This is a genomic window from Reyranella sp. GW821-FHT14A01 (genome assembly GCF_058803965.1).
Genome location: NZ_JBXAPM010000001.1, coordinates 110812 through 334022 on the forward strand (window position 1 = coordinate 110812; position 223211 = coordinate 334022).

At 66.9% G+C, this 223211-nt stretch carries 208 protein-coding genes and 1 tRNA gene (1 of these 209 running past the window's edge); 97 read left to right on the plus strand and 112 right to left on the minus strand.

What is annotated here, in order from left to right:
* Nucleotides 1–11: 11 nt before the first annotated feature.
* Nucleotides 12–581 carry an alkyl hydroperoxide reductase subunit C gene (gene ahpC / locus AC1ROX_RS00540; RefSeq protein ID WP_422009167.1) on the minus strand — a complete coding sequence of 190 codons (570 nt, stop codon included), beginning with the start codon at nt 579–581 and terminating at the stop codon, nt 12–14.
* A 114-nt stretch (nt 582–695) separates the two neighbouring features.
* Here ahpC and AC1ROX_RS00545 point away from each other — a divergent pair, with 114 nt between their 5' ends.
* Nucleotides 696–1565 (plus strand): hydrogen peroxide-inducible genes activator, encoded by an 870-nt coding sequence (locus AC1ROX_RS00545; RefSeq protein ID WP_493121412.1) that lies wholly within the window; start codon nt 696–698, stop codon nt 1563–1565.
* A gap of 159 nt (nt 1566–1724) precedes the next feature.
* Here AC1ROX_RS00545 and AC1ROX_RS00550 read toward each other — a convergent pair whose 3' ends face one another.
* Both AC1ROX_RS00550 and AC1ROX_RS00555 read right to left on the minus strand, forming a co-directional pair.
* Entirely contained in the window at nt 1725–2033 is a 309-nt protein-coding gene (locus AC1ROX_RS00550) for a hypothetical protein (RefSeq protein ID WP_493121414.1), read from the minus strand.
* Between the two features lie 3 nt (nt 2034–2036).
* Nucleotides 2037–2375 carry a hypothetical protein gene (locus tag AC1ROX_RS00555; protein WP_493121416.1) on the minus strand — a complete coding sequence of 113 codons (339 nt, stop codon included), beginning with the start codon at nt 2373–2375 and terminating at the stop codon, nt 2037–2039.
* Nucleotides 2376–2486: 111 nt separating this feature from the next.
* Here AC1ROX_RS00555 and AC1ROX_RS00560 point away from each other — a divergent pair, with 111 nt between their 5' ends.
* From AC1ROX_RS00560 to AC1ROX_RS00580, 5 genes are read left to right on the plus strand one after another with little or no spacing between them, the layout of a single operon-like run.
* Nucleotides 2487–3161 carry an MSMEG_1061 family FMN-dependent PPOX-type flavoprotein gene (locus tag AC1ROX_RS00560; protein WP_493121418.1) on the plus strand — a complete coding sequence of 225 codons (675 nt, stop codon included), beginning with the start codon at nt 2487–2489 and terminating at the stop codon, nt 3159–3161.
* The gene (locus tag AC1ROX_RS00565; RefSeq protein ID WP_493121420.1) at nt 3143–4066 is read left to right on the plus strand and encodes a fatty acid desaturase; all 924 of its coding nucleotides are present in this window, start codon (nt 3143–3145) and stop codon (nt 4064–4066) included. The genes AC1ROX_RS00560 and AC1ROX_RS00565 overlap by 19 nt, the downstream gene beginning before the upstream one ends.
* 9 nt (nt 4067–4075) lie before the next feature.
* A complete protein-coding gene (locus AC1ROX_RS00570; protein WP_493121422.1) occupies nt 4076–5047 on the plus strand; it encodes an alpha/beta fold hydrolase in 972 nt (323 codons plus the stop codon).
* Nucleotides 5040–6482 carry a thioredoxin family protein gene (locus AC1ROX_RS00575; RefSeq protein WP_493121424.1) on the plus strand — a complete coding sequence of 481 codons (1443 nt, stop codon included), beginning with the start codon at nt 5040–5042 and terminating at the stop codon, nt 6480–6482. Before AC1ROX_RS00570 ends, AC1ROX_RS00575 begins: the two co-directional genes overlap by 8 nt.
* 27 nt (nt 6483–6509) lie before the next feature.
* Nucleotides 6510–7034 (plus strand): UGSC family (seleno)protein, encoded by a 525-nt coding sequence (locus AC1ROX_RS00580; protein WP_493122497.1) that lies wholly within the window; start codon nt 6510–6512, stop codon nt 7032–7034.
* Nucleotides 7035–7192: 158 nt separating this feature from the next.
* Here the strand turns inward: AC1ROX_RS00580 and AC1ROX_RS00585 are convergent, their stop codons facing one another.
* Complete coding sequence (locus AC1ROX_RS00585) at nt 7193–8251, minus strand: alpha/beta fold hydrolase (RefSeq protein WP_493121425.1); 1059 nt, start codon at nt 8249–8251, stop codon at nt 7193–7195.
* The gene (locus AC1ROX_RS00590) at nt 8232–10676 is read right to left on the minus strand and encodes a DUF3772 domain-containing protein (protein WP_493121427.1); all 2445 of its coding nucleotides are present in this window, start codon (nt 10674–10676) and stop codon (nt 8232–8234) included. The genes AC1ROX_RS00585 and AC1ROX_RS00590 overlap by 20 nt, the downstream gene beginning before the upstream one ends.
* A 236-nt stretch (nt 10677–10912) precedes the next feature.
* Between AC1ROX_RS00590 and AC1ROX_RS00595 the strand changes: the two genes are divergently transcribed.
* Genes AC1ROX_RS00595 through AC1ROX_RS00605 form a run of 3 tightly spaced genes read left to right on the plus strand, consistent with a single transcriptional unit; the run spans nt 10913 to nt 13104 of the window.
* Complete coding sequence (locus AC1ROX_RS00595) at nt 10913–12016, plus strand: malate/lactate/ureidoglycolate dehydrogenase (RefSeq protein WP_493121429.1); 1104 nt, start codon at nt 10913–10915, stop codon at nt 12014–12016.
* A 33-nt stretch (nt 12017–12049) separates the two neighbouring features.
* Entirely contained in the window at nt 12050–12670 is a 621-nt protein-coding gene (locus AC1ROX_RS00600) for a glutathione S-transferase (RefSeq protein ID WP_493121431.1), read from the plus strand.
* Nucleotides 12667–13104, plus strand: a complete 438-nt coding sequence (locus tag AC1ROX_RS00605) for a cupin domain-containing protein (RefSeq protein ID WP_493122499.1) — start codon at nt 12667–12669, stop codon at nt 13102–13104. The genes AC1ROX_RS00600 and AC1ROX_RS00605 overlap by 4 nt, the downstream gene beginning before the upstream one ends.
* 98 nt (nt 13105–13202) lie before the next feature.
* On the opposite strand, the gene yddG is transcribed toward AC1ROX_RS00605, so the two are convergent.
* Nucleotides 13203–14084 (minus strand): aromatic amino acid exporter YddG, encoded by an 882-nt coding sequence (yddG, locus tag AC1ROX_RS00610; RefSeq protein WP_493121433.1) that lies wholly within the window; start codon nt 14082–14084, stop codon nt 13203–13205.
* An 88-nt stretch (nt 14085–14172) separates the two neighbouring features.
* Between yddG and AC1ROX_RS00615 the strand changes: the two genes are divergently transcribed.
* Nucleotides 14173–14922, plus strand: a complete 750-nt coding sequence (locus tag AC1ROX_RS00615) for a DUF1499 domain-containing protein (protein ID WP_493121435.1) — start codon at nt 14173–14175, stop codon at nt 14920–14922.
* A 3-nt stretch (nt 14923–14925) separates the two neighbouring features.
* On the opposite strand, the gene AC1ROX_RS00620 is transcribed toward AC1ROX_RS00615, so the two are convergent.
* The 4 genes from AC1ROX_RS00620 to AC1ROX_RS00635 all read right to left on the minus strand — a co-directional run bounded on the left by AC1ROX_RS00620 (nt 14926) and on the right by AC1ROX_RS00635 (nt 19226).
* Nucleotides 14926–16356, minus strand: coding sequence for a sensor histidine kinase (locus AC1ROX_RS00620; RefSeq protein ID WP_493121436.1), 1431 nt, complete (start codon nt 16354–16356; stop codon nt 14926–14928).
* 9 nt (nt 16357–16365) lie between these two features.
* A complete protein-coding gene (locus AC1ROX_RS00625) occupies nt 16366–17790 on the minus strand; it encodes a dihydrolipoyl dehydrogenase family protein (RefSeq protein ID WP_493121438.1) in 1425 nt (474 codons plus the stop codon).
* A gap of 1 nt (nt 17791) precedes the next feature.
* The gene (locus AC1ROX_RS00630) at nt 17792–18499 is read right to left on the minus strand and encodes a TVP38/TMEM64 family protein (RefSeq protein WP_493121440.1); all 708 of its coding nucleotides are present in this window, start codon (nt 18497–18499) and stop codon (nt 17792–17794) included.
* Between the two features lie 79 nt (nt 18500–18578).
* Nucleotides 18579–19226 carry a glutathione S-transferase family protein gene (locus AC1ROX_RS00635; RefSeq protein WP_493121441.1) on the minus strand — a complete coding sequence of 216 codons (648 nt, stop codon included), beginning with the start codon at nt 19224–19226 and terminating at the stop codon, nt 18579–18581.
* A 228-nt stretch (nt 19227–19454) separates the two neighbouring features.
* Between AC1ROX_RS00635 and rpmH the strand changes: the two genes are divergently transcribed.
* Genes rpmH through yihA form a run of 5 tightly spaced genes read left to right on the plus strand, consistent with a single transcriptional unit; the run spans nt 19455 to nt 22804 of the window.
* Nucleotides 19455–19589: a 50S ribosomal protein L34 gene (gene rpmH, locus AC1ROX_RS00640; RefSeq protein WP_068199953.1), complete on the plus strand. Its 135-nt coding sequence runs from the start codon at nt 19455–19457 to the stop codon at nt 19587–19589.
* Between the two features lie 5 nt (nt 19590–19594).
* Complete coding sequence (rnpA, locus tag AC1ROX_RS00645; protein WP_493121443.1) at nt 19595–19966, plus strand: ribonuclease P protein component; 372 nt, start codon at nt 19595–19597, stop codon at nt 19964–19966.
* 1 nt (nt 19967) lies between these two features.
* The gene (gene yidD / locus AC1ROX_RS00650) at nt 19968–20285 is read left to right on the plus strand and encodes a membrane protein insertion efficiency factor YidD (protein ID WP_493121444.1); all 318 of its coding nucleotides are present in this window, start codon (nt 19968–19970) and stop codon (nt 20283–20285) included.
* Nucleotides 20286–20309: 24 nt separating this feature from the next.
* Nucleotides 20310–22142: a membrane protein insertase YidC gene (gene yidC / locus AC1ROX_RS00655; protein ID WP_493121446.1), complete on the plus strand. Its 1833-nt coding sequence runs from the start codon at nt 20310–20312 to the stop codon at nt 22140–22142.
* Entirely contained in the window at nt 22142–22804 is a 663-nt protein-coding gene (gene yihA / locus AC1ROX_RS00660) for a ribosome biogenesis GTP-binding protein YihA/YsxC (RefSeq protein ID WP_493121448.1), read from the plus strand. Before yidC ends, yihA begins: the two co-directional genes overlap by 1 nt.
* A gap of 5 nt (nt 22805–22809) precedes the next feature.
* On the opposite strand, the gene AC1ROX_RS00665 is transcribed toward yihA, so the two are convergent.
* Nucleotides 22810–23496 carry a 2OG-Fe(II) oxygenase gene (locus AC1ROX_RS00665; RefSeq protein WP_493121450.1) on the minus strand — a complete coding sequence of 229 codons (687 nt, stop codon included), beginning with the start codon at nt 23494–23496 and terminating at the stop codon, nt 22810–22812.
* A gap of 118 nt (nt 23497–23614) precedes the next feature.
* On the opposite strand from AC1ROX_RS00665, the gene argB reads away from it, so the two are divergent.
* Both argB and def read left to right on the plus strand, forming a co-directional pair.
* Nucleotides 23615–24529 carry an acetylglutamate kinase gene (argB, locus tag AC1ROX_RS00670; protein WP_493121451.1) on the plus strand — a complete coding sequence of 305 codons (915 nt, stop codon included), beginning with the start codon at nt 23615–23617 and terminating at the stop codon, nt 24527–24529.
* 37 nt (nt 24530–24566) lie between these two features.
* Nucleotides 24567–25139 carry a peptide deformylase gene (gene def / locus AC1ROX_RS00675; RefSeq protein ID WP_493121453.1) on the plus strand — a complete coding sequence of 191 codons (573 nt, stop codon included), beginning with the start codon at nt 24567–24569 and terminating at the stop codon, nt 25137–25139.
* A gap of 82 nt (nt 25140–25221) precedes the next feature.
* Here def and AC1ROX_RS00680 read toward each other — a convergent pair whose 3' ends face one another.
* Entirely contained in the window at nt 25222–26076 is an 855-nt protein-coding gene (locus AC1ROX_RS00680; RefSeq protein WP_493121455.1) for an SDR family NAD(P)-dependent oxidoreductase, read from the minus strand.
* A gap of 95 nt (nt 26077–26171) precedes the next feature.
* Here AC1ROX_RS00680 and AC1ROX_RS00685 point away from each other — a divergent pair, with 95 nt between their 5' ends.
* A complete protein-coding gene (locus AC1ROX_RS00685; protein ID WP_493121457.1) occupies nt 26172–27119 on the plus strand; it encodes an AraC family transcriptional regulator in 948 nt (315 codons plus the stop codon).
* On the opposite strand, the gene AC1ROX_RS00690 is transcribed toward AC1ROX_RS00685, so the two are convergent.
* From AC1ROX_RS00690 to AC1ROX_RS00745, 12 genes are all read right to left on the minus strand, one after another.
* Complete coding sequence (locus tag AC1ROX_RS00690) at nt 27068–27886, minus strand: phosphodiesterase (RefSeq protein WP_493121458.1); 819 nt, start codon at nt 27884–27886, stop codon at nt 27068–27070. The genes AC1ROX_RS00685 and AC1ROX_RS00690 overlap by 52 nt on opposite strands.
* A gap of 10 nt (nt 27887–27896) precedes the next feature.
* Complete coding sequence (locus AC1ROX_RS00695) at nt 27897–28946, minus strand: ABC transporter ATP-binding protein (RefSeq protein WP_493121460.1); 1050 nt, start codon at nt 28944–28946, stop codon at nt 27897–27899.
* Nucleotides 28943–29749: an ABC transporter permease gene (locus AC1ROX_RS00700; protein ID WP_493121462.1), complete on the minus strand. Its 807-nt coding sequence runs from the start codon at nt 29747–29749 to the stop codon at nt 28943–28945. Before AC1ROX_RS00700 ends, AC1ROX_RS00695 begins: the two co-directional genes overlap by 4 nt.
* Nucleotide 29750: 1 nt before the next feature.
* Nucleotides 29751–30569 (minus strand): ABC transporter permease, encoded by an 819-nt coding sequence (locus AC1ROX_RS00705; protein WP_493121463.1) that lies wholly within the window; start codon nt 30567–30569, stop codon nt 29751–29753.
* Nucleotides 30570–30648: 79 nt separating this feature from the next.
* Nucleotides 30649–31656, minus strand: a complete 1008-nt coding sequence (locus AC1ROX_RS00710; protein WP_493122501.1) for an extracellular solute-binding protein — start codon at nt 31654–31656, stop codon at nt 30649–30651.
* Nucleotides 31657–31663: 7 nt separating this feature from the next.
* The gene (locus AC1ROX_RS00715; protein WP_493121465.1) at nt 31664–32512 is read right to left on the minus strand and encodes a DeoR/GlpR family DNA-binding transcription regulator; all 849 of its coding nucleotides are present in this window, start codon (nt 32510–32512) and stop codon (nt 31664–31666) included.
* A gap of 215 nt (nt 32513–32727) precedes the next feature.
* Nucleotides 32728–34092, minus strand: coding sequence for an NAD(P)H-dependent oxidoreductase (locus AC1ROX_RS00720; protein ID WP_493121467.1), 1365 nt, complete (start codon nt 34090–34092; stop codon nt 32728–32730).
* Between the two features lie 23 nt (nt 34093–34115).
* Entirely contained in the window at nt 34116–34916 is an 801-nt protein-coding gene (locus AC1ROX_RS00725; RefSeq protein ID WP_493109054.1) for a phytanoyl-CoA dioxygenase family protein, read from the minus strand.
* 49 nt (nt 34917–34965) lie between these two features.
* Nucleotides 34966–35637, minus strand: a complete 672-nt coding sequence (locus AC1ROX_RS00730) for a GntR family transcriptional regulator (protein WP_493121469.1) — start codon at nt 35635–35637, stop codon at nt 34966–34968.
* A gap of 38 nt (nt 35638–35675) precedes the next feature.
* Nucleotides 35676–36644, minus strand: coding sequence for a glycerophosphodiester phosphodiesterase (locus AC1ROX_RS00735; RefSeq protein ID WP_493121470.1), 969 nt, complete (start codon nt 36642–36644; stop codon nt 35676–35678).
* Nucleotides 36586–37533 carry a M48 family metallopeptidase gene (locus AC1ROX_RS00740; RefSeq protein ID WP_493121472.1) on the minus strand — a complete coding sequence of 316 codons (948 nt, stop codon included), beginning with the start codon at nt 37531–37533 and terminating at the stop codon, nt 36586–36588. The genes AC1ROX_RS00735 and AC1ROX_RS00740 overlap by 59 nt, the downstream gene beginning before the upstream one ends.
* A 13-nt stretch (nt 37534–37546) precedes the next feature.
* The gene (locus tag AC1ROX_RS00745; RefSeq protein ID WP_493121474.1) at nt 37547–38101 is read right to left on the minus strand and encodes a LemA family protein; all 555 of its coding nucleotides are present in this window, start codon (nt 38099–38101) and stop codon (nt 37547–37549) included.
* Nucleotides 38102–38165: 64 nt separating this feature from the next.
* Here AC1ROX_RS00745 and AC1ROX_RS00750 point away from each other — a divergent pair, with 64 nt between their 5' ends.
* Nucleotides 38166–38633: a nuclear transport factor 2 family protein gene (locus AC1ROX_RS00750; RefSeq protein ID WP_493121475.1), complete on the plus strand. Its 468-nt coding sequence runs from the start codon at nt 38166–38168 to the stop codon at nt 38631–38633.
* Nucleotides 38634–38648: 15 nt separating this feature from the next.
* Here the strand turns inward: AC1ROX_RS00750 and dapD are convergent, their stop codons facing one another.
* Nucleotides 38649–39488: a 2,3,4,5-tetrahydropyridine-2,6-dicarboxylate N-succinyltransferase gene (gene dapD, locus AC1ROX_RS00755; protein WP_493121477.1), complete on the minus strand. Its 840-nt coding sequence runs from the start codon at nt 39486–39488 to the stop codon at nt 38649–38651.
* A 75-nt stretch (nt 39489–39563) separates the two neighbouring features.
* Between dapD and nudB the strand changes: the two genes are divergently transcribed.
* Genes nudB through AC1ROX_RS00775 form a run of 4 tightly spaced genes read left to right on the plus strand, consistent with a single transcriptional unit; the run spans nt 39564 to nt 42043 of the window.
* Entirely contained in the window at nt 39564–40004 is a 441-nt protein-coding gene (gene nudB, locus AC1ROX_RS00760; protein ID WP_493121479.1) for a dihydroneopterin triphosphate diphosphatase, read from the plus strand.
* 40 nt (nt 40005–40044) lie between these two features.
* Nucleotides 40045–40266 (plus strand): FitA-like ribbon-helix-helix domain-containing protein, encoded by a 222-nt coding sequence (locus AC1ROX_RS00765; protein ID WP_493121481.1) that lies wholly within the window; start codon nt 40045–40047, stop codon nt 40264–40266.
* On the plus strand, nt 40263–40655 hold the full coding sequence (locus AC1ROX_RS00770; protein ID WP_493121482.1) for a type II toxin-antitoxin system VapC family toxin: 393 nt from the start codon (nt 40263–40265) through the stop codon (nt 40653–40655). The genes AC1ROX_RS00765 and AC1ROX_RS00770 overlap by 4 nt, the downstream gene beginning before the upstream one ends.
* 11 nt (nt 40656–40666) lie before the next feature.
* Nucleotides 40667–42043, plus strand: coding sequence for an MFS transporter (locus tag AC1ROX_RS00775; protein ID WP_493121484.1), 1377 nt, complete (start codon nt 40667–40669; stop codon nt 42041–42043).
* Between the two features lie 93 nt (nt 42044–42136).
* Here the strand turns inward: AC1ROX_RS00775 and AC1ROX_RS00780 are convergent, their stop codons facing one another.
* Together AC1ROX_RS00780 and AC1ROX_RS00785 are read right to left on the minus strand one after the other, a co-directional pair.
* Nucleotides 42137–42616 (minus strand): VOC family protein, encoded by a 480-nt coding sequence (locus AC1ROX_RS00780; protein WP_493121485.1) that lies wholly within the window; start codon nt 42614–42616, stop codon nt 42137–42139.
* An 11-nt stretch (nt 42617–42627) separates the two neighbouring features.
* Nucleotides 42628–43341 (minus strand): DUF1428 domain-containing protein, encoded by a 714-nt coding sequence (locus AC1ROX_RS00785; RefSeq protein ID WP_493121487.1) that lies wholly within the window; start codon nt 43339–43341, stop codon nt 42628–42630.
* Nucleotides 43342–43398: 57 nt separating this feature from the next.
* Between AC1ROX_RS00785 and AC1ROX_RS00790 the strand changes: the two genes are divergently transcribed.
* Together AC1ROX_RS00790 and AC1ROX_RS00795 are read left to right on the plus strand one after the other, a co-directional pair.
* Nucleotides 43399–43839, plus strand: coding sequence for a MarR family winged helix-turn-helix transcriptional regulator (locus tag AC1ROX_RS00790; RefSeq protein ID WP_493122502.1), 441 nt, complete (start codon nt 43399–43401; stop codon nt 43837–43839).
* Between the two features lie 10 nt (nt 43840–43849).
* Complete coding sequence (locus tag AC1ROX_RS00795; protein WP_493121488.1) at nt 43850–44344, plus strand: GFA family protein; 495 nt, start codon at nt 43850–43852, stop codon at nt 44342–44344.
* A gap of 4 nt (nt 44345–44348) precedes the next feature.
* Here the strand turns inward: AC1ROX_RS00795 and nth are convergent, their stop codons facing one another.
* A complete protein-coding gene (gene nth / locus AC1ROX_RS00800) occupies nt 44349–45011 on the minus strand; it encodes an endonuclease III (RefSeq protein WP_493121490.1) in 663 nt (220 codons plus the stop codon).
* Here nth and AC1ROX_RS00805 point away from each other — a divergent pair.
* Entirely contained in the window at nt 45010–45498 is a 489-nt protein-coding gene (locus AC1ROX_RS00805; RefSeq protein ID WP_493121492.1) for a DUF2244 domain-containing protein, read from the plus strand. The genes nth and AC1ROX_RS00805 overlap by 2 nt on opposite strands.
* Nucleotides 45499–45666: 168 nt before the next feature.
* Here AC1ROX_RS00805 and dapB read toward each other — a convergent pair whose 3' ends face one another.
* A complete protein-coding gene (gene dapB / locus AC1ROX_RS00810) occupies nt 45667–46464 on the minus strand; it encodes a 4-hydroxy-tetrahydrodipicolinate reductase (RefSeq protein ID WP_493121493.1) in 798 nt (265 codons plus the stop codon).
* A 58-nt stretch (nt 46465–46522) separates the two neighbouring features.
* Between dapB and AC1ROX_RS00815 the strand changes: the two genes are divergently transcribed.
* Nucleotides 46523–46792, plus strand: a complete 270-nt coding sequence (locus AC1ROX_RS00815; protein ID WP_493121495.1) for a DUF3303 domain-containing protein — start codon at nt 46523–46525, stop codon at nt 46790–46792.
* On the opposite strand, the gene AC1ROX_RS00820 is transcribed toward AC1ROX_RS00815, so the two are convergent.
* From AC1ROX_RS00820 to AC1ROX_RS00830, 3 genes are read right to left on the minus strand one after another with little or no spacing between them, the layout of a single operon-like run.
* Nucleotides 46793–47197: a hypothetical protein gene (locus AC1ROX_RS00820; RefSeq protein ID WP_493121497.1), complete on the minus strand. Its 405-nt coding sequence runs from the start codon at nt 47195–47197 to the stop codon at nt 46793–46795.
* Nucleotides 47198–47207: 10 nt separating this feature from the next.
* Nucleotides 47208–48668, minus strand: coding sequence for a M81 family metallopeptidase (locus AC1ROX_RS00825; RefSeq protein ID WP_493121499.1), 1461 nt, complete (start codon nt 48666–48668; stop codon nt 47208–47210).
* Nucleotides 48669–48670: 2 nt separating this feature from the next.
* Complete coding sequence (locus AC1ROX_RS00830) at nt 48671–49243, minus strand: DNA-3-methyladenine glycosylase I (RefSeq protein WP_493121500.1); 573 nt, start codon at nt 49241–49243, stop codon at nt 48671–48673.
* Nucleotides 49244–49280: 37 nt separating this feature from the next.
* Between AC1ROX_RS00830 and AC1ROX_RS00835 the strand changes: the two genes are divergently transcribed.
* Nucleotides 49281–50000 carry a haloacid dehalogenase type II gene (locus tag AC1ROX_RS00835; protein WP_493121502.1) on the plus strand — a complete coding sequence of 240 codons (720 nt, stop codon included), beginning with the start codon at nt 49281–49283 and terminating at the stop codon, nt 49998–50000.
* Between the two features lie 75 nt (nt 50001–50075).
* Here the strand turns inward: AC1ROX_RS00835 and AC1ROX_RS00840 are convergent, their stop codons facing one another.
* Genes AC1ROX_RS00840 through AC1ROX_RS00850 form a run of 3 tightly spaced genes read right to left on the minus strand, consistent with a single transcriptional unit; the run spans nt 50076 to nt 53287 of the window.
* On the minus strand, nt 50076–51671 hold the full coding sequence (locus AC1ROX_RS00840) for an ABC transporter substrate-binding protein (RefSeq protein WP_493121503.1): 1596 nt from the start codon (nt 51669–51671) through the stop codon (nt 50076–50078).
* Between the two features lie 13 nt (nt 51672–51684).
* Complete coding sequence (locus tag AC1ROX_RS00845) at nt 51685–53082, minus strand: amidase (protein WP_493121505.1); 1398 nt, start codon at nt 53080–53082, stop codon at nt 51685–51687.
* A gap of 10 nt (nt 53083–53092) precedes the next feature.
* A complete protein-coding gene (locus AC1ROX_RS00850; protein WP_493121507.1) occupies nt 53093–53287 on the minus strand; it encodes a hypothetical protein in 195 nt (64 codons plus the stop codon).
* A gap of 151 nt (nt 53288–53438) precedes the next feature.
* On the opposite strand from AC1ROX_RS00850, the gene AC1ROX_RS00855 reads away from it, so the two are divergent.
* From AC1ROX_RS00855 to AC1ROX_RS00875, 5 genes are read left to right on the plus strand one after another with little or no spacing between them, the layout of a single operon-like run.
* A complete protein-coding gene (locus tag AC1ROX_RS00855; RefSeq protein ID WP_493121508.1) occupies nt 53439–55043 on the plus strand; it encodes an ABC transporter substrate-binding protein in 1605 nt (534 codons plus the stop codon).
* 32 nt (nt 55044–55075) lie between these two features.
* Nucleotides 55076–56029, plus strand: a complete 954-nt coding sequence (locus AC1ROX_RS00860) for an ABC transporter permease (RefSeq protein WP_493121510.1) — start codon at nt 55076–55078, stop codon at nt 56027–56029.
* Between the two features lie 4 nt (nt 56030–56033).
* Nucleotides 56034–56942, plus strand: a complete 909-nt coding sequence (locus AC1ROX_RS00865; RefSeq protein WP_493121511.1) for an ABC transporter permease — start codon at nt 56034–56036, stop codon at nt 56940–56942.
* A 1-nt stretch (nt 56943) separates the two neighbouring features.
* Nucleotides 56944–57978 (plus strand): ABC transporter ATP-binding protein, encoded by a 1035-nt coding sequence (locus AC1ROX_RS00870; protein WP_493121513.1) that lies wholly within the window; start codon nt 56944–56946, stop codon nt 57976–57978.
* The gene (locus AC1ROX_RS00875) at nt 57975–58937 is read left to right on the plus strand and encodes an ABC transporter ATP-binding protein (RefSeq protein ID WP_493121514.1); all 963 of its coding nucleotides are present in this window, start codon (nt 57975–57977) and stop codon (nt 58935–58937) included. Before AC1ROX_RS00870 ends, AC1ROX_RS00875 begins: the two co-directional genes overlap by 4 nt.
* A gap of 3 nt (nt 58938–58940) precedes the next feature.
* Here AC1ROX_RS00875 and AC1ROX_RS00880 read toward each other — a convergent pair whose 3' ends face one another.
* The 7 genes from AC1ROX_RS00880 to pip all read right to left on the minus strand — a co-directional run bounded on the left by AC1ROX_RS00880 (nt 58941) and on the right by pip (nt 66821).
* Nucleotides 58941–59705: a bestrophin-like domain gene (locus AC1ROX_RS00880; protein WP_493121516.1), complete on the minus strand. Its 765-nt coding sequence runs from the start codon at nt 59703–59705 to the stop codon at nt 58941–58943.
* Nucleotides 59702–60823, minus strand: coding sequence for a molecular chaperone DnaJ (gene dnaJ / locus AC1ROX_RS00885; RefSeq protein WP_493121518.1), 1122 nt, complete (start codon nt 60821–60823; stop codon nt 59702–59704). The genes AC1ROX_RS00880 and dnaJ overlap by 4 nt, the downstream gene beginning before the upstream one ends.
* Before the next feature lie 86 nt (nt 60824–60909).
* The gene (gene dnaK, locus AC1ROX_RS00890) at nt 60910–62847 is read right to left on the minus strand and encodes a molecular chaperone DnaK (RefSeq protein WP_493121519.1); all 1938 of its coding nucleotides are present in this window, start codon (nt 62845–62847) and stop codon (nt 60910–60912) included.
* Between the two features lie 222 nt (nt 62848–63069).
* Nucleotides 63070–63672, minus strand: a complete 603-nt coding sequence (locus AC1ROX_RS00895; RefSeq protein ID WP_493121521.1) for a nucleotide exchange factor GrpE — start codon at nt 63670–63672, stop codon at nt 63070–63072.
* 100 nt (nt 63673–63772) lie between these two features.
* Nucleotides 63773–64828, minus strand: a complete 1056-nt coding sequence (locus tag AC1ROX_RS00900) for a TauD/TfdA family dioxygenase (RefSeq protein ID WP_493121522.1) — start codon at nt 64826–64828, stop codon at nt 63773–63775.
* Between the two features lie 96 nt (nt 64829–64924).
* Nucleotides 64925–65800, minus strand: coding sequence for a PhzF family phenazine biosynthesis protein (locus tag AC1ROX_RS00905; RefSeq protein WP_493121524.1), 876 nt, complete (start codon nt 65798–65800; stop codon nt 64925–64927).
* A gap of 10 nt (nt 65801–65810) precedes the next feature.
* Entirely contained in the window at nt 65811–66821 is a 1011-nt protein-coding gene (gene pip / locus AC1ROX_RS00910; protein WP_493121525.1) for a prolyl aminopeptidase, read from the minus strand.
* Between the two features lie 111 nt (nt 66822–66932).
* Here pip and AC1ROX_RS00915 point away from each other — a divergent pair, with 111 nt between their 5' ends.
* Nucleotides 66933–68348 carry a M48 family metalloprotease gene (locus AC1ROX_RS00915; protein WP_493121527.1) on the plus strand — a complete coding sequence of 472 codons (1416 nt, stop codon included), beginning with the start codon at nt 66933–66935 and terminating at the stop codon, nt 68346–68348.
* Nucleotides 68349–68411: 63 nt separating this feature from the next.
* Here AC1ROX_RS00915 and AC1ROX_RS00920 read toward each other — a convergent pair whose 3' ends face one another.
* From AC1ROX_RS00920 to AC1ROX_RS00945, 6 genes are all read right to left on the minus strand, one after another.
* Complete coding sequence (locus tag AC1ROX_RS00920) at nt 68412–69221, minus strand: hypothetical protein (RefSeq protein WP_493121529.1); 810 nt, start codon at nt 69219–69221, stop codon at nt 68412–68414.
* A gap of 93 nt (nt 69222–69314) precedes the next feature.
* A complete protein-coding gene (locus tag AC1ROX_RS00925) occupies nt 69315–69845 on the minus strand; it encodes a CarD family transcriptional regulator (protein ID WP_493121530.1) in 531 nt (176 codons plus the stop codon).
* Nucleotides 69846–70131: 286 nt separating this feature from the next.
* The gene (fdxA, locus tag AC1ROX_RS00930) at nt 70132–70467 is read right to left on the minus strand and encodes a ferredoxin FdxA (protein WP_493121532.1); all 336 of its coding nucleotides are present in this window, start codon (nt 70465–70467) and stop codon (nt 70132–70134) included.
* A 64-nt stretch (nt 70468–70531) separates the two neighbouring features.
* On the minus strand, nt 70532–70786 hold the full coding sequence (locus AC1ROX_RS00935; RefSeq protein WP_493121533.1) for an RNA-binding S4 domain-containing protein: 255 nt from the start codon (nt 70784–70786) through the stop codon (nt 70532–70534).
* A gap of 24 nt (nt 70787–70810) precedes the next feature.
* The gene (locus tag AC1ROX_RS00940; protein WP_493121535.1) at nt 70811–74170 is read right to left on the minus strand and encodes a helicase-related protein; all 3360 of its coding nucleotides are present in this window, start codon (nt 74168–74170) and stop codon (nt 70811–70813) included.
* Between the two features lie 43 nt (nt 74171–74213).
* Nucleotides 74214–74936 (minus strand): DUF1223 domain-containing protein, encoded by a 723-nt coding sequence (locus AC1ROX_RS00945; RefSeq protein ID WP_493121537.1) that lies wholly within the window; start codon nt 74934–74936, stop codon nt 74214–74216.
* Nucleotides 74937–75232: 296 nt separating this feature from the next.
* Between AC1ROX_RS00945 and AC1ROX_RS00950 the strand changes: the two genes are divergently transcribed.
* Genes AC1ROX_RS00950 through AC1ROX_RS00965 form a run of 4 tightly spaced genes read left to right on the plus strand, consistent with a single transcriptional unit; the run spans nt 75233 to nt 78450 of the window.
* Nucleotides 75233–75976: a metal ABC transporter ATP-binding protein gene (locus AC1ROX_RS00950; RefSeq protein ID WP_493121538.1), complete on the plus strand. Its 744-nt coding sequence runs from the start codon at nt 75233–75235 to the stop codon at nt 75974–75976.
* 16 nt (nt 75977–75992) lie between these two features.
* A complete protein-coding gene (locus tag AC1ROX_RS00955; RefSeq protein ID WP_493121540.1) occupies nt 75993–76862 on the plus strand; it encodes a metal ABC transporter permease in 870 nt (289 codons plus the stop codon).
* 38 nt (nt 76863–76900) lie between these two features.
* On the plus strand, nt 76901–77875 hold the full coding sequence (locus tag AC1ROX_RS00960; RefSeq protein WP_493121541.1) for an alpha/beta fold hydrolase: 975 nt from the start codon (nt 76901–76903) through the stop codon (nt 77873–77875).
* An 11-nt stretch (nt 77876–77886) separates the two neighbouring features.
* A complete protein-coding gene (locus tag AC1ROX_RS00965; RefSeq protein ID WP_493121543.1) occupies nt 77887–78450 on the plus strand; it encodes a hypothetical protein in 564 nt (187 codons plus the stop codon).
* Here the strand turns inward: AC1ROX_RS00965 and AC1ROX_RS00970 are convergent.
* The gene (locus AC1ROX_RS00970; protein WP_493121544.1) at nt 78447–83270 is read right to left on the minus strand and encodes an NAD-glutamate dehydrogenase; all 4824 of its coding nucleotides are present in this window, start codon (nt 83268–83270) and stop codon (nt 78447–78449) included. The genes AC1ROX_RS00965 and AC1ROX_RS00970 overlap by 4 nt on opposite strands.
* Nucleotides 83271–83791: 521 nt before the next feature.
* On the opposite strand from AC1ROX_RS00970, the gene AC1ROX_RS00975 reads away from it, so the two are divergent.
* The 3 genes from AC1ROX_RS00975 to AC1ROX_RS00985 all read left to right on the plus strand — a co-directional run bounded on the left by AC1ROX_RS00975 (nt 83792) and on the right by AC1ROX_RS00985 (nt 87115).
* The gene (locus AC1ROX_RS00975) at nt 83792–85585 is read left to right on the plus strand and encodes a ribonucleoside-diphosphate reductase subunit alpha (RefSeq protein WP_493122504.1); all 1794 of its coding nucleotides are present in this window, start codon (nt 83792–83794) and stop codon (nt 85583–85585) included.
* 104 nt (nt 85586–85689) lie between these two features.
* The gene (locus AC1ROX_RS00980; protein ID WP_230550461.1) at nt 85690–86652 is read left to right on the plus strand and encodes a ribonucleotide-diphosphate reductase subunit beta; all 963 of its coding nucleotides are present in this window, start codon (nt 85690–85692) and stop codon (nt 86650–86652) included.
* 58 nt (nt 86653–86710) lie between these two features.
* On the plus strand, nt 86711–87115 hold the full coding sequence (locus AC1ROX_RS00985) for a GFA family protein (RefSeq protein ID WP_493121546.1): 405 nt from the start codon (nt 86711–86713) through the stop codon (nt 87113–87115).
* On the opposite strand, the gene AC1ROX_RS00990 is transcribed toward AC1ROX_RS00985, so the two are convergent.
* Nucleotides 87106–87408: a type II toxin-antitoxin system RelE/ParE family toxin gene (locus AC1ROX_RS00990; RefSeq protein ID WP_493121548.1), complete on the minus strand. Its 303-nt coding sequence runs from the start codon at nt 87406–87408 to the stop codon at nt 87106–87108. The genes AC1ROX_RS00985 and AC1ROX_RS00990 overlap by 10 nt on opposite strands.
* Entirely contained in the window at nt 87405–87686 is a 282-nt protein-coding gene (locus tag AC1ROX_RS00995) for a type II toxin-antitoxin system ParD family antitoxin (RefSeq protein ID WP_493121549.1), read from the minus strand. Before AC1ROX_RS00995 ends, AC1ROX_RS00990 begins: the two co-directional genes overlap by 4 nt.
* 172 nt (nt 87687–87858) lie before the next feature.
* Between AC1ROX_RS00995 and AC1ROX_RS01000 the strand changes: the two genes are divergently transcribed.
* Entirely contained in the window at nt 87859–88836 is a 978-nt protein-coding gene (locus AC1ROX_RS01000) for a Bug family tripartite tricarboxylate transporter substrate binding protein (protein WP_493121551.1), read from the plus strand.
* Here AC1ROX_RS01000 and AC1ROX_RS01005 read toward each other — a convergent pair.
* Nucleotides 88823–90202 (minus strand): MFS transporter, encoded by a 1380-nt coding sequence (locus tag AC1ROX_RS01005; protein ID WP_493121552.1) that lies wholly within the window; start codon nt 90200–90202, stop codon nt 88823–88825. The genes AC1ROX_RS01000 and AC1ROX_RS01005 overlap by 14 nt on opposite strands.
* A gap of 35 nt (nt 90203–90237) precedes the next feature.
* Here AC1ROX_RS01005 and AC1ROX_RS01010 point away from each other — a divergent pair, with 35 nt between their 5' ends.
* Nucleotides 90238–91197, plus strand: a complete 960-nt coding sequence (locus tag AC1ROX_RS01010; RefSeq protein ID WP_493121553.1) for a LysR substrate-binding domain-containing protein — start codon at nt 90238–90240, stop codon at nt 91195–91197.
* Here AC1ROX_RS01010 and AC1ROX_RS01015 read toward each other — a convergent pair.
* Nucleotides 91170–91910, minus strand: coding sequence for a pyridoxamine 5'-phosphate oxidase family protein (locus tag AC1ROX_RS01015; protein WP_493121555.1), 741 nt, complete (start codon nt 91908–91910; stop codon nt 91170–91172). The genes AC1ROX_RS01010 and AC1ROX_RS01015 overlap by 28 nt on opposite strands.
* A 104-nt stretch (nt 91911–92014) precedes the next feature.
* Between AC1ROX_RS01015 and pdxR the strand changes: the two genes are divergently transcribed.
* Nucleotides 92015–93583, plus strand: coding sequence for a MocR-like pyridoxine biosynthesis transcription factor PdxR (gene pdxR, locus AC1ROX_RS01020; RefSeq protein ID WP_493121556.1), 1569 nt, complete (start codon nt 92015–92017; stop codon nt 93581–93583).
* Here the strand turns inward: pdxR and AC1ROX_RS01025 are convergent.
* The 7 genes from AC1ROX_RS01025 to AC1ROX_RS01055 all read right to left on the minus strand — a co-directional run bounded on the left by AC1ROX_RS01025 (nt 93503) and on the right by AC1ROX_RS01055 (nt 101433).
* The gene (locus AC1ROX_RS01025) at nt 93503–94594 is read right to left on the minus strand and encodes an ABC transporter ATP-binding protein (RefSeq protein ID WP_493121558.1); all 1092 of its coding nucleotides are present in this window, start codon (nt 94592–94594) and stop codon (nt 93503–93505) included. The genes pdxR and AC1ROX_RS01025 overlap by 81 nt on opposite strands.
* The gene (locus AC1ROX_RS01030; protein WP_493121559.1) at nt 94591–95577 is read right to left on the minus strand and encodes an ABC transporter ATP-binding protein; all 987 of its coding nucleotides are present in this window, start codon (nt 95575–95577) and stop codon (nt 94591–94593) included. Before AC1ROX_RS01030 ends, AC1ROX_RS01025 begins: the two co-directional genes overlap by 4 nt.
* Nucleotides 95577–97148 carry an ABC transporter substrate-binding protein gene (locus AC1ROX_RS01035; RefSeq protein ID WP_493121561.1) on the minus strand — a complete coding sequence of 524 codons (1572 nt, stop codon included), beginning with the start codon at nt 97146–97148 and terminating at the stop codon, nt 95577–95579. The genes AC1ROX_RS01030 and AC1ROX_RS01035 overlap by 1 nt, the downstream gene beginning before the upstream one ends.
* Nucleotides 97149–97176: 28 nt before the next feature.
* Nucleotides 97177–98739 (minus strand): ABC transporter substrate-binding protein, encoded by a 1563-nt coding sequence (locus AC1ROX_RS01040; protein WP_493121562.1) that lies wholly within the window; start codon nt 98737–98739, stop codon nt 97177–97179.
* Complete coding sequence (locus tag AC1ROX_RS01045) at nt 98736–99620, minus strand: ABC transporter permease (RefSeq protein WP_493121564.1); 885 nt, start codon at nt 99618–99620, stop codon at nt 98736–98738. Before AC1ROX_RS01045 ends, AC1ROX_RS01040 begins: the two co-directional genes overlap by 4 nt.
* On the minus strand, nt 99617–100555 hold the full coding sequence (locus AC1ROX_RS01050; protein ID WP_493121565.1) for an ABC transporter permease: 939 nt from the start codon (nt 100553–100555) through the stop codon (nt 99617–99619). The genes AC1ROX_RS01045 and AC1ROX_RS01050 overlap by 4 nt, the downstream gene beginning before the upstream one ends.
* Nucleotides 100556–100698: 143 nt before the next feature.
* On the minus strand, nt 100699–101433 hold the full coding sequence (locus tag AC1ROX_RS01055; protein ID WP_493121566.1) for an SDR family oxidoreductase: 735 nt from the start codon (nt 101431–101433) through the stop codon (nt 100699–100701).
* Between the two features lie 25 nt (nt 101434–101458).
* Between AC1ROX_RS01055 and ubiE the strand changes: the two genes are divergently transcribed.
* From ubiE to rho, 9 genes are all read left to right on the plus strand, one after another.
* A complete protein-coding gene (ubiE, locus tag AC1ROX_RS01060) occupies nt 101459–102271 on the plus strand; it encodes a bifunctional demethylmenaquinone methyltransferase/2-methoxy-6-polyprenyl-1,4-benzoquinol methylase UbiE (RefSeq protein WP_493121568.1) in 813 nt (270 codons plus the stop codon).
* Entirely contained in the window at nt 102272–103801 is a 1530-nt protein-coding gene (gene ubiB, locus AC1ROX_RS01065; protein WP_493121569.1) for a 2-polyprenylphenol 6-hydroxylase, read from the plus strand.
* 4 nt (nt 103802–103805) lie between these two features.
* Nucleotides 103806–104546: a sulfite exporter TauE/SafE family protein gene (locus AC1ROX_RS01070; RefSeq protein WP_493121571.1), complete on the plus strand. Its 741-nt coding sequence runs from the start codon at nt 103806–103808 to the stop codon at nt 104544–104546.
* A 13-nt stretch (nt 104547–104559) separates the two neighbouring features.
* A complete protein-coding gene (coaBC, locus tag AC1ROX_RS01075) occupies nt 104560–105786 on the plus strand; it encodes a bifunctional phosphopantothenoylcysteine decarboxylase/phosphopantothenate--cysteine ligase CoaBC (protein ID WP_493121573.1) in 1227 nt (408 codons plus the stop codon).
* Nucleotides 105787–105802: 16 nt separating this feature from the next.
* Complete coding sequence (gene dut / locus AC1ROX_RS01080; protein WP_493121574.1) at nt 105803–106285, plus strand: dUTP diphosphatase; 483 nt, start codon at nt 105803–105805, stop codon at nt 106283–106285.
* 16 nt (nt 106286–106301) lie between these two features.
* Nucleotides 106302–106763: an RrF2 family transcriptional regulator gene (locus AC1ROX_RS01085; protein WP_493121576.1), complete on the plus strand. Its 462-nt coding sequence runs from the start codon at nt 106302–106304 to the stop codon at nt 106761–106763.
* 37 nt (nt 106764–106800) lie between these two features.
* Nucleotides 106801–107235, plus strand: coding sequence for a carboxymuconolactone decarboxylase family protein (locus AC1ROX_RS01090; protein ID WP_493121577.1), 435 nt, complete (start codon nt 106801–106803; stop codon nt 107233–107235).
* A gap of 85 nt (nt 107236–107320) precedes the next feature.
* Entirely contained in the window at nt 107321–108229 is a 909-nt protein-coding gene (locus AC1ROX_RS01095; RefSeq protein WP_493121578.1) for an NAD(P)-dependent oxidoreductase, read from the plus strand.
* Nucleotides 108230–108567: 338 nt separating this feature from the next.
* The gene (gene rho, locus AC1ROX_RS01100; RefSeq protein WP_493121580.1) at nt 108568–109947 is read left to right on the plus strand and encodes a transcription termination factor Rho; all 1380 of its coding nucleotides are present in this window, start codon (nt 108568–108570) and stop codon (nt 109945–109947) included.
* A 135-nt stretch (nt 109948–110082) separates the two neighbouring features.
* Here the strand turns inward: rho and AC1ROX_RS01105 are convergent, their stop codons facing one another.
* The 5 genes from AC1ROX_RS01105 to AC1ROX_RS01125 are packed head-to-tail and all read right to left on the minus strand — an operon-like array spanning nt 110083 to nt 114371.
* Entirely contained in the window at nt 110083–111285 is a 1203-nt protein-coding gene (locus tag AC1ROX_RS01105; protein ID WP_493121581.1) for an MFS transporter, read from the minus strand.
* Nucleotides 111282–111725, minus strand: a complete 444-nt coding sequence (locus AC1ROX_RS01110) for a PaaI family thioesterase (RefSeq protein ID WP_493121583.1) — start codon at nt 111723–111725, stop codon at nt 111282–111284. The genes AC1ROX_RS01105 and AC1ROX_RS01110 overlap by 4 nt, the downstream gene beginning before the upstream one ends.
* Nucleotides 111726–111727: 2 nt before the next feature.
* Nucleotides 111728–112618 (minus strand): shikimate dehydrogenase, encoded by an 891-nt coding sequence (locus tag AC1ROX_RS01115; protein WP_493121584.1) that lies wholly within the window; start codon nt 112616–112618, stop codon nt 111728–111730.
* Entirely contained in the window at nt 112615–113214 is a 600-nt protein-coding gene (locus AC1ROX_RS01120) for a Maf family protein (RefSeq protein ID WP_493121586.1), read from the minus strand. The genes AC1ROX_RS01115 and AC1ROX_RS01120 overlap by 4 nt, the downstream gene beginning before the upstream one ends.
* A gap of 5 nt (nt 113215–113219) precedes the next feature.
* A complete protein-coding gene (locus AC1ROX_RS01125) occupies nt 113220–114371 on the minus strand; it encodes a PQQ-dependent sugar dehydrogenase (protein WP_493121587.1) in 1152 nt (383 codons plus the stop codon).
* A gap of 114 nt (nt 114372–114485) precedes the next feature.
* Between AC1ROX_RS01125 and AC1ROX_RS01130 the strand changes: the two genes are divergently transcribed.
* Genes AC1ROX_RS01130 through dnaQ form a run of 3 tightly spaced genes read left to right on the plus strand, consistent with a single transcriptional unit; the run spans nt 114486 to nt 116868 of the window.
* Entirely contained in the window at nt 114486–115463 is a 978-nt protein-coding gene (locus tag AC1ROX_RS01130; protein ID WP_493121589.1) for a quinone oxidoreductase family protein, read from the plus strand.
* A 23-nt stretch (nt 115464–115486) separates the two neighbouring features.
* A complete protein-coding gene (gene coaE / locus AC1ROX_RS01135; RefSeq protein ID WP_493121590.1) occupies nt 115487–116149 on the plus strand; it encodes a dephospho-CoA kinase in 663 nt (220 codons plus the stop codon).
* 26 nt (nt 116150–116175) lie between these two features.
* A complete protein-coding gene (gene dnaQ / locus AC1ROX_RS01140) occupies nt 116176–116868 on the plus strand; it encodes a DNA polymerase III subunit epsilon (RefSeq protein ID WP_493121592.1) in 693 nt (230 codons plus the stop codon).
* Nucleotide 116869: 1 nt separating this feature from the next.
* Here dnaQ and secB read toward each other — a convergent pair whose 3' ends face one another.
* Nucleotides 116870–117391, minus strand: a complete 522-nt coding sequence (gene secB, locus AC1ROX_RS01145) for a protein-export chaperone SecB (protein WP_493121593.1) — start codon at nt 117389–117391, stop codon at nt 116870–116872.
* Nucleotides 117392–117554: 163 nt separating this feature from the next.
* On the opposite strand from secB, the gene AC1ROX_RS01150 reads away from it, so the two are divergent.
* Nucleotides 117555–118370: a gamma-glutamyl-gamma-aminobutyrate hydrolase family protein gene (locus AC1ROX_RS01150; protein WP_493121595.1), complete on the plus strand. Its 816-nt coding sequence runs from the start codon at nt 117555–117557 to the stop codon at nt 118368–118370.
* A gap of 9 nt (nt 118371–118379) precedes the next feature.
* Nucleotides 118380–119423 (plus strand): gentisate 1,2-dioxygenase, encoded by a 1044-nt coding sequence (gtdA, locus tag AC1ROX_RS01155; protein ID WP_493121596.1) that lies wholly within the window; start codon nt 118380–118382, stop codon nt 119421–119423.
* A gap of 24 nt (nt 119424–119447) precedes the next feature.
* Here gtdA and AC1ROX_RS01160 read toward each other — a convergent pair whose 3' ends face one another.
* Entirely contained in the window at nt 119448–120353 is a 906-nt protein-coding gene (locus AC1ROX_RS01160) for a LytTR family DNA-binding domain-containing protein (RefSeq protein WP_493121598.1), read from the minus strand.
* 23 nt (nt 120354–120376) lie between these two features.
* Here AC1ROX_RS01160 and AC1ROX_RS01165 point away from each other — a divergent pair, with 23 nt between their 5' ends.
* Complete coding sequence (locus AC1ROX_RS01165) at nt 120377–121867, plus strand: alpha/beta fold hydrolase (protein ID WP_493121600.1); 1491 nt, start codon at nt 120377–120379, stop codon at nt 121865–121867.
* Nucleotides 121868–121878: 11 nt separating this feature from the next.
* On the opposite strand, the gene AC1ROX_RS01170 is transcribed toward AC1ROX_RS01165, so the two are convergent.
* From AC1ROX_RS01170 to AC1ROX_RS01195, 6 genes are all read right to left on the minus strand, one after another.
* Nucleotides 121879–122691 (minus strand): DUF4394 domain-containing protein, encoded by an 813-nt coding sequence (locus AC1ROX_RS01170; protein WP_493121601.1) that lies wholly within the window; start codon nt 122689–122691, stop codon nt 121879–121881.
* Between the two features lie 102 nt (nt 122692–122793).
* Nucleotides 122794–123309: a YidB family protein gene (locus AC1ROX_RS01175; protein WP_493121603.1), complete on the minus strand. Its 516-nt coding sequence runs from the start codon at nt 123307–123309 to the stop codon at nt 122794–122796.
* Nucleotides 123310–123380: 71 nt separating this feature from the next.
* Nucleotides 123381–123734: a hypothetical protein gene (locus tag AC1ROX_RS01180; protein WP_493121605.1), complete on the minus strand. Its 354-nt coding sequence runs from the start codon at nt 123732–123734 to the stop codon at nt 123381–123383.
* Between the two features lie 101 nt (nt 123735–123835).
* The gene (locus AC1ROX_RS01185) at nt 123836–124222 is read right to left on the minus strand and encodes a hypothetical protein (protein ID WP_493121606.1); all 387 of its coding nucleotides are present in this window, start codon (nt 124220–124222) and stop codon (nt 123836–123838) included.
* Between the two features lie 9 nt (nt 124223–124231).
* Complete coding sequence (locus AC1ROX_RS01190; protein ID WP_493121608.1) at nt 124232–124927, minus strand: EI24 domain-containing protein; 696 nt, start codon at nt 124925–124927, stop codon at nt 124232–124234.
* Nucleotides 124928–124937: 10 nt separating this feature from the next.
* The gene (locus AC1ROX_RS01195; RefSeq protein ID WP_493121609.1) at nt 124938–126092 is read right to left on the minus strand and encodes a CaiB/BaiF CoA transferase family protein; all 1155 of its coding nucleotides are present in this window, start codon (nt 126090–126092) and stop codon (nt 124938–124940) included.
* Nucleotides 126093–126216: 124 nt separating this feature from the next.
* On the opposite strand from AC1ROX_RS01195, the gene AC1ROX_RS01200 reads away from it, so the two are divergent.
* From AC1ROX_RS01200 to AC1ROX_RS01210, 3 genes are all read left to right on the plus strand, one after another.
* Entirely contained in the window at nt 126217–127902 is a 1686-nt protein-coding gene (locus AC1ROX_RS01200) for an SMP-30/gluconolactonase/LRE family protein (protein ID WP_493121611.1), read from the plus strand.
* 81 nt (nt 127903–127983) lie between these two features.
* A complete protein-coding gene (locus AC1ROX_RS01205) occupies nt 127984–128874 on the plus strand; it encodes an MBL fold metallo-hydrolase (protein ID WP_493121612.1) in 891 nt (296 codons plus the stop codon).
* Between the two features lie 148 nt (nt 128875–129022).
* Nucleotides 129023–129796 (plus strand): short-chain dehydrogenase/reductase, encoded by a 774-nt coding sequence (locus tag AC1ROX_RS01210; RefSeq protein WP_493121614.1) that lies wholly within the window; start codon nt 129023–129025, stop codon nt 129794–129796.
* An 83-nt stretch (nt 129797–129879) separates the two neighbouring features.
* Here AC1ROX_RS01210 and AC1ROX_RS01215 read toward each other — a convergent pair whose 3' ends face one another.
* Nucleotides 129880–130233 (minus strand): hypothetical protein, encoded by a 354-nt coding sequence (locus AC1ROX_RS01215; RefSeq protein WP_493121615.1) that lies wholly within the window; start codon nt 130231–130233, stop codon nt 129880–129882.
* A 231-nt stretch (nt 130234–130464) separates the two neighbouring features.
* Between AC1ROX_RS01215 and AC1ROX_RS01220 the strand changes: the two genes are divergently transcribed.
* Complete coding sequence (locus AC1ROX_RS01220) at nt 130465–139002, plus strand: GH36-type glycosyl hydrolase domain-containing protein (protein WP_493121617.1); 8538 nt, start codon at nt 130465–130467, stop codon at nt 139000–139002.
* A gap of 241 nt (nt 139003–139243) precedes the next feature.
* Here the strand turns inward: AC1ROX_RS01220 and AC1ROX_RS01225 are convergent, their stop codons facing one another.
* Nucleotides 139244–139483 (minus strand): DUF3309 family protein, encoded by a 240-nt coding sequence (locus AC1ROX_RS01225; RefSeq protein WP_493121619.1) that lies wholly within the window; start codon nt 139481–139483, stop codon nt 139244–139246.
* A 159-nt stretch (nt 139484–139642) separates the two neighbouring features.
* On the opposite strand from AC1ROX_RS01225, the gene recQ reads away from it, so the two are divergent.
* The 3 genes from recQ to AC1ROX_RS01240 all read left to right on the plus strand — a co-directional run bounded on the left by recQ (nt 139643) and on the right by AC1ROX_RS01240 (nt 145116).
* Nucleotides 139643–141463 carry a DNA helicase RecQ gene (recQ, locus tag AC1ROX_RS01230; protein ID WP_493121620.1) on the plus strand — a complete coding sequence of 607 codons (1821 nt, stop codon included), beginning with the start codon at nt 139643–139645 and terminating at the stop codon, nt 141461–141463.
* A 117-nt stretch (nt 141464–141580) separates the two neighbouring features.
* Nucleotides 141581–143074: an ATPase domain-containing protein gene (locus AC1ROX_RS01235; RefSeq protein WP_493121622.1), complete on the plus strand. Its 1494-nt coding sequence runs from the start codon at nt 141581–141583 to the stop codon at nt 143072–143074.
* Nucleotides 143071–145116, plus strand: a complete 2046-nt coding sequence (locus tag AC1ROX_RS01240; RefSeq protein WP_493121623.1) for an ATP-binding protein — start codon at nt 143071–143073, stop codon at nt 145114–145116. The genes AC1ROX_RS01235 and AC1ROX_RS01240 overlap by 4 nt, the downstream gene beginning before the upstream one ends.
* Nucleotides 145117–145128: 12 nt before the next feature.
* Here the strand turns inward: AC1ROX_RS01240 and AC1ROX_RS01245 are convergent, their stop codons facing one another.
* From AC1ROX_RS01245 to AC1ROX_RS01275, 7 genes are all read right to left on the minus strand, one after another.
* A complete protein-coding gene (locus AC1ROX_RS01245) occupies nt 145129–145539 on the minus strand; it encodes a VOC family protein (RefSeq protein ID WP_493121624.1) in 411 nt (136 codons plus the stop codon).
* A 74-nt stretch (nt 145540–145613) separates the two neighbouring features.
* On the minus strand, nt 145614–146855 hold the full coding sequence (locus tag AC1ROX_RS01250) for an RNA polymerase sigma factor (RefSeq protein WP_493121626.1): 1242 nt from the start codon (nt 146853–146855) through the stop codon (nt 145614–145616).
* Nucleotides 146852–147253 (minus strand): YciI family protein, encoded by a 402-nt coding sequence (locus AC1ROX_RS01255; protein ID WP_493121627.1) that lies wholly within the window; start codon nt 147251–147253, stop codon nt 146852–146854. The genes AC1ROX_RS01250 and AC1ROX_RS01255 overlap by 4 nt, the downstream gene beginning before the upstream one ends.
* Nucleotides 147254–147329: 76 nt before the next feature.
* Nucleotides 147330–148187: a metallophosphoesterase gene (locus AC1ROX_RS01260; RefSeq protein WP_493121629.1), complete on the minus strand. Its 858-nt coding sequence runs from the start codon at nt 148185–148187 to the stop codon at nt 147330–147332.
* 18 nt (nt 148188–148205) lie between these two features.
* Entirely contained in the window at nt 148206–149009 is an 804-nt protein-coding gene (locus tag AC1ROX_RS01265) for a mechanosensitive ion channel family protein (protein WP_493121630.1), read from the minus strand.
* A 60-nt stretch (nt 149010–149069) separates the two neighbouring features.
* Nucleotides 149070–150290, minus strand: coding sequence for a polyhydroxyalkanoate depolymerase (locus tag AC1ROX_RS01270; RefSeq protein ID WP_493121632.1), 1221 nt, complete (start codon nt 150288–150290; stop codon nt 149070–149072).
* A 76-nt stretch (nt 150291–150366) separates the two neighbouring features.
* Nucleotides 150367–150945: an SCO family protein gene (locus AC1ROX_RS01275; RefSeq protein ID WP_493121633.1), complete on the minus strand. Its 579-nt coding sequence runs from the start codon at nt 150943–150945 to the stop codon at nt 150367–150369.
* 66 nt (nt 150946–151011) lie between these two features.
* Between AC1ROX_RS01275 and AC1ROX_RS01280 the strand changes: the two genes are divergently transcribed.
* Together AC1ROX_RS01280 and AC1ROX_RS01285 are read left to right on the plus strand one after the other, a co-directional pair.
* Nucleotides 151012–152202: an NAD(P)/FAD-dependent oxidoreductase gene (locus AC1ROX_RS01280; RefSeq protein ID WP_493121635.1), complete on the plus strand. Its 1191-nt coding sequence runs from the start codon at nt 151012–151014 to the stop codon at nt 152200–152202.
* 10 nt (nt 152203–152212) lie between these two features.
* Nucleotides 152213–152848, plus strand: a complete 636-nt coding sequence (locus tag AC1ROX_RS01285) for a flavin reductase family protein (protein WP_493121637.1) — start codon at nt 152213–152215, stop codon at nt 152846–152848.
* A gap of 105 nt (nt 152849–152953) precedes the next feature.
* Here the strand turns inward: AC1ROX_RS01285 and AC1ROX_RS01290 are convergent, their stop codons facing one another.
* The 6 genes from AC1ROX_RS01290 to acnA form a co-directional block, all read right to left on the minus strand.
* On the minus strand, nt 152954–154297 hold the full coding sequence (locus AC1ROX_RS01290) for an amidase (protein ID WP_493121638.1): 1344 nt from the start codon (nt 154295–154297) through the stop codon (nt 152954–152956).
* 8 nt (nt 154298–154305) lie between these two features.
* The gene (gene acs / locus AC1ROX_RS01295) at nt 154306–156243 is read right to left on the minus strand and encodes an acetate--CoA ligase (RefSeq protein WP_493121639.1); all 1938 of its coding nucleotides are present in this window, start codon (nt 156241–156243) and stop codon (nt 154306–154308) included.
* An 86-nt stretch (nt 156244–156329) separates the two neighbouring features.
* A complete protein-coding gene (locus AC1ROX_RS01300) occupies nt 156330–157001 on the minus strand; it encodes a nitroreductase (protein WP_493121641.1) in 672 nt (223 codons plus the stop codon).
* Nucleotides 157002–157006: 5 nt separating this feature from the next.
* Nucleotides 157007–158128, minus strand: coding sequence for an alpha/beta fold hydrolase (locus tag AC1ROX_RS01305; RefSeq protein ID WP_493121642.1), 1122 nt, complete (start codon nt 158126–158128; stop codon nt 157007–157009).
* Nucleotides 158128–158682, minus strand: a complete 555-nt coding sequence (locus tag AC1ROX_RS01310) for a DinB family protein (RefSeq protein ID WP_493121643.1) — start codon at nt 158680–158682, stop codon at nt 158128–158130. Before AC1ROX_RS01310 ends, AC1ROX_RS01305 begins: the two co-directional genes overlap by 1 nt.
* A gap of 20 nt (nt 158683–158702) precedes the next feature.
* Nucleotides 158703–161390 (minus strand): aconitate hydratase AcnA, encoded by a 2688-nt coding sequence (gene acnA, locus AC1ROX_RS01315; RefSeq protein ID WP_493121645.1) that lies wholly within the window; start codon nt 161388–161390, stop codon nt 158703–158705.
* Nucleotides 161391–161502: 112 nt separating this feature from the next.
* On the opposite strand from acnA, the gene AC1ROX_RS01320 reads away from it, so the two are divergent.
* Entirely contained in the window at nt 161503–162513 is a 1011-nt protein-coding gene (locus AC1ROX_RS01320) for a tetratricopeptide repeat protein (protein WP_493121646.1), read from the plus strand.
* 3 nt (nt 162514–162516) lie between these two features.
* On the opposite strand, the gene AC1ROX_RS01325 is transcribed toward AC1ROX_RS01320, so the two are convergent.
* The 6 genes from AC1ROX_RS01325 to AC1ROX_RS01350 all read right to left on the minus strand — a co-directional run bounded on the left by AC1ROX_RS01325 (nt 162517) and on the right by AC1ROX_RS01350 (nt 173626).
* On the minus strand, nt 162517–163311 hold the full coding sequence (locus AC1ROX_RS01325) for an alpha/beta fold hydrolase (protein ID WP_493121648.1): 795 nt from the start codon (nt 163309–163311) through the stop codon (nt 162517–162519).
* A 19-nt stretch (nt 163312–163330) separates the two neighbouring features.
* Nucleotides 163331–166489, minus strand: coding sequence for an efflux RND transporter permease subunit (locus tag AC1ROX_RS01330; RefSeq protein ID WP_493121650.1), 3159 nt, complete (start codon nt 166487–166489; stop codon nt 163331–163333).
* 73 nt (nt 166490–166562) lie between these two features.
* Nucleotides 166563–167621 (minus strand): adenylate/guanylate cyclase domain-containing protein, encoded by a 1059-nt coding sequence (locus tag AC1ROX_RS01335; protein WP_493121652.1) that lies wholly within the window; start codon nt 167619–167621, stop codon nt 166563–166565.
* A 19-nt stretch (nt 167622–167640) separates the two neighbouring features.
* Complete coding sequence (locus tag AC1ROX_RS01340) at nt 167641–169176, minus strand: efflux transporter outer membrane subunit (protein WP_493121653.1); 1536 nt, start codon at nt 169174–169176, stop codon at nt 167641–167643.
* A complete protein-coding gene (locus AC1ROX_RS01345) occupies nt 169173–172328 on the minus strand; it encodes an efflux RND transporter permease subunit (protein WP_493121655.1) in 3156 nt (1051 codons plus the stop codon). The genes AC1ROX_RS01340 and AC1ROX_RS01345 overlap by 4 nt, the downstream gene beginning before the upstream one ends.
* Before the next feature lie 53 nt (nt 172329–172381).
* The gene (locus AC1ROX_RS01350; RefSeq protein ID WP_493121656.1) at nt 172382–173626 is read right to left on the minus strand and encodes an efflux RND transporter periplasmic adaptor subunit; all 1245 of its coding nucleotides are present in this window, start codon (nt 173624–173626) and stop codon (nt 172382–172384) included.
* 122 nt (nt 173627–173748) lie between these two features.
* Between AC1ROX_RS01350 and AC1ROX_RS01355 the strand changes: the two genes are divergently transcribed.
* The 10 genes from AC1ROX_RS01355 to AC1ROX_RS01400 all read left to right on the plus strand — a co-directional run bounded on the left by AC1ROX_RS01355 (nt 173749) and on the right by AC1ROX_RS01400 (nt 185084).
* On the plus strand, nt 173749–174432 hold the full coding sequence (locus AC1ROX_RS01355; RefSeq protein WP_493121658.1) for a response regulator: 684 nt from the start codon (nt 173749–173751) through the stop codon (nt 174430–174432).
* Nucleotides 174429–175781 (plus strand): sensor histidine kinase, encoded by a 1353-nt coding sequence (locus AC1ROX_RS01360; protein WP_493121659.1) that lies wholly within the window; start codon nt 174429–174431, stop codon nt 175779–175781. The genes AC1ROX_RS01355 and AC1ROX_RS01360 overlap by 4 nt, the downstream gene beginning before the upstream one ends.
* An 86-nt stretch (nt 175782–175867) precedes the next feature.
* Nucleotides 175868–177841, plus strand: coding sequence for an AMP-binding protein (locus tag AC1ROX_RS01365; protein WP_493121661.1), 1974 nt, complete (start codon nt 175868–175870; stop codon nt 177839–177841).
* 5 nt (nt 177842–177846) lie between these two features.
* Nucleotides 177847–178638 carry an ABC transporter ATP-binding protein gene (locus AC1ROX_RS01370; protein WP_493121662.1) on the plus strand — a complete coding sequence of 264 codons (792 nt, stop codon included), beginning with the start codon at nt 177847–177849 and terminating at the stop codon, nt 178636–178638.
* A gap of 137 nt (nt 178639–178775) precedes the next feature.
* On the plus strand, nt 178776–179702 hold the full coding sequence (locus AC1ROX_RS01375; RefSeq protein WP_493121664.1) for a branched-chain amino acid ABC transporter permease: 927 nt from the start codon (nt 178776–178778) through the stop codon (nt 179700–179702).
* 18 nt (nt 179703–179720) lie between these two features.
* Complete coding sequence (locus tag AC1ROX_RS01380; protein ID WP_493121666.1) at nt 179721–180797, plus strand: branched-chain amino acid ABC transporter permease; 1077 nt, start codon at nt 179721–179723, stop codon at nt 180795–180797.
* Nucleotides 180798–180866: 69 nt separating this feature from the next.
* Complete coding sequence (locus tag AC1ROX_RS01385) at nt 180867–182192, plus strand: ABC transporter substrate-binding protein (protein ID WP_493121668.1); 1326 nt, start codon at nt 180867–180869, stop codon at nt 182190–182192.
* Nucleotides 182193–182197: 5 nt separating this feature from the next.
* Nucleotides 182198–183037: an ABC transporter ATP-binding protein gene (locus AC1ROX_RS01390; RefSeq protein WP_493121669.1), complete on the plus strand. Its 840-nt coding sequence runs from the start codon at nt 182198–182200 to the stop codon at nt 183035–183037.
* A gap of 56 nt (nt 183038–183093) precedes the next feature.
* Entirely contained in the window at nt 183094–184173 is a 1080-nt protein-coding gene (dinB, locus tag AC1ROX_RS01395; protein ID WP_493121671.1) for a DNA polymerase IV, read from the plus strand.
* 11 nt (nt 184174–184184) lie between these two features.
* Nucleotides 184185–185084 carry an NAD-dependent epimerase/dehydratase family protein gene (locus tag AC1ROX_RS01400; RefSeq protein ID WP_493121672.1) on the plus strand — a complete coding sequence of 300 codons (900 nt, stop codon included), beginning with the start codon at nt 184185–184187 and terminating at the stop codon, nt 185082–185084.
* A gap of 100 nt (nt 185085–185184) precedes the next feature.
* Here AC1ROX_RS01400 and AC1ROX_RS01405 read toward each other — a convergent pair whose 3' ends face one another.
* Together AC1ROX_RS01405 and AC1ROX_RS01410 are read right to left on the minus strand one after the other, a co-directional pair.
* The gene (locus AC1ROX_RS01405) at nt 185185–186099 is read right to left on the minus strand and encodes an aldo/keto reductase (protein WP_493121674.1); all 915 of its coding nucleotides are present in this window, start codon (nt 186097–186099) and stop codon (nt 185185–185187) included.
* A 7-nt stretch (nt 186100–186106) separates the two neighbouring features.
* Nucleotides 186107–186235, minus strand: a complete 129-nt coding sequence (locus AC1ROX_RS01410) for a hypothetical protein (RefSeq protein ID WP_493121676.1) — start codon at nt 186233–186235, stop codon at nt 186107–186109.
* A 68-nt stretch (nt 186236–186303) separates the two neighbouring features.
* Here AC1ROX_RS01410 and AC1ROX_RS01415 point away from each other — a divergent pair, with 68 nt between their 5' ends.
* The 6 genes from AC1ROX_RS01415 to AC1ROX_RS01440 all read left to right on the plus strand — a co-directional run bounded on the left by AC1ROX_RS01415 (nt 186304) and on the right by AC1ROX_RS01440 (nt 193011).
* On the plus strand, nt 186304–186513 hold the full coding sequence (locus AC1ROX_RS01415) for a hypothetical protein (RefSeq protein WP_493121677.1): 210 nt from the start codon (nt 186304–186306) through the stop codon (nt 186511–186513).
* An 81-nt stretch (nt 186514–186594) separates the two neighbouring features.
* A complete protein-coding gene (locus AC1ROX_RS01420) occupies nt 186595–187152 on the plus strand; it encodes a carboxymuconolactone decarboxylase family protein (RefSeq protein ID WP_493121679.1) in 558 nt (185 codons plus the stop codon).
* Nucleotides 187153–187233: 81 nt separating this feature from the next.
* Entirely contained in the window at nt 187234–187755 is a 522-nt protein-coding gene (locus AC1ROX_RS01425; protein ID WP_493121681.1) for an RNA polymerase sigma factor, read from the plus strand.
* A gap of 94 nt (nt 187756–187849) precedes the next feature.
* The gene (locus tag AC1ROX_RS01430) at nt 187850–188821 is read left to right on the plus strand and encodes a FecR family protein (RefSeq protein WP_493121682.1); all 972 of its coding nucleotides are present in this window, start codon (nt 187850–187852) and stop codon (nt 188819–188821) included.
* 114 nt (nt 188822–188935) lie between these two features.
* Entirely contained in the window at nt 188936–191404 is a 2469-nt protein-coding gene (locus AC1ROX_RS01435) for a TonB-dependent siderophore receptor (RefSeq protein WP_493121684.1), read from the plus strand.
* A 29-nt stretch (nt 191405–191433) separates the two neighbouring features.
* Entirely contained in the window at nt 191434–193011 is a 1578-nt protein-coding gene (locus AC1ROX_RS01440) for a PepSY-associated TM helix domain-containing protein (protein ID WP_493121685.1), read from the plus strand.
* Here the strand turns inward: AC1ROX_RS01440 and AC1ROX_RS01445 are convergent.
* The gene (locus AC1ROX_RS01445) at nt 192950–194551 is read right to left on the minus strand and encodes an ABC transporter substrate-binding protein (RefSeq protein WP_493121686.1); all 1602 of its coding nucleotides are present in this window, start codon (nt 194549–194551) and stop codon (nt 192950–192952) included. The two genes, AC1ROX_RS01440 and AC1ROX_RS01445, sit on opposite strands and share 62 nt — an antisense overlap.
* Nucleotides 194552–194719: 168 nt before the next feature.
* Between AC1ROX_RS01445 and katG the strand changes: the two genes are divergently transcribed.
* Nucleotides 194720–196894 carry a catalase/peroxidase HPI gene (katG, locus tag AC1ROX_RS01450; RefSeq protein ID WP_493121688.1) on the plus strand — a complete coding sequence of 725 codons (2175 nt, stop codon included), beginning with the start codon at nt 194720–194722 and terminating at the stop codon, nt 196892–196894.
* Between the two features lie 188 nt (nt 196895–197082).
* Here katG and AC1ROX_RS01455 read toward each other — a convergent pair whose 3' ends face one another.
* Both AC1ROX_RS01455 and AC1ROX_RS01460 read right to left on the minus strand, forming a co-directional pair.
* Nucleotides 197083–198072, minus strand: coding sequence for a Bug family tripartite tricarboxylate transporter substrate binding protein (locus tag AC1ROX_RS01455; protein WP_493121690.1), 990 nt, complete (start codon nt 198070–198072; stop codon nt 197083–197085).
* Nucleotides 198073–198083: 11 nt separating this feature from the next.
* Nucleotides 198084–199031 (minus strand): amidohydrolase family protein, encoded by a 948-nt coding sequence (locus AC1ROX_RS01460; protein ID WP_493121691.1) that lies wholly within the window; start codon nt 199029–199031, stop codon nt 198084–198086.
* Between the two features lie 373 nt (nt 199032–199404).
* On the opposite strand from AC1ROX_RS01460, the gene AC1ROX_RS01465 reads away from it, so the two are divergent.
* Complete coding sequence (locus tag AC1ROX_RS01465) at nt 199405–200742, plus strand: hypothetical protein (protein WP_493121693.1); 1338 nt, start codon at nt 199405–199407, stop codon at nt 200740–200742.
* 114 nt (nt 200743–200856) lie between these two features.
* Here AC1ROX_RS01465 and AC1ROX_RS01470 read toward each other — a convergent pair whose 3' ends face one another.
* Together AC1ROX_RS01470 and cobT are read right to left on the minus strand one after the other, a co-directional pair.
* Nucleotides 200857–201318: a nuclear transport factor 2 family protein gene (locus tag AC1ROX_RS01470; protein WP_493121694.1), complete on the minus strand. Its 462-nt coding sequence runs from the start codon at nt 201316–201318 to the stop codon at nt 200857–200859.
* The gene (gene cobT / locus AC1ROX_RS01475; RefSeq protein ID WP_493121696.1) at nt 201311–202333 is read right to left on the minus strand and encodes a nicotinate-nucleotide--dimethylbenzimidazole phosphoribosyltransferase; all 1023 of its coding nucleotides are present in this window, start codon (nt 202331–202333) and stop codon (nt 201311–201313) included. The genes AC1ROX_RS01470 and cobT overlap by 8 nt, the downstream gene beginning before the upstream one ends.
* Nucleotides 202334–202387: 54 nt before the next feature.
* On the opposite strand from cobT, the gene cobS reads away from it, so the two are divergent.
* The 5 genes from cobS (at nt 202388) to AC1ROX_RS01500 (ending at nt 206144) form a co-directional block, all read left to right on the plus strand.
* Nucleotides 202388–203224, plus strand: a complete 837-nt coding sequence (gene cobS / locus AC1ROX_RS01480) for an adenosylcobinamide-GDP ribazoletransferase (protein WP_493121697.1) — start codon at nt 202388–202390, stop codon at nt 203222–203224.
* 34 nt (nt 203225–203258) lie between these two features.
* The gene (locus AC1ROX_RS01485; protein WP_493121699.1) at nt 203259–203930 is read left to right on the plus strand and encodes a histidine phosphatase family protein; all 672 of its coding nucleotides are present in this window, start codon (nt 203259–203261) and stop codon (nt 203928–203930) included.
* Entirely contained in the window at nt 203927–204781 is an 855-nt protein-coding gene (locus AC1ROX_RS01490) for a class I SAM-dependent methyltransferase (RefSeq protein WP_493121700.1), read from the plus strand. Before AC1ROX_RS01485 ends, AC1ROX_RS01490 begins: the two co-directional genes overlap by 4 nt.
* A complete protein-coding gene (cobU, locus tag AC1ROX_RS01495) occupies nt 204781–205350 on the plus strand; it encodes a bifunctional adenosylcobinamide kinase/adenosylcobinamide-phosphate guanylyltransferase (protein WP_493121702.1) in 570 nt (189 codons plus the stop codon). The genes AC1ROX_RS01490 and cobU overlap by 1 nt, the downstream gene beginning before the upstream one ends.
* A gap of 107 nt (nt 205351–205457) precedes the next feature.
* Nucleotides 205458–206144, plus strand: coding sequence for a lipid-binding SYLF domain-containing protein (locus AC1ROX_RS01500; RefSeq protein WP_493121703.1), 687 nt, complete (start codon nt 205458–205460; stop codon nt 206142–206144).
* A gap of 116 nt (nt 206145–206260) precedes the next feature.
* On the opposite strand, the gene AC1ROX_RS01505 is transcribed toward AC1ROX_RS01500, so the two are convergent.
* From AC1ROX_RS01505 to AC1ROX_RS01545, 9 genes are all read right to left on the minus strand, one after another.
* Complete coding sequence (locus AC1ROX_RS01505) at nt 206261–206920, minus strand: CoA transferase subunit B (RefSeq protein ID WP_493121705.1); 660 nt, start codon at nt 206918–206920, stop codon at nt 206261–206263.
* Nucleotides 206921–206930: 10 nt separating this feature from the next.
* Nucleotides 206931–207632 (minus strand): CoA transferase subunit A, encoded by a 702-nt coding sequence (locus tag AC1ROX_RS01510; RefSeq protein ID WP_493121706.1) that lies wholly within the window; start codon nt 207630–207632, stop codon nt 206931–206933.
* 61 nt (nt 207633–207693) lie between these two features.
* On the minus strand, nt 207694–208491 hold the full coding sequence (locus AC1ROX_RS01515) for an enoyl-CoA hydratase/isomerase family protein (RefSeq protein WP_493121708.1): 798 nt from the start codon (nt 208489–208491) through the stop codon (nt 207694–207696).
* Between the two features lie 127 nt (nt 208492–208618).
* A complete protein-coding gene (locus AC1ROX_RS01520; protein ID WP_493121709.1) occupies nt 208619–209509 on the minus strand; it encodes a DMT family transporter in 891 nt (296 codons plus the stop codon).
* A 35-nt stretch (nt 209510–209544) separates the two neighbouring features.
* Nucleotides 209545–214089, minus strand: a complete 4545-nt coding sequence (gene gltB, locus AC1ROX_RS01525) for a glutamate synthase large subunit (protein WP_493121711.1) — start codon at nt 214087–214089, stop codon at nt 209545–209547.
* A 41-nt stretch (nt 214090–214130) separates the two neighbouring features.
* A complete protein-coding gene (locus AC1ROX_RS01530) occupies nt 214131–214316 on the minus strand; it encodes a 4-oxalocrotonate tautomerase (protein WP_295134801.1) in 186 nt (61 codons plus the stop codon).
* A gap of 18 nt (nt 214317–214334) precedes the next feature.
* Complete coding sequence (locus tag AC1ROX_RS01535) at nt 214335–214946, minus strand: glutathione S-transferase family protein (protein ID WP_493121713.1); 612 nt, start codon at nt 214944–214946, stop codon at nt 214335–214337.
* A gap of 3 nt (nt 214947–214949) precedes the next feature.
* A complete protein-coding gene (locus AC1ROX_RS01540) occupies nt 214950–216392 on the minus strand; it encodes an NAD(P)-dependent oxidoreductase (protein WP_493121714.1) in 1443 nt (480 codons plus the stop codon).
* A 256-nt stretch (nt 216393–216648) separates the two neighbouring features.
* Nucleotides 216649–217602: a complex I NDUFA9 subunit family protein gene (locus AC1ROX_RS01545; protein WP_493121716.1), complete on the minus strand. Its 954-nt coding sequence runs from the start codon at nt 217600–217602 to the stop codon at nt 216649–216651.
* 112 nt (nt 217603–217714) lie between these two features.
* Here AC1ROX_RS01545 and AC1ROX_RS01550 point away from each other — a divergent pair.
* From AC1ROX_RS01550 to AC1ROX_RS01565, 4 genes are all read left to right on the plus strand, one after another.
* A tRNA-Leu gene (locus tag AC1ROX_RS01550) sits at nt 217715–217799 on the plus strand.
* A 25-nt stretch (nt 217800–217824) separates the two neighbouring features.
* Nucleotides 217825–218448 (plus strand): ribonuclease D, encoded by a 624-nt coding sequence (locus tag AC1ROX_RS01555; protein ID WP_493121717.1) that lies wholly within the window; start codon nt 217825–217827, stop codon nt 218446–218448.
* Between the two features lie 83 nt (nt 218449–218531).
* Nucleotides 218532–220073 (plus strand): RNA polymerase factor sigma-54, encoded by a 1542-nt coding sequence (gene rpoN / locus AC1ROX_RS01560; protein ID WP_493121719.1) that lies wholly within the window; start codon nt 218532–218534, stop codon nt 220071–220073.
* Between the two features lie 126 nt (nt 220074–220199).
* Nucleotides 220200–220670, plus strand: a complete 471-nt coding sequence (locus AC1ROX_RS01565) for a PTS sugar transporter subunit IIA (protein WP_493121720.1) — start codon at nt 220200–220202, stop codon at nt 220668–220670.
* Between the two features lie 22 nt (nt 220671–220692).
* Here AC1ROX_RS01565 and AC1ROX_RS01570 read toward each other — a convergent pair whose 3' ends face one another.
* Both AC1ROX_RS01570 and AC1ROX_RS01575 read right to left on the minus strand, forming a co-directional pair.
* Nucleotides 220693–220920: a DUF1150 family protein gene (locus tag AC1ROX_RS01570; RefSeq protein WP_493121721.1), complete on the minus strand. Its 228-nt coding sequence runs from the start codon at nt 220918–220920 to the stop codon at nt 220693–220695.
* Nucleotides 220921–220954: 34 nt separating this feature from the next.
* Entirely contained in the window at nt 220955–221416 is a 462-nt protein-coding gene (locus tag AC1ROX_RS01575; RefSeq protein WP_493121723.1) for an Hsp20 family protein, read from the minus strand.
* A gap of 202 nt (nt 221417–221618) precedes the next feature.
* Here AC1ROX_RS01575 and AC1ROX_RS01580 point away from each other — a divergent pair, with 202 nt between their 5' ends.
* Nucleotides 221619–223211: the 5' portion of a heparinase II/III family protein gene (locus AC1ROX_RS01580; protein ID WP_493121725.1), read on the plus strand. Its footprint extends 159 nt past the window's final position; 1593 of the gene's 1752 nt are visible here — the first part of the coding sequence; its start codon is at nt 221619–221621; its stop codon lies beyond the right edge, outside the window.

The following is a 223211-nucleotide window of genomic DNA, read 5'->3' on the forward strand; positions in this document are numbered from 1 at the left end:
CTTCGTCATCCTTAAATCTTGCCGACCAGGTCGAGGCTGGGGGCGAGGGTCTTCTCGCCTTCCTTCCAGGCGGCCGGGCAGACTTCGCCGGGATGCGAGGCGACGTACTGGGCGGCCTTGACCTTGCGCAGCAGCTCCGAGGCGTCGCGGCCGATGCCACCGGCGGTGATCTCGACGATCTGGATCTTGCCGTCCGGGTCGACGACGAAGGTGCCGCGGTCGGCCAGGCCGGCTTCCTCGATCATCACGCCGAAGTTGCGGGTGATGGCGCCGGTCGGGTCACCGACCATGACGTACTCGATCTTCTTGATGGCTTCCGACGTGTCGTGCCACGCCTTGTGGCTGAAGTGCGTGTCGGTCGAGACGCTGTAGATCTCGACGCCCAGCTTCTTGAACTCGGCGTAGTTCGTGGCCAGATCCTCGAGCTCGGTCGGGCACACGAAGGTGAAGTCGGCCGGGTAGAAGAAAACGACCGACCACTTGCCCTTGCCCTTCAGGTCGGCATCGGTGACGTCGATGAACTTGCCCTTCTGGAAGGCGGTGGCCTTGAACGGCTTGATCTCGGTGTTGATGAGGGACATTGGCTTGAAACTCCTTGAGTAATTGGTCGCAACGCTACTTAGGGGCATTCTAAGATCGTTTAAAGCGCAAAATACCGAATTGAATAATCGGCAAAAGCGATTAAATGACAGCCCATGAAGCCTATCCCGACACTGCGACAGCTCCGCTACCTCGTGGCCGTCGTGGACCGTTGCCATTTCGGGCAGGCGGCGACGGCCTGCAGCGTCAGCCAGTCGACCCTGAGTGCCAGCATCCAGGAGCTGGAGGAGCTTCTAGGGGCGCCCTTGCTGGAGCGGACCAAACGGTCGGTCGTGCCGACGGCGCTGGGCCGCAGCCTCGCCGAGCGGGCGCGCGGCCTGCTGAAGGGCGCGGAGGACCTGACGGAGCTGGCCCAGGCATCGCGCGATCCACTGTCCGGACCGCTTCACCTCGGCGTCATCCCGACCATCGGCCCGTTCCTGCTGCCCAAGGCCATGCCCAAGTTGCGGGAAAACTTCCCCAAGCTGCAGCTCTACCTGCGCGAGGACCAGACTGCGCGCCTGCTGGAGCGGCTGGAGGCCGGCGAGCTCGACGCGGTGCTGCTGGCGCTGCCCTACGCGCTGGGCGATCTCGAGGTGATGGATCTCGGGGAGGACCGGTTCTCGATCGTCCAACCGGCCGGCCATATGCCAGCGGCGAACATCGCCGACGAGAACCTGCTGCTGCTGGAGGACGGCCACTGCCTGCGCGACCAAGCGCTGGCGGCCTGCGAGCTGGAAGGCGCGCGGCGCAATGCCGGCTTCAACGGCACCAGCCTCCACACGCTGGCGCAGATGGTGGCCAACGGGTTGGGCGTGACCCTGATGCCGCAGATGGCCCTGGACGCCGGCATCCTCCGCGGCCTCGACGTGACCGTGCGGCCGCTGGCTGGCGCTGCCCCGCACAGGCGCATCGGCCTCGTCTGGCGGCGCTCGTCGGCGCGCACCGAAACCTTCCGCGCGCTCGGCGAGGCGCTGAAGAGTTAATCCGCGATGTAATGAAGAAGTAGCAGGCCAGCCCTGCAGGATTGACTCGACAACTCCCACAGGAAGCTGTGCTACGTCGGGAACTGCAGAGAATAAAGGCCTGTGCGCCCGACCGCGGAACTCGCGGCCGGGCTCTTTTTTTGCGCAGGCGCTTGGCCGTTACGGCTGCTGCTGAGCCGGGGCGGCCGGTGCCGTCTCGGGCGTCGGGGTGGCCGGGATCGGCGTGATCCGTGGCACCTCCGGTGTCCTCGTCTCGTTGGTCGGCGCGTTGATGTTCGCCGGGTCCGGGACACGGGCCATTTCCGCCCGGTCCGACTTGTCGCCGGAGAAGAACATCAGGCCGGCGGCCGCTACGATCGCGGCCACCACGCCCACCACAAGGTAAAGTCCGCGGCTCGGGGCCTTCGGCTCGAAGGTCGCGTCGTCATAGGCGACGGGCCTGTCGAGCTTGGGATCGTAGTCGCTCATCTTTTACTCCTGCGGCGGCGGGCGATCCGGGTTACGCGGACCCGCCGGGTTTGCTGGAAGCGGGACTGCGGCCGGGCTATCGGCGCCCGGGGCCGGGGTCACGGTCGGGCTGGCCGGCGTGTCGGTCACCGTCCGCTCGATGGGCGCCGGCGCCTGGGCCTGCTCGGGGCCGGACGCGTTCTGCGGGTTGCCGAAGTACAGGAAGCCACCCACCAGGGCGACACCCGCCAAGATGGCGAGCAGGGTGTAGCCGGGGCTGGCACCGTCGTTCGGCGCGCGGTAGGGGTCCTTGGGGTCGTAGCCGAGTCGGCCCGGACCCAAGTTGGGATCGTAATCGCTCATCTGGTCCTCCTCTTGCTTCGTGACTGCACAACCAACGACTCCCCGCGCCGAATGGTTTCCTCGGTGGGGGGTGCCTGCTACCCTGCCTTGCAGATTCCGGAGGTCTCCAAGATGCCTGATTCTGTGACTTTTTCCGCTCCCCCGACGCAACCCGAATTGCTCGACGCCGCCGGCGCGACCGCCCTGGTCGCCTCCTATGCGCCGGTGAGCGCGACGGCCGCCATCAAGGATATCGGCCGCATCGATGGGCACATGGGGCGCTTCATTGCCCTGTCGCCGATCTGCCTGATCTCGACGGCCGATGCGTCGGGCAAGCAGGACGTGACCCCGCGCGGCGATCCGCCTGGCTCGTTCAAGGTCCTCGACGAGAAGACGATCGCGCTGGCCGACCGGCCGGGCAACAACCGGCTCGATACGCTGCGCAATCTGCTGGAGAACCCCGAGGTCGCGCTGATCTTCCTGCTGCCCGGCGTCAACGAGACGGTGCGGGTGGCAGGCACGGCGCGCCTGTCGGTCGATCCGGCCTTGCTCGACTCGATGGCGGTGCAGGGCAAGGCGCCGAAATGCGCCATCGTCGTCTCGGTGCGCCAGGCCTATCTCCATTGCGCCAAGGCGCTGCTGCGCTCGCGCCTGTGGTCGCCGGACTACCTCCAGCCCAAGGGCACCTTCCCCTCGATCTCGCGCATGGTCGGCGACCAGATCGGCCTCAGCGAGGACGAGAAGAAGAAGCGCGAGGCGGCGACCGAACACGCGTACAAGGAGGGCCTATGGGCGCCTATATCGTAACCGGCCAGCGCGCCCGCCAGATGCGGGTGGTACCGGCCGAGGTGCTGAAGCGGCTCTATGCCCGCGACGACACCAAGGGCCTGATCCAGACCGGCGCGCACCTGGCGCTGCTGGTCCTGGGCGGCTGGCTGGTGCTGGAGACACGCGGCACCTGGTGGGTGCTGCCGGCCCTGCTGCTGCAGGGCATCTTCGTGAACGCGCTGTTCGGCGCGATGCACGAGTCGGTGCATTATGGCTCGTTCAAGACGCGCTGGATGGCCGACCTGCTGGCCTTCTTCTCGGGCGCGGCGATCCTGAACAATGCCGGCTTCTACCGGCACTACCATCTCGCCCATCACCGCTACACCCAGGACCCGGAGCGCGATCCCGAGCTCATCACCTCCGGGACCCCGCGGACCTGGAAGAACTATCTCTTCCGCATAAGCTCGATCCCGTTCCTGATGATCCGCGCGCGCGACATCCTCCTGTTCCCCTTCGGCTTCCGCGGCGACGTCACCTACATCCATGAGTCGGCCTGGCCCGAGGTACGGCGCTGGGGCCGCTGGCTGCTCGCCCTCTATGCCGTGCTGATCGTGGGCTCGATCCTGCTCGGGACCGACGTCGTGCTCTGGGTCTGGTTCTTCCCGCTGCTGGTCGGCCTGCCCTTGCTGCGGCTCTACCTGCTGACCGAGCACACGCTCTGTCCCAACAGCGACGACGGCTTCGCCAACACCCGCACGACGATCTCCAATCCCCTCGTGCGCTTCCTGATGTGGAACCTGCCCTACCACGCCGAGCATCACCTGCTGCCCAACATCCCCTTCCATCACCTGCCCGAGGCACACCGGCACCTGCGGCCGCACCTGAAGTACGTGGCAAAGAGCTATGCTCAGACGCACGGCGAGATCATCCGCAGCTTCGGCTAATATCGAGCGATGCGGACGAAGGAAGGTATCTGGTCGGCAGACAATGTCCGGCTGCAGCGCGGCGGCACGCTGAAGCAGGCCCGCATCGTCTGGAAGACCTACGGCACGCTGTCGCCCAGGCGCGACAACGTCATCCTCTATCCGACCAGCTACGGCGCCCATCACACCGACATCGAATGGCTGGTCGACGTGCGGCGCTGCCTCGATCCCAGCCGCTACTTCATCGTCATCCCCAACATGATGACGAACGGCCTGTCCTCGTCGCCGTCCAACACGCCGGAATTCCCCGAGGTCACGACCTACGACAATGTCATGCTGCAGCGGCAGATGCTGGTGGAGCTGTTCGGCATCGACCGGCTGAAGCTGGTCTATGGCTGGTCGATGGGTGCGCAGCAGGCCTATCACTGGGGCGCCCTGTTCGGCGAGGCTGTCGAGCGCATCGTGGTCAATTGCGGCTCGGCGAAGACCGCGCCGCACAACTTCGTCTTCCTCGAAGGCATCCGCACGACCTTGCAGGCCGCCGCGACGCCGCAGCAGGGATTGCGCGCCATGGGCCGCATCTATGCCGGCTGGGCGCTCAGCCAGACCTTCTATCGCAGGGAGATGTGGCGCGGCCTGGGCTTCAACAGCCTCGAGGATTTCCTCGTGCGGTCCTGGGAGGCGAATTTTCTGCGTCGCGATATGAACGACCTGCTGGCGCAGCTTTTTACCTGGCAGCACGGCGACATATCGGCCAACGATCTCTATCGTGGCGACCTGCAGATGGCGCTGGCCGGCATCAAGGCCAAGGTCCTGCTGATGCCGTCGGCGACCGATCTCTATTTCCAGACGGACGACAACAGGGAAGAGTTGCCGTATCTCAAATATGGAAAGCTGGTGGAGATCCCGTCCGTATGGGGTCATCGCGCCGGCAATCCGCGCGACAATCCCGAGGATGCCGCGTTCATCGATGCCCAGGTGGAGGCTCTGCTGAATGATTGAGGTCTTGCCCGCGGACGGGCTGGTGATCGTCGCCAAGCACGAGTGCCATACCTGCGTGCTGGTCGAGCCGGTGATGCAGAGCCTCGATCGTGCCGGCCCACTCACCGTCATCACCCAGGACGATCCGGCCTTTCCGTCCGGCGTTTCGCGCGTGCTCGACGACCAGCAGCTCGAGCGCTCCTTCCATCTCAAGGTCGAGGCCGTGCCGACCCTGATCCGCTACGAAGGCGGCCGCGAGGTCGGCCGCACCGTCGGCTGGGATCGCGCCGAGTGGACCCGCATTGCCGGTGCCGCGGCAGCGGGCGAGGGCCTGCCGGCCTGGCAGCCGGGCTGCGGCTCGCGCAGCGTCGAGCCCGGCGTGCAGGAAGCGCTGATCGCGCGCTACGGCGATCCCGGTCTCGCGTCGCGCGAGATCCCGGTCGGCGAATGGGACGATCCCATCGAAGCCTGCTTCGAGCGCGGCTGGAGCGACGGCCTGCCCGTCGTGCCGCCGACCGACGAACGCATCCTGCGCATGCTGGGCGGCACCGACCGCAAGCCCGACGAGGTGGTGGGCCTGATCCCGCCCAACCTGGCGCCCTGCACGGTCGAGAAGGTCGCGATCAACGCCGTGATGGCGGGCTGCAAGCCGGAATACATGCCCGTCGTGCTGGGCGTGCTCGAAGCCGCGCTCGATCCGCTGTTTGTGCTGCATGGCCTGCTCTGCACGACGCATTTCTCCGGTCCGCTGGTCATCATCAACGGACCGGCGGCCAAGGCGGTCGGCATGAATTCCGGCGTCAATGCGCTGGGCCAGGGCAACCGCGCCAACGCCACGATCGGCCGGGCGCTGCAGCTTATCGTGCGCAATGTCGGCGGCGGCCTGCCCGGTGGCATGGACCGCGCGACCTTGGGGAATCCCGGCAAGTACACCTTCTGTTTCGCCGAGGACGAATCCGATCCCGACTGGGAGCCGCTGGCGCAGCGCCGCGGCATCGCGGCCGGCAAGAGCGCCGTCACCTTGTTCCATGCCGAGGGCGTGCATGGCTTCATCGACCAGAAGTCGCGCACGCCGGAGGAGCTGACCCGCTCACTGGCGATGGGCCTGTTCGGCGTCGGTCACCCGAAGCTCTGCAACTCGGGCAATGCGGTGCTGGTGCTGTCGCCCGAGCACTATCACATCTTCAAGGAAGGCGGCTGGAACCGCCGTCGCATCGAGGACGAACTCTACCAGGCGCTGAAGCGGCCCGGCCGCGACCTGATTCACGGCGCGCAGAACGTGCCGGAAGGCTTACCCGCTTCGATGGCCGACCAGATGGTCGACAAGTTCCAGCCCGACGGGCTGCTGATCGTTCGCGCCGGCGGTCCCGCCGGTCTATTCTCCGCCATCATCGGCGGCTGGCCCGGGCAACGCGTGAGCGACGAGTGCCAGGCCGTCACCCACGAGATTCGCTGAAGGACATCGCCCCCCATGAATCAGGCAATGAATTATTCGAGCAAGCTGCGCGACCCGACGTCCGAGACTTCGCCGACGCGGCGCGCCCGCCTTGCCCCGCCGGCCTCGCTCGACGGCAAGGTCGTGGCGCTGATGGATATCGGCAAGTCGCGCGGCGCGGAGTTCCTCGACCGGCTCGAAGGCCACTTCAAGGCGGCCGGCGTGGCGACCAAGCGCTATCGCAAGCCCACCAACACCAAGGTGGCGCCGGCCTCGGTCATGCAGACCATCGCCGCCGAAGCGCAGCTCGCCGTGATCGCCTTAAGCGATTGAGGCTCCTGCACATCGTGCAGTCTGCACGACCTTCATAATCTCGACGGACGCGGCCTTCCCGGCGTCAACATCGTGACCACCGAATTCGTGGACGGCGTCACCGCGCAAAGCGATGCGCTGGGCTTCGAACCGGCGGTCGTCTACGTCCCTCATCCGATCCAGAACCGCACCAAGGACGAGATCACCGAAATCGCCGACCGCGCCTTCGCGCAGGTGATGGCGTTGTTGAAGAGCGCTTAGCAGGGCTCTTCGGTGATAGCGAGCGGCGCTGCCCGCACCGTGTCATCCCGAGCGCAGCGAGGGATCCTTAGCGATCTCTGATCAAGGATCCCTCGCTGCGCTCGGGATGACACCTCGTACTCAGATCGCTGACCTGTATTTGATCGTACAGAAGGACGCTAATCCTTCTCCGGCACGACAGCGGGCTGGACCGCATTGTCGCTGGCCGCATCCGCGTCGGGTTCCACCGGCGCAGCCGTCTGCGGCGGCAGCGGGGCGTTGGCGATGAAGGCGGCGACCACCGCGGCGGTGGCGCGCGGCGCCTCCTCCATCGGGTTGTGGCCCAGGTTCTCGAAGATCTCGAGCTTGGCGCCCTTGATGTCCTCCTGGAAGCGGAAGGCGTCGGCTACCGGCACCCAGCGGTCCTTGGCGCCCCAGATGATCAGAGTCGGCACGTCCATGCGCTTGAGCGGCGTGGGATCGAGCGGCTCCTGGGTGCGGGCGCGCTGCAGGGTCGCTTCGCGGTTGCCGGGGAAACGCTGCAGCTCGGCGTAGCGCTTGATGCGCTCGGGCGTCACCATCGCCGGGTTGGCGTAAACTTCGTTGAGCGAGCGGCGGACCAGCCCCTCCGGCTTGAAGTAGATGCCGATATCGCCGACGACCGGGGTGCGCGCCAACCGGGTCGGCAACGGCGCCTCGCCGCCCTGGCGCGGATAGCCCGCGGCATCGACCAGCACGAGCTGGATGACCCTGTCGGGCCGCGTCGCCGCGAAGGTCCAGGCGACGGCGGCACCCAGCGAATGGCCGGCCACGACGACCTTGTCGAGACCGAGCGTGTCGATCAGCACCTCGATGAAGTCGGCATAGGCCTCGACGGTATATTCGTCGCGCGGCCAGGCGCCGGTCAGGCCATGGCCCGGCAGGTCGACGGAGATGACCCGCGCTTCCTTGCCCAGCTCGCGCGCCCAGCCCTCCCACATGTGCAGCGAGCCGTTCGAGCCGTGGATCAGCAGGATGGGCACGCCATCGGGATTGCCCTGCTCGCGGACATGGGCGTTGACGCCGCCGACATCGACGAAGCGCGAGCGGTCGTTGGCGTATCGCGCGATCAGCTGCTCGGGCGGCAGCGACGGCGCGTAGGCCCACATCGCAACACCCGCGAACACGGCGGCACCAAACAGCAGGTAGAGCGGCCAGCGCCGTCGCGGCGCTTCGTCCCTACGGCGCCGCGGCGGCATCGCCCGGCCTTTCCCCCCCGCCTTGCTTCATCTCCGGCGAAGGGTCCGCGTGCAGCGAGAAGTTCAGCCTGTCGAGGCCGCGCACCTTGAACTCGGGCACAGGGCTGGGATCGATGATCTTGTTTTCGATCACCTTTGCCAGAATCGCGCGGTTGAGGTCGTTGGTGACGATCAGGCGGTCCTCGAGACGGGCCACGAACACGAACAGCTCGAATTCGAGTCCGTCAGAGCCGACCTTGACGAAGCGCACGATCGGTCCCGGCACGCGCAGCGCGCGGGCATGGCCCAGCGCCGCCTCGCGCAGGATACCCTCCATGAGGTCCACGTCGGTGCCGACCGGAACGGTGAGCTTGATCTCGATGCGGCTCGACGTGTCGGAATAGGTGCGGTTCACGACCGGGTTCTGCAGGAAAAGGCTGTTGGGCACGATGACATGCGTGCGCTGGAAGGTCTCGATCTCGGTGGCGCGGATGTTGATGCGCCGCACGAAGCCCTCGTGGCCGCTCACCGTCACCCAGTCGCCGGCCTTGATCGGCCGCTCGACCAGCAGGATGACGCCGGAGATCACGTTGTTGGCGATGTTCTGCAGCCCCAGGCCAATGCCGACCGACAGCGCGCCCAGCACGATGGCGAGGTTGGTGAAGTCGACGCCCAGCGCGCCGATCCCCACCAGGATGGCGATCATCACGCCGGCATAGTTGAGGCCGGCATCGATCGACTGGCGCAGCGGCATCGGCGCGTCGACGGTCGGCATCACCCGGTCGCGCACGACACCGCGCACCAGCCGCGCCAGCAGCATGCAGACGAAGAACGCCACGATCGCCATGCCGACATTGCCCAGCGAGATAGTGACGCCGCCCACCTTCACGCCGCGCAGGAGCTGGCCGAAGCCGTCCATGATCGCTTCCGTGTCGACGCTCCAGGCGGCGGGAATGGCGATCGACAGAAGCGCGACCAGGAGCGCGTCGAACAGCAGCAGCACGAGATACTGGCCGCGCAGATCGGTGTCGGCTGCGAGGCCGAGGTTGCGGCGCAGCCAGGCGCCGGACGGCGAGCCCGGCGCGGCGGCCGCGTCCAGGAGATCGGCCGCGAGGCGATGCAGCAGCAGGGCGATGGCGATCAGCAGGCAGGTCGTCGATATCGCCGAATGCAGATGCGCGCCCAGGGTCGCATAGCCGATCAGCGAGAAGAGGATCGACGACATCACGGTGACGACCAGCGCGAGGCGGGCGAACGTCCACCAGCTGCCGCCGATCATCGGCGGCAGCTCGGAGCCTTCGGGCCGGGCCGCCTGCCAGGCGCGGTTCGAGAGGGCCGGCAGGCTGAGTACCGCCACCACGCTCGTCAGCACGACGGCGCCGATCGCGGCCACGGCGTCGCGGCCCTCGCCCCGGCTCAGCGCCAGGTAGACGAATTCGAGCGGCAGGCTGACCGAGAACAGGCGCCGCAGCGCCTGCGACAGATACTGGGCGCTGTCGTCGGTGAGCGGCAGCACGCGCCATTCGGGTCGCGCCGGCGAGAGGCCGGCCGCGGTCAATCCGAAAACCAGGAACAGCACCACGAGGCGCCCGACGGCTTCGGGGATCAGCGTGTCGATCGGCGACGGCGGATGACTGGCCAGCAGCAGCTTTCCGAACAGCCATACCGCCAGTATGGGCACCAGCACGCGGCCCAGCCCGTCAATGGCGGTCGTGATGGTCTGGTCGCGCTGCGCGTCGATGTGGGTGCCGCCGCGGCCGAAGCGGCGACGCAGGGCGCGGCCGACCCACCACAGGACGATGGTGATCGCCGCCCACAGGCCGAGCGGCACCAGCTCGGGGCTTCCCGATCCCAGGGTGAGGAAGCCGTCGCGGCTCCAGGTCGCCATGGCCTTGGTCAGCGTTTCAACGGACGCCACGAATTGCGGGCCGACCTTGCGCCAGACGCCGGGCGAGAGCGGCGAGGGATCGCGGCGCAGCAGGGTCCGCAGCACCAGCTCGCCGCGCAGCTTGGTCAGGCGCTCGAGAAGCTGGTCGGCCCGGGCGATCACCACCTCGCATTGCTTGGCCCGGCTTTCGGCGACCGTCGCCTGCTCGGTCAGCCGCTCGCGCTCGGCCTTCACCGCATCGGTCTCGGGCGGCGCGTCCGCGCCCGGCTTCAATTCGAGCGGCGCCAGCAGCCTCTTGGTATCGGCAAGGTCGGTGCGCGCCAGCGCGGCGGCGGCCATCGCTGCCGACCGCACGTCGGTCGCTTGCTCGCGCAGGCCGTCGATCTCGACCGGCAGCAGGTCGGCCTGCTCCGTGCGCGCCGAGATACGGTCGAGCTGGCGGCCCCACAATTCGATGAGCTGGCCGAACGGGCGCTGCGGCGGCGGCACGGTCTGGGCCGAGGCCGCAACGCTGGCGAACAGCAGCACGAGCCACGCGAGGCGGGCTAAAGATCGCATTCGGTGCGCGATTCCCGGAAACGATGAAAGGGTTTGGTCCACTACCACGGCCGGCCCGGACCGGGCCACGCCGCTGACCGTGTCTGGCCGCGCACAAGGGCGAAATCAGGGCGTCTTCCGGCCCGCCCCCCTTTGGCGGTCAGATGGCGGTCGGGAGCGGCTGTAACCGCTTCGTCGTTGACAGACACGTGACGACGCGGAACCTTGCCGCCCGAAAAGTAAAGGGGAGAAAAGCTATGGCCGAGGGCCAAGGTTCCGTGGGCGAAGTTCGTATCCAGCCCGACCGCCTGCACGGTTTCACCATGGCGATCTGCCGGGCCGACGGAAGCTCCGACGAGGAAGCGAAGCTCGTCGCCGACCATCTCGTCCTCGCCAACCTGTACGGTCACGACAGCCACGGCGTCGGCATGATGCCATCCTATATCCAGAACACCATCAACGGCGCCTGCAAGCGCAACCATCACGCCAAGATCGATCGCGACAACGGTGCGGTGATCGTGGTCGAGGGCGGCGCGGGCTATGGCCAGGTCATCGCCAAGGAGGCGATGGATATCGGCATCGAGCGCGCGAAGAAGCACGGTGTCTGCGTCGTCGGCCTGAAGAACTCCCATCACATCGGCCGCATCGGCCATTGGGGCGAGCAATGTGCGCGCGCCGGCATGGTGAGCACGCACTGGGTGAACGTGCACGGCCACAAGTCGCTGGTCGCGCCATTCGGCGGCGCCGAAGCGCGCTTCACCACCAACCCCTACTGCACGGCCATTCCGCGCAAGGGCCAAGAGCCGATCGTGCTCGACTTCGCGACCAGCCAGGTGGCGATGGGCAAGGTGAGGGTCGCCAACAACAAGAAGATCCAGATGGAGGAAGGCCTCCTGATCGATGCCGCCGGCAACGCGACCACCGAACCGGGCGTGATGTACAACCCTCCCTACGGCGCCATCCTGCCGTTCGGCCTGCACAAGGGCGGCGGGCTGGCCGTGATCTGCGACCTGCTGGCCGGCGCACTGACCGGCGGCCGCACGCACAGCCCGCGCACGATCAAGAAGAACGGCACCGACATCATCAACAACATGCTGTCGATCATCATCGATCCCGATGCGATGGGCGGCACCGCGTTCTTCGAGGACGAGGTCGACACCTTCATCGGCTGGGTGAAGTCGGCCAGGCCGCAGCCCGGCGTCGCCGAGGTGCTGGTGCCGGGCGAGCCCGAGCGGGCGCGCAAGCTCGACCGCGAGAAGAACGGCGTGCCGATCGACACCACCACCTGGCAGCAGCTCGTCGACACGGCCCGCAAGGTGCGTTTGAACGACACCGATATCCCGCAGATGGCCGGCGCCTGACGCGACCGGAAGACGACAGGAGAGAGACCGACCATGGCCAAGATGAAGCTCTACTACTCGCCGTCGTCGCCCTATGCCCGCAAGGTCCGGGTGCTGGCGATCGAGACCGGCCTCGACAAGAAGATGGACCTGGTGAACGTGGCGCTGACGCCGGTGGCGCCCAACGCCGATGTCGACAAGCACAATCCGGTCGGCAAGATCCCGGCCCTGTCGATCAAGAACATGGACCTCTTCGACTCGCCGGTGATCTGCGAGTATCTCGACAGCCAGCACAAGGGCCGCAAGCTGTTCCCGCGCAAGGGCCGCGACCGCTGGATGGCGCTGCGCCAGCAGGCGATGGCCGATGGCCTGCTCGATGCCGCGCTGCTCGCCCGCTACGAAGGCTTCCTGCGGCCGGAGGAGAAGCGCTGGCCCGACTGGTCGAAGGGCCAGATGAAAAAGATCGACGGCGTGCTCGACCAGCTCGAGGCCGAATCCAAGGCGCTGAAGGGCAAGCCGAGCATCGGCACCGTCTCGATCGCCTGCGCGCTGGGCTATCTCGACTTCCGCTTCGGCCATCACGACTGGCGCAGCAAGCGGCCGAAGCTCGCCAAGTGGTTCACCGCCTTCGCCAAGACGCCGTCGATGAAGGCCACTGTTCCGCCGCCGGCCTGATTCTCGTGACCGCTGACGAGATCATCGCCCGCCTCGGCCTGCAGCCGCATCCCGAGGGCGGACATTATCGCGAGACGTTCCGCGCCGCCGACCCCTCGGGCGAAGGCGGTCGCGGCGCCAGCACGGCGATCTTCTTCCTGCTGAAGGCGGGCGAGCGTTCGCACTGGCACCGGGTCGATGCCGACGAGGCCTGGCATCATTATGCCGGCGCACCGATCGAACTATCGTTGAGCGACGATGGCCGCACCGCCCGCCATCTGCGCCTGGGCAGCGACTTCGGCCTGGACGAGACACCGCAAATCGTCGTCCCGCGTGGCGTCTGGCAGGCCGCTCGCTCGCTCGGCAACTGGACCCTGGTCGGCTGCACCGTGGCCCCGGCCTTCGAGTTCGCCGGCTTCGAGATGGCTCCGCCGGGCTGGCAGCCGGGCAAATAGTGCAATGGAGCGCGCCCACTCCAGTGGCGCTCATGTCTTTGCCAATCGATGAAGCATGAGCGCCACTGGAGTGGCGCGCTCCAATGTGGCCGCTTCGTCTAACGCTTCCAGAGGTCGCGCGAAGCCAGCACGGCGCCGACGGTGACCAGCAGCGCGGCGGCGATCAGCGTGCCGGTCGGTTCGGCCAGTCCGAAGGCGACCAGGATCGCCGTCGACAGGATGGGCGTGGCGTAGGAAAGCGCGCCCAGCGCGCGGATGTCGCCGCGCTTCACGGCATGGTCCCAGAAATAGAAGGCCGAGCCGGCCGGGCCCAGACCCAGCGCCAGGACCGCGAACCAGGCTGTGCCGGTGGCAGGCCACACCGTGTGCTCGAAGGCGAGATGGCAGACGAGCGACAGGAGCGCCGAGGCGGCACAGAAGGCGGCAATGGCATCGGTCGGCGTTTCACCGAAGCGGCGCGACAGCACGGAATAGATCGACCAGGCGAAGGCGCAGCCCAGCGCCAGCAGGTAGCCCAGCGCGTGGCTGTCGGCGAAGGTGAGGCCGCGGCCGAAGGCCAGCAGCACGACGCCGGCGAAGCCCAGGGCCGCGCCCGCGAGGTGCGGCCAGCCCAACCGCTCGCCCGCCAATGGTGCGGAGAGCAGCACGATCAGCAGCGGCCATAGATAATTGATAAGATTGGCCTCGGCCGGCGGTGCGAGCTGCAGGGCGGCGAAGTAGAGTGCGTGGTAGCCGAACAGGCCGCCGATCCCCAGCAGCCAGACGCGCATTGGCCAGCCGACCAGCCCGGCCCAGCCGACGCCGTTCGCCCGGGCGCGGACGATGCCGATGGCTGCACCGACCGCGAATGTCATGGCGACCATCTGGAACGGCGGGATCGGCCCGGCCAGCACCGAGAGCAGGGCGAGCGAACTCCACAGGCCGATCGAGATCAGACCCGCCGCCATGGCGCGGCGGCGGACGGTATCGGTTGTCGTCATCGCCGCCGCATAGAGAATGAAGCGCGGATTGTCGAGAAGATGCGCCGGTTTCGTTTCACGGTTACGATGCGATTGTAGCGGAGCCTGGATGTTCGTTAGGCCGACCAATCCGATCAGTCATCGACTGGCGCGTATCTCATTCATTCTCGCGACCGTCGGGTCGCTGATCGTAGCCGTTTCCGGACCGCTGCACCGCTATCTCGGCCTCGACATCGAGGCGGCGATCGCCGTCTTCCGCTATGGCTTCTATCTGACGGTCGCCGGCATCGCCCTGGGCCTCGCGACGATCCTGCCGTCCCGTCCCGGTGACCGGCGTCGCGGATTCGTCGCCGCGTTCCTGGCGATCGTGATCGGCCTCGCCGGCGCCTGGGTACCCCTGCACTGGTTCCTGGAAGCGCAGTACCGGCCCGCCATCAACGACATCACGACAGACACCGCCAATCCGCCGCCGCTCGTGGCGACGGCGCAGTTGCGGCGCGGCGCGCTCAATCCGCCCGCCTATCCGAAGGAAAGCGGGCCGATCCAGCGCGCGGCCTTCCCCGACATCGAACCGGTCGTGCTGGCCGTGCCGCCCGACGAAGCCTTCAGGCGCGTCGACCGCGCGGCCACGGCGCTCGGTTGGGAGATCGTCGCGCGTGTTCCCGCCGATGGCCGCCTCGAAGCGATCGCGACCAGCCCGTGGTTCGGCTTCCGCGACGACATCGTGGTCCGCATCCGCCCGCAGGGCACCGGCAGCCGCGTCGATATCCGCTCCAAGAGCCGCATCGGCGAGGCCGATCTCGGCGGCAACGCCGACCGCGTCCGCGCCTTCATTGCGAAGCTGAAGAGCGAGAGTTGATGGCTACGTAAGCGGCAGGGTGAAGCAGAAGAGCGTGCCCTGGGCGTTCGATTCGATCAGGGCGATGTCGCCGCCGTGCAGGCGCACGAGATCACGCGAGATGGCGAGGCCCAAGCCGGTGCCGCCCTGGCGACCGCCGGTGGTGAAGGGCCGGAAGAGCTGGGTGGCCACGGCCGGCGGAATGCCCGGTCCGTTGTCCGAGATTTCGAGAAGCAGGAAGCCGCCGTTGCGCCGCGCGCGGACGGTGACGCTGGTCGCGCCGGCCTCGAAGGCGTTGCGCCCGAGATTGATGAACACGCGGTAGAGCACGTCACGGTCGCAGCGCGCCAGGCCGCCATTGCCGATCTCGTTGACCCAGCTGCGCAGCTGGTTGGGATCCTTCTCCTCGCCCTGCTCCTGCAGCGCGATGCCGACCTCGTCGACCAGGTCGGCGAGATCCACGTTTGCAAGCTTGGGTGATGGTTTCTCGCGGACATATTCGATGGCGTCGCTGGCCAGGCGGGCGGCGCGGTCGATCGTGTTGAGGATGGTCGGCGCCAGCGCGCGCGTGCGCGCGTCGTCGCTGCGCGCCAGGCGGTCCGACAGCAGGCGCGCCGTCGAGAGCATGTTGCGCAGGTCGTGGTTGATCTTGTTGGTCGCGGCGCCGATCTCGGCGAGGCGCGACTTCTGACGCAGCGAGATGCGCAGCTCGCGCTGCAGGATCTGGAACTCGCGGTCGACGACGCCGATCTCGTCGTTGCGCCGCACCGGCCCGCGCTCGGCATCGGCCTCTTCCGGCGCGCGGCGGAAGGCGATCATGGCGCGGGACAGATCCTGCAGCGGCCGCACGACCAGCCAGCGCAGCGCCAGGTAAAGCAAGGCGGCCGTGAACAGCGCGATGATGATCGACAGGATGAGGATGCGGCTCGTGTAGCCGTACATGGCGGCGCGCATCGGCGCTTCGTCGACGACGATCCAGACCATGGCGCCGGGCAGGCGCATCGATTCGCCGCCCACCCGGATGAGATGCGAACCGTCCCGCGCCATCGCTTCCAGCGCGTCCCAGATCAAGCCGAGGGCGCCGCGGTCCTTGAGGTTGAAGCCCAGCATCTCCGGCCGCGGCTCGATGTTCATCAGCGCGCGCTTGGGCTTGTTCGGCTCGACCAGCACGACGGCCTCGACGCGGGCATGCGCCAGCAGCGAGCCCTTCACCTGTTCCGTCACCATATTGTCGGGCGTGGCATCGAGGGCGAGCGCCGCCAGGGTGCCGCTCTCGATCAGCTGCTCGAGATAGACCAGGCGGAAGCGCGCGATCGAGGGCAGGAAGATCGCGACCTCGGCCGTCATCACGGCCACGATCACGAGACCCAGGATCCGCCACGACAGGCCGAAGGTCGCGGTTCGCCGGCGCGCGGGGCGGGCGGTTTGGGCCGGCAGGGTGACGTCGGCGCTCATCCGGCAATCCTACCAGACCGGCAATCGGGCGAGAAATCGCACGAGGCCGCGGGTGCGCGGGCCGAACAGCGTCTCGGTGTAGTAGCTGCCGGCGGCCCGCTTGGCGGTCTCGCCGAGCGTCGGATAGGGCGGCACGAAGCTCGCCAGGGCCGAGATCTTCAGGCGGCCGGAGAGGGCGAGGCACCAGCTCTGGATCAGTTCGCCGGCCTGCGGCCCGGCGATCCCCGCGCCCAGCACGCGGCCGCGCCCATCGGTGACGACCTTGACCAGCCCGTCCGTCTCGCGCTCGGCCTGTGCGCGATCGTTCTCGGCAAATTTCCAGCGCAGGACCTTGATGCCGTCGCCGTGCTTCGCGCGCGCGTCGCGCTCGTTGAGGCCGGCCTGCGCCAGTTCGGGATCGGTATAGGTCGCCCAGGGCACGATGCCGGCATCGAGCTTCGCCGGCGCTCGGAATAGTGCACCGCGGATGAACAGCGAGGCCTCGTAGCCCGCCATGTGCGTGAAGGCATAACGGCCGTTGCAGTCGCCGATCGCCCAGACGTTGCGGTTGGAGGTGCGCAGCGAATCGTCGACCGTGATGCCGCGCCTGTCGTGGGCGACGCCCGCCTTGTCGAGATCGAGGCCGTCGACCGTGGGCGTGCGGCCCGTCGCGACCAGTAGATGCGAGCCCTCGATGCGGTCGCCGCTTTCCAGCACGGCGGCGATCCCGTTGGCCGTGCGCTCGACCTTCGCCGCTCGCGTCTTCTCCTGCAGGTCGATGCCTTCCCCGCGCAGGCGGGTGATTACGATGGCGGCGAGTTCGGGATCGTCCTTGGCCAGGCAGGTCGCCGCTTCCAGCACCGTGACCTTCGACCCAAGACGCCGGAAGGCCTGCGCCATCTCCAGCCCGATCGGGCCGCCACCCAGCACCACGAGATGCGAGGGCAACGTGCGGTTGGCGAAGATCGTCTCGTTGGTGAAGTGCGGCACCTCGTCGAGACCAGAGACCGGTGGCAGCGCCGGCCGCGACCCCGTCGCCAGCACGATGCGCTTGCTGCGGATGCGATGGGGGCCTGCCTGCACTTCGGTGCGGCCGGTGAAGCGCGCCTCCTCCTGCAGCACGCGCACGCCGAGCTTCTCGAAGCGCTCGACCGAGTCGTTGGGGGCGATGGCCGCAATCACGCCGGCGACATGATCCATCACCTTGCCGAAATCGACGATGGGCTCGACCGGCGCGATGCCGAAGGCCGCACCGCTGCGTTGTGCGTGCGCCGCCTTCGCCGCGGCGATCAACGCCTTCGACGGCACGCAGCCGAAGTTGAGACAGTCGCCACCCATCAGCGCGCGCTCGATCAGCACGACGTCGAGGCCGAGTTGCGCCGCGCCCGCCGCCGCCACCAGACCGGCCGAGCCGCCGCCGACGATGCAGACGTCCGGGGTGAGCAGGCTGCTCATCTCAGGCGGAGGGTTGCCGGCGGAAACGGGCGAAGACGACCGGCAGCAGCGCCAGCACGGCAAGTCCCAGCAGCGGCAGCAGGATGTGCCATTCGAAGATGATGCCGAGATTGGGCTGCTCGCCCCGCTTCAGCATGGCGCCGAGGCCGGCGCCCAGGCCCGAATAGATGATCGCGGCCGGCACGATGCCCAGCATCGTCGCGATCACATAGCGCCTGAGCGGCATGCCGAGCAGCGCCGGCACGATGTTGACCAGCCAGAAGGGAAACACCGGCACGAGCCGCAGGAAGAGAAGGTAACTGAAATCGTTGTGTCGGAACCCTTCTTCCAGGCGCGCCAGCGTCGCGCCGGCACGCGCCCGGAAGAGACCGCGAAAGGCGTAGCGTGCGGCGAGGAAAACCGCGATCGAGCCCAGGGTCGCGCCGACGACCGACAGGCCGGCCCCTGGCCAGGTGCCGAACAGGAAGCCGCCCACCGGCGTCGCCACCATGGCGATGGGCAGCGAGAAGGCGACCATGACCGCGTAGGCCAATAGGAAAGTGAGCGCCGCCAGCAGGCGATGATCGGCAACCCATGCCGTCAGCGTCGCCTTGTGGCGGGCCAGCATGTCGAAGGAGAAATAGCGCTCGAGTCCGAGCAGCAGGAAGATGGCCAGCCCCGCCAGCAGGATCGCCACTGGCAGCAGCCGGCGCAGTGTCGATGGAATCATTTGGCCTTTCGTCTCGCCCCGCCGAGATATTGACGCTGCCGGGCCGATCCTCAAAGCACATGCTGTCACGCCTGAGTGACTATTGAGTTGGAATTGGCAGGCCGGGCTCCGTTGCGGCGAAGCTCGGGCGTGCGCCGAGTTGCCGCCACCATGCCGAGAGTCGCGGCCGTGCGGCCAGCAGCTCCATCCCGCGCGCTGACTGCGCGAAGTAGGCGATCATCGCGCCGAGATGAAAGTCGGCGAGGGAGATGTCGGGGCCGGTCAGCCAGGGACCCGCATCGGCCAGGGCTTCCAGCGCATCGAGCACCTTGGCGGAGGCGTCGAGTCCCTTCTGCAGTTCGGCGGCATCGCCCGCCATGCCCATATGAGGTCGAACGACATCGTGGACGAAGACCTGTCGCACCAGCGGCCAGTAGGCGTAGGCATCGACCACGCCGATGATCTGGTCCATGCGCGCCAGCCGCTTCGGGTCCGCGGGTTGGAGGCCGGGACCGGGAAAGGCCCGGTCGAGATAACGGGTGATCGCGCCGGTCTCGTAGAGGGCGAAGCCGTCGTGCACGAGGGTGGGCACCCGGCCGAACGGATGCAGCGCCAGATAGGCGGCCGGCACGTCGGCGGCGAACGGGTTCACCTCGGCCCGCTCATAGGCCACGCCCTTTTCCGCGAGGACCAGGCGGGCGATCCGGACGTAGACGCTGTAGCGGTAGCCGTGAAGGAAGAGGGTCATTTGGGATCCGAGGTCGAAACTGTGTCATCCCGAGCGTAAGCGAGGGATCCTTCACTATTGCAGCACAAGGATCCCTCGCTGCGCTCGGGATGACACTATCTACTAAGGTGCGTTTGTGTCGTTGAGCCCTCGTTGACTCTGAAGGGTCATACGCTTATTACCCTCGCCTTCGGAATTTGCCCCCGGCGCACCGCGCGGGGGCCTTGTTGTGTTTTAAGGAGTTGCGTCATGAAACGCACCTATCAGCCGAGCAAGCTGGTGCGCGCTCGCCGTCACGGCTTCCGGTCCCGTATGGCGACCGTCGGTGGCCGCAAGGTCATCGCCAACCGTCGCCGGTCCGGCCGCAAGCGTCTGTCGGCCTAGTTCTATTGGCCGCGGCGCGCCTCGGGCGTCTGCCGAACCGTAGCGATTTTCTACGCGTCCAGGCCGGGCGGCGATGTGCCATGCCCGGCTTCGTGCTGCAAACGGCCCCCGTTCCTCCCGAACTCGACTTTCCCGCCATCCGGGTCGGTTTCACCGTCACCCGCAAGGTCGGCAATGCCGTAGTCCGCAACCGGGTCCGCCGCCGCCTGCGCGAGATCGCCCGGCAGGTGATCCCGGACACGGCGCGGGCCGACCACGACTATGTGCTGGTGGGCCGCCAGGGCGCCCTCGGCCGCGACTTCCTCGCGATGCGGGCCGAGCTGCAGGAGGCACTTCGGCGTCTAAAGGTGCTTGCGACGCCCGTAGCGACGCCATGACGTGCATTGGCAGCTTGCGCCGGACCGCTTAAATCGCCAGTTTCCGGGCCGCATGATGTCCCAGGTCCTGCGCGGCGCGATTCGCTTCTACCAACTCACGCTCGCCTACTTCTTTGTCGGAGCCTGCCGCTACGAGCCCTCGTGCTCGGCTTACGCGGTCGAGGCCCTGTCGAAGCATGGCGCGGCGCGGGGAAGCTGGCTCGCCGCCCATCGACTGTGCCGCTGCGGCCCCTGGGGCGCCGGCGGCTATGACCCTGTTCCGCCGGCCGCCGCCCGTTCGCGCGCGCCGCTTTCCTGTCACCCCGCCCGGCGCTCCTGACGCGCCACGAAAGATCGCCGACAAATGGATCAGAAGAATTTCATCGTCGCCATCGTCCTCTCGGTGCTGATCATCGTGGGCTGGCAGGCGGCGTTTCCGCCGGCCAAGCCGCCGGTCAATGGTGCCCAGCAACAGGCGACGACGCAGTCCGGCGCGCCTGCAACTCCGGCGGGACAGAGCGGCACGCCCGGCGCCCCCGGCACGCAGCCCGGTCCGGGCGGCGCGCCGGCGCAGCAGCCGGTCGTGAGCCGCACCGAGGCCGTCGCGCTGACGCCGCGCGTCACCTTCAGCACCGCCGAGCTCACCGGCTCGATCTCGCTCAAGGGCGCGCGCATCGACGACGTGCAGCTCGTGAAGTATCGCGAGACCATCGATCCCAAGAGCCCGCCGGTGCCGGTCCTGTCGCCGGTCGGCAGCGAGCATCCCTATTATGCCGAGTTCGGCTGGTCCTCGTCCGATCCCGCGCTCAAGGTGCCGGGCCCGGAAACGGTGTGGACGTCCGATGCGCCGACCGTGGCGCCCGGCAAGCCGGTCAAGCTCACCTGGGACAATGGCGAGGGCCTGGTGTTCGGCCTCACCGTCTCGATCGACGAATTCTTCATGTTCGACGTGAAGCAGAGCGTCGACAACAAGACCGACAAGCCGGTGACCCTGTTCCCGTGGAGCTTGGTCGTTCGCTACGGCGAGCCGAAATACGAGGGCATGTACATCCTTCATGAGGGTCCGTACGGCGTCTTCAACGGAACGCTGAAGGAATTCAGCTACTCCGACTTCAAGGGCAACAAGCAGCAGAAGATGGCCACCACGGGCGGCTGGGTGGGCATCACCGACAAGTACTGGATGTCCGTGCTGGTGCCCGACCAGAAGTCGAAGGTCGACGTCTCGATCAAGCAGACCGGCGCAGGCGCCGACGTGAAGTACCAGGTCGACTATGTGGCGAACGGAGTCACGGTCGCCCCCGGTGCCAGTACCGTGACGGATGCCAAGCTGTTCGCCGGCGCGAAGATCGTGCGGGTGATTTCCGACTACGAAAGCAGGTACGGCATCGAGAAGTTCGACCTCACGATCGACTGGGGCTGGTTCTGGTTCTTCACCAAGCCGCTGTTCTGGCTGCTCGAGTGGCTCTACGTGCATCTCGGCAATTTCGGCCTGTCGATCCTGGTTCTCACCGTGGCCGTGAAGGCCGTGTTCTTCCCGCTGGCCAACAAGTCCTACGCGGCGATGAGCAAGATGAAGCGGCTCCAGCCGGAAATGGAGAAGCTCAAGGAGCGCTACGGCGAGGACCGCCAGCGCATGAACCAGGAGCTGATGCAGCTCTATCGGCGCGAGAAGGTGAACCCGGCGGCGGGCTGCCTGCCCATCCTCGTGCAGATCCCGGTGTTCTTCGCGCTCTACAAGGTGCTCTACACCACCATCGAGATGCGCCATCAGCCATTCTACGGCTGGATCAAGGATCTGTCCGCGCCGGATCCGCTCACCATCCTGACCGGCTTCGGCCTGTTCCCGTGGGACGTCCCGCCGTTCCTGCACTTCTTCAACATCGGCATCTGGCCCATGATCATGGGCGTCACGATGTACCTGCAGCAGAAGCTGAACCCGCAGCCGACCGATCCGGTGCAGGCGCGCGTGTTCCAGTTCCTGCCGATCCTGTTCACCTTCATGCTGGCGCCCTTCGCCGCCGGCCTGGTGATCTACTGGGCGTGGAGCAACACGCTCTCGATCGCGCAGCAGTACATGATCATGCGCCGCCACGGCGCGCCGATCGGCGGCAAGGCCGTCGCCGCGACGCCGGCTCCGGCACCCGCTGCCCCCACGAACGACAAGAAGGGCGGCAAGGGCTCGGGTAAGAAGGGCTGATGCCGGACAAGTCACCCGACGAAATTGACGAAGGCCGTACGCCGGAAGAGATCGAGGCGGCCCGCAAGCTGTTTGCGGGCCCCTGCGACTTCGTCTCGGGCGCCGCGTCGATCGAATCGCTGCCCGGCATCTCGCTGCCGGAAGTGGCCTTCGCCGGCCGCTCCAATGTCGGCAAGTCGAGCCTGGTCAATGCGCTCACCGGCCGCCGCACCCTGGCGCGCGTCTCGGCCAATCCCGGCCACACGCGGCAGGTCAATTTCTTCAACCTGGCCGACCGGCTGATGCTGGTCGACCTGCCGGGCTATGGTTTCGCCAAGGTCTCGCGCTCGATGAAGGAGACCTGGCAGGATCTCGCCTCGGCCTACCTGCGCGGGCGGCCGACCCTGATGCGCATCTTCGTGCTGATCGACGGCCGTCACGGCGTGAAGGAGAGCGACCGCGAGACGATGCGCAACCTCGACAGCGCCGCCGTCTCCTACCAGCTCCTGCTCACCAAGACCGACTATCTGCGCGCCGCCGACGTGCCGCGCGCCGTCGCGGCCGCCGAGGCGGTGGCCCGCAAGCACGGCGCCGCCCACCCCGAAGTCCTGCCGACCAGCAGCGAGACCGGCTTCGGCATTCCCGAACTGCGCGCCGACATCGTGGCGGTCGCACAGGTTTAGGCGTCCTACGCCGCGTCGTGGAAGATCACGCCGAGGGTGAAACGCTCGCCGGTGCGCAGGCTCGAGACGCCGTGGCGCATGGCGGTGCGGTGCCAGCCGCGGACGCCCTTCGAGGGCCGCTCGTTCACGGCGAAGATCGCGGCGTCGCCCTGCTCCAGCGGCACGACCTCGCCGCGTGACTGCAGGCGCGGGCGCTGCTCGACCAGCATGAACTCGCCGCCGGTGAAGTCGCGGCCCGGCGCGCTCAGCAGCACGACGACCTGCAGCGGGAAGACCATCTCGCCGTAGAGGTCGCGGTGCAGGCAGTTGTAGTCGCCGGTACCGTAGCGCAGCAGCAGCGGCGTCGGCCGGGTCTGGCCGGCCGCGTGGCATTCGCTCAGCCAGGCCTCCAGCGTCTCGGGAAAGCGCCTGGGCTTTCCGAGCTGCTCGTTCCATCGGTTGGCGACCTCGGCCAGCGCCGGATAGAGCGCCTGGCGCAGCCGCTCGACCGGCTTGGGCAGGTCGTAGGCGAAATACTGATATTCGCCCTGCCCATAGCCGTGGCGCTGCATGACAATATGTTTACGGAATCGCGCTTGGTCGGACCACAATGCGGCCAGCGCCCGGCATTCGTCGGCGCCGATCAGGTTCTTCGCCACGGTGAAGCCGCGATTTGCCAGGGTTTCCCTGTCGAAAACGGGTGTAGCTGCCATCTGGACATCCTGACGCGGCGGGCCCGGTTCTTCTATCCGTAAGCCGCCTGATATATTATGCGCCTTGGCCCTCCCGCCGCGCGCGGAGAGGGCTTTCGTTCAACTGGGGATGCTGGAAATGGCCGAGGCTGTTCAACCGGACAAAGAGCAGAAGCGTCTCATCCGCATGGCGGAGACCATTTCCAAGGCGCTGCCCTACATGCGCCGGCACAACGACGCGACCTTCGTGGTGAAGTATGGCGGCCACGCCATGACCGACCCGAAGCTCGGCGACCTGGTCGCGCGCGACGTGGTGCTGATGAAGCAGGTCGGCATGAACCCGATCGTGGTCCATGGCGGCGGCCCGCAGATCAACAAGATGCTGGAGCGGGTCGGCATCAAGAGCACGTTCGTGAACGGGCTGCGCGTCACCGACGCCCAGACGATGGAGATCGTCGAGATGGTCCTGGCCGGCTCGATCAACAAGGCGATCGTGGCCGACATCAACGAATGCGGCGGCATCGCCGTCGGCATCTGCGGCAAGGACGGCAACCTGATCCTGGCCAGGAAGGTCACCGAGACGCGCGATCCCAAGACCGGCGAGCTCCTCAAGGTCGACCTGAAGCAGGTCGGCGAGCCCGCCAAGATCAACGTCATGGTGCTGGAGCAGCTGCGCCGCGCCGACGTCATTCCGGTCGTGGCTCCGATCGGGTTCGGCGTCGACGACGAGCTGACCTACAACATCAATGCCGACACCTCCGCGGGCGCCATCGCCGGCGCGATGAAGGCCAAGCGGCTGCTGTTCCTGACCGACGTGCCGGGCGTCCTCGACAAGGAGGGCAAGGTGATCCCCGACATGACGATCGAGCAGGCGCGCGCGCTGATCGCCGACGGCACGATTTCCGGCGGCATGATCCCCAAGGTCGAGAACTGCATCGATGCCGTGAATTCGGGCGTCGAAGCGGCGGTCATCATGGACGGCCGCGTGCCCCATGCGCTCCTGCTGGAGGTCTTCACCGAGGCCGGCGTGGGGACCATGGTGCGCCGCAGCTGACCTTGAAAAGCCCGATTTCACCGCATATTTAGGCCCAATGGCTCTCCTGCCCATCCTGACCGCGCCCGATCCGCGCCTGAAGAAGAAGTCCCTGCCCGTCGAAACGGTCGACGCCGGCGTGCGCCAGCTCATGGATGACATGCTGGAGACGATGTACGACGCGCCGGGAATCGGCCTCGCCGCGCCGCAGGTCGGCGTGCTGAAGCGCGTCATCGTGCTCGATATCGACCGCGAGGACACCAAGATCGGCCCGCTGTTCATGGCCAATCCCGAGATCGTCGAGGCCTCGGACGAGGACGTCTCCTACGAGGAAGGCTGCCTCTCGGTGCCGGACCATTATTCCGACGTGGTCCGTCCGGCGACGGTGACGGTCCGCTACCTGGACCGCGACGGCAAGACCCAGAAACTGGCCTGCGACGGCCTGTTGGCGACCTGCGTGCAGCACGAGATCGACCATCTCGACGGCATCCTGTTCATCGACCACATCTCGGCCCTGAAGCGGAACATGATCCTCCGCAAGCTCCTCAAGACCCGCAAGGAACAGGAACGCGACGCGGCCGAGGGCCGGCCCGCGAAGGCGAAAGCCAAGGACGCGGAACCGGCGATCTAGGCGGTGTCGTTCTGACGCGAAGCGTCGAAAACAACCAAAATTGTCATCCCGAGCGCAGCGAGGGACCTTTGATCGGACGCCGCTAGAGGTCCCTCGCTGCGCTCGGGATGACAACGGGTTTGGCCCCGAACATCTCCCGCATCTTCTGCAGGTAGTGCTCCTCCGACGTCGACCAGCGCAGCTCGGCGAGGAGCTTCGAGTCGGCGCCGGCGGGATAGCGGATCCGGCTGCCCTCTTCCGTCGCGGCCGCGAAGGTCGCTTCGGCGACCTCCGCCTCGGTGCAGTAGCGCGTCGGATAGTTGGCCATATTGGCGAAGCAGGATTGCGTGAAGGCGCCGTATTCTTCCGGGAACAGGCCCTGCATGCGGGCGCTGCCGTTGGCCGTGAGGTTGGTGGTCGGTGCGTAGCCGGGCTCCACCAGGCGCGCCTTGATGTCGAAGGCACCCAGCTCGTACGAGAGCGATTCCGTGAAACCTTCGACGGCGCATTTGCTGGCGGCATAGACCGCGACCAGCGGCATGACGCCCAGGGTGACGCTCGACGTGACGTTGACGATGGTGCCGTGTCCCTGCCGGCGCAGGTGCGGGATGAGGGCGCGGCAGGTCGCGATGACGCCGAACGTGTTGGTCTCGAAGATCTCGCGCACCATGCTGTCGGGCGTCGCCTCGACGATCGAGCCGAGGCCGATGCCGGCATTGTTCACCAGCACGTCGATGGCGCCGAAGGCGGCGATGCCGTCGGCAATGGCTGCCTCGATGCTGGCGGCGCTCGTGACGTCGAGCGGCAGCAGCTTCAGCCGGTCCGAGGGCTTGGCGAACACCGCCGGATCGGGTCGCCGCATCGTGGCCAGGACGTTCCAGCCGCGGTCGAGGAAGAACTCGGCCATCGCCTTGCCGTAGCCGGATGAGGTGCCGGTGATGAGGACTGTCTGGGCCATGTGATGCTCCGTTGGCTGGTCGATGTGCCCAGGATAGCCATCCCTCGGGGATGATATATAATCAGGACACCTGTTCTGATTATGGATCGTCCAAAATGGACCCGTTCAGCGACGTCATCGGCCTGCTGCGCCCCTACGCCGCCCTGTCGAAACCGATCACCGGCCGGGGACGCTGGGGCGTGCGCTACGACGCCTACGAACAGCCGGGCTTTGCCCTCGTCCTGGCCGGCCAATGCTGGCTCGCCCTCGACGGCGAGGAGCCGGTCCTGCTGGAGCGCGGCGACTTCGTGCTGCTGCCCGCGACGCCCGCTTTCGCGCTGTTCAGCCATCCCGGTGTCGCGTGCGCGCGGGTCGAGCCATCGGACAAGCCCGTCCGGCACGGCGATCCGGACGGCGAGCCCGACGTGCAGATGTTGGGCGGCGCCTTCCGGATCGAGCCGGTCAACGCCGCGCTGCTGACCGGCCTGCTGCCGCGCATCATCCATGTCCGCGCGGCCGAGAGCGACACGTCCCGCCTCGCGCGCCTTGTCCACCTGCTGCGCGAGGAATGCGAGGCCGACCGGCCCGGCCGCGAGATGATCCTGCCGCGCCTGCTCGAGGTCATGCTGGTGGAGTGCCTGCGGCAACCCGGCATCGGCCAGGAAGCATTGCCGGCGGGCCTGCTGGCGGGACTGCGCGACCCGTCCCTGGTCGGCGCCTTGCGCGCGATGCACGACAATGTTCGCGCCGGCTGGACGGTGGCGGGACTGGCGCGGCTCGCTAGCATGTCGCGCTCGGCCTTCGCTGCCCGCTTCTCCGAAACGCTTGGCTGCGCGCCGATGGAATATCTTTCGCGCTGGCGAATGGCGCTCGCGCAGGATGCCCTCAGCCGCGGCGGTAAACCGCTCGACCGGCTCGCCGAGGAGATCGGCTACGAATCCGCCAGCGCCTTCAGCACGGCCTTTCGCCGACGGGTCGGCATCTCGCCCGGTGCCTTCGCACGGGCCCGTGTTCAGTCGATGAGCTTGCCGTCGGGACCGAAGAACGGGTACGGCCCGTCATAGTCGCCGATGACGGCGGTGTGGGTCACCAGCTGACCGCCGTTCCACCAGTGCAGCATGTAGCCCGGCGGCTCCATGCGGAAGCAGCTCGGTGCATCGGGACGGATGTCGAGCGCGACCTGATGGGCCGGGCTGGGGCAGGTCAGCGCCGGGCGGCCGCCGACCTGGGCGCGGATCGTGCGATGGAGATGGCCGCACAGGATGAGTTCGACCTGGCGATGGCGCTCCATGATGGCGGCGAAGGCATCGCGGCCCGAAAGGCCGAGCTTGTCCATGTGGCCGATGCCGGTGACGAAGGGCGGATGATGCATCAGCACGAGCGTGGGGGCATATCGCTTCTCGAGCAGGGCCCTGTCCAGCCAGTCGAGTCGCGCGGCGCACAGCTCACCGCCACCCTCGCCAGGAATCAACGTGTCCAGGCCGACGATGCGCAGCGGATAGTCGTCGAGGACGAACTGCAGGAACGGGCCCTGCTCCGGCAGGTAGCCTTCGCTGCGGAAGGCCTCGCGCATCGCCTCCCGGTCGTCGTGATTGCCGGGAATGGCAATGATGCGCTGTTTGATCGGCACCAGGATCGACTTCAGATGCGCGTATTCCTCCGGTCGACCGAGATCGACGAGGTCGCCGGTCAGCAGGATGAGGTCGGGCTGCGGCGCCAGCGCCAGCAGCTCCTGCACACAGCGCCTCAGCATCGCAGCCGTGTCGACCTTCCCGTAGGCGAGTTTGCCGGGCAGCTTGATATGGGTGTCGGTGATCTGTGCAATCAACATGTCCACGTCCTTACAGAACCAGCAGGCCGCGCGGGTCGACGGCTAGACCCACCGCGTCGCCATGGCTGAAATCGCGCCGCGCCGTGCTCTCCATCACCAGCGGCTGTGCTTCGCCCACGTCCACGAACAGCCGCGTGTGATCGCCGAGGAAGAAGGCCGCCGCCACCTTGCCCTGCAGGGCCGCCGTCTCGTGTCCCTCGACGACGCGGATATCCTCCGGCCGGAACAGGATCTCGGTCGCGGTCGCCGGCGCCTCGGGCCAGGCGATATGGCCCGCCTTGCAGGTGAAGGTGCCATTGCTCACCGAGCCGGTCAGGCGATTCATCGTGCCGATGAACTCGGCGACGAAGCGCGTGGCCGGGCGCTGGTAGATCTCGCGCGGCTTGCCGATCTGCGCGACCCGGCCATGCTCCATGACGACGATGCGATCACCGAGGGCCATCGCCTCGGCCTGGTCGTGGGTGACGTAGATCGCCGTGATGCCGAGCGAGCGCAGCAGCGAATCGATCTCCAGGCGCAGCGTGTCGCGCAGCTTGGCATCCAGCGCCGTCAGCGGCTCGTCGAGGAGCAGTGCGCGCGGGCGTACGGCGATGGCGCGGGCCAGTGCCACGCGCTGGCGCTGGCCGCCCGAGAGCTGGTCGATGCGGCGGTCGGCGAGCCGCGTGATCTGCATCATCGCCAGCATCTCGGAGACGCGCGCCTTGATCTGCGGTTCGGGCACCCTCCGGATTCGCAGGCCGTAGCCGATGTTGCCGGCCACCGTCATGTTGGGGAACAGGGCGTAGGACTGGAACACCATGCCGACATTGCGCTGCTCGATCGGCAGGTGCGTGACGTCGACGCCGTCGAACAGCACCTTGCCGCCGGCATCCGGCTCTTCGAGGCCCGCAATGATGCGCAGGGTCGTGGTCTTGCCGCAGCCCGAGGGACCCAGGAAAACGACGGTCTCGCCGGCATGGATGGCGAGGTCGAGCGGCTCCAGCGCCTTGGTGCCGTCGGGGAAAGTCTTGGCGCAGTTCGTCAGAGCAATGGAAACGGGTTTGTTGCCGGCGTCGGTCATTCAGCGTCCTCTGCCACGAACTTCGCGGGGCGCGGCTTGGCGAAGGCCTGCAGCGCCAGCAGCAGCGGCATGATCATCAGGAAGAACACGAGCGTGTAGGCGCTGCCCACTTCCAGCCGCAGCGAGGCGTAAGCGTCGGCGAGGCCCACCGGCAGCGTCTTGGTGAAGGGCGTGTGCAGCAGCCAGGTCATGTTGAATTCGCCCATGGAGAGCGTCACCACCATCAGCGAGCCCGCGAGGATGCCCTGCCGGCAGTTCGGCAGCACGATGTCGCGGAAGCGCGGCCAGAAGCCGGCGCCCAGCGAGGCCGCGCCTTCCTCGAGCGTCTTGAGGTCGATGGCGCTCAGCACCGCCAGCACGCTGCGCACCATGAAGGGCAGGGTGAAGAGCACGTGGCCCACCAGGATGAAGGCCCATGAGGTCCGGAAGCCCGACAGGCTGCCATAGGTGACGATCAATGCCAGCGCGGTCGCCAGCCCCGGCACCGCCACCGGCAGCACCAGCATCTCCTCCAGCGCGCGGGTCAGCGCGTTCTGCCGCTTGGCCAGTACATAGGCGGCCGGGACGCCGATCACCAAAGTGACCGCGAGGCAGGCGAGCGACAGGCCGATCGAGAGGAAGATCGTGTCGCGATAGCCGTTCCACACTTCCATCACCCAGCGCAGGGTGAGGCCGCTCTCGATGCCGACGAAGTAGTTCACGGTGAGGCCGGCCATGATCGACAGGATCACCGGCACGACCAGGAAGGCGCAGACCAGCAAGGTGAAACCAAGCTGCAGATAGAAGAGGCCGCGGCGCTTCATGTCAGCCCGCCGCCGCGACGCTGGAGCCGGCGGCCGTGCGCGCCACCGCCAGCACCAGCCAAGTGACGATGCCCAGTACGAAGCTCAGCGCCGCCGCCATGGCGATGTTCGCCGACAAAGTGAACTCGGTGTAGATCACCATCGGCAGCACGTTGATCTTGGCGGCCAAGGTAAAGGCGGTGCCGAACGCGCCGACCGCCGTCGCAAAGCAGATCGCGCCGGCCGAGATGAAGGCAGGCTTCAGGCCGGGGATGATCACATCGAGCAGCACGCGCCACGGCGAGGCGCCGAGTGACCGCGCCGCCTCCTCGAGCTTCGGGTCGAGCTTCTCGGCGGCGGCCATCACGGTGAGGATGGTGCGCGGGATGGAGAAGTAGACGTAGCCCATGAACAGGCCGGAGAGCGTGTAGGCAAAGACCAGCTTTTCGCCGGTCAGGGCCTGCGTGACGGTGCCGATCAGCCCCTGACGGCCGGCCAGCATGATCACCATGAAGCCGATCACCACGCCCGGGAAGGCGAGCGGGAAGGTCAGCATCGACACGAGAAGGGCGTTGCCGGGAAACTTGTGGCGCTGCAGGAACAGGCCGGAGATGCCGCTGATCACCAGCGTCGCTGCTGTCGTTGCCGCTGCAACGGCGAGCGTCGAGGCGAGACTGCTGAGATAGAGCGAGTCGGTGAGGATCGCGGCATAGGCCGCCCAGCCGGTCTTGCCGCTGCCGCCGATGAAGAACAGCCGCGCCATCGGCAGCAGGAAGAACGCCGCGAAGACGATGCCAGCCGGCAGCAGCAGAAGGATCAGTCGGCGGACTTCGTGCCGCATGGTTGGCGGGTTCCTCAAACGAGCGGAAACGGGGCGGCCATGAGGCCGCCCCGCTGCGTTGTCGCTGGCTTGGCGAGCGTCAGTTCACTTCCTTGCGGTAGCGCTCGACGATCTGCGGCTGCGCCTTGGCGAGGCTCTTCAGGTCGACGGCCTTGGCGCGGGCATATTCCGCGTCGGGCAGGAACTTGGCCTTGGCCTCGGCCGAGAGCCGGTCGGCGAAGACCGGGCGCAGATAGGCATTGCCCCACATCGCCTGACTCTCGTCGGACAGGACGAAGTCGAGGACCTTCTTGCCGTTCTCCGCGTTCGGGCTCTTGTTCACCAGCGCCATCACGTAGGGGAACACCAGCGTGCCTTCCTTCGGGATGACGAACTGCACCGGCGCCTTGTCGGTGTACTGGCCGCGATAGGCGTTGAAGTCGTAGTCGAGCAGGATCGGGATCTCGCCCGAGATCACGCGGGCATACGAAGTCTGCTTCGGCACGATCGGCTGGTTCTTGGCCAGTTCCTTGAAGAACTTGATGGCCGGATCGAGATTGTCGTAGGTGCCGCCCAGCGCGAGGTTGATCGCCATCACGCCGAGCTGGCCGACGGCCGCCGACGTCGGATCGAGGTAGCCCACCATGCCCTTGTATTCGGGCTTCAGCAGGTCGGCCCAGCTCTGCGGCACCGGCTTGTTGCCGAGCGCGGCCTTGTTCACGAACAGGCCCAAGGTGCCGGAATGAATGGTGAACCAGTTGCCGTCGGCATCCTTGAGGTCGGCCGGGATCTTCTCCCAGTTCTTCGGCTTGTAGGGCGTCAGCACGCCGGCATCCTTGGCCGGGTCGGCCGCGATGCCGCCGAGATAGGTGACGTCGGCCACCGGGCTGCCCTTCTCCGCGATCAGCGCGGCGATGGCCTGGCCGGAATTCTTGTTGTCCGGCGGCACCTGGATGCCGAGCTTGGACTGAATGGCCTTGAGCTGCGAGCCCCAGTCGGCCCATTCCGGCGGGCAGTTGTAGCAGATGGCCCGCTGCTGGGCGGCGGCGCCCGAGATGTTCGTGACGACGGCGATGCCCAGGGCGGCCGCAAAGGCCAGTTGTTTCAACATGAGATCAACCCTTCCTTGTTTGACTTGTCGACTCGTTGGACGCGGTTTCATCGGACCAGGTGACGAGACGGACGCCGGCATCGCGCAGCTTTCCAGCAATGGCATCGGGCACCGGGCGATCGGTGAAGACGGCGCTCGCCTCGGTGATGGTGCCGCCGCGCACGGTGGCGCCGCGGCCGAACTTGGAATGATCGAGGACCAGGAAACGCTGACGGCAATACTGCGCCAAGGCGCTGCGCATCGTCACCTCGTCGGTGCTGAAATCGAGCAGCGTGCCGTCCTCGGCGACTCCGCCGACGCCGTAGATGCCGATGTCGGCGGCGAACTGGCCGAAGAAGCCGTGCGCCTCGCCCGCCACCACGTCGCGGTCGAGGTTGCGCAGGCGGCCGCCGGCGACCGTGATCTCGCAGGAGGCGCTGCGGCTCAGCGCCAGCGCGACGTTGAGGTTGTTGGTCATAACGCGCAGGCCGGCATGGTCGGCCAGCGCCAGCGCACATTGCTCGGGCGTGGTGCCGATGCCGAAGAACAGCGAGGCGCCATCGGGCACTTCGCGGGCCACGAGCCGGGCGATGCGGCGCTTGGCGTCGATGTTCAGGACCTGGCGGGCGGGATAGGCGAGGTTCTCACCGTCGGGCGGCAACTCGACGCCGCCATGGCGCCGGCGCAGCAGGCCGCGGTCGCAGAGCAGGTTCACGTCGCGCCGGATCGTCTGCGGCGTGACACCGAACTGGAGGGCCAGCGCCTCGATGGCCTGGAAACCGTCGCGGTGGACCAGCTCCACGATGGCCCGCGCGCGATCGTCGGCCAGAAGGGCCGTATCGAGGGGTTTCTTGCTGTCGCGTTCGGTCTGCATGTTCGAATGAACATTGCAGACCACCTTTTTCGTTCAGATGGATTTCATATGAAAGTTATATGACGGCGAATGAAAGCGTGGAGCGCTTCCTTCCCCATTCAAATGGGGAAGTGCCCCGTCCTACGGGGCAATGGGGTCATGGGAGCCGCAAGGCCATGAGCCCTCCGTCGGCGTAAGACGCCGCCACCTCCCCCGCTGACGGGGGAGGAAAGCTTTTATTGTGCCGCGATCTTCGACGCGGCCGGCGCGAAGTCGCGCTCCATCTCGCGGCGCAGCTTCACGGCGGTCAGCGACTCGTCCATCACGACGTCGGCGTAGGTCAGCGACTGGCCGGCCTTGATCGGCTTCACCAGCTTGACGTTGTGCGCGAGGCCGAGCGGCAGGCTGCCGAGGCCGGTCGACTTCTCCGACGGGAAGAGCTTGCCGTAGACCGTGTAGCCGCCCTCGCCGTCCAGGATCTCGCCGGGCTTCAGGTCGCGCTTGGCGGTCGCGATGACGTCGGCGTGGAAGCCGATCGGCGTGCCGGTCGGCTCCTTGCGCAGGCCGATCGAGGCGACCGACATGCCGACCTCGAGGCCGATCAGGTGCCAGCGCTTGTACATGACGGAATACCGGCCGCTCGGGTCGGTGCAGAGCATGTATTCCTCGAAGCAGTTCCTCTGGTACTCGGTGGCCGCCTCGAACACGACCCACACACCCTTGCGGATCTCGTAGGGGATGGCGCGCCCGTCCTTCTCCAGCGACGAGGCCACTTCGACCTGGCCCTTGTGGTGGAGCTGGCCGCCCTCGGAGACCGGTCGCATCACGAAGGGCAGGTCCTCCACGGAACACGGCGGGAAGGCGAGGCCGTCCGGCGCCGGCGTGAGGCCGGTCGCATTGGCGACGGCGGTGCTCTCGATGGCGGGCTTGGAGCCGTCGAGGAAGGAGTTGAACATCTTGGGGTTCAGGCCGCCGCGCTTGGCCTGTTCCTCGTTGAGGCCCCAGTATTTCCATACGGTCTCGGGCGTCGACTGCGCGAAGTGCGGCAGCCACTTGTGGCCGCGGCCGGCCGCGGTCACCTCGAAGCCCGAGGTGCGCGCCCAGTCGACCAGCTCGCAGATCAGCGCCGGCTGGTCGCCGTACGCCAGCGAGTAGATCACGCCGGCGGCAGCGGCGCGCTTGGCCAGCAGCGGGCCGCAGAAGGCGTCGGCCTCCACGGTCACCATGACGACGCTCTTGCCGTGCCTGAAGGCTTCGAGCGCATGCTCGACGGCGGCGATCGGATCGCCGGTCGATTCGACGATGATGTCGATCTCGGGATGGCTGACCAGCGCGCGCCAGTCGTCGGTGAGGTAGGTGCTGCCGTGCTTGCGCGCGTCGGCGAACGAGCTGGCCGACGTCACGTCGGGCTTCCAGCCCAGTCGCGCCAGGTTCTCGCGGGCGCGGTCGGGCGAGAGGTCGGCGATGCCCAGCAGATGGATGCCCGGCGTCGTCGGGATCTGCGACAGGTACATCGAGCCGAACTTGCCGGCGCCGATGACGCCGATGCGCAGCGGATTGGCTTCGGCCGCGCGGGCCTGAAGCATGCGATGGAGACTCATTGTTTCCTCCGAAGTTTCTTAATCTATTCCGCCGCGACCTTGCGGTTGACGGCGCGGATCACCGCATCGTCTTCCCAGGCATCGATCGGCGTGAAGTCGCGGTGCGCGATGTAGTCCGGCCGCTTGAAGCGGCGGATCGCGTTGCTCACCGAATTGTAGGTCACATAGATGATCTGGCGATCCCAGGGCGACATGTTGGGCCCGCTGCCATGGACCAGCGTGCCGTGGAAGAAGATCGCCGAGCCCGGCCCGCCCTTGGGCGCGACGATGCCGCCCTGGTCGACCAGCTTGGCGATGGTGTCGTTGTCGATCGTCCACAGCGGATACGACGTCGTGGTGAGGTCGTGGCTGGCCTCGATCGCGCCCTTCTTGTGGCTCTTGGGAATGAACCACAGAGGACCGTTGAACTCGTTCACCTCGTCGATGAACACCGCAAGGTTCATGGCACGGGCCTCGGGCATGTCGTCGTCGGCCTTCCAGGTGCCGTAGTCCTGGTGCCACTGCCAGACATCGCCGTCGAAGGCGGCCTTACCGTTGATCTTGAACTGGTGGATGTAGGTCTTGTCCTTCAGGAGCTGCTCGGCCGGCTCCACGAAGCGCGGATGATGGATCAGCGCCTCGAACACCGGATGATAGGTGTGGACCGCGAAGGCGGTGCGCACCACATCGCCGGACTTCTCGCGGATGTTCTCGGGGCGGCGCTGAGCGAAGACCTCGGGCACCGAGGATTTCAGGATCTTGGTCTCTTCCGGCGAGAAATACTCGGGGAAGAAGAGATAGCCCTCTTCGTCGAATTGCTTCAGCTGCTCAGAGGTGAGCTTCATGGCGGTTCCTCCTTGGCTTCTCAGTCTTTGCTTGTAGTGAGCGCCGTCTTCAGGCGGCGCGGGAAATCACGACTTTCAATCGTCCCGTGAGAATGTCGGCCATCTGCTCGGCATGACCGCGGCAGAGCGCTTCGGCCTCGGCGGCCTGGCCCGCTTCGAGCGCGCGCAGGATGCCCTCGTGTTCGTCCCATACACTGACTCTCAGATCCTCTTCGCTCAAGGCCGCCGCCATCACCCGGCGCAGATGCTGCCAGTGCTGCTGGGCGGTCTCGCCGATCACGGGATTGCCTGAGGCCTCGTAGACGAAAAGATGAAAATCGATGTCGGCTTCGATGACCGACGGCACATAGCGGCTCGCCACGGCGCGCCGGCCGACATCGAGCAGGGCGCGGCCGCGTTGCACGAGGTGTGGCGTGTAGTTCGAGGCGGCGAGGCGTGCGGCGGCGCCGTCGAGGGCGGCGCGGACCACGTAGAGATTGCGGGCCTGCTGCACGTCGAGCGGGGCGACGCAGACGCCCTTGCGGCCGGCATCGATCAGGAAGCCCTCGCGGCGCAGCAGCATCATGGCCTGCAGGACCGGCTGGCGGGACACGCCGAACTGTTGGGCGATCTCTTCCTGCGTGATTCGGGCGCCCGATTTCAGCTCGCCGGAGCAGATCGCCTCCAGCACCGAATCGTGGATACGCTCGGAAAGATCAGGTTCGGGAAGGATCGGCCGCATGTCTGTATACAGAACACAGGGCGGCCGGAGTCAACCGCCTAGCGGGCTTTTAGCCCTTTAGAGCTGAGAATCTGCGCCCCACGGTCGGGGTAGTCCGTGATCAGCCCGTCGACACCCAGGTCGATCAGGCGTGTCATCTCGGCCGGCGCGTTCACGGTCCAGGGCACGACTATGAGGCCGATCGCCTGGGCTTCCTTCACGTTCTCCGCGGTGACGTTGCGCCAGAAGGGCGACCAGGTCGTGCAACCGGCTTCCTTGGCCAGCTTGGGGACCGACCCGCCCTGAGCCGCCAGGTCGAGCCCGCCCAACCAGGGCGAGGGCCGGCCGCTGGCGCGCTGCACCGTGTCGAAGTTGGTGCTCTCGATGGTGAGGCAGGCCGTCGCGATCTCCGGGGCCAGCTTCCTTGCCTCGATCAGGCCGCGCCAGTCGAACGATTGCAGCGTCGTGCGCGCTTCCGCCTTCCCCTTGCGGATGCCCTCAACGGCGACCGCCGCGAAGGCCGCCGGGTCGAGCGTCAGGTCGGGCTTGGCCGGGTCGGTCTTGAGCTCGATATTGAAACGGACCTCGGGCGAGGCCTGCGCGAAGAACTCGGCGAGGGTCGGGAAGCGCTGGCCGTCGACCGGCTTCTGGTCGGGGAACTGCTGGGCGTACTTGCTGGCCGGGTTCACGCGGCCGATGTCGTAGCGCTTCAGCTCGTCCAACGTGAGCGTGCGGATGGCCGGGCCCGGTGCCGCGAGCCACTGCCCGTCCGGTCCGCGCGTCAGGTCGGGATTGAGGACCGGATCGTGGCTGAGGACGACGACCCCGTCGCGCGTCACCGCGAGGTCGGTCTCGAGCGTCGTGACGCCGAGATCCTGCGCGACCTTGAAACCGGCCAGCGTATTCTCGGGCGCCAGCCCGCGGGCGCCGCGATGGCCCTGCAGGTCGAAGGCCGCCGCGAGACCGGTGTTAAGCGCCCAGATTGCGCAGGCGAGCGATGCGATCCTCGATATCGGGATGCGTGGCAAGAAGCGCCGGCGTCTTCGAAGTGAACTGCTGGATCGGGTTGACGATGAAGAGATGCTGCGTGGCACGACTCACTCCGGGAAAGGGCGCCGCCTTCTCCGCCAGCTTGCCCAGCGCGGAGATGAGGCCGTTGGGATTGCGCGTGAACTGCACGGAGGTCGCATCGGCAAGATACTCGCGCTGCCGCGACACCGCCATCTGCACCGCCTTGGCCGCGAGCGGCGCCAGGATCGCGACCACCAGCAGGACGATGATCAGGATGCCGCCGCCGGAATTGCCCTTGCGGTCGCTGCTGCGCATCGAGCCCCAGTTCATCGTGCGCAGCGCCATGTCGCAGACCAGCGCGATCAGGCCGACGGTGACGCCGACCACGACCATGTAGCGTGTGTCGAGATTGCGGAGATGCGCCATCTCGTGCGCCACTACGCCCTGCAGCTCGTCGCGGCTGAGCGTGTCCAGCAGGCCGCGCGTCACGGCAATGGTGCCGCTGCCGATCCGGTTGCCGGTGGCGAAGGCGTTCAGCGCATCGGTCTCCAGCACCATAACCCGGGGCATCGGCACGCCGGCGGCGATCGAGATCTCCTCGACCACGTTGTAGAGCTGCGGCGCGTCCTGCTTCTCGATCACCTTCGCGCCGGCCATCGACAGCACCATCCTGTCGCCGACCGCCAGCGAGATTGCGCTCCAGCCGATGCTGACGGCTGCCATCAACCCGGCACCCGCGATGCCGACCTGGCTGACCGCCGGCAAGGCGCCGGAGGATTCGCCTTCGAGCAGCGCGCCGACCAGATAGCCGATGCCAGCGGCCAGCACGGTCAGGACCGCCAGCAGCACCATCGTGTTGCGGCGGTTCTGCTCCTGCGCGGCGACGAAGTCGGTGGTGGCGCTCATGCGCCTTGCCCAATCAGCGTAGCGCGACCTTCGGCACTTCGCGCTCGCTCTCCGGCATGTTGAACAGGTCCATCGGCCCGAAGCCCAGCGATGCGGCGGCCAGCACGGCGGGGAAGCTCTGGCGGCGGGTGTTATAGGTGTTCACCGAGTCGTTGTAGAACTGGCGCGCGAAGGCGATCTTGTTCTCGGTGGTCGTGAGCTCTTCCTGGAGCTGCATGACATTGTCGTTGGCCTTGAGCTGCGGATAGTTCTCCATCAGCGCGAACAGGCCGTGCGTCGCCTGGCTGAGCGCCGCCTCGGCCGGCCCGGACTGTGCCGCGTTGCCGCTCGCCGTAACGGCGTTGTTGCGGGCCTGGATCACCTTGGTGAGCGTCTCCTGCTCGTAGCCCATGGCGTCCTTCACCACCTGCACCAGGTTGGGAATGAGATCGTGCCGACGCTTCAGCTGCACGTCGATCTGGCTCCACGCCGTCTGCGCCTGGTTGCGGCCGCCGACGAGGCCGTTATAGACGGCGATCAGCCACAGGCCGATGGCGACGACGATGCCGAGGAAGATCCATGAGCTCATGCCAGTTCTCCTTTGCCGCGGCCGCCAGTCTAGTCATGATTATGGCCGTACGGGAGGAATAAGCATGGATACGTCAGAACTGCTGAAATCGTTCTGCTCGGCCGTGGAGCGCCGCGACGGCAAGGGACTCGCGAGCCTCTTCACCGACGACGGCGTCTATCACGACGTGTTCTACGGCGACTTCAAGGGCCACGGGCGGATCGCCGAATTGATCGACGACTGGTTCTATCGCACTGCCCACGAGTTCCGCTGGGAGATGCACCGGCCGGTCAGCGACGGCAAGATGCTCTACGCCTATTACACGTTCAGCTACGTCTCGAAGCTGCCCGGTGCCGAAGGCAAGCGCGTCGGTTTCGAGGGCTGCTCGATGATGAAATTGCGAGACGGCAAGATCGCCGAGTATCGCGAGGTGGCCAATGTCGGCCCCGCCTTCGTCGAACTGGGCTTCGCGCCCGAACGCACGTCGAAGATCCTCGCCAAGGAGGGCGCGCATCTGCGGGCCCAGCCGGAGTGGAAGCGCCACGCCGGCTGACGCCCGTCGCGCGGGCTAGTCGCGCAGCAGTTCGTTGATCGAGGTCTTCGAACGCGTACGCTCGTCGACGGTCTTCACGATCACGGCGCAGTAGGTCGAGGGACGGTCCGGGCCGCCGCCGATGTTGCCGGGCACGACGACGGAGTACGGCGGCACCTTGCCGATGTGGATCTGGCCGGTCGAGCGATCGACCACCTTGGTGGTGGCGCTGATGAACACGCCCATCGAGAGCACCGCGCCGGTACCGACGATCACGCCCTCGACGACCTCGGAGCGGGCGCCGATGAAGCAATTGTCTTCGATGATGACCGGGTTGGCCTGCAGCGGCTCGAGCACGCCGCCGATGCCGACGCCGCCCGACAGGTGGCAGTTCTTGCCGATCTGGGCGCAGGAGCCGACCGTCGCCCAGGTGTCGACCATGGTGCCGGTATCGACATAGGCGCCGAGGTTCACGAAGGACGGCATCAGCACGACCGACGGGGCGATGTAGGAGCCGCGGCGCACGACCGAGCCGGGGACCGAGCGGTAGTTCGCCTTGGCGAAGCGGGCGGCATCCCAGCCGGTGGTCTTGAGCGGCACCTTGTCGAACCACGGTGCGGCGCCCATGCCCGGGAAGCTAGCGCCGCCGTCCATCGGGACCGAATCGTAGAGGCGGAAGGAGAGCAGCACGGCCTTCTTCAGCCACTGGTGCACGACCCACTCGTCGCCAAACTTCTCGGCGGTGCGGTAGGTGCCGTCGTCGAGGCCGGCGATCGCCGCCTCGACCGCGTCACGGACCTCGCCCTTGGTGGCGCTGTTGATGCCGTCACGCGCTTCCCATGCCGCGTCGATCGCGGTCTGCAGCTGCTTGCTCATCGAAAATCCCTCGAAAAATGCCGCCGGACCATAGCGTTGGGAGGCCCGGAGTCAATGTTCCGGCTATGCTGCTTCATGGCCTTCAAGATCCCCGAATCGGTGTTGGTGGTGGTCCATACGCCCCGGCTGGACGTGCTCTTGCTGGAGCGCACGGGGACGGGGCTATGGCAGTCCGTGACCGGCTCGCGCGAGCTGGACGACCCGGACCTCGAGGCGACGGCCCGCCGCGAGCTGCTGGAAGAGACCGGCCTCGCGGTCGGCACGCTCACGGATTGGCGACAGACCAACCGCTACGAGATCTGGGCGCAGTGGCGGGCGCGCTATGCGCCGGACGTCACCCACAATGTCGAGCACGTGTTCGGCTTCCAGGTCTCCGAGCAGACCGTGGCGACCCTCGATCCGGCCGAACATGTCGCCCAGCTCTGGCTGCCCTGGCAGGAGGCCATGAAGAAGGTCTTCTCGCCGACCAACCGGGACGCGATCTGGCAGCTCCAGCGGCGCGTCCCTGTTCGTTGACATGTGATGCACATGTGATTAGCGTTTTCGCATGTCGACAATGATCCAGATTCGCAACGTGCCCGACACGCTGCATCGCCGCCTCAAGTCGCGAGCGGCATTGGCCGGCATGTCCCTGTCCGACTATCTGCTGCAGCAGATCCGGGAAGTGGCTGAACAGCCGACGATCGAGGAACTACGTGCGCGGTTGGCACGTCGGTCGACCGTCGCGTTGCCTGTCGATACGGCGGATGCCGTGCGGGCCGAACGCGACAGCAGGTGATTGTCGTCGACGCTTCGGCCTTGCTCGAGGTCCTCTTGCGAACTCCCTTGGGTATTGCAGTAGAGGCCCGCTTGCTGAGCACGCCTGAGGCACTGCACGCACCACATCTCCTCGATGCGGAGATCGCGCAGGTCATTCGCCGATTTGCCTTGTCGGGGCATATCGATGAGGCGCGGGGACAGGCCGCCCTGGAAGACTTCATGGCGTTTCCCATTCGCCGGCATCGGCACGATTTCCTCTTGCCGCGCGTCTGGATGCTGCGAAACAACTTCAGCGCTTACGATGCGATGTATGTCGCCTTGGCCGAGGTGCTCGATGCTTCTCTCATCACCCATGATCGACGCCTGGCCGTTGGAGCTCGTCGGTACACACAAGTCGAACTCGTATGAGTATCCAGCCAATGAATGATTCTGGCCGTGAAGCCTCGAAGCTCGGCCAGTTCAGCTGGGCGTTGTTCGACTGGGCCAACCAGCCCTTCTTCACCATCATCACCACCTTCATCTTCGCGCCCTACTTCGCCAACGTGCTGGTGGGCGATCCGGTGAAGGGGCAATCGGCCTGGGCCTTCACGCAGTCGGCCTCGGGCATCCTGATCGCGCTGATGAGCCCCTTCCTCGGCGCCATGGCCGATGCCGGCGGCCGACGGAAGCCCTACATCTTCTTCTTCCAGCTCCTGCTCATGGTGGGATGCGCGGGCCTGTGGTTCGCCTATCCCAACCGGCCCGACCTCATCCTGCCGGTCAGCTGGGCCGTCATCCTGGCCACGATCGGCGCCGAGATGTCGATCGTGTTCAACAATTCCCAGCTCCCCAACATCGTGCGGCCCGAGCGCATGGGCTGGCTGAGCGGCTTCGGCTGGGGCCTGGGCTATTGCGGCGGCCTGGTCTCGCTGTTCGTGGTGCTCGCCGTGTCCATGCCCGCGATGTTCGGGCTCGCGGCATCGAACGACCGGCCGCTGTTCGGCCTCGATCCGGCGAGCCACGAGCTCGAGCGCCTGGTCGGTCCGGCATCGGCGCTGTGGATCATGATCTTCGTGCTGCCGATGTTCCTGTTCACGCCGGATTCCGCCGGTGCGCGCCGACAGCCGCTGCTCGTCGCCGCGCGCGAAGGCGGCCGCTCGCTCGTGTCGACGCTGAAACGCGTCCCGCGCTTCGGCAACGTGCTGCGCTATCTCATTTCCTTCATGCTCTACAATGACGGGCTCGCCGCCATCATCGCCTTCGGTGGCGTCTATGCCGCCGCGACCTTCGGCTGGAGCACGGTGACCCTAGGCATCTTCGGCATCATCCTGACCGTCTTCGCGATCCCCGGCGCCTTTCTCGGCGGCAAGCTCGACGACTGGATCGGCAGCAAGCGCACGGTGCAGTTCGCCATCGCCGGCGTGATCTTGGCGACGCTGGGCATCGTCGGCGTTACGGCCACGCATGTTCTTTTCTTCATACAGGTCGATCCGATCAGCCCGACACGCGGCCTGTTCGGGTCGGTGCAGGAGAAGACGCTGATGGGCTTCGCGCTGCTCCTCGGCTTCTGCATGGGGCCGATGCAGGCGGCCAGCCGCACCATGGTCGGCCGCATCGCGCCGCCCGGCATGACCGGCGAGTTCTACGGGCTGTTCGCGCTGTCGGGCCGCGCCACCGCGTGGATGGCGCCGCTCGCCATCGGCATCGTCACCACGGCGACCGACTCGACCCGCATCGGCATGGCCAGCGTGCTGTTCTTCCTGGTGCTCGGCTTCATCCTGCTGTGGAAGGTCCGCGAGGAGCGCGCCCAGGTTTGAGTTAGGCGATTGCTGGGGGCGCGCCACTCCAGTGGCGCGATCTTCCTGTGCAAGTGAATGACGCGCGACTGGGGTCGCGCGCCCCCAGCGAGTTCAGCCCTTCCGCGCCGCGTCGATCTTGGCGACGTCGATCTTCCGCATGTCCATCATCGCCTCGAAGGCACGCCTGGCCTCGTCGCCGCCGGCGGCCATCGCCTCGGTGAGCGTGCGCGGCGTAATCTGCCACGACAGGCCCCATTTATCCTTGCACCAGCCGCAGGCACTTTCCTGGCCGCCATTGCCCACGATGGCGTTCCAGTAGCGGTCGGTCTCTTCCTGGTTATCGGTCGCGATCTGGAACGAGAAGGCCTCCGTCTGCTTGAACACCGGCCCACCGTTGAGGCCGATGCAGGGGATGCCGCAGACCGTGAACTGGACGGTCAGCACGTCGCCCTTCTTGCCGGACGGGTAGTCGCTCGGCGCGCGGTGGACGGCGCTCACCTTGGTGTCGGGGAAGGTCTTTTCGTAGAAGCGGGCGGCTTCTTCCGCGTCCTTGTCGAACCAGATGCAGATCGTGTTCTTCGCGATGGCCATTACATCACCCCTTATACGTCGAGGATCGGGGAGAAGCCGCCGTAGATCATCCGCTTGCCGTCGAACGGCATCTGGTGGTTCTTCATGCGCTCGTCTTCCATCATCTTCTTCCAGCCTTCGTCGCGCACCTGCTTGGACGGCCATTCGACCCACGAATAGACGATCTTCTCGTCTTGCGTCGCCTTCACCGCGCCCTTGTAGTCGGTGACCTTGCCGTCGGGCACGCTGTCACCCCAGGTCTCGACGACGCGGACCGCGCCGCAATCCTTGAACACCGAAGCGGCCTTCTTCGCCATGTCGAGATAGGCCTGCTTGTTGCCGGCCGGCACCGCCGCGATGAAGCCGTCGACATAGCCGGTCTTGCCGCCCTTCGTGCCGGCCTCGTCGAGGATCGGCTGGAAGCCGGCGACGATCATGCGCTGGCCGTCGAAGGGCATGTCCATGTCATGCATGCGCGGATCGACCATGATCTTCTGATGGGCCGCCTCGGCCACTTCCTTGCTGGGAAACTCGATCCACGAGAAGACGACGATCTCGTCGGGCTTGGCTTTCACCGCGCCCTTGAAGTCGGTGAGCTTGCCGTCCGGCACGTCATCGCCCCAGGCCTCGACCTGGCGCGTCGCGCCGAATTCCTTGGCGATGGGCGAGAAGTCCGCGGCGGCCTTGCGATAGGCTTCCTTCTTGTCGGCTGGCACCGGCAGCACGAATCCTTGCACGTAGGTCATGATCGTTCCTCCTGGCTATGCCTTGACGAGATGGGTTGGTATCAACACAATTACCGCATGTCAAAGAATTTAACCGTTCGGTTAGATACAACGCTACACGTATACGATCGTTGCCTGTGCTTCGCCGCGCAGCGGACGGCGCGCGTGCTGGCGCGCCATTTCGACGATCTGCTCCGGCCGCTCGACCTCACCAACGGCCAGTTCTCGCTGCTGATGTCGCTCAACCGGCCTGAACCGGCGTCCATAGGGGCGATTGCGGATTTTCTGGCGATGGACCGCACGACGCTGACCGCGGCGCTGAAGCCGCTCGAGCGTCGTGACCTTGTGGAGACAAGAGTCGATCCGAAGGACCGCCGCGGCCGCCGGCTCGTGCTGACGCCCGCCGGCCATCGCCTGCTCCTCGCCGCGCTGCCCATCTGGCGGCGCGCGCACGCGAAGGTCGAGAAGCTGGTCGACGATCCCGATGCGCTGCGTGCCGGCCTGCGGGCCCTTGCATGAGGATGGGCGCATGACGCTCCTCGCCTGTTCCTGCGGCAAGGTCGAGTACGAAGCGACCGAGCCCGCGATCCTGTCCGTCGTCTGCTACTGCGACGATTGCCAGGAGGCCGGCCAACGTATCGAGGCGCTGCCCAACGCGCCGCCGGTGCTCGAGGCCGATGGTGGTACCGCCTGCGTCCTCTATCGCAAGGATCGCGTCCGCTGCACGCGCGGCGCCGAACTCGTGACGAAGCTCAAGCTGCGCGACAAGACGGCGACGAACCGGCTGGTCGCCACCTGCTGCAATTCGGCGCTGGCGATGAGTTTCGACGATTCGAAGCACTGGATGCCGCTGTTTCGCGCCCGTCTGCGCGGCGCCGTGCGCCCGCTCGACATGCGCATCTGCACCAAGTTCGCCCCCCACCCGGACAAGATCCCGAAGGACGTGCCGGCCCACAAGAGCTTCGCCTTCAGCTTCATCGCGAAGCTATTGGGCGCCCGGCTCGCGATGCTGTTCGGACGCTAGCGCCTTACGCGGCGACGGTCTTGCCCTTGAAGGTGCAGAGGTCGTTCACGACACAGGCGGGACAGAGCGGCGTGCGTGCCTTGCAGGTGTAGCGGCCATGCAGGATCAGCCAGTGATGCGCGTGCAGCCGGTATTCCTCGGGCACGCGCTTCAGCAGCTTGAGTTCGACCTGCAGCGGGTTCTTGCCCGGCGCCAGGCCGGTGCGGTTGCCGACGCGGAAGATGTGCGTGTCGACGGCGATGGTCGCCTCGCCATAGGCCACGTTCATTACCACGTTGGCGGTCTTGCGGCCGACGCCCGGCAGCGCCTCCAGCTCCTCATGGGTGCGCGGCACCTCGCCGCCGTGCCGCTCCAGCAGCAGGTGGCTGAGCGCGATCACGTTCTTGGCCTTGTTGCGGAACAGGCCGATCGTCTTGATGTGGTCGATCAGCTTCTGCTCGCCGAGTGCGACCATTTCCGCCGGCGTCTTGATGAACTTGAACAGCGGCCCGGTGGCGCGGTTCACGCCGACATCGGTGGCTTGCGCGGAGAGCACGACGGCCACCAGGAGCTGGTAGACATTGTCGTATTCCAGTTCCGTCTCGGGTTCCGGCATCGCCTTCTTGAGACGTGCAAAGAACTCGGGGATGACGGCGGTCTTCATCAGGGCCATATAGCTTCTTACCATGACCGAAGGGCCTCTTCCGGCGGTTCATTTCGCCACCTCGCTGAGCCCGCACCGCAGCCTGTCTGCGGAGGGCTTCCGCTTTGTCATGCTGGGCGCCGTCGCCGCCAACCTGGTGATCGGCCTGCCCCTGTTCATCATGGGCGCCTGGCCGGTCTTCGGCTTCATGGGCCTCGACGTCTTCCTCCTGTGGTGGCTGTTCAAGCGCAGCTATCTCGACGCGCGGCGCAGCGAGACCCTGCTGCTGACCGACCGCGAGCTGGTCGTGGTGAGGGTCGCGCCCGATGGCGAACGTGAGGAGCTGCGGCTCGACGCCTATTGGCTGAAGGTCGAGGCGACCGAGGAGCGCCTGGTGGTAACCTCCAGAGGTAACCGCGCCGTGATCGGCCGCTTCCTCGGCCCCGAGGAACGCCTGCGCGTGACGGAGCAACTCAAGGCGGCCATCGCCGACATGCGCGCGCCGCGTTACGACCACGCCTGGGACGAGTAGGTTTCGCTCACTCCCCTGACCATGCCCTCTCCGCCCGCTGCGCGGCGGAGAGGACTTAGGAGGCGGTTGAAAACGTCGAAGTTCCGGCGAGCAAACGCAATAAACGAAACAAACGAAACGAACGAATCGAAGGAGGCAGCTCCCGAATCGCGGTAACCCGGTAACGGATCAAAGCCCCAGCACGTCCTTCATGCCGTACAGCCCGGGCTTCCTGCCCTCCAGCCACTTGGCCGACGTCACCGCGCCCGCCGCATAGGTTTCGCGACTGAAGGAGCGGTGGTTGAGTTCGAGCCGTTCGCCGGCGGCCGCGAAGTAGACCGTGTGCACGCCCACCTCCTCGCCGCCGCGCAGGGTCGCGAAGCCGATCTCGCCGGTCGGCCGCGCGCCGGTATGGCCGTCGCGGCTCTTGCGCCAGACCTCTTCGAGCTGGACCTTGCGGCCCGCCGCCGCCGCGCGGCCGAGCGCCAGTGCAGTCCCTGAGGGCGCGTCGATCTTGTGGCGATGGTGCATCTCCAGCACCTCGATGTCGTAGCTGGGGTCGAGCATCGACGCGGTCTTCTCGACCAGCGCCAGCAGGATGTTGACGCCCAGCGCCATATTGGCCGCCCACATGATCGGCACCTTCTTCGCCGCGTCCTGGATCAGCTTGGTCTGGATCGGATCGAGGCCGGTCGTGCCGATCACCATGGCGACGCCGTTCTCGCTGGCGACCTTGGCATGAGCGACGGTCGCCTCCGGCACGGTGAAGTCGATCACGCAGTCGGCGGCGATGATGGCGGCGGCGCTGTCGTCGCCGATCAGCACGCCGTTGGGTTCCAGCCCCGCGACTTCGCCCGCATCCTTGCCCAGCGCCTTGCTGCCCGGCCTCTCACTGGCGGCGGCCAGCGACACGCCCTCGGTGCGTGCGATCTGGCGGACCAGCATCTGGCCCATGCGCCCCGAGGCGCCGACGACGGCGATCTTCATTTCGTTCCCCATAAAATTACTTAGCGTAAACTAACGATTTCAAGGCGAAGGGGAATACATGCTCTTCATGGTCGTCGAGAAGTTCAAGAACCAGGACGGCAAGGCCGTCTATCGCAAGCTCCAGAAGGGCCGCGGCCTGCCCGACGGTCTCGAATTCGTCGCGAGCTACGTGACCGCCGATCTCGGCCGCTGCTTCCAGCTCATGCGCACCGACGACATCACCACCTTCCAGCGCTGGATCGCCGACTGGCAGGAGGTCGTCGAGTTCGAGGTCGTGCCTGTCGTCGAAGGCAAAACGACCCGCGAGGCGCTGGAGCCGCTGCTCTGATCAGGATGGCGTACTGTCCGTCGTGTCCAGGAACAGCGCCAGTACGATCAAAGCGACGGCCAGGACGATGAAGCAGGATACCAGCAGCCAGATGACGAAGCCGAGGGACCATTTCCGCAGCGTGCCCGCTTTCCACGCCCGATACTTGTAACGCGTGCTGTTGACGTAGGCGCCTGCCACGATCGGCAGGTAGAGAAGGAACCCGCCGAAGGCCATCAGCAGCATCACGCCCTGCAGCGCATTGGCGAAGGCTTCGAGGACGGGGTTCGAGCACCTGACATAGGTCCCGTCGAGCTGGCTGCAATCGAACATCAGCCCGATGAGGGTGATCGGAGGCAGGACGACCAGGAAACCCAGGATGCTGTCCGACAGGATTTCGCATCGCCGGGGTGTCAGATTGAGCATCGGGTCTCCGCTACTTCCAGGGATCCGCCACCTTGGGCCAGAACGGCGTCTTGCGCTTGGTGTAAGGCCAGCGGGTGACGTCGGGGTCGGCGGCGCCGGGGGTGGCGACGTAGAGGATCTCCTTCGCGACGCCGACGAAGCCGTTATAGAAATGCTGCGCCGACTTCACGATGACGACGCGGTAGTCGGCCGGTTCGGCGCCGACCGCGCGGAAGGCATCGGCGTGGAAGGTCTGGTTGCGGCGCGTGCAGATCGCGATGTCGACATGCTCCGACGACAGCAGCGCCATGTCGCCCAGCGGCGACATCACCGGCCCGTAGGGCTGGAAGACGTTGCGGGCGATCTTTTTCACCGTGACGTCGAGGTCGACCGGATCGCCGCTCACCGCGCCCGACTTGCCGCCCAGCCGCATGCGGATGCGCGCGCCCTCGCCCGCCTCCTCGGCGATCTGGAAGGCCATCGGGTCCCACATCACGCCGAACAAAGCCGGGCCGATCTCGCGCTCGATCAGCGCCTTCAGCACGAAGGTCGAATCGCCCGGCGCGCCGGAGCCGGGATTGTCGGCGCGGTCGGCCAGCACGAGCGGGCCCTGGTTGTGCGAGGCGGCGCGGTCCATCGCCTCGGCGACGGTCAGGTACTTGGTGGCGTAGCGCTCGCGATTGTCCCACAGCTCGCCGGCGAGCTGCTTTGCCAGCGCCTCGGCCTTTTCCATGTCGCCGTCGGCCACCACGAGCGTGCGCGTGCCGACATCCTCCACGTCGGCGAAGGAGAAGCCGTGGCTCAGCGACACCGAGAGGATGCCGTCCTTGCCTTCGAGGCTCTTCATGCGCACCACGAATTCGCTGATCGGCGGCACGGAGGTGCGGTACTGCGCGATCATGCGGCAGTCGTAGCGCGCCATGACCGGCTTCACCTTGCCCTCCACCGTGTCGGCGATGATGGCGAACAGTTCGGCGGCGCGCTCCATCGTGTCGGTGTGCGGGTATTCCTTGTAGCCGACCAGCACGTCGGCGCTCTCGAGCATCAGGGCGCTCAGATGACAGTGCAGGTCGAACTCGGCGCCGATCGCGACCTTGGGTCCGACGATGGCGCGGATGCGCGCCAGCAGATCGCCCTCGCAGTCGTCATAGCCGTCGGCCACCATGGCGCCGTGCACGTTGATCAACACGGCATCGAGCGGCATTGCGGCCTTCACGCCCTCCAGGATCTCGTCGCGGAAATCCTCGTAGACCTTGCGCACGGTTGTCCCTGACGGTGCTGCAAAGGTCGAGAGGCCCTCGATCACCGTCCAGCCGCGCTTCTCCGTCTCCTTGCGCCAGACATGCACCGGTGCGGTGAAGTTGGTCGGCTCATGCTTGGTGGCGTCGCCGTGCCAGATGCCATGCTCCTGGTAGCCGCGCCGGCCAGTCGGGAAGGGCACGAACTGGTTGGTCTCGGTCCCGAGGGCCGCGATGTAGACACGCTTGGTCACGATTACTCCTTGGCGCAGTGGCAGCCCACGACATGGTCGTCGACCATGCCCGAGGCTTGCATGAAGGCGTAGCAGATGGTGGAGCCGACGAACTTGAAGCCGGCCTTCTGCAGGGCCTTCGACATGGCGTCGCTTTCGGCGGAACGGGCGGGAACGCCCTTGAGGGTCTTCGGGCGGTTCTTCTTCGGCTTGCCGCCGACGAAGCTCCACAGGAACTTCGAGAAGGAGCCCTCGCGCTCCTTCAGCGCGAGATAGGCCTGGGCGTTGCTCACACTGGCTGCGATCTTGCCCTTGTGGCGGATGATGCCGGGATCGAGCAGCAGCTTCTCCAGCTTCGCAGGGCGATACCGCGCGATCTTCTCCGGATCGAACCCATCATAGACCTTGCGATAGTGCTCGCGCTTGCGAAGCACCGTGATCCACGAAAGCCCGGCCTGGCAGCCTTCCAGGGTCAGGAGCTCGAACAAAGCGCGATCGTCTCGGATCGGCCGGCCCCATTCCGTGTCGTGGTATTCCTGGTAGAGCGGATCGTCGGACACCCAGCCGCATCTTGGCTTGCCGTCCGCGCCGCTCACTCTATCGTGCTTCCAAACCATGTGAGGAAGCTACCCAATGTCCAACGTCCCCGCCAATCTGAAGGTCTGCATTTTCGATGTCTTCGGCACCGTCGTCGATTGGCGCGGCAGCCTGATCCAGGATCTGCCCGCGCTCGGCAAGAAATACGGCATCGACACCGACTGGACGAGCTTCGCTGACGACTGGCGCGGCCTCTACCAGCCGCAGATGACGCGGGTGCGCAAGAAGGAGATCCCCTGGACGCGCATCGACGACCTGCACAAGGAAGCTTTCGAGATGCTCCTGAAGAACCGCGGCCTCAAGCATCCCGGCGAGGAAGGCGCGTGGGAGTTCACGCATCTCTGGCACAGACTGCGGCCGTGGCCCGATTCGGTCGAGGGCATCGGCATGATGAAGAAGAAGTACGTCGTGGCCACGCTCAGCAACGGCAATGTCGCGCTGCTGATCAACATGGCCAAGAATGGCGGCATTCCCTGGGACCACTGCTTCTCGGGCGAGACCTTCCATCACTACAAGCCCGACCCCGAGGCCTATCTCGGCGTCGTCGACAGCATGTACGTGAAGCCCGAGCAGGTGATGTTGGTCGCCGCGCACAACAACGACCTGGCGGCGGCGCAGAAGAGCGGCCTGTCGACCGGCTTCGTCCTGCGACCCAACGAGCACGGCCCGAACCAGAAGCGCGACCTCAAGGCCGAGGGCGACTGGAACGCCGTCGGCACCTCGATGATCGATCTCGCGAAGAAGCTTGGGTGCTGAGGAAAGGTCCCTCGCTGTGCTCGGGATGACACCATCTTTGTCATCCCGAGGCCGAAGGCCGAGGGACCTTGGGTCTCAAACCCCGATCGTCGTCAAATCCTGGAACCAGTGCTGGGCCTGGATGTAGGACTTGATCTTGGGCGACAGCGCGTGCGGGTTGGTGTCGTGGACGACCCAGATCAGGACCGCGTCGTCGACCACCTTCTCGTGGACCTTGGCCATGATCGCGTCCTGCTTGGCCGGGTCGAACTCCGCCAGCGCCTGGTCGATCAGCTTGTCCACCTCCGGGCTGGCATAGTTGCTCCAGTTCACGCCGACGGGTGCCGCCTGGTTGGAGGCGAAGAAGCGCGTGAAGGCGTAGAGCGGATCCGACGTCACATAGGCGATGTTGTTGGCGGTGACGTCCTTGTTCATCTCGGCCTTGGCACCGGCGCGCCATGCCGTGTAGAGCGCCTCGAGCTCGACGACCTTGAAGTCGAGGTCGATGTAGACGTCCTTGAACATCTGCTGGATCGCCTCGTTCATCGGCAGCGACAGCATCTGGCCGCTGCCGCCCGAGGCCACCACGAACTTGGTCTTGAGCGGCTGGGCCTTGCTGAAACCGGCATCGCTCATCAGCTTGCGCGCATCATCCGGCGCGAACTTGATCTCGAAGCTCGGTTTGCCGAACCACGGGCTCGACTTGTCGACCTGGCCGAAGGCTGGCTGGGCAAGGCCGCCCAGCAGCTGCACGATGGCGTTGCGGTCGATCGCGAGGTTGGCGGCCTTGCGCAGGCGGATGTCGGTCCACGGCGAGCCCGGCAGCATCGACGGGTGATAGTTCCAGACGTGCGGCGTCACGTTCTGCACGATCTTCATGCCGGCCTTGGTCAGGCGATCGACCGTGTCGGGCGTCGGCGTCTCGATCAGGTCGACCTGGCCCGACAGCAGCGCCGCCGTGCGCGTCGAGCCTTCGGGCGCGACCACCAGGATCATGCGGTCTGCCTTGGGAATGCGCTTGGGGTTCCAATACGCCTCGTTCTTGACCAGCTCGGCGCGCTCGCGCGGCACCAGGCGCGCGAGCTTGAACGGACCGGTGCCCGACGGCTCGGACGCGAACTTGTTCCAGTCCTTGCCGAGCTTCTCGAACTGCGCCGGGCTCGACACCAGGAACCAGAGCATCTGATAGGGGAAGAGCGCGTCGACCACCTTGGTCTTCACCTCGACGGTCATGTCGTCGATCTTCCTGTAGCTCGCGACCGACGGCAGGCGCGGCCGCACCTGCGAGGCCTGGCGCTGGTCGAACTGCGGGGACTTGGTGTCGAACACCTTGTCGAAGTTCCAGATCACGGCGTCGGCGTTGAAGGCGGAGCCGTCATGGAACTTCACGCCGTCGCGCAGCTTGAAGGTCCACAGGGTCTTGTCGGCGTCGCTGACCTTCCACTCGGTGGCGAGGCCGGGGATCAGCTTGCCCGGCCGGTCGGAGATGTCCATCTCCCAGGCGACCAGCGGATCGTAGAGCGTATAGCCGGTGAACTTGTAGGCACCGGCGCCGCGGTCGGGCTGGCCCGTGGTGAGCGGCACGTCGGCCATCGAGATGCCGAAGCGCACGACCTTCTCCTGCGCGAAGGCAGGGATCGGCAAGGCGGTCAGGGCGCCAGCGGCGATGAAGGTACGACGGGTCACGCTCATTGTAGGGCTCCTGTCAGAGTTTCGGTCGGTGCGAACGCCACGGCGTGGCGCGTTCGTAGGCAGCACCGGCGGCGAGGACGCTGGCCTCGTCGAAGGGACGGCCGGCCAGCTGGAAGGCGAGCGGCATGCCGTCGGCGCCAAAGCCGCAGCACACGGCGGCAGCGGGCTGGCCGGTGACGTTGAACGGCATGCTGAGCGAGGGCTTGCCGAGGAAGTGGAAGACCGGCGCCGGCTCTTCGAAGATCTCCGGCGCGCCCCACTGGTTGGCCGTCATCACGAGGTCGTAGCCGCGCATCGCCTCGCGCGTGTCCTGCTGCAGCTTGCGGCGGAAGCGCAACGCCGACATGTACTGCTCGGCCGAGAGGAAGGCGCCGAGCTGGAAGCGCCGCCGCGTCGTGTAGCCGAACTTCTCCGGCCGCTCGATGACGTCGCGGCGATGGATGGCGTGCGCCTCGGCCGTGATGATGACGCGGCCGCAGATGTGATAGTCGCGGATGTCGGGGAAGATCACCTCGTCGACCGTGGCGCCGAGGTCGCGCATCACGCGCACGGCCTCTTCCATGCCCTTGGCCATGTCTTCCGAGAGTTTGCCGTCGGGGCCTTCGTACCAGCTCCGCGCCAGCGCGATGCGCAGGCCCTTGATCGGGCGTTGCGCCGCCGCGCCGTAATCGACCCTGGGCGCGCGCGCCGAGGCCTGATCGTTGGGATCGTGGCCCGCCAGCACGTCGAGCATCAGCGCGCAGTCCTCGGTCGTCCAGGCCATGGGCCCGGCCGTGTCGAGGCTGAAGGAGAGCGGGAAGATTCCGCAGCGGCTGACCAGGCCATAAGTCGGCTTGATGCCGGCCGTGGCGCAGTAGCCCGCCGGATTGCGGATCGAGCCGCCGGTATCGGAGCCCATGGCGCCCATGCACAGCGCCGCCGCGATCGCGGCGCCCGAGCCGCTGGAGGAGCCGCCGGGCTGGAAGGCGGTGTTCCACGGGTTGCGCACCGGCGGGAACGGCTGGTCTTGCGTCATCGCGCCGTTGGCAAATTCGTGCGTGCCGAGCTTGCCCAGGATGACCGCGCCGCCGGCCTTCAGGCGCCGCACCGTCTCGGCGTCGATCGCCGGCACATAGTCGATCTTGAGATGCGAATGGCCGGTCGTCTTGATGCCGGCCGTCTCGTAGATGTCCTTCAGCCCGATCGGGATGCCGTGCATCGGCCCGCGCCTGAGGCCGCCGCTCATCTCCATGTCGGCCTGGCGCGCGGCGTTCAGCGCGACGTCGGCGGTGACGAGGACGTAGCTGGAGAGGGTGCGATCGACGGTTGCGATGCGCGCGAGGAAGGCTTCGGTGAGCTTCGTGGAGGTGAGTTCGCCGCGCGCCATCAGGCGGCCGGCCTCGGCAATACCGAGCGTCGTGAGATCAGTCATGGGATGGGTACTACTCGTCGGCGCGGAAAACTTGCGGCGGTTCGGCGGCCCAGGCCCAACGCTCGGGAATGCGCTCCATCAGGCCGAGCAGGCCCACATAGCCCTTGTGCAGGTGGCCGATATCTTCCTCGGTCAGAGTGAGACCGGTCAGCGCGGCGCGTGCCCGAAACTCATCGAGCGTCGGCGCCTTGGTCGACGATGTCATGAAATCCCTCCGCGACGCTTGCGCATGCAATCGACATGCCGCGTCGCCCGTTTGCGCCCTCGCCGTGCGTTGGCTTGGCCCTTGCATGACCGGGAGGGCAAGCGTCTCGCGTTGGGGTTGCCGACGGGATCGCCAAATCGGGGAGTAGTGAATGTTCAAGCGCCTTCGCGTCGCCGTCGCCGGCCTGGGTATCCTCGCAGCGACTGCAACGCCTGCCTTCTCGCAGGGCACTCTGCGCATCGGCATGACAGCCGCCGACATCCCGCTGACGACGGGCCAGCCCGATCAAGGATTCGAGGGTTTCCGCTTCGCCGGCTACACGATCTATGACGCACTCGTGAACTGGGACCTGTCGAAGTCGGACACGATCGCCGACATCCGGCCCGGCCTCGCTCTGTCCTGGGCGCCGGTCGAGGGCGAGCCCACCAAGTGGATCTTCAAGCTGCGCGAAGGCGTGAAGTTCCACGACGGGTCGGACTTCGATGCCGACGCCGTGATCTGGAACCTCGACAAGATCCTGAACGACAAGTCGCCGCAGTTCGACAGCAAGCAGCTGGCGCAGGTGCGGGCGCGCATTCCGACTTTGGTCGGATACAAGAAGATCGACAAGAACACGGTCGAGCTCACGACCCGCATCGTGAACTCGCTGTTCCCCTACGACATGTCCTACGTCTTCTATTCGAGCCCGGCCAACTGGGAGAAGCAGGGCAAGGACTGGAACAAGGTCGCGCTGAACCCGTCGGGCACCGGCCCGTTCAAGGTCGACAGGGTCGTGCCGCGCGAGCGCATGGAACTGTCGCGCAACGCCGACTACTGGGAAAAGGCGCGCGTGCCGAAGCTCGACAAGGTGATCCTGTTCCCGATGCCGGAGGCAGCGACCCGCACGGCGGCGCTGCTGGCCGGCCAGGTCGACTGGATCGAGGTGCCCGCCCCTGACGCCATTCCGCGCCTCAAGCAGGGCGGCATGGCCATCGTGACCAACAAGTATCCGCACAACTGGGCCTACCAGCCCAGCATGATCGAAGGCTCGCCGTGGACCGACATCCGCGTGCGCAAGGCGGCCAACCTCGCCATCGACCGTGCCGGCATCAACAAGCTGCTGGGCGGGCTGATGATCGAGTCCAAGGGCCATGTCTATCCGGGCCATCCGTGGTTCGGTTCGCCCACCTTCGACATCAAGTACGATCCGGCCGCGGCCAAGAAGCTGCTGGCCGAGGCGGGCTACAGCGCCACCAAGAAGCCCAAGATCAAGATCGCGATCTCGACCTCGGGCTCGGGCCAGATGCTGCCGCTGCCGATGAACGAATACGTGCAGGAGAACCTGAACGCCGCCGGCTTCGACACCTCGTTCGAGGTCATGGAGTGGAACGCACTGGTCACCTTCGCCTTCCAGCCGGTCACCGGCGAGGCGGCCAAGAAGGCCGGCGTCAACGGCGTCAACATCAGCCGCGCCCTGGTCGATCCCTATTCGGCCTTCACGCGCCTGATGAACAGCAACTTCGTGCCGCCGGTCGGTGCCAACTGGGGCATCCTGAAGGACGAGAAGCTCGATGCCATGATCAACAAGGCGCACACGAGCTTCGACAAGGCCGAGCAGACCAAGGCGCTGGCCGACGCGCACAGCTACATCGTCGACCAGTCCTACTGGATCTGGATCGCGCACGATCTCAATCCGCGCGCCATGAGCCCCAAGGTGAAGGGCTTCGTGCAGGCGCAGAGCTGGTTCCAGGACCTGACGCCGATCGAAATCAAATAACTCGATAGCAAAGAAGAGAGAGGCGGGCCGCAATGCTCCTGTATGCCCTACGCCGCCTGATCTACCTGGTCCCTGTCGCGTTCGGCGTGTCGCTGCTCGTCTTCGCGCTGGTGCACCTCGCGCCGGGCGATCCGATCTCGGCGATCGTGCCGCCGGATGCGCCGAAGGAAGTCGTCGACAAGCTCAAGGAGTATTACGGCTTCGACCAGCCGCTGCCGGTGCAATACCTGCGCTGGCTCGGCGTCACCTTGACCGGCGATCTCGGCACCTCGATCGGTACCGGCCGTTCGGTCGCGTCCGAGGTCGGCAGCGCCTTCGGCAACACCATCATCCTGGCCATCGCCGCGACACTGCTCGCTTTCACCCTGGCGGTGATCCTGGGAACGGCAGCGGCCTACGCCAAGTCGCGCATCGTCGACCGGCTGGTGACCCTGATCTCGCTGATCGGCGTCAGCGTGCCCCATTTCTGGCTGGCGATCGTGCTGGTCATCATCTTCGCCGTCGAGCTGGGCGTGCTGCCGCCGATGGGCATCGGGCCGGAGAACTCCACCGGCTGGCGCTTCGATCGCGCCCATCTCGCCCACATGGTGCTGCCGACCATCGCGCTCTCGGTGATCCCGCTCGGCGTCGTGACCCGCACGGTGCGTTCCACCGTCAAGGAAACGCTCAGCATGGAGTTCGTGACGGCGCTGCAGGCCAAGGGCATGCGCGACAGCCGGATCCTGTTCCATGTGCTGAAGAACGCCGCCCCGACCTGCCTCGCCGTCATGGGCCTGCAGGCCGGCAACCTGATCGGCGGCTCGATCCTGATCGAGACGGTGTTCGCCTGGCCGGGCACCGGCTTCCTGCTGAACAGCGCCATCTTCCGCCGCGACCTGCCGATCCTGCAGGGCACGACTCTGGTGCTGGCCGGCTTCTTCATGCTGCTCAACCTGACCGTGGACATCATCCAGACCATGGTCGATCCCCGAATCAAGCGAGGCTGAACCCATGGCCCTGCAAAGCCCTTCGCTCGACGTTGGCGGCGCCGTCCTGGTGGCGCCGAAGCCCACCGCGGCCGGCCGCGGCTACTGGCAATCGGTCGGCCGGCGCCTGCGCCGCGATCCGGTCACGCTGGCCTGCGCAGCCGTCCTGATCCTGCTGGTGCTGGCCTCGATCGCCGCGCCGTATCTCAATCTGGCCGATCCCTACAAGACGTCGATGCTGCGCCGCCTCAATCCGATCGGCTCGCCCAACAACTGGCTGGGCACGGATGAGCTGGGGCGCGACATGTTTGCCCGCCTGATCTATGGCGGCCGGCTGTCGCTGTTCATGGGCGTGACGCCGGTCGTATTCGCCCTGCTGATCGGCGGCAGCCTGGGCATTCTCGCCGGCTTCGTCGGCGGCAAGACCAACATGGCGATCATGCGCGTCATGGACGTGTTCTATGCCTTCCCGTCGGTGCTGCTGGCGATCTCGCTGTCGGGCGCCATGGGCGCGGGCACCGAAAACACGCTGCTATCGCTCACTTTGGTGTTCATCCCGCCGATCTGCCGGGTCTCGGAGAGTGTCACCACTCAGGTGCGCGGCTTCGACTTCGTCGACGCCGCCAAGGCGAGCGGCGCCTCGGCCTTCACCATCGTGCGGGTCCATGTGCTGGGCAACGTGCTGGGCCCGATCCTGGTCTATGCGACGTCGCTGATCAGCGTGGCGATCATCCTGGCCGCGGGCCTGAGCTTCCTCGGCCTCGGCGTGAAGCCGCCGGAGCCGGAATGGGGCCTGATGCTGAACACGCTGCGCCAGGCGATCTACGTCAACCCGGTCCTCGCGGCGCTGCCCGGCGTGATGATCTTCATCACCTCGATCTGCTTCAACCTGATGAGCGATGGCCTGCGCGCGGCCATGGACGTGAAGGCCTGACATGGACACGCTGGTTCCCATCGAGGATCGCGGCGGCCCGGCCCAGCCGCTGCTGCTGGCCACCGGCCTGCGCAAGCACTTCCCGGTCGCCGGCGGGCTTCTGGGACGAACCACCAAGGTCGTGCGCGCCGTCGACGATCTCACCCTCTCGGTCGCCAAGGGCGAGACCCTGGGCGTGGTGGGAGAGTCGGGCTGCGGCAAGTCGACGGTGGCGCGCCTGCTGATCCGCCTGATCAAGCCGGACAAGGGCACGATGGTGCTCGACGGCGATCCGGTCGACGAGCCGCACGGCATCACGGTGAACGAGCTGCGCCGCCAGGTGCAGATGGTGTTCCAGGATTCCTATGCCTCGCTCAACCCGCGGCTCACCATCGCCGAGACCTTGGCCTTCGCGCCACGCGCGCACGGGCTGCCGGCGGCCGAGGCGCGCGAGAGGGTGCGCGACCTTTTGAGCAAGGTCGGTCTCGATCCGGCCAACTACGCCACCCGCTATCCGCACGAACTGTCGGGCGGCCAGCGCCAGAGGGTGAACATCGCGCGCGCCCTGGCACTCAGGCCGCGGCTGATCATCCTCGACGAGGCGGTGTCGGCGCTCGACAAGTCGGTCGAGGCGCAGGTGCTGAACATGCTGGTCGACCTCAAGACCGAGCTCGACCTCACCTATGTGTTCATCAGCCACGACCTCAACGTCGTGCAGTATCTCAGCGACCGCGTGCTGGTCATGTATCTCGGCAAGATCGTCGAGCTGGGTCCGGTCGAGGCGATCTACGGCAATCCGCAGCATCCCTATACGCGCGCGCTCCTGTCGGCGCGGCCGTCGATGGATCCGCGCAAGCGAACCAAGGAGGCGCCGATCCAGGGCGATCCGCCCAATCCGATCGATCCGCCCTCGGGCTGCCGGTTCCGCACGCGCTGCCCCTTCGCCGAGGACGTCTGCGCCCGCACCGAGCCGCTGCTGGCCGATACCGGACACCAGGCCGTGGCCTGCCATATGCGCGTGTCGGGTTCGGGACATTCAAAGGCGATGGCGGCATGACGAATATGCTCGAGGTCCGGGATCTTCACGTCACCTTCGTCACGCCCGACCGAACAGTGCATGCCGTCAACGGCGTCAGCTTCGACCTGGCGCGCGGCGAGACGCTGGGCATCCTGGGCGAATCCGGCTCGGGCAAGAGCGTCACCCTGCGCTCGATCCTGCGGCTGCATCCCGAGCATCGCACGCGCTGGTCCGGCAGCATCAAGCTCGAGGGCGACGAAGTCCTCGACATGGGCGCCAAGGCGCTGTCGGACCTGCGAGGGCAACGGGTCTCGATGATCTTCCAGGAGCCGGCGACGGCCTTCGATCCGGTCTTCACCATCGGCCAGCAGATCGCCGAGACGGTCCGCCGTCACACCGGCAAGAGCGAGACCGAGGCGATGAAGCGCGCCAAGGACCTGCTGGAGATGGTGCGCATTCCCTCGCCGGCGCAGCGGCTCAAGGCCTACCCGCACGAGATGTCGGGCGGCATGCGCCAGCGCGCCATGATCGCGCTCGCGCTGTCCTGCAATCCGACGCTTCTGCTGGCCGACGAGCCGACCACGGCGCTCGACGCCACGGTGCAGATCCAGGTGCTGCTGCTGATTCGCGAGCTGCAGCGTGAGTTCAATCTCGGCGTCATCTTCGTCACCCACGATATCGGGGTGGCCGTCGAGGTCTCCGACCGGATCGGCGTCATGTATGCCGGCAAGCTGGTGGAGATGGCCCCGGTCGAGCGCATGGTCGATGCACCCCAGCACCCCTACAGCCGCGGCCTGCTGGCCTCGACGGTGCACGACGGCATGCGCGGGCAGCGTCTCGAATCCATTCCCGGCGCGCCGCCCGATCTCGCGGAAGTCCCGGCCGGCTGCAGCTTCGCGCCGCGCTGCAAGTTCGTGCGCCCCGATTGCACGACGGCGGTGCCGTCCCTGCGCGACGTCGAGGCCGCGCACGCGGTGCGCTGCGTGCTGGCGGCGTGAAGCCTATGATTTAAGGCTGCTCAACACGTTGCCCAGGGAAGCCTTGGGCTCGTGCGGGATGAAGTTCTGGAACGGCGAATCGAAGACCGCCGCGAAGGCCAGGCACACGCTGAAGGCGATCGTGAACAGGCTAATGGAAACCCGCATCGCCCGCCGCGGGCCGCCGACATGGACGAGCATCAGAGCGATCTGCGTCAGCGCGCCGAAGATCACCATCGCGAGCCTCTTGATCGGCAGGGTACCGTCGTCTGCGAGGTGTGCCCGATCGTCGCGCGCTTTCATCATGTCGCGAGCCTCGTTGATCAGCAGCGCGCGTGACGCAGGGTCGAGGCGTGGCTCGCGCACGATGGCGGTGACAAGCTCGGCAAAGGCCTGCTCGGTCCGGGCGCTGGCCGCCGCGATCATCGTCCCGCGATTCATCTCGGTGCTGGACGACTCGAGATAGGCTCTCAGCTTCGGCACCACGGTCATCTCGACGTCCATCGCATTCGCGGTGTGGGCAATGAGCTGGGCGGCGTTGGTTTCGTCGCTGACCAGGCGCCGCGCGTGGACGTCCTTTTCCCAGGCATCGCTGGCCAGCAGGGCGGCATACAGGCTGAACAGGATCGCGACAGCGCCGAAATAGGGCGCCACGATCCCCTTGCAGGACTGGATCGGCGCCGCCAGCGGGCCACGCGCTTCCGCCGCCAGGATGATGATCGCCAACAGGACCGGGATGGCAACCGCCAGCGCGAGTTGCCAGCCGAAGCCCAGTCCCAGTTGGCTCATCCGCCGAACATCTCCTTCACCTTGCTGAAGAAGCCTTCGGATTCGGGACTGGTCTTGCCGGCCTTCTCGAATTCCTTGAGCAGTTCCTTCTGCTTCGAGGTGAGGTTGGTCGGCGTCTCGACGTTGATCTCGATGTACATGTCGCCGCGCTGGCTGGAGCGCACGATCGGCATGCCCTTGCCGCGCATGCGGAACTGGTGGCCGCCCTGCGCTCCGGCCGGGATGTTGATGCGCGCCATCTTGCCGTCGAGCGTCGGCACCTCGATGTTGCCGCCCAAGGTCGCCTGCACCATCGAGATCGGCACGCGGCAATGCACGTCGGCACCCTCGCGTTCGAACAGCTGGTGGCGGCGTACCGACAGGAACACGTAGAGATCGCCGGCAGGGCCGCCGCGCGCGCCCGCTTCGCCTTCGCCGGTCAGGCGAATGCGCGTACCGTCCTCGACGCCGACCGGAATGTTGACCTTGAGCGTCTTCTCGCGACGCACGCGGCCCTGGCCCGCGCAGTTCTTGCACGGCTTGTCGATGATCTGGCCCGCGCCATGGCAGGTATGGCAGGTGCGCTCGACGGTGAAGACGCCCTGGCGGGCCCTGATCCGGCCCTGGCCCTGGCAGGTCGGGCATTGCTGCGGCTTGGACCCGGCCTCGGCACCGCTGCCGTGGCAGACGTCGCAGGAAACGGAGCTCGGCACGCGCACCGTGGCCTCGGTGCCGCCATAGGCCTGTTCCAGCGTGATCTCGAGATTGAAGCGCAGGTCCTGGCCGCGCATGTCGGCGCGCCCGCCGCGTCCGCGCGCACCGTTGGCGCCGAACATCTCCTCGAAGATGTCGCCGAATACCGAGCCGAAATCGAAACCCTGTCCGCCCTGGAACGGACCGCCGGGACCCGCGCCGCCCTCGAAGGCGGCGGGTCCATAGCGGTCGTAGGCGGCACGCTTCTCCGGATCCTTCAGGATGTCGTAGGCGTGGTTGATTTCCTTGAACTTCCGTTCCGCCTCGGCGTTACCGTCATTGCGGTCCGGATGAAACTGCATGGCGAGCTTGCGATACGCCTTCTTGATGTCGTCGGCACTGGTCGTGCGACTGACTCCAAGCAGCTCGTAAAAGTCCTGCGACATAGTTTTCTACGCAGCCCCCACTGGCCCCTTACAGATCGGCCTCCCGCTCGCGCGGGAGGCCGTGTCGTTCAGCCCGTGGTCCCTGTTCAGGACCCGGTCTTCTTGTTCTTGTCGGTGACGTCCTCGAACTCGGCGTCGACGACCTTCTCGCCCTTGGCGTCGGTCGCGCCGCCGCCGGGCGCACCGCCCGCGGCCCCTGCACCGGCCTGCGCCTCAGCCTGCTGGGCCTTGTACATGGCCTCGCCGAGCTTCATCGCGGCCTGGGTCAGGTCGTTGGTCTTGCCCTTGATCGCCTCGACGTCCTCGCCCGCCAGGGCGGTCTTGAGGCCCTCGAGCGCACCTTCGATCTCGGCCTTCTCGGTGGGGCTCACCTTCTCGCCGTACTCCGCCAGGTGCTTGGTCGTGGAGTGGACCAGCGCCTCGCCCTGATTGCGGGCGTCGATCAGCTCGCGCTTCTTCTTGTCTTCCTCGGCATGCAGCTCGGCGTCCTTCACCATCTTCTGGATGTCGGCCTCGCTGAGGCCGCCCGAAGCCTGGATGCGGATCTGCTGCTCCTTGCCGGTGGCCTTGTCCTTGGCCGAGACCTGCACGATGCCGTTGGCGTCGATGTCGAACGTGACCTCGACCTGAGGCACGCCGCGCGGCGCCGGCGGGATGCCGACCAGGTCGAACTGGCCCAGCATCTTGTTCTGGGCGGCGATCTCGCGCTCGCCCTGGAACACGCGGATGGTCACCGCGGTCTGGTTGTCGTCGGCCGTCGAGAAGGTCTGGCTCTTCTTGGTCGGGATCGTCGTGTTGCGCTCGATGAGGCGCGTGAACACGCCGCCCAGCGTCTCGATGCCGAGTGACAGCGGCGTCACGTCGAGCAGCAGGACGTCCTTGACCTCGCCCTTCAGCACGGCGGCCTGGACGGCCGCGCCGACCGCGACGACTTCGTCGGGATTGACGTTGCGGGCCGGCTCCTTGCCGAAGAACTGCTTAACGACCTCGATGACCTTCGGCATGCGCGTCATGCCGCCGACCAGGATGACCTCGTCGATCTGGCCGGCCTGCAGGCCGGAGTCCTTCAACGCCGCCTTGCAGGGTTCGAGCGTCCGCTGCACCAGGTCCTCGACCAGCGCCTCGAGCTTGGCGCGCGAGAGCTTGATGACGAGATGCTTCGGGCCCGACGCATCCGCCGTGATGAACGGCAGGTTGATCTCGGTCTCCTTGGAATTGGAGAGCTCGATCTTGGCCTTCTCGGCGGCTTCCTTCAGGCGCTGCAGGGCGAGCTTGTCGTTGCGCAGGTCGATGCCCTGCTCCTTCTTGAACTCGTCCGCCAGGTAGCTGATGACCCGCTGGTCGAAGTCCTCGCCGCCCAGGAAGGTGTCGCCGTTGGTCGCCTTGACCTCGAACACGCCGTCGCCGATCTCGAGGATCGACACGTCGAACGTGCCGCCACCAAGGTCATAGACCGCGATCGTGCCGGACTTGCGCTTGTCCATGCCGTAGGCAAGGGCCGCCGCGGTCGGCTCGTTGATGATGCGCAGCACTTCGAGGCCGGCAATGCGGCCGGCGTCCTTGGTCGCCTGGCGCTGGGCGTCGTTGAAGTAGGCCGGGACGGTGATGACCGCCTGGTCGACCTTCTCGCCGAGATAGGCCTCGGCGGTCTCCTTCATCTTGCCCAGGATGAACGCCGAGATCTGGCTCGGGCTGTACTGCTCGCCGTTCACCTCGACCCACGCGTCGCCGCTCGGCGCCTTGTCGATCTTGAACGGGACCAGCGACTTCTCCTTCGCGACCATGGGGTCGTCGAAGCGGCGGCCGATCAGGCGCTTCACGGAATAAAGGGTCTTCAGCGGATTGGTAACCGCCTGGCGCTTGGCCGACTGACCGACCAGGCGCTCACCACCGTCGGTGAAGGCGACCATGGACGGCGTGGTGCGCGCGCCCTCGGAATTCTCGATGACCTTGGTGTCGCCGCCTTCCATGACCGCGACGCACGAGTTGGTCGTACCCAAATCGATGCCAATGACTTTCGCCATGATTTCTACTCTCTTCCCTCGGCAGATCGGCCGGACCCCGCAGGCACCCGATCGACCCCCGTATAATGGTTACCTGCCGGAAAACCCGGATCAGGACAGGGGCTATATAGGTCCTGCGCGGCTGCCTACAATGGACTTAAGGCTCAAAATCTCCGCTGGAAAGTGACGTTTGGCGCACTACCTGCGGAATCCGAACGGAAGGCCGGGAATGCCGGCCCTTCGCTAGTTTTCGTTGCTGGCCGCCGGGCTGGCGGACGGGCCGCCCTTGGACACCGCGACCATGGCCGCCCGCAGCAGGCGGCCGGCGATCAGGTATCCCGGGATCAGCTCCTGGACGACCGTGCCGGACGGCATGTCGGGGTTCTCGACCTCCATCATGGCCTGATGGAATTCGGCGTTGAACGGCTTGCCCAGGCTCTCGATGCGGGTGACGCCGTGGCGCTCCAGCACCGACTGCAGCTCGCGGTCGGTCGCCTGGATGCCGACGATCACGTTGCGCAGCGCCGGATCCAGCGAGCCGAGGTCCGCCGGCAGGGCCGACAAAGCGCGGCCGAAATTGTCGGCCACCGAAAGCACGTCGCGGGCAAAGCGCTCGACCCCGAACTTGCGCTCCTTCTCGACATCCTGCTGGGCCCGGCGGCGCACGTTCTGCGCCTCGGCAAGTGCCCGGAGCTGCTTGTCCTGGAGATCGGCCTTCTCGGCCTGGAGCTGCTCGACGAGACGCTGCCATTCGGCGGCGCTTTCCGGACGAGGCGGAATGTCGAGATTGTCGGGGTCGACCGGCATATCCGCCGGGGCGCCGCCCGCGGTTGGATCGCTGGCCATGTGTTGTCCCTTTTGTTGGTCTCTTGAAGCGGCCTTCACTTAGGGACGACCCCGCTCCGGGTCAACTGCGGTCAGACAGCCCCCCGCAGCGGAGCTGCGATCAAACAGCCTGAAGGGGCGCCTGCAGCCTGGTGCCGCGCACGATGATGCCGCCGCGGTCGCCGATCGTCACCTGGCCGTAGCGCTGGGCGAAGATCTCGGGCAGCGGCCGGGCGGCATCGGCCGCCAGCCACAGGCGCAGCAGGTGGCGACGACGCTCCGGCTCCGGCCAGTCGTCGAAACCCGTGCGGTCGTGCAGCATCGTGTGGTTGTGAACCAGCTGCACGTCGCCCGGCTTGAATTCCATGAAGGTGTTGAGCGCCGGATCGTTGGCGAGTGAATCGAACAGGTCGAGCGCCTCGACCAGTTCGGGCGTGAGCCGCGGCGCCTCGGGGAAGCGCTGGGCCGAGTCGATGTACTGGCGCTGGTAGATCGCGGTCAGATAGCCCTGGTGCCAGTTGAACACCGGGATCTCGAAGAACGGCTTCTGGCCCTCCGGCACCTCGCCGCGCCGGTCGGTGGCGATCGGCTGGAACAGCAGCTTCAGGAGATCGGGCCGGCGGCGGCGCATCTCGTTGAAGATCGTGGTCGAGCTCACCAGCGCCGACAGGCCGCCCGACTTCGCGGTCTTGAGGCAGAGCAGCCCGACGATGTCACAGGAATCGGTGTGATAGGTCTGCCGGACATGCGTCTGGTAGATGCGGACGTTGGGATCGTTCACGTCCATGCCCAGGTCCTGGACGTGGCCCAGCACATGGCCCTTGCCGTTCTGCGAGCGGGCGCTGCCGAGATGAGCGCCGAGGCCGAAGAAGGCCGTCGCCGATTCGCGCATCGACCAGCGCTCGACCGGCAGGCCGCGCAGCAGCAGGAAGCCGCGGCCATTCAGCACCTCGTCGTCGACCCTCGACCTGAGCTTGGGCCCGAGCGTCGGCAGCGGGAAATCCTGCGGCGTCAGCACCGCGATGTCGGCGTCGCGCGCGACCAGCGCGCGGGTCGCGGCCTCGACCTCGGCGACCTCGGCGGCCGAGAGCGGCATCTGCCAATCGTCACGCCTGGCGATCTCGGGTCCGTACCAGGCGGCGGCGCCGGTCTGCTCCGGCGGCAGTTCGAAGCTCATGTCGTTTCGCCCCTCGAATTGGTTCAAGTCGGGGCCTCGACCCCGCTTGCGTTGCAAGGTCCTTCCACCCGTTGCGGCCGGTCGTCAAGAAGCCCGCTAGGCCGCGTGCTCCAGCCGCTCGACGGCCCCGCCCAGCAGGCAGCCGATGGCCCGGCCGCCGGCAAATCCCAGGCGCACGCCGATTTCCGACAGGGCACCCATGGCGCGCCCCTGGAAGATCCTGATGGGCTTGTCGTCGGCATCGACGAGGCCGTTGGCCAGCAGGCCGAACGACAGGGCGGCGGCGGCAATGCCCGTTGCCGCATCCTCAGGGTAACCGGAGGATCGGGGAAATTGGCGCGCCTCGAAAGCCTGCGTCTGGCGATCCTGCACCGCGTAGGGGTAGAGGCCGGTCGACCCGATGCGATGGCAGACAGCCTCGACGGAAGGCATGTCGCTCTTCAGCGCGTTCAACCGATCGACGTCCTTGATCGGGACCAGCGTCTTCACGCGCGACGTGACCGCGTTCTGGATCGGCAGGTCGAGCAGGTCGTGCCGCTCGATACCCAGCACCGTGAGAACGTCCTGCGTCTGCGACGCCGTGAGGGCGGCCACTCTGCCCGCGGGTTGGGTGATTTCGACCGACGGCTTGTTGGCTGTGCCATACCGCACGAAGCCCGTAACCGGTCCGCTGCGTGTCTCGATCCGGACCGTGTCGCCCGGCAGCACGCCTGTCGAGGCGAGCAGCCACAACGCACCGATGGTCGCGTGGCCGCACATTTCCATCTCGTGATTGGGTACCCAGAACCGAAGGCTGAGATCGTAATCCTGGTTGGCGGGCGGCAGCACGAAACCCGATTCATGCCCGTGCTGTCGCGCGACGGCCTGCATGTCCTCCGGCGCGAGGCCTTGGCCGTCGACCACGATCGGGCAGGGATTGCCGCCGCTTCCGTCGAAGGTGAAGACGCTGACGAGATCGACGTCCGGCTTCATGGTCGACGACTCAGGCGTCCCACGGAAACCGGGGCGCGAAGAGCTCGGTGTCGCTGGTCGACAGACGATAGCTCTCGGTGGCGTTGACGAGCGCCGCCCGGATGCCGGGCTCCAGCGCGCTGTGGCCGGCATCGGGCACGACGACGTAGCGTGCCTCGGGCCAGGCGCGGGCCAGGGCATCGGCCGTCACCGGCGGGCAGACGATGTCGTAGCGGCCCTGCACGATGGTACCGGGCAGGTGGCGGATGCGACCGAGATCGGCCCACGGCCAGCCTTCCGGCACGAAGGTGCCGTTGGCGAAGTAGTGCGCCTCGATGCGCGAGAGGGCGAGCGCGAAGCCGCCATGGTCGGTCTCGAACGGCGCCCGCACCGTCGGATAGAGCGTCGAGCAGGCCGCCTCGTAGCGGCTCCAGGCGCGCGCCGCCGGACGGTGCAGGTCGGGATTGCGATCGATCAGCCGGCGATAGTAGTTGCCCAGCAGGTCGCCGCGTTCTTCCGGCGGCAGGTGCTCGGTGAAGTCGCGCCACGCCTCGGGGAAGATCGTGCGCATGCCGTGGAGGAACCAGTCGATCTCGGGCCGGGCGCCGAGGAAGATGCCGCGCAGGATGAAGCCGGTCGCGCGCTCGGGGTGGGTGAGGCCGTAGGCCAGCGCGAGCGTGCTGCCCCAGGAGCCGCCGAACAGCAGCCAGCTCGGGATGCCGAGATGGGTCCGGAGCTTCTCCATGTCGGCCACGAGGGCGGATGTGGTGTTGTCCTGCAGCTCACCCAGCGGCATCGAGCGGCCGCAGCCGCGCTGGTCGAACACGACGATGCGGTAGAACTGCGGATCGAAGAAGCGGCGATGCACGGGCGCTGAACCGGCGCCCGGCCCGCCATGCAGGAAGACGACCGGCACGCCCTCCGGATTGCCGCTCTGCTCCCAATAGATCGTGTGTCGGCCATCGACCGCCAGCATGCCGCTGGCATAGGGCGATATCTCGGGGAACAGGTCGGAACGGAGCGGAGTCTCTGAACGCGGCATGCGATTGTCCTTGAGGCATCACTGCCATAGCAGCGGCTTTCGTGCCAGCCTTGCGGGCGATTGCCGCTTCGTCCACCCAGCGTCTAAGGTCGAGCCGTCCCAGGAGGATCCGTGGAAATTCGCCGTATTCTGGCGCTGGCTGCGTTGTTGGCCGGTGTCGTCGCCTGCACGCCGTCTGCCGAGCCGCCGTCCACGTCCGCGGCTGCGGCGACCGGACGCGGCACCACAGCCCTGCCGCGCGACATCGAGAAGCTCGTCGGCCGGCCCGACCAGGATCCCGCGCTGCAGGCCTATGTCGACCGGGTGGGCCAGCGTGTGGTCGCGGCCGCGGGGGTCACCGGCTTCCGCTTCGTCGTGCTCGATTCGCCGGTCGCCAACGCGCACGCGGTCCAGTCCTACATCTTCGTCACGCGCGGCCTGCTGGCCCTGCTCGAGAACGAGGCCGAACTCGCCGCCGCGGTCGGCCACGAGCTCGGCCATCTGGTGCAGCGCCACGCCGCCCAGCGCGCGCGCGTCCGCCAGGGCGTGCTCGACGCGGCGGTCGACGCCGCCGCCACCAGCGGCTCGGTCACCGTCGGCCGCGCGGTGGCGCAGGACGGGCTGCTGGCGCTCCGGCGCTATTCGCGCGAACAGGAACTCGAAGCCGACCGGCTCGCTCTCGGCTACATCGTCAAGGCCGGCTACCGCGGCGATGCGATGGCCGCGCTGATCGACCGCCTGCGCCGGCAGAGCGCGCTCGAGGCGCAGCTCCTGGGCGAGTCACCCGACATCGGCGACCGGCCGAGTGCGGCGTCGACCCATCCGGTCCCGCTCGAACGCACCTCGGCGATCGCGGCCCTGCCGCTCGCCAACGCGCCCGGCGAATCCAACGAGAAGGGCTACTTCGCTTCCATCGACGGCATGTCGGTCGACGATCCGCCGAGCGAGGGCTTCATCCGCGGCCGCTCGTTCTTCCATCCGACCCTGAGCCTCACCTTCACCGCCCCGCCCGGCTTCCGGCTGTTCAACGACACTGACGGCGTGCTGGCGGTCAACCGCGACCGTTCGCTGATGCTGTTCTCCTGCCTGCCTGCGCCGGTGTCGGGCCCGCTCGACGACTGGATGCGCAACAAGTTGAAGCCCACGCCCACCGATATCCAGGCCATCGAGATCAACGGCAACGAGGCGGCGATGGGGGCGCGGCCGCGCGGCTCCGACACCGGGCTCGGCCAGGCGCGCTACGTCGTCATTCGGACGGGCGACCGGGTGTGCAACTTTGCCCTGGTGAGCGAAGGCGCCGACCAGGACCGGCAGATCGAGGCGATGATCCGGGCCGCGCGGACCTTTCGCACCCTCACGCAGTCCGAGGCCGCTGCGCTGCAACCCTACCGGCTGCGCATCGTCTCGCCGGCGGGATCGACCCCGGCGCAGCTCGCAGCCCGCATGCCCTATCCCGATTTCAAGATGGAACGCCTGCTGGTGCTCAACGCGGCGCAGGTGCCAACCGATCTGAGCGGCCGGTCCGAGATCAAGATCGTCCAGCCGTAGGACGGGACGATTATCATCAGCTTTCCTCTCCCGTCATACGGGGGAGGTGAAAGAATTGGAGCCTTAAGGTTCGATCCGCTCCAGCACCGCGCCGTCGGCGTCGAGCGCCACCAGGGCCGGTGTCCCGCGCGTGACGGTGAGCACGCGTCCTGCATCCTGCGCGACGTTCTTCGACGGGGCGGTGCCGCGCACCACGCGCGTGATGGCGGGCCAGCCGCCGTCGGCTGCCTTGCCCAGCGCCTCGTCGAGCACCGTATCGGTCTGGGTGCTCCACCAGAAGGCGTCGGCCTGCCCGTCGAGGGGACGGCCGGGATCGACGCCGGTGGCGGCGAAGACGAGGCTTCTGTCGGCACTGAGCGCGGCGCGCGACAGGGCGTTCAGGAGATCGCTGTGGCCGGGCCGGGCGGCCTGGCGCTCCCGCAGGCCCGAGGTCCAGCGCGCGATGGCGAGCGAGCCGTTGCGGCTGGCGATGCGGCCCTCGGCGATCGAGTAGCCATAGGCCTCGATGATGGCGTCCAGTCCGCGCGACAGCATCCAGTCGAGCACGTCGAGCGGTGCCAGGGCGAACTGCAGCTGCAGGACCTTGTGCCAGATCTCTTCCTGCGGCCCGCGCAGGAAGACGAAATCCTCGACCTCGGCGCCGGGCCGGGCCAGCAGGCGGCGGCGCAGCAGCAGCATGAGGTCGACGGTGCGCGGCGTGTTGCCGGCAGCGCCCAGCATGTTGCCCAGCACGACCAGCCGGTCGCCGGGCTGCCAGCGCTGCATCAGCGCGCCGCCCAGCCGCTCCAGGGCGGTGTCGTCGCCCTTCAGGGCCCCCAGCGCCCAGGTGGTACCGCCGTCACGCAGGCGGGCGATCGAGGCGACTTTGCTCATGAATCAGGAAAAGGGCTCAAAGCTCGGACATAAAAAAGGCGGCGCGACACTTTTGTGTCGGCCGCCTTTTATCTCATTCCGTGACAGAACCGCCTAGGCGACCTTCTGCAGAACGCTGTTGAGCTTTTGGGTCGCAAGGTCCTTGTCGATACGCTCGACGGCGGCCAGCTCGCGGGCCAGCCGGTCCAGCGCCGCTTCGTAGATCTGCCGTTCGCTGTAGGACTGGTCGGGCTGGCCGGCATTGCGATGCAGGTCGCGCACGACTTCGGCGATCGACACCGGATCGCCCGAGTTGATCTTGGCTTCGTATTCCTGGGCGCGGCGGTTCCACATGGCGCGGCTCACGCGGCTGCGGCCCTTCAGGGTCACCAGAGCGCTTTCCATGATCTTGCGCGAGCTGAGCTTGCGCAGGCCCGAGATCTTCGCCTTCGCCACCGGAACGCGCAGCATCATGCGCTCCTGCTCGAACGAGATGACGAACAGGTCGAGCTTGTGACCGGCGATTTCCTTGGCCTCGATATCGATTACGCGGCCGACGCCATGCGTCGGGTACACAACAAAATCACCCTTCTCGAAGGCGAATTCCTTCGCCTTGGCGGGCGCCGACTTCTTCGGCTTGGTCATGTCCTCAAGTCCCTTCACAACAGCCCCGCTTTCTGCGATACCGCGACCCACCGCATACGCTCCCCTGCGTATTCGGCCCAATGCCCCGTTATCGGTAGGTTTCTTTCGGATACCGACACGGACACCGAGCCAGCGGCGGACCGACATGGACCGCTTCCAGCCACAACCTTATAACAGAGATTTAGCGCGGAGTCGCGTTTTATGTTGCATTTCAGCAACGGTTGAGCCATGCGGAAACCGCATGGCTATTGCAAAAGGTACAATTGTGTACTTGCGGCGGTAAAATCTAGCGCGCGGCGGGCTTGTCGCTGAAATACTTTTCGAACTTGTCCTTCTCGTCGCGGAACTGTTCCGCGTCGGCCGGGGCTTCCCCCTTGCGGGTAATGTTCGGCCAAGAAACCGACAGGCTGCGGTTCAGCTCCAGCCACTTCTCCAGGCCTTTCTCGGTGTCCGGCAGGATGGCATTGGGCGGGCACTCGGGTTCGCACACGCCGCAGTCGATGCATTCGTCTGGATTGATGACCAGCATGTTCTCGCCCTCGTAGAAGCAATCCACGGGGCACACTTCAACGCAATCCATGAACTTGCACTTGATGCAAGCTTCTGTAACGACATAGGTCATAAAGGCTCCAGGAACGAGCGGCGGCTGCTTAACGTGCGAGCCCCGTCGACGCAAGGCTGGCAATTCACGGCGAGTCTATTTCCTCATACAATGTGCGGGCTTCCGGCGCCGGACCGCGCCGCTCCCCGAGCGCCACGATGCGCACGACCTTGACGTGGGGGCCGAGCGCGAAGGTCAGTACCATGCCCGGCGCGACGGTCGCATGCGGCTTCTCGACGGCGCGGCCGTCGATCCGGCAGCGCGACTTCTCCACGTAGCGCGCGGCCAGCGTGCGGGTCTTGAAGAAGCGCGCGTGCCAGAGCCACTTGTCGAGCCGCATCGCGCGTCAGCGCTTCACGGGTGGCTACTTCTTTCCACCGAGCTTGAGCTCGAGCAACTTGGCGAACGGCGAATCGGATGCCGCATCGCCCTTCGTCTCGGTGGTCGCGTAGAGGCGCAAGGCCGGGCCGCCGCTGTCGCGCCGCGGCGGACGCGGGCCGCGCCGGTCGTCGCGACCGCGATTGTCGTTCGGCGGGCGCCCTTCCTTGTTGCCGCCCGGGCCGCGATCCTGTCGCTGCCCATCCTGCCGCTGGCCTTCGGGCCGCTGGCCCTCGGGCCTCGATCCTTCGGGCCGCGGTCCGCGCGGCGCGTCGCTGCGCGGGCGCTGGTCGTTGCCGCGCGGCGGACGTGGCGTGTCGGCGAAGAACTGGCGCTCGTTCGGCCGTTCCGGCCGGTCGCGGCGGCGCTGGTCGCGCTGCTCCCGTTGCTCTCGCTGCTCGCGATACTGCTGGCGCTGGCGCTCGCGCTGCTCCTCCCGCTCGCGCACGAAGCGCGGCTTGATCGAGAAGGCGTAGAGCGGCCCGTTCTCCTCCGACGGCGGATGCACGCGATAGCCGAGGCCGCGCAGCACGTCGGCCATCTCGGGCTCGGAGCAACCGACCAGGGACATCATCTGCGGCGTGGCGCGGAACCAGCCCGGCGGCAACGGCCGCGGCTCCTTCTTCGCGGGCTTGCTCTCTGCCGGAGGGGTGGCGCTTTCGACCGGCGGGGCTGTGTCTTCGGACGATGGGGCCGTCTCTTCCGCCGGTGCCGCTTCCATCGCAGCTTCAACTGCCGGCGGCTCGGTGGCGGATTCCTCGGTCAGGACCGTTTCGGCGACGGGCGCAGCCTCGGCAGGTGCCTCGGCGGCGGGCTCTGCCGCAGGTTCGGCGGCCGGCTCGGCGGCGACGACAGGCTCGGCAGCGGCCGTTTCTGGTGCCGTTTCTGGCGCAGCTTCCGGCTCCGGCGCGGATACCGGTTCGCTTTCGCCGAACGCAGCGGCGACGATCGCCCATTCGCTGATCTCGTCGACCGTTGCAGGGGCGGGGATCGCGGGCGCGGCAGCGGCAGCCTCAGCGACCGGCTTCTTCTCCTGCTTTTCCTGCTGCTGCGACCGGCGCGAAGATTCGCGGCTGTCGCGCACGGCGGCGCGCGCCATGGCGGCCAGGCGTTCGACCATGTCGGCGCGGATGGCGTGGTCGCCCAGCGGCAGGTAGCCGATGACGGCGTAGAAATCGCGCTCGGCATCGCGCGGCAGGTCCATCGACGTGCGGCCCTCGGCCGGCAGCGTCGGGATCGTTTCGCGGTTCTTGGCGATCATCCAGAGGCCGGCGCGCAGGCGGATCGGCACCGGCTTCAGCATGCTGGGGAAGTAGAGCGAGAAGATGCCGATGCGCACGCCGAGGCGCGCCAGTGCCTTGCGGTCCTCCTCGCTGAGCTGCGCGAGCTGTTCCTCGACCGGGCGGCGCGGCAGGACGCCGAGGCTCTCGCAGAGCTGGAAGACGACGCCGCGCGCGCCCGCCGGCAGTTCGGTGGTGGCGCGTGCGTCCATCAATTCGCTGAGGCCGAGACGGATGCGGGTTTCGACCCAGGTCGCGGCGCGCTTGCGCACTTCCTCGCGCGACGGGCCGTCGAGTAGATCGGACGCGATGGCCTCGACCTTGGGCGCCAGCACGTCGCCCGACGGCAACAGCCGCGCAACGGGACCACCGCCCCAGCAGACGCGCAATTGTCCGTCGAAGACGATCTCGCCGTCGGGACTGTTCACGAAAGCCTGCAGGCGATCGGGCAGATCCTGGCGCAGTGCGCGCAGAGCCGCGCTCAGCACCGCCTTCTGGTCGGTCTGTCCTTCGGTCGCATCCGGCACAAAACGGAATCCCTCGATGCGCCCGAGATGCTCGCCTTCAACGATGACTTCGCCTGCAGCGGCGACTGTCGAGTTCATTTCACCCTCATCGCGCAATCTTCGTACAAGCAAGGCCGCCCGTCTATCGACAAACCGTTGCGTGAGACGTTGATGCAATACGTCGGAAAGCCGGTCCTCTATGGCACGCGCGCGTTCCTGCCAATGGGTCGCGCGCTGAATCCAGTCGGGTCGATGTGAAATATAGGTCCAGGTCCGGACATGCGCGATGCGTGTCATCAACGTGTCGATGTCGCCATCGAACCGTTCCAGGCGCTTCACATGGCTGTCGATCCAGTCTTCGGGCAGCCTTTCGCCACCCTGCGTCAGATGCCCGAAAATCTGGCCGAGCAGGCTCGTGTGCTCTTCCGTCATCGTCTTGCGGAAGTCGGGCACCTGGCAGACTTCCCATAAAAGCTTGACCCTCTTGGGCGAATGCAGCCGCGGTAAAAACGTCGAGTGCACGGCCAGAGTCTGCAGAGCGAGCTGATCGTCCTGCTCGCGGACGCGCTGGAGCGCGGCATGCGGCGGACCGGCGTTCAATGCGCCGATCAGCGTCTGCACCGAGCGGAAATCGAGTTCGCTGTTGCGCCACTGCAGGTCGCGCAGCGGATCGAAGCGATGATTCTCGATCGCTTCCACCACATCGGGATCGAGGCCGCTGATGCCGGCGGTCGTGCCGAAGGTGCCGTCGTTCATGTGGCGCCCGGCGCGTCCGGCGATCTGCGCCAACTCACCGGTCCGCAGCGGCCGCGAGCTGCGACCGTCATATTTGCGCAATGACGCGAACCACACATGGTTCACGTCCATGTTGAGGCCCATGCCGATCGCGTCGGTCGCCACGAGGTAGTCGACCTCGCCCGACTGGAACATGTCGACCTGCGCATTGCGCGTGCGCGGACTCATCGCGCCCATCACGACCGCCGTGCCGCCGCGCTGGCGGCGGATCAGCTCGGCGATCTCGTAGACCTCGTTGGCCGAGAAGCCGACGACCGCGGACCGCCGCGGCAGGCGCGTCGCCTTCTTCGAGCCGACATAGGAGAGGCTGGAGAAGCGCGGCCGCGCCACCACGTCGATGTCGGGCAGCAGCCTGTTCAGCACCGGACGGATCGTGTCGGCGCCCAGCAGCATGGTTTCGTTCAGGCCGCGCGCGTAAAGCAGCCGATCGGTGAAGAAGTGGCCGCGTTCCGGATCGGCCGCCATCTGCACTTCGTCGACGGCAAGGAAGGAGACCGGCCGGTCGAGCGGCATCGATTCGACGGTGCAGACGAAGTAGCGCGCCCCCGGCGGTGCGATCTTCTCTTCGCCGGTGATCAGCGCGACCTGGGCGGCGCCCTTCAACTTGACGATACGGTCGTAGTTCTCGCGCGCCAGCAGCCGCAGCGGGAAACCGATCATGCCTGAGTCGTGGCCGAGCATGCGCTCGATCGCGAGATAGGTCTTGCCGGTGTTGGTGGGGCCGAGGACGGCGGTCAGGCGGCCGGAGGCGCCGTAAAACGACATGGCCTCACCTTCGCGCGCGGCCGCGGCGGAAGCAAGGCGGAGCTCAGCCCGAGTAGGACGGTTCCAGCTTGTTGCAGCCGATCATCGGGCCGTGATCGGTCTGCTGCACCAGGACGGCCACACCTTGCGTGGGGCCAATGCGATCGCCTGGAATCGTCCAGCTCTTCACCGCGCCGTCCCAGCGGTCGATCGTCTCGACCTGCCGTACGATGTTGAAGTTCTCGATCATGCGGCCCTGGTTCTCGCCGCTCTTCACCGGCGTGGTGTGCCGGCGGTCGTAGACGGCGAGCGTCACGTCGGCGATGCGGCCCTCGAGCGGGAAGGCAGCCAGCTTGATGGTGAGGGGACCGTTGATGGTCCGTGAAAGTTCAGGCGTCGCGCGCTTGGGCGAGCGGGTCTGTGCCTTGGTCAGCAAGGCTTCGATGGGGCTGAGCTCGCGGCCCGTGTCGTGGCCGATGCCGTCGACGACCATCTCGGGCGTGTAGACGTAGCGTTGCTTCAGCACGCGGGCATAGGCGCGCTGGCGCTCTGTCGTGTCGCGCGAGGCGAAGGGATCCTTCCAGCCGATATAGTCCCAATAGTCGACATGGAAGGCGAGGGCGACGATGTCGGGCCGCATCGACAGGCGGCCGAGAAGGGCATCGGCCGGCGGACAGGAACTGCAGCCCTGCGAGGTGAAGAGTTCGATCGCCCACGGACCCTCGCTCGCCGGCCGCGCAGACACCGGGTCTGACAGGCCAGCTGCGAAGGCGGCGGCGCCGATCAACAAGGATCTCCGGCCGGGAAGGGAGGGCAGCGACATGGGCGACAAGATGCGCGCGCACGCCCTGCCCTGCCAATCAACAATCGATCACTGGCTGGTGACGTCGCGATGTCGATGCCTGTCCGGCTGGACTCAACTGGACTCAAGGTGGGTAATATTATAACAATCTATTATCATGCACCGGCCCGTCTCTCCCGGCACGACCCTGCTCGCCATGAGCGCTCCGACCCGCATCGCGGCGGCGCTCGGCGTCTCGGCCGTGCTGTGGCTCTGCGCTTGGTGGGCGCTGTAGGTCCGCCATGGATGCCGCACTGCGCCTCACCAACCTGACCGTGAGCTACGACCGTCACCCGGCGGTCCATCACGTGTCGGCGGAGATTCCGGCCGGCGAGATCACGGCCATCGTCGGCCCCAACGGCGCCGGCAAGAGCACCTTGCTGAAGGCGCTGCTGGGCCTGGCGCCGCGCATAGAGGGCCGCATCGAGTGCACGGCCAAGCGCATCGCCTATCTGCCGCAGCAGGCCGAGATCGATCGCTCCTTCCCGATCTCGGTGCTCGACACCGTGCTGCTCGGCCGCTGGTCGCGCTTCGGCGGTTTTGGCGCGGCCAAGCCGGTCGACCTGCACGATGCCCAGCACGCCATCGAGGCGGTCGGGCTTTCGGGCTTCGAGCGCCGGCCGATCGACACGCTGTCGGTGGGCCAGTTCCAGCGCGTGCTGTTCGCGCGCCTGCTGCTGCAGGACGCCGACCTCGTCCTGCTTGATGAGCCGTTCGCGGCCATCGACAGCAAGACCGTGGCCGACCTGATGGCGGTGATCCGCCGCTGGCGCGAGGAGAAGCGCACCGTGGTCGCGGTGCTGCACGATTTCGACCAGGTCCGCCGCGACTTCCCGCATACGCTTCTGCTGGCGCGCGAGCTGGTCGATGCCGGCCCGACCGCGCGCGTGCTGTCGTCGGAGAACCTGCTGCGCGCCCGCGCCATGGCCGAGGCCTGGGACGAACATGCCGGCGCCTGCGACGTGCCGATGCGGCTCAGCGCCTGATCGAAGGCGTCGCGTCATGGTCTACGAGTATGTGATCGCGCCCTTCGCCGATTTCGGCTTCATGCGCCGCGCCCTGGTCGCGAGCCTCGCTCTGTCGGTCGGCGGCTCGGCGATCGGCGTGTTCCTGATCCTGCGCCGCATGAGCCTGATGGGCGATGCGCTGGCCCATTCGCTGCTGCCCGGCGCGGCGATGGGCTTCCTGATCGGCGGTCTCTCGCTGCCGGCCATGAGTCTCGGCGGTTTCATCGCCGGCGTCGCCACGGCGCTGCTGTCGGGCATCATCGCGCGCTTCTCCAGCATGCGCGAGGATGCGAGCTTTGCCGCCGCCTATCTGACCGCGATGGCGCTGGGCGTGCTCATCGTCTCGTTGCGCGGCTCGGCGGTCGATCTCATGAACATCCTGTTCGGCGCGATCCTCGCCGTCGACGAGCAGGCGCTGATCCTCGTCGTGTCCACGGCGACGCTGACCCTGGTCGGTCTTGCCGCGATCTATCGTCCGCTGGTCGTCGAATGCTTCAACCCGGGCTTTCTCGCCGCGATGGGCGTGCGCGGCTCGCTCTATCACTATCTCTTCCTGTCGCTCGCCGTGCTGAACATGGTGGCAGGCTTCCAGGCGCTGGGCACCCTGATGGCGCTGGGCATGATCCTGCTGCCGGCCGTCGCTTCGTCCTTCTGGGCACGCGAGGTCTGGTCGATGAGCCTGGTCGCAGCGCCGATGGCCTTCGCGTCGGCGGCGGTGGGCCTGCTGGTGTCGTTCCATGCCGGCCTGCCGTCGGGGCCGGTGATCGTGCTGTTCGCCAGCTTCTTCTTCCTGCTGTCGCTGCTGTTCGGCTCGCGCGCCTCGGTGCGGGCGCGCCTGTCACGGCCGGTTCACTTGCGCGGGTAACCCGGCAGGCTAGGGTGACCTCCGCGGAGGAAACCTGAATGACAAATTCGCCAGTGCCGGGCGTCACGCTGAAGACGACGACCGCCAACAACATCCACATGCGCTACGCCGAGGCCGGTAGCGGACCGCTCGTCTTGTTCTGTCATGGTTGGCCCGAGAGCTGGTACTCGTGGCGCCATCAGCTGCAGGCGGTGAGTGAAGCCGGCTTCCGCGCCGTCGCGCCCGACATGCGCGGCTATGGCGGCACGCAGTCACCCGAATTGATCGACCAATACACGCTCTATCATCTCGTGGGCGACATGGCCGAGCTGGTGAAGGCGCTCGGTGAAACCAGGGCGGTGATCGTCGGCCACGACTGGGGTGCGCCCGTCGCCTGGCATGCGGCTCTTTGGCGGCCCGATCTCTTCACCGCCGTCTCGGCCATGAGCGTGCCCTACGCGCCGCCCGGCTATATCGACATCATGTCGGCGCTGGAGAAGAACGGCATCAACGACTTCTACCTGCAGTACTTCCAGAAGCCGGGCGTCGCCGAGGCCGAGCTGCAGCAGGACATTCGCGGCGCGTTGCGGCGGCTCTATTACACGGCCGGCGGCGAGATGGTGGAGAAGGGCAAGGGCTTTGCGCGCCTCACCGGCGGCACGCTGCTCTCCAACACCGTCGATCCCGATTCGCTGCCTGCGTGGCTGAGCGAGGCCGACCTCGACTATTACGCCGGTGAGTTCGCGCGCACGGGCTTCCGCGGCGGCCTCAACTGGTATCGCAACCTGCGCCGCAATTGGGAGCTCAGTGGTCCGTGGCGTGGGCAACCGATCCGCCAGCCCTCGCAGTTCATCGCCGGCAGCCGCGACGGCGTGCTGCGCTTCCCGGCCGCCGCGAGCCAGCTCGAAGCCTATCCGAAGACGTTGCCCGGCCTGCGCGGCAGCCACATTCTCGACGGCGCCGGCCATTGGGTGCAGCAGGAGCGGGCGGCCGACGTGAACCGCCTGCTGATCGAATTCCTCAAAGGCCTCTGAGAGAGATGAACATGCGTGCATCAGCCCCGATCCTCGCGACCCTCGCCCTCGTGCTCGCGCTGCTGGGCGCCTGCGCCCCGCCGCCCGTGCAGCCTTCTTCGATGGTGCCCGTCCTGACGGGTCTTCCGCCCGGCCCGGCGCCGGCCTATCGCCAGGCCATTGCGGTTGGATCGGTCAGCGGCGGTCCGGGCGCGTCACCGCTGTGGACTGCTTCGGTCGACAATGCCCAGTTCCAGGCCGCGCTGGCGAGCACGCTCGCCAATGCGGGCCTCGGCCAGGCCGGCAGCGGCCGCTTCCGGCTCGACGCCACGCTGGCGAAACTGGAGAGGCCCTTCGCGGGCTACGGCATGACCGTCGAGGCCGTCGTCGCCTACCGACTCACCGACACGGTCACGGGGGCCGTGGTCTATGACGCCTCGCTCGCGACGCCCGGCACCGCGACCCTGGACGACGCGATCGACAACAACACGCGTTTGGTCCTCGCCAACGAGCGCGCGGTGAATGCCAACCTGCGCCGCCTCGTCGAAGTGCTCTACGCGCTCCCCGACCGGCCGCTTACGTCTCCTCGTCGCTAGACCAGGGTCCGCAACTCGGCAGTAGCGACCGACAGCATCGCGAGGTCGATGGCGCCGGCAGAGGCAAGATCCTCCTTCAGGAGCCGGTCCACGCGTTCCAGCGCGAGCTTGCGCGGCTCGCTCCAGGCGGCCAGCGCCGAGTCGGGATCGCAGTCGTTGCCGCCGCCTGCCCGTAGCGCCGAGCGCAGCAGGTCGGCGTGGAGCGCCGCCAGCTCGTCCTGCATCGCCAGCGCCGCCTGCGAGGGCCACAGCCCCTCGCGCGGCAGCTTGAGCGCGGCGTTGGCCAGCAGCGCGAGCGACAGGCGTTCACCCAGCCGGAAATAGAGCCGCGCGGTATTGCCGATCGAGCAGCCATTGGCTTCGGCGGCCATTGCGAGATCGCCGGCGGCCGACAGCGTCTCGAGCGCGGCGGCGCGGCGGGCAACATCGACGGGCGCACCCATCGCCTCGAGGGCGGCCGAGCGTTCGCCCAGCGCCGCGCCCTCGGCCTCGCCGACCAGATCGGCCGGCAGGTCGCCCAGCTCGGCGACGGCTCGGCCGAGCTGCGCGGTGGCGGCCGTCGTGTCGAGCGGCTGCGGCAGGCGGCGCAGCACCCATTGCACGCTGCGCAGCACGAAGCGCTGCGAGGCGACCAGCATGCGTATCTGGGCCGCGGCCTTGAGCGCGGGATCGAGCGCTTCGATGTCGGCCCACAGGTCGCGCAGCTTCCACGCATCACGCACGACGGTGAAAGCCTGGGCGATGGGCGCGGCGGTGGCGCCGGTCCGCTGTGCGACGGTGTGGACGAAGGTCGGACCGCAGCGATTCACCAGCGAGTTCACGACCTGCAGAGTCGTGATCTCGCGGCGCAGGCGATGGCCCTGGATCGCCGCCGCATATTTCTCCTGCAGCGCTTCCGGGAAGTAGCGCAGCAATTCCTCTTCGAGGCGAGGATCGTCGGGCAGGCCGGAAGCCAGGATCTCCTCGTTGAGATCGATCTTGGCGTAGGCCAGCAGCACCGAGAGTTCGGGCCGCGTCAGCGGCTGGCGGTTCTGGGCGCGCACGCGCATGGCGGCCGAATCGGGCAGGAACTCGACGGCGCGGTCGAGCCGGCCCTTGCGTTCCAGCGCGCGCATGAAGCGCTCCAGCCGGTCATGCTCCTCGGCCGCCTGCCCCTCGGCGACGCTGACGGCCTGGCTCTGCTGGTAGTTGTTGCGCAGCACCAGCGACCCGACCTCGTCGGTCATGGAGAAGAGCAGTGCATCGCGATCGTCGGCGGCCAGCGCGCCCGAGGCGATGGCGCCGCCGGTCGCGATCTTGATGTTGACCTCGTGGTCGGACGTGTCGACGCCCGCCGAATTGTCGAGCGCATCGGTGTTGATCTTGCGCCCCGCGAGCGCCGCCTCGACCCGGCCGCGCTGCGTGAAGCCGAGATTGGCGCCCTCGCCGATCACGCGCGCCCGCAGTTGCGCGGCATCGACACGCACCGGATCGTTGGTGCGGTCGCCGGCATCGGCGTTGGTCTCGCCCGACGCCTTCACATAGGTGCCGATGCCGCCGAAATAGAGCAGGTCGACCGGTGCCGTCAGGATGGCGCGCAGAAGATCGAGCGGCGCCATGGTCGGCTTGTCGACGCCCAGCACCGCGCAGGCCTCGGGCGACAGCGCCACCGACTTGGCCGCACGATCGAAGATCGCGCCGCCCGCCGACAGCAGGCTCTTGTCGTAATCCATCCACGAGGAGCGCGGCAGCGCGAACAGCCGTTGCCGCTCGGCGAGGCTGGTCGCGGGATCGGGCGAGGGATCGATGAAGATGTGGCGATGGTCGAAGGCGGCCACCAGCTTGATGTGCGGCGACAGCAGCATGCCGTTGCCGAACACGTCGCCCGACATGTCGCCGACGCCCGCCACGGTGAACGGCGTCTCCTGGATGTCCTGGTCCAGTTCGCGGAAGTGGCGCTTCACCGATTCCCACGCACCGCGCGCGGTGATGCCCATCTTCTTGTGGTCGTAGCCCGCCGATCCGCCTGAGGCGAAAGCATCGTCCAGCCAGAAGCCGTAGTCGCGGGCCAACGCGTTGGCGATGTCGGAGAAGGTGGCGGTGCCCTTGTCGGCGGCGACCACGAGATAGGGATCGTCGCCGTCGTGACGCACGACGTCGGCCGGCGGCACGATTCCGCCACCCGCATAATTGTCGGTGATGTCGAGCAGGCCGCGGATCAGCGTCTGGTAGCAGGCGATGCCCTCGGCCTGGACCTGCTCGCGCGTGCCACCAACCGGTGGCTGCTTCACGTAGAAGCCGCCCTTGGAGCCCACGGGCACGATGACGGCGTTCTTCACCATCTGGGTCTTCATGAGGCCCAGGATCTCGGTGCGGAAATCCTCGCGCCGGTCGGACCAGCGGATGCCGCCGCGCGCGACCCGGCCGCCGCGCAGATGAATGCCTTCCATGCGCGGGCTGTAGACGAAGATCTCGACCAGGGGCCGCGGCGCCGGCAGGTCGTCGATCGCACGGCTGTCGACCTTGAACGAGATCCAGTCCTTGGCACCGCCGGCCTGCCAGTAGTTGGTGCGCAAGGTGCAGAGCACGGCATTGTGGAAGCGCCGCAGGATACGGTCCTCGTCGAGCGTCGTGACGGCTTCGAGGGCGGCGGCAAACTCTGTCTCGATATCCGCGATCTTCGCGGTGCGCATGTCGGAGGCGACTTCGCCCAGCGCCGGATCGAAGCGGGCGACGAACAGGTCGACCAGCAGGCGCGCGACCTTGGGATAGGAAGCGAGCGCGCGCTCCATATAGGCCTGGCTGAACGGGATGCCGGCCTGTCGCAGATACTTCGCATAGGCGCGCACGATGGCGATCTCGCGCCAGGCGAGGCCGGCGCCGAGGATCAGCCCGTTCAGCCCGTCATTCTCGAGCGCGCCCGAGCGCAGTTTCTCCAGCGCTTCGATGAAGCGCGGCCCCAAGGCGGCGAGATCGACCGGCGACCTGTCCGCGGTCTCGACCCTCAGCACCTGCATCGCCACGCCGCGGGTCTGGTCGTCGCCGCCCTCCTTGCGCAACAGGAAAGGCGCCTCGCTGATGATGCGCAGGCCGAGATTCTCGGCGAGCGGCAGGATGTCGGAAAGGGCGATGGGCTTGCGCGGGTGATAGAGGCGAAGCGTGAAACGATGCGGCGGCATGCCGGCGCGGCGGCTGACCTGCACGCCGAACCCGGCACCGTCCACGAAGGTCTGCAGTTTCTCGATGTCGGCGAGCGCCTGTTCGGCGCCGAAGCTCTCGCGATAGATCGGCGGGAACCAGTCGCGCCAACGCTTGGCGGCGGCGCGTCCCTCGGCTTCGCCGAGCCTGGCCTGCAGCGAGGCGCGCAGGCGGTCGCTCCACGAGGTTGCCGCGTCGGCCAGGCTGCTTTCGAGCTGGGTGAGATCCGGTGCCGCCTGCTCGGGTGTATTGAGCTTCAACGTATAGAGCGACTGGACCAGCGCGGAGTCGCTGCTGCCCGACGCGAAGATCGACGTTACCTTGCCACTCCAGGCCTTCTCGAGGATCGCGACGAAGCGTTCCGAGAGCGCGGCATCGAAGCGTTCGCGCGGCGCGAACACCAGGGCGGTGGCGAAGCGGCCGACCGTGTCGAGGCGCGAGAACAGCGCCACGCGACGGCGCTCCTGCAACTGCAGGATGCCCAGCACATGGTCGTAGAGCGTGTCCTCGTCGATCTGGAACAGCTCGTCGCGGGGATAGGAATCGAGGATCGCCAGCAGCGCCTTGCCATCGTGCCCGTGCCGGTCGAAACCCGATCGGCGCAGCAGCGTCTCGACCCTGCCGCGCAGCAGCGGCACGTCGTGGACGGCCGCGTGATAGGCGGCCGACGTGAACAGGCCGACCAGCCGGTGCTCGCCGGTAACGGCCCCGTCGGAGTCGAACGTCTTCACGATCACGCAGTCCATCACGCCGATGCGATGGACCAGCGACGGACGATCGGTCTTGACGATCAGGATGTTGTGCGGCCCGCGGGCGAAGCGCGCCATCGCCTCGCCGCTGCCGACGCCGGGCTCGAACAGGCGGACCTCGTCGCGGCGCAGGATGCCCAGCGCCGATCCCGGCACCAGCTCGTAGCGCAGGCCGGCGGGCTGGCTGGCATCCTCGACATAGCGATAGCGGCGATGGCCGAGGAAGGTGAAATGGTTGGCCTCGAGCCAGCGCAGGAAATCCTCGTACTCCGCGAGGTTCGGCGCGCGGCCGGGCGCCAGGTCGAAGATGGCGTCGAGGCAGGCGCGACGCATCGCGTGCCAGTCGTCGATCGCCAGCCGCACCTCGGCCAGCACGCGGGTCAGGGCGGCGGCGATCTCGTCGAGCAGGGCGGGATCGCCCTGGCGGTCGATCTCGATGTGCATGATCGATTCGGGTCGCGCGCGTTCGCCGGCCTCGAGCGCGATGCCGACCAGGTCGCCGTCGAGGTCGCGGCGTGCCGCCATCACCGGATGGGCGAGCAGATGGACGGCGATCTCGCGGCGATTGAACTCGTTGGTGATCGAATCGACCAGGAACGGCATGTCGTCGTTGACGATCTGCACGATCGTGTGGCGGCTCTCGAAGCCGTGGTCGGCGAGGGACGGGTTGAAGATGCGGACCTTGGCGACGCCCGGCAGGCGGCGGCGCGTGAAGCCCAGCAGGGAGCTCGCGGCGGCGGCGCGCTGGTCGGCGGGCGCGGCGGCGAGATCCTTGTCCGACAGGCGTCCGAACAGCCTGCGCGCAAATTGAGCGGATTCCTCGCCGCCGATCTGCAAGGCGGCGGCGCAAATGGCGTCCAGGCCGTAAACACGGGGTGCCGAAGAGATGGCCATATTTTGTGCATTCCTCCGGATTCTGCGGCGGATGTTACGCCTCACCGTGACATTCTGACGACGGACTCTTGGCGAAGCCGAGAATGCCCACCGAATCTCGCATTTGACGGGGTGGCCCTGACAGGCTGAGCCGATTCGCTGCGCTTTCTGTCTGAGGCCCACGGAATCCGCGGGAAAGCGCGTTTTGTTCTCCTGTTATGCTGCACCTGCGAAGGTTCGTGAACGGTCAAAGAAACAGAATTTCAAACCGATTTTTTGCCCGCCTTTTCAGGAGCTTAACCACCTATTCTTGAGATTCACAAACCGGGAATAAATTTCGCAATGACAGGGCCAACACCTAGGAGGCAAACTACGGATAGTGGCGAGAGACGAACTGCTCCCCACATCTAGGTGTCTTCCACAGAGTGTTCTATCCACAACTGTGGACAAAAAGAAAAAGGGGACCGCAAGTGTTTGATGTTGTTCAAGTTCGAAGCGGTGCGCGGGTTGTTACCGATTCCGCTCGGGATTCTCGCCTGACCATCTTTGGCAAGGCCACCCTCAACGACCGGTACCTCCTGCCGGGCGAAAGCTACCAGGACATGTTTGCGCGCGTCGCTGCGGCTTATGCCGACGACGATGCCCATGCCCAGCGGCTCTACGACTACATCAGCAATCTGTGGTTCATGCCGAGCACGCCCGTTCTCAGCAACGGCGGGACCAGCCGCGGCCTGCCGATCTCGTGCTTCCTCAACGAGGCGAATGACAGCCTCGAGGGCATCGTCGGGTTGTGGAACGAGAACGTGTGGCTGGCGTCGCGCGGCGGCGGAATCGGCTCCTACTGGGGCAATCTCCGTTCGATCGGCGAAAAAGTCGGCATGAACGGCAAGACCTCCGGCGTGGTGCCGTTCATCCGCGTCATGGACTCGCTGACGCTCGCCATCAGCCAGGGCTCGCTGCGCCGCGGCTCGGCCGCCGTCTACCTGCCGGTGAACCATCCCGAGATCGAGGAGTTCATCGAGATCCGCCGTCCGACCGGCGGCGATCCCAACCGCAAGGCGCTGAACCTGCACCACGGCCTGCTGATCTCCGACGCATTCATGCGCGCGGTGGAGAACGACGAGGAATGGGCGCTGGTCAGCCCCAAGGACGGCGCCGTGCAGCGCACCGTCTCGGCCCGCGCTCTGTGGATCCGCATCCTGACCGCTCGCGTCGAGACCGGCGAGCCGTACCTGGTGTTCGTCGACCATGTGAACAACGCGCGGCCCGAGCACCACAAGCTCGCGGGCCTCGAGGTCAAGACCTCGAACCTGTGCAGCGAGATCACGCTGCCGACCGGCGTCGACCATCACGGCAAGCAGCGCACCGCCGTCTGCTGCCTGTCGTCGCTCAACCTCGAAAGCTATCTCGAGTGGCACGAGCATCCGCACTTCATCGGTGACGTGATGCGCTTCCTCGACAACGTGCTGCAGAGCTTTATCGACAACGCGGGCTCGGACTTCGCGCGCGCGACCTATGCCGCGATGCGCGAGCGTTCGGTCGGCCTCGGCGTCATGGGCTTCCACTCCTTCCTGCAGGCCAACGGCATTCCGCTGGAATCCGTGATGGCCAAGGTGTGGAACAAGAAGATGTTCAAGCACATCCGCGCCCAGTGCGACGAGGCGTCCCTGACGCTCGGCAAGGAGCGCGGTGCCTGCCCGGATGCCGCCGACTTCGGCTTCCAGGACCGCTTCTCCAACAAGCTCGCGATCGCGCCGACCGCGTCGATCTCGATCATCTGCGGCGGCGCCTCGCCCGGCATCGAGCCGTCGGCGGCCAACGTCTACAACCACAAGACCCTCTCGGGCTCCTTCGTGGTGCGCAACCCGTACCTCGAGAAGGTGCTGGCCCAGAAGGGCAAGAACGACGAGGACACCTGGACCGCGATCATGACGGACCAGGGCTCGGTGCGTAATCTCGACTGCCTCGACGATCACGAGAAGGCGGTGTTCAAGACCGCGTTCGAGATCGACCAGCGCTGGCTGGTCGAGCATGCCGCCGACCGCACGCCCTATATCTGCCAGAGCCAGTCGCTGAACATCTTCCTGCCGGCCGACGTGCACAAGCGCGACCTGCACCAGATCCACATGATGGCCTGGAAGCGCGGCGTGAAGAGCCTCTACTACTGCCGCTCGCTGTCCATCCAGCGCGCCGAAAGCGTGGCAGGCGAAGCCCTTGCCGCACCGCTCGGCGACCATGCCCTTACGGCGCCCAAGACCGATGCTCCCTCTCCTCTGTTCCCCGGAGCGCCGCCGGCACAGAGCAATGACTACGAAGAATGTCTTAGCTGCCAGTAACGAGCGTCGTCCCCTGTCGCGTCTCCGGGGTTCCGGAGGCGTGACAGGGGATTTTATTTTCAAGCGACCCCATTCATTCGCCCGACATATTGGACATTCGCGCCATGTCACTCCTCGACGCCAAGCCGATCTACAAGCCGTTCCACTATCCCTGGGCCTATGACGCCTGGCTGACGCAGCAGCGCATCCACTGGCTGCCCGAGGAAGTGCCGCTGGCCGACGACGTCAAGGACTGGCGCAACAAGCTGACGGACAGCGAGCGCCACCTGCTGACGCAGATCTTCCGCTTCTTCACCCAGGCCGATGTCGAGGTGAACAACTGCTACATGCGGCACTACTCCCGCGTCTTCAAGCCGACCGAAGTGCAGATGATGCTGGCTGCCTTCTCGGCGATGGAGACGGTGCACGTTGCCGCCTACAGCCACCTGCTCGACACGATCGGCATGCCCGAGACCGAGTACTCCGTCTTCCTCACCGTCAAGGAGATGAAGGACAAGTACGACTACATGCAGGGCTTCAACGTCGATTCGAAGGCCGACATCGCCAAGACGCTGGCCGTGTTCGGCGCCTTCACCGAGGGCCTGCAGCTGTTCGCCAGCTTCGCCATGCTGATGAACTTCCCGCGCTTCAACAAGATGAAGGGCATGGGCCAGATCGTGACCTGGTCGGTGCGCGACGAGACGCTGCACTGCAACTCGATGGTCAAGCTGTTCCGCACCTTCATCCAGGAGAACCCGGAGATCTGGACCGAGGAGCTGCAGCGCGAGATCTACGTCGCCTGCTCGACCATCGTCGACCATGAGGACGCCTTCATCGATCTCGCCTTCGAGCTGGGCGGCATCGAGGGCATGACCGCCGTCGATGTGAAGCGCTACATCCGCTACATCGCCGATCGTCGCCTCACGCAGCTCAGCCTGCAGCCCATCTACCGCGCGGACGCCAAGAACCCGCTGCCGTGGATGGACCAGATGCTGAACGCCATCGAGCACACCAACTTCTTCGAGAACCGCTCGACCGAATACTCCAAGGCGTCGACGCGCGGCACCTGGGAAGAGGCGTTCAGCTAGGCAACCTCTTCCCGCCGCCGTCATTTATGACTTGGCGTCGGCGGAGGAGGGTTGCGCGATGGTGAAGACCTATCACGGCTCGTGTCACTGCGGCCGGGTCCGCTTCGAGGCGGACATCGACTTCGACAAGGGCACCGGCCGGTGCAATTGCACCATGTGCTCGAAGAAGCGGGCCTGGAACGTCTCGGTGAAGCCCGATGCGTTCCGTCTCCTGTCCGGCAAGGACGATCTCGGCGACTACCAGTTCGCCACCCTCCAGGGCCACCATCGCTTCTGCCGGAACTGCGGCGTCACCGCTTTCGGTGATGGCGACGTGAAGGAACTGGGCGGCGCCTTCGTCTCGATCAGTGTCGCCGCCATCGACGATCTCAGCCCCGAGGAGCTCGGGCGCCTTCCCGTGCGCACCATGGACGGCCGCCACAACAACTGGATGGAACAGCCCAAGCACGGCGGCTATCTCTGAGGCCTCGCCCAGTTCTGGCCGCCGTAATAGAAGCGAAGGATCGTCACCTCTGCTGAGGAGACGGTGAAGGCGATCGCGATCCGTCGTTCGAAGCCGACCACCCGCAAGCCGGGTCGCAGATCGTCACGTCTCTGGCCTCGCTCGCCACTCGTCTCGAAATCCGCGCAATAGGCCATTACGCGCTCGATGTAGTTCAGCGCTACCTGGGCGCCTGCTCGTTCGGTGATCCAATCGCCCAGCTTGATAAGATCGTCTCTTGCCTCGGGTGCGAAGGCGACGGTACGTCTTTTCAACGACGAGCCTTGCGCTTAGCGCTGTAGCGCGTGCGCGCTTCGGAAAGGACCGACTTGGCCGAAACCTTGCGCTCCGGATTCGCCTTCATCGCGTCATAGACTGGGACGACTTCGTCCTGCAGCCATCGTTCAACGGCAGCATCGCGTTCTTGCAGTGCACGCAGACCGGCTCGGATGACCTCGGAGCTGGACGCATAGGCGCCTGATTCGACCTTCGCGTCGATATAGGCGGCCTGTTCGGTTGGCAGGCTGAAGGTCCGCTTCGAAACTCTGCTCATTCTGTTCTCCGGTATGACTTGATCATACCCCCTCTCGAACGTTGGCGGGAGAGTCAACTTATTGGCCGCTTTGCTCCCTTCCGCCTCCCCACAAGACCGATGTAGGCTTCCTCCGCCGAGCGTCAGTTGCGTTGCGTATACGCGTCGTAATGAAACCGTGGAGGCAACAACCATGATAATTCGTCGTCGTTCATTGGCGCATCTCGCTGTGGGTGCCGCCGCCTTGCCGTTCGTGCCCGGCATGGCACGGGCGCAAGCCTATCCATCGCGAACCGCCCGCATCGTCGTCGGCTTTCCCGCCGGCGGCGCGACCGACATCCAGGGGCGCCTGATGGGCGAATGGCTGACCGAGCGTCTCGGGCAGCAGTTCATCGTCGAGAACAAGCCCGGCGCCAGCGGCAACATCGGCACCGAGACCGTCGCCAAGGCAGCACCCGACGGCTACACGCTGCTGCAGGTCGTGACGCCGCATGCGATCAATGCCGCGCTCTATTCCAACCTCAGCTTCGACTTCATGCGCGACATCTCGCCGGTCATCTATTCGGCGCGGCTGGCTTACCTCGTCGTGGTGAACCCGTCGGTGCCCGCGAACACGCTGCCCGAGTTCATCGCCTACGCCAAAGCCAACCCGGGCAAGATCAACTACGGATCGGCGGGCCAGGGCACGCCGCAGAACATCGCCTGCGAACTCTTCAAGATGATGACCGGCGTGAACCTGGTCCATGTCCCCTACAAGGGCGGCGCGCCGGCGGTCGCCGATCTGATCAGCAACCACGTGCAGGTGATCTTCGCGCCGCTGTCGGAGTCGATCCAGCAGGTCAAGGCCGGCAAGCTGCGCGCTTTGGCGGTGACGACCACGACGCGTCTCGACGTGCTGCCGGATATTCCGCCGGTGGCGGACTTCGTGCCGGGATACGAGGCCAGCGGCTTCGCCGGCATCGGCGTGCCCAAGGGCACGCCGGTCGAGATCATCAACCTGCTGAACAAGGAGCTGAATGCCGGCCTCTCCAGCGACAAGCTCAAGACCCGCATCGTCGAGCTGGGCGGCACGGTGATGGGCGGCACGCCCGCGGAGTTCGGGAAGGTCCTTGGCGATGCGACCGTGAAGTGGGCGAAGGTGATCCAGGCCGCCGGCATCAAGGCCGAGTAGCACCGGCCGGCAGAAGCAGGAGCGCCGCCGCGGCACCCACTCCGGACGCGGCGGCCGCAAGCAGGAACACCCGGGTGTAGTCGCTCGCCGCCTGTTCCGATCCAAGTGCCGCGCCCAGGACTGCGATCCCAAGCGCGAAGCCGCCCTGGCGCATCACGATGGTGAGCGCCGAGGCCATGCCCGCTTGCGCTGGCGGCGCCAGGGTCACGACCGCGCCCGAGAGCTGCGACTGCACGAGCGCCGTGCCCGTCGCGATCACGGCCATGCCGAGGAGCACCATGATCCATGTGGGCTGCAGCGCCAAAGCGAGGTCGCCGGCGGCGATCGTTACGAGGCCGCAGGTGAAGAGGGTTCGCCATCCCCAGCGCGTGGCCAGGCGGCCGGCGAGCGGCGGCAGGAAAACCATCGGTACGGTCGCGGCGAGCATCGCGACGCCGGCCTGCGCCGTGGAAAGTCCGAAGGCCGCCGTCAGGAACAGCGGCAGGTAGACCAGCACGGCCCAGTAGCCGATCGACACGGTGATCAGCAGCAGGGCAACGGCGATCATCGCGGGCTGTGTCAGCAGTGCGGGATCGAGGACCGGCTGCGGCCGGCGCCTCTGCTGCACGATGAACAGAACGCCGCAGACGAGGCTCGCGCCCGTGCCGAGGACGATGTGCGCCACAGTGCGGCCGGCCAGCAGCGTTTCGATGGCGATGCCGAGCGCCAGGGTGAGCAGGGCGATGCCCACGGGATCGAGCGGCCGCGACCCGGCGGCGCGTTCCTCGGCAACGAGACGCGGCACGATCCAGGCGGCCAGCAGGCAGAAGGGAAGGTTGGCGAGGAAGATCCAGCGCCAGCCGAACCAGGCGGCGACTATGCCTCCAAGCGTCGGGCCGAGTGCCATCGCAGCGCCCGACACGATGCCCGCGAGGCCGAAGGCCCGCGCGCGATCCGCCGGATCAGGATAGGCGCTGGCGGTCAGCGCGATCGAGCCGGTGATCACGAACGCAGCGCCGAGTCCCTGGGCGACGCGCGCGGCCCATAGGCTCGGGCCGTCCCAGGCCAGGCCGCAGGCCAGCGATGCCACGGCGAACAATGCATTGCCGGCCAGCAGCGCGCGCCGCCGCCCGTACCGGTCGGCCAGCGCGCCGGAGGCGAGCAGGGTGGCGGTGAAAGCCAGGCTGTAGGCATCCATCGTCCAGGCATAGGCCGCGAGGCCGAAGCCGAGATCGTCGCCGATGGTCGGCAGCGCGACGATGACGGCGGTGACGTCGAGCTGGGTGAGGAAGCCCGCGAAGGAGAGGGCGAGGGCAGGGGTGCGCCGGAAGCTGTTCATGGCGCCCAGTGATGCCGTCTCGCGCGCGCGGACCCGAGCGCCAAGCATTCACTTCGACATGAATATGGTTCATGATGCCATAAATGCGCTCGCTGCCGCCCTTCGACGCCCTGGTCGCCTTCGACACCGCGCTCCGCCATCGCAGCATGACGCGGGCGGCGGCTGAACTCGGCATGACGCAGAGCGCGGTCAGCCACCGGCTGCGCCGGCTCGAAGCCTATGTCGGCGCGCCCTTGCTCAATCGCTCGAGCACCGGCCTGAGCGCGACACCGGCCGGGACAGCACTCGCGACCGGCCTTGCCGATCTGCTCGACGGCCTCTCGGGCTTGCGTGCGCGCTGTCGCGCGGTCGCCCTGCCGTCAGGGCTCAGGGTGGGTGTGGGCGCGGCGCTCGCCGACTACTGGCTGGTGCGACGTCTGCCGGCGTTTGCTGAAGCGAATGCCGGCCTGGAAGTCGAACTCACCATCGTGGAGAGCGAGGCCGAGCTCCGAACACCCGAGATCGACGTCCATATCCTGTGGCAGCCCACGGCGACGGCGCGCTCCTCCTCGACGCAGCGGCTGCTGTTCCAGGAGCAGGTCTTTCCCGTCTGCGTTCCCGGCTTGCTGCCCGGCGGCAAGAAGCTGCGCGATCCGAAGGCACTGGCGACGCTGCCCCTGCTGCACAAGGGCACGCCCGGCCGCGGCCAGGGCGCGGAATGGTCGTGGCCCGTCTGGTTCGAACGGCTGGGCATTGCCGGCAAGCCGCCGGCTGCGGCCCTGCGCTTCGGCAACATCCACACCGCGATCAGCGCGGCATTGCAGGGCGCGGGCGTCGTCATGGCGCGCTCGCTGCTGGTGCACGATGCGCTGAAGGACGGGCGGCTGGTGCGCGTGCTGCCGTCCTTCTGGGACATGCCGTCGAGCAAGGCCCATATCGTGCGCTGGCCCGCCGCCCTGACGGGCGACGAGCGCGTGCGCCGGTTCGTGAAGTGGGCGGTCGCGGAGGCCGAAAGGACCACCGGCCGCCGCGCGGCTCAGCCCTCGCCGAAGGTCCGCTTGTAGGCCTTGCTCATCACCTCATCGAGGCGCGCGCCGGGAACGAAGTCGGACATCTCGTCCGGTCGCGTCAGGCCCGGCAGCTGGCGTGCGCAGTCCGACGGTTCGCCGATCACCTGGGTGACCGGATACAGCGCCGACCAGGCGGGGACGCCCTCGTAGTCTTCCTCCTCGTCCGCGACATGCTTGTCGCGAATCTTGCCCGACACCATCTCCATCTCCATGCCGATCATGGTGGTCGCCTTGAACTCCTGCTTGTTCGGCTGGCGAATGAGCTTGGAGCGGCCGGGATAGATGCGGTCGATGAAGCGGTCCATCAGCTTCAGCTTCTCTTCCGGATCGTCGATCACATGCGCCTTACCGAAGGCCATGACGGCGCGATAGTTCACCGAATGGTGGAAGCCCGAACGCGCCATCACCAGCGCATCGAGATGCGTGACGGTCAGGCAGACGTCGACGCCTTCCTTCTGGCTGCGGATCATGCGGCTCGCCGAGGAGCCGTGCCAGTAGAGGTGGCTGCCCTCGCGCCAGAAGGAGGTCGGCGTGCAGTAGGGCCGGCCGTCGATCACATAGGCGATGTGGCAGACCAGGGCCGCATCCAGGATCGCGTGAACGGTTTCCTTGTCGTAGCGACCGCGCTCGTGGACGCGCTTCACCTTGTTCACGTTGGTGACGGGATAGCTGTCGGGCGGAGGAGAGATCGAATCGGGAGGGCTCATGACGTGACCTTTGGCGCACCGGGAATGGGGTTGCTTGCGGGAAGACCATCGTCGCGATACGGATCAGGTGAAAGAGCCAGTTTGGCGGAAAGAGACTGGACCAGTTGAAGTCGCGCCCTCGCCGCGCCCCGCCGCTTGGCCTGGCGCTCGATCCTTCCTCGCCCGAGCCGCTGCATCGTCAGATCGGCGAGCAGATGCGACGCGCCATCCTCGACGGGCGGCTGAAGCCCGGCACGCGACTGCCCTCGTCGCGCCAGATGGCCCAGGATTTCGACTGCGCGCGCGGCACGGTGGTGCTGGCTTTCGATCAGCTCGTCGCCGAGGGCTATGTCGTGAGCCAGGCGGGCTCGGCGATGTCGGTCGCGGCCAACCTGCCCGACGAGATGCTGACCGTGCCGCACACCGGCACGCCGCGACAGGGACAGGCTTTCGCCAAGCCCGCTGTCGCGCGCCGGACACGGGCGCTGCTGGCTGAGACCCCATCGCCCGTTCCCGCCGGACCGCCTTTGGCCTTTCCCACCGGCCAGCCCGATCGCGAGGCCTTTCCCTTCGCCCTATGGGCCAAGCTGCTGGAGCGCGAATGGCGGCGGCCCGGCATCGAGGCGGCGAGCGCCGTCCATCCGTTCGGCCATGCGGGCCTGCGCGAGGCGATCGCGACCTATCTCGGCGTGGCGCGCGGCTTCACCTGCGATCCCGGATCTGTCGTCGTCACGACCGGTATCCGCCACGGACTCTCGTTGTTCGCCGAGGTCGTGCTCGATGCCGGCGACACGGCCTGGATCGAGGAGCCGGGCTTCGTCGGCGTGCGCGAGGCACTGGCGACGGCGGGTGTCAACGCCGTCCCCGTCACCATCGACGAGTCAGGCTTCTCGCCCGAGGCCGCGCAAGCATTGGCGCCCGATGCACGGCTCGCCGCCGTGGCACCCGCGCATCATTTCCCGCTCGGCACCGTGCTCAGCCTGCAGCGCAGGCTCGAACTCCTGAACTGGGCCGAGCGCACCAAGGGCTGGATCGCCGAGGACGATTTCGACGGCGAGTATCGCTACAGCGGCCGGCCGTTGGCGCCGCTGCGCACCCTCGATCGCGCCGGTCGTGTCGCCTATTTCAGCAGCTTTTCCAAGCTGCTCTTCCCGGCACTTCGGCTCAGTTTCCTCATTCTGCCGGCCTCGCTGGTCGAGGCCACCGAACGGATCATGGATCGCGTCTCGGTGCGCGCGCCGCTGCTGGGGCAGGGCGCGCTGGCGCGCTTCATCGCCGAAGGACACTTCGCCACCCACCTGCGCCGTACGCGGCAGCTCTACGCCGGCCGCCGCGAAACACTGCTGCAGGCTGCGGCGAAGCATCTCGATGGCTTGCTCACCGTGGCGCCCGACCCTGGCGGCATGCATGTGATCGCGAGGCCGACGCCCAAACTCGCGCCGCGCTTCGACGATGTTGCCGTGACCGCGGCCGCAGCGGCCGAAGGCCTGATCGTCCAGCCGCTTTCGACCTGCTACGCCGGAAAGGCGCAGCAGCATGGCCTCATCCTGGGTTACGCCGGAACACCCGAGCCGGAGATCGAGCGTGCGCTCCTCAAGCTGCGCGATGTGGTGTCAGCCGACCTGCGCCGCCTTCGCCGCCTCGAAGGCCGCGAGGCGTTCGGGAAGCTTGCCAAGGGAAGAACTCGCCGTTGAGGCGGCCGCGGGCTTGGGCAGCGTGTCGTAGAAATGGCAGGCCACGCGATGGCCATTGCCGGCGTCGCGCAGCTCCGGCTGCTCCTGCCTGCAGCGCGGCTGGGCGTGGATGCAGCGCGTGTGGAAGCGGCAGCCCGGCGGCGGGGCGAAGGGGCTGGGCACGTCGCCGGCCAGCAGCACGCGCTCCTTGCGCACGCTGGGATCGGGGCGCGGGATCGCCGACAGCAGCGCCTGCGTGTAGGGGTGCAGCGGCCGGTCGTAGAGGTCGCGCTTGGCTGCGATCTCGACGAGCTGGCCGAGATACATCACCGCCACCCGGTCGCTGATGTGCTTCACCACGGCGAGATCGTGGGCGATGAAGAGATAGGAGAGGCCGAAGCGCTGCTGCAGGTTCTGCAGCAGGTTCACGATCTGCGCCTGGATCGACACGTCGAGCGCCGAGACCGGTTCGTCGCAGATGATGAGGTCGGGATTGACCGCCAGCGCGCGGGCGATGCCGATGCGCTGGCGCTGGCCGCCCGAAAATTGGTGCGGATAGCGTCGCGCGTGTTCGGGCAGCAGGCCGACTACATCGAGCAGGTCCTTGACCCGTGTCGCGCGCTCGGCCTCGGTGTGGAGGTCGTGCACCGCCATCGGCTCGGCCAGGATCTCGCCCACCGTCATGCGCGGGTTGAGCGACGCATAGGGGTCCTGGAAGATGATCTGCATGTGGCGGCGCAGGCGGCGCAGCGACTGCTTGTCGAGCGTGGCGATCTCCTCGCCCTTGAAACGCACCGAGCCCGCGGTCGGGTCCATCAGGCGCAGCACGAGGCGGCCGGTCGTCGACTTGCCGCAGCCCGATTCGCCGACCAGCGCCAGGGTCTCGCCGCGCGCGATCTCGAAGCTCACGCCTTCGACGGCGCGCACCATGCCGATCACCTTGCGGCGGATCAGGCCGCGGCTCACCGGGAAGTGCTTCACCAGTCCGTCGACCTGGAGGACGGGCGTTGCTGTTGCTGCAGCGATACTCATGCGGCCCTCGCCAGTTCGACGGGCGCCTTCCAGCAGGCCACGCGATGTTCCGGTCCGAGATCGCGCAGCGGTGGCGGCTCGACATGGCAGCGCGGATCGGCGAAGGGGCAGCGCGGCGCGAAGCGGCAGCCCTTGGGCTGGTTGTTGGGGCTCGGCACCGAACCCTCGATGGTCGAGAGGCGCTCGCGATCGACCTCGATTCGCGGGATCGAGCCCAGCAGGCCGATCGTGTAGGGATGCTTCGGATCGGCGAACAGCGCATCGACCGGCGCGCTTTCGACGATCTTGCCAGCGTACATCACCACCACCTCGTCGGCGATCTCGGCGATGACGCCGAGATCGTGGGTGATGATCAGCATGGCCATGCCGAGCCGCCGCTGCAGGTCCTGCAGCAGGTCGAGGATCTGTGCCTGGATGGTGACGTCGAGCGCCGTCGTCGGCTCGTCGGCAATCAGCAGTGCCGGCTCGCAGGACAGCGCCATGGCGATCATGACCCTCTGGCGCATGCCGCCGGACAGGAGATGCGGATAATCGTCGACGCGCTGCTTGGCCGAGGGGATGCGCACCAGCTCGAGCATTTCGATCGCGCGGGCCTTGGCGGCCTGCGGCGAGAGCTGCGTGTGCGCCAGAATCGCCTCGACGATCTGCTGGCCGATCGTGTGCACCGGATTGAGCGAGGTCATCGGCTCCTGGAAGATCATCGACATCTTGCCGCCGCGCAGGCGACGGCGTTCGTCGGCCGACAAGCCGAGGACGTCCCGGCCTTCGAACAGGATCGCATCGGCCTCGACCTGGCCGGGCGGGCTCGCCACCAGGCCCATGACGGAGAGCGAGGTCACGCTCTTGCCGCAGCCGGATTCGCCGACCAGCCCGACGGTGCGGCCGCGACCGACGGAAAAGTCGATGCCGTCGACCGCGCGGAAGAGGCCGCGGTCGGTGTGGAAGTGGGTGCGGAGACCGCGGACTTCTAGGAGCTTTTCCATCAGAAGGAGTAGTCCAAGCCCTTGTAGAAGGTGTTCTGGTAGAGCATGTGCGGCCGCACGCCCTTCAGCTTCTTGAGGCTGGTCGTGTACATCGCGATGTTCATGACCGGCATCCAGAGATGCTCCTCGGTCACCCGCTGCTGGGCCAGCGCATAGTATTTGGCGCGGTCGGCGTCGGTGATCGAGGCGCGGCCCATCTTCAGGTACTCGTCGGTCTTGGCGTCGTTCCAGTTCATGCGGTTGGGTGCCGGCATGTTCTTGGAATCGAAGTAGAAGTTCAGCAGGTCGCCGGACGAGATGTAGGGGAAGGTCACCGTCCACAGCTCGAAGTCCTGCTTGCCCATCTCCGCCGGTGCGATCGTCGAATCGTAGCCCACGATCTTCCAGTCGACGCCGATCTTGCGCATGTAGCCCTGGATCGCTTCGGAGACGCGCGGGAAGTAGGCAACCTGGGTGAACAGGACCTTGGGCGCGAGCCTCATGCCGTCCTTCTCACGGATGCCGTCGGCGCCGACCTTCCAGCCGGCCTCGTCGAGCAGCTTTTTCGCCCGTTCGACATCCTCCTTGATGATGCTCTTCGTGGATTCCGCGAAGTCGAGCGTCTTGGGATCGATGAAGGTGTAGGCAGGTTCCGCGTTGCCCAGCATGATGCCCTTGGTGATATCGGCGCGGTTGATGGCGATGTTCATCGCCTCGCGCACGCGCTTGTCGGCCACCATCGGGCGCGTGGTCTTGTAGCCGTAGTACATCAGCTGGAAGTTGGGCTTGGCCTCCTGGACGTTGAGGTTGGGCGAGGCCTTGACCTGCTGGATGAACTGCAGCGGGATCTGGTGCGTGACGTCGAACTGCCCGCCCATCATCGCGGCGACGCGGCTCGAATCCTCCGGCACGATCTTGATGCTGAGCTTCTCGAACTTCACCGGCCCCTTGTTGGCGTACATGGAAGGGCCCCATTTGTAGGCATCGTGCCGCTTCAGCACGATCTCGGTGCGCGGCTGCCAGCTCTCGAAGCACCAGGGGCCTGTGCCATCGATCGCCTTGGTGCCGTAATCCTTGCCCAGCGACTCGACGCTCTCCTTGTTGTGGATCGCCGTCGTGAACATGGTGAGCTGCAGCAGCAGGTCGGCGAAGGGTTCGTTCAGCTCATATTCGACCGTGTAGGGATCGGGCGCCCGAAGTTCCTTGATATTGCCGGCGCGCCAGGCGAGCGGCGCCTTGAGCTCGGGGCTGGTCAGCCGCTTGAAGGAATAGATCACGTCCTCGGCCGTGAACTTCTTGCCGCTGCAGAAGGTGACGTCGTCGCGCAGCTTGAAGGTGTAGAGCTTGCCGTCGGGGCTGATCGTCCACGATTTGGCGAGGTACGGGATCGGCGTCTTGCCGTCCCAGTCCATCGCCACCAGCGTGTCCTGGAACATGTTCACGATGTCGGAGGTCGGCGACCAGGTCGTGCGCTGGCCGTCGTAGTGCGGCGCATCGAGGGACTTCATCATCCGCAGGGTCTGCGCTTCTCCCATCTGGGAAAAGCCAACTACGCCAAGCAACGCTGTCACGCCCTTCAAGAAGTTACGCATCGCTTCCTCGCTCTGTTGTCGTTGTTCGTTAATGCGTCGCGTCGAGACCCTTGTAGAAAGTGTTCTGGTAGATCATGTGCGGGCGGACGCCCTTCAGCTTCTTGGCTGTCACCTGGTGCATGTTGATGTTCAGCACCGGGATCCAGAGATGCTCGCGCGTCACCTGCTGCTGCACCGCCGCGTAGTATTTGGCGCGGTCGGCATCGTTCAGGGCGGCGCGGCCGAGCCGCAGCGTCTCGTCGGTTTCGTCGTTCTTCCAGTTCATCCGGTTGGGTGTCGGGATGTTCCTGGAATCGAAGTAGATGTTCATCAGGTCGCCGGCCGACAGGTAGGGCACGGTCACCGACCAGATCTCGTAATCCTGCTCGGCCATCTTCACCGACGAGATCGTCGAGTCCCACGGCTGGAGCTGCCATGCCACGCCGATCTTGCGCATGTAGCCCTGGATCGCCTCGGCGACGCGCGCCGAATTGCTCGATTGCGTGTAATAGACCTTGGGCGCAAGCTTCACGCCGTCCTTCTCGCGGATGCCGTCGGCGCCCGGCTTCCAACCGGCCTCGTCTAAAAGCTTCTTCGCCCGCTCGACATCCTCCTTCACGATCTCGCGGCTCTTCGGATCGAAGTCGAGCGCGTCGGAATCGACGAAGGTGAAGGCAGGCTCGGCATTGCCCAGCAGCACGCCCTTGGCGATCTCGGCGCGGTTGATGGCGATGCTCATGGCCTCGCGCACGCGCTTGTCGGCCACCATCGGCCGCGAGGTCTTGAAGCCGTAGTAGAGGAGCTGGAAGTTGGGCTTGGCCTCGTTGACCGCGAGCATCGGCGCGGCCTTGGCCTGGGCGATGAACTGCGAGGGGAACTGGTGGGTGATATCGAACTGGCCGGCCATCATTGCCGCGACCCGGCTGGAATCCTCGGGCACGATCTTGATGACCAGCTTCTCGAACTTCACCGGCCCCTTGTTGGCGTACATAGAGGGGCCCCACTTGTAGGCATCGTGGCGCTTCAGCGTGATCTGCGTGCGCGGCAGCCAGCTCTCGAAGCACCAGGGGCCGGTGCCGTCGGCGCCCTTGACGCCGTAATCCTTGCCCAGCGCCTCCACGCTCTCCTTGTTGTGGATCACGTTGGTGAACATGGTGAGCTGCAGCAGCAGCTCGGAGAAGGGCTCCTCAAGCTCGTACTCGACCGTGTAGGGATCGGGCGAGCGCAGTTCCTTGATGGTGCCGGCACGCCAGGCGAACGGACCCTTGATCTCGGGACTCTTCAGGCGCTTGAAGGAATAGACGACATCGTCGGCGGTGAACTTCTTGCCGCTGCAGAACGACACATCGTCGCGCAGCTTGAACGTATAGAGCTTGCCGTCGGGGCTCACCGTCCACGACTTGGCGAGATAGGGAAGCGGCGTCTTGCCGTCCCAGTCGAGCGCCACCAGCGTATCCTGGAACATGTTGACGATGTCGGAGGTCGGCCCCCATGTCGTGCGCTGCGCGTCGTAATGCGGCGCGTCGATCCCCTTCATCATGTTGAGGGTCTGCGCCGTCGCCGGATACGCAACACTCAACGCGAACGCTGCACTCAGCACATGCTTGATCATGTCTGCAGCCTCGGATCGAGGACGTCGCGGAGTGCGTCGCCCAGAAGGTTGGCGGCCAGCACGATGACGAAGATCGCGAAGCTGGGGATCGTCGCGATGTGCGGCGCCATGAACAGGAAGTCGCGGCCTTGCGCCGCCATCATGCCGAGTTCGGCGGTCGGCGGCTGGGCGCCCATGCCGAGGAAGCCCAGCGCCGAGCCGATCAGGATGATCTGGCCGAAGCGGAGCGTCAGGAACACGAAGATGGTCGAGATGCAGTTGAGGGTGAGGTAGCGCCAGATCAGCGTCCGGTCGGAGACGCCGACGGCGCGGCCGGCTTCCATGAATTCCTGGCTCATGATGCCGATCGCCGCACCACGCGCGACGCGCGCCACGTCGGGTACGGTCGCCACCACCAGCGCGATCACCACGGCGGTGAGGCCGGCGCCGAAGATCGCCGCGACCGCGAGGCCGATCAGGATCGCCGGGAAGGCCAGCATCACGTCGACCAGGCGCATGATCCAGCCGTCGAGGCGACGGTAATAGGCCGCCAGGATGCCGAGGAAGCCGCCCAGGAAACCGCCGAAGATGACGCCGATCAGGCCGAGCATGAGCGTATTGCGCGCGCCGTAGATGACGCGGCTCAGGATATCGCGGCCGGTATTGTCGGTGCCGAACCAGTGCTCGGCGCTGGGCGGCTGCATCACCTTGGTGAGATCGGTGAGGTAGGGATCGTAGGGCGCGACCAGCGGCGCGAAGATGGCGGCGAGTCCGATCGTGGCCAGCAGCAGGGCGGCCACCACGGCGACCTTGTCGCGCATCAGCCGGCGCAGGACGCCCGACCGGGAGAAGACGCCATTCTCTTCGGCGCGCGCAGGAACGTTGAGGGCTTCGACGCTCATGACCGCTGCATCCTCGGATCGAGATAGACGTAGAGAACGTCGACGATCAGGTTGATCGAGAGGAAGGCGATCGCGAGGATCATGATCGCGCCCTGGGCCGTCGGGAAATCGCTGGAGACGATGGCGCCGACCGCCAGCCGTCCGACGCCGGGCCACGAGAACATCGTCTCGGTGACGACGGCGCCGCCCAGCAGGAACGCCGCCTGCAAGCCGATCAGGGTGACGACCGGGATCATCGCGTTGCGCAGCGCGTGGTGGATGATCACCGCCGTCTCGCGCAGGCCCTTGGCGCGGGCCGTGCGGACATAGTCGGCGCCCAGCACTTCGAGCACGGCGGTGCGCGTCAATCGCGCGATCGGCCCGATCAGCACGCTGCCCAGGGTCAGCGCCGGCAGCACGAGGCTCGGCAGGCCGCCGTCCCAGACCGGGCCGGTGCGGCCGGTGAAGGGGAACAGGCCCCACTGGAAGCCCATGTACTGGATCAGCACCAGGCCGATGAAGAAGACCGGCATCGACACGCCCGCGACCGAAATGGCCATGATCGCGCGATCGACCAGCGTGCCGCGCTTCACGGCGGCGAGCGTGCCCAGGGTCAGGCCGCAGGGAATGGCGATCAGCATGCCGCCCAGCATCAGCTCGACCGTCGGGCCGATGGTGAGGGCCAGCTCCTCGCTCACCATCTTGTTGGAGATGATGGAGCGGCCGAGGTCACCCTGCAGCACGCGGCCGATATAGTCGGCGAACTGGATGGGGATCGGACGGTCGAGGCCGAGCTCGAGGCGGATCGCCGCGATGGTCTCGGCCTTGGCGTCGGGCCCGGCGATGATCATCGCCGGATCGGCGGGCACCACCTGCAGCAGACAGAAGCACAGGAAAAGAACCCCGAGCAGCGCGGGGAACGAGACCAGCAGGCGGTGGACAATCTGTCTTCCCATGCGCCGTCCTCGGACCGATTCGGCCAAGGGGAAGCGCGCCGGTTTCCCGGCGTGTCTCGACGTTTCTCCCTGGCAGCCGCTGCTTCGGTCAGACCTGCGCGGCGTTCGTTATGCAGCGATACTGCATGCGAAATTTGCCGATGTCACGCCCAGCCACCCGCATGGGGTAGAACATGTCCGGTGATGAAGCCGGCGCCGTCGGAGCAGAGGAAGCAGATCGTGGCACCGAGTTCATCCGACTTGCCGAGACGACCGAGCGGAATCTGCGCCGTCATCTTGGCCATCGCCTCGCTGTTGGCGAGCAGCGCCGGCGGGAAGTAGTCGGGGTTCTCGACATAGTTCGAGCCCACCGCGTTCACCGTGATGCCGTCGCGTCCCAGTTCCTTGGCAAGCGAGGAAACGAGACCGTTCCCCGCCGCGCGCGCCGAGACATAGGGCGCGTAGTTGGCGATGCCGCGCAGAGGTGCCGCCGAGGAGACGAACACGATGCGGCCCGACTTGCGCTTGCGCATCGACGGCGCGACGAGCTGGGTCAGGCGGAACGGCGCCACCGCCATGATTTCCAGCGCATCGCGGAAATCCTCGATGCGGGCCTCGCCGAGCGGTGCGCGCAGCGCCGGATAGGCGTCGTTGTTCACCAGCGCGTCGATATGACCGTGCCGCTTCAAGGCCAGCTCGACCATCGTCGCCGGCTCGGTCGCCGACAGGGCATGGGCGCCCGGGAACTCCGATTCGTACTTGCGCCGTGCGCTCGGCGCCTCGAACGACGGATCGTGGGCCAGCACGGTGGCGCCGTTGGCCAGGGCGACCCTTGTGGTGCCGTGGCCTGCGAATTTCTCGACGTTGGTGATCAGGACGACCCGGTCTTTCAGCAGCATGGCGATTCCTCTAGGTTGCGGCCCCATGGACCGAGCCTCTTCCGACGATCCTAGCGCAGCCCGCCCCGAGGGACAGACCCTCGAGGAACTGGCCCCGGACGGTCGTGCGTCCTTCGGCTATCGCGACGTACCGGCTGCCGAAAAGGCCGGCATGGTGCGCGAGGTCTTCGCCAGCGTGGCGCCGCGTTACGACCTGATGAACGACCTGATGTCGGGCGGCGTGCACCGGCTCTGGAAGAACGCCATGGTCGACGTGGTCAATCCGCGCCCGGGCGAGAAGCTGCTGGACGTGGCCGGCGGCACCGGCGACATCGCCTTCCGCCTGCTGCGCCGCCAGGGCGAGCGGCCCGACGTCACCGTCTGCGACATCAATCCCGCGATGCTGGAAGTCGGGCGCGACCGCGCCGTCGACCGCGGGCTGCTGCGGGGGCTTACCTGGGCGACCGGCGATGCCGAGCACCTGCCGTTCCCGGACCGTTCGTTCGATGCCTATACGATCGCCTTCGGCCTGCGGAACGTCACCGACATCGACCAGGCGCTGCGCGACGCCTATCGCGTGCTGAAGCCGGGCGGACGGTTCTACTGCCTGGAATTCAGCAAGGTCACCTCGGCGCCGATCAGCCGCGCCTACGATGCCTATTCCGAGCGCGCCCTGCCGTTCTTCGGCAAGGTCATCGCCCGGGACGCCGAGTCCTACCGGTACCTGCACGAGAGCATCCGTCGTTTCCCGCCGCAGCGCGAGCTGGCGGCGCGGATGCGGGCCGCCGGCTTCGACAACGTCTCGTGGCGCGACATGTCGCTCGGCGTCGTGGCCCTGCACCAGGGCTGGCGCATCTAGATGTTCCGCGCGCTCCGCAACGGCTGGCGCCTGCTGCGCATGGCGGTGAGCTTCGCGCGCCACGACGCGCTGTTCCCGCTCGAGACGCTGGGCATCGCGCCGGCGGTGATCGCCTGGGCGCGCCTCTTCGCGCCGCGCAGTGACACGCGCCGCCCGGGCGAGCGACTGGCGGCGGCGCTGCAGGACATGGGCCCGTCCTTCATCAAGCTCGGCCAGGCGCTGTCGACCCGCGCCGACCTGCTGAGCGAGGAGGTGGCCGCCGATCTCGCCCGCCTGCAGGACCATATCCCGGCGTTTCCCGGCGCCGAGGCCCGCCGCATCATCGAAGCCGAGCTGGGCCAGCCGATCGACGCCATCTTCTCAAGCTTCGACGATGTGCCGATCGCAGCGGCGTCGATCGCGCAGGTCCATTTCGCGGTGACGACCGACGGCCGCGACGTCGCGGTCAAGGTGCTGCGGCCCGGCATCGAAAAGGCCTTCGAACAGGACCTCGATCTCTTCTACTGGATGGCCGAGCTGGTCGAGCGCACGCAGCCGCGCTTCCGCCGCCTGAAGCCGGTCGAATCGGTGCGCGCCTTCGCCGACGTGGTGCGGGTCGAGATGGACCTGCGCATGGAGGCCGCGGCCGCCGAGGAGCTGGGCGAGAACTTCGCCGACGATCCCAACTATCGCGCGCCCAAAATCGACTGGGATCGCACCGCCGAGCGGGTGATGACGCAGGAGCGGGTCGACGGCATCCCGATCGGCGACCGCGACGCCATCATCGCCGCCGGCCACGACCCGCACGAGATCATGCGCAAGTGCGCCGAGGCCTTCTTCTACCAGGTGTTCCGCGACGGCTTCTTCCATGCCGACATGCATGGCGGCAATGCCTTCGTCGATCGCCAGGGCACCATCGTGCCGGTCGATTTCGGCATCATGGGCCGGGTCGACCCCGATACGCGGGGCTATCTCGCCGAGCTGCTGGTCGCCTTCCTGCGCCGCGACTATCATGCCGTTGCCGAGGTCCAGTTCCGCGCCGGCTACGTGCCGCCGGATCAATCGCTCGAAACCTTCGCCCAGGCCTGCCGCTCGATCGGCGAGCCGATCTTCGGCAAGCCCAGCCACCAGATCTCGATCGCCCGCCTGCTGGCCCAGATGCTGCGGGTCACCGAGCAGTTCGAGATGTCGGCGCAGCCGCAGCTCCTGCTGCTGCAGAAGACCATGCTGATGGCCGAGGGCATGGGCACCAAGCTCAATCCCGACGTCAACATCTGGGAGCTGGCGCGGCCGCTGATCGAGGACTGGATGGTCACCCATTTCGGCCCTCGCGCCACCGTCGGCCGCGCCGTCGACGATCTGGCCCAGGGCCTGCGCCGCCTGCCGCGCCTGATCGACAGCCTGCACCTCGTGGCCGAGCACGAGCGGCGCAAGGCCGAGCGCGACGCGCTTCAGCCGCCACCGCCGGCCGGCGGACTCCTGAGGCCGCGTTTTGCCGAGATCGTGGCCGTCCTCGCGCTGATCGCCGCCATCGCGGCCTGGTGGCACTGATCCCGTGACGACCGACCAGATCGTCATCGGGCTCGCGATCTTCCTGCTCGCGGGCACCGTCAAGGGCCTGGTGGGACTCGGCCTGCCGGCCATCTCCATCGCGCTGATGTCGCTGTTCCTGCCGCTGTCGGAGGCGATCGCGCTGATCGCCCTGCCGACCGTCTTCACCAACATCTGGCAGGCCTCGGTCGGCGGCCATTTCTGGCACATCGTGCGCCGCCAGTGGCCGCTGATCCTGCCGCTCACGGTGGTGCTCTACCTGACGGTCTGGCTGGTCGGCCAGAAGGGGCCCGGCTGGGCCTTCATCGTGCTCGGCACGGTGCTGATCGTCTACAGCACGCTCGGCCTGTTCCGTATCCGGCTGACCATCCATGAAGATCTGGAGAAGCCGCTGGCACCCGTCATCGGCGTCGTGTCGGGCTTCGTGGCGGGCCTGGTCGGCGTGCCGGTCGTCCCTTTGATGCCCTACCTGCAAGGGCTGGACATCAAGCCGGTGGAGCTGGTGCAGACGCTGGGCGTGGTGCTGTGCGCCACGTCGCTGACCCTGACCTTCTCGCTGCTCTTCTTCGGCGTGCTCGACGGGCCGCGCGCCATCGTCTCGGGGGTCGCCGTCCTGCCGGCCGTCGGCGGCATGTGGCTCGGCCAGCAGATCCGCTCCCGCCTCTCGGTCGATCAGTTCCGCCTGGCCGTGTTCTGGGCGCTGCTGGCGACCGGCCTCTATACTGTCGCCACCCGCCTCTTGTGATAGGCTGAAAGCCATGTTGCACGGCAAGCGTATCCTGCTGATCGTCGCGGGCGGCATTGCTGCCTTCAAGTCGCTGGACCTGATCCGGCGGCTGCGCGAACGCGGCGCCTCGGTGCGCTGCGTGCTGACAGAAGCCGGCGCGAAATTCGTGACGCCGCTCTCCCTGCAGGCCCTGACCGAGGACCGCGTCTACAGCGACATGTTCTCGCTGACCGACGAGAGCGAGATGGGCCACATCCAGCTCTCGCGCGACGCCGACCTGCTGGTCGTGGCGCCCGCCACCGCCAATGTCCTGGCGCGCATGGCCGGCGGTTTGGCCGACGATCTCGCCTCGACCGTGCTGCTCGCCACCGACAAGCCGGTGCTGGCGGCACCGGCGATGAACGTGCGCATGTGGACGCATGCCGCGACCGTGGCCAATGTCGAGACGCTGAAGAAGCGCGGCGTCACCTTCCTCGGGCCGAACGATGGCGCCATGGCCTGCAACGAATTCGGCCCCGGCCGCATGTCGGAGCCGCTCGAGATCGTGGCGGCGATCGAGGCGATGCTGGTGCGCGACCGGCCGCTGGCCGGCCGGCGTGCGCTGGTCACCTCGGGCCCGACGCGCGAGGCGCTCGATCCGGTGCGCTTCATCTCCAACCATTCCTCGGGCAAGCAGGGTCATGCCATCGCCGCGGCGCTGGCGCAGCTCGGCGCCGAGGTGACCCTGGTGAGCGGCCCGGTCGCCGTGCCCGATCCGCCGGGTGTGAGGGTCGTGAAGATCGAATCGGCGGACCAGATGCTGGCGGCCAGCCTTGAGGCCGGCGCGCTCGACATCGCGGTCTGCGCCGCCGCCGTCGCCGACTGGAAAGCTGCCAAGCCCGCCACCGGCAAGATCAAGAAGAAGGCAGGGGCTCCGCCGCCCGCCCTCGAACTGGCGCCCAATCCCGACATCCTGGCGACGCTCTCCCAGACCGGCCCGCGGCGGCCGGCGCTGGTGGTCGGCTTCGCGGCCGAGACCGAGAACGTAGTGGCCAATGCCATCGACAAGCGCGCCCGCAAGGGCTGCGACTGGATCGTTGCAAACGATGTGTCACCGGCGACGGGTACTTTCGGCGGCGAGCGCAACACCGTGCATCTGATCACCGCCGCGGGCACCGAGGACTGGCCGCCGCTCGGCAAGGGCGATGTCGCTATGCGGCTCGCCGGACGGATTGCATTGCATCTGGCCGAGGCGGGCAAGAAGCAGGCTGCAGAGTAATTCAAACGGGGGGCCGATGAAGGGCGTCGAGAGCATCGAGATCGAGATCGTGCGGCTGCCGCACGGCCGTGACCTGCAGTTGCCCGACTATGCGACGGCGGCGGCCGCCGGCGCCGACCTGCTGGCGGCCATCGACCAGGATATCGAGCTGGCGCCGCTGGAACGCCGGATCGTTCCGACGGGCATTTCGATTGCCCTGCCGGTGGGCTTCGAGGCCCAGGTCCGGCCGCGTTCCGGCCTTGCCGCCAAGCACGGGATCACGGTCGCCAACGCTCCCGGGACGATCGATGCCGACTATCGCGGCGAGGTCGGGGTCATCCTGATCAATCTCGGCAAGGAGCCGTTCCGCATCGAGCGCGGCATGCGAATTGCACAGATTATTATTGCCCGACATGCCCGCGCCGTCTGGCGAGAGGTCTCGACCCTCGACGAAACGGCACGCGGTGCGGGTGGCTTCGGGTCGACAGGGGTAGCAGCCGGCTCCGGCAACAGAGCCTAGAGGGGACGAGAACGGGATGCCTCGCCTCAGTAAGAAGACGATGTTCGCGATCGAGGCGGTCCTCGACGTGGCCTTCCACGTCGGCGATCACCCGGTGCGCAGCGGTGACATCACCGAGCGCCAGCGGATTCCAAAGCGATATCTGGAGCAGGTCCTGCAGCACCTGGTGCGGGCAGGCATCCTGGCCGGCAAGCGCGGTCCGCGTGGCGGTTACCGCCTGGGACGGGACAGGTCGACCATCACCCTGGGCGAGGTCGTGCGGGTGGTGCGCAATCTCGAGGTCGAGACCGAGCCCAGCGATCCCTCGATCGGCTCGCCGCTGGCCCACGAGGTGGTCTGGCCGCTGTGGGAGAAGCTGCGCGAGGAGATGATGGCGCAGCTCGACAACGTCACCATCGAGGATCTCTGCCAGCAGGCCCGCACCAAGGGGCTCAACGTTTCGGCGACAGTGCAGCACGCAGGCCACGCGACGATCTGATATACAGCTCCCCGGTTTCAATCCGGAGGAGCAAGACATGGCCAGGAAGACTGCGGTTGCGAAGGCGAAGAAAGCCAAACCCGCCCCGCGCAACAAGAAGCTCTACGACGAGGGCATGAAGATGCGCAAAGCCGTGCTGGGCGCGGCTTACGTCGACAATTCGCTGGCCGGCGCCGCCGACGACGAGTTCATGATGGCCTTCCAGGACATCACCACCGAGTACTGCTGGGGCTATGCCTGGACGCGTCCGGGCCTCTCCAAGAAGAACCGCTCGATGCTGAACCTCGCCATGCTGGCGGCGCTCAATCGCGGACCGGAACTCAAGCTGCACATCAACGGCGCGCTGAACAACGGCCTCACCAAGGACGAGATCAAGGAGATCTTCCTCCAGGTCGCGATCTATTGCGGCATCCCCGCCAGCCTCGACGCTTTCAAGACCGCCCGCGACGTCTTCAAGGACCGCGGCATCTGAACGTCCGATTGCGAAGGGTCCCTCGGTAGCGAGGGGCCTTTCATCAACTGCTCTACAAATACGATCTCACTGCAGGGACTGAATCATGACGACGCTCACGCCTCCCGCCACCATCGCCTTCATCGGCCTCGGCATGATGGGCCGCCCGATGGCGAAACGCCTCGTCGAGGCCGGCTTCACCTTGCGCGTGTTCGACGTCTCGCAGAAGGCGGTCTCCGATTTCGTCGGCGCCCATCCCTCGGCGCTGGCCACGGCCTCGGCGAAGGCCGCCGCCCAGGGTGCCGCGGCGCTGATCACCATGCTGCCCGACGGCAAGATCGTGCGGCAGGCCGTGCTCGACGGGCAGGACCCGGCGATCGAGGGCCTGGAAGCCGGCGCGGTCGTCATGGACATGAGCTCGTCCAATCCGGTCGACACGCAGAAGCTCGCGCGCGATCTCGCCGCGCGCGGCGTAGCGCTGCTCGATGCACCCGTTTCAGGCGGCGTGAAGCGCGCGGTCGACGGTTCGCTCAGCATCATGGTGGGCGGCGCGGCGGCCGATCTCGAACGCGCGCGTCCCGTCTTCGGCGCCATGGGCAAGACCATCACGCTCTGCGGTCCGGCCGGCGCCGGCCATGCGCTGAAGGCGCTCAACAACTACCTGTCGGCCGCCGGCCTGGTCGCCATGTGCGAGGCGCTGGTCGTCGGTGAATCCTTCGGCCTCGATCCCGGCACCATGGTCGACGTGTTCAACAGCTCGACCGGCAAGAGCAACGCCACCGAGGTGAAGGGCCGCCAGTTCGTGGTCTCGAAGACCTTCGCGGCCGGCTTCACCACCGCACTGATGGCCAAGGACCTGCGCACCGCGGGCGACGTCGCCTCGCATCTGAAGCTGCATGTGCCCGGCCTGGAGCAGGCCGTTGCCTACTGGACCGACGCCGACGGCAAGCTCGGCAAGGGCGCCGACCATACCGAGATCTTCCGCTACGCCGAGATGCTGGCCGAGGAGAAGTAAAGCCTTCGCGTGTGGCCCAAAGGTCCCTCACTGCGTTCGGGATGACAGCGTTTTCTGAGGTGACGCACTGCGCTGACCCAAGAAAAATTGTCATCCCGAACGCAGTGAGGGACCTTTCGCTTTTCTCGGAGAGCTCTGTGGCAGCCCGTCGCGACGGGGCTGCCTTTACAGCGCCAGAATCGGCTCGTATATAAAAGCCACCCAGGGCCTCTGGCGTCGCCTCCCCGGCGGCAACTCGACGGGGCCCCTCCAGTACGACACAGCGCTGTTTTTCCAAGGCTCGGCCGCCCGGTCGGTGCAAGCGCGTGCGTCATTTCCCCCCACAGATCGAAGACTCAATGAATCTCCAGGACCTCAAGAAGAAGAAGCCCCCCGAACTCCTGGCCTTTGCCGAAGAGCAGGGCGTCGAGGGCGCGGCGATGATGCGCCGCCAGGAGCTGATGTTCGCCATCCTCCAGAAGATCGCCGCCGCCGACCAGGCGATCTTCGGCGTCGGCACCATCGAGGTGATCCCCGACGGCTTCGGCTACCTGCGCTCGATGGAAGCCAACTACCTGCCCGGCGCCGACGACATCTATGTCAGCCCCCAGCAGGTCCGTAAGTTCGGGCTGCGCACCGGCGACACGGTCGAAGGCGAGATCCGCGCGCCCAAGGATGGCGAGCGCTACTTCGCCATGGTGCAGATCAACAAGATCAACTTCGACGATCCCGACGCGCTGCGCCATCGCATCAACTTCGACTCGCTGACGCCGCTCTATCCCGACGAGAAGCTGAAGCTCGAACTCGACGGCGGTGCTGCCGCCATGGCGCCGGCCGTCACCGAGGAAGCTGTCGGCGGTTCGAAGGCGACCTCGTCGGGCCGCGTCGGCACGCGCCGCACCGGCACGCTGACCAAGAAGGCCGGCACGACGCCGCAGCAGCAGCTCGACATCTCGACCCGCGTGATCGACCTGATCGCGCCGATCGGCAAGGGCCAGCGCGCCCTGATCGTGTCGCCGCCGCGCACCGGCAAGACGGTGCTGCTGCAGAACATCGCGCACGCCATCACCGCCAACAATCCCGAGGTCTTCCTCATGGTGCTGCTCGTCGACGAGCGGCCCGAGGAAGTGACGGACATGCAGCGCACCGTGAAGGGCGAGGTCGTGAGCTCGACCTTCGACGAGCCGGCCAGCCGCCATGTCGCGGTCGCGGAAATGGTGATCGAGAAGGCCAAGCGCCTGGTCGAGCACAAGAAGGACGTGGTGATCCTGCTGGATTCCATCACCCGCCTCGGCCGCGCCTACAACACCGTCGTGCCCAGCTCCGGCAAGGTGCTGACCGGCGGTGTCGATGCCAACGCGCTGCAGCGTCCGAAGCGCTTCTTCGGTGCGGCCCGCAACATCGAGGAAGGCGGCTCGCTGACCATCATCGCGACCGCCCTGATCGATACCGGCAGCCGCATGGACGAAGTCATCTTCGAGGAGTTCAAGGGCACCGGTAACTCGGAAATCATCCTCGACCGCAAGGTCTCCGACAAGCGCACCTTCCCGGCGATCGACATCACCAAGTCGGGCACCCGCAAGGAAGAGCTGCTGGTCGACCGCGCGACGCTCTCGAAGATGTGGGTCCTGCGCCGCATCCTCATGCCGATGGGCGCGGTGGACGCGATCGAGTTCCTGCTCGACAAGCTGCGCACCTCGAAGACCAACCAGGATTTCTTTGGATCCATGAACCAGTAGGGCGCAAAGGGCGCGCCCTTGAGCGCGCCCTGGTGGGTGGCAGCGCTTGTAACCAAGCGCGAGAGCCCACACGGTTCAGAACGGATAAGAACTCAAAAGAGCGCCGCAACAACGGCGCTCTTTCCTTTTGGACGCCTACGGCAGATCCCGAGCCTCCCGGCTCGACGCAAACCACAGCCAAAGCGCCGCCTGCATGGCGAGCACCGCCAAGGTCACGACCTGGTGTGCTTCGGCGCGCGATAGGCCCGTTTCCATCCAGGCCAGCACCGGTCCGATCGCCGCCTGCAATATGAAAGCGATCAGCATGCACACGAGGTTGAGCGTCGTGTTGACCCGGCCGGCCAACTCGGGCGCGAAGGCGCGTGTCACCAGCGCGTAGCAGACCACCGGCATGCCGCCGAACATCACATAGGCGAACCACAGGAGCTTGGGCGCCGCCGTGAGGTTGAGTGCGATCGGAATGTGGATCGCGAGGAACAGCATCCCGTAGACCAGCAGCACGCGGCCGCCGCGGATGCCGCGCTTGTGCAGCAGGTCGACGATCATGCCGCTGAAGAAATAGCCGGGCACGATGGCGATCGAGAGCGCGAACAGTGCGACGCCGACCGACGGCTCGTCGAGATGCGCCACGTCGCGCAGCCAGCCGGCGGCCCAGAAGCTCGCGTAGCAGATCCAGACACCCAGCGAGAAAGTGGGCGCGAGGCCGGCGCTCCAGAACAGTCGCGACTTCAGGACACCCGCCAGGCCGCGCAGCTCGTCGCCCAGCCGGCCCTTGCCGCCGCGTTCGTAGGCCGGTGCGGCGAGGAGTTGGTAGAGCGCGACCGCGACGGTGATCGCGGCGAGACCCAGAAAGACCTGCCGCCAGTCGAAGTCGACCAGCAGCCACTGCACCGGCCGCGTCGCCATCGCGGCGCCCAGCCCGCCGAAGGTCATCATGATCGCATTGACCAGCGGCAGGCGTTCGATTGGCCAGTAGAGGACATTGGCCTTGAAGCCGCACATCAGCGCGACCGACAGGCCGAGCCCGATCAGCGCGCGGCCGATGCTGAGCGTCACGACATCCTGGCCGAGCGCGAACACCACGGCACCGAGCGCGGTCGCCAGCAGCATGACCGGCGCCACGCGGCGCGGTCCGAACCGGTCGAGCGCCACGCCAGCGGGAAGCTGGGCCACCACGAAGGCCGCGAGATACATCGAGGTGACGACACCGATGGCGGCCTCGTCGAGGCCGAGTTCGCTGCGCAGCGCCGGCGCCACCACGGCGTTCAGCGAGCGGAACAGGAAGCTCAGGAAATAGCCGAGGGCAAACGGCAGGAACGCCGTCAGGACGAGCTTCAAGATCGATCGCCCGTCCGTGCGAATACCGCGCTCGCATGCACGATGCGCTCCTCGCCGACCTTGAGGTAGCAGTTCGCAAACGCCAAGCGTCCGCCGACCTTGTGCACGTCGACATGGGCTTCCACCCAATCGCCGATCTTCGCCGAACCGGCGAAGTCGGTCTTCACGCTGGCGGTGACGATCAGCGGCGAGGGCGTCTGGCTGCGCGTCGTGCGATAGCCCAGCGAGATGTCGCACAGGGTCATCAGGATGCCGCCATGGGCGACGCCGCGCGCGTTGGCATGCCTGGGCTGGATGCGCAGGCCGACCACGAAGGTGCCGTCGCCGTTCTCGCGATAGAAGAACGGCCCGTTATGGTCGAGGAACGGGCTGGTGCGAAACAGCGGCTTGAAGCCCACTGGAGGATCGGTGACGGGCGGGTTGCTGTCGGTGTTCTCCATGATCACGCACCGAGATCGGCGGCAACGGCGCGGCGCTGCTCGACCGTGACGTCGACCTTGGGACCGAACCACGCCTCGAAGCCCGGCCGGCCCTGGTGCAGCAGCATGCCGAGCCCATCGACGCAGCGATTGCCGCGCGAGCGCGCGGACGCCAGCAGATGCGTTTCGAGCGGCACGTAGACGATGTCGTAGACCGCCGCCTCGCGCGGCAGGGGGTTGAGATCGATATCGAGCCCCGGCTGGCCCTTCATGCCGAGCGAGGTCGTGTTGACCAGCAGGGTCGCGCCCTTCAGCAGATCCGAGCGCTCGTTCCAGGAGCCGACCACGATGCGCTGGCCGCCCGCGGGCGTGAAGGCGACGCCGAGATCGACGGCGGTCTCGCGCGTGCGGTTCACCAGCCGCAGCTCCGGCACGCCGGCGTCGATCAGGCTCGCGACGACGGCACGAGCGGCGCCACCGGCGCCCAGCACGACCACGGGCCCGGCCTCGGCCGTCCAGTGCGGCGCGTTGTATTTCAGCGCTTCGAGGAAGCCGAAACCGTCGGTGTTGCGGCCTTCCAGAGAGCCGTCGGCCTGCTTCACCACCGTGTTCACCGCGCCGATGCGTTGGGCCACGGGATCGATGCGATCGAGCAACGGCATGATCTCGATCTTGTGCGGCAGGGTGAGATTGCAGCCGCGGGCGTTGGGCGTGGCGCGCAGGAACGCGACCAGCTCCTCCAGCGCCGCGCGCTTCGGCTCGACGGGCAGGCGGCCGTAGTGACCTTTGATGTGATGCTGCTTCAGCCAGAAGCCGTGCAGCGCGGGCGAGCGTGAATGCTCGACCGGCCAGCCGACGATGGCGGCGAAGGGGCGGCCGGCGGCCTCGGCGAGAAGCGTATCGTATGCACTCATGCGTCCTTCTCCAGGCCGATGCCGTGTCCAGCGAGGAACGAGAGCAGCGGCAGCAGCGGCAGGCCGAGGATGGTGAAGTAGTCACCCTCGACCCTGGTGAAGAGATGCGCGCCCACGCCTTCGAGCTGGTAGGCACCCACTGAACCGGTCACCGCTTCGCCGGCGCGGGCAAGATAGGCATCGAGAAAGGCATCGGTTAGCGACCGCATGGTGAGCCGTGCATGTTCGTTGCAATGCCACAGACGCCCACCGCCCTTGGCGACGACGACCGACGAATGAAGTTCATGCGTCTGGCCGGCGAGCGCCTGCAGTTGCACGCGGGCGGCCGCCATCGTCGGCGGCTTGTCGAACAGGCGACCGTTGCAGGCGAGCGTCGAGTCCGCGCCGATCACCATCGCCTCGGGATGGCGCATCGAGACGCGCTTCGCCTTCAACTCGGCCAGCGTCTCGGCGATGTCCTGTGGAGTCGCCTTCTCGGCCGCGAGGCTCAGCTTCACCTCGTCCTCGTCGACGCCCGACGTTTCGACCGTGAAATAGAGGCCGGCATTCTGCAGCATCTGCCGGCGCGAGGAGCTGGCGGAAGCGAGGATCAGCATGGGCGTTACGCAGGCTCCAGGCGATAGAGGCCCCCACTGTCGGTGTGGGTGACCAGGTAGATGAGGCCGTCCGGCCCCTGACGAACGTCGCGGATATAGGGAAGCAGGTCGACGAGCAACCGCTCTTCCCCGACGTAACGGTCGCCGTCGAGCTCGATGCGGACCAGCGCATTGTCCGACAGGGCGCCTGTGAAGACCGAGCCCTTCCAGCCGGGGAAACGATCACCGGTGTAGAAGGCGAGTCCGCTCGGCGAGATCGACGGCACCCAGACGCGCACCGGGTCTTCCATGCCGGGCAGGCTCTTGTTCGGACTGATCGTCGCGCCGCTATAGTCGATGCCGTGGGTGGCGCGCGGCCAGCCATAGTTGGCGCCGGCCTTCAGCAGGTTGAGTTCGTCGCCGCCGCGCGGCCCGTGCTCGATCTCCCAGATGCGGCCGGTGCCGGGATGCATCGCCATGCCCTGCGGATTGCGATGACCCCAAGTGAAGATCTCCGGCCGCGCCCCTTCGCGGCCGACGAAGGGATTGTCGGGCGGGATCGAACCGTCGTCGCGCAGCCGCACGACCTTGCCGCCGAGATCGGCCAGGTTCTGCGCGCGCTGCATCTGGTAGCGCTCGCCGCAGGTCACGTAGAGCAGGCCGGCCTGGTCGAAGACGACACGCGAGCCGAAATGCAGGCTGCCCGACGTGCGCGGCAGGGCCTCGAAAATGCGCTGCAGGCCCTGCAGCGCATTGTTGCGGAACTCGGCCCGCGCCAGCACCGTCGCCGCGCCGCCGTCGCCTTCGCCGGAATAGGTGAGATAGAGCAGGGAATTCTGTGAGAAGCGGGGATGCAGGCAGACATCGAGCAGGCCGCCTTGGCCGCGGGCATAGACCTTGGGGATGCCGCCGACCGGCGCCCGTTCGAGCCGGCCGTTGGCGAAGATCCGCAGCCGGCCCGGCCGCTCGGTGATCAGCAGCCGGCCATCGGGCAGGAAGGCCATGCCCCACGGCTGCTCGAGGTCCAGCGTGAGCATCCGGAGGCTGTAGGAAGCCTTGGCACTGCGAAGCACCTGCTGGGCGTGCGCGACGGAAGGGATAATGGCGGGTGCAGCCAGAATGGTCGCCGTCGTGGCGGCGAGCAGGCGGCGGCGTCCGATAAAGACCTTCCTGGGCATAAACTCTCCTGACGAAGGCCGCGCCGGGCTGGCGCCTGCAAGGCCGCTGATTATACTCGACGTTCGCAAGCGGGAGGCGTTCCTCGGCCGCCGCGGCAAGGGGAGAATTGTTAAATGTCGAAGTCCATCCTGATTCATGAAAATGGCGGCCCGGAGAAGATGCAGCTCGAGGAGGTCGAGGTCGGCAAGCCCGGACCCGGCCAGGTCAAGCTGCGTCACACGGCGATCGGCCTCAACTTCATCGACGTCTACACCCGCTCCGGCCTCTACCAGACGCCGCTGCCCAACGCGGTCGGCCGCGAGGCGGCCGGCGTCATCGTCGAGGTCGGCCCCCGGGTGAAGGGCTTCAAGAAGGGCGACCGCGTCGCTTACTGCGGCGTGCTGGGCGCCTACTGCCAGGAGCGCCTGATGGGCGTCGACCAGCTCGTGAAGGTGCCGGCGGGCGTGAGCGACGAGCAGGCCGCCGCGATCATGCTGAAGGGCATGACGACCGAGTATCTCGTCGACCAGACCGCCAAGGCCTGGCTGAAGAAGGGCGACACGATCCTGTTCCATGCCGCCGCCGGCGGCGTCGGGCTGCTGTTCGGCCAGTGGGCCAAGGCGCGCGGCTACAAGGTGATCGGCACGACCTCGTCGCCCGAGAAGGCCGCGCTGGCCAAGAAGAACGGCTACAAGTGGGTGATCGACTACACCAAGCAGGACATCGTCACCGAGGTGAAGAAGATCACCAAGAACAAGGGCGTGCCCGTCGTGTTCGACGGCGTCGGCAAGGATACATGGGCGGCTTCGCTCGACTGCCTGCAGCCGCGCGGCCTGATGGTCTCGTTCGGCAACGCCTCGGGCGCCGTCGCGCCGATCCCGCTCGGCATCCTCAACACCAAGGGCTCGCTCTACGTGACGCGTCCCAGCCTCGGCGCCTACACCGCCACCCGCGCCGACCTCGAAGCCAGCGCCCGCTCGCTGTTCAAGATGGTGAAGAGCGGCAAGGTGAAGATCGCCATCGAGCAGCACTATCCGCTGGCCGAGGCCGCCCAGGCCCATATCGACCTGGAGAGCCGCAAGACCACGGGCCAGACCGTCCTGGTTCCCTGATCCTGCGGATTGCGTCGCCGTAGATGGTCATCGTCGGGCTGACCGGCTCGATCGGCATGGGCAAATCGACCGCAGCGAAGATGCTGCGGGAGATGGGCGTGCCCGTGTACGACGCCGATGCCGCCGTCCATGCGCTGCAGGCGCCGGGCGGCGCGGCGCTGCCCGGCATCGAGGCGGCGTTTCCCGGCGTGGTGAAGGCGGGCGTGCTCGACCGTCAGGCGCTGGGCGCACGTGTCTTCGGCAACAAGGAAGCGCTGCGCCGGTTGGAGGCGATCGTGCATCCGCTGGTCGGCCAGAAGCAGCGTGCCTTCCTGCGGCGCGCTGCGCTTGCGGGCGAGAAGCTGGTCGTGCTCGACATCCCGCTGCTGTTCGAGGGGATGGGCGAGCGGCGCGTCGATGCCACTTTGGTGGTGAGTGCGCCGGCCTTCCTGCAGCGCCGCCGCGTCATGGCCCGCCCGGGCATGACCGTGGAAAAATTCGAAGGCATCCTGCGCCAGCAGGTGCCGGACGCACTGAAGCGGCGCAAGGCCAGCATCGTGATCCCGACCGGCATGGGCCTCGCGCCCACACGCGCCGCACTTTCCAGGGCCATCGCCGAGTTGCGCGGCCTGCACGGGAGTTTCTGGCCATCCAATCCGTGGCGGGAGAAATTCACAGCCCGCCTCGCGCGTGCGCATCGCAAGTAGGCCGGCAACTGGGCTACAAGATCGGGATGCGTGAAGTCGTCCTCGATACCGAGACCACGGGCCTCGATCCTCTCGCCGGCCATCGCGTGGTCGAGATCGGCTGCATCGAGCTGGTCAACCTGGTGGCCACCGGCCGTTCCCTGCAGCTCTACCTCAATCCCGAGATGCCGATGCCGGCCGGCGCCCAGGAAGTGCACGGCCTCACCGACGAATTCCTGGCCGACAAGCCGCTGTTCGCCGACAAGGCGGAGGAATTGCTCGAGTTCCTGGGCGATGCCCAGCTCGTCATCCACAATGCGCAATTCGACCTGGGCTTCCTGAACGCCGAATTCGCGCGCGTGGGCAAGCCCAAGCTCACGAACGACTATGTCGACACGGTCTCGCTGTCGCGGCGGAAGTTTCCCGGCCAGCGCGCCAGCCTAGACGCTTTGTGCGATCGCTTCGGCATCGACAACACCAAGCGCACCAAGCACGGCGCGCTGCTCGATTCGGAGCTGTTGGCGGAAGTCTATCTGGAGCTGAGCGGCGGCCGGCAGCGCGATCTCGGCCTGGCCCCGGAGATGGCGGCGGCGGGACTCGGAGCGGGCATGGGCCTGGTTCAGACCCGCCCGATGCGGCCGCCCCGCCCGCACGCGGCAAGCCCTGCCGAGCTCGCCGCGCATGCGGAGTTCCTGAACAAGATCAGCGACCCGCTCTGGCTGAAAGTCGACGCCGCCTAGCTCAGGCGTGGCCGACCGGACCGGTGGGAGCGCCCGGCACCTGGCCGCCGGCAGCCTCGAGCTGCTGGCGATAGAGCGCCACGAAATCGACCGGGGCGATGTTGAGCGGCGGGAAGCCGGCCTCGCGCGTGGCGTTGGCCACGATGGCGCGGGCGAACGGGAAGAGCAGGCGCGGCGTCTCGATGAACAGCATCGGGCCGAACGCTTCCTGGGGGATCTCGCCCAGGGTCACGGTGCCGGCATAGACCAGCTCGAGCATGAACAGCGGCTCTTTCTCCGGCGTGAGCGCGGAGGCCTCGATGGTCAGCGACACTTCGAAGGTCTTGGTGTCGAACTGGCGGTTGGCCACCTGAACGTTCAACGTGAGCTGCGGCGTCGTCTGTTCGATCAAGCTCTGCGGCGCACGCGGATTCTCGAAGCTGAAATCCTTGATGTACTGGCCGTGCATGGTGAGCGGCGCGGCGGGACCCGCCTGGGCGGTCTGGCCGGAGGGCGGGGCGGACGGCGGAGGTGTGGTCGTCATGGCGCTCTTTCCAATCGTCTTGGACAAACGTTTGCTGCGGCGCGGCGGTACCATGCAGGGCTGCACTGCACAAGCTGCGGGCGGGATCGCGCGGCCTTTGATTGCCAAGGCGAGGACCAGCGGTGAAAATGACAGTTCCGCTATTTGCACGCTCCGGCAGTCCATGAATCGCTCCTCTTCGCGCCCCCTGATCGGTATTCCCGCCTGCCTCAAGGAGAACGGCCGGGGCGGCTGGCATCACACGGTCGGCGAGAAATACGTCCAGGCCGCGGTCCGCGCCGTCGGCGGCCTGCCGGTCGTCATCCCGGCCATCGGTGCCGAGTTCGGCGACGAGCCCGGCTTCATCGAAGCGATGGACCGCCTGCTCGACGGTCTCGACGGCGTGCTGCTGACCGGCAGCCCGTCGAACGTCGAGCCGCATCACTATGGCAAGGAGAGCCGCGAAGGGACGCTGCACGACCGCGCGCGCGATTCCACGACCCTGCCGCTGATCCGGCACGCGATCGATCGTGGCGTGCCGCTGTTCGCGATCTGCCGTGGCCTGCAGGAGGTCAATGTCGCGCTGGGCGGTTCGCTGCACCAGCATGTGCATGAGGTCGAGGGACGGCGCGATCACCGCTCGCCCAAGTCGCCCGACACCGACGTGAACTATGCGCCGGCCCACGACATCGACGTGGCCGAAGGCGGCCTGCTGCAAACCCTGCTGGGCGAGAAGCGCGTGAGGGTGAACTCGCTGCACGGGCAGGGCGTCGACGTGCTGGCGCCGCGGGCGCGGCTCGAAGCGACCTGCTGCGACGACGGACAGGTCGAGGCGCTGAGCGTGCCCGACGCGCCGGGCTTCGTGCTCGCGCTGCAATGGCACCCCGAATACAAGGCGCTCGAGAATCCGGTCTCGATGAAGCTGTTCGACGCCTTCGCCGCGGCGTGCCGGGCCCGCATGACGGCGCGCGCCGCGCCGATGCTGCGCGCCGCCGAATAGGAAGGAACCATGTCCGCGCCGACAACTGGCAACAACGCGCGGCGCGATTTCTACGAGCGCATCGGCAGCCTCTCGATGGCGCCGCTCTGGGAATCGCTGCACCAGCTCGTGCCGCCCAAGCCCGCCCCCAAGTATCAGGCCGCGCACTGGGATTACGACAGAGTGCGGCCGTTCCTGATGGAATCGGGCTCGCTCATCACCGCCAAGGAAGCGGTGCGGCGGGTGTTGATCCTCGAGAATCCCGCGATGGCGGGGAGCGCCTGCATCACGCCGACGCTCTATGCCGGCCTGCAGCTCATCCTGCCGGGCGAGGTGGCGCCCAGCCATCGCCACACCCAGTCGGCGCTGCGCTTCATCGTCGAGGGCGAAGGCGCCTACACCGCGGTCGACGGTGAGCGCACGATCATGCACGAGGGCGACTTCGTCATCACGCCGACCTGGACCTGGCACGATCACGGCAATGATTCGTCCAATCCCATGGTGTGGCTGGACGGGCTCGACATCCCGCTGGTCGCGATGTTCAACGCGGGCTTCGCCGAAAACGGCGAGACCGACGAGCAGGTCGTGACGACGCCGCAGGGCACGTCCGATGCGAAGTATGCGAGCGGTCTCCTGCCGGTGGACTGGAAGCCCGCGAAGCAGACCTCGCCGATCTTCAACTATCCCTATGCGCGCACGCGCGAGGCGCTGCACGGTCTCGCCAGGGCGGGTGAGCCCGATCCCTGCCACGGCTACAAGCTGCGCTACGTCAATCCGGCGAGCGGCGGCGCGCCGATCGCCACCATGGGCACCTTCATGCAGCTCCTGCCCAAGGGCTTTGGGACGTCGCCTTATCGCAGCACCGACGGCACGGTCTTCTCGGTCGTCGAGGGTGAGGGCGAAAGCCGGATCGGCGACACGGTGATGCGCTGGAAGAAGCGCGACCATTTCGTCGTGCCGAGCTGGGCGAAGGTCGAACATCGCGCCGACAGCGCCGCGGTGTTGTTCTCTTTTTCCGATCGCCCGATTCAGGAAAAGCTCGACCTGTGGCGCGAGGATCGCGGCGGTAAGTAGACTCTCCGGTCGAGACGACGGGTTTTACTTTTCGAGCCAACCCGCTTCCCTGACGCTGTCGCGATAGGTCTTGCTGACCGGCACGTGCAGGCCATTGCGCAGGATCAAGACGAGCCGACCGGCCGTTCGATCGACCGAGGCGACCGCGCCTTCCGCCACCCACCAGGAACGATGGACCTGCCGCCCGCGCTCGGGCCCCAGTTCGGCCAGCGCATCGCGCAGGCGCATCAGCACGAGGTCGCTGCCCAGCGTGGTGTGTATGCGGAGATAGTGGTCCTCCATCTCCAGCGCCAGCAGGTCGCGACCCAGGGCCGGCGGGACGCGGCGCAGGAAGTCGGGGGCTGCCGGAGGGGCCGAGTCGATCTCGGGGGCGGCGGGCGCTTGGGGCAACGCGACGACCCGGGCCAGTTCGGCGTCGGCTTTCGCCCGCAGGCGCTGCTCGACGAACAGGCCGATCATCACCGAGACGACCACGGTCAGGAAGGCGTTCTCGGGATAGAGCTTCGGCACCAGGGAAAACGGGATCGGTCGCACGAGCCATGAATGAACGGCGACGATCTCGAAGGTGCTGGGTATCGCCGCCAGCAGGCCGACCAAGGTCATGCGACTCGCCACCGGCCAGCGGTCGATCGGCTCGATGGTGCCGAACCAGGCGGCGAGCAGGACGACCTGGATCCAGCTCAGGGCACCGACGATGCCGAAATGGGCCAGCCGCTGCCCGAGGTCCATGCGCTCGTAGGTGCCGAACGGTCCCAGCACGGCCAGGAGGACGGCGACGCCGAGCACCGGCAGCAGCTGGTACGGAAGCGACCGGACGTAGGGCGATTCGCGCATCGTGAACGGATGAATGACGGCAGATCGCGAAAAACGCCAGCACTTCCACGTAGCGACGATGGATCGCGAGCCGCCCTGCACGGAAGGTGAGGCCAACGCCGTCCTCTCCGGAGCTCATCATGTCGTCGCCGTTACAGGTCGTTCTCCAGATCGTCACGAACACCCCGCTCTGGGTGTGGCCGCTGATGGCCCTCACCGTCTGGCTGGGGGTGAAGGGGCTGCGGACCCGGACCCTGCCGTTGTGGCGGCTGGCGATCCTGCCGGTCGTCGGGCTGGTCTTCTCCTTCGTCGGCATCGGCCAGTCGCCCCGGCCGGCGCTGGCCTTGGTCGCCTGGCTGGCGGCGTTGGCGCTCGCCCTGCCGCTGGGCTTCCTGCTGGGCCGCCGCCGCGCCGTGCGCCACCTCGACGATGGTCGCCTGGAACTCGGCGGCGGCTGGTTCATGCTGGTCTTCGGCATCTCGATCTTCGCCGCTCGCTACGCGCTGGGCGTCGTCTTCGGGATGGCGCCGGCGCTCCGGGCCGATCCGGCGTGGATTGCCCTGGCCAGCGGTGTCGGCGGCTTCGTGGGCGGAATCGGCCTGGGTTGGCTGGGCGGCGTGGCTGGCCGGTCCAGCCGCTGGGTCCGGCGTCTCGGCTGGGTGCCCGCGATCTTCCTGCTCGCCGTTGTCGCGGGTCTCGGCGGCGTCATCGTCTTCAGCACACCGGGTGAACTGCCGCGCCTGCTCGCGGGCGATTCGCTGCCCGGCATGTCGACCTGGAACTGGGCCGAGCTTCCGCCAGTCCAGCGTGTCGTCGCACGCGACGGCGCGCCGCTCGCCTACCGGGTCTATCCGGCCCGTGCTGACCGCGCCGTCGTGCTCGTCCACGGCTCGTCGAGCGCCAGCATCTCGATGCACAAATCGGCGCAGGCGCTACAGGCGGCGGGCGCCACGGTCTACTCGATCAGCCTGCGCGGCCATGGCGGCAGCGGCACGACCATCGGCGACACCTCGTATCGCGCCCAGCTCGACGACGATCTCATGGACTTCCTCAAGGCGACCGGTCTTGCCGATCCGAAGATCCAGAAGACGCTGATCGGCTTCTCGTCCGGCGGCGGCTTCGTGCTGCGCACGGCGAGCGGCACCGACCGGCAGGCCTTCGATGCCTATCTCGCGATCTCGCCCTTCGTCGCGCAGGACTCGCCCACGACGCGCCCTGCCTCCGGCGGTTGGGCCAGCGTGGCCGTGCCGCGCGTGGTCGCGCTCACCATCCTCGATGGATTGGGCATGCCCTGGTTCCAGGGCCTGCCGGTCGTGCGCTTCGCCACGGCTTCGGGGCCGAGCGAGAATCGCACGCCGGCCTATTCGTTCCGGCTGGCCGCGGGCCTGCAGCTCAGCCGCGACTGGCGGAGCGACATCGCGCGCATCGATCGACCGACGATCGTCGCCGTCGGCGCGAACGACGAGCTGTTCTACGCGGAGCAGTACGCGCCCCTGCTGAAGGACCTCAATCCGCGCATTTCCGTGGAAGTCGTTCCCGGCCTCGGCCATCTCGACATGATCGCGCAGGAGCGGGCCTGCGCAGCCGTCGCCGCCCTGTGGCGACGGCTGTCGGGTGAGAGCGGGACCTGAACGATGCCCGCTCAGTTCCAAACGGCGATGTCGACCAGCTTGCCGTTCATGCCCTTCACGGCGCCGACCGGCGTGGCCTTCCCGCTCGCGAGATCGATCGTGTAGAGCGTGCCGCCGCCGATCAGCCAGGCGGTGTTCTTGCCTTCGCCCTCGTTGGCGATGTCCATCACGACATCGGGCGCGCCGGTGATGCCGACCGCACCGCGCGTCTTCAGGACACCGTCGTTCGGCGGGTTCTGCAGGACCAGCCCGCCGGTGCCGCCATCGACATGGAACAGCTCGGTCGCCTTCGCGCCCTTCATCGAGTTGGTGTAGGCGCCGGCCGCCACCATCGGCTTCTTGCCGGTGTTGGCGTCGGCGGCCTCGTAGTTCAGCGGCTTGTCGACGGTGGTCGCGCCGGTATCGACGTTGATGCGCAGGCTGACGCCGTCGGCCGCGATCACGCGCAGCCGGTCGGCCACAGGGTTGAAGTCGACGACGGGACGGGCGCCGAGCACGACCTTCTCCGACAGCATGCTGCCGGGCGTGGCCGTGCCGGTGGCCGGATCGATGGTGACGAGCTGGCCCGTCTCGGTCAGGCCCCACAACTTGCCGTCGGCCGGACGTACGTCGATACCGACGATCTTGCCCGTGCCGGAGATTGCCATCGGCGCCGACGCCTGCATGCTGCCGGTGTCGATCTTGACCAGCTTGTTGTCGTTGGTAAGGCCCACCAGTGTGCCGGCCTGCGCAGCAACGGACGCCGTGCCAACGGCGAGCGCAAGCAGCGAAGCGCCGCCGAGACGCGCAAGGGTGTTACGCGCGGAGCGGTTCTTGATCGCCATCGAGTGGTCCTCCTGTTTCCAATTATCGTGCGGATGCACGAGTCTTAGACGCAGCAGGTCTGCGATCCGGATTGCAGAGGTAACGCAGTCGTGAGAGCGCCCTCAGTCTCGGCTGATTTCCTCTCGCGTGGGAATCCGCCCTTCGGGCGTGAGCTCGTTGATCGTCTCCGGGAGCTTCCTGCTGAGACCGGCCAGCAATTCGTCTTTGCTGAGGCCCGTGCGTTCGGTGAGGAACGCGATCTGCTCCTCCCTGAGAACCTTTGAAAGATCATTGGCCGTTACCGGCTTGTTCTCACCCGCAGCGATCCACGACTCGACAGCCGGACCTTTGCCGGCCGCCTGGAATTGCCGCACGAGATCCATCATGCCGCCGGTCAGCAATGCGCCGACGAAGCCGCGGGTCGTGCCGTCGGTCGGCTTGGCGGCGGTGCCGCCGAACAGGCTTCCCAACGGGCTGTTGCGGAGCATGCCTTCGAGGCTTCCAGGCGATTGATCGCCCACCCTCTGGCCGGCCGCACCCGGCTTCACGCCATTCCAGGCAAGCAGGCCAAGAACCGCCGTCGTCAGAGGAGAAACGGCGCCATTGTTTCGCGGTGAGAACATGTCGAGAAGGCCCATGGATCAGTCCTCTTCAAGAGAGAGCCTGATCAACGAGCCTTTCGATGCAGCGTTGCGGTTTGCCGAAAAGGCTAGCCCTTGTTGGTGCCGCCCTTCACCGAGGTGAGTTCCTCGTCGTGCGGCTTCACGGGCGCGGCCTGAACGAACGACACCGGATCGCTGCCGGGAAAGCTTTCCTTCAGCGCGGCGTCGAGTTTGCGATCCAGTACTTTCTCCGCCGATTCGCCCGGCTTGGGGGTAATGGCGGCGGGTTCAGCCGGCTTGCCGGCATCGCGCTTCATCTGAAGGCGCTGTGCCTGAACTTCCTGTTCGAGAATCTTGAGATCGGCCGCATCGCGCTCCGATGCTTCAGGGGCTGCCGCCACCTTCTTGGCATTGCGCAGCTTCTCGACATTATCCTTCAGTTCCGTGCGGACACTGTCCATCCCGGCCTCCTGTTCGATAGCGTGCGTCCGATGTGGACGCTTCTCCCGAACAACAAGATTTGCCGGCAAAAGTTGCAGAATCTTTGGAGAGGGTTCGGGCCCTAGGCCACGCGCTTTTTTTGTGCGGCGATGGAACCGGCGCACTGGTCGGGGGGAAGCGGCCGCAGTTGCGTGTCGTAAGCGTCGGCGAACTCGGCACGGAACTGGCCGTCGCGCTGGTACATCGACACGAAAAGCGTGCAGGCGTCCGACTTGTAGCGCAGCACGCGGGCCGGCCCGTCCTTGCGGTCGAGCTGCGGCGCGCCGAACAGGGCCACGAGCTGCGGCTCGTCGAGGCCCTTGATACGGTCGGCGGGGATCGGCGAGCCGGCGTTGCGCGAGCTGAACACGCCCGTCTCCCCCGCACCTAGCGAATATTCCTGGGTCCCGCCCGTCTGGCAGCCTCCCAGCAGGAGGAAGACGGCGAGCGCCGCAAAAGCAGGTTTCATGGCCGCACTTTAACGCGGCGGCAGCGGCCGGTTAAGGGGTGGCTTCAGCGTTTGCGCGATATGGACCATCGCCGCCACGCCGAGGACCGGCACGATCAGGTTGAGGATCGGGATGGTGCCGAGGAAGACGATGGCGGCGCCGGTGAGCCACAGGGTGCCGGCATTGGCCTTGCGCCAGGCCCTGACCTCGGCCGGGTCGCGCCGGCGCAGCGCCACCTGCTCGTAATATTCGCGGCCGGCCAGCCAGCCGTTGACGCCGTAGAACAGCACCGCGCCCAGCCCGGCGATGAACAGCGCCACGATATAGAAGGGCAGCATCACCAGGTTGATCGCCAGCAGGGCGAACAGGAACAGGATGCCCGACCAGAGTCCGGTCCACACCGGGATCCCGCGCGCCGGCCCGAGCTGCGGATAGTGTCTGGCTTCGACGATGTCGGCGATCTTCTCCATGAAGATCGAGATCACGATGCCGAAGCTCGCCGGGAACAGCATGAGCGCCAGCACCGCCACGGCGCCGCCGCCCAGCCAGCGGATGGTCTCGTTCACCCAGTTCCACTCGAACGTGGCGAAGGATTGCAGCGCCCACCAGGCCAGCACGCCCAGCCCGATCTGCAGCACCAGCGACAGCGCCAGCGATTGCCAGACGACGACGCGCAGCTTGGGATCGCCAAGCTGCTGCACCGCCAGTTCGAAGGCGCGGATCATGCGCTTGTTATCAGGCCTGCGGGCCGACGACGCCGGCCGCCTTCAGCTCGCCGATCTCCTTGGCCGAGAAGCCGCGCTCGCTCAGGATCTCGTCGGTGTGCTGGCCGCGCTTGGCCGCCGGGCCCTTCACGCCTTCCTTGGTGCGCGAGAAGCGCGGCGCGGCGGCGGGCTGCGGGAAGCCGGCCACGTCGACATAGGCGTTGCGCGCCTTGGCGTGGGCGTGGCCCGGCGCCTCCGTCATGGTCAGCACCGGCGCGAAGCAGATGTCGGTGCCTTCCATGATCTCGCACCATTCGTCGCGAGTCTTGGTCTTGAAGATGCCGGCCAGGCGGCTCTTGAGCTGCGCCCAGGCCTTGCGATCCATCTGCGCCGGCAGCGATTCGTCCTTGAGACCAGTCTTTTCGAGCAGCAGGGCGTAGAACTGCGGCTCGATCGAGCCGATGCAGACATGCTTGCCGTCCCTGGTCTCGTAGGTGCCGTAGAAGTGCGCGCCGCCGTCGAGCAGGTTCGATTCACGCTCCTCACAATTCCAGAGACCGGCGCCGGTCATGCCGTAGAGCGCACCGAGCAGCAGCGCCGTGCCGTCGACCATGGCGGCATCAACCACCTGGCCCTTGCCGGAGCGCCCCGCCTCGAGCAGGCCGCACACCATGCCGAAGGCCAGCAGCATGCCGCCGCCGCCGAAATCGCCCACGAGGTTGAGCGGCGGTGTCGGCCTGTCCTTGCCGCCGATCGCGTGCAGCGCGCCGGTCAGTGCGATGTAGTTGATGTCGTGGCCCGCGGCCTTGGCGAGCGGGCCTTCCTGGCCCCAGCCGGTCATGCGGCCATAGACCAGCTTCGGGTTGCGCGCGAGGCAGACCTCGGGGCCGAGGCCCAGCCGCTCGGCGACGCCGGGGCGGAACGGCTCGGTCATGCCGTCGGCCTTTTCGATCAGGCGCAGCACGACCTCGACACCTTCCTTGCTCTGCAGGTCGACCGACACCGAGCGGCGGCTGCGATTGTGAACCGCGAACTTCGGATCGGCGAGACGGTCCATGACATGCGCCTTGGTGCGGTCGACGCGGATCACGTCGGCACCCATGTCGCCCAGCATCATCGAACACATCGGGCCGGGGCCGATTCCGGCCAGTTCGACGATCGTCAATCCCGAGAGCGGACCCGCCATGATTTTCCTCCTGCAGAATGCGCGTTCTTCTGTCGGGCGATGGTAGCCGAAGGGTTCGGCGTTACAAAACGCATCACCCGGTCTAAAGTTCGCGCCGCGAAGTGGGATGGTCGGAGGAAACGGGATGGGGTTGGGCCGCATTGTCGTGTCGGCGGCGCTTGCGTTCGGCGTAACCGGTAGCGCGTGGGCGCAGCAGGCGGAAACACCGCCGCCGCCCAAGGAATACGGCCAGCAGTTCCTGGTGCCGGGATCGTGGTTCCACGGCGTGCACGGGCTTGCCTTCAACAAGGATGACCAGCTCTTCGCCGGCTCGGTGGTCGGACAGACCCTCTATCGCGTGCAGGTCGATTCGGGTGAGGTCGATCGCGTGATCGATCCGCCGACCGGCATGGCCGACGACATCGCCTTCGCCGACGACGGCACCATGGCCTGGACCTCGTTCCTGATCGGCAAGGTTTACATCCGCCGGCCGGGCGGCGAGCCCGTCGAAGTGGCCTACGGCATGAGCGGCCCCAACTCGATCGCCTTCGGCAAGGACGGGCGTTTGTTCGTCTCCGAGGTCTTCCTGGGCGATGCGCTCTACGAGATCGACATCCGCAATGCCGGCAAGCCGAACTCAGGCTTCAAGTCGCTGGGTCGCGGCGAGCTGCGCCGCATCGCCGAGAAGCTGGGCGGCCTGAATGGCTTCGAGGTCCACAAGGACGACGGCTTCCTCTACGGCCCGCTCTGGTTCAAGGGCGAGATCGTGAAGGTCAATCTCGAGAGCGGCGCCACCGAGGTCATCGCCTCGGGCTTCAAGACCCCGGCCGCCGCCAACATCGATCCGCAGAACCGCGACAACGTCTATGTCGTCGACACCGGCACCGGCGGCATCTGGAGCGTGAGCCTCACCAGCAAGGCCAAGAAGCTGGTCGCCTCGATGAAGCCCGGCCTCGACAATCTCGCCTTCGATTCGCGCGGCCGCCTGTTCGTGACCTCGATGACCGACAACGGCATCTACCTGGTCGACAAGCAGACCGGCGCGCACCGCACCATCGTCGAGGGCAAGCTCGCCGTGCCGACCGACCTCGCCGTCACCAGCGAAGGCGGCAAGGACACGGTGCATGTGGCCGATGTGTTCAGCTATCGCACGGTCGACGGCGCCAACGGCGACGTGACCGACGTGCTGCGTGTCCATGGCGATACGCACGCCTATCCGGTCGGCATCTCGATCGGGCCGAAGAACGTGCTGCTCTCGAGCTGGTTCTCCAACACCGTCGAGAAGGTCGACCGCAAGACCGGCAAGCTGGTGGCGACGCTCGGCGAGTTCGCGGCACCCGTCGATGCGGTCGAGTTCGCCGACGGCACGATCTACGTGGCCGAGCTGGGAAGCGGCAACCTCGTGAAGGTGAGCGCCGACGGCAAGGAACGCAGCACCGTCATGAAGGAGCTGCGCGGCCCGGTCGCCATGGTCCACGGCGCGGGCCCGCTGATCTACATCACCGAGATTTCGGCCGGCGTGGTCACCGAGATCGATGTCGTCGCAGGCACGCGCAAGGTGGTGGCCGACAATCTCACCGGCCCGGAAGGCATCGACCTCGGACCCGACGGCAAGCTCTACGTCGCTGAAGTCGGCCAGAAGCGGGTCGTTTCCATCGATCCCGCGACCGGCGCGAAGACGGTGATCGCCTCCAACCTCGACATCGGCCTGGCGCCGTTCCCCGGCGGGCCGCCGGCGCTGGTGCCGACCGGCGTCGCGGTCGGCCGCACGGGCATCGTCTATGTCAGCGCCGACATCCGGAACTCGCTCTACAAATTGACGCCTCCTTAGCCATGGAGCGCGCCACTCCAGTGGCGCTCATGATTCAAGATCCGAGCGCCACTGGAGTGGCGCGCTCCGATGAGGGTTGAAATGGCCGGCATTCCGTTCATCAGGGATTTCAAGTTCGACTACGGCACGGCGATGGAAGTGACGCCGCTGATCCGCCGGGTCGTCGCCAACAATCCCAGTCCCTTCACCTTCAAGGGCACCGGCACCTACATCATCGGCCACGGCAATGTGGCGGTCGTCGATCCCGGTCCCGACGATCAGGAACATATCGACGCCGTGCTGCGCGCGCTGCGCGGCGAGACGGTGACGCATATCCTGGTGACGCACACCCATATCGACCATGTGCCGGCGACGCCGGCGCTCGCCAAGGCGACCGGCGCCAAGGTCTACAGCTATGGTCCGCATCCGACGCCCGAAGGCGTCACGACCGAACAGGCGGGCGACTTCTCCTTTGCGCCCGACATCAAGCTGAACGACGGCGACGTGATCGAGGGCGACGGCTGGAACGTCGAGGCGGTCTACACGCCCGGCCACATCTCCAACCATCTCTGCTTCGCGGTGAAGGAAGACAAGGCGCTGCTCTCGGGCGACCATGTCATGGGCTGGTCGACGGCGGTGATCTCGCCGCCCGACGGCAACATGGCCGACTACTTCGCCTCCTTGCGCAAGCTGCTGCCGCGCGACGAGAGCCTCTACATCCCGACGCACGGCGCCGAGATCCGTGATCCCAATCCGTTCGTGCAGGCCTATATCGAGCATCGGCTGGGTCGCGAGGCGCAGATCATCGCGCGACTCAAGGACGGGCCGCAGACCGTCCCGCAGATGGTCGCCAAGAACTACGCCGACACCCCGATCCATCTTCATCCGGCGGCCGGCCGCTCGATGCTGGCCCATCTCGTCCAGATGGTGAAGGACGGACGGGTCAAGACCGAGGACGGACGCGCGACGATCGACAGCGTCTACCGGCTGTAGCAGGCCGAACAAACGAAATAAACGAAATAAACGAAACAGACGAATCGAAGAGAGGCGGCTCCTGTCGCGGTAACCCGGTAACGAATCAATGTTGCTCGCCGGTACTTCTCAGAAACCTGTTTAAACAGCCTGCCAGGGGGAACGACCAATGGACATGAAGCTTTCCGGCAAGACCGTGCTGATCACCGGCGGCAGCCGCGGCATCGGCTTCGCCTGCGCCATGGGCTTCGCGGCCGAGGGCTGCACGGTGCATATCGCCTCGCGCTCCAAGGAATCGCTTGAGAGCGCGCGAGAGAAGATCCGCGCCCGCCACAACGTGCCGGTCGAGATCCATCCCTCCGATTTCTCGAACGGCGACACGGCGCGCAGCGTCGTCGAGGCGGTCGGCCATGCCGACATCCTGGTGAACAATGCCGGCGCCATCCCGCAGGGCGACATCCTCGGCATGACCGAGCCCAAGTGGCGCGAGGCCTGGGACCTCAAGGTGTTCGGCTACATCAACGCCACGCGCGCCATGCTGGAGAAGATGTATGCGCACAAGAAGGGCGTGGTGGTGAACGTGATCGGCCTCGCGGGCGAGAGCTACAATTACGACTACGTCGCCGGCACGATGGGCAATGCCGGCATCATGGCCTTCACCCGCGCGGTGGGATCGAAGAGCGTCGATCACGGCGTGCGCGTGGTCGGGATCAATCCGCCGGCCACCCGCACCGACCGCATGCTGACGCGGCTGCGCACCGTGGCCGAACAGAAGTTCGGCGATCCCGAGCGCTGGCCCGAGCTCACCAAGCACATGCCGTTCGGCCGTGCCGCCGAGCCCGACGAGGTCGCCGACCTCGCCGTGTTCCTGGCCTCCGACCGCGCCAGCTACATCAGCGGCGTGGTCATGACGCTGGATGGCGGGCAGGCGGCCCGCCATTAGTCGGGTGGTCGCTCTTCCTTCGACGCTCTCGGACATTGCCTAGGGCAATGTCCTGCCGCTCCTGGGGCTGAGCTTCGCTCAGCCTAGTAAACCTGACGCATCACCTGGGCGGCGAAGCCGTCGACGGCCGACTTCTTCTGCGCTTCGCTGAGCTTGCTGTCAGCGGCCACGGCCGGGCAGTAGGCGGTGACGAGATAGTTCACCAGCTCGGCGCTCTCGACGCCGGGATAGCGGATGCGGAGATCGGCCGTCGCCGAGGCGATCGCATTGAACGTGTCGCCGCCCGCGAGCTGCTTGCCGACGGCGGCCATCTGGGCCGGGGTTTCCTTCAGGATGCCGGGCTTGGCCGTCGGCTGCGGCTTGGGGCAGTCGAGTGCCAGGGCGGAGCCGGCCGAAGCGGCGAAGAGGACGGCGGCCAGGGTGGCAAGGCGAAACATGGATCGGTCTCCCGTGATGATGTCCCGAAAGCGATAGCAAAACCGGAATCAATAGTCCTCCGGAACTGCAAGCGCCCGGTCGCATTCACTTTGTCGGCGCGATTCGTCGTCGCCAGTCGTATGCTGTAGAACGGATTTTCGTAGCGACCCCTGCCAAGCGAGGGCGCTTCATGAGCGTGCGGAACGCCTTTTGCGTTGCATGCGCGCCTTTGCCGGAAAGGCTGACATTCCTTGAAATTGTTCGCGTGGCGCGCCTTCGGGCGCGCGCGACCCGCTGCTATTCGGGAAGACGAAGACGCCATTCGCAGCGAGCTGTTCAGCATCGAGCGGCTGGAGCAGCACGCACAAAGCCTTGCCGTCAACCAACCCGTCCATGCTGCGGTGACCGCGGGCAAGTCGCTGGTCGTACGCCTGCGTGACAACGAGCGCGTCTTGCTGGCGGCCTATCGATCGATCGCGGCGGCGGTCGATGCCGGCCGCACGATCACGCCGGCCGCGGAATGGCTTTTGGACAATTTCCATCTCGTGGAGCAGCAGGTCCGCGAGGTCCGCACCGACCTGCCCCAAGGCTACTATCGCCAGCTTCCCAAGCTCAGCGAGGGGCCGCTGATCGGCTATCCGAGGGTGTTCGGTCTCGCCTGGGCCTTCGTCGCCCATACCGACAGCCGCTTCGATCCCGAGACGCTCACGCGCTTCGTGCGCGCCTACCAAACGGTCCAGCCGCTCACGATCGGCGAACTGTGGGCCGTCGCGATCACGCTCCGTATCGTCCTGGTCGAGAACCTGCGCCGATCGGCCAGCCGCATCGTCAATCGACGCTCGGCGCGTGAGCAGGCCGACCTCGTGGCCGATCGTCTGCTGGGATTGAACGATCTCGTGGCTGATCCGGCCGCGCTGCAGCCTTACGATCGGGAGGCTTTCTCCGAAGGTTTCGCCGTCCAGCTCGTGCATCGTCTGCGCGACCAGGATCCCGAGACGACGCCGGCGGTGGGCTGGCTGGAGAAGCGCCTGGCGCGTGAAGGCACGAGCGCCGACGAGCTGGTGCGGCGTGAGCACCAATTGCAGGGCGCGACCAACGTCACGGTCCGCAACATCATCACCAGCATGCGGCTGGTTTCGGATGTCGATTGGGCGAAGCTCTTCGAGGAGGTGAGCCCGGTCGATGACATGCTGCGGACCGATGGCATCTTCGCCGACATGGATTTTGCCACCCGCAATCTCTACCGCACCGCCATCGAGCAGATTGCGCGTGGCACCGCGCTCGACGAGCCGGAGATCGCCCGACGCGCCCTGGCAGCGGCAAGGGAATCGGCTGCGGACGACGACGGGCGGCGGCGGGAGCCAGGCTACCATCTGATCGGCAAAGGCCGCCGGGCCTTCGAGCAGTCGGTCGGCTTTCGCACCAGCGGCCTGACCGTGCGACGGCGGCTCTTGCGGACCGGCCTCGCGGGTTATGTCGGTATCGTCGCCGTTACGGCCGGCGTCGTCCTCCTGTTGCCGCTGCTTGGCCTCTCGCTGCTGGGTGTGCATGGCTGTCAGCTTGTCGCCATGGCAGTCGTAGGGGCGCTGCCGGCGCTGGATGCGGCCCTGCACCTGGTCAACCGACTGGTCACCGGCGGCTTCGGCGCCACGCTTCTGCCGAGCCTCGCCCTGCGCGACGGTGTGCCGGCGCATCTGCGGACGTTCGTCGCGATTCCCACCCTGCTGACGACTCAGGCAGCGATCGAGGAACAGATCGAAAGCCTCGAGGTCCACCATCTCTCCAATCCGGCCGGCGCGATTCATTTCGCGCTCCTGTCGGATTGGACCGACGCGCCCGCCGAATCGATGCCGCAGGACGCGGCGCTGCTCGCGACCGCGGTCGAGGGCATAGCGCGCCTCAATCGTCGCTATCCCTCGCAAGGCGGCGTCGATCGATTCTTTCTGCTTCATCGCCGGCGTGGCTGGAACGAGGCACAAGGCTCCTGGATCGGCTGGGAACGCAAGCGCGGCAAGCTGCACGAACTCAATCATCTGCTGCGAGGCTCCACGGACACGAGCTTCGTCGTGGCCGCCGCCGGCACGGCCAAGCAGCTGCCCCTGGACGTGCGCTATGTCGTGACTCTCGATTCCGATACACGCCTGCCGCGCGATGCGATCATGCGACTGGTCGGGAAGATGGCCCATCCGCTGAACCGGCCGCGCTTGGACGCTGCGGAAGGGCGCGTCGTCGAAGGCTACGGCGTACTGCAGCCGCGCGTCACGCCCTCGCTGCCGGTCGGTGCGGAGGGCTCGAGGTTCCAGCGCGTCTTCTCCAGCAACAGCGGCATCGACCCCTATGCGTCGGCCGTCTCGGACGTCTATCAGGACCTGTTCGGCGAAGGCTCCTACTCGGGCAAGGGCATCTACGACATCGACGCCTTCGAGGCGTCGCTGCAGGGGCGCGTTCCCGACAGCACGATGCTGAGCCACGATCTCTTCGAAGGGACCTTCGCGCGCGCCGGCCTGGCGTCGGACATCGAGGTCGTCGAGGAGTTCCCCGCACGCTACGACGTGGCGGCGGCGCGTCAGCATCGCTGGGCGCGAGGGGACTGGCAGCTCCTGCCGTGGATGCTGGGTCTGGTGAAGGTCACGGCATCGCGCACACGCGTTCTTCCGGCGATCGGCTTCTGGAAGATGTTCGACAATCTGCGCCGGACACTGTCGGCGCCGGCCGCCGTTCTGTCCCTGACGGTCGGCTGGACCCTGCCGCTACCGGCCGCATTCGTCTGGACGACGTTCATGCTGCTGGCCATCGCGCTGCCCACGATCCTGCCGGTGATCTCTGCCCTGTTCCCGCGACACGCGAAGATCACCACCCGCAGCCATCTCGACGCGCTGTGGAATGACATCATGTCGGCGGCCTCGCAGACCGCTTTGCTCGTCGCCTTCCTGGCGCATCACGCCTGGCTGATGGGCGATGCGATCAGCCGGACCTTGTTCCGTCTCATGGTCAGCCATCGCCGCCTGCTGGAATGGATCACCGCGGCCCAGTCCAAGCAGAACCTGCGGGCCGGCTGGCGCGGCCTCTACGGCAAGATGGCCGGCAGCGTCGTCATCGCGCTCGTCGCCGCAATCGTGGTCTGGCAGGCGGGTGCCGCGGCAATTCCTGTTGCAGCCCCCTTCGTGCTGGCTTGGCTTCTGGCACCCGGGATCGCCCTTTGGGTAAGCCGGCCGCCGCGCGATGCCGGCAGCTTGAGGATCGCTGCCGGCGACGCGTTGGCCCTGCGGCTCACCGCGCGCCGCACCTGGCGCTTCTTCGAGGCGTTCGTCACCGAGGCGGACAACATGCTGCCGCCGGACAATTTCCAGGAGGCCCCGGCGCCGGTCGTGGCCCATCGCACGTCGCCAACCAATCTCGGACTGCTGTTGCTCTCGACGGCCGCGGCCCGCGAGTTCGGCTGGATCGGCACGACCGAGGCCGTGGAGCGTCTCGAGGCCACGCTGGCGAGCATGGAGCGCCTGCAGCGGTTTCGCGGGCATTTCTTCAATTGGTACGATACGCGCGATCTGCGCGCTCTCGAGCCGCGCTATGTCTCGACGGTCGATAGCGGCAACCTCGCCGGTCATTTGATCGCGCTGGCCGGTGCTTGCGACGCCTGGCGCACAAAGAGGGACCCGAAGCCCGATGGCGCACGCGGCGCGGCCGACAGTCTCGAACTCGCCCGCGAGGCTTTGGCCGGCTTGTCCGACGACCGCCGCACGCATCTCGTCACCCGGTCCGAACTCGCCCAGGCGTTCGACGGGCTGGCGGCGTCGTTGTCCGGGATCCCGTTGCGGCTCGACGCGACTCTGGCGATGGCGGCTACCGCCGCCGATCTCGCGCGCACGCTTGCCAGGGAGCGCGACGACCCGGAAAGCGCCGACATGCTGTTCTGGATCGAGGCCGCCCATCGCACGGTCGCGAGCCATCATCGCGATGCCGCACAGGCCGCAGACATGACGGGCGCGATGACGGACGATCTGCAGCGTCGCCTCCTGACCGTCGAAACGACGGCACACGCCATGGCGAGCGCCATGGAGTTCGATTTCCTTTTCGACGAGCGCCGCCGTCTGCTGTCGATCGGCTTCCTGGTCGCCGAGAACCGGCTCGACATCAATTGCTACGACCTGCTCGCCTCCGAGGCGCGGCTGGCGAGCTTCATTGCCATTGCGGCGGGCGACATTCCGGCGCGGCATTGGTTCCGGCTGGGCCGCGAAGTCACGCCGGTAGCGCCCGGCGCGGCGCTGATCTCGTGGTCGGGTTCGATGTTCGAGTACCTGATGCCGTCGCTGGTCATGCGCGCGCCGTTCGGTAGCCTTCTCGAGAAGACCAACCGGCTTATCGTTCGCCGTCAGATTCAGTACGCAACCGGTCTCGGCCTGCCCTGGGGAATCTCGGAGTCCGCCTACAATGCGCGCGACAAGGAATTCACCTACCAGTATTCGAACTTTGGCGTGCCGGGGCTCGGCTTCAAAAGAGGCTTGAGCGAAAACCTCGTCATTGCGCCGTACGCCACGGGACTGGCCGCCATGGTCGATCCCGCGGCGGCCGCCGCCAATTACGAACGTCTGACCGCCATCGGAGGACGCGGCCGCTACGGCTTCTACGAGGCACTCGACTACACGCCGTCGCGCCTCCCGGACGGCGAGGCCCACGCGATCGTGCGCGCCTACATGGCCCATCACCAGGGCATGACGGTGGTGGCCATCGCCAACGCCCTGCTCGATGGCGTGATGCGGTCGCGCTTCCATGCCGAGCCGGGTATCCAGGCGACGGAGTTGCTGTTGCAGGAGCGCGCACCGCGTGACGTTGCGGTCGCCCATCCGCGGGCCGAGGAAGTCGGCGCCAGCGCGCTGGTGAGAGATTCCGAGCCGGCGCTGGTGCGGCGGCTGCGCAATCCGCACGCCGCCAGCCCGTCCGTCCATCTTCTGTCGAATGGAAGCTACTCGGTCATGCTGACGGCGGCGGGATCGGGCTACAGCCAGTGGGGTGCCCAGGCGGTGACGCGCTGGCGCGAAGACACGACGCGCGACGACTGGGGCAGCTACATCTTCTTGCGCGACGTCGACACAGGTGCGGTGTGGTCGGCCACCCATCAACCCTGCGGGCAACGTCCTGACCGGTACGACGTGATGTTCGCGGAGGACCGAGCCGAGTTCGTGCGCCACGATGGCACACTGGTCACCAGCCTCGACGTCGTCGTGTCGCCGGAGGACGACGCCGAGGTCCGGCGCGTGACGGTGGCCAACAACGGGATCTCGCCGCGGACCATCGAGCTTACCTCCTATGCCGAGATCGTCCTGGCGTCTCGTGCCGCGGATGCAGCGCACCAGGCCTTCTCCAAGATGTTCGTGCGTACCGAATATCTGCCGGCCATTGGCGCGCTGCTGGCCACACGCCGGCGTCGGGGACCCGGCGAGCCCGAACTCTGGGCTGCCCATCTCGCGGTCGTCGAGGGTGACACGATCGGCGAGATCGAGGTCGAGACCGATCGCGCCCGCTTCATCGGTCGCGGCAACGAGATCGGCGACGCGATTGCGGCGACCGACGGAAGGCGACTCTCCGGCACGGTGGGCTCGGTGCTCGATCCGGTGTTCGCCCTGCGGCGGCGTCTGAAAGTGCCGGCGGGCGGCCTTGCGCGGATCGCCTATTGGACGGTGGTGGCCTCGACACGCGAAGCGCTGCTTGACGCGATCGACAGGCACCGTGACGCCAATGCCTTCACGCGCGTGACGACGCTCGCCTGGACACAGGCACAGGTCCAGCTCCGTCATCTCGACATTGATGCGGTCGATGCCAGTTACTTCCAACGCCTGGCCGGGCATGTGCTCTACGCCAATCCGGCGCTGCGCTCGTCGCCCGACGTGATCCGGCGGGGCCTCGCCGGTCCGCCGGTCCTGTGGTCACAAGGCATCTCCGGCGACCTGCCGATCGTGCTGGTGCGCGTCGAGGAGATCGAGGACACCGGCATCGTGCGCGAGCTGCTGCGTGCGCGCGAGTACTGGCAACTCAAGGGGCTGGCGGTCGATCTCGTCATCCTGAACGAGCGCAGCACTTCCTATGTGCAGGACTTGCAGGCGATGTTGGAGATGCTGGTGCGTGCCAGCAGGTCACGGACCCATCTGGGGGCCGAGAACGTGCCCGGGAGCGTCTTTGTCCTGCGTACCGACCTGATCTCGACGGAGACGCGGGCGCTCCTGCTGGCGTTGGCACGCGTCGTGATGCGCGGCGGGCGCGGCAGTCTGTCGGACCAGCTCGAGCGCATGAAATCGCCGCGTGGCGTGGCGCCACCGCTCCCTCGCCCCGTCGTGGTCGGTGCCAGCGCGGCGCAACCGCCGGCGGCGCCGGGCGCGCTACAGTTCTTCAACGGCCTCGGCGGCTTCTCGCCCGACGGTCGCGAGTACGTCACGGTGCTTGGACCCGGCCAGTCGACGCCGGCTCCGTGGCTCAACGTGATCTCGAATGCCTCGTTCGGCTTCCAGGTGGCGGCAGATGGCGGGGGTTACACCTGGTCGCAGAACAGCCGCGACAACCAACTCACGCCGTGGTCGAACGATCCGGTCGTCGACCGGCCGGGCGAGGCGCTCTACGTGCGCGATCTCGACAGCGGCGAGATGTGGACGCCGACGGCGCGGCCGGTGCGCCTCGAGCAGGCCACTTACATCGTCCGCCACGGCCGCGGCTACAGCCGGTTCGAAGTGGTGGCGAACGGCATCGCGCTCGAACTGTTGCAGTACGTCCCGCTGGGCGATTCGATCAAGATATCGCAGCTCAATATCCGCAACATCTCCGACCGGCCGCGCCGGCTCTCGGTCACGGCGTATGTCGAATGGGCCCTGGGCATTGCCCGCGGTGCCTCCGGTCCCACGGTCGTCACCGAACGCGACGGCGAAACCGGCGCGATCTTCGCCCGCAACAGGTGGAACCTCCATCACGGAAGTCGCGTGGCTTTTGCCGATCTTTCTGGTCGCCAGACGGCGTGGACGGGCGATCGCGGCGAGTTCATCGGTCGCAACGGCAGCATGGACAATCCCGCGGCCCTCAGCGCTGACCTGCCGCTGTCGCAGCGCCTCGGCGCCGGCCTCGATCCATGCGCGGCCCTGCAGACCACGATCGACCTGCCAGCCGGCGGCGTGCACGAAGCCGTCTTCTTCCTGGGCCAGGCGGCCGACGAAGCCGAGGCGCGTGCGCTCATCGCACGCTACCGCGTCGCCGACCTCGCTGCCGTGCATCGCGAGGCGGTGGGCTTCTGGGATGGCGTTCTGGGCACCGTGCAGGTGAAGACGCCCGATCCCGCGACCGACATCCTGCTGAACGGTTGGCTGCTCTATCAGTCGCTGGCCTGCCGTTACTGGGCGCGCTCGGCTTTCTATCAGGCAAGCGGGGCGTACGGTTTCCGCGACCAGCTCCAGGATGCGATGTCGCTTGCCGTGCCGATGCCTTCGCTGGCACGTGCCCACATCCTGCGAGCGGCGTCGCGACAGTTCGTCGAAGGCGATGTCCAGCATTGGTGGTTTCCGATTGCGGGGCAGGGCGTGCGCACGCGCATCTCCGACGACCGGGCCTGGCTGGCCACCGTCGCCGCGCACTATGTCGAGACCACCGGCGATGCGGCGATTCTCGACGAGCCCGTGTCCTTCCTCGACGGGCCGGCGCTGCGCGAGGGCGAGCACGATCTCTACTTCCAGCCCGGCCAGGCCGACGAAACCGCGCCTCTGTTCGAGCATTGCGCGCGCGGCCTCGACCTCAGCCTTGCCACGGGCACGCATGGCCTGCCGCTGATCGGCACCGGCGACTGGAACGACGGCATGAACCGGGTGGGTGAGGCGGGACGCGGTGAGAGCGTCTGGCTGGGCTGGTTCCTGTATGCGGCCTTGCGGGCGTTCGCGCCGGTCGCCGAGGAACGCGGCGAGACACGCCGGGCCGTTGCCTGGATGGCACATGCCGAGGCGCTGAAGGCGGCGCTCGACCGCGAAGCCTGGGATGGGGCCTGGTACCGCCGCGGTTATTACGACGACGGTACGCCGCTGGGCTCGGCCGCGAGCGAGGAGTGCCGCATCGATTCCATCGCCCAGTCATGGGCCGCCATCTCCGGGGCAGCCGATCCGGCGCGGGCCACCCGGGCTATGGAGTCGCTCGACGAAATGCTCGTGCATCGCGGCGACAGGTTGGCGCTGCTGTTCGCACCGCCCTTCGACAAGACCCCTCTCGATCCCGGCTACATCAAGGGCTATCCGCCCGGCATTCGCGAGAATGGCGGTCAGTACACGCATGCGGCGGCATGGTCGATCATGGGGTTCGCGGCGCTGGGCCAGGGCGACAAGGCCCACGAGCTTTTCGCGCTGATCAACCCGATCAACCATACGGCGACGCGTGCCGGCGTGCTGCGCTACAAGGTCGAGCCTTATGTCGTCGCGGCCGATGTCTACTCGGTGGCGCCGCATGTCGGCCGTGGCGGCTGGACCTGGTATACCGGCTCGGCAGGCTGGCTCTATCGCGCCGGAATCGAGTCGGTCCTTGGCCTCAAGGTGAAGGGTGACCGGTTCGAGGTCGCGCCCTGTCTGCCGGCAACCTGGCCGGGCTTCGAGATGACCCTCACCCTGCACGGGTCGGTCTATGAGATCGTGGTGCGCAATCCCAGCAGCGTCAGCCGCGGTGTTGTCGCCGTCGAGCTGGACGGTGTGAAGCAGTCGGTGGTGGACGGCAAGGCGGTGATCCGCCTGGGCGACGACGTCGCCCGGCGGACCGTGGTGGTGACTCTCGGCTGAGCGCTACTTGCGCTTGGCCGGAGTGGCTGGCTTCACGGACGAGGCCATGGCCGACGCGAAGGTTGGCGCGACGGTCTTTGGCTTGTCTTGTTTGGGCTTCTTCGCCTCGCGGTTACCGCGGCGATTTTTCATGGACATGGGAAGGGTGGTTTCCTGGCGTCGAGGCGGAGAAAATCTCCGCATCGTCGGGCCATGACCTCACTCTACGCGCATTACCGTAAGAAGTACGATTAATGGCCTGCTAGCGCAGGCCATCGACCTGCGCGACGACCGCTTGCGCACGAGACGACGGGGCGCGCTCCGGCGCGGCAGACTGAGAGTGTGGCACGGCATGGTCACCGATGGTGAAGGCTGCCACCAGGAAAAGCAGCCCGCCCGCCACCGTGCTCGGGCCATAGCCCCAACCGGCGCTGTGCCGCCAGCACGGAAAGGCCGCGATGCCCGCAGCCGCCAGCAGCAGGGCGAGGCTCAATCCCAGCATTCGTATCCCCTTATCGTTCGTCTATGAACGAGCACGCGGAGTGCGGGTTCCGCCTTGAAAATGTTCTTTTTTGGTTACGATCTCGACCCAATGGCCATCCCCAGCGACGGCGTTCCACATGGTCGCAGGTGGGCGCGTGGAGGTAGTTTGCCGGTAATAATGAACGATCCCCTCTCCTCCGCTCGCGCGCTGCTGCATTCGGTCTTTGGCTTCAACGCTTTCCGCCCCGGCCAGGAGGAAATCGTGGGCGCCGTGCTGGCCGGCGAGAACGTGCTGGCGGTCATGCCCACGGGGAGCGGCAAGTCGCTCTGCTTCCAGCTTCCGGCCATTGCCCGTCCCGGCCTCACCCTGGTCGTGTCGCCGCTGATCGCCCTGATGCGCGACCAGGTCCAGGCGCTGACCGCCGCCGGTGTGGCGGCCGGCAGCCTCAACTCCAGCAACGAGCCGGCCGAGAATGCGCGCGTGATGGGCCTGCTGCGCCGCCGCGAGCTGCGCCTGCTCTATGTCGCGCCGGAGCGGCTGGCGCGGCCCGACATGGTCGAGATGCTGGCCGAGGTGCAGGTCTCGATGATGGCGATCGACGAGGCGCACTGCGTCTCGCAATGGGGCCACGATTTCCGTCCCGAGTATCTGACCCTGGGCAATCTCGCCCGCCAGATCGGCGGGCGCCTGCAGACGATCGCCTTCACCGCCACCGCCGATGCCCCGACACGCGGCGATATCGTCGAGAAGCTGTTCGCCACCGAGCCGCGCGTCTTCGTGCGCAGCTTCGACAGGCCCAATCTGCGGCTCGCCTTCAAACCCAAGGAACGCTCGACGCGCCAGGTCCTGTCCTTCGTGCAGTCGCACCCGGGCGAGAGCGGCATCGTCTATTGCTCGTCGCGCCGCAAGGTCGAGGAACTGGCCGCGACGCTCAAGGAAGCGGGCATCAACGCGCGGCCGTACCATGCCGGTCTCGAGAAAAAAGTCCGCGACGCCAACCAGGACGCCTTCCAGCAGGAGGACGGGTTGGTGATGACCGCGACCGTCGCTTTCGGCATGGGCATCGACAAGCCCGACGTGCGCTTCGTTTGTCACGCCGACCTGCCGTCGAACGTCGAAGCTTATTATCAGGAGATCGGTCGCGCCGGCCGTGACGGTCTGCCGGCCGATACGCTGACGCTCTACGGGCTGGGCGACATGCAGTTGCGGCGTTTGCAGATCGAGCAGGGCGATTCCTCCGACGAGCGCAAGCGCATCGAGCGCCAGCGGCTGGGCGCGCTGCTGTCGCTCGCCGAGGCGCCGCGCTGCCGCCGCCAGACCCTGCTCGCCTATTTCGGCGAGGCGTCGGAGACCTGCGGCAACTGCGATCTCTGCCAGGAAGGCGTCGAGCTGTTCGATGCGACGATCGATGCGCAGAAGGCGATGTCGGCCATCGTGCGCACGGGTGAGCGCTTCGGCATGGAGCATCTCATCGCCATCCTGACCGGCGACCTCACCGACAACGTCTCGAAGTTCAACCACGATAAGTTGCCGACCTTCGGCGTCGGTAAGGACCGCAAGGCAACCGACTGGCGCTCCATCTTCCGCCAGCTCTCGGCCGTCGGCCTGATCGCGCAGGACCTGATGGAGCATGGCCGCTGGTGGGTCACCGACGAGGGGTGGGCCGTCCTCAAGGGCAAGCAGAAGGTCGAGCTGCGCAAGATCGTGGCCGCGCCCACGAGCAAGGGGGGGCGTCGCGACAAGCGTGCCACGACGGTCGCGATCGTGAGCGACGCCGACACCGTCCTGCTGGAATCGCTGCGCACGTTGCGGACCAAGCTGGCCCGGGCGCAGAACGTTCCGGCCTATGTCGTCTTTTCCGACCGCACCCTGGTCGAACTCGCCACCCACCGTCCCACGACCGCGGCCGCGATGCGGGAAATACACGGGATCGGCGACGCCAAATTGGAGCGTTACGGCGCCGATTTCCTGGCCATCATCGAGCCCCGTGCGCCCTGACGCAGGGCCGTTTTCGGAACTTTTTCCGACACTTCTACGTTGTGAAAATCGCGCCACCCTGGCCTGGGGCGGGGTGTTTTCCGGCCCGTGTGGGCAGCGAGGGAGTGGAGAGTTCGGATGGACGCCAGGACGGGTAAGTCGAAGGACCGCACGGGTGTGCCGGGACTCGACGACATTCTGCTGGGCGGTCTCGCGGTCGGGCGTGTCTTCTTGCTGGAGGGCAGCCCAGGTACCGGCAAGACGACGATGGCGATGCGCTTTCTGATGGAGGGAGCGAAGGCAGGAGAACGCGGGCTGTACATCACGCTGTCGGAGACAGAGCATGAGCTGCGCGCCACGGCGGAGGCCCATGGTTGGACGGTCGACGACAAGATCGATATCTTCGAGGTCGTGCCGCCGGAGAGCGTGCTCGATGCCGACCAGCAGCAAAGTCTCCTCTATTCCTCCGATCTCGAACTCGGCGAGACGATCAAGCTGATCTTCCAGGCTGTCGAGCGCAGCAACGCCCAGCGGATCGTGCTCGACTCCCTGTCCGAGATCCGGCTGCTCGCCCAAAGCTCGTTGCGTTATCGTCGCCAGATCCTGGCAATGAAGCACTATTTCGCGCGCCATGGCGCCACCGTGCTCATGCTCGACGACCTGACGACCGACATCCTCGACAAGACGGTGCATAGCGTCGCGCACGGCGTCATTCGGCTCGAGGAGACGACGCCGGACTACGGCGCCGAACGTCGGCGCCTGCGTGTGGTGAAATATCGCGCGCAGGGCTTTCGCGGCGGCTACCACGACTTCGTCATCCGCGCCGGTGGTGCCCGCGTCTTCCCGCGCCTCGTCGCGGCGGAACACCGGCGCGATTTCGTCCGCGGCCGCATTGGCACCGGTCTGCCGGCCTTCGATGGTCTGTTGGGCGGCGGCATCGAGCAGGGATCCAGCACTTTGCTTTTGGGACCAGCGGGTTCAGGCAAGACAACCTTGGCCTGGCAGTTCGTGGCCGAGGCCGTGCGAAAGGGCAATAAGGCGGCGATGTTCCTTTTCGACGAGGAGCTGGGCCTCCTGTTCGATCGCGCGAAGCCACTGGGCTTCGACTTCCCGGCCATGCAGGCATCTGGCCGGTTGCAGATCACCCAGCTCGACGCGGCCGAACTGTCGCCCGGCGAATTCGCCCACAATGTTCGACAGGCGGCGGACGATCCGTCGATGAAGACGGTCGTGATCGACAGTCTCAACGGCTACCAGGCGTCGATGCCGCACGAAAACTCGCTGATCCTGCACATGCACGAGCTGGTGCAGTATCTCAATCGTGCAGGCGTCTCGACCTTCCTCACGGTGGCGCAGCACGGCCTGGTCGGCGAGATGAAGTCGCCGGTCGACGTGACCTATCTGGCCGATGCCGTGATCCTGTTGCGTTTCTTCGAGGCCGAGGGCTCGGTGCGTCGCGCGCTCTCGGTGATCAAGAAGCGCGGCGGCCGGCACGAGGACACGATCCGCGAATTCTGGATCGACGGCGGCCTGCACATCGGCGAGCCGCTTTCGCAATTCCACGGTGTCCTTCGCGGCACGCCGTCCCTTCCGGGAGATCGCGCGCCCGCCCGCCCGTCGCCGGGCGAATGATGCAGTCATCCGCCGAACGGCCGTTGCGTGCGTTGATACTGGCCCCAAGGGGCCGCGACGCTGCGGTGGCCTGTTCGCTGATCGAACAGACGGGCGTGTTCTGCATCGTGTGTCCCAGCTTGGCGGCCGTGGTCGACTTTCTGGAAGACGACGTCGCCTTTTTGCTGATCACCGAAGAGGCGATCCGGGGCGCGGACCTGAAGCCTCTCTCCATCTGGCTCGCCAATCAGCCACCGTGGTCCGACCTGCCGTTCCTTCTCGTCACCAACCATGGCGGCGGGCCGGAACGCAATCCGATTGCGTCCCGCTGGTTGGAGACCCTGGGCAACGTCTCGTTCATCGAGCGGCCCTTTCATCCCACGACATTGCTCAGCGTGGCGCGGGCAGCGGTGAAGGGACGGCGGCGCCAGCACGATACGCGCCGGCTGCTGGCCAACCTGCGCGAAAGCGACCAACGCCTGCGCACGGCCCTGCATGCCGGCCGGCTCGGCGCCTGGGAGTTCGACTTCACCACGTCGCACCTCGCCGTCGCACCCGAGGGAAAGACGATCCTTGGTGTTCCGGTCTTGCAGGATGTCGGCCTCGACGAGCTGATGCGGGGAATAGACGGCGACGACCAGCCTCACATCGTGAAGGCGCTCGGCCATAGCATGGCGTCGGGCCAGGACTTTGCCGCCGATCTCCGCTTCGAGAGGCCCGACGGCAACATCGTCTGGCTCGATGTCCGTGCTCGCCTGGTGCGCGACGAACGGGGTGCGCCGCGGCGCTTCGTCGGTCTCGCCTCCGATATCTCGGCCCGCAAGTCGGCCGAGGCCGCGCTCCAGGGCATGAACGAGCAGTTGGAGAAGAGGGTCGAGGAGCGCACCGTGCAGCTGCGCAGTGCGCACGACGAACTGGTGTCGCAGATCGCCGAGCGCGAACGCACGGAGGCGCAGCTTCGCCAGATGCAGAAGCTGGAATCGATCGGCCAGCTCACCGGCGGTGTTGCGCACGACTTCAACAATCTGCTGACCGCGATCATCGGTAATCTCGAACTGCTGCAAAAGCGCGTGCCGGCCAATCCGCGCAGCGACCGGTTGATCGAGGGCGCAATGCAGGGCGCGCAACGCGGTGCTGCGCTGACGCAGCGCCTGCTGGCCTTCGCGCGACATCAGGCGCTCGACGCGCGGCCGGTCGACCTGGCTGAGTTGGTCCTTGGCATGGACGACCTGCTGCACCGTTCGCTCGGCCCCTCGATCGAGATGGTGCAGAGCCTGCCCGTGGGAACGCCACCCGCGCATGTCGATGCGAACCAGGTCGAGCTCGCGCTTCTCAACCTCGCGGTCAACAGCCGCGACGCTATGCCGGACGGCGGCACGCTGACGATTGCACTGGATGTCGAGGAGACCGGACCGGTGCGCGATCTCTCGGCCGGGCGTTACGTGCGGCTCACCGTGTCCGACACGGGCCAGGGCATGGACAGCGAGACGCTGGGCAAGGCGATCGAGCCCTTCTTCTCCACCAAGGAAGTCGGCAGGGGCACGGGTCTCGGCCTGTCGATGATCCATGGTTTGGCGCAGCAGCTCAAAGGCGCGCTGCGCCTGTTCAGCACGCCGGGGCGCGGCACGCGCGCCGAACTGTGGCTGCCGGTGGCCGAGGGCGCGGCCGAGACGAACGCACCCGAGGAAGCGGGCAGCGCTCCCGACGCCAAGCGGCACGCAAGGCTGCTTTTCGTCGATGACGATTTTCTGATCAGCCTCAGCACGACATCTCTATTGGAGGATCTCGGGCATACCGTCGTTACGGCCTCATCGGGGGCGGAGGCGTTGGAAGTGCTGCGCGGCGGCGATCCGATCGACATGATGATCACGGACTACGCCATGCCAGGCATGACCGGCCTGCAGCTGGCCGAGGAAGCGCGCGCACTGCGGCCCGGTCTGCCGATCCTGCTGGCCACCGGCTATGCCGACCTGCCGACGCGCGCCAAGTTCGAGCTGCCGCGCCTCCACAAGCCCTATCAGCAGACGCAGTTGGCCGAGCAGATACAGGGTCTGCTCGGCTAGCCTCTGCGAGCGTCAGCCCTTCTTGATCGGTGTGCCCATCGTCCACATGACGCCGAACGGATCGACGAGCTGGCCGTAACGATCGCCCCAGAACATGTCCTGTACCGGCAGCTTCACCGTGGCGCCGGCCTTCACGGCCTTGTCGAAGGCGGCATCGACATCCTCGACCTGGAGATGGAGCATGAAGCCCGCGGGCTTCTCCAGCGGAGCGCCGTGCTCGGGGAAGGGGTCGGCCAGCATCAGCGAGCCGCCGTTCACCATCAGATGGATGTGCATGTAGCGGCCCTTGTCGTCGGGCGGCATGCGCGCGACTTCCTGGGCGCCGAACGCCTTCACGTAGAAGTCGGCGGCCTTGCCGGCACCGTTCACTGATAGATAGGGGCAGGGGCCACCGAGGACGGGGGGCTGCTGGGGTGCGATCATGACAGTCTCCTTGGCTGAAATCGTATCCCGAGGACGAACGGCTGATGCCGAGTCCGACATCGTCGCGGAATTATTTATGGCGAGAGCCGGTCGAGATGCTGGCGGATGTGCGCGGCTTCGGCCGGGGTGTTGGCCAGGGCAATCGCACGGCCGAACGCTTCACGGGCTTCGGCGGGCCGTTCGAGCTTCTCCAGCAGCGCGCCCTTCACCCCATGGAAATAGAAATAGCCCTGTAGCCGCTCACCCAGCGGCTCGATCATCTCGAGCGCGGCTTCGGGCCCCTTCACCTTGGAAACGGCGACCGCGCGGTTGAGCGTCACCACGGGGGAAGGCTGCAGCCGCTCGAGGTTGGCGTAGAGCAGGTCGATCTGCGCCCAATCCGTGTCCTCGGCCCGTTGCGCGCGCGCGTGCAGCGCCGCGATGGCGGCCTGGACCTGATAGGGGCCGGGCCGGCGGTGGCGCATCGCCTTGTCGATCAGGGCCAGGCCCTCGGCGATGCGCGGCTGGCTCCACAGGCTGCGATCCTGGTCTTCGAGCAGCACGACGTTGCCGTCGGCATCGAAGCGGGCTTTGGACCGCGCCCGCTGCAGCAGCATCAGCGCCGTAAGGCCCATGATCTCGGGCTCGGTGGGAAACAGGCGCAGCAGCAGGCGGGCCAGCCAGATCGCTTCCTCGGCCAGAGGCTTGCGCGCCTCGGCCTCGCGGCTGTTGCTCGAGGAATAGCCCTCGTTGAACAGGAGGTAGATCATGGCGGCGACGACGCCGAGCCGCTCCGCGCGCTCCGGGGCGCCCGGCGTCTCGAATTCCGTGCCGGCATTGCCGATGCGTGCCTTGGCGCGGGTGATGCGCTGCTCCATCGCCGCTTCGCCGACCAGGAACGCCTGCGCGATCTGCGTCACCGAGAGGCCGCAGACGATGCGCAGAGCCAGCGCGATCTGCTGCGTCGCCGGCAGCTCGGGATGGCAGCAGATGAACAGCAGCCGCAGGATGTCGTCCTTGTAGTGCTCGCCGTCGAGCCGGTCGGCCAGCGAGGCCTCGGCATCGTCGAGGTCCGATAGCACCGCCTCTTCGGGCAGTTCCGTTTGCCTGGCTTGCCGCCGGACCTGGTCCATCGCGGCGTTGCGGCCGACCAGGATCAGCCAGGCGGCGGGATCGCGCGGCGGGCCGTTCTGCGGCCAGCTCTTGAGCGCACGCAGGCAGGCTTCCTGAAAGGCTTCCTCGGCCGTATCGAGATTCCGGAAGTAGCGCAGCAGCGCGCCCATGACCTGCGGGCGGGCGGCGCCAAAAACCGGATCGATCCAGCCGAGATCGTTCATGCGGCGGGCTTCTTCGCGTGACGCTGCTCGTCGGGAAGCTGGCCGGGATGGAACTCGGCAACCGGGCGGATTTCATAGCTGCCAGTGCCGGGATTGGCCTTGGCCAGGTCCTTCGCGGTCTCGATGGCAGCTTCCAGCGAGGCGCAGTCGACGATGTAGAAGCCGAGCAGCTGTTCCTTGGTCTCGGCGAACGGCCCGTCGATCACCATCTCCTCGCGTCCCTTGCGCAAGGTGGTGGCGGCGGTCGTCGGCAGCAGCCGGGCGACCGGGCCGATGCGCCCCTGCTTGGCCAGCTTGTCGTGCACGGCATAGAGCTTGGTCATCGTCTCGTCGTGGTACTCCTTCGACCACGAGCCGATGGCTTCCTCGGAATTGTAGCAAAGAATGGCGTAGAGCATGGATCTGCGGTCCTTCCGTTACCCAGGACGTACGAGCGGGCCGATTGCCGACAGTCCTGATTTGAGAAATTATTGCCTATTCGGCGTCGGAAGAGGCGGGATTCTCGAAGGGCGTGCCGGCCTTGAGGATGCGATAGCGGCCGTCCTGGATTTCCGCCGCGGTGACGATGCCCGTGCGGGCGCTGCCGCCGTCGAGGCCGAGGCGGTCGCCCTCGAACAGGTGCGGATCTTCCATGCCGCTGATCTTCCGGTGCTTGTCGGGAGGCGTATGGCCATGCACCACCAGCGTGCCGCCGAAGCCCTGTTTCCAGTCGAGGAAGCCGTGGTTGATCCAGGCCCAGCGCGCTTCGGTGAAGATCAGCCAGGGTCGCGCGAGGAACTCGTCCTCCTCGGCATGAGGGTCGAGGCCGCCATGGACGAACACCGTGTTGCCGAGCCTCACATGCGAACGCATGCCCTGCAGGCGATGCACGACCGTCTCGCCGAGCGCATCGTGCAGCAGGGCCTGGTCGGCATGCGCCGCCGGACGGCCGGCGCGGGCCGTCATCTCGTCGAGCAGGATATGGCCGCCCATGCGCTTGGACATCCACATCGTTTCGGCCTTGTGCGCGTGCGGGCCGCCGACGACGGTCAGCATCATCATGATCTCATGGTTGCCCATCAGCCGGTCGACATGGTCGACCCCGTGCGCATCCTCGTTTTCGGCCCACTGTTTCAGCACGCCAATGCTGTCGGGGCCGCGATTGATCATGTCGCCGAGATAGATCAGCCGCCGCTTGCCCTTCGTCTCGCCGGCGAGCCTGGCGATCGACGTCAGCAGCGCCCCGAGTTCGGCGGCGCAGCCATGGACGTCGCCGATGGCAAATACCGTCTCGCCCTTCAGGTCGAAGGGGGCGGGCTTCCACTCGGAAATCGTGACGGGCAGGTCTGTCATGGAAGGGCAATGCTAGCCCTATCCGGCGCGGCGCTCCACCGCGGCCGGGGGCCTCCGGTCGAACTCTTCCTTGATGCTGCGGTTGAGGTCGTACTTCAGGGCGGTAACCGCTTCACGTGGCGCCCAGACCTGTGCAGCCAATGTGTACTTGTCGGCTTCCAGCGTCTCGATGCCGATCGCGGAGATCTTCAGGGCACGCTCGTCGCGCTCGATCAGGCTCTTCAATCGCGAGATCGACGCGCCGACATCTTCGTTGGCCGGTCGCGGCACATGCAGGTCGATGCGCGCCGTGTCGTTGCGCGTCGGGACCTTCACGATCTCACCCCAGAGCTTGCCGTTGGGGATGATAATGCGTGTGTTGTCGTCGCCGTCGATCTCGGTGAAGAACAGATTGATCTCGCAGGTGGTCCCGCCGACCCCGCCGGTCTCGATCCTGTCGCCGATATGGAAGGGCCGGAACACGACCAGCATGATGCCGGCCGCGAGATTGCTCAGCGTACCCTGCAGGGCGAGGCCGATGGCGATGCCCAGCGCACCGAGGACGGCGACGAAGCTCGTGGTGGCGATGCCGAAGGTCGTCAGGACGGCGACGAAGGTGAAGACGAGGACGGTGTAGCGGACGCCGTTGCCGATGAAGAGCGCCACCGTGCGGTCGATCCGCGGCGATTTCTGGCAGAGCTGCACGACGGCGGTGTAGAGCAGCCGCGATGTCATCCAGCCGGCACACAGGATGATGACCGCGCCGAGAACGCGGAGCCCATAGGTTGTGACCAGGGCCACCAGCACATTGGCGGCGTTGTTCCACTGCTGCTCGATACCCATGGGAAAGCCAACGCCGTGCGGGCGGCGCCGGTTGCCTCCCCCATATTCCAGAGGGCTATTCTAGCGGGCGTCGTTCTCGCGGATGAACGAGCGGATGCGCGGCATGATCTGCTCGCGCCACTTGCGGCCGTTGAAGATGCCGTAGTGGCCGACCCGCGGCTGTTCCCAGTGCACGTGCCGTGCGCCGGGAATGTTCGGCGTGAGGGCATGCGCAGCCTTGGTCTGGCCGACGCCCGAAATGTCGTCGAGCTCGCCTTCGACCGTCATCAGGGCGGTCTCGATGAACGACGGGTCGATCTTGCGGCCGCGGCTCACCCATTCGCCGCGCGGCAGCAGGTGTTCCTTGAACACGACCTCGATGGTCTGGAGGTAGAACTCGGCGCTGAGATCCATCACCGCGAGATATTCGTCGTAGAAGGCGCGGTGGGCGCTGGCCGGGTCGTCATCGCCCTTCACCAGATGCTCGAACTGGCGCATGTGCGCGTTCACATGGCGGTCGAGGTTCATGCTGATGAACGAGGTGAGCTGCAGAAAGCCCGGATAGACGCGGCGCATGGCGCCCGGATAGTTGAGCGGCACCGTCGAGATGACGTTCTGGCGGAACCACATCATCGAGTTGCGCATCGCCAGGTCGTTGGGAACCGTCGGGCTGACGCGGGTGTCGATCGGGCCGCCCATCAGGGTGATCGACTTGGGCTGGCGCGGGTCCTTCGCCTCCGCCATCAGCGCGGCGGCGCCCATCACCGGTACCGAGGGCTGGCAGACGGCGATGACATGGACGTCGGGTCCGAGATAGCGGCAGAAGTCGGCGACGTAGTCGATGTAATCGTCGAGGTCGAAATTGCCCTGGCTCAGCGGCACTTCTCGCGCGTCGATCCAGTCGGTGATGTGCACGTCATGGTCGGGCAGCAGCGCCTCGACCGTGCCGCGCAGCAGGGTCGCGTAGTGGCCGCTCATCGGCGCCACGACCAGCACCTTCGGATCGCGGCGCGGGGTGTCGCGGTGGAACCGTAGGAGCTGGCAGAACGGCTTGCGCAGCAGGATCTCTTCGTTGACGGCGACGGTCTCGTCGCCGATCTGCGTGGTCTTCAGCCCGAACGCCGGCTTGCCGTAGCTGCGGGTGAGGCGCGTCATGATCTCCGCGCTGGCGGCGATCGACTTGCCGAACCAGGTCTCCGCCCATGGATTGTAGGGGCTGGAATAGACCTGCTCGAGGGCGCTGGCCCACATCCGGATGGGGACGGCGAGCTGGCGCTGGAATTCGTACGCTTGGTAAAGCATGGGGCGCGGATTGTACGCTCAAGTCCGTTTAAGTCACGTTTATAGTGCAGTGCACAAATCGTGAAAAATCAATGACTTAAAGAAGGCGTCCCACGGCATTAGCCATAGTTTCCGCCTTCGCCTCATGGGTAAAATGGGTAACGAAGCGGCCGTTGCGGTCGAGCAGATAGACGATCGAGGAATGGTCCATGAGGTAGGGCGAGCCGTCCTTGCCCGGGACCTTCTGGGCATAGACGCGATAGGCGCGCGTCACGTCGGCGATCTGCTGCGGCGTGCCGGTGAGGCCGATGAAGGTCGGGCCGAAATTCGGCACATAGCCCTTCAGCAGCGCCGGCGTATCGCGCTCCGGATCGACGGTGATGAAGACCAGGTTCACCTTCTTGCCCGCATCCGGCCCCAGCTTGTCGATCGCCGTTTCCATCAGCAGCAGCGAAGTCGGGCAGACGTCCGGGCAATAGGTGAAGCCGAAATAGATCAGGGTCGGCTTGCCCTTGAGCTGGTCACTGGAGAAGGGACGGCCATCCTGGTCGACGAGCTTGAAGGGACCGCCGATCGACGGCTTGCCGTCCTGCGTGACATCCCAGGCGATCCAGCCGGCGGCGACGACGAGGGCTGCGATCCAGACGCCCAGGAGCGCCTTCATGGTGCGTGACATGCCGCGGAACATGGGCCGCCCGGCCCGGCTCGACAAGCCGGACGGCTCGTCGCACAACCGGACGTGATGACGCGACGGATCCTAATTCTGGGCGGCGGATTCGCGGGCCTGTGGAGCGCGCTGGCGGCGGCGCGGGCGCGTGAGATGCTCGGCGCGGATATTGAGATCGCGCTGCTGAACGACACGCCGTGGCATTCGATCCGCGTCCGCAACTACGAGGCCGACCTGTCGGACACGCGCGTGGCGCTCGATAGCGTGCTGGCCCCGGTCGGCGTGCGGCGTCTTCAAGGAGTCGTCACCGGGATCGACGTTGCGAGTCGGACGGTGGCTTATGAGGCCGACGGTGCGCCGCAGCAGGTCGGCTATGACCGTCTCGTCTTCGCGCTGGGCAGCCGGCTCGCGCGACCGCCGATCCCGGGTCTCGCCGAGCACGGGTTCGACGTCGACACCCATGACGCGGCGATGCGTCTCAACGATCACATCGCCCACCTGTCGCCCGGTGCCTCGACCGTGCTGGTCGTCGGCGGCGGACTGACGGGCATCGAGGCGGCGGCCGAGATGCCGGGCAAGCTGCGCGCCACAGGCATCACCGCGCCGCGCGTCATCCTGGCCGATCATGCGCCGCGGATCGGCTCCGACATGGGCACGGAAGCGGTGCCGGTCATCGAGGAGGCGCTGCAGGCACTGGGCATCGAGATGCGCGGCGGCGTGTCGGTCGCGGCGGTCGATGCGATGGGCGCAACGCTGCAGGACGGCGAGCGTATCGAGGCGGCGACGGTCGTGTGGTGCGCCGGCATGCGTGCCCATCCGCTCGCGGCGGCCTTTCCGGCGGAGCGCGACCGTCTCGGCCGCTTGCCGGTCGATTCGACCTTGAAGATCAGGGGCCTCGCTGCCGAGTTTGCAGCGGGTGACGTCGCGACGTTCCCGATCGACGGCGACCATGGTTGTGTCATGTCCTGCCAGCATGGACGGCCGATGGGCCGCTTCGCCGGCCACAATGCGGTCTGCGACCTGCTGGGCGAGAAGATGCTGCCGCTCGCCATCGCCTGGTACGCGACGATCCTCGATCTCGGACCGTGGGGCGCGCTCTACACCGAGGGCTGGGACCGCAGGCTGGTGTCGCGCGGCGCCGCCGCCAAGCGCACCAAGGAGCTGATCAACCGCGAGCGCATCTACCCGCCGCGGTCGGGCGGCCGCCAGGCGCTGCTTGATGCGGCCGCGCCGACAGTGCAGACACCACCAGTGAAATTCGGGTGAGGGACGACAGATGTTCTACGATGCCAGCAAGCGCGACCATGGACTGCCGCAGGATCCGCTGAAGGCGCTGATCGTGCCGCGGCCGATCGGCTGGATCTCGACGGTCGACGGGCAGGGCCGCGTGAACCTCGCGCCCTACAGCTTCTACAACGGCGTCGGTGAGTTCCCGCCCATGGTCTACTTCGCCATCACCGGCACCTACGGCGACACACCGACCAAGCACAGCCGCATGAACGCCGAGGAGACCGGCGAGTTCGTGGTCAACATGGTGACCGCGGAGATGAGCGAGAAGATGAACATCACCACCGCGATGGTGGCCTACGGCATCGACGAGATGAAGCTCGCGGGTCTCACACCCGAACCCTGCCGCTTCGTGAAGCCGCCGCGGGTGAGGGAATCGCCGGTTGCGCTCGAGTGCAAGTACTGGAAGACGATCGAACTGCCGGAAGAGCCGGGCTTCGAGGCCAAGCGCGGCTCGATCGTGCTGGGCCAGGTGGTCGGTATCCACATCGACGACTCGCTGCTCAAGGACGGCCGAGTCGACATCATGTCGATGAAGCCGGTCGCGCGGCTGGGCTACAGCGAATACACGACGACCGAGAACGTCTGGAAGATGCGGCGTCCGGACGATCCCCGGTATCAGTGAGTTAAACTGTCGTCCTGAGCGCAGCGAAGGACCTAACGGAACGACCAGCAGACTCCTGAGCGGGCGTGAGATCCTTCGCTGCGCTCAGGATGACAAGATAGTCGCTTAGTGACCCGCCACGACCGGCGCCACTGAGCGCGCCATTGCCAGCACGCGCTTGTCGGCCATGGTCTCGCCCATCAGCATGAACCCGACGGGCAGCTCGCCTTGAGCGTGGCACGGCAGGCTGATGCCGCAGCGGTCTAAAAAGTTGCCGACCGTGGTGTTGCGCAGCAGCAGCAGGTTCTTCTTGGTGAAGCCTTCGGGCGTCGACACTTCCTCGAGCGTCGGCGCGACGATGGCGCAGGTCGGCATGATCACAGCGTCGTAGTTCGAGGTGATCGCGGAGACGCGGCGGCAGAGGTCGGCGCGCTTGGCCAGCAGCTCGATGTAATCGGCGGCCGTCATGTCCTTGCCGCGCATGATGCGCGGATGGACGAACGGGTCGTAGTCGGTGCCGCGGCGGGCGATCAGCTCCTTGTGCCAGGCATAGGCTTCGGACGCGGCGAACCCGCCCTTGGCATTGATCGCCGGCAGCTCGTTCAGCTCGGCGAGGTCGATCTGCTCGATCTTCACACCTTTGGCCGCCAGCGCCTTGCAGGCGCGCTCGAAGGCCTTGGCGACGGTCGGGTCGAGTTCATCCATCACGAAGTGCTTGGGGATGGCGAAACGAAGTCCGGCGAGCGGCGCTGCGTCGGGCACCGAGATCGGTTCGGCCGCGAAGACGGCGTCGACGATGGCGCAATCCTCGACCGAGTTGGCGAGCGGCCCGATCGAATCGAGCGAGGTCGAGAGCGGGATCACGCCGTCGATCGGCACGCGGCGCGCCGTCGGCTTGAAGCCTACGAGGCCGCAGACGGCGGCGGGGATTCGCACCGAGCCACCGGTATCGGTGCCCAGCGCCGCGACGGCCATGCGATCGGCCACCGAGACGGCCGCACCGGCGGAGGAGCCGCCCGGCACGCGCGTGCGGTCGGCCGGATTGCCCGGCGTGCCGTAGTGCGGGTTGAAGCCGACGCCCGAGAAGGCGAACTCGCTCATGTTGGTGCTGCCGACGATCACCGCACCGGCGGCACGCAGGCGCGCCACCACGGGCGCGTCCTCGGTGGCCGGCTTGGCATTGTCGAGCGCCTTCGAGCCTGACAGCGTCGTCTCGCCCGCGACGTCGCAGAGGTTCTTGATCGAGACCGGAATGCCGGCGAGCGGCGAGGGCACGAGGCCCGCCTTGCGCAGACCGTCGCTCGCGTCGGCGGCGGCCATCGCCTGGTCCTTCCAGATCTTCACGAAGGCGCGGCTGCCTTCGCCCTTGGGATCCGCGATGCGCGCCAGCGCCTCTTCGGTGAGCTTGCGCGAGGTGGTGCGGCCGGCGGCCAGGTCCGCGGCGAGCTGGGTGATCGTCGGGTTGGCCATCGTGTTCCTTACTTGCCGCGGTTCTTGACGAGATCGTCGACCACCATCGGGTCGGCGAGGGTGGACGTGTCGCCCAGGTTGCTGAAATCGTTCTCGGCGATCTTGCGCAGGATGCGGCGCATGATCTTGCCCGAGCGCGTCTTGGGCAGGCCGGGCGCCCACTGGATGACGTCGGGCGTGGCGATCGGGCCGATCTCCTTGCGCACCCAGGCGACCAGCTCCTTGCGCAGCTCCTCGGAGGGATGCTGGCCGGCCTTCAGGGTGACGTAGGCGTAGATGCCCTGGCCCTTGATGTCGTGCGGGAAGCCAACCACGGCGGCCTCGGCCACCTTGGTGTTGGCGACCAGCGCGCTCTCGACCTCGGCGGTGCCGATACGATGGCCCGAGACGTTGATCACGTCGTCGACGCGACCGGTGATCCAGTAGTAGCCGTCCTCGTCGCGCCGCGCGCCGTCGCCGGTAAAGTACTTGCCGGGATAGGTCTTGAAGTAGGTTTCTATGAAGCGCTGGTGGTCTCCGTAGACCGTGCGCATCTGGCCGGGCCAGGAATTGATCAGGCAGAGATTGCCGGTGCAGGCGCCTTCAAGCTCCTTGCCCTCGGCATCGACCATCACCGGCTGCACGCCGAAGAAAGGCTTGGTCGCGGAACCGGGCTTCAATGCCGTCGCGCCGGGGAGCGGCGTGATCAGGATGCCGCCGGTCTCGGTCTGCCACCAGGTGTCGACGATCGGGCAGCGGCTGTCGCCGACCACGCGGTGGTACCACAGCCACGCTTCGGGATTGATCGGTTCGCCGACCGAACCCAGCAGGCGCAGGCTCTTGCGGCTCGTCTTCTTCACCGGTGCCTCGCCCTCGCGCATCAGCGCGCGGATCGCGGTCGGCGCGGTGTAGAAGATGTTCACCTGGTGCTTGTCGATCACCTGCCAGAAGCGGCTGGAATCGGGATAGTTGGGCACGCCCTCGAACATCAGGGTCGTGGCGCCGTTGGCGAGCGGTCCATAGAGGATGTAGCTGTGGCCGGTCACCCAGCCCACGTCGGCGGTGCACCAATAGACGTCGCCATCGTGATAATCGAACACGTACTGGTGGGTCATCGACGCGAAGACGATGTAGCCGCCGGTCGTGTGCAGCACGCCCTTCGGCTTGCCGGTCGAGCCCGACGTATAGAGGATGAACAGCGGATCCTCGGCGCCCATCGGCTCGGGCGCGCAGTCGGCCGGCACCTTGGCGGCGATCTCGTGCCACCACACGTCGCGGTCGGCTTCCCAGGCGACCTTGCCGCCGGTGTGCTTGACCACCAGCACCTTCTTCACGCCCGGCGCCTTCTTCAGCGCCTCGTCGCAATTGGCCTTGAGCGGCACGTGCTTGCCCGCGCGCAGGCCCTCGTCGGCGGTGATCACGACGTTGCTGTCGCAGTCGACCAGGCGGTTGGCGAGGCTGTCGGGCGAGAAGCCGCCGAACACGACGGAATGGATGGCGCCGATGCGGGTGCAGGCCAGCATCGCGTAGGCGGCCTCGGGGATCATCGGCAGGTAGATGGTGACCCTGTCGCCCTTCTTGACGCCGAGTTCCTTCAGCGCGTTCGCCATGCGGCAGACTTCGCCGTGCAGCTCGCGATAGGTGATCTTCTTCGACTTCGCGGGATCGTCGCCTTCCCAGATGATGGCGGTCTGGTCGGCGCGCTTGGCGAGGTGACGGTCGACGCAGTTGGCCGAGACGTTCAGCACGCCGTCGTAAAACCAGCGGATGTGGACGTCGCCGGTGTAATCGACGTCGCGCACGGCTCCAGGGCTGTAGGGCTTGATCCAGTCGATCCGCTTGCCGTGCTCGCCCCAGAACGTGGCGGGATCGTTGACCGAGGCCTCGTACATCGACTTGTACTTGGCATCGTCGACATAGGCGCGCTTGGCCCACTCGGCGCTGACGGCGATCACCTCATCGGCCATGGCTTTCCTCCGGCTAGGGGCTTTATGCCCTGAATTACCTGCGTTTTAGCGTGCACCCGGCGGGCTCGGCAATTCGACTTTGGGCGTCACTCGTCGATCCAGGTCGTGAAATCCCGGATCGGTGCGCGCTCGGTGATCAGGCTGTTGGGAATCACATCGGGATCGGCATGGCCCAGCGCCAGGCCGCAGATCACCGTCTGGTCGTCGGGGATCTTGAGCTCGCGGCGCACGACGTGCTGGTAGCGGCTGAAGGCGGCCTGCGGGCAGGTGTGCAGGTCCTTCTCGCGCGCCAGCAGCATCAGCTGATCGAGGAAGATGCCGCAGTCGATCCACTGGCCGTTGCCCATGCGCTTCTCGACGCAGAGGATCATGCCGACCGGCGCGTCGAAGAACTCGTAGTTCTTGCGGAACTGCTTCAGCATGCCGGCCGCGTCGCCGCGCGGCACGCCGAGCAGCGTGTAGAGCTGCTTGCCGACCAGCTTGCGGCGCGCATCGTAGACCGGCGTCATTTCCTGCGGATAGACGTTGTACTCCGCGCCCGGGCCGTTATCGCCGACGTCCATCGCCGACAGGATCGCCGCGGACAGCCGCTTCCGCGCCGCGCCCGTGGTCACATAGAGCTTCCAGGGCTGCAGGTTGCCGTTCGAGGCCGAGCGGTTGGCGTTCTCGATGATCCATTCGATGTCGGCCTTGGCCACCGGATCGGCCTTGAAGACGCGCATGGAGCGGCGGGAATTGACGGCTTCTGACACGCGCATGGACGCTAGCTCCGGGTGAGATGACGACGCAGGAAGTCGAACAGCGTGCGCCGCGCGGCGGCATTCTGCTGCTCGGTGAAATAGTGGGTGGCGCCGGGGATCACGACGGCCTCGGCGTCCTTGCCATGATTGCGCAGCGCCTCGGCCATGGCGAGCGACTGCTCGACCGGTACGTTCTCGTCGCGATCGCCGTGCAGAAGCAGGACCGGCGCGTCGATCTGCGCGACCCGCAGGATCGGCGAGCGCACCGGCAGGCCCTCGGGCCCGCAGAGATCGTCGAGATAGTCGCGCATGTAGGGATTGGCTTCGCGCCAGCGCGCCAGGTCCGTGGGCGCGAAGAACGAGGCGACGGCGCGTATCGGCGGCTTATGCGCGGCGGCCAGCAACGCCACCTGTCCGCCCATCGAGGCGCCGACCAGCGCGATGCGGTCGCGGTCGACCAGCGGCCGCTTGGCCAGCCAGTCGATGGCGGCCAGCACGTCGAGCGGCTGGCGCAGCCCCTGGTCGTTTTCGCCCTCCGAGCCCAGCCAGCCGCGCAGCGACAGAGCGAGCGCCGCGTAGCCGTTGGCCGCGGCGGCGCGCGCCAGCCCCACCATGTTGTGGGCGTGGCCGGCGAAGCCGTGCAGCAGGATCAGCGCCGGATAGGGCGGCTGACCGGCCACCGGCTTGAAGAAGTAGCCGCCCAGGCTGACGCCGTGGCCGGGCACGCGCACCTGTTCGGCGTCGCGCACGTCGGGCAGGTCGTCCCAACGGTGCATCACCTCGATGGGCACGCCGTCGGGATCGCGGAAGCCGACCGAGTAGTAGCCGGGGGCGAGATAGTCGAGTTCCTGCGGCGGCTGGATGATCTCGGCACCGGCATCGCGCAGTTCGGCGAACACCTGGTCGACCTGGCCGCGGCTCTCGGCCGAGACGGCGAGCCACAGCGCGCCCGGCCCGTAGGAGATGCCGTGCTTGGCCTGGCGCATCACGAAATGATCGTAGCCGCGCGACCACATCACCCGGTCGGGGCTGGCCCAGACGCGATGGAAGCCCAGCATCGGCAGCCACACGCGATGGAAGGCGACGGAGCGTGCGAGGTCGCTCACCTCGATGGCCGCGCCGGCGAAGGAAGGACGCGGACGCATCAGGAGGGCTCGAGGCCCAGCGCCAGCAGCTCGTCGCGCCTGAGATGCTGCTCGCCCTCGAGGAAGAACTCGTCGAGCTGCGGCGGCTTCACCCTCGTGCCGGCCAGCATCGCATGGGCCTGGCCGCGATGGTGCGTCTGGTGCTGGAAGAGATGCTCCAGGATGGAGATCACGCTGGACGGCGGCGGCGTGCGATTGGGCCGCGGCAGGACGAGCCCCTCGGCGAGACTCTGTTCAGTCTGGCGCTCGCAGAAGGCGAGCAGCCGCCGGTCGCTGGCGATCTGCGGTTCGTAGAGCGAGGCGGCGTCGGGAAAGTCGGGGATCGGCGCGTAATAGCGGTCGAGCACCGTCGGATCGCGGTGCAGCGCGTCGATGTAATAGAGATCGACCCAGAGGATGTGATTGAGCGTGGCGCGCAGCGACGGGAAGAAGCTGGTGCGCGGCGCGGCGAACTCTTCCGGCGTCAGCCCCTTGCAGGCGGTGAGCAGCCGGTGGTTCGCCCAGATGTTGTTGCGGGCCATGGCGACGGCATGGCCTGGAAGCCCCGTCGCCATGGATCCCGTGTCCGCCGGCGTCAGGCCGCGTGGGCCAGGTTGCGCAGCACGTAGTGCAGCACGCCACCGTTCTTGAAGTAGCCGACCTCTTCCGCGGTATCGATGCGGCAGGTCAGCATGATCGTCTCCGACGCGCCGTCGGGGCGATGGATGGTCAGCGGCACGTCCATGCCGGGCTTCAGCTCGCCGTCGATGCCGCCCACGTCGTAGGTCTCGCGGCCGGTGAGGTTCAGCGTCTTGCGCGTCATGCCGTCCTTGAACTGCAGCGGCAGCACGCCCATGCCGACCAGGTTCGAGCGATGGATGCGCTCGAAGGTCTCGCAGACCACCGCCTTCACGCCCAGCAGGTTGACGCCCTTGGCCGCCCAGTCGCGCGAGGAGCCGGTGCCGTATTCCTTGCCGGCGATCAGCACCTGCGGCGTATGCTCCTTCTTGTAGCGCATCGCCACGTCGTAGATCGGCTCGGGCTGGTCGGTCGTGAAGTGGTGCGTGTAGCCGCCCTCGATGCCCGGGACCATCTCGTTCTTGAGGCGGATGTTGGCGAAGGTGCCGCGCATCATCACCTCGTGATTGCCGCGGCGCGTGCCGTACTGGTTGAAGTCCTTGGCCTCGACGCCTTCCTCCATCAGGTACTTGCCGGCGGGGCTGTCCTTCTTGATCGAGCCGGCGGGCGAGATGTGGTCGGTGGTGATCGAATCGCCGAACTGGCCGAGCGGACGGGCGCCCGTGATGTTGCTGAGCGCCGACGGCGTCTTGCCCATGCCCTCGAAGTAGGGCGGGTTGCGCACGTAGGTCGACTTGTCGTCCCAGGCGTAGGTCAGGCTGGGCTTGGTCTTGATGCCGCGCCAGAACTTGTCGCCCTCGAAGACATTGGCGTAGCGCTTCTTGAAGGCCTTGGCCGTGACGAACTTGTCGACGGTCTTGGCGACTTCCATGTTCGACGGCCAGAGGTCCTTCAGGTAGACGGGCTTGCCGCCCTTGCCGACGCCGATCGGATCCTTGGTGATGTCGATCTTCATCGAGCCGGCCAGCGCGTAGATCACGACCAGCATCGGCGAGGCGAGGTAGTTGGCGCGGGTCAGCGGATTGACGCGGCCCTCGAAGTTGCGGTTGCCCGAGAGCACCGAGCTCACGACCAGGTCGCCGTCGCCGATCGCCTTGGTGACGGGATCGGGCAGCGGGCCGGAGTTGCCGATGCAGCTGGTGCAGCCATAGCCGACCAGGTTGAAGCCGATCTTGTTCAGGTCCTTCTGCAGGCCCGAGGCCTCGAAGTATTCGGTCACGACCTGCGAGCCCGGGGCCAGCGAGGTCTTCACCCACGGCTTGACCTTGAGGCCGAGCTTCACCGCGTTGCGCGCGATCAGGCCGGCGCCCAGCATGACGTAGGGGTTCGAGGTGTTGGTGCAGGAGGTGATGGCCGCGATCACCACGTCGCCGTGGCCGAGGTCGTAGTCGGTGCCCTCGCAGGGGATGCGCTTGCCGTCATCCTTGCGGTCGAATTCCTTCTCCATGTTCGCGACGAACTGGTGGGCGGCTTCCGCGAGCGGCACGCGGTCCTGCGGGCGCTTGGGGCCGGCGAGGCTCGGCACGACGTCGCCCAGGTCGAGCGACAGCGTGTCGGTGAAGACCGGCTCGGGCGACTTCTTGGAGCGCCACAGGCCCTGCTTCTTGGCATAGGCCTCGACCAGCTTGGCGGCCGTGCCGCGGTTGGTCGTCTTGAGGTAGCCCAGCGTGATCTCGTCGACCGGGAAGAAGCCGCAGGTCGCGCCGTATTCCGGCGCCATGTTGGCGATGGTCGCGCGGTTGGCCAGCGGCATCTCGTCGAGGCCCTCGCCGTAGAACTCGACGAACTTGTTCACCACGCCCTTCTTGCGCAGCATCTGGGTGACGGTAAGCACCAGGTCGGTCGCGGTCGCGCCTTCAGGCAGCTTGCCGGTGAGCTTGAAGCCCACGACGTCGGGGATGACCATCGGCTGCGGCTGGCCGAGCATCGCGGCCTCGGCCTCGATGCCGCCGACGCCCCAGCCCAGCACCGCGAGGCCGTTGACCATCGTGGTGTGCGAATCGGTGCCGACCAGCGTGTCGGGATAGGCGATCGTCTCCTTGCCTTCCTTCTTGGTCCACACGACCTGCGCCAGGTACTCGAGGTTGACCTGGTGGCAGATGCCGGTGCCCGGCGGCACGACGCGGAAATTGTCGAACGCCATCGCGCCCCAGCGCAGGAACTGGTAGCGCTCGAGGTTACGCTCGTACTCGAGCTTCACGTTGGCGCCGAAGGCGCTCGAATTGCCGAAATTGTCGACGATCACCGAATGGTCGATCACGAGGTCGACGGGGACCAGCGGGTTGATCTTCTTGGCGTCGCCGCCCAGCTTGCCCATGGCGTCGCGCATGGCGGCGAGGTCGACCACGGCGGGGACGCCGGTGAAGTCCTGCATCAGCACGCGGGCGGGACGGAAGTTGATTTCCTTGGCGGAGCGGCCGCCGTTCTGCAGCCATTCGGCGAAGGCCGCGATGTCGGTCTTCTTGACGGTCGTGCCGTCCTCGTGGCGCAGCAGGTTTTCCATCAGGACGCGGAGCGAGAAGGGCAGGCGGGAGAGGTCACCGACCTCCTTCTCGACGGCCTTCAGGCTGAAATATGTATAGCTCCGGGTGCCGACCTTCAGTGTCTTTCGGGCCTTGAAGCTATTGGGATGGGCGGCGGCCATATCTTTACTCCTGGAAGGTCGGTTCTCTGAAGATGTGGGGCAAAATAAGGGCATGTACCCCCACAGGCAATCGGCGGATGCGGCTTTGCGACCGTTGTGTCAGATTGGACGCATGCCGCGTCAACTAGTTTACGCATTTGGGATTTTTGCAGCGATTTTCGCCCTGTCGGGCGAAGCGTCGGCGCAGCGCAATGCGGCCGAATCCTGGGACCCCAGTGCGCGTGGCTTCTCGTCCGGCGGATCGTCGGCGCCGTCGGTGCCCGGCGCGACGGGCGGAGGCGGCGGCGCGACCCTCGAATCGCTGAACAAGATCCTCTCCGCCTCGCAGCTCTCGGCCTTCGACCGGTCGATCTATCTCAGCATCCGTGCATTCCAGTTGAGCCGGCTGGGCCGCGAGGCCGACAGCCAGAAGGACATTGCCGAGATGGGCAAGGTCCTGCCGGGCGACTGGCAGGTCGTGCTGTCGAGCACGATGCCGGGCCTGGCGGGCGGCGGCGACCGGGCAGCGGCCCTGCGCACCCTGGACAGTGCGCTGCAGCGCAAGCCGGGCGATCCGTCGCTGACGGTCGCGCAGGCCCAGGTCTACATGCAGATCGCCGACTTCCAGCGCGCCGTGGGCCTGCTCGACGTCGCCCTGGCCGCGGCCCAGACGCCGGGTGAACGGCGTTCGGCGCTGTTCTACCGCGGCCATGCGAATTTCAATCTCGGCAACTATGCGCAGGCGGCCGACGATTTCGATGCCTCGCTGGAAGGCCGGCCCAATTTCAAGGCCAGGCAGGCGCCGCTGCTGTGGCGCTACGTGGCGCAGGTCCGGGCCAAGCGCGATGCCCGTGCGGCCCTGACGCGCGACGTCGGGGCGGAGAGCCTCAACGAATGGCCGGGTCCGATCCTGCGGTTCCTGATGGGCAAGGGCACGGCCGGCGAGCTCGAGGTCGCCGCCGAATCCGACGACGCCGCCAAGCGCAGCAACGGCAAGTGCCCGGCGGCCTTCTTCATCGGCATGGACGCCGTCCGCCGCGGCGACAAGCAGCGCGCCCGCGAACAGTTCCAACTCGCCCAGGCCCGCTGCCCGACCGTATCGGAACTCAACTGGGCCGCCTCCAGCGAGCTGAAGCGGCTTTAACCTTCAACCCAGCAGCGCCAGCGGCGACACGAAGCGGGTGATCTCGGCCAGGACCTGGGCCGGCTGCTGCAGGTGCGGGCTGTGGCCGCAATCAGGTATCAATCGCGTCTCGCAATAGCCCTCGACCTTGCCGGCGATGATGCCGAGCTGCAGCTCGCTGCCGTATTCATCGTCCTCGCCCTGGATCGCCTGCACCGGCACGACCACGCCCGGCAGCCGGCCATTGGCGTCCATCGGCTCGAAGCCCGGTGCGACCCAGGCATCGGCCCAGAGATGGAAGGCGCCGTCGACATCGTCGTGATATTTCGCGAGCCTCTGGCGCAGGTCGCCGGAGGCGAAGGCCGTGCGGGCGCCGGCGATCGCCGCGACGCAGATCGGCTCGTTGATCGCATGCGCGGCCAGGGTCACCACGGCGCGCACCGCCTCGGGGTCGGAAGCGGCGTAGTTCAGCGCGATCGTGCCGCCGTCGCTGTGGCCCACCAGCACGCAATCCTCGATGCCGAGCGCTGCCAGCAGGCGCGGCAGGACGAGGTCGGCCTCGATCTCCATGTAGCGGACGCCGGGATCGGACGGCCAGGCGCTCGACCGTCCGTAGCCGGTGCGGTCGTAGACGATGCCGGCGCAGCGCGTGGCGTCGCAGAGCTTCTGGGGGAAGTCGCGCCACATCTCGATGCAGCCCAGCCCCTCATGCAGGAAGACCAGCACCGTGCGGTCGAGCCCGTCGTCCTGCGTGGGCGTGAGGCGGCGCACGCGCAGACGGCGGTCGCCGAGATCGATGAAGTCGTCCGTCGAGGGCATCGCCCCTTTTCGGGGGGGCTCAGGCCGTGGTCAAGGCGGCGTCATGTGGCAAGGGAGCCGTGGCCCGGCGGCGGGAGAAGACGGCGATCGCGGCCGGCAGCACCGTGAGGAACAGGAAGGGCGCCAGCAGGGTGCCGCCCACGACGACGATGGCGAGCGGCCGCTGAACCTGGCTGCCGATCGCGGTCGAGAAGGCGGCAGGAAGAAGTCCGACGGCGGCGGCGACGCAGGTCATCAGGACGGGGCGCATCTGCTGCTCGCAGGTTTCGCGCAGCGCCTGCTCGCGTTCGACGCCCGCGGCGATCAGACGGTTGAAGCAGCTCACCAGCATGATGCCGTTCATGGCGGCGATGCCGAACAGGGCCACGAAGCCGATGGCGGCCGAGATGCTGAACGACATGTCGGCGCCCCACAAAGCGATGATCCCGCCCGACAACGCGAGCGGCATGGCGGCGCCAGCCAGCAGGGTGTCGGTCAGCGAGCCGAAGCTCACATAGAGCAGCAGCAGGATCAGGCCGATGGCGATCGGCACGGCGATGGCCAGGCGCGCGATGGCGCTCTCGAAGTTCACGAAGTCGCCGGCCCAGTCGAGCCGGTAGCCGCTGGGTAGCGGCACCTGTTCGGCCACCTTCTGCTGCGCCTCCAGCACCGCGCCGCCGAGATCGCGGCCGCGCACGCTGAACTTCACCGGGATGTAGCGCTCCTGCTGCTCGCGGTAGATGTAGAAGGCGCCGGTGGCGAGCTTCACGGTCGCGACTTCGCCCAGCGGCACCTGCACGACGCTGCCGCTGGGGCCGACCGTGCCGATGGCGATGCGGCGGATCGCATCCATGTCCTGGCGATAGCGCGGCGCCAGCCTGACCAGCAGCGGGAAGTGGCGGTCGCTGCCTTCCTCGTAGAGATCGCCCGCCGCCTGGCCGCCGACCGCCGCCTGGATGGTGGCATTGATGTCGCCCGGCGACAGGCCGTAGCGGGCGGCCTTGGCGCGGTCGATGTCGATGCGGATGGTCGGCTGCCCGAGCAACGGCGGCACCTGGATGTCGGTGATGCCGGGCACGCCTTCCAGCACGCGGCGGATGTCGACGGCGATCTTGCGCAAGGTCGTGAGGTCGGGGCCGGAGATCTTGATGGCGTTCTCGGCGTCGATGCCGGAGGCCGCCTCCTGCACATTGTCCTGGATGTATTGCGAGAAGGCGAAGGTGACGCCCGGGAACGCCTTGCGCAGCGCGTCGCTCATCTCGGTGATGAGGTCGGGTTTCTCCAGCCCCTTGCGCCACTTGTTGGCGGGCTTCAGCGGCACGAAGAACTCGGCGTTGGAGAAGCCGTCGGGGTCGGTGCCGTCGTCGGGCCTTCCGTGCTGGGAGATCACCGTTTCGACCTCGGGGAAGCTCTTCACCAGCTTGCGCATGCGGTTCACGTAGCTGTTGCCCTCGTCGAGCGAGACCGAGGGCGGCAGCGCCGCGCGCATCCAGATATTGCCTTCCTCGAGCTTCGGGAGAAACTCGAGCCCCACCGTGCTGGCGGCGAAGCCGGCAGCCACCAGCACGCCGAGCCCGACGGCGAGCATGGCGTGACGCCAGGCCAGTGCCAGGGCATAGGCCCGGCGATAGAGACTACGCAGCGAGCGGACCAGGAAGGTCTCGGTTTCGGAGACTTTCTCCGGCAGCAGAAGGGCGGCGAGCGCCGGCGACACGGTGAAGGTGGCGATCAGGCCACCGGCCAGCGCATAGGCGTAGGTCTGCGCCATCGGCCCGAAGATGCGGCCCTCGACGCCCGACAGCGTGAACAGCGGCAGGAAGCCCGCGATGATGATGGTGGCGGAGAAGAAGATCGCCTTGGTGACCTCGCCCGAGGCCTCGTAGATCGTGAACAGCTTGCCGGTGAGGCCCTCCGGCTCCTGCCGCACGGAACGCGAGGTGCCGCCGTGACCGGCCTCGGCCAGATGGCGGAAGATGTTCTCGACCATGATGACGGTGGCATCGACGATGATGCCGAAGTCGATCGCGCCCATCGACAGCAGGTTCGCCGACTCGCCGTTCATCACGATGATGACGACGGCGAACAGCAGCGCGAAGGGAATGGTGGCGGACACGATCAGCGCCGAGCGCAGGTCGCCCAGGAACAGCCATTGGATCAGGAAGATGAGGCCGACGCCCATGATCATGTTGTGCAGCACGGTGTGGGTCGTCACCTCGACCAGGACGCTGCGGTCGTAGATGCGCTCGATGCGCACGCCGGGCGGCAGCAGGCTCGACGCGTTGATGCGCTCGACCTCGCGCTCGACGGCGCGCAGGGTCGGCATGGTTTCCGCCCCGCGCCGCATCAGCACGATGCCCTCGACCACATCGTCGTCGTCGTCGTGGCCGGCAACGCCCAGCCGCGGCTCGTTGCCCACGCTGACGTCGGCGATATCGGACACCAGGATGGGCGAGCCGTCGCGTGCCAGCAGCATCGTGCCGCGGATGTCTTCCATCGAGCGGATCTGGCCGACGGCGCGCACGACCGCCGATTGCGGCCCGAGATTGACGGTGTTGGCGCCGACATTGACGTTGGCACCGTTCAGCCCGTCGATCACCTGCTTCAAGGTGAGCCCGTGCGCCTGCAGCCGGGCGAGGTCGACGGTGATGTCGAAGGTCTTGCTCTTGCCGCCCCAGGTCGTGACGTCGATCACGCCGGGCACCGCCTTCAGCCGGCGCAGCAGGATCCAGTCCTGGATGGTCTTCAGGTCCATGACGCTGAAGCCCTTCGGGCCGGTCACGCGATAGCGGAAGATCTCGCCGATCGGGCTGGTCGGCGAGATGATGGGCTGCGCGCCGTTGGGCAGCGGGCCGAGCTGGGCCAGCCGGTTGGTCACGAGCTGCGCGGCCTCGCGATAGGACAGGTCGTAGGTGAACTGCACCTTCACGTCGCTGAGGCCGGTCAGGGAAATGGAGCGGATGGACTTCACATAGGGAAGTCCCGCCATCTGCACTTCCATCGGGATGGTGATGTAGCGCTCGATCTCCTCCGACGACTGGCCGGGATTCTGCGTCACGATGTCGACCAGCGGCGGCACCGGATCGGGATAGGCTTCGATATTGAGACGCTTGTAGGCGAACAGGCCGCCGCCGATCATCAGCAGGGCGAGAATCAAGACAAGGATGCGCTGACGTAGTGCAGCGCCGACGATTGCATGCATCCGCGGCCCTCATGGCAGGCCGTTGTGCGGCGGTGCCTTCGCGGTCACCTAAGACACAAGTCGCACAGGCACACTAGCGTTGCGAGTACATAGTCTCTGCAACCTGCGGTGCGAGTGCATTTCCGGGTGCCGCCAGGCGCAGTTCGCCCGAAATGCCGTGCACCTCCTCGTCGACGATATGATGCCAGCCGTCGAACGACAGGCTGCTGCGCACCGCTTGGGCCAGTGCTTCCTCCGACACCAGCAGGGCCGAGTCGTATTTCTTCGTCAGCCGCTCGATGCGCGAGCAGACGTTCACGGCATGGCCGACGACGGAGTATTCGAGGCGCTGTTCGTCGCCGATGGCGCCGATGACGACTTCGCCGTAATGGACGCCCACGCCGACGCGCACCGGTGCCTCATCGTGGCGAGCACGCTCGGTATTCCAGGCATTGATGGCCGCGACCAGCCGGAGGCCGCAGCGGATGGCGGCGGCGGCATCGTCGGGCGAGGTCCGGACGGCGCCGAAGACCGCGAGCACGCCGTCGCCGATGAACTTGTCGATGAGGCCGCCTTCCGCCTCGACGGTGCGTGAGATCAGCATGCGATACTCCTGCAGGAATCCGAACAGCGCGTCGGGCTCCATGCTCTGAACGGCCGCCGTGAAATCGCGAATGTCCATGAACAGGATGGCGGCGTTTGCCCGCCGGCCGCGGGTCGCCCGCAGCCCTTCGCGGGCCAGCCGGTCGGCAAGTTCGGAGGGGAGATAGCGCGACAGGTTGAGGTTCTGGCGTCGCTCCCGGTCGAGACTGTGCCTCAGCCGGTCGGCCAGGAGGGCGCAGGCCAGGAACACCGCGGCCGTGCCGATGCCCTCGACGCCGTAATAGGTGAAGCGGGGGCTGACGAAGGCGGGCGGCGGATTGGCGCCGATCATCCAGGCGAAGGCGATCAGCGCCGCGAGGGTGCCGATCCAGCGGCCGGCGAGCCACGCGGCGCCGAAGATGACGACGAGATAGAGGGCCGAGAGCTGCAGGTCGCCGGTGACGATGTCGGCGTAGCCGACCGCCGACGATACGACGAAGGAAACGAGCAGTACGGCCACTTTCGACGAAGTGGCCGGTTCGCGATGCTTCGTGTCGGCCATGCGCGACATGGCACCCCGATCCGCCGTGTCAGCGCTGGGTGTTCGAGGAGATGGACCAGGGAGAGGCCGGCGGCTTGCAGCGCGACCGGCCATTGCCCGGACCCGCGCCGTCTCGGTTCCACCAGCCGCCGCCCAGCGCCTGGAACAGCGCTGCGGTGTCGGTGAGACGCGCGGCCTGCGCCTGGACCCGCGTGAGCAGCGTCTGCTGGTAGGTGAGTTCGGCGATCAGCACGAAGACATAGGTCGTGTCGCCGAGCTCGAGGCGCTTGCGCGCGATGGTGAGGGCCGTGGCGGCCGCCCGCTCCGCCTCGACCGCAGACTTGAGGGTGAGCGCGTCGTATTCGAGGGCATTCAGCGTGTCGGCGACATTGCGGAAGGCGGCGAGCACGATCGACTGATATTGCGCGTCGGCCTGTTCGAGGGCGGCGACCGCCGACCGCTTCTTGGCCGCCAGCGCACCGCCGTCGATCAGCGTCTGGATGGCGCTGGCGCCGGTCGTGGCACCGGCGAGGCCCGGCATGAACAGTGTGCCGAGCGATAGCGCGCTGCTGTTGAGGCCCATGCCCAGCGTCACCTGAGGGAGCTGGTTGGCGATCGCGACGCCGACCTGGGCGCTGGCGGCGTGCAGGTTCGACTCGGCAGCGCGCACGTCGGGCCGCTGCTCGACGAGCTGCGACGGCAGGCTGAGCGGCAGTTCGTTCGGCAGCTTGAGGTCGGTGAGCTCGAAGCGCTCGGCGGCCGGATTGCTGGGCAGGTTGCCGGTCAAGGTGGCCATCAGGTTGCGCTGCTGGGCCAGGGCCTTCTTGAGCGGCGGCAAGGTCGACTCGGCCTGTGCGAGCGCCGCCTGCTGGGTGGCGACGTCAGCGCCGGGAATGGCACCGAGGCCCGATTGCTTGTTCAGGATGCCGAGCGTATCGCGCTGGACGGCGATGATGCGCTCGGTCGCCTCGACCTGGCCGCGCAGCGACGCCTCGACGATGGCGGCGGCGACGACGTTCGAGGCCAGCGAAAGATAGGTGCCCTCGAGCTGGAAGCACTGCGCCTCGGCCAGCGCTTCCAGCGATTCGATCTGCCGGCGATTGCCGCCCCAGAGATCGAGCGCATAGGTGATCTGGAGGCCGGCGACGAACAGGCCATAGATCGGCTGTTGGTCGGCCGTGGCCGATTGCAGGCTGGCGGGAGTCTGATTTTGCGTGGCGTTGAACGTGCCCTGGACGGTCGGGAACAGGGTGGCCCGCTGCGCGCGGGCGTTCTGCTGGGCCACGCGCAGCCCGGCCACGGCGGCCCTCACGTCGGGATTGGCGCGCAGCGACCTTTCGATCAGGCCGTTGAGCTGCGGCGACTGGAAGACACCCCACCATTGGCCGGGAATGTCCATGCTCTGGACGATGCGCTGCGCCTCGCCGCCGGGAATGCCGGCGGCGATCAGGTCGCTCTTCTGGTCGGGAACATAGGTCGCCGTCTTCGGCCCGTCCGGGGAGCTGAAGTCGGGGCCGACCATGCAGCCGGCGAGGGCGCCTGCCGCCAGGAGCGGGAGTGCTGTGAGAAGGGAGCGTCGCATCATGTGGCCTCCACGACAGTGTCGTGAGTCTGGATTGCTGCCTCGGGCGCGCGGCGCCGCGAGAACAGGCCGATCATGGCCGGCAGGACGGAAAGGAAGAGCACCGGTGCGAGCAGCGTGCCGCCGACCACGACGATGGCCAATGGCCGCTGCACCTGGCTGCCGATCGCGGTCGAGAAGGCGGCGGGCAGCAGGCCGACGGCGGCGGCGATGCAGGTCATCAGCACCGGCCGCATCTGCTGGTCGCAGGTCGCGTAGAGCGCTGCGGTACGCTCGAGTCCTTCGTCGATCAGCCGGTTGTAGCAGCTCAGCACCATGATGCCGTTCATGGCGGCGATGCCGAACAGGGCCACGAAGCCGATGGCCGCCGAGATGCTGAATGGCATGTCGGTGACCCAGAGGCCCAGGATGCCGCCGATCAGCGCCATCGGGATGGCACTGGCGGCCAGCAGCGTGTCGCGGAACGAGCCGAAGCTCATGTAGAGCAGCAGGCCGATCAGGCCGATGGCGATCGGCACCGCGACCGCGAGCCGCTGCAGCGCGTTCTTCAGGTTGCCGAACTCGCCCACCCATTCGATGCGGTAGCCGCCGGGGATCTTCACCTTCTCCGCGACGCGCTCCTGCGCCTCGATGATGGTGCTGCCGAGATCGCGGCCGCGGACGCTGAACTTCACGGGGACGTAGCGTTCCTGCTGCTCGCGGTAGATGTAGTAGGCGCCCGAGACCAGCTCGACATTGGCGACCTCGCTCAGCGGCACCTGGGTGATGCCGTTCGCACCCTGGACGCCGATCTGGATGCGGTGGATCGCGTCGAGGCTCTCGCGGTAGCGCGAGGCGAGGCGGACGACCATCGGGAAATGCCGGTCGCTGCCGCTTTCATAGACGTCGCCCGCGGCCTGTCCGCCGATCGCGGCCTGCACGGTGGCGTTGATGTCGCCCGGTGCCAGCCCGTAGCGGGCGGCCTTGGCGCGGTCGATGTCGATGCGGATGGTCGGTTGGCCGAGCGATGCCGAAACGGCGAGGTCGGTGACGCCGGGAACGGTGGCGAGGACCGCCTTGATCTCGTTGCCGAGCTTGGCCAGCGTCTCGAGGTCGTTGCCCGAGATCTTGACCGAGTTCTCGCCCTTCACGCCCGACGCCGCCTCCTGGACGTTGTCCTGGATGTACTGGGAGAAGGTGAATTCGACACCGGGGAAGCCCTTTTCGAGGGCGGCGTTGATCTCCGCGATCAGCGCTTCCTTGTCGATGCCCTTGCGCCAGCGGTCCATCGGCTTCAGCGGCACGAAGAACTCGGCGTTGAAGAAGCCGGTGGAATCGGTGCCGTCGTCGGGCCTGCCGTGCTGGGAGATCACGGTCTCGGCCTCGGGGAAGCTCTTGATGAGCTTGCGCATCCGGTTGGCGTAGTCGTTGCCGGCCTCGAGCGAGATCGACGCCGGCATTACCGCGCGGATCCACATATTGCCTTCCTCGAGCTTGGGCAGGAATTCGAGGCCGATCGTGCTGCCCGCGGCGCCGGCCAGCGCCAGCGCGCCGATACCGGCGGCGAAGGTGGCGCGGCGGCTGGCCAGCGCGACGTCGCGCAGCTTCTCGTAGGCGCGGCGGAAGGCGCGCACCGCACGGGTTTCGGCATGCGCCATCCTGTCGGGCAGCAGCAGGGCGGAGAGCGCCGGCGACACGGTGAAGGTGGCGATCAGGCCGCCCAGCAGCGCGTAGGCATAGGTCCGCGCCATCGGTCCGAAGATGTGTCCCTCGACGCCCGACAGCGTGAACAGCGGCAGGAAGCCCGCGATGATGATGGTGGCGGAGAAGAAGATCGCCTTGGTCACCTCGGTCGAGGCGTTGAAGATCGTCGCCAGCTTGCCGGTGAGGCCTTCCGGCGCCCGCCGCTGCGGGCCGTCCTCGCGGTCGCCTTCGGAGAGATGCCGGAAGATGTTCTCGACCATGATGACGGTGGCATCGACGATGATGCCGAAGTCGATGGCGCCCATCGACAGCAGGTTTGCCGATTCGCCGGTCACCACCAGGACGACGACGGCGAACAGGAGCGCGAAGGGGATGGTGGCGGCGACGATCAGCGCGCTGCGCAGGTCGCCGAGGAACAGCCACTGGATCAGGAAGATGAGGCAGACGCCTACGACCATGTTGTGCAGCACGGTGTGGGTCGTGACCTCGACGAGCGAACTGCGGTCGTAGATGCGCTCGATCCGCACGCCGGGCGGCAGGATGTTGCTGTTGTTGATCTTGTCGACCTCGGCCAGCACGCCGGTCAGGGTCGGCATGGTCTCGGCGCCGCGCCGCATCAGGACGATGCCCTGCACGATGTCGTCGTCGTCGTTCTGGCCGGCGATGCCGAGTCGCGGCTGGTGGCCGACCGTCACGTCGGCCACGTCGGAGACCAGCACCGGCGCGCCGTCGCGCACCGTCAGCATGGTGTTGCGGATATCGTCCATCGACCGGATCTGGCCGACGCTGCGTACGATCGCCGACTGCGACCCGATGTTCACGGTGTTGGCGCCGACATTGATGTTGGCGTTGTTCAGCCCGTCCAGCACCTGCTTCAGGGTGAGTCCGTAGGCCAGCAGCCGGTCGAGGTTCACCGTGATGTCGTAGGTCTTGGTCTTGCCGCCCCAGCCGGTGACGTCGACGACGCCGGGGATGGCCTTCAGGCGGCGCTGCAGCACCCAGTCCTGCAGGGTCTTGAGATCGGCGACGGAATAGCCCGGCGGGCCCACGATCCGGTAGCGGAAGACCTCGCCGATCGGGCTGGTGGGCGACAGGGTGGGTTGCGCGCCGTTGGGCAGGGGACCGAGCTGCGACAGGCGGTTGATCACCATCTGCGACGCCTGCTGGTAGGTCACGTCGTAGGTGAACTGCACCTTCACGTCGCTCAGGCCGAACAGCGACACGGTCCGGATGGCCTGGATGTAGGGCAGGCCCGCCATCTGGATCTCGATGGGGATCGTGATGTAGCGCTCGATCTCCTCCGACGACTGGCCGGGATTCTGGGTGATGATGTCGACCAGCGGCGGCACCGGGTCGGGATAGGCCTCGATGTTGAGGCGCGAATAGGCGAACAGCCCGGCGATGGACAGCACCACGCTCAGGATGACGACCAGGATGCGCTGCTTGAGGGCGGCGGCGACGATGGACTGCATGGGAGACGACCGTCAGTTGGGGAGGGCCGGGCCGCGACGCCGCGACCGGGCCGTCAGTCGCGCTTGGCGGCGCGATCGATGAAAAGCGTGCCGCTGGTCACCACGTTCTCGCCCACGGCCAGGCCCTTCTTGACCTCGACCACGCCGTTGGACGTCAGGCCGACCTCGATGGGACGCGACACCACGGACTTGTCCTGCGGGCGGGTCACCCAGACGCGCGCGTTGGCGCCTTCGTAGACCACGGCTTCCTGCGGTACGGCCGCGCTGGTCGTGGGCTCGCCCGTGACGATGCGGAAGCTGGCGAACATCTCGGGCATCAGCTCGCGATCGGCATTCACGATCTCGGCGCGCACCGGCAGGCGGCGGGTATTGGGGTCCAGGGACGGCGCGACATAGGCCAGCCTGGCGTTGAAGGTGCGGCCGGGATGGGCCAGCACGGCGACTTCGACCGGGGCGCCGACCTTCATCTTCGGCGCGTCGGACTCGCGGACGTTGGCGACCAGCCAGACCTTCGAGAGGTCGCCGATGTTGAACACCGGATCGGTGGCGCCGGCATTGATGTACTGGCCGAGGCCGACCTTGCGCTGGATCACGGTGCCGGCGATGGGGGCCGAGACGATCGTCTCGGCGCCGATACGGTCGGTCTTCTCCAGCGCGTCGATCTCGGCGTCGGTGCGGCCGAGGATGCGCAGGCGGTTGCGCACGGCGGCCAGCGCGATCTCGGAGGAGCGCAGGTCGCCCTGCGCCGCGACGAGGTCGGACTGGGCCTGTTCGAGGTCCTTCAGCGAACCGCCGCGGATCGACAGCAATTCCTTCTGGCGCTTCTCGAAGTTCTGCGCGAGGGCGAGCTTGGAGCGCGCCTTCTCGACGCCGGCGACGGCGCTCACCAGGTCGTTCTGGCCCTGCACGAACTCGTTCGCCTCGATGGCGAACAGCGGCGCGCCGCGCTCGACATGGTCGCCCGGCTTGGCGATCAGGCGCGTGACGCGGCCCGAATAGGGCGAGAAGACCGGAGTGGTGGTGTCCTCGTTGATGCCGATCTTGCCGTCGGTGGCGCGCTCGTCGCGGAAGGCGACCGCCTCGACCGGTGCGAAGCGCAGGCCGGCCCACTGGGTCTCGCTCGGATGGAACGCGCCGTCGTTTTCGACGGCCGCCACCGGCCGCACGAGGGCGTTGGTCGGGCCGGTGTCGACCGTCCACACCGCGGCGAGCGCGAGGGCTGCGATGCCGGCTCCGGCGAACCACAGGCGATGGCGGCGCAGGCGAGAAGGGGTAGAGGTCTTGGGCGCACTGGTCATGGCATGCAACCTAGTGGCTTCACATTACGTGCACCTGAATTGCCACACGGATAACGATGCGCCGGCGCCGGCCGTGCTAGGATCGGTTCAATCGCGAACACGCCCAGGGAGGGTGGACACCCATGAGGGTCCTTCTCGTCGAGGACAATGACGAACTCGTCGCCTTGCTGGTCAAGGGTCTGGCGCGCAGCGGCTTCTCGGCGGATTCGGTCGGCAATGCCGGCGATGCCGCGCATTCGCTGGCCGCCATGCGCTACTCGGCGATCGTGCTCGATCTCGGCCTGCCCGATCAGGACGGGCTGTCGCTGCTGCGCGGCATCCGCGGGCGCGGCGATTCGACACCAGTCCTGGTGCTGACGGCGCGCGATGGGGTGAGCGACCGGGTCAACGGCCTGCGCGCCGGCGCCGACGACTACCTCGTGAAGCCGTTCGCCATGGAGGAGCTGGTGGCGCGCCTGCAGGCGCTGCTGCGCCGGCCGGGCAACCTGCTCGGCCGCCAGCTCACCTTCGGCAATGTCTCGCTGGAGACGGAGGGACGGCAGGTCTTCGTCGACGGAACGGTGCGGGTCTTCCCCGCGCGCGAGACGGCGATCCTCGAGATCCTGTTGCGGCGCGGCGGCAACGTCGTGCCGAAGCGCCTGTTCGAGGACCAGCTCTTCGGCCTGTCGGGCGATGTCGGCTCGAACGCGGTCGAGGTCTATGTCCATCGCCTGCGCAAGATGCTGCAGGACTGCGGCGCGACGGTGAAGATCCACACCGTGCGCGGTGTCGGCTATCTGCTGGCCGAGGAAAAGGCCGCCGTTTGAGGCGCTTCCGCTCCATCATCTCCCGTGTCGTCGCGCTGCACGTCGTGGCGATCGGCGTCACCTCGATCCTGATGCCGCTGGCGCTCTACTGGCTGCTCAACGAAGCCGCCAACAGCCTCCACCGTGATGCGCTGCGCGCCCAGGCCCTCACGATCGCGAGCTTCCTGCGGCCGACCGCGGATGGCGGCGTCACGCTCGACATTCCGCCGGAGGCGCAGCCCATCTATTCGGGCGGCTACGGCCTCTATGCCTATGCCGTCCTCGATTCCAAGGGCGTGGTGCTGTTCACCTCGCGGCAGGACGATGCGCCGCTCTCGTCGGCAAACGACTCGCTGACGAGCGAATCGTTCACGCGCCGGCGCAGCAACGGCACGGTGTTCATCGGGGTCAACGTGCCGCGCGCCATCGGCGACCGCCTCTACTGGATCCAGGTCGGGCAGGATCTCGCGCATCGCGACGTCATCATCGACGACATCGTCGCCTCCTTCTTCCCGCGCGTCGCCTGGATCACCTTCCCGATCCTGCTGCTGTTGCTGCTGATCGACATCATGATCTTCCGCCGCGCCCTCGATCCGGTGCGCGCCGCCTCCGACACGGCGGCATCGATCGGGCCCACCAGCGCCGATGTCCGCCTCTCGGAGCAGTCGATGCCGACCGAGATCGTGCCGCTCGTGCATGCGGTCAACGAGGCGCTCGACCGGCTGGAAGCGGGGTTCCGCGCGCAACGCGAGTTCACCGCCGACATGGCGCACGAGCTGCGGACGCCGCTCGCCATCATGCGCGCGCGAATCGATTCGATGGAGGACGCGTCGCTGCGCCAGTCGCTGGAGACCGACATCGTCAACATGACGCGCACGGTGAACCAGGTCCTCGACATCGCCGAGCTCGAGGCCTTCGTGGTCGGCGGCGATTCCAAGGCCGACGTGCAGGCGGTCTGTGCCGACGCGGTGGCCTTCATGGCGCCGCTCGCCGTCGACAGCGCCAAGACCATCGCGCTGACCGGCGTCGAAACGCCGGTCTGGGTGCACGGCCATTCCGAGGCGCTGTTCCGCGCCGTGCGCAACCTGGTCGAGAACGCCATCCGCCATACGCCGGCCGGCGGCACGATCGAGGTCGATGTCGCGGCCGACGGTGTCGTGCGGGTGCTGGACGAGGGTCCCGGCGTGCCGGCCGCCGAGCGCGAGACGATCTTCCGGCGCTTCTGGCGGCGCGACCGCTCGCGACCGGACAGCCGCGGCCTGGGGCTGGCCATCGTCTCCCGCGTGGCCGCCGCCCATGACGGCACCATCACGGTCGACGACCGGCCGGAAGGCGGCTCGGTCTTCACGCTTCGCCTGCGGCTCGCTTGACCGATCCGAAGAGGGTGTGGCTATCTGCCTGACGGAACTGCCGCAGCGAAAAGCAACGAACGGCAGGCCACGGGAGCGACGCAGGGATGACGACGGGCACGAAAGCCACCGGCATCGACGAAGACGACACGTTTCCCAAGCGGCTGGCGCGGCTTGCCCGGACGCGCGGCCACCGGCCGGCCTACCGCGAAAAGGAATACGGCATCTGGCAGTCCTACGACTGGAGCCATGTCGCCGAACAGGTGTGCCTGCTGGCCGCCGGACTGGCCGACCTGGGCTTTCGCCGCGGCGACCGCCTGATCGTGGTCGGCGACAACCGGCCCAAGCTCTACTGGTCGATGTGCGCGGCGCAGTCGCTGCGCGGCGTGCCGGTGCCGGTCTACCAGGATTCGGTGGCCGACGAGCTGGCCTATGTCGTCGACCATGCCGGCGCGCGCTTCGCCCTGGCCGAGAACCAGGAGCAGGTCGACAAGCTGCTGGAGATCCGGAAGCGAGTGCCGTCGCTCGAGACCATCCTCTATGTCGACCGGCGCGGCCTCAGGCATTACACCGACCTCGAATCCTATGCCGACGTGCAGGCCCGCGGCGCCCGGCGTCTCGCGGCATCGCCCGACACCGTGTCGGCTGAAGTCGCCAAGGGCACAGGCTCCGACGACGCCATCATGCTCTATACGTCCGGCACCACGGGCCGGCCCAAGGGCGCTGTGCTGAGCTACGACAACCTGGTCTGGGCGGCGAAAGCGGGCGCCGAGTTCGACGGGCTACGCGCCGGCGACGAGCTGCTGTCGTACCTGCCGATGGCCTGGGTCGGCGATCACATCTTCTCCTATGCCCAGGGCTATGTCGTCGGGCTGGTGGTCAACTGCCCGGAATCGTCCTCGACGGTGATGACCGACCTGCGCGAGATCGGCCCGACCTATTACTTTGCGCCGCCGCGCGTTCTGGAGAACCTGATCACCCAGGTCTCGATCCGGATGGAGGATGCCGGCGTGCTGAAGCGCCGGATGTTCCGGTTCTTCATGGGCGTCGCCCGCCGGGTCGGGCCAGCGCTGCTCGACGGCCGGCCGGTATCGATGGTCGACCGGGTGCTCTATGCACTGGGCAGCCTGCTGATCTACGGACCGCTCAAGAACACGCTGGGCATGAGCCGCGTGCGCGTGGCCTACACGGCGGGCGAGGCGGTCGGACCCGAGATCTTCAACTTCTATCGCGCCTTGGGCGTGAACATGAAGCAGCTCTACGGCCAGACCGAGGCCTCGGTGTTCCTCACCATCCATCCCAACGGCGAAGTCTATCCCGACACGGTCGGCAAGCCGGTCTCCCAGGTCGAGCTCAGGATCGCCGAGTCGGGCGAGGTGCTCTATCGCAGCCCCGGCGTCTTCAAGGAGTATTTCAAGAATCCGCAGGCGACCAACGACACCAAGACCGAAGGCGGCTGGGTGCGGACCGGCGATGCGGGTTATCTCGACGAGCGCGGGCACCTGCGCATCATCGACCGCGCCAGCGACGTCGGGAAACTGACCGACGGCACGCTGTTCGCGCCCAAGTATCTCGAGAACAAGCTCAAGTTCTTCGCCCACATCAACGAGGCGGTGGCCTTCGGCAATGGCCGCGATTTCGTCGCGGCCTTCGTCAACATCGACATGATTGCGGTCGGCGACTGGGCGGAACGGCGCAACATCGCCTATGCGAGCTACCAGGAGCTGGCGGCCCGTCCCGAGGTCTACGACCTGATCCAGAGCGAGATCGAGCAGGTCAATCGCGACCTCGCCGCCGATCCGCGCATGGCCGGCGCGCAGATCCGCCGCTTCCTGATCCTGCACAAGGCGCTCGAAGCCGATGATGGCGAGCTCACGCGCACCAACAAGGTGCGGCGCGGCTTCATCGCCGAGCGCTACAAGCCGCTGGTCGACGCGCTCTACGACGGCGCGCGCAGCGCCCACATCAAGGTCGACGTGACCTTCGAGGACGGCCGCAAGGGCACGATCGAAGGCGATGTCGCCGTGCGCGATGTGGCGCCCCAAACAGCGTCCCGAGCCGCCTTCCGGAAGGCGAGCTGAACGAGATGGAAGTTCGCGAGCGTTCCTTCAACGAAACCCTGCTGTCGGTCGAAGGGATCAGCCTGTCGTTCGGTGGCGTGAAGGCGCTGACCGACATCAGCTTCGATATCAGGAAGGGCGAGATCCGCGCCATCATCGGGCCCAACGGCGCGGGCAAGTCCTCGATGCTGAACTGCATCAACGGCTTCTATCATCCGCAGCAGGGCGCCATCACCTACAAGGGCATCAAGCGCAGCCGCATGCGTCCCTACGAGGCGGCGGCGCAGGGCATCGCGCGCACCTTCCAGAACATCGCGCTGTTCCGCGGCATGTCGACCCTCGACAACATCATGACCGGCCGCAACCTGCGCATGAAGACGGGCCTGTTCTGGCAGGCGCTGCATTTCGGTCCGGCGCAGCGCGAGGAGATCGCTCATCGCCGCGTCGTCGAGGACATCATCGACTTCCTCGAGATCCAGCATGTCCGCAAGGTGCCGGTCGGCCGGCTGCCCTATGGTTTGCAGAAGCGGGTCGAACTCGGCCGCGCGCTCGCCGCCCAGCCGGAGCTGCTGCTGCTCGACGAGCCGATGGCCGGCATGAACATCGAGGAGAAGCAGGACATGTGCCGCTTCATCCTCGACGTGAACGACGAGTTCGGCACGACGATCTGCCTGATCGAGCACGACATGGGCGTGGTGATGGACATCTCCGACCGGGTCGTCGTCCTCGATTACGGCAAGAAGATCGGCGACGGCGTTCCCGACGAGATCAAGAGCAACCAGGCCGTCATCGACGCCTATCTCGGCGTGGCGCATTGATGACACGCCAACCACGCGCACACTGTCATCCCGAGCGCAGCGAGGGACCTTTGCGGCCACAGGAAAGGTCCCTCGCTGCGCTCGGGATGACAACGGTGGTGGTTTCGTCATCGACGCCTAACCACAAGGACTGAACCATGGGTTTCTTCCTCGAAGTGCTGATCGCGGGGCTGCTGGCGGGGGTGCTCTATTCGCTGGTGGCGCTGGGGTTCGTGCTGATCTTCAAGGCTTCGGGCGTCTTCAACTTCGCGCAGGGCGCGATGGTGCTGACGGCGGCGCTGGCGCTGGTGCGGGCGCTCGAGGTGATGCAGATCGAATGGAAATGGCCGTTCTGGCTGGCGCTGATCGGTGCCTTCGCGTTCGCCGCCGCCGTCATGGCGCTGATCGCCTGGGCCTGCGAGCGGCTGGTGCTGCGCAAGCTGGTGAACCAGGAGGGCATCATCCTGTTCATGGCCACGATCGGCGTCACCTTCTTCATCGAGGGGCTGGCGCAGACCGTGTTCGGCTCCGACGTCTATCCGCTGCATATCGGCCTGCCCAAGGAGCCGATCTTCATTCTCGAGTCGGTGTTCGATGGCGGCATCCTGGTCAACGAGCTCGACATCTGGGCGGCTGTCATTGCCGGCGTGCTGGTTGCAGCGCTGGCCGTGTTCTTCCAGCGGACCCGCATCGGCCGGGCGCTGCGTGCCGTGGCCGACGATCATGCGGCCGCCCAGTCGGTCGGCATCCCGCTCAATCATATCTGGTTCGTCGTCTGGCTGGTCGCGGGTCTGGTCGCGCTGGCGGCGGGCGCGGTGTGGGGCAGCAAGCTCGGCGTGCAGTTTTCGCTCAGCCTCCTGGCGCTGAAGGCGCTGCCGGTGCTGATCCTGGGCGGCTTCACCTCGGTGCCGGGCGCCATCATCGGCGGGCTGATCATCGGCGCCGGCGAGAAGATCGCCGAAGTATTCCTCGGCCCCTCGATGGGCGGCGGCATCGAGATCTGGTTCGCCTACGTGCTGGCGCTGCTGTTCCTGCTGGTCAGGCCGCAGGGCCTGTTCGGCGAACGCATCATCGAACGCGTCTGACGGCGGGAGGAGCGTAAATTGTTCTACCGCGAGGCCGGCCAGTACAAGGTCACCTACCAATCAGACCAGGCGATCTTTCCGATCGCGCAGGATCGCTTTGCCATGCTGGCCCTGCTGGTCATCGCCTTCCTGGTCGTGCCCTTCGTTGCCAGCGAATACACCTATCGCGCGGTGCTGATTCCGGTGGTGATCCTGAGCCTCGCCGCGATCGGGCTGAACGTGCTGATGGGCTATTGCGGCCAGGTCTCGCTGGGCTCGGGCGCCTTCATGGGCGTCGGCGCCTATGCCGCCTACAACCTGTCGATCCACCTGCCGTTCCTGAACCCGCTGGTCTGCATCCTGCTGTCGGGTTTTGTCGCCGCGGCGGTCGGGATCCTGTTCGGCATCCCGAGCCTGCGCATCAAGGGCTTCTACCTGGCCTGCGCCACGCTGGCGGCGCAGTTCTTTGGCGACTGGGCCTTCCTGCGCATCAAGTGGATCACCAACTACACGCCCTCGGGCTCGGTCAACGCGCCGTCGATCACCCTGTTCGGCCTCGACCTCAACTCGCCGACCGCGATCTACCTCGTGGCGCTCGTCTTCACCCTGGTGCTGGGGCTGGCGACCAAGAACATCGTGCGCGGCCATGTCGGGCGGCAATGGATGGCGATCCGCGACATGGACATCGCCGCCGAGATCATCGGCATCCGGCCGATGTACGCCAAGCTCACCGCCTTCGCCGTCTCCTCGTTCCTGATCGGCGTGGCCGGCGCGATGTGGGCCTTCTTCTATCTCGGCTCGTGGGAGCCGGCGGCCTTCTCGATCGACCGCTCCTTCCAGCTCATGTTCATGGTGATCATCGGCGGGCTGGGCTCGATCCTGGGCAGCGTGCTGGGTGCCGCTTTCATCGTGCTGCTGCCGATCTTCCTCAACCAGGCGCTGCCGCCGCTCGGCGCGCTGGTCGGCTGGCGGATCAGCACCGCCACGGTCTCGCATTTCGAGGCGATGATCTTCGGCGCCCTGATCGTGTTCTTCCTGATCGTCGAGCCGCACGGGCTCGCGCGCCTGTGGTCGGTCGTGAAGGAGAAGCTCCGGTTGTGGCCCTTTCCGCACTGATCGGGAGGCGATAGGCTTTTTGGCAAGGGACGGCCAGCAAGGACCGTCCTCATATGTGAGGAGGAAACCATGGGACTACGCAAACTGGCGTTGCTCGGCGCGGCCATCGCGTCGGCCGGCGTCATCGTCACAGCATCGGCGCAGGCACAGAATGAGCAGTTCATTCCGGGCCTGGTCTACCGCACCGGCGCCTACGCCCCGAACGGCATTCCGTTCGCCAATGGCGTCGCCGACTATCTCATCCTGATCAACGCACGCGACGGCGGCATCAACGGCGTGAAGATCGCCTTCGAGGAATGCGAGACCGGTTACGCCACCGATCGTGGCGTCGAATGCTACGAGCGCCTCAAGGGCAAGGGCCCGACCGGTGCCGCCTATTTCAGCCCGCTCTCGACCGGCATCACCTTCGCGCTGACCGAGAAGGCGCCGGGCGACAAGATCCCGCTGCTCACCATGGGCTACGGCCGCGCCGACAGCCGAGACGGCTCGGTCTTCGCCTGGAACTTCCCGCTGATGGGCACCTACTGGACGGCCGCGGATGTCGCCATCCAGCACGTCGCCAAGGAATGGGGCGGCACCGACAAGCTCAAGGGCAAGAAGATCGCACTGGTCTATCACGACTCGCCCTACGGCAAGGAGCCGATCGCGGCGCTCGAGATCCTGGCCAAGAAGTACGGGTTCGAGTTCCTGCCGATCCCGGTGCCTCATCCCGGCACCGAGCAGAAGTCGCAGTGGCTGCAGGTCCGCCAGGCGCGGCCGGACTATGTCCTGCTGTGGGGCTGGGGCGTCATGAACTCGGCCTCGATCAGCGAGGCGGGCAATATCAACTATCCGCGCGACAAGATGCTGGGCGTGTGGTGGTCGGGCGCCGAGCCCGACGTGCTGCCGGCCGGCGACAAGTCCAAGGGCTACAAGGCGCTGATGATGCAGCACGGCTCGGGCAAGTCGGGCGTCTATGCCGATCTCGAGAAGTTCGTGATCGCGCCGGGCAAGTCGCTGGCCAAGCCGGATGAGATCGGCTCGGTCCTCTACAATCGCGGCCTGATCAACTCGATGGTCGGCGTCGAGGCGATCCGCACCGCCCAGGCGAAGTTCGGCAACAAGCCGCTGACCGGCGAGCAGGTGCGCTGGGGCTTCGAGAACCTCAACCTCACCGCCGACCGCATCAAGCAGCTCGGCTTCGAGGGCATGATGGGCCCGCTCAAGGCGAGCTGCACCGATCATGAGGGCACGCGCCTCGCCCGCGTCCATCAGTGGGACGGCAAGGAGTGGAAGGTGATCTCCGACTACTACACCGGCGACGACACGATCCTGGTGCCGCTGGTCAAGGAGACCGCCGCCAAGTACGCGGCCGAGAAGAAGATCACGCCGCGCGACTGCTCCAAGGAGAGCTGATCGCGATGGTCGCTCCTGCGGCGCCTGCAGCGACTGCGTCCGCCCCGTCGAAGGTCATCGACGTGGCCAATATCGAGGTGATCTACAATCACGTGATCCTCGTGTTGAAGGGCGTGTCGCTGTCGGTGCCGGAGGGCGGCATCGTCGCCCTGCTCGGCGGCAACGGCGCCGGCAAGTCGACGACGCTCAAGGCGATCTCCAACCTGCTGCGCACCGAGCGCGGCGAGGTCACCAAGGGCCAGATCCATTGCCGCGGCGAGCGGGTCGACGGGCTCACGCCCAACGACCTGGTGCGCCGCGGGGTCATCCAGGTGATGGAGGGACGGCACTGCTTCGGCCACCTCACCGTCGAGGAGAACCTGCTGACCGGCGCCTTCATCCACGGCAGCAAGCGCCGCCAGGTCGCCGACGATCTCGAGAAGGTCTACCACTACTTCCCGCGCCTGAAGGTCCGGCGTTCGAGCCTGGCCGGCTATACGTCGGGCGGCGAGCAGCAGATGACGGCGATCGGCCGCGCGCTGATGAGCCGTCCCACCACCATCCTCCTGGATGAGCCGTCGATGGGGCTGGCGCCGCAGCTCGTCGAGGAGATCTTCGGAATCGTGAAGAACCTCAATGAGCGCGAGAAGGTCTCGATCCTGCTGGCCGAGCAGAACACCAACGTGGCACTGCGCTTCGCCCATTACGGCTACATCCTGGAGAACGGCCGGATCGTGCTCGACGGCGATGCCGGGAGCCTGCGCGCCAACGAGGACGTGAAGGAATTCTACCTCGGCATCGGCGGCGAGGGCCGCCGTTCGTTCCGCGACGTGAAGCACTATCGCCGTCGCAAGCGCTGGCTTTGACCTCCTGGCCCTGATCCACGGGCGACCGCGGGCCTCCACGGGCCTATACTCCGACCATGGCGGAAGACGAGATCCGCAAGATCATCCACGTCGACATGGATGCCTTCTACGCGTCCGTGGAGCAACGCGACGATCCCTCGCTGCGCGGCCAGCCGGTCGCGGTCGGTGGGCGTCAGCGCGGCGTCGTGATGGCGGCGAGCTACGAGGCACGCAAGTTCGGCGTGCGCTCTGCCATGCCTTCGGTCACCGCAAAGCGCCTGTGTCCGGAGCTGCTGTTCGTCAAGCCGCGCTTCGACGTCTACAAGGAGGTCTCGCGGCAGATCCGCGAGATCTTCCTCGATTACACGCCGCTGGTGGAACCGCTGTCGCTCGACGAGGCCTATCTCGACGTCACGACCAACCTCAAGGGCATGCCGCTCGCCTCCGAGATCGCGCGCGAGATCCGGGCGCGCATCCTGGAGCGCACCGGCCTCACCGCCTCGGCCGGCATCTCCTACAACAAGTTTCTGGCCAAGCTCGCCTCCGATCATCGCAAGCCCGACGGCCAGACGGTGATTCCGCCGGAGAAGGGACCGGCCTTCGTCGAGAGCCTGCCGGTGGGCCGCTTCCACGGCGTCGGGCCGAAGACGGCGGAGAAGATGAACCGGCTGGGCATCCATACCGGCGCCGACCTGAAGGCGCAGACGCTGGAATTCCTGCAGCAATACTTCGGCCGCTCCGGCACCTACTATCACGCCATCGCACGCGGCCATGACGAGCGCCGGGTCGTCCCCAACCGGCCGCGCAAGTCGGTCGGCTCGGAGACGACCTTCATGGAGGATCTCGACCGGCCAGCGGCGGTGGAGGAGGGCGTCGCCTCGGTGCTCGAGGATGTCTGGTCCTACTGCGAGCGCACCGGCATCGTCGGCCGCACCGTGACCGTGAAGATCAAGTATGCCGACTTCCGGATCGTGACGAGGAGCCGCACGCTCGAGGAAAGCGTCGAAAGCCGCGAGGTGCTGGAACGCACGGCGCGCGAACTGGTGCGCTCGATCTTTCCGCTGGAGAAGAAAGTGCGCCTGCTGGGCGTCTCGCTCCATAACCTGCACCAGCGCGAGGAGCGCACGGTGTCGCCACAAATGACTCTGGCCCTTTAGGAGACCTGACCATGAACATCTTCATGACCGGCGCGACCGGTTATATCGGCGGCACCATCGCACGCCGCCTGCTCGACGACGGCCACAGACTGCGCGGCCTCGTGCGCGATGCGGAGAAGGGCAAGAAACTCGCTGCCTTCGGCGTCGAGCCGGTGACGGGCGGTCTCGACGATGCCGCGATCCTCACGGCCGAGGCCCGGCGCGCCGATGCGGTGATCAACACCGCCAACAGCGACCATCGCGGCGCCGTGGAGGCGTTCCTCGACGGGCTTGCCGGCTCGAACAAGCCGTTCATCCATACCAGCGGTTCCAGCATCGTGGCCGACGATGCCCATGGCGATATCGCCTCGGACAAGATCTACGACGAGGAGACGCCGGTCGAACCGGTGCCGGGCAAGCAGGCGCGGGTCGCCATCGACCGTACGATCCGCGATGGAAGCCGCCGCGGCGTGCGGTCGGTCGTCGTCTGCCCGACCATGATCTACGGCAATGGCCTCGGCCTGGCGCGTGACAGCGCGCAGATCCCGGGCCTCGCGAAGCGGGCAAAGGCTTCCGGCGTCGTGCGCCATGTCGGCAAGGGGCTGAACATCTGGTCGAACGTCCATGTCGAGGACGTGGCCGACATCTATCGCCTGGCACTCACGAAGGCGCCGGCCGATGCCTTCTACTTCGCGGAGAATGGCGAGGCGTCCTATCGCGACATCTGCGCGGCCATCGCGCGGCGCCTGAAGCTGGGCGAGCCGCAGGCCTGGCCGTTCGCGGAGGCGGCGAAGGAACTCGGCGAGAACAGCGCCGCCTACACGTTCGGCTCCAACAGCCGCGTCCGTGCCAAGCGCACCCGCAGCGAGCTGGGCTGGCAGCCGAAGCATGCGTCTGCGACGGCATGGATCGAAGCGGAGATGCCGCTCTGACGCGAGGAGTCTCAGTGGAGCGCGCAACTCCAGTTGCGCTCATACTTCGCCGGCCACAAGAAGTGAGCGCCACTGGAGTGGCGCGCTCCACCGGCGTCGTTCAGACCTGAATCTCGCTGATCATCTTCTTGAGCAGCGCCGCATCGGGATAGATCCCGAATCCCGCCTGCAGATTGTCCTTCATGTGCTCGGGCTTCCCGGTACCCGGGATCACGCAGGTCACGGCCGGGTTGGCCAGCACGAACTTCAGCAGGAGCTGCGCCCAGCTCGTGACGCCGATCTCGCTCGCCCAGTCGGGCAGCTTGCGGCTCATGAGCTTGCGCAGGAGGCCGCCGCCGCCGAACGGCTGGTTCACGATCACGGCGATGCCGCGCTGGTTGGCCAGCGGCAGCAATGTCTTTTCGACGGCGCGATCGTCGAGCGCGTAGTTGATCTGCACGAAGTCCCACTTCTCGCTGCGCATCACGCTTTCCAGCTCGTCGTGGGCGCTCTGCGTGTAGTGGGTGATGCCGAGATAGCGGATGCGGCCCTCCGCCTTCCAGGCACGCAAGGTCGGCAGATGAGCGCGCCAGTCGACGAGATTGTGGATCTGCATCAGGTCGATGCGGTCGGTCTTGAGCAGCCGCATCGAGTTGCGCATCTGCGCGATGCCGCTGTCGCGGCCCGTGGTCCAGACCTTGGTGGCGATGAAGGCCTTGGCGCGCGCGTTGGCGGCGGACAGGAGATCGCCGACCACGGCTTCGGCCGAGCCGTACATCGGCGAGGTGTCGATCACCGAGCCGCCCGCCTCGAACAGGAGCTTCAGCACTTCCGTGAGCGGCGCGCGATCCTCCGGCTTCGCGCCGACATCGAAGGTGCGCCACGTGCCGACGCCGACGACCGGCAGCATCTCGCCCGAGGAAGGGATCTTGCGCTGATGCATGCGGACTCCCGTCTGCGCCGCACCGCTTCCGGCAACGAGCAGGCCGGCACCGGCGATGCCCATGAAGCGGGAGCGGGTAAGGGTGCGTGACATTGCGATGTCATTGTTCAGCAAGGATGACCGCTGCACCAGCAGGGAAAAGCCCAGCAGAGAAAAGCATTGCCGCCATATTGATGCCGTACGCGAAGCTTCTCCTGTGACCGTCTGTTGTTTCGACAGTTCCGGCCATTGTGTTCTCCCATGACGACCCCATCTCAGAACCGATCGCAGATACATCAGCCTGAAGGAGACCGCGCCATGCCCGAGCCCTTCGTCGTCGAAATCTGGGGAAAGCCCGCCGGCGTCGTCCTCAAGGAAGGCAACGCGTTTCGCTTTCATGCTTTCGCGCGTCCGTTCTTCCAACTCGAAGGTCATCAGTTCAGCACGCCAGGCCAGGCGAAGCTCGCCGCGGCGAAGCTCCAGCCGCCGCGCGAAAGCCTGCGTCGCGAAAGCCTGCGTGCGGAGTAGTGCCTTTCGCCTTGTCGGTCGCCTGATGCGGCGTTAGTCCAAGTCAGGACGGACCCATCAAGACCGACAAGGAGGAAATCAGTGATCAAACGCAAGCAGCGTATCCCGTTGCGTGACCTCTCGACGATGAAGCCCGAGGATCGCGAGACCGTCGAGAAGAACGCGATGAACGGCCAGGTGTTCAACATCTTCAAGGTGATGGCCAATCACCCGGGACTGACGAAGCGCTGGACGCCGTTCGCCGGCCATATCTTGTCCAAGCAGACGCTGCCGTTCCGCGATCGCGAGCTGTTGATCCTGCGCATCGGCTGGCTGAACCAGGCCGAGTACGAGTTCGCCCAGCACGAGTTGATCGCCAAGCGCGGCGGCATCAGCGATGCCGACATCGCGAATCTCAAGGAAGGCGCCAAGGCCAAGGGCTGGAGCGAGCACGAGGCGGCGCTGATGCAGCTCGCCGACGATCTCTTCGAGAATTCGGTCGCGTCCGATGCGACCTGGGCCACCCTGTCGAAGACCTATTCGACCGAGCAGCTCATGGACGCCGTCTTCACGGTCGGCCAGTACAATCTCGTCTCATGGGCGCTGAACAGCTTCGGCGTCCCGCTCGACGACTTCCTGCCCGGCGCGCAGAAGAAATAGCGCCTGAATTTCTCTGCGTGTTTGGATTTGCGAATCATTCGCACGTAGCCTAGACCGGTCCCGGGACAGCGAACCGGGACCATGGGGCGGCACGACGTATCGGCATTGATCGCGAGCTTTCGCGAGAACTACCAGGACCTGCTGCGTTTCCTGACGCGGCGGACCGGCAATGCCGAGCGTGCCGCCGACGTGGCGCAGGATACCTATGTCCGGCTGGCCGCCATCCCGCCGGCCACCCTCGACATTCAGAACCCGCGGGCCTTCGTCTATCGCGTCGCCGGCAACCTGGCGATCGACACGATGCGGCGCGAGGGCCGCATCGCCGCCGACCTCACCTTCCTCGAAGCGGGCGAGGGCGTGCCCGACCCGACGCCGTCGCCGGAAGCGAGCACGCTCGCGCGCGAGCGGCTGCGCCTGCTGGAAGGGGCACTGGACGAGCTGCCGTCGAAGGCCCGTCTCGCCCTGCTGCTCAGCCGGGTCGAGGGCCGGTCCTTTGCCGAGATCGCCCAGGAACTCGGCGTGTCCGAGAGCATGGTGGCGAAATACATCGCCCAGGCGCTGCGCCATTGCCGCGACAGGCTGCGCCACGATGACAACGAATAAGGGCGATAACGAATAAGTTACGCCGGACCGCTGCAAGCCGGCCCTCCGTCAAACGTCATGAGAGTCGGGGGAACGAGTCACATCGGATTGTCGAATGTCGGATGAGGGGGAAAAGCCGGGCACCGCGCTGAGCGACGAGGCCATCGACTGGCTGGTGCGCCTGAGTTCGGGCCGCGCCACGCCCAAGGATCGGCTGGCGTTCCTGAACTGGCGCAAGCGGTCGCCGCTGCATGAGGCCGCCGCGGTGGAAGCCGAGGCCTTGTTGCGTGGCGTTGCCGAGACCCGTCAGGCCGACCGCATGCGCCGCGGCGCGGAACCGCTGCCGTTCCGCCCCACGTCGCGCCGCTTCAGCCGCCGGACCCTGTTCGCGGGCGCCACAGCCGCCGCCGCTTCCGCTGCGGCCGTCACCGTCGGCCTCAACGTGCTGGGGCCTCTGTCCAGCCTCTACGCCGATCACGCGACCGCCCTGGGCGAGCGCAAGCGCGTTGCTCTCGACGACGGGTCGGTCGTCACGCTCAACACCGCCACCGCGCTCTCGGTCGACTATTCCGGCCAGGAGCGCCGCATCGCGCTGCATGACGGCGAGGCGCTGTTCGAGGTGGCCAAGGATCCCAACCGCCCGTTCATCGTGACGGCCGGCAACGGCCAGGCCCGCGCGGTCGGCACCGCCTTCGTCGTGCGGCGCAACGAGGCGTGCGAGCATGTCATCGTCACCGAGGGCACGGTCGAGCTCACGATCGGCAAGGCCGCCCCGGTTCGGCTGGAGGCGGGGCAGTGGCTGGGCTTCGGCGAGGGCGACCGGCAGGAGGTTCGCACCGTCGATGTCGACGCTCTCACTGCGTGGCAGCGCGGCAAGCTCATCTTCAATCGCCGCTCGCTGCAGAGCGTGGTCGACGAATTGCAGCGCTATCGACGCGGGCGCATCGTCATCGCCAGCAATCAGCTCAAGACCCTTCAGGTCACCGGTGTATTCGATCTCGACGAGCCCGATCGTCTGCTGCGCACCCTCGAGGAGACGACCAAGGCGCGGGTCGTCCATCTGCCCCTGCTGACGATCATTCGCTGAAGGCGCTGCAAGTTCGCCTCCTCCCGTTCGTCGTAGCTTCAGGACGGTGAGATTGAGACGCACTCCAGCATCAAGGAGGCCGCTTGCCGTCGCTGCGTAGCTTTGGGGGACGACATGCCGGTTTCACGTATGCTGCTCGCGTCGACGATCGCGACCGGTCTGGCATGGCCCGCGCTCGTCCACGCCCAGAGCGAATCGCGGCCGGAGCCGCAGACGCTGGAGCAGGCGCAGACGCCGCGCACCGTGAATTTCAACATTCCCGCGCAGGATCTCGATTCGGCGCTGACGCGGCTCGCCGATCAGGCGGGCATCCGGCTGCTCGGCGCCTCGGGCGATCTCGCGGGCAAGCGCACCGCCGGCCTGTCGGGCCCCTACACCGTGGCGCAGGCGCTCAATACGCTGCTGGCCGGCTCCGGCGTGGGCTGGCGCTTCAGCGAAGCCAACACGGTCGTCCTCGAGAAGCTCGGCGCCGGCGCGCAGGTGCCTGCCGGTGCCCTGCAGCTCGATCCGGTGCAGGTGCAGGGCCTGTTCCCGGTGCCGTCGCAGGCGATGATCGACAATATCCCGCCGCCCTATGCCGGTGGGCAGGTCGCCACGGGCGGCGCGCTGGGCGTGCTGGGCAATCGCTCCGTGATGGACACGCCGTTCAACCAGATCAGCTACACCGCCAAGAAGGCGCAGGACCAGCAGGCGCGCTCGGTGCGCGACGTCATCCTCGACGATCCCTCGGTGCGCGCCACGGTGCCGGATGCCGGCATCGGCGCGGAACTGATCAACATTCGCGGCTTTCCCATCCAGAACAATTCCTGGAGCTTCGGCGGCCTGTTCGGAATGCTGCCGACTTATTCCGTCATGCCGGAGATGGCGGAACGCATCGAGGTCCTGAAGGGGCCGAGTGCGATGCTGAACGGCATGTCGCCGTCGGGCGCGATCGGCGGCACGGTCAATATCGTACCCAAGCGCGCCGGCGACACGCCGCTGACGCAGGCGACGCTGAACTACGGTTCGGCGGCGCAGTTCGGCGGTTCCGTCGACATCGGTCGCCGCTTCGGCGAAGAGCAGGAGTTCGGCGTGCGCTTCAACGGCGCCTATCGCGCCGGCCAGACGGACATCCAGTTCAACAGCGACGAGCGGCTGCTCGGCGTGCTGGGGCTCGACTATCGCGGCGATCGGGTGCGCCTCTCGGCCGACCTCGGCTACCAGTACGAATACATAACCGGCGTCGTCCCCTACCTGGCCCTCGGCAACGGCGTCCCGCTTCCCTGGGCGCCCAACATCCGCAACAACCCGGTGGCCCAGAACTGGAGCAACAAGTGGACGAAGGATGCGTTCGGGGTCGTCCGCGCCGAAGTCGACATGCTCGAGACGATGACGGCCTTTGCCTCGTTCGGCATCCATGACAGCCGCTACGGCCAGCTCTACAGCACCGACATCGTCACCATCACCAACCAGGACGGCACGTCGCGGGGCTCGACCGCGATCCAGAGCAGCTTCGCGCAGATCATGACCGGCGAGGCCGGGGTGAGGGCGCTGGCCACGACCGGGCCGATCTCGCATGAAGTCGTGCTGAGCGGCTCCTTCTACGAATCGGCAAGCGGCATCGCCTCGACCATCGGGCCGGCCTACAACACCAACATCTACAGCCCGGTCTATGTGCCGCCGCCGGCCTTCACCACGCCCATCGCCAACAAGACCGCGTCGCAAAGCCTGCAGAGCCTGGTGTTCGCCGACACCCTGTCGGCCGCCGACAAGCGCATCCAGCTCACCGCCGGCTTGCGCCTGCAGCAGGTCGGCGCCACGAACTACAACGTCACGACCGGCTTTCGCACGAGCAGCTACGAGCAGACCGCGCTCAGCCCGTCGGTCGCGCTGGTCTTCAAGCCGTGGGAGAACATCTCGCTCTACGGCAACTTCATCCAGGGCCTGCAGCAGGGATCGACGGTCGCCAATACCTTCGCCAATGCCGGCGAGGTGTTTCCGCCGTTCAAGTCGACGCAGTACGAGGTCGGCGTGAAGGCCGACTGGGGCAAGTTCACCACGACGGCCAGCCTGTTCCAGATCACGCAGCCCAGCATTCTGACCAACACGCTGAACAACACCCAGGTCCTGGGCGGCGAGCAGAAGAACCAGGGCCTCGAACTGAACGTCTTCGGCGAGCCGCTGCCCGGCGTCCGCGTGCTGGCCGGCGCGATGTTCCTCAACGCGCTCCTGACCAAGACGCAGGGCGGCGCGACCGACGGCTGGACGGCACCCTTCTCGCCGAACGTGCAGCTCAGGCTGAGCGGCGAATGGGACCTGCCTTTCGTGCGCGGCCTCACCCTGAGCGGGCGCATGGTCTACACGGGCGCCCAGTATATCGACACGCTGCTGCCGCGGCGCAGCCTGCCGGACTGGACGCGCTTCGACGTCGGCTTCCGCTACGCGCTCGACACCGACCGCAGCCCGACCGGCAACCCGGTGGCGATCCGCTTCAACATCGAGAACCTGTTCGACACCAACTACTGGGCGGGCGGGTCGGGTCCGACGACCTTGATGCTGGGCGCGCCGCGCATGTTCCGCCTCGCCTTGACGGCGGACTTCTGAGGGTTTTGCCGTGCTCCGGCTGACCTGACATGGAGCCGACGTTCCGGGCGTCGATGAACTGGCTGCACACCTGGACCGGCGTGGTGCTGGCGGGATTGCTGTTCGCCATCTTCTGGATGGGCACGCTGAGCGTGTTCGATCGCGAGATCGATCGCTGGATGCTGCCCGCAACCCGGCTCGCGCTGCCGGAAAAGCCGGTGCCGCTCGACACGCTCCAGCCGCTGATCCAGGAGGCGGCCGCCGCGCGCGCGACCTTCTGGTCGGTCCTGCTGCCCAGCGACCGGATGCCGATGTTTCGCGTCGCCTGGCGCACGGCTTCAGGGCCGGTGGTGCGCTATCTCGATCCCGCCACCGGCGCGCCCTTGCCCGATCCGGGCACGCTCGCCGGCACGCAGTTCCTCTATCCGTTCCACTACAACCTGCACATCCGCTTTGCCCAGCTCGGCTCGTGGCTGGTGGGATTCGCCGGCATGGCGATGCTGGTCCTGTGCGTTTCGGGCGTGATCGTCCATCGCAAGATCTTCGCCGACTTCTTCTCGTTCAGGATCGCGAAGAAGCTGCGTCGCTCGATCCTCGACCTGCACAACGTGGCGGGCGTGCTCGGCCTGCCGTTCCACATCGCCATCACCCTGTCGGGCCTGATCATCTTCTATTCGGTCTATTTCTCCTCGGTGTGGCAGGTCGCGTATCAGGGCGACCGGCGTGCCTTCGGTGCGGAAGCCTTCGACCTCTTCGACCGCGCCAAGGCGAACAAGCCGGGCAAGCTGGCGTCGCTCGACGAGATGGTCGCGCGGGCGCGCGAAGGTTGGGAAGGCGATACCCCGCGCTTCGTGACCGTGCGCAATCCCGGCGATGCCGCGGCGATCGTGCAGGTGAGCCGCGCCAACGACGATCGTGTGCGCGCGGCCGCCGACGTGGCCTCCTTCGACGGGGCGACGGGCAAGCTGCTGCACCAGCGGCTGGGCGCGCAGCCGGTGGTGACGGCCTCGCGCTTCATCACCGGTCTCCATCTCATCCAGTTCCGTCACTGGACCCTGCGCTGGCTCTATTTCGGGCTCGGCCTGCTGGGCTGCGTGCTGATCGCGACGGGCCTCCTGTTCTGGCTTGAATCACGCCGCAGGAAACATGCCCAGCTCGGCCTGCGCGGCGTGCGCATCGTCGAAGGCCTGACGGTCGGTTCGGTGAGCGGCACCCTGGCCGCGACCCTGGCCTTCTTCGTCGCCAATCGCCTGCTGCCGCCCGGTGCGGCGTTACTCGGCCAGGAGCGCGCCGCGCTGGAAGTCTGGACCTTCTATCTCGTCTGGCTCGCGACCTTCGCCCATGCCTGGTCGAGGCCGGCCCGCGCCTGGATCGAGCAGTGCTGGTTCATCGCGGCATTGGCCGTCGCTTCCGTCCTGCTCAACTGGATCACGACCGGCGATCACCTCGGCCGAAGCCTCGGCACACGCCCTCTATGGCCGGTCGGCGGCATGGACCTTCTGTTGCTGCTGGCGGCGGCGATCGCCGCAGGCGCAGCGCTGAAGCTCCGCCGCCGCCAGGAGGCCCTTACTTCATCACGATCGGCGAGAAGTCCTGGAACCAGTTCTGGGCCTGCACGAAGCCCGTGACCTTGGGCGACAGGGCGCGCGGGGCGACGTCGTGCGTCACGAACAGGAACAGCGCGTCGTCGACGATCTTCTCGTGGACCTTCTTCAGCGCCTCGTCCTGCGCCTTCGAATCGAAGGTCGTGCGGGCCTTCTCCAGCAGCGCGTCCATGCCCGGGTCCTGGTAGAAGCCCCAGTTGGTGCCGTTGGGCGCCACCAGCTTCGAATCGAGATGGCGGATGAAGGCGGTGAACGGGTCCTGGATGAAGTAGCTGAAGTTGAGCGCGCTCGCTCCCTTGGCCGTGTCCGACTTCGCGCCGGCCCGCCACAGGTTGATCAGCGTGTTCCACTCGGCGACCTCGAATTCGATCTTGATGCCGACATCGGCCAGGTTCTGCTGGATGTACTCGTTCATCGGCAGCGGCAGCATCTGGCCCGAGCCCGAGCTCGAGATCAGCACCTTCGCCGTGACCGGCTTGGCCGTGCTGAAGCCCGCCTCGGCCAGCAGCTTCTTCGCCGCCTCCGGATCGTACTTCACGTCGAAGCTCGGATTGCCGAACCACTGGCTGCCCGGCGTGAGGAAGCCCTTGGCCGGGATCATCATGCCCTTCAGCAGCACCTTCAGCCCCTCGCGGTCGACGGCGAGGTTGGCCGCCTTGCGCACGCGGATGTCCTTCCACGGCGAATTGTCGGCAAAGGAGAGATGCCAGGTCCAGTTGTGCGGATAGGCATTGCTGATGATCTTGAAGCCGGCCTTCTCGAGGCTCGGCACCGCGTCGGGCGGGGGCGCCTCGATCCAGTCGACCTGGCCCGAGCGCAGGGCCGCCGTGCGGGTCGCCGGCTCGGGGATCGGCAGCAGCACCAATTTGTCGAGCTTCGGCACCCGCGCCTTGTCCCAGTATTCCTTGTTGGGCGACAGCTCGGCGCGGGTCTGCGGCTGGAAGGCCGTGAGCTTCCACGGGCCGGTGCCCGACGGCGTCTGCGCGAACTTGTTCCAGTCCTTGCCGAGCTTCTCCCACTGCGCCGGGCTCGACATCATGACCCAGGAGATCTGGTAGGGCAGGAAGGCATCGGGCGTCTTGGTCGTGATCTCGACCGTCTTGTCGTCGATCACCTTGTAGGAGGCGACGGCGGGAATGCGCGAACGGCCTTGCGCGGCCTGCTTGGGATCGAACTGGGGCGACTTGTCGTTCAGCAGCTTGTCGATGTTCCAGACCACGGCGTCGGCCTTGAAGTCGCTGCCGTCATGGAACTTCACGCCGTCGCGCAGGGTGAAGGTCCAGCGCGTCGGATCGGCCGGGTCGACCTTCCACGAGGTGGCGAGGCCCGGCACCAGCATCGAAGCCTTGTCGGCCGAGGACAGGTCCCAATTGATCAGCCCGTCATAGACCGTGTAGCCCATGAACCGCATGCCCTCGCCGCCCTGGTCGGTCTGGCCGGTGGTGAGCGGGATATCCGAGGCGGTCATGCCGATGCGCAGCGTGCCCTGTGCCAGCACGGGGGTCGCGGCCAGCGTCGCCAGAACGGCGACGGCGCCCAGGAGGGCTTTCTTGGCGAGAATCATGGTGAAGGTCCCTGCTTTTCCTTGAGTTCGTTGCCTCGGCAGAGGCCAGAACCGTGCCAAAGAAAGGTTCACTGGCGCTGTCATCCGCTCCGTTCGAGAATGAACGTGACGGTTTGTCTGGAATTATTCTAAACTATGGATGACAAGCCGAAACACGAGGGATGGACGATGACGACCGAAAGCAAGTGCCCTTTCACGGGCGGCGGCGCGCCCCGCGGCAAGCCCAACAGTGGCTGGTGGCCCAACCAGCTGGACCTGTCGGTCCTGCACCAGCATTCCGCCCTGTCCAATCCGATGGGCGAGGCGTTCGACTACGCCAAGGAATTCAAGAGCCTCGACCTCGACGCCGTGATCAAGGACCTGAAGGCCCTGATGACGGAGTCGCAGGACTGGTGGCCGGCCGATTTCGGCCATTACGGCCCGTTCTTCATCCGCATGGCCTGGCATGGCGCCGGCACCTATCGCATCGGTGACGGCCGCGGCGGCGCCGGCGGCGGCCAGCAGCGCTTCGCCCCGCTCAACTCCTGGCCCGACAACGTCAATCTCGACAAGGCGCGCCGGCTGCTCTGGCCGATCAAGCAGAAGTACGGCCGCAAGATCTCCTGGGCCGACCTGCTGATCCTCACCGGCAACGTTGCGCTGGAGTCGATGGGCTTCAAGACCTTCGGCTACGGCGGCGGCCGCGCCGACACCTGGGAGCCCGAGCAGGACATCTACTGGGGCCCCGAGGGCAAGTGGCTGGCCGACGAGCGCTACAGCGGCGACCGCCAGCTCCAGGGCTCTCTGGGCGCCGTGCAGATGGGCCTGATCTACGTCAATCCCGAGGGCCCTAATGGCAATCCCGATCCGGTCGCCGCGGCCCGCGACATCCGCGAGACCTTCGCCCGCATGGCGATGGACGACGAGGAGACGGTCGCCCTGATCGCCGGCGGCCACACGTTCGGCAAGACGCACGGTGCCGGCGATGCCGCGCTGGTCGGTCCGGAGCCGGAGGCCGCGCCTATCGAGCAGCAGGGCCTGGGCTGGAAGAGCAGCTTCGGCACCGGCAAGGGCCATGACGCAATCGGCAGCGGCCTCGAAGTCACCTGGACCTCGACGCCGACCAAGTGGAGCAGCAACTTCTTCTGGAACCTGTTCGGCTACGACTGGGAGCTGACCAAGAGCCCGGCCGGCGCCCATCAGTGGCAGCCGAAGAACGGCGCCGGCGCCAACTCGGTGCCCGACGCCTTCGACAAGTCGAAGCGCCATGCGCCGACGATGCTGACCACCGACCTCTCGCTGCGCTTCGATCCGATCTACGAGCCGATCTCGCGCCGCTTCTACGAGAACCCCGACCAGTTCGCCGATGCCTTCGCGCGCGCCTGGTTCAAGCTCACGCATCGCGACATGGGCCCGATCGCGCGCTATCTCGGCCCGCTCGTGCCGAAGGAGCATCTCATCTGGCAGGACCCGATCCCGGCCGTCGACCATCCGCTGGTCGGCGAGGCGGAGGTCGAGGCGCTCAAGGCGAAGCTGCTGGCCTCCGGCCTCACCGTGTCGCAGCTCGTGACGACGGCGTGGGCCTCGGCCGCGACGTTCCGCGGCGCCGACAAGCGCGGCGGCGCCAACGGCGCGCGCATCCGCCTGGCACCTCAGAAGGATTGGGCGGTCAACCAGCCGGCCGAGCTCGCCACGGTCTTGCAGAAGCTCGAAGCGATCCAGACCGAGTTCAATGCTTCCGGCAAGAAGGTGTCGCTGGCCGACCTGATCGTGCTGGGCGGCGGTGCCGCGATCGAGAAGGCGGCGAAGGCCGCCGGCCACGATGTGAAGGTGCCCTTCACGCCGGGCCGCATGGACGCCTCGCAGGAGCAGACCGACGCGCATTCCTTCGCGCCGCTCGAGCCGACCGCCGACGGCTTCCGCAACTTCGTCGGCACCGAGATGCCGCAGTCGCCCGAGGAACGGCTGGTCGACCGTGCGCAGCGCCTCACCCTGACGGCGCCGGAGATGACGGTGCTGGTCGGTGGCCTGCGCATGCTGGGCGCCAATGTCGGCCAGTCGAAGCATGGCGTCTTCACGGACAAGACGGAGACTCTCAGCAACGACTTCTTCGTCAACCTGCTCGACATGGCGACGGAGTGGAAGCCGGCCGCCGAGGAGGGCGTCTACGAGGGCCGTGACCGCAAGTCGGGTGCCGTGAAGTGGACCGGCACGCGCGCCGACCTGATCTTCGGCTCGCACAGCCAACTCCGCGCGCTGGCCGAGGTCTATGCGCAATCCGACTCGAAGGCGAAGTTCGTGAAGGACTTCGTCGCCGCCTGGACGAAGGTGATGGACCTCGACCGCTTCGACGTCCGCCCCTGATCGACCGACCCTGAAACGGAAAGCCCGCCCGGCAAGCGCCGCGGCGGGCTTTTCTATTTTAACAACGGCCTCACCCTGAGGAGCGCTCCGCAGGAGCGCGTCTCGAAGGGTCGGCACGCGCACCACATCTGTAGCCCATCCTTCGAGACGCGGCCTGCGGCCGCTCCTCAGGATGAGGTGGGGGAAGTTTACTCCAGCTTGATATTCGCCGCCTTGATGACGGCGCTGTAGCGCACGGCATCCTCGGCGAGGTCGCGCGCGAATTCGGCTGATGACGTCGCCACGACGATCAGGCCGAAATCCTTCAGCCGCTGCACGATCTCCGGCCGGCGCACGGCCGCGCGATAGGCTTCCTCCAGCTTCGCCTTGATCGGCGCCGGGGTGTCGGCGCGGATCGAGATGCCGAAATCGTTGCTGGCGCGGACGTTAGGATAGCCCACTTCCGCGAAGGTCGGGACGTCGGGGAATTCCGGCATCCGCTCGGTGTAGCTGACGGCCAGCGCCCGCAACTGTCCCGAGGCGACGTACTGCCGGCAGTCGGCCACGCCCAGCACCGACATCTGCAGGCGATTCTCCAGCAGGTCGGCGACGATCGCCGGCGTGGCGCGATAGGGGACGTGGGCCAGGTCGACGCCGGCCGCCATCTTGAACAGCTCGCCGCCCAGATGCACCGAGGTGCCGATGCCCGAGCTGCCGTACGACCATTTGCCCGGCTGCTTCTTCGCCGCCGCGACGAACTCGGCCATGGTCTTGATGCCGAGCTGCGCCGGCACCGCGAGCAAGGTTGGTCCGACGGTGAGCCGCGACAGCGGCGTGAAGGCGTCCATCTTGAAGGGCAGGTTGGGCATCAGCAGCGCGATGATCGAGTAGCTGCTGCCGGTGAACATCAGCGTGTAGCCGTCGGCCGGGGCCGCGGCCACCGCCGCCATCGTCACCGTGCCGGTGGCGCCCGGCCGGTTCTCGACCACGACCTGTTGCCCCAGGTGCTCCGACACGATGGGCGCGAGCAAGCGCGATAGCACGTCCATCGAGCCGCCGGCGCCGAACGGCATGATCACCTTGATCGGCTTGCTGGGCCAGGCATCCTGGGCGTTCGCACCGCCGAGCGGCAGGGACGTCGCCGCGATGCTGCCAGCCGTGACGGCCAGCAGGGCTCGCCTCGTCACTCGATGGGTCATCGCGCGTCCTCTCAGGGCAGGTGGATCGGAATGCGATAGAAGCGGATGGCGTTCTTCGCGAAGAACTTGGCCAGCGTCTCCGGTGTTTCCTTTGCAAGCGCCTCGCGCATGACCGCGACGATGCCGCCGAAATCCGTGCTGAGGCTCGCCACGGGAAGATTGCTCGCGAAGATGATGCGGTCCGGTCCGAAGATTGACGCGGCCTCGCGCACCACGCGGATGTTGCTCGGCACGTCCCACTTGCCGTGCGGCAGGCCGAGCTCCGAGATCTTGATCGCGACGTTCGGGCAGTCGGCCAGCGCCGCCAGCCCCTTGCGCCAGATCGCGAGCCCTTCCTCCGACCGGTCGAGCGGCAGGCCGGTATGGTTGACCACCATGGGAATGCCGGGGAAGTCGCGCGCGACCTCGGCGCCTTCCTCGAGGTGCCAGTAGGGGATGCGCATGTCCCACGACATGCCGTGCTTCTCCAGCAGCGCGAAGTTCCGCCGCCAGTGATCGTCCTGCATCGTGCCCGGCGCGCCCGCGACCGAAGCCTTCGGTCCCGGCGACGTCGTGGGCCGCGAGCGGATGCCGCGCATCAGCGGCGACTTCGCATGCCCCTCCAGGATCGCGGCGCAATCCGGCTGGATGAACGAGACGTGGCCCACCACGACGGACGGCAAGCCGAACTGCTCGTTCATCGTCCCGAGCCACTCGGTCTCGGCCACCTGCTCGTCCATCGCGCGCGCCGCCTGGATGTGGACGCTCCCGACGACGCGGAAACCTTTCAGCGCCTCGACATAGTCCGACGGCATGTAATCGCGGCAGATCGCGCGATAGTCGCCCAGGAAGAAATTCTTGTCGTACTGGTCCGTCTTGGTCGGATAATGCCCCGCCTTCAGGTCCCACAGATGATGATGCGCATCGACGATCGGCGTCGCGAAGTCACCCGTTGGCGACAGCGTCCTGAGACGATCCATTGTTTCCGCCCGACATTATTCGTTGTCGCGATGGAAGCGGGTGGTCCGACCGTATGTCAACCATTCTACCGCAGCGGGACGGGGAATGGATCAGCGGGACCGACAACACAAGATCAGTTTGTGCAATCGTTCTTGCCATGTCGGTTGAGTGATTATTAATTAAGTCAATCTATTAAAGATTGTATTTTGTGACTTTGTTGCTTGAACGCTGAATGGGTTGGCGCTTCCATGGTTTGGGGGAGTTTCGTCGCACAGGAGCGGACTGGAAGTAGCGTGGAGTATTGCGCACCTGCCGCCGACATCGGACCGGTACCGGTCCAGGTGCCATCAGCACCCTGGTGATGTAGCGCCCCGATTCTCTGGGGAGATCATCATGAGAAAAACTCTGTTTACGCCCGTACTGGGCATCGTCGTCGGATTGAGCGGGTGCACGGCAATCGATCTGTCGAAGCTTGAAGTCAAAGACTTTGCCGACATCAGGAGCTGCAAGGACGATCGTGGACGGGCGCTCGGTGTCGAGCGGCGGCCGCAGGAGACGGCTTTGCGTTCGAGCGAAGTCGAAATCAGCTTCCTGATGCCGAAATCGCCGAGTGCTTCGTTTGCCAGAGCCGCCCGCGCGGAACCTGAGGCGGCTACTTTCCAGGCATACAATGCCGCCACGACGGCGGCGTTGAACTACTCCCTTCCGCCTTCGCTGCAGAACGACGCAGTGATCGAAAGCATCCGTCGGATCATGGTCAAGACATCCGCAGCTGCGCAGATTCACAATGCGCGGATGGATGGCGTCAGGGTTTCGTCTGCACAGATCAACGAAGTCCAATCGTATCCGACGAACAACGACATCAGTCTTTCGCAACTGAAGGCGTTCGCAGACAAGGTTTCCGCTTCCATGTTGCGCCCGACCATTCGACCGCAGGGCGCACCCCTTGTTAACTTGAGGGGAGCGGTGGTCGAAGAGGGCGACAAGGAGTCTTCGAGCAAGAGAGATTTCGCCGGCTACTTCGTTGCTTACTACAGTGGTGAGTTCGTGGATCGGCTGGGGCAGAAGATCGAAAGGCCGAAATTCGATGTGTCCTTTCCACTCGCCCTGGTGATCCCCAACGCGGATATCGCAGCGGCGGTATCGGTCATCGTGGAGTTCATTGTCGACCTGGTCGATCCGACACCGGTCCTTGGAGATGCCGAGACGGCGGGTGCCGTTACCGACAAAACCAAGTTCTATCCCGGTGGTGCCAACAAAATACCGACCGCCTTCGCCATGGGATTCGCCAACTACAAGCAGATCCTTCCCAAGGAACCTGATGAGGCGGAGAGGGCGGCCATCGCGCGGCGGCCGGTCGGGCGCAAGACGGACGAGCCGCCGAAATATGCGACCTGCGGGCTGACCCAGGAAAATTCCAAAGTGCTGTCTGCCATCTCGAACAGCGCCGCCGACAATGCCGCTTTGGTGAGCGGGCTGGTTTCGGAAACGGCCGGCGGCCTCGAACTTGGTTTGGGTGTGATGGGCAAGATTTCCATCGGCGACAACCAGACGCTTGCAACGATCGTAAAGACGGCTGCATCGAGGCTCGGCGGTCGGATCGGCCTCGCGTCAGCTTACTGGACGATAACGGCAGTTACCGGACAGGACCAAACGAGATCGGCTGTATTTAATGCGGTCAGATCGCCCAACCCATCGGGCGTGTCGGCCAGCATCCTGGAATTCAAGTGATGACCGAGCATCTCCGGTCAGCCCTCTTTCCGATTTCTGTTTGATCAGAGCAGGCCGGTAAACTGTAGCCACGGCAAGCGCAATCAGCCCAGCGTTTGCCGTGGCGTGGAGCCACTATCCAAGCCGCGTCGCCTGGCTCACCGCCAATTGCCAGCCGTCCTGCGCCGTCACGTACACGCAGACCCAGCGGAAGTCGTAGATCTTCTGTTCCTTCACGTTGAGGATCGGGCTCTTGCCGGTGACGATCACGGTCGGGCCGGCGAAGACGCGGAAGCTGAGGTCGGTGGCGGGGGCGGCCTCGATCAGGGGCTCGCCGGCCATCGCGGCGACCAGGCGGGCGTCCTTGTTGTCGAGTTTCCCCGAGCCGTGCGTGTGGGTGAAGCTGTCGGCGTAGAGCGGGCGCATCGCGGCGAAGTCTTTCGCGAGCACCGCCTTGGCGAGCTTCGCGCGGAAGTCGGTCACTTCCTGGATGAACTTCTTCGCCTCCGCCGGATCGGGCTGGCGCGGCGGATGGGCGAAGGCGTGTGGCGCGAAGAGGAGGAGCGGGAGTCCCGCGAGCAGGGTGCGTCTATGCATCCTTCGAGGATACGCCGGCCTCGGCGAAGGTCGCCATGCCGTTGTGGCAGGCGGCGGCGGCCTTGAGCAGCGGCACGGCGAGCGCGGCGGCCGAGGCTTCGCCCAGGCGCATGTCGAGGTCGAACAGCGGGCGCACGCCGATCTCGGCGAGGAGGCGCGTGTGGCCCGGCTCGGCCGAGCGGTGCGCCACCAGGCAATGGTCGAGCGCGCGGCGGTCGACGACGCGCAGCGCCGCGGCGGCGGCGGTGCAGGCGAAGCCGTCGAGCAGCACCGGGATGCGGCCCATGCGGGCGGCCACGATGGCGCCGGTCAGGGCCGCGAATTCCTCGCCACCCACGGCGGCCAGCAGCTCCAGCGGATCGCGCCGCGCGATCGCATCCTTGTGGCGGGCGAGCGCCTCGTCGATCACCGCGATCTTGTGGGCGAGCGCCTTGCCGGTGACGCCGGTGCCCGGCCCAGCCCACTCGGCGCCGGTGCCGCCGTAGAGCGCGGCGCAGAGCGTGGCGGCGGCCGTTGTGTTGGCGATGCCCATTTCACCGAGGCATAGCACGTCGATGCCGGGCTCGGCCGCCATCATGCCGTAGGCCATGGCGTTGGCGGCGCGCGTCTCGTCCATCGCCGGCCCCTGCGTGAAGTCGGCGGTGGGATGGTCGAGGTCGAGCTCGTAGATGCGCAGGTCGGCGTCGATCGCGGCGGCGAGCTGGTTGATGGCCGCGCCGCCGTTCGTGAAGTTCTTCACCATCTGCTGGGTGACTTCCGGCGGATAGGCCGAGACGCCGCGCGCCGCCACGCCATGGGTGCCGACGAAGACCGCGATGCGCGGGCGCTCGACCCGCGGCTGGGCACGGCCCTGCCAGCAGGCCAGCCATTCGGCGATCTCCTCCAGCCGGCCGAGCGAGCCCGGCGGCTTGGTCAGTTCGGCCTGGCGGCGAACCACCTCGGTCTGGGCGGTGAGATCGGGTCCCGGCAGGTCGCGCAGGATCCGGCGCATTTCATCGAAGGAGGCAGCCGACATTGTTTGTCCGGGGGCATTCTGGAAGGGGCCGGACCATCCTATATTCGCGGCATCATGACCAGTCCCCACGAGCCGTCCTCCTCTTCGTCTTCGTTCGGTGGCGGCGGCGGCGCGAACCGTCCCACGTCGTTCGACGAATGGCTGCAGGCCTTCAAGGAACAGATGACGTTCTTCACCGGGCTGAAGCTCGATGTCGGCCTGCCGCGCTGGCAGCTCGCCGACGTGCTGCCGGTCCTGCCGTTCGTGGGGGCGGCGATCGGGCTCGGCTCCGGGCTGGTCTTCGCCATCGTGCGCGGCATCGCGGGGCCGGGCTGGTTAGCCGCGGTGCTGGCGGTCGGCGCGGCGGTGATCCTGACGCGCGCCCTGCATGAAGACGGGCTGGCCGACACCGCCGACGGGCTGGGCCCGCATGCGCTGGAACCGGCGCGGCGATTGGAGATCATGCGCGACAGCCGCAACGGCACCTTCGGCGTGCTGGCGCTGGCGCTCTCGGTGCTGATCAAGGTCGCCTGCCTCGCGCAGTTCGGCAGCGCGACCGGGCTCGTGGTCCTGATCTCGGCGCATGCGCTGTCGCGCGCCGTGCTCGCCTATCCGCTGCTCGCCTTCTCGCCCGTGCATGACAACGGGCTGGGCGCGACGGCGGGCAAGCCGACCGACAACGATGTCTGGCTCACCATCGCCATCGGCGCGGGGCTCGCCTTCCTGCTGCTGCTGGGCAAGGGCTTCTTCGTGGCGATCCTGGCACCGCTCGCGGCCCTCTTCTCGGCCTGGTACGCCTCGCACTGGATCGCCAGGCGGCTCGGCGGCTACACCGGCGATACGCTGGGCGCCGTCCAGCAGAAGGCCGAGATCGTCTTCCTCGTGGTGGCGGCGCTCTTCATCGGCCGCTAAGAAGACGGCCGCTCACAGTCATCGGAGGAACGGCATGGCGACAGGCGCCAAGATCACCGGATCGGTCACGCGTTGGTGGTGGGTGCGGCACGCGCCGGTCCCCAATCCGGAGCGCCGCTGCTACGGCCAGTCGGACAAGGATTGCGACGTCAGCAACGAGGCGCTGTTCCGTCACCAGGCGAAGCTGCTGCCCAAGGGCGCGGTCTGGTACGCCTCCAACCTGCTGCGCGCGCGCAAGACCGCCGAGCAACTCGCCCAGGCCGGCGCCGAGATGGACAAGCTTCACATCGATGCCGACCTCGCCGAGCAGCATTTCGGCGAGTGGCAGGGTCTCACCTATGTCGAGATCGCCGAGAACCACGCCGACAACCATCTCTTCTGGCTGGGACCGCCGGAATACCGGCCGCCGGGTGGCGAGAGCTTCGTCGACCTGCGCGACCGCACGGTGCGCAGCATCGACCGGCTGACCGCCGAACATAAGGGCCGCGACATCGTGGCGACGGCGCATGGCGGCACGATCCGCGCGGCGCTGGCGCATGCCTTCAACCTGCATCCCGAGGCGGCGGTGCGCTTCGAGATCGACAATGTCTCGATCACGCTGATCGAGCATTTCGAGCAGGCCAATCCCGAGCATGCCTGGCGCGTGTCGTTCGTGAACTACATGCCGCGCGAGATCGTCATCGCGCATGCCGGCGGGCCTGCGTGACCTCGGCGGCGAAGAGCACCGCCGAGCTGGCGGCCGAACAGGCCGCCCATTGGAACGGGCCGGGCGGACAGGGATGGCTCGATGCCTATGCGCGCATCGAGCGGTCGCTGGTTGAGATCGGCCCGCGCGTGCTCGCTCTCGCCGACGCACGACCCGGTGAGAACGTCATCGATGTCGGTTGCGGCACCGGCGGCACGACATCGGCGCTGGCGAAGTCTGTCGGGCCTTCGGGCCATGTGCTGGGCGTCGACATCTCGCAGCCGCTGATCGAGGTCGCACGGGCGCAGGGCCTTGCCAACGCGACCTTCGTCGTCGGCGATGCGACGGTGCATCCGTTCGAGACGGCGTCGCGCGATCTCGTCTTCTCGCGCTTCGGTGTCATGTTCTTCGGCGATCCCGTGGCTGCCTTCGCCAACCTGCGCCGGGCGCTGAAGCCTTCGGGCCGTCTTGCCTTCGTCTGCTGGCGGACGCCGCAGGAGAATCCCTGGGGCCTCGTGCCGGTGAAGGCCGCCGCGCCGTTCCTGCCGCCGCTGCCGAGGCCCGGTCCGGAAGATCCCGGCCAGTATTCCTTCGGCGATCGCGCGCGGGTCGAGCGCATCCTGACGGCGGCGGGTTTCGGTGCGCTTGTCCTCGAGCCGCTCGACCTGTCGATCTGGATCGGCAAGGACCTGGCCGAGGTGGTGGAGAGCAGCGGCCGCTTCGGCGCGCTGGCCCGTGCCTTTGCCGGGGCGGACCCTCAGTCCATTGCCAGGGCGAAGGCCGCCATCGGCGAAGCGCTGGCGCCTCATGCGACGCCGGATGGCGTGCGCCTGCCGGGCGCCTGCTGGCTGGTGAGGGCGCGTCCCGCCTGATGGAGCATATCTCGACCTTCCCGCTGCCGCCGGTGACGCTCGTCCTGGGCGGCGCGCGCTCGGGCAAGAGCACCCATGCCGAGCGGCTGGTCGCCGGCACCTTGCAGGGGGCGGCGCCGCGGCCGGCGATCTATATCGCCACCGCCGAGGCGGGCGACCTCGAGATGGCGACCCGCATCATGGCGCACCGCGCCCGCCGCGGCGTCGGCTGGACGACGGTCGAGGAGCCGCTGAAGCTCGCCGACGCACTGGACCGGGTGGACGCGCAGGGCCAGCCGGTGCTGGTCGACTGCCTGACCCTGTGGCTCTCCAACCTCATGCACGCCGGCGAGGATGTCGACCAGGCGACCGACGAGCTGGTGCGATCACTCGATGATCACAACCAGCCGGTGGTCTTCGTCAGCAACGAGGTGGGCCTCGGCGTGGTGCCCGATACACCGCTCGGCCGCACCTTCCGGGACGCGATGGGCCGGCTGAATATGCGGATTGCCGAGCGTGCCGACCGGGTGATCCTGATGGCCGCGGGCCTGCCGCTCACGATGAAGGACCGTCCGGCGCGCCGGCGCTGACTGCCCCAATTGGGCCCGGAAGCGGGGCCGTAAACGTGCTATGGTTGTGGTTCTCGTGACCATCCAGGCGCTCCCCCGCGTCGGTCGCCAGCCAAACGGAGCCTAAAATGAAGCTCGATCGCCGAACCGTCCTTTCGGGGACCGCGGCCGCGTTCGCCGCGCCGTTTCTGACCTCGATGCCCGCCCGGGCCGACGCCAAGCGCCAGTCCCTGGTCGATTCCTGCCTCGCCACCGCCCGCAAGATCCTGGGCGGTCCCGACTTCCCGGATGCCGCCGGACAGATGGTCAATGCGCGGGGCGTCCTGATCATTCCCGAACTCGTCCAGGGCGGATTCATCTTCGGCGCCGCCGGCGGTCGCGGCGTCCTGATGGGCCGCAGCTCGCCCAACAACTGGAGCTATCCGGCCTTCTACGGCATGGGCTCCGGCAGCGTCGGCCTCCAGGTCGGCGGCAAGGTCTCCGAGATCGTGTTCATCATCCGGACCGAGAAGGGCCTGCAGGCGGTCCTCGATCACAAGTTCAAGTTCGGCGCGGAAGCGGGCGTGACCATGGTCGCGGTCGGCATCGGCCTCGAAGGCGCCTCGACCGCGGCCGGCGGCGCCGACATCGTGGCCTTCGCCAATTCGCAGGGCCTGTTCGCCGGCGCCTCGATCGAAGGCTCCTACATCGACGCCGACAACGACTGGAACGCGCTCTACTACGGCAGCGGCGCGACGGCGAAGGGCGTCATCCTCGACCGCCGCTACACCAATCCAGGCGCCGAGCCGCTCAGGCAGTACCTGTCGAAGTGGTAGCGAGCCAGCAAGAAAGCCGCCGTTGGAGCGCGCCACTGCGCGCGGAGTAATCTCCGCGCTGAAGTGGCGCATCATGATTCATGAGCGCAACTGGAGTTGCGCGCTCCATTGAGGCGTTAAGCCACCTTCAAGCCATCCGCGATCGAGAGCTTGGCCTTGGTCTTCGCCTTGACCTCGTCGACGGTGACGCCGTCGGCGAGTTCGATCAGGGTCACGCCGCCATCGCCCTTCTTGTCGACGGTGAAGACTCCCAGCTCGGAGATCACCATGTCGACCACCCGACGGCCGGTCAGCGGCAGGGTGCATTCGCCCAGCAGCTTCGAGGCACCGTCCTTGGAGACATGCTCCATGGTGACGATCACGCGCTTCACGCCGGCCACCAGGTCCATGGCGCCGCCCATGCCCTTCACCATCTTGCCCGGGATCATCCAGTTGGCGAGGTCGCCGTTCTCCGCCACTTCCATGGCGCCCAGGATGGAGAGGTCGATATGGCCGCCGCGGATCATCGCGAAGCTGTCGGCCGAGCTGAAATAGGACGTGCCCTTCACCTCGGTCACGGTCTGCTTGCCGGCGTTGATGATGTCGGCATCGACCTCGTTGTCGTAGGGGAAGGGGCCGACGCCCAGCATGCCGTTCTCGCTCTGCAGCGTGATGTCGACATTCTCGGGCACATAGTTCGACACCAGCGTCGGGATGCCGATGCCGAGGTTCACGTAGAAGCCGTCTTGCAGTTCCTTGGCGGCGCGTGCCGCCATCTGGTCGCGGGTCCAGGCCATCGTTCTCTCCTCAAGCCTTGCGAATGGTGCGCTGTTCGATCTGCTTGTCGTAGGGCGCACCGCAGAAGATGCGCTTCACGAAGACCGCCGGCGTGTGCACGTGATCGGGATCGAGCTCGCCGACCGGCACGAGCTCCTCGACCTCGGCGACGCACACTTTCGCGGCGGTCGCCATCATCGGATTGAAATTGCGCGCGGCCTTGCGGAACACCAGGTTGCCCGAGGTGTCGCCCTTCCATGCCTTGACCAGCGCGATGTCGCCGAACAGGCCGCGCTCCATCACATATTCCTCGCCGTCGAAGACCTTGGTCTCCTTGCCCTCGGCCACCAGGGTGCCGACGCCGGTCTTGGTGTAGAAGGCGGGGATGCCGGCGCCGCCGGCGCGGCAGCGTTCGGCCAGCGTGCCCTGCGGGTTGAATTCGAGTTCCAGCTTTCCGTCGAGGTAGAGCTTGGCGAAGGTCTTGTTCTCGCCGACGTAGGAGCTGATCATCTTCTTCACTTGCCCGGTCTCGAGCAGCAGGCCGAGGCCCGCGCCGTCGATGCCGGCATTGTTCGAGACGCAGGTGAGGCCCTTCACGCCGGAGTCGCGGACCGCGCGGATCAGCTTGTCGGGAATACCGACCAGGCCGAAGCCGCCGCACATCAGCATCAGATCGTCGCGCAGCAGGCCCTCGAGCGCCGACTTCGCATCCTGGTAGACCTTGTTTGCCATCGCTGTGTTCCGTCCTCGCCGGGTTCCTCGGCATATGGGAGGGGCGGTACTTGCCTGTCAATCAGTCGCGGATGCTGCGCTTTCCCGCGACGAATTCCCCCATCAGCCGGTGCCCATCGTCGCTCACGGCGAGGTCCATGAACAGTGTCCGTTCGTTGACGAGGCCTTGTGACAAAGGCGTTTCAGCCGCCGACCGGACCAGCCGCTTGATGTGCGCCACCGCCCGCGGCGGCCGGGCCGCCAGCCGCTCCGCCATCGTCATCGCGTGGTCCAGCACCGGGCCATCAACGGCCGCATGGACCATGCCCAGCGAGGCCGCCTCGTCGGGCGACACGGTGCGGCCCGTCAGCGACAGTTCGAGTGCACGGGCCTCGCCGACCAGGCGCACGAGGCGCTGCGTGCCGCCCGCGCCGGCCAGGATGCCGATGTTGATCTCGGGCTGGCCCAGCCAATAGGGACCGCGCTCGGCCAGGCGGATGTCGCAGGCCATGCAGAATTCGAAACCGCCGCCCATCGCCGTGCCGTTGATGGCGGCGATCACCGGCTTCGGCGCGCTTTCGAGCCGGGTCAGGATCCTGTGATAGGCGCCCTCGGGCGAGGGCCGATCGAGGGAGAAGGTCGCTCCCTTGGCGCGCAGCTTTTCGGAAAGCGCCAGCAATTCGGACACGTCGTAATGCTCGACGAACACGCCCTTCAGCGCGCCGGTGAAGACCAGCACGCGCGCCGTATCGTCAGCCAGGAGATTGCCGACCGCGGCATCGAGTTCGCCGACCATCGCGGCGTTCATGTAGCCCTTGGGCGGATTGTTGAAACGGACGATGGCGACGGCGTCGCGCCGCTCGATTTCGATCAGGGGCATACTGGATTGTCGTAAGCCGCGAGCCCGATAGCAATCACATCGCGCTCGACCCTGCGCCCCGGCGACGTCGCCAAGGCGCACAAACGAAATAACCGAAACAAATGAAACGGAGGGGCCACCTCCGGGATTACCTCGGCCGAGCCGTGATCACGATGGCAATTCCCGCGATCACCAGCGCCGTGCCGATCGCCAGCGGCCAGGTGACGGGCTCGCCCACCAGCACGACCGAGCTGGCGATGGCCAGCAGCGGCACGCCCAGCATGCCGAGCGAGCCGGTGACCGGCGGCAAAGCGCGGGCGACGGAGACGGCGGCCCAGGTCGCGGTCGGGCCGGCCAGCACGCCGAGATAGAGGAGGGCGATCCACAGCGAGGGCTGCTGCAGGTCGAGATGGCCTGCCGGTTCCAGGGTGAAGGCGAGCAGCCACAGCAGCACGGTCGCCACGCCCATCTGCCAGGGCAGCACGTCGAGCGGCGACATGCGCCACGAATGGCGACGCGCATGCAGGATGGCGAGCGCCCAGGTGAAGCCAGCGGCCAGCAGCCAGCCATGGCCCAGCATCACCTGCCGGTCGCTCCAGTCGAAGCGCATGGGATCGACCAGCACGAGAATACCGGCCATGCCAAGCGCGGCGCCCGCGAAGGCACGACGGCCGACCTTCTCGCCGATCATCCACGAGAGCGGCACCATCCAGAGCATGGTCGTGTAGGCCAGAACGCCCGAGCGGCCCGGCGGCACGATCTGCACGCCGAGATTGGCGAAGGCAAAGAAGCAGGTGAGCTGCAGCGCGCCGACCGACAGGATGATCGGCCAGTCGCCACGGCCGGGCCAGGCGAGCCGCTTCAGAGCCGCGACCAGGACGAACGCCGTTGTCGCTGACAGGGTGGCACGTGCCGCCGCCATCCAGATCGGCGTGCTGGCGCCGAGGCCAATCCTTATGACCGGCCAAGCGAGGCCGAACAGCACGATCACGAGGCCGAGCTGCAGCCAAGCCACGCGCGAGGGGCGCGCGTCGCTCATGGACGTTTCCTCCTGCCGTCTTTTTTCGGGCGCGCCTAGGCGCGCTTTTCCGCGGGCACGGTAAGCGGCTGCGGCAGGCGCGTCAGCATTTCCTTCGGCACCACCTGCCAGAAATGCAGGACCTCGCGGTTCCAGTCGTTGAGCAGGCGCGCGGCCAGCGGCGACCTGGTTTCCGCGACATGCTCGGAGACCTGCGACTTCAGCACCGACTCCCAGTGCGGATGGTCGACGCGCTGCCAGGTCACCGTCTCGGGATTGACCTTCAGCTTGAACGCATCCTCCGGGTCGTAGAGGAACGCCATGCCGCCGGTCATGCCGGCGCCGAAGTTGACGCCGACCGGTCCCAGGATCACGGCGGTGCCGCCGGTCATGTATTCGCAGCCGTTGGAACCCAAGCCCTCGACCACGGCATCGGCGCCCGAGTTGCGCACGGCGAAGCGCTCGCCGGCGCGGCCCGAGGCGAACAGCTTGCCCGCCGTCGCGCCGTAGAGAACCGTGTTGCCGATGATGGCGTTGGCTTCCGGCACCAGCGGGCTGGAGACGGTCGGCTTCACCACGATGGTGCCGCCGCTCAAGCCCTTGCCGACATAGTCGTTGGCGTCGCCGAACACTTCGAGCTTCATGCCCTGCACCGCGAAGGCGCCGAGCGACTGGCCGGCGGTGCCGCGCAGCAGGACCGTCACCGTGTCGGGCGGCAGGCCCGACATGCCGTACTTGCGCGTGATCATGGCGGCCAGCCGCGTGCCGACGGCGCGATGGGTGTTCCGCACGCTGTACTGGAGCTGCATCTTCTCGCGGTGCGTGAAGAGCGGCTGTGCGTCGCGCAGCATCTGGGCGTCGAGCGTGTCGGGCACCTCGTTGCGTCCCTTGACGGTGCAGTGCACGGCCTCGCGGCCGCCATCGGCCCGCGTCAGCAGCGGGTTGAGGTCGAGATCGTCGAGATGGCGCGCGCCGCGGCCCACCTGCTTCAAGAGGTCGGAGCGGCCGACGATCTCGAGCAGCGACTTGTAGCCGAGCTGCGCCAGGATCTCGCGCACCTCTTCAGCCACGAAGCTGAACAGGTTGACCACCTTCTCCGGCGATCCCTCGAACTTCTCGCGCAACTTGGGATCCTGCGTGCAGACGCCCACCGGGCAGGTGTTGGAATGGCACTGCCGCACCATGATGCAGCCCATGGCGATCAGCGACGCCGTGCCGAGCCCGTATTCCTCGGCGCCCAGCATGGCGGCGATCACCACGTCGCGGCCGGTCTTGATGCCGCCGTCGGTGCGCAGCAGCACCTTGTCGCGCAGCCGGTTCAGGGTCAGCACCTGGTGTGTCTCGGAGAGGCCCATCTCCCAGGGGATGCCGGCATACTTGATGCTGGTCTGTGGCGAGGCGCCGGTGCCGCCGTTATGGCCGGACACCAGGATCACGTCGGCCTTGGCCTTGGCCACGCCCGCCGCGATCGTGCCGATGCCGGAGCGCGCGACCAGCTTCACGGTCACGCGCGCCTCGGGGTTGATCTGCTTCAGGTCGTAGATCAGCTGCGCCAGATCCTCGATCGAGTAGATGTCGTGATGCGGCGGCGGGCTGATCAGGGTCACGCCCGGCGTCGAATGCCGCAGCTTGGCGATCATCTCGGTGACCTTGAGGCCGGGCAGCTGGCCGCCCTCGCCGGGCTTGGCGCCCTGGGCCACCTTGATCTCGAGTTCGCGGCAGTTGTTCAGATACTCTGCCGTGACGCCGAAGCGGCCCGACGCGACCTGCTTGATGGCCGAGGAAGCGTTGTCGCCGTTCGGCCGCGGCTTGTAGCGCGCGGAATCCTCGCCGCCTTCGCCTGAATCGGACTTGGCGCCGATGCGGTTCATGGCGATCGACAGCGTCTCGTGCGCCTCGGGTCCCAGCGCTCCCAGCGAGATGCCGGGTGCCACCAGGCGCTTGCGCAGCTCGGTGATCGACTCGACATCGTCGAGGGCGATCGGCGCGCGGTCGGGCTTGAAGTCCAGCAGGTCGCGCAGGTTGATCGGCGGCTGGCGGCGCACCGCCTCGCTGTACTTGCGGTACTTGGCGTAAGACTCGGTGTTCACCGCGTCCTGCAGCATGTGGATCAACGCGCCTTCGAAATTGTGCCGGTCGCCGCCGCGCCGCGCCTTGTAGAAGCCGCCGATCGGGAGCGCGATCACCTCCTCGTCGAAGGCGCGCGCATGCTGCTCGGCAATCTCCTCCTGGATGCCGCGCAGGCCGATGCCGGAGATGCGCGAGGGCATGCCGGGGAAGAACTCGGCGACCAGCGAGCGCGACAGGCCGACCGCCTCGAAGTTGCAGCCGCCGCGATAGGACGAGAGGACCGAGATGCCCATCTTGGACATGGTCTTGAGCAGGCCCTCGTCCAGCGCCTTCTTGAAGTTGGCGAGGCACTGGCCGAGCGAGAGCTTGCCGAACAGGCCGCGCGCATGGCGGGCCGCGATCGTCTCCTCGGCGAGATACGGATTCACCGTCGTGGCGCCGACGCCGATGATCACCGCAACGTAGTGCACGTCGAGACATTCGCCGGAGCGCACGTTCAACGACGTGAAGGTGCGCAGCGACTGGCGCACCAGATAGGAGTGCACGGCGCCGGCGGCCAGGATCATCGGCAGGGCGGCGCGATCGGCATCGATGTTGGCGTCGGTCAGCACGATGTGCAGGCAGCCGCTGCGGACGGCGTCCTCGGCCTCCTTGCAGATGCGCTCGAAGGACTGGCGCATGGCATCGAGGCCTCCCTTCGGATCGAAGGTGCAATCGATGCGCGCGACCGTGTCGCCCATGTACTTGCGCATCGCCTCGAACTCGGCGTTGAGCACGATCGGCGACTGCAGCGACAGCATCTCGCTCTGGTCGGGCTTCTCGTCGAGGATGTTGCCGAGATTGCCCAGCCGCGTGCGGATCGTCATCACGTTGCGCTCGCGCAAGCTGTCGATCGGCGGGTTCGTGACCTGGCTGAAATTCTGCCGGAAGTAATGGTGCATGCCGCGATAGGTGTCGCTCAGCACCGCGAGCGGTGCGTCGTCACCCATCGAGCCGACGGCCTCCTTGCCGTCTTCGACCATGGGATGGAGGATCGCCTCGAGATCCTCGATCGACCAGCCGGCCGCGAACTGGCGGCGGCGCAATTCGTCGGCCGGGAAATGCTCGGCGGCCGGCGCGTCCTGCCGGATCAGCGAATCGAGCTCGACCGTGCGCTGCGTCCAGCTCGCATAGTCGTGCGTCGCGGCCAGCTTGTCCTTCAGCTTGCGGTCCTTGTAGACCTTAGGCTTGTCCATATCGACGGCCAGCATCTCGCCCGGGCCGAGCCGGCCCTTCTCGACGATCTTGGCCTCGTCCTGCGGCACCATGCCGGCCTCGGAGCCGGCGATCAGCAGCTTGTCGGACGTCATGACGTAGCGCATCGGCCGCAGCCCGTTGCGGTCGAGCCCGACCAGCGCCCACTTGCCGGCGACGGCGGCGATGGCGGCCGGCCCGTCCCACGGCTCCATGACGCCGTTCACGTAGTTGTACATGGCGCGATGCTCGGGCGGCACGTTGGGGTTCGTGGCCGAGGCCTCGGGAATCATCATCGTCTTGACCATCGGCAGGTTGCGATGGCCGCGCACCAGCAGCTCGAACACGCTGTCGAGCGCCGAGGAATCCGACGCGCCGGGCTGCACGATGGGCTTCAGGTCCTCGATGAAGCGGCCGAAATTCTCGTGCTCGAGGCGCGCCTCGTGGCTCTTCATCCAGTTGACGTTGCCCAGGATGGTGTTGATCTCGCCGTTGTGGGCGAGCACGCGGAAGGGCTGCGCCAGCTTCCATTGCGGGAAGGTGTTGGTCGAATAGCGCTGGTGGAAGATCGCGAAGCGCGAGACGAAGCGCTCGTCGAGCAGGTCGGGATAGAAAGTGCTGAGATGCTCGGCGAGGAACATACCTTTGTAGACGACCGACCGGCAGCTGAGCGAGCAGACGTAGAACTCGGAGATGTTCTCGGCGAGCGCCGCCTTCTCCATGCGGCGACGCAGGATGTAGAGCTGCTTCTCGAACTCGCGGTTCTCGAGCCTGGTGTCGCCGCGGCCGATCAGGATCTGCTCGATCTCGGGCCGCGTCTCGTTGGCCTTGGCGCCGATGACCGAGATGTCGACCGGCACCTGCCGCCAGCCCAGGATCGTGTGGCCGAAGCGCAGGATCTCGGTCTCGACGATGGTGCGACAGCGTTCCTGCGCGCCGAGGTCGGTGCGCGGCAGGAAGACCATGCCGACCGCCAGCCGCCCGGCCTGCGGGATCTCGCCGCTCGAATCGCGGACATATTCCTTGAAGAAGTCCTGCGGGATCTCGACGTGGATGCCCGCGCCGTCGCCGGTCTTGCCGTCGGCGTCGACCGCGCCGCGATGCCACACCGCCTTCAGCGCATCGATGCCCGCCGCGACCACGTCGCGGCGTCGCTTGCCGTCCAGCGCGACCACCAAACCGACGCCGCAGGAATCGAGTCCCTCGGCGGGGTTGTAGCCGTAGGCGGCGGTGAGCTTCTCGGTTCCGCTCTTGTAGTCGCGGACGAACTGCTCGGCATCGAAGGGTGTGGCGGACATGGCTAAACTCCAGATCAGGAGATCGCTCGGGATGACAGAAATTACGTATCTGAGAATAGCTTGCCGGCTTCGGCCCAGTTCTCTTTCTTGATGTCGGTGAGGATGATCTGCACCGCGTCGGGCGTGCAGCCCAGCGCGCGGCAGGTGCCCTCGGTCAGCTCCTTCGCCAGCGCACGGCGCTGCTCGATCGTGCGGCCCTCGAACATCTGGACATTGATCATCGGCATTTTCTTCTTCTCCTTTGGTCAGAACGTGTGATCGATCGCGAGGTGGCCGGGCTGCGCCTTCACGCGGGCCATCCAGGCGGTGATGTTGGGATAGCGCGACAGGTCGAACCCGCCCTCGTCGGAGACATGCGTGTACGCATAGAGCGCGATGTCGGCGAGGCCGTAGCGCTCGTCGACGAAGAACGTGCGGTTCGCGAGATGCTTCTCCATCACGTCGAGCGCGGCATAGCCCTTCTTCATGATGTCGGGCAGGTTGGTTTCCTGCTGCGGCGTGAGCTTGTCGAGGAAGTGCTTCCAGAAGCGCGCCACGGCGATATAGGGCTCGTGGCTGTACTGCTCGAAGAACATCCATTGCAGCGTCTGCGCCCGTGGCAGCCGGTCCTTCGGCGCGAACGCAGTACCCTCGGCGAGATACCAGAGGATCGCGCCCGATTCGAACAGGAAGGTGCCGTCTTCGAGTTCGAGTGTCGGGATGCGGCCGTTCGGGTTCTTCTCCAGGAACTCTGGCGTGCGCGTCTCGCCCTTCAGGATGTCGCGCTCGATGCGTTCGAACGGAACGCCGAGCTGCGACATCAGCAGCCAGACCTTGTAGCCGTTGCCCGACCCGGTGAAGTCGTAGACCTTCAGCATCGCCTACTCCGCGGCGATCCGCGCGGCGGCCAGCGCCTTCGTCGTCAGGTAGCTATGGATGCGCTCGGCGGCGTCGCGGCCGTCGCGCACCGCCCACACGACCAGCGAAGCGCCGCGCACGATGTCGCCGGCCGCGAACACGCCGTCGAGACTGGTCATCATGCTCTTCCAGTCGATCTTCAGCGTGTTCCAGCCGGTGACGCCGAGGTCCGGCACACTCATCGCGGCCGGCAGGTCCTCGGGATCGAAGCCCAGCGCCTTCAGCACGAGGTCGGCCTCGACGTTGACGTGGCTGTTGGGGATCTCCTGCGGCGTCTGGCGACCCGAGGAGTCGGGCATGCCGAGATGGATGCGCACGGTGCGGACGTGGCTCACTTTGTCCTTGCCGAGGAAAGCCTGCGGCGCGGCCAGCCACACGAACTCGACGCCCTCTTCCTCGGCGTGCTTCACCTCGCGCTGCGAGCCCGGCATGTTGGCGCGGTCGCGGCGATAGAGGCACTTCACGGACTTCGCGCCCTGGCGCACCGCTGTGCGCACGCAATCCATCGCCGTGTCGCCGCCGCCGATCACCACGACGTTCTTGCCCTCCGCGTTCAGCACGCCGGATTCGAACCCGGGGACGGTGTCGCCCAGGCCCTGCCGGTTGGAGGCGGTGAGATAGTCGAGCGCCGGCGCGATGCCGGGCAGGCCGACACCGGGGGCGGCGATGTCGCGCGCCTTGTAGACGCCGGTGGCGATCAGCACCGCGCCATGACGCGCGCGCAGTTCCTCGAGCGTGACGTCGCGGCCGACCTCGCAGTTCAGGTGGAAGGTGACCTTGGAGTCGCGCAGCAGCGTCTCGCGACGCTGCACGATCTCCTTCTCGAGCTTGAAGTTGGGGATGCCGTAGATCAGCAGGCCGCCGACCCGGTCATAGCGATCGTAGACGGCGACCTGGTAGCCCTTGCGGCGCAGCTGCTCGGCGGCGGCGAGGCCCGCCGGGCCGGCGCCGACGATGCCGACGCTCTCGGGCCGCTCGCGCCGCGGCTGGATCGGCTTCACCCAGCCCTGCTGCCAGGCCGTGTCGGTGATGTACTTCTCGACCGAGCCGATGGTGACCGCTTCGAAGCCCTTCTCGATGACGCAATTGCCTTCGCACAGCCGGTCCTGCGGGCAGATGCGGCCGCAGATCTCCGGGAAGTTGTTGGTCGCGGAGGAGAGTTCGTACGCCTCGTCGAGCCGGCCCTCGGCCGTGAGCTTCAGCCAGTCCGGGATGTTGTTATGGAGCGGGCAGTGGATCTGACAGAAGGGCACGCCGCATTGCGAGCAGCGCGCCGCCTGCTCGGCGGCCCGATCCTTGGCATAGGCCTGATAAATCTCGTCGAAGTCCCGACGGCGTTCGGCTGCCGGCCGCTTGTCGGGCATGGCTTGCGGCGTTCCGACGAACTTCAGCATCCTCTCGGCCATCCCCGGCCTCCTCGGAATTTTTGTGAAATTTTATTACGCAAGAAGCGCGCCGATCGCGCCTTTGCTGCCTTGTTGGAAGCGTTACACCACATGCCCTGCCGATAGTCAACAATACTGACCTAGTTTTTAAAGAAAGAGGGCTTCCTCATCTCATCTTCTCGTTGATCGATTCTGACAATCTCAATATTGTTCCAGTATAGGACTAAATGCTCCAGACAAGCATAAGCGCCTTCCGTGACGCCTTTATTGGCGTGGGTTAGGCGGGGGCGTGCTGGTTGTAGCGGCCGCCGATGCGGTAGCGGTCGAGGTACATCGGCAGGATGGCCTCGGCGGCGGTCGGCTCGATGCCGAGCTCGGCTAGGCCAGGGGCGCCGGCGCGGGCGACATTGTCGGTCACCAGCAGGTCGACTTGGTCGTGGGTCAGCGGCGGCACGGGGAGGAATTCCGCGAAGAAGCCGGCGATCCGCATCAGGCCGGCCGGAACGCCTAGGATCCGCTTGTCGCGGCCAGTCTCGCGCAGCACGAGGCCGGCGATCTCGCGATAGGTATAGACGCGCGGCCCGCCCAGCTCGAACACGGTCTTGGCCGTGTCCGGCCGCACCAGCACGGCCGCCACGGCCGCGCCGACATCGCCCACGAACACCGGCTGGACCTTCGCCGAACCGTCGCCGACGACAGGCAGGAACGGCGCCTGCTTGGCGATCTGGCCCATGCGGTTGAACATCGCATCCTCGGGCCCGAAGACCACGCTCGGCCGCAGGATCGTAGCGTCGATGAAGCCCGCGACGATCGCATCCTCGGCATCGACCTTGGAGCGGATGTACTTGTTCGTCGAATTGCGCTGGTCGGCGCCGATGCCGGACATATGGATCAGGCGCTGCACGCCGGCGGCCTTGGCGGCCTCGGCGATGGCCTTGCAGCCCTCGACATGGACGGTCCGGTAGCTCTGGCGGCCGCGCTGGAAGGCGATGCCGGAGGCATTGACCACCGCCTGACTGCCGGCGACCGCCGCCTTCACGGAGGCGGCGTTGCGCAGGTTGGTCCGCATCAGCGTGATCTGGCCGACATCGCCCGCGGTCTTGATCCGCTCCGCCAGCTCGATGCGCCGGCAGGCGATCCGGACCTGGTAGCCCTCCTGCGCCAGTGCCCGCACGATGGCGCGGCCGACGAAGCCGCTGCCGCCAAAGACCGTGACCTGTTTGATGCTCATGGATGCTGCCTATAGCCCAATGCCATGACGGTTCAAGGGGCGAAGCGCGCACCCCGGTTGACATCCGCGCGACGCGGCCCTAACTCAGCGCCCGCACTAGACCGCATGCCGTGCCCAGGTGGCGGAATTGGTAGACGCACTAGTTTCAGGTACTAGCGCCGCGAGGCGTGGAAGTTCGAGTCTTCTCCTGGGCACCATGCAGGTCAGTCGGAGCACCCCATAATGGCGATCAGCCTTCACCGCGGCGATCTTCCCGCGGATCTTTCGTTTGGGCCCGTCGTGGCCATCGATACCGAGACCATGGGGCTCAACCCCCATCGCGACCGGCTCTGCCTGGTCCAGCTCTCGGGCGGCGACGGCAATGCCCATCTGGTGCAGATCCCGCGCGGCGCGCCGAAGGGTGCGGCCAAGGCGCCGCGGCTGGCCGCCCTGATCGCCGACCCGAAGGTGCTGAAGCTCTTCCATTTCGGCCGGTTCGACATCGCCGTGCTCGAGCATTCGCTGGGCGTGCGCTGCGAGCCGGTCTACTGCACCAAGATCGCGGCCAAGCTGGTGCGCACCTTCACCGACCGGTTCGGCCTGAAGGACCTCTGCCGCGAGCTGTTGGGTGTCGATCTCTCCAAGCAGCAGCAGACCTCCGACTGGGGCGCCGACAGCCTGAGCGATGAGCAACTTGCCTACGCCGCTTCAGATGTTCTGCATTTGCATGCCCTGAAAGCCAAGCTGGACCTGCTCCTGGAACGGGAAGGACGCCGCGAGCTGGCCGATGCCGCCTTCGCGTTTTTGCCCACCCGCGCGCGTCTCGACATCGCAGGCTGGCCCGAAACGGATATTTTTGCCCATTGAAATGTCAGCCAGGCTGACATTGGCACGGTTCTTGCTTTAAGCTTCTCACGGGGAGGTCCACAGACCTTCAGGGGTGGGGTGCTATGCGTATCGGTCCGAGCCTAATCCTCGCGTCACGCCAGACCTTGGCGATGACGCCACAGCTCCAGCAGGCCATCAAGCTGCTGCAATTTTCGCACCTGGAGCTGGCCGCGTTCATTCAGCAGGAGCTGGAAAAGAATCCGCTGCTGTCCGAGGGCTCCTCGGAGGACGGCCCGTCGCCGGCCGATTACGAAGCGGCCCCCATCGAGACGCCGCGCGACACGGCTGAAGCCCTGTCGGCGGCGGCGCCGGCCCTCGCCGAGGCCGACGATCGCTGGACCCGCGAGCATGCCGACCGCGGCGGCGATGCCACGGCCAGCAAGGTCGGCCAGCGCGAGGATGCGCCCGAGGCGCTCGATTTCGTGGCCGAGCGGCCGCAATCGCTCGCGGTCCATGTCCTGGAGCAGCTTGAACTCATGTTCGCGGATCCGGCGGAGCGCCGCATCGCGCTGAAGATCGCCGAAGGTCTCGACGAGGCGGGCTACTGCCGTCTCGACGTGGCTGCCGTCGCCGAAGCCGTGGCCACCGACATCGCGCTCATCGAAAAGATCTGGGCGCGGCTGCGCCAGATGGAGCCGGCCGGTCTCTTCTCGCGCACCGTCGCCGAATGCCTCGGCGCCCAGCTCGCCGAGCGCAACCGCCTCGACCCGGCGATGAAGGCGTTGCTCGACAATCTCGACCTCGTTGCCGCCGGCGAACTGGGCCAGCTCCGTCGCCGCTGCGGCGTCGACGACGAGGATCTGCGCGACATGCTGGCCGAGCTGCGCACGCTCGACCCGCGGCCCGGCCAGGCCTTCGAGTTCGAGCCGATCCAGCCGGTGCAGCCCGATCTCTACCTGACGCCCGCGAAGGATCCCGAGACCGGCGAGGAGGGCTGGCACATCGAGCTCAACACCGATGCGCTGCCCAAGGTCCTGGTCGACCGCAACTATCACGCCACCCTCATGAAGGGCGCGCGCGCCAAGCCCGACCGCGACTTCGTCGCCGAGCGCTTCCAGTCGGCCAACTGGCTGGTCAAGACGCTGGAGCAGCGCGCCACCACGATCCTCAAGGTCGCACGCGAGATCGTGCGCCAGCAGGACGGTTTCTTCCGCCACGGCGTCAGCGCGCTGAAGCCGCTGGTGCTGCGCGACATCGCCATCGCCACCGAGCTGCACGAGAGCACGGTGAGCCGCGTCACCTCGAACAAGTACATCAACACGCCGCGTGGCATCTTCGAGCTGAAGTACTTCTTCACCTCGGCGCTGCCGGCGCGCACGCCGGGCGTCGTCGTCTCCTCCGAATCGGTGCGCTCGCGCATCCGTCTCCTGGTGGGCGGCGAGAACTCGCACCAGCCGCTCAGCGACGACCGCATCGTCGACCTGCTGAAGGGCGAAGGCATCGAGATCGCACGCCGCACCGTCGCCAAGTATCGCGAGGCCATGCGCATTCCGTCGTCGGCCGAGCGTCGCCGTCTCGGCCGCCTGGGCATGAGCCGCCAGATGCCGTCCGCGCTGTCGACCGCCGCCGTCGCCGCGCAGGCGATCACCGGCCACGCCGACTGAAGCGCCGGCGGGGCGGGGCCGGTATGCGTCCGAACCATGGCTTGACCCGACCGGGGGAGGCGCCTATAGGGGCGCACCCTTTGCAGGGCGACCAAAGTTCGCGCTCGCTAACCCATTGGTGACATTGTGGAAATCGCCGATTTGCTGATCGGTCCGGACGCCGTTATGGCCAGCGCCAAGGCGACCGGGAAGAAGGCACTCCTGGCAGAACTGGCCAGCCGGGCCGCCGGTCTTTTCAACGTCGACGAGCGCAAGCTGTTCGACCGCCTGCTCGAACGGGAGCGCCTGGGATCGACCGGCATCGGCGGCGGCATCGCGATTCCGCACGGCCGGCTCACCACGATGACGAAGCCGATGGGCGTGTTTGCGCGGATGGCCCATCCCGTCGATTTCGACGCGATCGACGAGCGGCCGGTGGATATCGTGTTCCTGCTGGTGACGCCCGAGGGCGCCGGCGCCGATCATCTCAAGGCGCTGGCCCGCGTCTCGCGGCTCCTGCGCGACCGCAGCCTCGTCGAGAAGCTGCGCGCGACCGAGAATGCCGAGGCGCTTTACGCGCTGCTCGTCGAGACGGTCCAGGCGCAAAGCGCCGCCTGAACCGCCGTACTCCGCAACTACCTCAGTGCACCAGCGCGGGCTCGAGCTCGTGCTGGCGGATCAGCGCCTGCGCGATCTCGATCGACGGCGCCGAGGCCATCGGCTTGCCGTCGGCCGAGAAGATACCGACGGCGTGCGCGCCATCGGGAAGGCTGACTTCCTTCACGTAGGCGATGTGCTCGGCGCCGAGGCTGAGAAAAGCTTCCTCTGCAAGAGGGGTGTACATCACGACATTGCTTTCATTTTCCATGGCTACCTCCTTGGCAGCGTCAACGCGCCCCGCCTCAACGGCTGCGTCGCGCGGTGATATCGATCGCGTGATCCGCGCCACCGGCGGCATTGCCGGCGTCGATGCGGATGGTTCGAATGCGCGGCTCGAGGACCGGGCGCACCAGGTCGATCGACAACAATCCGTTGTCGAGACGGGCTCCCGTCACCTCGATGCCGTCGGCGAGCATGAAGGCCCGCTGGAACTGGCGTGCGGCGATGCCGCGATGAAGGTAGATCCGGTCCGTGTCGTCGGTCTGCTTGCCGCGCACGGTGAGCTGGTTCTCGATGAGTTCGATGGCAAGTTCGGCGCTGGTGAAGCCAGCTACCGCAAGGGTGATGCGCAACCCGTTCTCGCCAATCCGCTCGATATTGTAGGGCGGGTAGCCCTCGGCGTTCTTGGCCAGCCGGTCCAGCGTCCGTTCGAGCTGGTCGAAACCCAGCAACAAGGGCGAATTGAACATGGATACGCGACTCATTCTGAACCCCCCTCCGTGGAGCGAGTGGCCGGGAATCCCGTTCGGGCCTTCCCTTGGAATGAATCTGGGGTGCGGCGGCCGCCGTTCAAGGGCCGGCCCGGAGGCGCCCGGGCCCATCGCCAGAGGGCTTCGGCTGGGGTAAACTGCCCAAAACCCCTCCACCGCCCGGCCGCTCGAGCCTCCCGGGCCAAAGAACGAAAATATGACGTTGGTCGCTGACACAAGACGGCCCGGGGAACCATTGGTTTCCGGCGCGCGGCCCATCCGTTCCGTTCCGACCCGCCCCTCCGCCGCGGCAAAGGGAGAGCGGCGCGCTCTCGGCCGATGGCTCCTGGGCTCGTCGCTTTACTCCCTCACCCTGGGCTACGCCACGCCGCGCAGCTTCTTCGCGGTGGCAGCCGATTCCTGGCCGGGCGATCCGGTGCTCGGGCAGCGGCTGCTGCTGGCCGGTGAGTTCGCCGCCGCCGGCAGTGTCGGAACGGTCCTGCCCGAGTCGGACGATCCGCCTTGGCAGCGCGCCGGCGCCGCGCCGCTCTGGCTCGATGCCCTGAACGGCTTCGCCTGGCTGCGCGACCTGCGCGACAACGGCGATCCGCACGGTGCGCTGCTGGCCGCGAAGCTGGTCGACGACTGGACCAACCGCGAATGGCGCTGGTCGCCGGTGACGTGGAAGCGCGACGTGCTGGCGTCCCGTATGGTGGCCTGGATCCGCCACTACGAATGGATGGCCGCCGCGGCCGATCCCGGTTTCGCGGCCCGCTTCGTCTTCTCGCTCGGCCGCCAGCGCGTCCATCTCCGCCGCGTCGCGCGCCGCGGCATGATCGGCCACGAAGCGGTCGCTGTTTACAAGGCGCTGATCTTCGCCGACCTCGCCTTCATCCGCGACGGCAAGCATTTCGAGAAGAGCCTCGACCAGTCGCTGGCGCGGCTCTCGAAGTTCGTGAAGCGCTATGTGCTGCATGACGGCATCGTGTCGGAGCGCGCGCCGCACCTGCAGCTCACCGTGCTGCGCCACCTGATCGACGTGCGCGCGGCCCTGGCCTCGGCCGAACGCCGCGCACCGGCCGAGCTGGTCGCCGCGATCGACCGCATGGCACCGATGCTGCGCTTCTTCCGTCATGGCGACGGCGGGCTCGCGCTGTTCAACGGCACCTGGGAAGGCGACCGCCGCCTGATCGACCTGGTGCTGGCGCGTTCCGGCTCGGGCGAGGTCGCGCCGACCATGGCGCTGGCCAGCGGCTTCCAACGGCTCGCCGCCGGCACATCGCTGGTGATCGCCGATGCCGGCAGCCCGCCGGGCCGCGGCATGGATGGTATCGCCCATGCCGGCACGCTCAGTTTCGAGATGAGCGCCGCGCACGAGCGGCTGGTCGTGAACTGCGGCACCTATCCCGGCGCGCCGCGCGACTGGCAGCACTTCATGCGTTTCACGGCGGCGCATTCGACCGCGGTGGTCGACGACGTCAATTCGACCGAGATCACCAACCACGGCGCACTCGAATATCGCGCCGGCAACGTGCTGATCGACCGTGCCGACGATGGCGGCGCGCAGTGGCTCGACATGTGCCACGACGGCTACCGCTCGCTGTACGGCATCATCCATCGCCGTCGGCTGTGGCTGTCGCCCGACGGCGGCGACCTGCGCGGCGAGGATTCGTTCCTGGGCTACGAGGGCCGTCCCGTTACCCTGCCGGACCAGCGCTACATCGTGCGCTTCCATCTCCATCCGACGGTGAAGGCGACGCTGGCCCAAAGTGGACAGGCCGTACTCATGCGCCTGCCAAGCGGCCGCGGC

What these genes read in the sequence shown, in the direction of transcription:
- ahpC (WP_422009167.1), bottom strand. Translation starts at nt 581, where the DNA reads ATGTCCCTCATCAACACCGAGATCAAGCCGTTCAAGGCCACCGCCTTC.
- AC1ROX_RS00545 (WP_493121412.1), top strand. Translation starts at nt 696, where the DNA reads ATGAAGCCTATCCCGACACTGCGACAGCTCCGCTACCTCGTGGCCGTC.
- AC1ROX_RS00550 (WP_493121414.1), bottom strand. Translation starts at nt 2,033, where the DNA reads ATGAGCGACTACGATCCCAAGCTCGACAGGCCCGTCGCCTATGACGAC.
- AC1ROX_RS00555 (WP_493121416.1), bottom strand. Translation starts at nt 2,375, where the DNA reads ATGAGCGATTACGATCCCAACTTGGGTCCGGGCCGACTCGGCTACGAC.
- AC1ROX_RS00560 (WP_493121418.1), top strand. Translation starts at nt 2,487, where the DNA reads ATGCCTGATTCTGTGACTTTTTCCGCTCCCCCGACGCAACCCGAATTG.
- AC1ROX_RS00565 (WP_493121420.1), top strand. Translation starts at nt 3,143, where the DNA reads ATGGGCGCCTATATCGTAACCGGCCAGCGCGCCCGCCAGATGCGGGTG.
- AC1ROX_RS00570 (WP_493121422.1), top strand. Translation starts at nt 4,076, where the DNA reads ATGCGGACGAAGGAAGGTATCTGGTCGGCAGACAATGTCCGGCTGCAG.
- AC1ROX_RS00575 (WP_493121424.1), top strand. Translation starts at nt 5,040, where the DNA reads ATGATTGAGGTCTTGCCCGCGGACGGGCTGGTGATCGTCGCCAAGCAC.
- AC1ROX_RS00585 (WP_493121425.1), bottom strand. Translation starts at nt 8,251, where the DNA reads ATGCCGCCGCGGCGCCGTAGGGACGAAGCGCCGCGACGGCGCTGGCCG.
- AC1ROX_RS00590 (WP_493121427.1), bottom strand. Translation starts at nt 10,676, where the DNA reads ATGCGATCTTTAGCCCGCCTCGCGTGGCTCGTGCTGCTGTTCGCCAGC.
- AC1ROX_RS00595 (WP_493121429.1), top strand. Translation starts at nt 10,913, where the DNA reads ATGGCCGAGGGCCAAGGTTCCGTGGGCGAAGTTCGTATCCAGCCCGAC.
- AC1ROX_RS00600 (WP_493121431.1), top strand. Translation starts at nt 12,050, where the DNA reads ATGGCCAAGATGAAGCTCTACTACTCGCCGTCGTCGCCCTATGCCCGC.
- yddG (WP_493121433.1), bottom strand. Translation starts at nt 14,084, where the DNA reads ATGACGACAACCGATACCGTCCGCCGCCGCGCCATGGCGGCGGGTCTG.
- AC1ROX_RS00615 (WP_493121435.1), top strand. Translation starts at nt 14,173, where the DNA reads ATGTTCGTTAGGCCGACCAATCCGATCAGTCATCGACTGGCGCGTATC.
- AC1ROX_RS00620 (WP_493121436.1), bottom strand. Translation starts at nt 16,356, where the DNA reads ATGAGCGCCGACGTCACCCTGCCGGCCCAAACCGCCCGCCCCGCGCGC.
- AC1ROX_RS00625 (WP_493121438.1), bottom strand. Translation starts at nt 17,790, where the DNA reads ATGAGCAGCCTGCTCACCCCGGACGTCTGCATCGTCGGCGGCGGCTCG.
- AC1ROX_RS00630 (WP_493121440.1), bottom strand. Translation starts at nt 18,499, where the DNA reads ATGATTCCATCGACACTGCGCCGGCTGCTGCCAGTGGCGATCCTGCTG.
- AC1ROX_RS00635 (WP_493121441.1), bottom strand. Translation starts at nt 19,226, where the DNA reads ATGACCCTCTTCCTTCACGGCTACCGCTACAGCGTCTACGTCCGGATC.
- rpmH (WP_068199953.1), top strand. Translation starts at nt 19,455, where the DNA reads ATGAAACGCACCTATCAGCCGAGCAAGCTGGTGCGCGCTCGCCGTCAC.
- yidC (WP_493121446.1), top strand. Translation starts at nt 20,310, where the DNA reads ATGGATCAGAAGAATTTCATCGTCGCCATCGTCCTCTCGGTGCTGATC.
- yihA (WP_493121448.1), top strand. Translation starts at nt 22,142, where the DNA reads ATGCCGGACAAGTCACCCGACGAAATTGACGAAGGCCGTACGCCGGAA.
- AC1ROX_RS00665 (WP_493121450.1), bottom strand. Translation starts at nt 23,496, where the DNA reads ATGGCAGCTACACCCGTTTTCGACAGGGAAACCCTGGCAAATCGCGGC.
- argB (WP_493121451.1), top strand. Translation starts at nt 23,615, where the DNA reads ATGGCCGAGGCTGTTCAACCGGACAAAGAGCAGAAGCGTCTCATCCGC.
- def (WP_493121453.1), top strand. Translation starts at nt 24,567, where the DNA reads ATGGCTCTCCTGCCCATCCTGACCGCGCCCGATCCGCGCCTGAAGAAG.
- AC1ROX_RS00680 (WP_493121455.1), bottom strand. Translation starts at nt 26,076, where the DNA reads ATGGCCCAGACAGTCCTCATCACCGGCACCTCATCCGGCTACGGCAAG.
- AC1ROX_RS00685 (WP_493121457.1), top strand. Translation starts at nt 26,172, where the DNA reads ATGGACCCGTTCAGCGACGTCATCGGCCTGCTGCGCCCCTACGCCGCC.
- AC1ROX_RS00690 (WP_493121458.1), bottom strand. Translation starts at nt 27,886, where the DNA reads ATGTTGATTGCACAGATCACCGACACCCATATCAAGCTGCCCGGCAAA.
- AC1ROX_RS00695 (WP_493121460.1), bottom strand. Translation starts at nt 28,946, where the DNA reads ATGACCGACGCCGGCAACAAACCCGTTTCCATTGCTCTGACGAACTGC.
- AC1ROX_RS00700 (WP_493121462.1), bottom strand. Translation starts at nt 29,749, where the DNA reads ATGAAGCGCCGCGGCCTCTTCTATCTGCAGCTTGGTTTCACCTTGCTG.
- AC1ROX_RS00705 (WP_493121463.1), bottom strand. Translation starts at nt 30,569, where the DNA reads ATGCGGCACGAAGTCCGCCGACTGATCCTTCTGCTGCTGCCGGCTGGC.
- AC1ROX_RS00715 (WP_493121465.1), bottom strand. Translation starts at nt 32,512, where the DNA reads ATGCAGACCGAACGCGACAGCAAGAAACCCCTCGATACGGCCCTTCTG.
- AC1ROX_RS00720 (WP_493121467.1), bottom strand. Translation starts at nt 34,092, where the DNA reads ATGAGTCTCCATCGCATGCTTCAGGCCCGCGCGGCCGAAGCCAATCCG.
- AC1ROX_RS00725 (WP_493109054.1), bottom strand. Translation starts at nt 34,916, where the DNA reads ATGAAGCTCACCTCTGAGCAGCTGAAGCAATTCGACGAAGAGGGCTAT.
- AC1ROX_RS00730 (WP_493121469.1), bottom strand. Translation starts at nt 35,637, where the DNA reads ATGCGGCCGATCCTTCCCGAACCTGATCTTTCCGAGCGTATCCACGAT.
- AC1ROX_RS00740 (WP_493121472.1), bottom strand. Translation starts at nt 37,533, where the DNA reads ATGAGCGCCACCACCGACTTCGTCGCCGCGCAGGAGCAGAACCGCCGC.
- AC1ROX_RS00745 (WP_493121474.1), bottom strand. Translation starts at nt 38,101, where the DNA reads ATGAGCTCATGGATCTTCCTCGGCATCGTCGTCGCCATCGGCCTGTGG.
- AC1ROX_RS00750 (WP_493121475.1), top strand. Translation starts at nt 38,166, where the DNA reads ATGGATACGTCAGAACTGCTGAAATCGTTCTGCTCGGCCGTGGAGCGC.
- dapD (WP_493121477.1), bottom strand. Translation starts at nt 39,488, where the DNA reads ATGAGCAAGCAGCTGCAGACCGCGATCGACGCGGCATGGGAAGCGCGT.
- nudB (WP_493121479.1), top strand. Translation starts at nt 39,564, where the DNA reads ATGGCCTTCAAGATCCCCGAATCGGTGTTGGTGGTGGTCCATACGCCC.
- AC1ROX_RS00765 (WP_493121481.1), top strand. Translation starts at nt 40,045, where the DNA reads ATGATCCAGATTCGCAACGTGCCCGACACGCTGCATCGCCGCCTCAAG.
- AC1ROX_RS00775 (WP_493121484.1), top strand. Translation starts at nt 40,667, where the DNA reads ATGAATGATTCTGGCCGTGAAGCCTCGAAGCTCGGCCAGTTCAGCTGG.
- AC1ROX_RS00780 (WP_493121485.1), bottom strand. Translation starts at nt 42,616, where the DNA reads ATGGCCATCGCGAAGAACACGATCTGCATCTGGTTCGACAAGGACGCG.
- AC1ROX_RS00785 (WP_493121487.1), bottom strand. Translation starts at nt 43,341, where the DNA reads ATGACCTACGTGCAAGGATTCGTGCTGCCGGTGCCAGCCGACAAGAAG.
- AC1ROX_RS00790 (WP_493122502.1), top strand. Translation starts at nt 43,399, where the DNA reads ATGTCAAAGAATTTAACCGTTCGGTTAGATACAACGCTACACGTATAC.
- AC1ROX_RS00795 (WP_493121488.1), top strand. Translation starts at nt 43,850, where the DNA reads ATGACGCTCCTCGCCTGTTCCTGCGGCAAGGTCGAGTACGAAGCGACC.
- AC1ROX_RS00805 (WP_493121492.1), top strand. Translation starts at nt 45,010, where the DNA reads ATGACCGAAGGGCCTCTTCCGGCGGTTCATTTCGCCACCTCGCTGAGC.
- nth (WP_493121490.1), bottom strand. Translation starts at nt 45,011, where the DNA reads ATGGTAAGAAGCTATATGGCCCTGATGAAGACCGCCGTCATCCCCGAG.
- dapB (WP_493121493.1), bottom strand. Translation starts at nt 46,464, where the DNA reads ATGAAGATCGCCGTCGTCGGCGCCTCGGGGCGCATGGGCCAGATGCTG.
- AC1ROX_RS00815 (WP_493121495.1), top strand. Translation starts at nt 46,523, where the DNA reads ATGCTCTTCATGGTCGTCGAGAAGTTCAAGAACCAGGACGGCAAGGCC.
- AC1ROX_RS00820 (WP_493121497.1), bottom strand. Translation starts at nt 47,197, where the DNA reads ATGCTCAATCTGACACCCCGGCGATGCGAAATCCTGTCGGACAGCATC.
- AC1ROX_RS00835 (WP_493121502.1), top strand. Translation starts at nt 49,281, where the DNA reads ATGTCCAACGTCCCCGCCAATCTGAAGGTCTGCATTTTCGATGTCTTC.
- AC1ROX_RS00840 (WP_493121503.1), bottom strand. Translation starts at nt 51,671, where the DNA reads ATGAGCGTGACCCGTCGTACCTTCATCGCCGCTGGCGCCCTGACCGCC.
- AC1ROX_RS00845 (WP_493121505.1), bottom strand. Translation starts at nt 53,082, where the DNA reads ATGACTGATCTCACGACGCTCGGTATTGCCGAGGCCGGCCGCCTGATG.
- AC1ROX_RS00850 (WP_493121507.1), bottom strand. Translation starts at nt 53,287, where the DNA reads ATGACATCGTCGACCAAGGCGCCGACGCTCGATGAGTTTCGGGCACGC.
- AC1ROX_RS00855 (WP_493121508.1), top strand. Translation starts at nt 53,439, where the DNA reads ATGTTCAAGCGCCTTCGCGTCGCCGTCGCCGGCCTGGGTATCCTCGCA.
- AC1ROX_RS00860 (WP_493121510.1), top strand. Translation starts at nt 55,076, where the DNA reads ATGCTCCTGTATGCCCTACGCCGCCTGATCTACCTGGTCCCTGTCGCG.
- AC1ROX_RS00865 (WP_493121511.1), top strand. Translation starts at nt 56,034, where the DNA reads ATGGCCCTGCAAAGCCCTTCGCTCGACGTTGGCGGCGCCGTCCTGGTG.
- AC1ROX_RS00870 (WP_493121513.1), top strand. Translation starts at nt 56,944, where the DNA reads ATGGACACGCTGGTTCCCATCGAGGATCGCGGCGGCCCGGCCCAGCCG.
- AC1ROX_RS00875 (WP_493121514.1), top strand. Translation starts at nt 57,975, where the DNA reads ATGACGAATATGCTCGAGGTCCGGGATCTTCACGTCACCTTCGTCACG.
- AC1ROX_RS00880 (WP_493121516.1), bottom strand. Translation starts at nt 59,705, where the DNA reads ATGAGCCAACTGGGACTGGGCTTCGGCTGGCAACTCGCGCTGGCGGTT.
- dnaJ (WP_493121518.1), bottom strand. Translation starts at nt 60,823, where the DNA reads ATGTCGCAGGACTTTTACGAGCTGCTTGGAGTCAGTCGCACGACCAGT.
- dnaK (WP_493121519.1), bottom strand. Translation starts at nt 62,847, where the DNA reads ATGGCGAAAGTCATTGGCATCGATTTGGGTACGACCAACTCGTGCGTC.
- AC1ROX_RS00895 (WP_493121521.1), bottom strand. Translation starts at nt 63,672, where the DNA reads ATGGCCAGCGATCCAACCGCGGGCGGCGCCCCGGCGGATATGCCGGTC.
- AC1ROX_RS00900 (WP_493121522.1), bottom strand. Translation starts at nt 64,828, where the DNA reads ATGAGCTTCGAACTGCCGCCGGAGCAGACCGGCGCCGCCGCCTGGTAC.
- AC1ROX_RS00905 (WP_493121524.1), bottom strand. Translation starts at nt 65,800, where the DNA reads ATGAAGCCGGACGTCGATCTCGTCAGCGTCTTCACCTTCGACGGAAGC.
- pip (WP_493121525.1), bottom strand. Translation starts at nt 66,821, where the DNA reads ATGCCGCGTTCAGAGACTCCGCTCCGTTCCGACCTGTTCCCCGAGATA.
- AC1ROX_RS00920 (WP_493121529.1), bottom strand. Translation starts at nt 69,221, where the DNA reads ATGAGCAAAGTCGCCTCGATCGCCCGCCTGCGTGACGGCGGTACCACC.
- AC1ROX_RS00925 (WP_493121530.1), bottom strand. Translation starts at nt 69,845, where the DNA reads ATGACCAAGCCGAAGAAGTCGGCGCCCGCCAAGGCGAAGGAATTCGCC.
- fdxA (WP_493121532.1), bottom strand. Translation starts at nt 70,467, where the DNA reads ATGACCTATGTCGTTACAGAAGCTTGCATCAAGTGCAAGTTCATGGAT.
- AC1ROX_RS00935 (WP_493121533.1), bottom strand. Translation starts at nt 70,786, where the DNA reads ATGCGGCTCGACAAGTGGCTCTGGCACGCGCGCTTCTTCAAGACCCGC.
- AC1ROX_RS00940 (WP_493121535.1), bottom strand. Translation starts at nt 74,170, where the DNA reads ATGTCGTTTTACGGCGCCTCCGGCCGCCTGACCGCCGTCCTCGGCCCC.
- AC1ROX_RS00950 (WP_493121538.1), top strand. Translation starts at nt 75,233, where the DNA reads ATGGATGCCGCACTGCGCCTCACCAACCTGACCGTGAGCTACGACCGT.
- AC1ROX_RS00955 (WP_493121540.1), top strand. Translation starts at nt 75,993, where the DNA reads ATGGTCTACGAGTATGTGATCGCGCCCTTCGCCGATTTCGGCTTCATG.
- AC1ROX_RS00960 (WP_493121541.1), top strand. Translation starts at nt 76,901, where the DNA reads ATGACAAATTCGCCAGTGCCGGGCGTCACGCTGAAGACGACGACCGCC.
- AC1ROX_RS00965 (WP_493121543.1), top strand. Translation starts at nt 77,887, where the DNA reads ATGCGTGCATCAGCCCCGATCCTCGCGACCCTCGCCCTCGTGCTCGCG.
- AC1ROX_RS00970 (WP_493121544.1), bottom strand. Translation starts at nt 83,270, where the DNA reads ATGGCCATCTCTTCGGCACCCCGTGTTTACGGCCTGGACGCCATTTGC.
- AC1ROX_RS00980 (WP_230550461.1), top strand. Translation starts at nt 85,690, where the DNA reads ATGTCACTCCTCGACGCCAAGCCGATCTACAAGCCGTTCCACTATCCC.
- AC1ROX_RS00985 (WP_493121546.1), top strand. Translation starts at nt 86,711, where the DNA reads ATGGTGAAGACCTATCACGGCTCGTGTCACTGCGGCCGGGTCCGCTTC.
- AC1ROX_RS00995 (WP_493121549.1), bottom strand. Translation starts at nt 87,686, where the DNA reads ATGAGCAGAGTTTCGAAGCGGACCTTCAGCCTGCCAACCGAACAGGCC.
- AC1ROX_RS01000 (WP_493121551.1), top strand. Translation starts at nt 87,859, where the DNA reads ATGATAATTCGTCGTCGTTCATTGGCGCATCTCGCTGTGGGTGCCGCC.
- AC1ROX_RS01005 (WP_493121552.1), bottom strand. Translation starts at nt 90,202, where the DNA reads ATGCTTGGCGCTCGGGTCCGCGCGCGCGAGACGGCATCACTGGGCGCC.
- AC1ROX_RS01010 (WP_493121553.1), top strand. Translation starts at nt 90,238, where the DNA reads ATGCGCTCGCTGCCGCCCTTCGACGCCCTGGTCGCCTTCGACACCGCG.
- AC1ROX_RS01015 (WP_493121555.1), bottom strand. Translation starts at nt 91,910, where the DNA reads ATGAGCCCTCCCGATTCGATCTCTCCTCCGCCCGACAGCTATCCCGTC.
- AC1ROX_RS01025 (WP_493121558.1), bottom strand. Translation starts at nt 94,594, where the DNA reads ATGAGTATCGCTGCAGCAACAGCAACGCCCGTCCTCCAGGTCGACGGA.
- AC1ROX_RS01030 (WP_493121559.1), bottom strand. Translation starts at nt 95,577, where the DNA reads ATGGAAAAGCTCCTAGAAGTCCGCGGTCTCCGCACCCACTTCCACACC.
- AC1ROX_RS01035 (WP_493121561.1), bottom strand. Translation starts at nt 97,148, where the DNA reads ATGCGTAACTTCTTGAAGGGCGTGACAGCGTTGCTTGGCGTAGTTGGC.
- AC1ROX_RS01040 (WP_493121562.1), bottom strand. Translation starts at nt 98,739, where the DNA reads ATGATCAAGCATGTGCTGAGTGCAGCGTTCGCGTTGAGTGTTGCGTAT.
- AC1ROX_RS01045 (WP_493121564.1), bottom strand. Translation starts at nt 99,620, where the DNA reads ATGAGCGTCGAAGCCCTCAACGTTCCTGCGCGCGCCGAAGAGAATGGC.
- AC1ROX_RS01050 (WP_493121565.1), bottom strand. Translation starts at nt 100,555, where the DNA reads ATGGGAAGACAGATTGTCCACCGCCTGCTGGTCTCGTTCCCCGCGCTG.
- AC1ROX_RS01055 (WP_493121566.1), bottom strand. Translation starts at nt 101,433, where the DNA reads ATGCTGCTGAAAGACCGGGTCGTCCTGATCACCAACGTCGAGAAATTC.
- ubiE (WP_493121568.1), top strand. Translation starts at nt 101,459, where the DNA reads ATGGACCGAGCCTCTTCCGACGATCCTAGCGCAGCCCGCCCCGAGGGA.
- ubiB (WP_493121569.1), top strand. Translation starts at nt 102,272, where the DNA reads ATGTTCCGCGCGCTCCGCAACGGCTGGCGCCTGCTGCGCATGGCGGTG.
- coaBC (WP_493121573.1), top strand. Translation starts at nt 104,560, where the DNA reads ATGTTGCACGGCAAGCGTATCCTGCTGATCGTCGCGGGCGGCATTGCT.
- dut (WP_493121574.1), top strand. Translation starts at nt 105,803, where the DNA reads ATGAAGGGCGTCGAGAGCATCGAGATCGAGATCGTGCGGCTGCCGCAC.
- AC1ROX_RS01085 (WP_493121576.1), top strand. Translation starts at nt 106,302, where the DNA reads ATGCCTCGCCTCAGTAAGAAGACGATGTTCGCGATCGAGGCGGTCCTC.
- AC1ROX_RS01090 (WP_493121577.1), top strand. Translation starts at nt 106,801, where the DNA reads ATGGCCAGGAAGACTGCGGTTGCGAAGGCGAAGAAAGCCAAACCCGCC.
- AC1ROX_RS01095 (WP_493121578.1), top strand. Translation starts at nt 107,321, where the DNA reads ATGACGACGCTCACGCCTCCCGCCACCATCGCCTTCATCGGCCTCGGC.
- rho (WP_493121580.1), top strand. Translation starts at nt 108,568, where the DNA reads ATGAATCTCCAGGACCTCAAGAAGAAGAAGCCCCCCGAACTCCTGGCC.
- AC1ROX_RS01110 (WP_493121583.1), bottom strand. Translation starts at nt 111,725, where the DNA reads ATGGAGAACACCGACAGCAACCCGCCCGTCACCGATCCTCCAGTGGGC.
- AC1ROX_RS01115 (WP_493121584.1), bottom strand. Translation starts at nt 112,618, where the DNA reads ATGAGTGCATACGATACGCTTCTCGCCGAGGCCGCCGGCCGCCCCTTC.
- AC1ROX_RS01120 (WP_493121586.1), bottom strand. Translation starts at nt 113,214, where the DNA reads ATGCTGATCCTCGCTTCCGCCAGCTCCTCGCGCCGGCAGATGCTGCAG.
- AC1ROX_RS01125 (WP_493121587.1), bottom strand. Translation starts at nt 114,371, where the DNA reads ATGCCCAGGAAGGTCTTTATCGGACGCCGCCGCCTGCTCGCCGCCACG.
- AC1ROX_RS01130 (WP_493121589.1), top strand. Translation starts at nt 114,486, where the DNA reads ATGTCGAAGTCCATCCTGATTCATGAAAATGGCGGCCCGGAGAAGATG.
- coaE (WP_493121590.1), top strand. Translation starts at nt 115,487, where the DNA reads ATGGTCATCGTCGGGCTGACCGGCTCGATCGGCATGGGCAAATCGACC.
- dnaQ (WP_493121592.1), top strand. Translation starts at nt 116,176, where the DNA reads ATGCGTGAAGTCGTCCTCGATACCGAGACCACGGGCCTCGATCCTCTC.
- secB (WP_493121593.1), bottom strand. Translation starts at nt 117,391, where the DNA reads ATGACGACCACACCTCCGCCGTCCGCCCCGCCCTCCGGCCAGACCGCC.
- AC1ROX_RS01150 (WP_493121595.1), top strand. Translation starts at nt 117,555, where the DNA reads ATGAATCGCTCCTCTTCGCGCCCCCTGATCGGTATTCCCGCCTGCCTC.
- gtdA (WP_493121596.1), top strand. Translation starts at nt 118,380, where the DNA reads ATGTCCGCGCCGACAACTGGCAACAACGCGCGGCGCGATTTCTACGAG.
- AC1ROX_RS01165 (WP_493121600.1), top strand. Translation starts at nt 120,377, where the DNA reads ATGTCGTCGCCGTTACAGGTCGTTCTCCAGATCGTCACGAACACCCCG.
- AC1ROX_RS01170 (WP_493121601.1), bottom strand. Translation starts at nt 122,691, where the DNA reads ATGGCGATCAAGAACCGCTCCGCGCGTAACACCCTTGCGCGTCTCGGC.
- AC1ROX_RS01175 (WP_493121603.1), bottom strand. Translation starts at nt 123,309, where the DNA reads ATGGGCCTTCTCGACATGTTCTCACCGCGAAACAATGGCGCCGTTTCT.
- AC1ROX_RS01180 (WP_493121605.1), bottom strand. Translation starts at nt 123,734, where the DNA reads ATGGACAGTGTCCGCACGGAACTGAAGGATAATGTCGAGAAGCTGCGC.
- AC1ROX_RS01185 (WP_493121606.1), bottom strand. Translation starts at nt 124,222, where the DNA reads ATGAAACCTGCTTTTGCGGCGCTCGCCGTCTTCCTCCTGCTGGGAGGC.
- AC1ROX_RS01190 (WP_493121608.1), bottom strand. Translation starts at nt 124,927, where the DNA reads ATGATCCGCGCCTTCGAACTGGCGGTGCAGCAGCTTGGCGATCCCAAG.
- AC1ROX_RS01195 (WP_493121609.1), bottom strand. Translation starts at nt 126,092, where the DNA reads ATGGCGGGTCCGCTCTCGGGATTGACGATCGTCGAACTGGCCGGAATC.
- AC1ROX_RS01200 (WP_493121611.1), top strand. Translation starts at nt 126,217, where the DNA reads ATGGGGTTGGGCCGCATTGTCGTGTCGGCGGCGCTTGCGTTCGGCGTA.
- AC1ROX_RS01205 (WP_493121612.1), top strand. Translation starts at nt 127,984, where the DNA reads ATGGCCGGCATTCCGTTCATCAGGGATTTCAAGTTCGACTACGGCACG.
- AC1ROX_RS01210 (WP_493121614.1), top strand. Translation starts at nt 129,023, where the DNA reads ATGGACATGAAGCTTTCCGGCAAGACCGTGCTGATCACCGGCGGCAGC.
- AC1ROX_RS01215 (WP_493121615.1), bottom strand. Translation starts at nt 130,233, where the DNA reads ATGTTTCGCCTTGCCACCCTGGCCGCCGTCCTCTTCGCCGCTTCGGCC.
- AC1ROX_RS01225 (WP_493121619.1), bottom strand. Translation starts at nt 139,483, where the DNA reads ATGCTGGGATTGAGCCTCGCCCTGCTGCTGGCGGCTGCGGGCATCGCG.
- recQ (WP_493121620.1), top strand. Translation starts at nt 139,643, where the DNA reads ATGAACGATCCCCTCTCCTCCGCTCGCGCGCTGCTGCATTCGGTCTTT.
- AC1ROX_RS01235 (WP_493121622.1), top strand. Translation starts at nt 141,581, where the DNA reads ATGGACGCCAGGACGGGTAAGTCGAAGGACCGCACGGGTGTGCCGGGA.
- AC1ROX_RS01240 (WP_493121623.1), top strand. Translation starts at nt 143,071, where the DNA reads ATGATGCAGTCATCCGCCGAACGGCCGTTGCGTGCGTTGATACTGGCC.
- AC1ROX_RS01245 (WP_493121624.1), bottom strand. Translation starts at nt 145,539, where the DNA reads ATGATCGCACCCCAGCAGCCCCCCGTCCTCGGTGGCCCCTGCCCCTAT.
- AC1ROX_RS01250 (WP_493121626.1), bottom strand. Translation starts at nt 146,855, where the DNA reads ATGAACGATCTCGGCTGGATCGATCCGGTTTTTGGCGCCGCCCGCCCG.
- AC1ROX_RS01255 (WP_493121627.1), bottom strand. Translation starts at nt 147,253, where the DNA reads ATGCTCTACGCCATTCTTTGCTACAATTCCGAGGAAGCCATCGGCTCG.
- AC1ROX_RS01260 (WP_493121629.1), bottom strand. Translation starts at nt 148,187, where the DNA reads ATGACAGACCTGCCCGTCACGATTTCCGAGTGGAAGCCCGCCCCCTTC.
- AC1ROX_RS01265 (WP_493121630.1), bottom strand. Translation starts at nt 149,009, where the DNA reads ATGGGTATCGAGCAGCAGTGGAACAACGCCGCCAATGTGCTGGTGGCC.
- AC1ROX_RS01270 (WP_493121632.1), bottom strand. Translation starts at nt 150,290, where the DNA reads ATGCTTTACCAAGCGTACGAATTCCAGCGCCAGCTCGCCGTCCCCATC.
- AC1ROX_RS01275 (WP_493121633.1), bottom strand. Translation starts at nt 150,945, where the DNA reads ATGTCACGCACCATGAAGGCGCTCCTGGGCGTCTGGATCGCAGCCCTC.
- AC1ROX_RS01280 (WP_493121635.1), top strand. Translation starts at nt 151,012, where the DNA reads ATGACGCGACGGATCCTAATTCTGGGCGGCGGATTCGCGGGCCTGTGG.
- AC1ROX_RS01285 (WP_493121637.1), top strand. Translation starts at nt 152,213, where the DNA reads ATGTTCTACGATGCCAGCAAGCGCGACCATGGACTGCCGCAGGATCCG.
- AC1ROX_RS01290 (WP_493121638.1), bottom strand. Translation starts at nt 154,297, where the DNA reads ATGGCCAACCCGACGATCACCCAGCTCGCCGCGGACCTGGCCGCCGGC.
- acs (WP_493121639.1), bottom strand. Translation starts at nt 156,243, where the DNA reads ATGGCCGATGAGGTGATCGCCGTCAGCGCCGAGTGGGCCAAGCGCGCC.
- AC1ROX_RS01300 (WP_493121641.1), bottom strand. Translation starts at nt 157,001, where the DNA reads ATGCGCGTGTCAGAAGCCGTCAATTCCCGCCGCTCCATGCGCGTCTTC.
- AC1ROX_RS01305 (WP_493121642.1), bottom strand. Translation starts at nt 158,128, where the DNA reads ATGCGTCCGCGTCCTTCCTTCGCCGGCGCGGCCATCGAGGTGAGCGAC.
- AC1ROX_RS01310 (WP_493121643.1), bottom strand. Translation starts at nt 158,682, where the DNA reads ATGGCGACGGGGCTTCCAGGCCATGCCGTCGCCATGGCCCGCAACAAC.
- acnA (WP_493121645.1), bottom strand. Translation starts at nt 161,390, where the DNA reads ATGGCCGCCGCCCATCCCAATAGCTTCAAGGCCCGAAAGACACTGAAG.
- AC1ROX_RS01320 (WP_493121646.1), top strand. Translation starts at nt 161,503, where the DNA reads ATGCCGCGTCAACTAGTTTACGCATTTGGGATTTTTGCAGCGATTTTC.
- AC1ROX_RS01325 (WP_493121648.1), bottom strand. Translation starts at nt 163,311, where the DNA reads ATGCCCTCGACGGACGACTTCATCGATCTCGGCGACCGCCGTCTGCGC.
- AC1ROX_RS01330 (WP_493121650.1), bottom strand. Translation starts at nt 166,489, where the DNA reads ATGCATGCAATCGTCGGCGCTGCACTACGTCAGCGCATCCTTGTCTTG.
- AC1ROX_RS01335 (WP_493121652.1), bottom strand. Translation starts at nt 167,621, where the DNA reads ATGTCGCGCATGGCCGACACGAAGCATCGCGAACCGGCCACTTCGTCG.
- AC1ROX_RS01340 (WP_493121653.1), bottom strand. Translation starts at nt 169,176, where the DNA reads ATGATGCGACGCTCCCTTCTCACAGCACTCCCGCTCCTGGCGGCAGGC.
- AC1ROX_RS01345 (WP_493121655.1), bottom strand. Translation starts at nt 172,328, where the DNA reads ATGCAGTCCATCGTCGCCGCCGCCCTCAAGCAGCGCATCCTGGTCGTC.
- AC1ROX_RS01350 (WP_493121656.1), bottom strand. Translation starts at nt 173,626, where the DNA reads ATGACCAGTGCGCCCAAGACCTCTACCCCTTCTCGCCTGCGCCGCCAT.
- AC1ROX_RS01355 (WP_493121658.1), top strand. Translation starts at nt 173,749, where the DNA reads ATGAGGGTCCTTCTCGTCGAGGACAATGACGAACTCGTCGCCTTGCTG.
- AC1ROX_RS01365 (WP_493121661.1), top strand. Translation starts at nt 175,868, where the DNA reads ATGACGACGGGCACGAAAGCCACCGGCATCGACGAAGACGACACGTTT.
- AC1ROX_RS01370 (WP_493121662.1), top strand. Translation starts at nt 177,847, where the DNA reads ATGGAAGTTCGCGAGCGTTCCTTCAACGAAACCCTGCTGTCGGTCGAA.
- AC1ROX_RS01375 (WP_493121664.1), top strand. Translation starts at nt 178,776, where the DNA reads ATGGGTTTCTTCCTCGAAGTGCTGATCGCGGGGCTGCTGGCGGGGGTG.
- AC1ROX_RS01385 (WP_493121668.1), top strand. Translation starts at nt 180,867, where the DNA reads ATGGGACTACGCAAACTGGCGTTGCTCGGCGCGGCCATCGCGTCGGCC.
- AC1ROX_RS01390 (WP_493121669.1), top strand. Translation starts at nt 182,198, where the DNA reads ATGGTCGCTCCTGCGGCGCCTGCAGCGACTGCGTCCGCCCCGTCGAAG.
- dinB (WP_493121671.1), top strand. Translation starts at nt 183,094, where the DNA reads ATGGCGGAAGACGAGATCCGCAAGATCATCCACGTCGACATGGATGCC.
- AC1ROX_RS01400 (WP_493121672.1), top strand. Translation starts at nt 184,185, where the DNA reads ATGAACATCTTCATGACCGGCGCGACCGGTTATATCGGCGGCACCATC.
- AC1ROX_RS01405 (WP_493121674.1), bottom strand. Translation starts at nt 186,099, where the DNA reads ATGTCACGCACCCTTACCCGCTCCCGCTTCATGGGCATCGCCGGTGCC.
- AC1ROX_RS01410 (WP_493121676.1), bottom strand. Translation starts at nt 186,235, where the DNA reads ATGGCCGGAACTGTCGAAACAACAGACGGTCACAGGAGAAGCTTCGCG.
- AC1ROX_RS01415 (WP_493121677.1), top strand. Translation starts at nt 186,304, where the DNA reads ATGCCCGAGCCCTTCGTCGTCGAAATCTGGGGAAAGCCCGCCGGCGTC.
- AC1ROX_RS01425 (WP_493121681.1), top strand. Translation starts at nt 187,234, where the DNA reads ATGGGGCGGCACGACGTATCGGCATTGATCGCGAGCTTTCGCGAGAAC.
- AC1ROX_RS01430 (WP_493121682.1), top strand. Translation starts at nt 187,850, where the DNA reads ATGTCGGATGAGGGGGAAAAGCCGGGCACCGCGCTGAGCGACGAGGCC.
- AC1ROX_RS01435 (WP_493121684.1), top strand. Translation starts at nt 188,936, where the DNA reads ATGCCGGTTTCACGTATGCTGCTCGCGTCGACGATCGCGACCGGTCTG.
- AC1ROX_RS01440 (WP_493121685.1), top strand. Translation starts at nt 191,434, where the DNA reads ATGGAGCCGACGTTCCGGGCGTCGATGAACTGGCTGCACACCTGGACC.
- AC1ROX_RS01445 (WP_493121686.1), bottom strand. Translation starts at nt 194,551, where the DNA reads ATGATTCTCGCCAAGAAAGCCCTCCTGGGCGCCGTCGCCGTTCTGGCG.
- katG (WP_493121688.1), top strand. Translation starts at nt 194,720, where the DNA reads ATGACGACCGAAAGCAAGTGCCCTTTCACGGGCGGCGGCGCGCCCCGC.
- AC1ROX_RS01455 (WP_493121690.1), bottom strand. Translation starts at nt 198,072, where the DNA reads ATGACCCATCGAGTGACGAGGCGAGCCCTGCTGGCCGTCACGGCTGGC.
- AC1ROX_RS01460 (WP_493121691.1), bottom strand. Translation starts at nt 199,031, where the DNA reads ATGGATCGTCTCAGGACGCTGTCGCCAACGGGTGACTTCGCGACGCCG.
- AC1ROX_RS01465 (WP_493121693.1), top strand. Translation starts at nt 199,405, where the DNA reads ATGAGAAAAACTCTGTTTACGCCCGTACTGGGCATCGTCGTCGGATTG.
- AC1ROX_RS01470 (WP_493121694.1), bottom strand. Translation starts at nt 201,318, where the DNA reads ATGCATAGACGCACCCTGCTCGCGGGACTCCCGCTCCTCCTCTTCGCG.
- cobT (WP_493121696.1), bottom strand. Translation starts at nt 202,333, where the DNA reads ATGTCGGCTGCCTCCTTCGATGAAATGCGCCGGATCCTGCGCGACCTG.
- cobS (WP_493121697.1), top strand. Translation starts at nt 202,388, where the DNA reads ATGACCAGTCCCCACGAGCCGTCCTCCTCTTCGTCTTCGTTCGGTGGC.
- AC1ROX_RS01485 (WP_493121699.1), top strand. Translation starts at nt 203,259, where the DNA reads ATGGCGACAGGCGCCAAGATCACCGGATCGGTCACGCGTTGGTGGTGG.
- cobU (WP_493121702.1), top strand. Translation starts at nt 204,781, where the DNA reads ATGGAGCATATCTCGACCTTCCCGCTGCCGCCGGTGACGCTCGTCCTG.
- AC1ROX_RS01500 (WP_493121703.1), top strand. Translation starts at nt 205,458, where the DNA reads ATGAAGCTCGATCGCCGAACCGTCCTTTCGGGGACCGCGGCCGCGTTC.
- AC1ROX_RS01505 (WP_493121705.1), bottom strand. Translation starts at nt 206,920, where the DNA reads ATGGCCTGGACCCGCGACCAGATGGCGGCACGCGCCGCCAAGGAACTG.
- AC1ROX_RS01510 (WP_493121706.1), bottom strand. Translation starts at nt 207,632, where the DNA reads ATGGCAAACAAGGTCTACCAGGATGCGAAGTCGGCGCTCGAGGGCCTG.
- AC1ROX_RS01515 (WP_493121708.1), bottom strand. Translation starts at nt 208,491, where the DNA reads ATGCCCCTGATCGAAATCGAGCGGCGCGACGCCGTCGCCATCGTCCGT.
- AC1ROX_RS01520 (WP_493121709.1), bottom strand. Translation starts at nt 209,509, where the DNA reads ATGAGCGACGCGCGCCCCTCGCGCGTGGCTTGGCTGCAGCTCGGCCTC.
- gltB (WP_493121711.1), bottom strand. Translation starts at nt 214,089, where the DNA reads ATGTCCGCCACACCCTTCGATGCCGAGCAGTTCGTCCGCGACTACAAG.
- AC1ROX_RS01530 (WP_295134801.1), bottom strand. Translation starts at nt 214,316, where the DNA reads ATGCCGATGATCAATGTCCAGATGTTCGAGGGCCGCACGATCGAGCAG.
- AC1ROX_RS01535 (WP_493121713.1), bottom strand. Translation starts at nt 214,946, where the DNA reads ATGCTGAAGGTCTACGACTTCACCGGGTCGGGCAACGGCTACAAGGTC.
- AC1ROX_RS01540 (WP_493121714.1), bottom strand. Translation starts at nt 216,392, where the DNA reads ATGGCCGAGAGGATGCTGAAGTTCGTCGGAACGCCGCAAGCCATGCCC.
- AC1ROX_RS01545 (WP_493121716.1), bottom strand. Translation starts at nt 217,602, where the DNA reads ATGAGCATCAAACAGGTCACGGTCTTTGGCGGCAGCGGCTTCGTCGGC.
- AC1ROX_RS01555 (WP_493121717.1), top strand. Translation starts at nt 217,825, where the DNA reads ATGGCGATCAGCCTTCACCGCGGCGATCTTCCCGCGGATCTTTCGTTT.
- rpoN (WP_493121719.1), top strand. Translation starts at nt 218,532, where the DNA reads ATGCGTATCGGTCCGAGCCTAATCCTCGCGTCACGCCAGACCTTGGCG.
- AC1ROX_RS01570 (WP_493121721.1), bottom strand. Translation starts at nt 220,920, where the DNA reads ATGGAAAATGAAAGCAATGTCGTGATGTACACCCCTCTTGCAGAGGAA.
- AC1ROX_RS01575 (WP_493121723.1), bottom strand. Translation starts at nt 221,416, where the DNA reads ATGAGTCGCGTATCCATGTTCAATTCGCCCTTGTTGCTGGGTTTCGAC.